221 protein-coding genes, 1 tRNA gene and 1 riboswitch (2 of these 223 only partly in view) are annotated in these 223081 nt (G+C 64.7%); of the genes, 107 read left to right on the forward strand and 115 right to left on the reverse strand.

Going from position 1 to position 223081, the window contains the following annotated elements; translation table 11 throughout:
• On the forward strand, nt 1-598 hold the 3' portion of the coding sequence (locus AC1C2Q_RS08225) for a M4 family metallopeptidase (RefSeq protein WP_495449697.1). Its footprint begins 455 nt before the window's first position; only the last 598 of its 1053 coding nucleotides appear in the window; its start codon lies off the left edge, out of view; its stop codon occupies nt 596-598.
• Nucleotides 573-947, forward strand: a complete 375-nt coding sequence (locus tag AC1C2Q_RS08230) for a protealysin inhibitor emfourin (RefSeq protein WP_495449698.1) — start codon at nt 573-575, stop codon at nt 945-947. The genes AC1C2Q_RS08225 and AC1C2Q_RS08230 overlap by 26 nt, the downstream gene beginning before the upstream one ends.
• Here AC1C2Q_RS08230 and AC1C2Q_RS08235 read toward each other — a convergent pair.
• Complete coding sequence (locus AC1C2Q_RS08235; RefSeq protein WP_495449699.1) at nt 916-1977, reverse strand: mechanosensitive ion channel family protein; 1062 nt, start codon at nt 1975-1977, stop codon at nt 916-918. The two genes, AC1C2Q_RS08230 and AC1C2Q_RS08235, sit on opposite strands and share 32 nt — an antisense overlap.
• Before the next feature lie 110 nt (nt 1978-2087).
• Between AC1C2Q_RS08235 and AC1C2Q_RS08240 the strand changes: the two genes are divergently transcribed.
• The gene (locus tag AC1C2Q_RS08240) at nt 2088-2990 is read left to right on the forward strand and encodes a VOC family protein (protein ID WP_495449700.1); all 903 of its coding nucleotides are present in this window, start codon (nt 2088-2090) and stop codon (nt 2988-2990) included.
• A 106-nt stretch (nt 2991-3096) separates the two neighbouring features.
• On the opposite strand, the gene AC1C2Q_RS08245 is transcribed toward AC1C2Q_RS08240, so the two are convergent.
• Nucleotides 3097-4359: an FAD-dependent oxidoreductase gene (locus tag AC1C2Q_RS08245; RefSeq protein WP_495449701.1), complete on the reverse strand. Its 1263-nt coding sequence runs from the start codon at nt 4357-4359 to the stop codon at nt 3097-3099.
• Nucleotides 4360-4396: 37 nt separating this feature from the next.
• Between AC1C2Q_RS08245 and AC1C2Q_RS08250 the strand changes: the two genes are divergently transcribed.
• Nucleotides 4397-4954, forward strand: a complete 558-nt coding sequence (locus tag AC1C2Q_RS08250; protein ID WP_495449702.1) for a TetR/AcrR family transcriptional regulator — start codon at nt 4397-4399, stop codon at nt 4952-4954.
• 172 nt (nt 4955-5126) lie between these two features.
• On the forward strand, nt 5127-5876 hold the full coding sequence (locus AC1C2Q_RS08255; RefSeq protein WP_495449703.1) for a ribonuclease H family protein: 750 nt from the start codon (nt 5127-5129) through the stop codon (nt 5874-5876).
• 23 nt (nt 5877-5899) lie between these two features.
• On the opposite strand, the gene AC1C2Q_RS08260 is transcribed toward AC1C2Q_RS08255, so the two are convergent.
• The 7 genes from AC1C2Q_RS08260 to AC1C2Q_RS08290 are packed head-to-tail and all read right to left on the reverse strand — an operon-like array spanning nt 5900 to nt 12014.
• On the reverse strand, nt 5900-6469 hold the full coding sequence (locus AC1C2Q_RS08260) for a sugar O-acetyltransferase (RefSeq protein ID WP_495449704.1): 570 nt from the start codon (nt 6467-6469) through the stop codon (nt 5900-5902).
• A 23-nt stretch (nt 6470-6492) separates the two neighbouring features.
• A complete protein-coding gene (locus tag AC1C2Q_RS08265) occupies nt 6493-7143 on the reverse strand; it encodes a TetR/AcrR family transcriptional regulator (RefSeq protein ID WP_495430635.1) in 651 nt (216 codons plus the stop codon).
• A 46-nt stretch (nt 7144-7189) separates the two neighbouring features.
• Entirely contained in the window at nt 7190-8164 is a 975-nt protein-coding gene (locus AC1C2Q_RS08270; RefSeq protein ID WP_495449705.1) for a phosphotriesterase family protein, read from the reverse strand.
• 10 nt (nt 8165-8174) lie between these two features.
• Nucleotides 8175-9215, reverse strand: coding sequence for a DctP family TRAP transporter solute-binding subunit (locus tag AC1C2Q_RS08275; protein WP_495449706.1), 1041 nt, complete (start codon nt 9213-9215; stop codon nt 8175-8177).
• Entirely contained in the window at nt 9212-10198 is a 987-nt protein-coding gene (locus AC1C2Q_RS08280; protein WP_495449707.1) for a shikimate dehydrogenase, read from the reverse strand. The genes AC1C2Q_RS08275 and AC1C2Q_RS08280 overlap by 4 nt, the downstream gene beginning before the upstream one ends.
• A complete protein-coding gene (locus AC1C2Q_RS08285) occupies nt 10195-11469 on the reverse strand; it encodes a TRAP transporter large permease (RefSeq protein WP_495430639.1) in 1275 nt (424 codons plus the stop codon). Before AC1C2Q_RS08285 ends, AC1C2Q_RS08280 begins: the two co-directional genes overlap by 4 nt.
• Nucleotides 11466-12014, reverse strand: coding sequence for a TRAP transporter small permease (locus AC1C2Q_RS08290; RefSeq protein WP_495430640.1), 549 nt, complete (start codon nt 12012-12014; stop codon nt 11466-11468). The genes AC1C2Q_RS08285 and AC1C2Q_RS08290 overlap by 4 nt, the downstream gene beginning before the upstream one ends.
• Before the next feature lie 109 nt (nt 12015-12123).
• Between AC1C2Q_RS08290 and AC1C2Q_RS08295 the strand changes: the two genes are divergently transcribed.
• Entirely contained in the window at nt 12124-13905 is a 1782-nt protein-coding gene (locus AC1C2Q_RS08295) for a sugar phosphate isomerase/epimerase and 4-hydroxyphenylpyruvate domain-containing protein (protein WP_495449708.1), read from the forward strand.
• Nucleotides 13906-13962: 57 nt separating this feature from the next.
• Nucleotides 13963-14349: a DoxX family protein gene (locus AC1C2Q_RS08300; RefSeq protein ID WP_495449709.1), complete on the forward strand. Its 387-nt coding sequence runs from the start codon at nt 13963-13965 to the stop codon at nt 14347-14349.
• 16 nt (nt 14350-14365) lie between these two features.
• On the opposite strand, the gene AC1C2Q_RS08305 is transcribed toward AC1C2Q_RS08300, so the two are convergent.
• From AC1C2Q_RS08305 to AC1C2Q_RS08325, 5 genes are all read right to left on the reverse strand, one after another.
• Nucleotides 14366-15343, reverse strand: a complete 978-nt coding sequence (locus tag AC1C2Q_RS08305) for an SRPBCC family protein (RefSeq protein WP_495449710.1) — start codon at nt 15341-15343, stop codon at nt 14366-14368.
• 1 nt (nt 15344) lies between these two features.
• On the reverse strand, nt 15345-15734 hold the full coding sequence (locus AC1C2Q_RS08310) for an ArsR/SmtB family transcription factor (protein ID WP_495449711.1): 390 nt from the start codon (nt 15732-15734) through the stop codon (nt 15345-15347).
• A 223-nt stretch (nt 15735-15957) separates the two neighbouring features.
• Nucleotides 15958-16287 (reverse strand): YciI family protein, encoded by a 330-nt coding sequence (locus AC1C2Q_RS08315; protein WP_495449712.1) that lies wholly within the window; start codon nt 16285-16287, stop codon nt 15958-15960.
• Between the two features lie 23 nt (nt 16288-16310).
• Nucleotides 16311-17591 carry an RNA polymerase sigma factor gene (locus tag AC1C2Q_RS08320; RefSeq protein ID WP_495449713.1) on the reverse strand — a complete coding sequence of 427 codons (1281 nt, stop codon included), beginning with the start codon at nt 17589-17591 and terminating at the stop codon, nt 16311-16313.
• 471 nt (nt 17592-18062) lie between these two features.
• Nucleotides 18063-18857, reverse strand: coding sequence for a helix-turn-helix transcriptional regulator (locus AC1C2Q_RS08325; protein ID WP_495449714.1), 795 nt, complete (start codon nt 18855-18857; stop codon nt 18063-18065).
• Between the two features lie 143 nt (nt 18858-19000).
• Between AC1C2Q_RS08325 and AC1C2Q_RS08330 the strand changes: the two genes are divergently transcribed.
• Complete coding sequence (locus AC1C2Q_RS08330) at nt 19001-19933, forward strand: SDR family NAD(P)-dependent oxidoreductase (protein WP_495449715.1); 933 nt, start codon at nt 19001-19003, stop codon at nt 19931-19933.
• A gap of 10 nt (nt 19934-19943) precedes the next feature.
• Here the strand turns inward: AC1C2Q_RS08330 and AC1C2Q_RS08335 are convergent, their stop codons facing one another.
• Entirely contained in the window at nt 19944-20156 is a 213-nt protein-coding gene (locus AC1C2Q_RS08335) for an MmyB family transcriptional regulator (protein WP_495449716.1), read from the reverse strand.
• Nucleotides 20157-20275: 119 nt separating this feature from the next.
• On the opposite strand from AC1C2Q_RS08335, the gene AC1C2Q_RS08340 reads away from it, so the two are divergent.
• Entirely contained in the window at nt 20276-20746 is a 471-nt protein-coding gene (locus tag AC1C2Q_RS08340; RefSeq protein WP_495449717.1) for a nuclear transport factor 2 family protein, read from the forward strand.
• Nucleotides 20747-20811: 65 nt separating this feature from the next.
• Here AC1C2Q_RS08340 and AC1C2Q_RS08345 read toward each other — a convergent pair whose 3' ends face one another.
• Nucleotides 20812-21387, reverse strand: a complete 576-nt coding sequence (locus AC1C2Q_RS08345) for a TetR/AcrR family transcriptional regulator (protein ID WP_495449718.1) — start codon at nt 21385-21387, stop codon at nt 20812-20814.
• A 150-nt stretch (nt 21388-21537) separates the two neighbouring features.
• On the opposite strand from AC1C2Q_RS08345, the gene AC1C2Q_RS08350 reads away from it, so the two are divergent.
• The gene (locus tag AC1C2Q_RS08350; protein WP_495449719.1) at nt 21538-22389 is read left to right on the forward strand and encodes an alpha/beta fold hydrolase; all 852 of its coding nucleotides are present in this window, start codon (nt 21538-21540) and stop codon (nt 22387-22389) included.
• Nucleotides 22390-22493: 104 nt separating this feature from the next.
• On the opposite strand, the gene AC1C2Q_RS08355 is transcribed toward AC1C2Q_RS08350, so the two are convergent.
• A complete protein-coding gene (locus AC1C2Q_RS08355) occupies nt 22494-23204 on the reverse strand; it encodes an SDR family NAD(P)-dependent oxidoreductase (RefSeq protein WP_495449720.1) in 711 nt (236 codons plus the stop codon).
• Between the two features lie 101 nt (nt 23205-23305).
• Between AC1C2Q_RS08355 and AC1C2Q_RS08360 the strand changes: the two genes are divergently transcribed.
• Nucleotides 23306-24151, forward strand: coding sequence for a helix-turn-helix transcriptional regulator (locus AC1C2Q_RS08360; RefSeq protein WP_495449721.1), 846 nt, complete (start codon nt 23306-23308; stop codon nt 24149-24151).
• 14 nt (nt 24152-24165) lie between these two features.
• Here AC1C2Q_RS08360 and AC1C2Q_RS08365 read toward each other — a convergent pair whose 3' ends face one another.
• From AC1C2Q_RS08365 to AC1C2Q_RS08375, 3 genes are all read right to left on the reverse strand, one after another.
• Nucleotides 24166-25236: an acyl-CoA dehydrogenase family protein gene (locus tag AC1C2Q_RS08365; protein ID WP_495449722.1), complete on the reverse strand. Its 1071-nt coding sequence runs from the start codon at nt 25234-25236 to the stop codon at nt 24166-24168.
• 67 nt (nt 25237-25303) lie between these two features.
• Nucleotides 25304-25630 carry an NIPSNAP family protein gene (locus AC1C2Q_RS08370; protein WP_495430656.1) on the reverse strand — a complete coding sequence of 109 codons (327 nt, stop codon included), beginning with the start codon at nt 25628-25630 and terminating at the stop codon, nt 25304-25306.
• The gene (locus AC1C2Q_RS08375) at nt 25630-26592 is read right to left on the reverse strand and encodes an NADP-dependent oxidoreductase (protein WP_495449723.1); all 963 of its coding nucleotides are present in this window, start codon (nt 26590-26592) and stop codon (nt 25630-25632) included. The genes AC1C2Q_RS08370 and AC1C2Q_RS08375 overlap by 1 nt, the downstream gene beginning before the upstream one ends.
• Nucleotides 26593-26663: 71 nt before the next feature.
• On the opposite strand from AC1C2Q_RS08375, the gene AC1C2Q_RS08380 reads away from it, so the two are divergent.
• Nucleotides 26664-27629 (forward strand): GlxA family transcriptional regulator, encoded by a 966-nt coding sequence (locus AC1C2Q_RS08380; protein ID WP_495449724.1) that lies wholly within the window; start codon nt 26664-26666, stop codon nt 27627-27629.
• A 113-nt stretch (nt 27630-27742) separates the two neighbouring features.
• Nucleotides 27743-28243 (forward strand): single-stranded DNA-binding protein, encoded by a 501-nt coding sequence (locus AC1C2Q_RS08385; protein ID WP_495449725.1) that lies wholly within the window; start codon nt 27743-27745, stop codon nt 28241-28243.
• Between the two features lie 38 nt (nt 28244-28281).
• On the opposite strand, the gene AC1C2Q_RS08390 is transcribed toward AC1C2Q_RS08385, so the two are convergent.
• From AC1C2Q_RS08390 to map, 4 genes are all read right to left on the reverse strand, one after another.
• Nucleotides 28282-29970 (reverse strand): ABC1 kinase family protein, encoded by a 1689-nt coding sequence (locus AC1C2Q_RS08390; protein ID WP_495449726.1) that lies wholly within the window; start codon nt 29968-29970, stop codon nt 28282-28284.
• A 50-nt stretch (nt 29971-30020) separates the two neighbouring features.
• Nucleotides 30021-30605, reverse strand: coding sequence for a PadR family transcriptional regulator (locus AC1C2Q_RS08395; protein ID WP_495449727.1), 585 nt, complete (start codon nt 30603-30605; stop codon nt 30021-30023).
• A gap of 105 nt (nt 30606-30710) precedes the next feature.
• On the reverse strand, nt 30711-32054 hold the full coding sequence (locus AC1C2Q_RS08400; protein WP_495449728.1) for a DUF222 domain-containing protein: 1344 nt from the start codon (nt 32052-32054) through the stop codon (nt 30711-30713).
• An 82-nt stretch (nt 32055-32136) separates the two neighbouring features.
• Entirely contained in the window at nt 32137-32910 is a 774-nt protein-coding gene (map, locus tag AC1C2Q_RS08405; protein WP_495449729.1) for a type I methionyl aminopeptidase, read from the reverse strand.
• 49 nt (nt 32911-32959) lie between these two features.
• Between map and AC1C2Q_RS08410 the strand changes: the two genes are divergently transcribed.
• Entirely contained in the window at nt 32960-33262 is a 303-nt protein-coding gene (locus AC1C2Q_RS08410) for a helix-turn-helix domain-containing protein (RefSeq protein WP_495450561.1), read from the forward strand.
• A gap of 9 nt (nt 33263-33271) precedes the next feature.
• Here the strand turns inward: AC1C2Q_RS08410 and AC1C2Q_RS08415 are convergent, their stop codons facing one another.
• Nucleotides 33272-33613, reverse strand: a complete 342-nt coding sequence (locus AC1C2Q_RS08415) for a nuclear transport factor 2 family protein (RefSeq protein ID WP_495449730.1) — start codon at nt 33611-33613, stop codon at nt 33272-33274.
• A gap of 213 nt (nt 33614-33826) precedes the next feature.
• Here AC1C2Q_RS08415 and AC1C2Q_RS08420 point away from each other — a divergent pair, with 213 nt between their 5' ends.
• Complete coding sequence (locus AC1C2Q_RS08420) at nt 33827-34180, forward strand: nucleoside triphosphate pyrophosphohydrolase family protein (RefSeq protein ID WP_495449731.1); 354 nt, start codon at nt 33827-33829, stop codon at nt 34178-34180.
• A 19-nt stretch (nt 34181-34199) separates the two neighbouring features.
• Entirely contained in the window at nt 34200-35030 is an 831-nt protein-coding gene (locus AC1C2Q_RS08425) for a helix-turn-helix domain-containing protein (protein WP_495449732.1), read from the forward strand.
• Between the two features lie 13 nt (nt 35031-35043).
• Here AC1C2Q_RS08425 and AC1C2Q_RS08430 read toward each other — a convergent pair whose 3' ends face one another.
• The 4 genes from AC1C2Q_RS08430 to AC1C2Q_RS08445 all read right to left on the reverse strand — a co-directional run bounded on the left by AC1C2Q_RS08430 (nt 35044) and on the right by AC1C2Q_RS08445 (nt 38361).
• On the reverse strand, nt 35044-35940 hold the full coding sequence (locus AC1C2Q_RS08430; protein WP_495449733.1) for an SDR family NAD(P)-dependent oxidoreductase: 897 nt from the start codon (nt 35938-35940) through the stop codon (nt 35044-35046).
• Between the two features lie 43 nt (nt 35941-35983).
• Nucleotides 35984-36196 (reverse strand): hypothetical protein, encoded by a 213-nt coding sequence (locus AC1C2Q_RS08435; RefSeq protein ID WP_495449734.1) that lies wholly within the window; start codon nt 36194-36196, stop codon nt 35984-35986.
• Between the two features lie 92 nt (nt 36197-36288).
• Nucleotides 36289-37713 (reverse strand): MFS transporter, encoded by a 1425-nt coding sequence (locus tag AC1C2Q_RS08440; RefSeq protein WP_495430668.1) that lies wholly within the window; start codon nt 37711-37713, stop codon nt 36289-36291.
• Between the two features lie 81 nt (nt 37714-37794).
• A complete protein-coding gene (locus AC1C2Q_RS08445; RefSeq protein WP_495449735.1) occupies nt 37795-38361 on the reverse strand; it encodes a TetR/AcrR family transcriptional regulator in 567 nt (188 codons plus the stop codon).
• A 204-nt stretch (nt 38362-38565) separates the two neighbouring features.
• Here AC1C2Q_RS08445 and AC1C2Q_RS08450 point away from each other — a divergent pair, with 204 nt between their 5' ends.
• Nucleotides 38566-38862: a DUF503 domain-containing protein gene (locus AC1C2Q_RS08450; RefSeq protein WP_495449736.1), complete on the forward strand. Its 297-nt coding sequence runs from the start codon at nt 38566-38568 to the stop codon at nt 38860-38862.
• On the opposite strand, the gene AC1C2Q_RS08455 is transcribed toward AC1C2Q_RS08450, so the two are convergent.
• The 3 genes from AC1C2Q_RS08455 to AC1C2Q_RS08465 form a co-directional block, all read right to left on the reverse strand.
• Nucleotides 38863-39180 (reverse strand): ArsR/SmtB family transcription factor, encoded by a 318-nt coding sequence (locus AC1C2Q_RS08455; protein ID WP_495449737.1) that lies wholly within the window; start codon nt 39178-39180, stop codon nt 38863-38865.
• A complete protein-coding gene (locus tag AC1C2Q_RS08460; RefSeq protein ID WP_495449738.1) occupies nt 39177-39659 on the reverse strand; it encodes an SRPBCC domain-containing protein in 483 nt (160 codons plus the stop codon). The genes AC1C2Q_RS08455 and AC1C2Q_RS08460 overlap by 4 nt, the downstream gene beginning before the upstream one ends.
• Nucleotides 39660-39802: 143 nt before the next feature.
• Nucleotides 39803-41008: an MFS transporter gene (locus AC1C2Q_RS08465; protein ID WP_495449739.1), complete on the reverse strand. Its 1206-nt coding sequence runs from the start codon at nt 41006-41008 to the stop codon at nt 39803-39805.
• Between the two features lie 54 nt (nt 41009-41062).
• Between AC1C2Q_RS08465 and AC1C2Q_RS08470 the strand changes: the two genes are divergently transcribed.
• Both AC1C2Q_RS08470 and AC1C2Q_RS08475 read left to right on the forward strand, forming a co-directional pair.
• Nucleotides 41063-41335, forward strand: coding sequence for a DUF1905 domain-containing protein (locus AC1C2Q_RS08470; RefSeq protein ID WP_495449740.1), 273 nt, complete (start codon nt 41063-41065; stop codon nt 41333-41335).
• A gap of 184 nt (nt 41336-41519) precedes the next feature.
• A complete protein-coding gene (locus AC1C2Q_RS08475; protein ID WP_495449741.1) occupies nt 41520-42194 on the forward strand; it encodes a hypothetical protein in 675 nt (224 codons plus the stop codon).
• Nucleotides 42195-42273: 79 nt separating this feature from the next.
• Here AC1C2Q_RS08475 and AC1C2Q_RS08480 read toward each other — a convergent pair whose 3' ends face one another.
• The gene (locus AC1C2Q_RS08480) at nt 42274-43203 is read right to left on the reverse strand and encodes an NADP-dependent oxidoreductase (RefSeq protein ID WP_495449742.1); all 930 of its coding nucleotides are present in this window, start codon (nt 43201-43203) and stop codon (nt 42274-42276) included.
• A gap of 104 nt (nt 43204-43307) precedes the next feature.
• Between AC1C2Q_RS08480 and AC1C2Q_RS08485 the strand changes: the two genes are divergently transcribed.
• Nucleotides 43308-43811: a MarR family winged helix-turn-helix transcriptional regulator gene (locus tag AC1C2Q_RS08485; protein ID WP_495449743.1), complete on the forward strand. Its 504-nt coding sequence runs from the start codon at nt 43308-43310 to the stop codon at nt 43809-43811.
• Nucleotides 43812-43919: 108 nt separating this feature from the next.
• On the opposite strand, the gene AC1C2Q_RS08490 is transcribed toward AC1C2Q_RS08485, so the two are convergent.
• Entirely contained in the window at nt 43920-44864 is a 945-nt protein-coding gene (locus AC1C2Q_RS08490) for a zinc-binding dehydrogenase (protein WP_495450562.1), read from the reverse strand.
• Between the two features lie 152 nt (nt 44865-45016).
• Between AC1C2Q_RS08490 and AC1C2Q_RS08495 the strand changes: the two genes are divergently transcribed.
• Nucleotides 45017-45589, forward strand: a complete 573-nt coding sequence (locus tag AC1C2Q_RS08495; RefSeq protein ID WP_495449744.1) for a TetR/AcrR family transcriptional regulator — start codon at nt 45017-45019, stop codon at nt 45587-45589.
• Nucleotides 45586-46317 (forward strand): hypothetical protein, encoded by a 732-nt coding sequence (locus tag AC1C2Q_RS08500; RefSeq protein WP_495449745.1) that lies wholly within the window; start codon nt 45586-45588, stop codon nt 46315-46317. The genes AC1C2Q_RS08495 and AC1C2Q_RS08500 overlap by 4 nt, the downstream gene beginning before the upstream one ends.
• Here the strand turns inward: AC1C2Q_RS08500 and AC1C2Q_RS08505 are convergent.
• The 7 genes from AC1C2Q_RS08505 to AC1C2Q_RS08535 form a co-directional block, all read right to left on the reverse strand.
• On the reverse strand, nt 46250-47266 hold the full coding sequence (locus tag AC1C2Q_RS08505; protein ID WP_495449746.1) for a PfkB family carbohydrate kinase: 1017 nt from the start codon (nt 47264-47266) through the stop codon (nt 46250-46252). The genes AC1C2Q_RS08500 and AC1C2Q_RS08505 overlap by 68 nt on opposite strands.
• Before the next feature lie 60 nt (nt 47267-47326).
• Nucleotides 47327-48196: a 3-methyl-2-oxobutanoate hydroxymethyltransferase gene (panB, locus tag AC1C2Q_RS08510; protein WP_495449747.1), complete on the reverse strand. Its 870-nt coding sequence runs from the start codon at nt 48194-48196 to the stop codon at nt 47327-47329.
• Entirely contained in the window at nt 48193-48603 is a 411-nt protein-coding gene (gene panD, locus AC1C2Q_RS08515) for an aspartate 1-decarboxylase (protein ID WP_495449748.1), read from the reverse strand. Before panD ends, panB begins: the two co-directional genes overlap by 4 nt.
• Entirely contained in the window at nt 48603-49454 is an 852-nt protein-coding gene (panC, locus tag AC1C2Q_RS08520) for a pantoate--beta-alanine ligase (protein WP_495449749.1), read from the reverse strand. The genes panD and panC overlap by 1 nt, the downstream gene beginning before the upstream one ends.
• Nucleotides 49451-50215, reverse strand: a complete 765-nt coding sequence (locus AC1C2Q_RS08525) for a DUF2520 domain-containing protein (RefSeq protein ID WP_495449750.1) — start codon at nt 50213-50215, stop codon at nt 49451-49453. Before AC1C2Q_RS08525 ends, panC begins: the two co-directional genes overlap by 4 nt.
• A 145-nt stretch (nt 50216-50360) precedes the next feature.
• On the reverse strand, nt 50361-51311 hold the full coding sequence (locus AC1C2Q_RS08530) for a LysR substrate-binding domain-containing protein (RefSeq protein ID WP_495449751.1): 951 nt from the start codon (nt 51309-51311) through the stop codon (nt 50361-50363).
• A gap of 59 nt (nt 51312-51370) precedes the next feature.
• Nucleotides 51371-52654 (reverse strand): MFS transporter, encoded by a 1284-nt coding sequence (locus AC1C2Q_RS08535; RefSeq protein WP_495449752.1) that lies wholly within the window; start codon nt 52652-52654, stop codon nt 51371-51373.
• A 158-nt stretch (nt 52655-52812) separates the two neighbouring features.
• Here AC1C2Q_RS08535 and AC1C2Q_RS08540 point away from each other — a divergent pair, with 158 nt between their 5' ends.
• Together AC1C2Q_RS08540 and AC1C2Q_RS08545 are read left to right on the forward strand one after the other, a co-directional pair.
• Complete coding sequence (locus AC1C2Q_RS08540; RefSeq protein WP_495449753.1) at nt 52813-53289, forward strand: DUF3237 domain-containing protein; 477 nt, start codon at nt 52813-52815, stop codon at nt 53287-53289.
• A 31-nt stretch (nt 53290-53320) separates the two neighbouring features.
• Nucleotides 53321-53437, forward strand: a riboswitch (SAM riboswitch).
• Between the two features lie 39 nt (nt 53438-53476).
• A complete protein-coding gene (locus AC1C2Q_RS08545) occupies nt 53477-54103 on the forward strand; it encodes a hypothetical protein (protein WP_495449754.1) in 627 nt (208 codons plus the stop codon).
• A gap of 71 nt (nt 54104-54174) precedes the next feature.
• Here the strand turns inward: AC1C2Q_RS08545 and AC1C2Q_RS08550 are convergent, their stop codons facing one another.
• Nucleotides 54175-54516, reverse strand: a complete 342-nt coding sequence (locus tag AC1C2Q_RS08550) for a HepT-like ribonuclease domain-containing protein (RefSeq protein ID WP_495449755.1) — start codon at nt 54514-54516, stop codon at nt 54175-54177.
• Nucleotides 54513-54977 (reverse strand): nucleotidyltransferase family protein, encoded by a 465-nt coding sequence (locus tag AC1C2Q_RS08555; RefSeq protein ID WP_495449756.1) that lies wholly within the window; start codon nt 54975-54977, stop codon nt 54513-54515. The genes AC1C2Q_RS08550 and AC1C2Q_RS08555 overlap by 4 nt, the downstream gene beginning before the upstream one ends.
• A 434-nt stretch (nt 54978-55411) precedes the next feature.
• Between AC1C2Q_RS08555 and AC1C2Q_RS08560 the strand changes: the two genes are divergently transcribed.
• The 3 genes from AC1C2Q_RS08560 (at nt 55412) to AC1C2Q_RS08570 (ending at nt 58894) form a co-directional block, all read left to right on the forward strand.
• Nucleotides 55412-55717: a hypothetical protein gene (locus tag AC1C2Q_RS08560; RefSeq protein ID WP_495449757.1), complete on the forward strand. Its 306-nt coding sequence runs from the start codon at nt 55412-55414 to the stop codon at nt 55715-55717.
• A gap of 7 nt (nt 55718-55724) precedes the next feature.
• Nucleotides 55725-57296 carry an SIR2 family NAD-dependent protein deacylase gene (locus AC1C2Q_RS08565; RefSeq protein WP_495449758.1) on the forward strand — a complete coding sequence of 524 codons (1572 nt, stop codon included), beginning with the start codon at nt 55725-55727 and terminating at the stop codon, nt 57294-57296.
• A gap of 401 nt (nt 57297-57697) precedes the next feature.
• Nucleotides 57698-58894 carry a hypothetical protein gene (locus tag AC1C2Q_RS08570; protein ID WP_495449759.1) on the forward strand — a complete coding sequence of 399 codons (1197 nt, stop codon included), beginning with the start codon at nt 57698-57700 and terminating at the stop codon, nt 58892-58894.
• A gap of 40 nt (nt 58895-58934) precedes the next feature.
• Here AC1C2Q_RS08570 and AC1C2Q_RS08575 read toward each other — a convergent pair whose 3' ends face one another.
• The 4 genes from AC1C2Q_RS08575 to AC1C2Q_RS08590 form a co-directional block, all read right to left on the reverse strand.
• Nucleotides 58935-61253: a DUF262 domain-containing protein gene (locus AC1C2Q_RS08575; protein ID WP_495449760.1), complete on the reverse strand. Its 2319-nt coding sequence runs from the start codon at nt 61251-61253 to the stop codon at nt 58935-58937.
• Complete coding sequence (locus AC1C2Q_RS08580; protein WP_495449761.1) at nt 61250-62986, reverse strand: DUF262 domain-containing protein; 1737 nt, start codon at nt 62984-62986, stop codon at nt 61250-61252. The genes AC1C2Q_RS08575 and AC1C2Q_RS08580 overlap by 4 nt, the downstream gene beginning before the upstream one ends.
• Before the next feature lie 79 nt (nt 62987-63065).
• Nucleotides 63066-64169 (reverse strand): DNA cytosine methyltransferase, encoded by a 1104-nt coding sequence (locus AC1C2Q_RS08585; RefSeq protein ID WP_495449762.1) that lies wholly within the window; start codon nt 64167-64169, stop codon nt 63066-63068.
• Between the two features lie 28 nt (nt 64170-64197).
• Nucleotides 64198-67368 carry a sigma-70 family RNA polymerase sigma factor gene (locus AC1C2Q_RS08590; RefSeq protein ID WP_495449763.1) on the reverse strand — a complete coding sequence of 1057 codons (3171 nt, stop codon included), beginning with the start codon at nt 67366-67368 and terminating at the stop codon, nt 64198-64200.
• Between the two features lie 149 nt (nt 67369-67517).
• Here AC1C2Q_RS08590 and AC1C2Q_RS08595 point away from each other — a divergent pair, with 149 nt between their 5' ends.
• The 9 genes from AC1C2Q_RS08595 (at nt 67518) to AC1C2Q_RS08635 (ending at nt 82834) form a co-directional block, all read left to right on the forward strand.
• Entirely contained in the window at nt 67518-70340 is a 2823-nt protein-coding gene (locus tag AC1C2Q_RS08595; protein ID WP_495449764.1) for a DUF1156 domain-containing protein, read from the forward strand.
• Between the two features lies 1 nt (nt 70341).
• Nucleotides 70342-73716, forward strand: coding sequence for a Swt1 family HEPN domain-containing protein (locus tag AC1C2Q_RS08600; RefSeq protein ID WP_495449765.1), 3375 nt, complete (start codon nt 70342-70344; stop codon nt 73714-73716).
• Complete coding sequence (locus AC1C2Q_RS08605; RefSeq protein WP_495449766.1) at nt 73716-75242, forward strand: ATP-binding protein; 1527 nt, start codon at nt 73716-73718, stop codon at nt 75240-75242. The genes AC1C2Q_RS08600 and AC1C2Q_RS08605 overlap by 1 nt, the downstream gene beginning before the upstream one ends.
• On the forward strand, nt 75226-76209 hold the full coding sequence (locus tag AC1C2Q_RS08610; RefSeq protein WP_495449767.1) for a PD-(D/E)XK motif protein: 984 nt from the start codon (nt 75226-75228) through the stop codon (nt 76207-76209). Before AC1C2Q_RS08605 ends, AC1C2Q_RS08610 begins: the two co-directional genes overlap by 17 nt.
• Entirely contained in the window at nt 76206-79253 is a 3048-nt protein-coding gene (locus AC1C2Q_RS08615) for a Z1 domain-containing protein (protein ID WP_495449768.1), read from the forward strand. The genes AC1C2Q_RS08610 and AC1C2Q_RS08615 overlap by 4 nt, the downstream gene beginning before the upstream one ends.
• Nucleotides 79254-79479: 226 nt before the next feature.
• Complete coding sequence (locus tag AC1C2Q_RS08620) at nt 79480-79797, forward strand: hypothetical protein (protein WP_495449769.1); 318 nt, start codon at nt 79480-79482, stop codon at nt 79795-79797.
• Between the two features lie 45 nt (nt 79798-79842).
• Nucleotides 79843-80664: a hypothetical protein gene (locus tag AC1C2Q_RS08625; protein ID WP_495449770.1), complete on the forward strand. Its 822-nt coding sequence runs from the start codon at nt 79843-79845 to the stop codon at nt 80662-80664.
• A gap of 86 nt (nt 80665-80750) precedes the next feature.
• Entirely contained in the window at nt 80751-81095 is a 345-nt protein-coding gene (locus tag AC1C2Q_RS08630; protein WP_495449771.1) for a nucleotide pyrophosphohydrolase, read from the forward strand.
• 2 nt (nt 81096-81097) lie between these two features.
• A complete protein-coding gene (locus AC1C2Q_RS08635) occupies nt 81098-82834 on the forward strand; it encodes a DNA/RNA helicase domain-containing protein (RefSeq protein WP_495449772.1) in 1737 nt (578 codons plus the stop codon).
• A gap of 9 nt (nt 82835-82843) precedes the next feature.
• Here AC1C2Q_RS08635 and AC1C2Q_RS08640 read toward each other — a convergent pair whose 3' ends face one another.
• The 3 genes from AC1C2Q_RS08640 to AC1C2Q_RS08650 all read right to left on the reverse strand — a co-directional run bounded on the left by AC1C2Q_RS08640 (nt 82844) and on the right by AC1C2Q_RS08650 (nt 91061).
• Nucleotides 82844-84847, reverse strand: coding sequence for a DUF262 domain-containing protein (locus AC1C2Q_RS08640; RefSeq protein WP_495449773.1), 2004 nt, complete (start codon nt 84845-84847; stop codon nt 82844-82846).
• A gap of 213 nt (nt 84848-85060) precedes the next feature.
• On the reverse strand, nt 85061-89152 hold the full coding sequence (locus AC1C2Q_RS08645; protein WP_495449774.1) for a glycoside hydrolase domain-containing protein: 4092 nt from the start codon (nt 89150-89152) through the stop codon (nt 85061-85063).
• Between the two features lie 244 nt (nt 89153-89396).
• A complete protein-coding gene (locus AC1C2Q_RS08650; RefSeq protein WP_495449775.1) occupies nt 89397-91061 on the reverse strand; it encodes a serine hydrolase in 1665 nt (554 codons plus the stop codon).
• A gap of 206 nt (nt 91062-91267) precedes the next feature.
• Here AC1C2Q_RS08650 and AC1C2Q_RS08655 point away from each other — a divergent pair, with 206 nt between their 5' ends.
• Nucleotides 91268-92221, forward strand: coding sequence for a hypothetical protein (locus AC1C2Q_RS08655; protein WP_495449776.1), 954 nt, complete (start codon nt 91268-91270; stop codon nt 92219-92221).
• A gap of 66 nt (nt 92222-92287) precedes the next feature.
• Here the strand turns inward: AC1C2Q_RS08655 and AC1C2Q_RS08660 are convergent, their stop codons facing one another.
• Nucleotides 92288-96346 (reverse strand): DUF5979 domain-containing protein, encoded by a 4059-nt coding sequence (locus AC1C2Q_RS08660; RefSeq protein WP_495449777.1) that lies wholly within the window; start codon nt 96344-96346, stop codon nt 92288-92290.
• A 234-nt stretch (nt 96347-96580) separates the two neighbouring features.
• Here AC1C2Q_RS08660 and AC1C2Q_RS08665 point away from each other — a divergent pair, with 234 nt between their 5' ends.
• Complete coding sequence (locus AC1C2Q_RS08665) at nt 96581-98104, forward strand: ATP-dependent DNA ligase (RefSeq protein ID WP_495449778.1); 1524 nt, start codon at nt 96581-96583, stop codon at nt 98102-98104.
• A 22-nt stretch (nt 98105-98126) separates the two neighbouring features.
• Here AC1C2Q_RS08665 and AC1C2Q_RS08670 read toward each other — a convergent pair whose 3' ends face one another.
• Nucleotides 98127-98996, reverse strand: a complete 870-nt coding sequence (locus AC1C2Q_RS08670; protein ID WP_495449779.1) for an NmrA family NAD(P)-binding protein — start codon at nt 98994-98996, stop codon at nt 98127-98129.
• A gap of 83 nt (nt 98997-99079) precedes the next feature.
• On the opposite strand from AC1C2Q_RS08670, the gene AC1C2Q_RS08675 reads away from it, so the two are divergent.
• Nucleotides 99080-99796, forward strand: coding sequence for a TetR/AcrR family transcriptional regulator (locus AC1C2Q_RS08675; RefSeq protein WP_495449780.1), 717 nt, complete (start codon nt 99080-99082; stop codon nt 99794-99796).
• A 79-nt stretch (nt 99797-99875) separates the two neighbouring features.
• Here the strand turns inward: AC1C2Q_RS08675 and AC1C2Q_RS08680 are convergent, their stop codons facing one another.
• The 3 genes from AC1C2Q_RS08680 to AC1C2Q_RS08690 all read right to left on the reverse strand — a co-directional run bounded on the left by AC1C2Q_RS08680 (nt 99876) and on the right by AC1C2Q_RS08690 (nt 101165).
• A complete protein-coding gene (locus tag AC1C2Q_RS08680) occupies nt 99876-100052 on the reverse strand; it encodes a hypothetical protein (RefSeq protein WP_495449781.1) in 177 nt (58 codons plus the stop codon).
• Nucleotides 100053-100122: 70 nt separating this feature from the next.
• Nucleotides 100123-100638 carry a nucleoside deaminase gene (locus AC1C2Q_RS08685; protein ID WP_495449782.1) on the reverse strand — a complete coding sequence of 172 codons (516 nt, stop codon included), beginning with the start codon at nt 100636-100638 and terminating at the stop codon, nt 100123-100125.
• Between the two features lie 116 nt (nt 100639-100754).
• A complete protein-coding gene (locus AC1C2Q_RS08690) occupies nt 100755-101165 on the reverse strand; it encodes a RidA family protein (protein ID WP_495449783.1) in 411 nt (136 codons plus the stop codon).
• A gap of 82 nt (nt 101166-101247) precedes the next feature.
• On the opposite strand from AC1C2Q_RS08690, the gene AC1C2Q_RS08695 reads away from it, so the two are divergent.
• The gene (locus tag AC1C2Q_RS08695; RefSeq protein WP_495449784.1) at nt 101248-101631 is read left to right on the forward strand and encodes a winged helix-turn-helix transcriptional regulator; all 384 of its coding nucleotides are present in this window, start codon (nt 101248-101250) and stop codon (nt 101629-101631) included.
• A gap of 22 nt (nt 101632-101653) precedes the next feature.
• Here AC1C2Q_RS08695 and AC1C2Q_RS08700 read toward each other — a convergent pair whose 3' ends face one another.
• Nucleotides 101654-102277 carry a MerR family transcriptional regulator gene (locus AC1C2Q_RS08700; RefSeq protein ID WP_495449785.1) on the reverse strand — a complete coding sequence of 208 codons (624 nt, stop codon included), beginning with the start codon at nt 102275-102277 and terminating at the stop codon, nt 101654-101656.
• A 71-nt stretch (nt 102278-102348) separates the two neighbouring features.
• Between AC1C2Q_RS08700 and AC1C2Q_RS08705 the strand changes: the two genes are divergently transcribed.
• Entirely contained in the window at nt 102349-102852 is a 504-nt protein-coding gene (locus tag AC1C2Q_RS08705) for a DUF4188 domain-containing protein (RefSeq protein WP_495430698.1), read from the forward strand.
• Nucleotides 102853-103086: 234 nt separating this feature from the next.
• Here AC1C2Q_RS08705 and AC1C2Q_RS08710 read toward each other — a convergent pair whose 3' ends face one another.
• Both AC1C2Q_RS08710 and AC1C2Q_RS08715 read right to left on the reverse strand, forming a co-directional pair.
• The gene (locus AC1C2Q_RS08710; protein WP_495449786.1) at nt 103087-103599 is read right to left on the reverse strand and encodes a hypothetical protein; all 513 of its coding nucleotides are present in this window, start codon (nt 103597-103599) and stop codon (nt 103087-103089) included.
• Nucleotides 103600-103658: 59 nt separating this feature from the next.
• Complete coding sequence (locus AC1C2Q_RS08715; RefSeq protein ID WP_495449787.1) at nt 103659-104231, reverse strand: TetR/AcrR family transcriptional regulator; 573 nt, start codon at nt 104229-104231, stop codon at nt 103659-103661.
• Nucleotides 104232-104305: 74 nt separating this feature from the next.
• Between AC1C2Q_RS08715 and AC1C2Q_RS08720 the strand changes: the two genes are divergently transcribed.
• Nucleotides 104306-105304 (forward strand): SDR family NAD(P)-dependent oxidoreductase, encoded by a 999-nt coding sequence (locus tag AC1C2Q_RS08720; RefSeq protein ID WP_495449788.1) that lies wholly within the window; start codon nt 104306-104308, stop codon nt 105302-105304.
• Between the two features lie 366 nt (nt 105305-105670).
• On the opposite strand, the gene AC1C2Q_RS08725 is transcribed toward AC1C2Q_RS08720, so the two are convergent.
• The gene (locus AC1C2Q_RS08725) at nt 105671-106267 is read right to left on the reverse strand and encodes a TetR family transcriptional regulator (protein ID WP_495449789.1); all 597 of its coding nucleotides are present in this window, start codon (nt 106265-106267) and stop codon (nt 105671-105673) included.
• Nucleotides 106268-106361: 94 nt separating this feature from the next.
• Here AC1C2Q_RS08725 and AC1C2Q_RS08730 point away from each other — a divergent pair, with 94 nt between their 5' ends.
• The 6 genes from AC1C2Q_RS08730 to AC1C2Q_RS08755 all read left to right on the forward strand — a co-directional run bounded on the left by AC1C2Q_RS08730 (nt 106362) and on the right by AC1C2Q_RS08755 (nt 112156).
• Complete coding sequence (locus tag AC1C2Q_RS08730; protein ID WP_495449790.1) at nt 106362-106952, forward strand: biotin transporter BioY; 591 nt, start codon at nt 106362-106364, stop codon at nt 106950-106952.
• A 229-nt stretch (nt 106953-107181) separates the two neighbouring features.
• On the forward strand, nt 107182-109512 hold the full coding sequence (gene purL, locus AC1C2Q_RS08735; RefSeq protein WP_495449791.1) for a phosphoribosylformylglycinamidine synthase subunit PurL: 2331 nt from the start codon (nt 107182-107184) through the stop codon (nt 109510-109512).
• Complete coding sequence (locus AC1C2Q_RS08740; protein WP_495430705.1) at nt 109509-109661, forward strand: hypothetical protein; 153 nt, start codon at nt 109509-109511, stop codon at nt 109659-109661. The genes purL and AC1C2Q_RS08740 overlap by 4 nt, the downstream gene beginning before the upstream one ends.
• Before the next feature lie 299 nt (nt 109662-109960).
• Nucleotides 109961-110686 (forward strand): DUF2786 domain-containing protein, encoded by a 726-nt coding sequence (locus tag AC1C2Q_RS08745; protein WP_495449792.1) that lies wholly within the window; start codon nt 109961-109963, stop codon nt 110684-110686.
• A 43-nt stretch (nt 110687-110729) separates the two neighbouring features.
• Entirely contained in the window at nt 110730-111092 is a 363-nt protein-coding gene (locus AC1C2Q_RS08750) for a TraR/DksA family transcriptional regulator (protein WP_495430707.1), read from the forward strand.
• Nucleotides 111089-112156 (forward strand): Gfo/Idh/MocA family protein, encoded by a 1068-nt coding sequence (locus AC1C2Q_RS08755; protein ID WP_495449793.1) that lies wholly within the window; start codon nt 111089-111091, stop codon nt 112154-112156. Before AC1C2Q_RS08750 ends, AC1C2Q_RS08755 begins: the two co-directional genes overlap by 4 nt.
• Before the next feature lie 2 nt (nt 112157-112158).
• Here the strand turns inward: AC1C2Q_RS08755 and gnd are convergent, their stop codons facing one another.
• Nucleotides 112159-113214, reverse strand: coding sequence for a phosphogluconate dehydrogenase (NAD(+)-dependent, decarboxylating) (gene gnd, locus AC1C2Q_RS08760; protein ID WP_495449794.1), 1056 nt, complete (start codon nt 113212-113214; stop codon nt 112159-112161).
• Between the two features lie 153 nt (nt 113215-113367).
• On the reverse strand, nt 113368-113496 hold the full coding sequence (locus AC1C2Q_RS08765; RefSeq protein WP_495449795.1) for a hypothetical protein: 129 nt from the start codon (nt 113494-113496) through the stop codon (nt 113368-113370).
• A gap of 63 nt (nt 113497-113559) precedes the next feature.
• Between AC1C2Q_RS08765 and AC1C2Q_RS08770 the strand changes: the two genes are divergently transcribed.
• Entirely contained in the window at nt 113560-114351 is a 792-nt protein-coding gene (locus AC1C2Q_RS08770) for a hypothetical protein (protein ID WP_495449796.1), read from the forward strand.
• A gap of 24 nt (nt 114352-114375) precedes the next feature.
• Here AC1C2Q_RS08770 and AC1C2Q_RS08775 read toward each other — a convergent pair whose 3' ends face one another.
• From AC1C2Q_RS08775 to AC1C2Q_RS08795, 5 genes are all read right to left on the reverse strand, one after another.
• A complete protein-coding gene (locus AC1C2Q_RS08775) occupies nt 114376-115827 on the reverse strand; it encodes a lipase maturation factor family protein (protein WP_495449797.1) in 1452 nt (483 codons plus the stop codon).
• Between the two features lie 128 nt (nt 115828-115955).
• Nucleotides 115956-116876, reverse strand: a complete 921-nt coding sequence (locus AC1C2Q_RS08780; RefSeq protein ID WP_495449798.1) for a glycine betaine ABC transporter substrate-binding protein — start codon at nt 116874-116876, stop codon at nt 115956-115958.
• A 61-nt stretch (nt 116877-116937) separates the two neighbouring features.
• Nucleotides 116938-117894 carry an ABC transporter permease gene (locus tag AC1C2Q_RS08785; RefSeq protein ID WP_495449799.1) on the reverse strand — a complete coding sequence of 319 codons (957 nt, stop codon included), beginning with the start codon at nt 117892-117894 and terminating at the stop codon, nt 116938-116940.
• Nucleotides 117894-119195 carry a quaternary amine ABC transporter ATP-binding protein gene (locus AC1C2Q_RS08790; protein WP_495449800.1) on the reverse strand — a complete coding sequence of 434 codons (1302 nt, stop codon included), beginning with the start codon at nt 119193-119195 and terminating at the stop codon, nt 117894-117896. Before AC1C2Q_RS08790 ends, AC1C2Q_RS08785 begins: the two co-directional genes overlap by 1 nt.
• A 338-nt stretch (nt 119196-119533) precedes the next feature.
• Entirely contained in the window at nt 119534-120667 is a 1134-nt protein-coding gene (locus tag AC1C2Q_RS08795) for a class I SAM-dependent methyltransferase (protein ID WP_495449801.1), read from the reverse strand.
• Nucleotides 120668-120766: 99 nt separating this feature from the next.
• On the opposite strand from AC1C2Q_RS08795, the gene AC1C2Q_RS08800 reads away from it, so the two are divergent.
• The 5 genes from AC1C2Q_RS08800 to AC1C2Q_RS08820 all read left to right on the forward strand — a co-directional run bounded on the left by AC1C2Q_RS08800 (nt 120767) and on the right by AC1C2Q_RS08820 (nt 124700).
• Nucleotides 120767-121858, forward strand: a complete 1092-nt coding sequence (locus AC1C2Q_RS08800) for an ABC transporter ATP-binding protein (protein ID WP_495449802.1) — start codon at nt 120767-120769, stop codon at nt 121856-121858.
• Nucleotides 121851-122651 (forward strand): ABC transporter permease subunit, encoded by an 801-nt coding sequence (locus AC1C2Q_RS08805; RefSeq protein WP_495449803.1) that lies wholly within the window; start codon nt 121851-121853, stop codon nt 122649-122651. The genes AC1C2Q_RS08800 and AC1C2Q_RS08805 overlap by 8 nt, the downstream gene beginning before the upstream one ends.
• Nucleotides 122652-122734: 83 nt before the next feature.
• A complete protein-coding gene (locus AC1C2Q_RS08810; RefSeq protein ID WP_495449804.1) occupies nt 122735-123121 on the forward strand; it encodes a GntR family transcriptional regulator in 387 nt (128 codons plus the stop codon).
• Nucleotides 123118-124014 carry an ABC transporter ATP-binding protein gene (locus AC1C2Q_RS08815; protein ID WP_495449805.1) on the forward strand — a complete coding sequence of 299 codons (897 nt, stop codon included), beginning with the start codon at nt 123118-123120 and terminating at the stop codon, nt 124012-124014. Before AC1C2Q_RS08810 ends, AC1C2Q_RS08815 begins: the two co-directional genes overlap by 4 nt.
• Nucleotides 124014-124700, forward strand: a complete 687-nt coding sequence (locus AC1C2Q_RS08820) for a hypothetical protein (RefSeq protein WP_495449806.1) — start codon at nt 124014-124016, stop codon at nt 124698-124700. The genes AC1C2Q_RS08815 and AC1C2Q_RS08820 overlap by 1 nt, the downstream gene beginning before the upstream one ends.
• Before the next feature lie 193 nt (nt 124701-124893).
• Here AC1C2Q_RS08820 and AC1C2Q_RS08825 read toward each other — a convergent pair whose 3' ends face one another.
• Entirely contained in the window at nt 124894-125487 is a 594-nt protein-coding gene (locus AC1C2Q_RS08825) for a winged helix-turn-helix domain-containing protein (RefSeq protein ID WP_495449807.1), read from the reverse strand.
• Nucleotides 125488-125562: 75 nt separating this feature from the next.
• Between AC1C2Q_RS08825 and AC1C2Q_RS08830 the strand changes: the two genes are divergently transcribed.
• Nucleotides 125563-126909, forward strand: coding sequence for an MFS transporter (locus AC1C2Q_RS08830; RefSeq protein WP_495449808.1), 1347 nt, complete (start codon nt 125563-125565; stop codon nt 126907-126909).
• 188 nt (nt 126910-127097) lie between these two features.
• On the opposite strand, the gene AC1C2Q_RS08835 is transcribed toward AC1C2Q_RS08830, so the two are convergent.
• A complete protein-coding gene (locus AC1C2Q_RS08835; protein ID WP_495449809.1) occupies nt 127098-127316 on the reverse strand; it encodes an SCO4848 family membrane protein in 219 nt (72 codons plus the stop codon).
• A 213-nt stretch (nt 127317-127529) separates the two neighbouring features.
• On the opposite strand from AC1C2Q_RS08835, the gene AC1C2Q_RS08840 reads away from it, so the two are divergent.
• From AC1C2Q_RS08840 to AC1C2Q_RS08850, 3 genes are read left to right on the forward strand one after another with little or no spacing between them, the layout of a single operon-like run.
• The gene (locus tag AC1C2Q_RS08840; RefSeq protein ID WP_495449810.1) at nt 127530-128165 is read left to right on the forward strand and encodes an RNA polymerase sigma factor; all 636 of its coding nucleotides are present in this window, start codon (nt 127530-127532) and stop codon (nt 128163-128165) included.
• Nucleotides 128158-128604: a hypothetical protein gene (locus AC1C2Q_RS08845; RefSeq protein WP_495449811.1), complete on the forward strand. Its 447-nt coding sequence runs from the start codon at nt 128158-128160 to the stop codon at nt 128602-128604. Before AC1C2Q_RS08840 ends, AC1C2Q_RS08845 begins: the two co-directional genes overlap by 8 nt.
• A 55-nt stretch (nt 128605-128659) precedes the next feature.
• A complete protein-coding gene (locus AC1C2Q_RS08850) occupies nt 128660-130240 on the forward strand; it encodes a S8 family peptidase (RefSeq protein WP_495449812.1) in 1581 nt (526 codons plus the stop codon).
• 311 nt (nt 130241-130551) lie between these two features.
• Here AC1C2Q_RS08850 and AC1C2Q_RS08855 read toward each other — a convergent pair whose 3' ends face one another.
• The 5 genes from AC1C2Q_RS08855 to phnD are packed head-to-tail and all read right to left on the reverse strand — an operon-like array spanning nt 130552 to nt 134533.
• Nucleotides 130552-131211 carry a TetR/AcrR family transcriptional regulator gene (locus AC1C2Q_RS08855; RefSeq protein ID WP_495449813.1) on the reverse strand — a complete coding sequence of 220 codons (660 nt, stop codon included), beginning with the start codon at nt 131209-131211 and terminating at the stop codon, nt 130552-130554.
• Nucleotides 131208-131966 (reverse strand): tyrosine-protein phosphatase, encoded by a 759-nt coding sequence (locus AC1C2Q_RS08860; RefSeq protein ID WP_495449814.1) that lies wholly within the window; start codon nt 131964-131966, stop codon nt 131208-131210. Before AC1C2Q_RS08860 ends, AC1C2Q_RS08855 begins: the two co-directional genes overlap by 4 nt.
• Nucleotides 131963-132802 carry a phosphonate ABC transporter, permease protein PhnE gene (phnE, locus tag AC1C2Q_RS08865; RefSeq protein WP_495449815.1) on the reverse strand — a complete coding sequence of 280 codons (840 nt, stop codon included), beginning with the start codon at nt 132800-132802 and terminating at the stop codon, nt 131963-131965. The genes AC1C2Q_RS08860 and phnE overlap by 4 nt, the downstream gene beginning before the upstream one ends.
• Entirely contained in the window at nt 132786-133637 is an 852-nt protein-coding gene (locus AC1C2Q_RS08870) for a phosphonate ABC transporter ATP-binding protein (protein ID WP_495449816.1), read from the reverse strand. The genes phnE and AC1C2Q_RS08870 overlap by 17 nt, the downstream gene beginning before the upstream one ends.
• The gene (gene phnD, locus AC1C2Q_RS08875) at nt 133634-134533 is read right to left on the reverse strand and encodes a phosphate/phosphite/phosphonate ABC transporter substrate-binding protein (protein ID WP_495449817.1); all 900 of its coding nucleotides are present in this window, start codon (nt 134531-134533) and stop codon (nt 133634-133636) included. Before phnD ends, AC1C2Q_RS08870 begins: the two co-directional genes overlap by 4 nt.
• 207 nt (nt 134534-134740) lie before the next feature.
• Here phnD and AC1C2Q_RS08880 point away from each other — a divergent pair, with 207 nt between their 5' ends.
• Nucleotides 134741-137176 (forward strand): CHAT domain-containing protein, encoded by a 2436-nt coding sequence (locus AC1C2Q_RS08880; RefSeq protein ID WP_495449818.1) that lies wholly within the window; start codon nt 134741-134743, stop codon nt 137174-137176.
• Between the two features lie 315 nt (nt 137177-137491).
• Here the strand turns inward: AC1C2Q_RS08880 and AC1C2Q_RS08885 are convergent, their stop codons facing one another.
• The 5 genes from AC1C2Q_RS08885 to AC1C2Q_RS08905 form a co-directional block, all read right to left on the reverse strand.
• Nucleotides 137492-138253, reverse strand: coding sequence for a DeoR/GlpR family DNA-binding transcription regulator (locus tag AC1C2Q_RS08885; RefSeq protein ID WP_495449819.1), 762 nt, complete (start codon nt 138251-138253; stop codon nt 137492-137494).
• Nucleotides 138250-139116 carry a class II fructose-bisphosphate aldolase gene (locus AC1C2Q_RS08890; RefSeq protein ID WP_495449820.1) on the reverse strand — a complete coding sequence of 289 codons (867 nt, stop codon included), beginning with the start codon at nt 139114-139116 and terminating at the stop codon, nt 138250-138252. The genes AC1C2Q_RS08885 and AC1C2Q_RS08890 overlap by 4 nt, the downstream gene beginning before the upstream one ends.
• Nucleotides 139113-140075 (reverse strand): 1-phosphofructokinase family hexose kinase, encoded by a 963-nt coding sequence (locus AC1C2Q_RS08895; protein WP_495449821.1) that lies wholly within the window; start codon nt 140073-140075, stop codon nt 139113-139115. Before AC1C2Q_RS08895 ends, AC1C2Q_RS08890 begins: the two co-directional genes overlap by 4 nt.
• Nucleotides 140072-140977, reverse strand: coding sequence for an ROK family protein (locus AC1C2Q_RS08900; RefSeq protein ID WP_495449822.1), 906 nt, complete (start codon nt 140975-140977; stop codon nt 140072-140074). The genes AC1C2Q_RS08895 and AC1C2Q_RS08900 overlap by 4 nt, the downstream gene beginning before the upstream one ends.
• 95 nt (nt 140978-141072) lie before the next feature.
• Entirely contained in the window at nt 141073-141987 is a 915-nt protein-coding gene (locus tag AC1C2Q_RS08905) for an SIS domain-containing protein (RefSeq protein WP_495449823.1), read from the reverse strand.
• A 256-nt stretch (nt 141988-142243) separates the two neighbouring features.
• Here AC1C2Q_RS08905 and AC1C2Q_RS08910 point away from each other — a divergent pair, with 256 nt between their 5' ends.
• Genes AC1C2Q_RS08910 through AC1C2Q_RS08920 form a run of 3 tightly spaced genes read left to right on the forward strand, consistent with a single transcriptional unit; the run spans nt 142244 to nt 145435 of the window.
• Nucleotides 142244-143506, forward strand: a complete 1263-nt coding sequence (locus AC1C2Q_RS08910) for an extracellular solute-binding protein (RefSeq protein ID WP_495430735.1) — start codon at nt 142244-142246, stop codon at nt 143504-143506.
• A gap of 32 nt (nt 143507-143538) precedes the next feature.
• Nucleotides 143539-144513 (forward strand): carbohydrate ABC transporter permease, encoded by a 975-nt coding sequence (locus tag AC1C2Q_RS08915; protein WP_495449824.1) that lies wholly within the window; start codon nt 143539-143541, stop codon nt 144511-144513.
• Between the two features lies 1 nt (nt 144514).
• Nucleotides 144515-145435, forward strand: a complete 921-nt coding sequence (locus tag AC1C2Q_RS08920) for a carbohydrate ABC transporter permease (RefSeq protein ID WP_495449825.1) — start codon at nt 144515-144517, stop codon at nt 145433-145435.
• Nucleotides 145436-145462: 27 nt separating this feature from the next.
• Here the strand turns inward: AC1C2Q_RS08920 and AC1C2Q_RS08925 are convergent, their stop codons facing one another.
• Nucleotides 145463-145762, reverse strand: coding sequence for a chorismate mutase (locus tag AC1C2Q_RS08925; RefSeq protein ID WP_495430738.1), 300 nt, complete (start codon nt 145760-145762; stop codon nt 145463-145465).
• A 60-nt stretch (nt 145763-145822) separates the two neighbouring features.
• Between AC1C2Q_RS08925 and AC1C2Q_RS08930 the strand changes: the two genes are divergently transcribed.
• The gene (locus AC1C2Q_RS08930; RefSeq protein WP_495449826.1) at nt 145823-147064 is read left to right on the forward strand and encodes an AI-2E family transporter; all 1242 of its coding nucleotides are present in this window, start codon (nt 145823-145825) and stop codon (nt 147062-147064) included.
• Here AC1C2Q_RS08930 and AC1C2Q_RS08935 read toward each other — a convergent pair.
• From AC1C2Q_RS08935 to AC1C2Q_RS08970, 8 genes are all read right to left on the reverse strand, one after another.
• Nucleotides 147061-147438: a hypothetical protein gene (locus AC1C2Q_RS08935; RefSeq protein WP_495430740.1), complete on the reverse strand. Its 378-nt coding sequence runs from the start codon at nt 147436-147438 to the stop codon at nt 147061-147063. The genes AC1C2Q_RS08930 and AC1C2Q_RS08935 overlap by 4 nt on opposite strands.
• Before the next feature lie 135 nt (nt 147439-147573).
• Entirely contained in the window at nt 147574-148497 is a 924-nt protein-coding gene (locus AC1C2Q_RS08940) for an ABC transporter substrate-binding protein (RefSeq protein WP_495449827.1), read from the reverse strand.
• Between the two features lie 43 nt (nt 148498-148540).
• On the reverse strand, nt 148541-149266 hold the full coding sequence (locus AC1C2Q_RS08945; RefSeq protein WP_495430742.1) for an ABC transporter permease: 726 nt from the start codon (nt 149264-149266) through the stop codon (nt 148541-148543).
• Nucleotides 149263-149946 carry an ABC transporter permease gene (locus AC1C2Q_RS08950; protein WP_495430743.1) on the reverse strand — a complete coding sequence of 228 codons (684 nt, stop codon included), beginning with the start codon at nt 149944-149946 and terminating at the stop codon, nt 149263-149265. Before AC1C2Q_RS08950 ends, AC1C2Q_RS08945 begins: the two co-directional genes overlap by 4 nt.
• A complete protein-coding gene (locus AC1C2Q_RS08955) occupies nt 149943-150767 on the reverse strand; it encodes an ABC transporter ATP-binding protein (protein ID WP_495449828.1) in 825 nt (274 codons plus the stop codon). Before AC1C2Q_RS08955 ends, AC1C2Q_RS08950 begins: the two co-directional genes overlap by 4 nt.
• 25 nt (nt 150768-150792) lie before the next feature.
• Entirely contained in the window at nt 150793-151095 is a 303-nt protein-coding gene (locus tag AC1C2Q_RS08960) for a DUF427 domain-containing protein (protein WP_495430745.1), read from the reverse strand.
• A gap of 117 nt (nt 151096-151212) precedes the next feature.
• A complete protein-coding gene (locus AC1C2Q_RS08965) occupies nt 151213-152634 on the reverse strand; it encodes a dihydrolipoyl dehydrogenase family protein (RefSeq protein ID WP_495449829.1) in 1422 nt (473 codons plus the stop codon).
• 214 nt (nt 152635-152848) lie between these two features.
• The gene (locus AC1C2Q_RS08970; RefSeq protein WP_495449830.1) at nt 152849-154234 is read right to left on the reverse strand and encodes an MFS transporter; all 1386 of its coding nucleotides are present in this window, start codon (nt 154232-154234) and stop codon (nt 152849-152851) included.
• Nucleotides 154235-154298: 64 nt separating this feature from the next.
• On the opposite strand from AC1C2Q_RS08970, the gene soxR reads away from it, so the two are divergent.
• The gene (gene soxR, locus AC1C2Q_RS08975; protein WP_495430748.1) at nt 154299-154775 is read left to right on the forward strand and encodes a redox-sensitive transcriptional activator SoxR; all 477 of its coding nucleotides are present in this window, start codon (nt 154299-154301) and stop codon (nt 154773-154775) included.
• A gap of 41 nt (nt 154776-154816) precedes the next feature.
• Here the strand turns inward: soxR and AC1C2Q_RS08980 are convergent, their stop codons facing one another.
• Together AC1C2Q_RS08980 and AC1C2Q_RS08985 are read right to left on the reverse strand one after the other, a co-directional pair.
• Nucleotides 154817-156022 carry a lactonase family protein gene (locus tag AC1C2Q_RS08980; protein ID WP_495449831.1) on the reverse strand — a complete coding sequence of 402 codons (1206 nt, stop codon included), beginning with the start codon at nt 156020-156022 and terminating at the stop codon, nt 154817-154819.
• A gap of 250 nt (nt 156023-156272) precedes the next feature.
• Nucleotides 156273-157559, reverse strand: a complete 1287-nt coding sequence (locus AC1C2Q_RS08985; RefSeq protein WP_495449832.1) for an adenylosuccinate synthase — start codon at nt 157557-157559, stop codon at nt 156273-156275.
• A gap of 139 nt (nt 157560-157698) precedes the next feature.
• Here AC1C2Q_RS08985 and AC1C2Q_RS08990 point away from each other — a divergent pair, with 139 nt between their 5' ends.
• From AC1C2Q_RS08990 to AC1C2Q_RS09025, 8 genes are all read left to right on the forward strand, one after another.
• Nucleotides 157699-158388: a Pr6Pr family membrane protein gene (locus AC1C2Q_RS08990; RefSeq protein WP_495430751.1), complete on the forward strand. Its 690-nt coding sequence runs from the start codon at nt 157699-157701 to the stop codon at nt 158386-158388.
• A gap of 212 nt (nt 158389-158600) precedes the next feature.
• Complete coding sequence (locus tag AC1C2Q_RS08995) at nt 158601-159566, forward strand: AAA family ATPase (RefSeq protein WP_495449833.1); 966 nt, start codon at nt 158601-158603, stop codon at nt 159564-159566.
• 29 nt (nt 159567-159595) lie between these two features.
• On the forward strand, nt 159596-160483 hold the full coding sequence (locus tag AC1C2Q_RS09000) for a DUF58 domain-containing protein (protein ID WP_495430752.1): 888 nt from the start codon (nt 159596-159598) through the stop codon (nt 160481-160483).
• Nucleotides 160470-160961, forward strand: a complete 492-nt coding sequence (locus AC1C2Q_RS09005; protein WP_495449834.1) for a hypothetical protein — start codon at nt 160470-160472, stop codon at nt 160959-160961. The genes AC1C2Q_RS09000 and AC1C2Q_RS09005 overlap by 14 nt, the downstream gene beginning before the upstream one ends.
• Nucleotides 160952-161938 carry a VWA domain-containing protein gene (locus tag AC1C2Q_RS09010; protein WP_495449835.1) on the forward strand — a complete coding sequence of 329 codons (987 nt, stop codon included), beginning with the start codon at nt 160952-160954 and terminating at the stop codon, nt 161936-161938. Before AC1C2Q_RS09005 ends, AC1C2Q_RS09010 begins: the two co-directional genes overlap by 10 nt.
• Complete coding sequence (locus tag AC1C2Q_RS09015; RefSeq protein WP_495449836.1) at nt 161935-162981, forward strand: vWA domain-containing protein; 1047 nt, start codon at nt 161935-161937, stop codon at nt 162979-162981. The genes AC1C2Q_RS09010 and AC1C2Q_RS09015 overlap by 4 nt, the downstream gene beginning before the upstream one ends.
• Nucleotides 162978-163745, forward strand: coding sequence for a hypothetical protein (locus AC1C2Q_RS09020; RefSeq protein WP_495449837.1), 768 nt, complete (start codon nt 162978-162980; stop codon nt 163743-163745). The genes AC1C2Q_RS09015 and AC1C2Q_RS09020 overlap by 4 nt, the downstream gene beginning before the upstream one ends.
• Entirely contained in the window at nt 163739-164860 is a 1122-nt protein-coding gene (locus tag AC1C2Q_RS09025; protein ID WP_495449838.1) for a hypothetical protein, read from the forward strand. The genes AC1C2Q_RS09020 and AC1C2Q_RS09025 overlap by 7 nt, the downstream gene beginning before the upstream one ends.
• 21 nt (nt 164861-164881) lie before the next feature.
• Here AC1C2Q_RS09025 and AC1C2Q_RS09030 read toward each other — a convergent pair whose 3' ends face one another.
• On the reverse strand, nt 164882-165586 hold the full coding sequence (locus tag AC1C2Q_RS09030; RefSeq protein ID WP_495449839.1) for a ZIP family metal transporter: 705 nt from the start codon (nt 165584-165586) through the stop codon (nt 164882-164884).
• A gap of 233 nt (nt 165587-165819) precedes the next feature.
• Between AC1C2Q_RS09030 and argG the strand changes: the two genes are divergently transcribed.
• Together argG and AC1C2Q_RS09040 are read left to right on the forward strand one after the other, a co-directional pair.
• Complete coding sequence (gene argG / locus AC1C2Q_RS09035; RefSeq protein WP_495430759.1) at nt 165820-167265, forward strand: argininosuccinate synthase; 1446 nt, start codon at nt 165820-165822, stop codon at nt 167263-167265.
• 241 nt (nt 167266-167506) lie between these two features.
• Nucleotides 167507-170155 carry a penicillin acylase family protein gene (locus tag AC1C2Q_RS09040; protein WP_495449840.1) on the forward strand — a complete coding sequence of 883 codons (2649 nt, stop codon included), beginning with the start codon at nt 167507-167509 and terminating at the stop codon, nt 170153-170155.
• A gap of 15 nt (nt 170156-170170) precedes the next feature.
• On the opposite strand, the gene AC1C2Q_RS09045 is transcribed toward AC1C2Q_RS09040, so the two are convergent.
• Nucleotides 170171-170770, reverse strand: coding sequence for a TetR/AcrR family transcriptional regulator (locus AC1C2Q_RS09045; protein ID WP_495449841.1), 600 nt, complete (start codon nt 170768-170770; stop codon nt 170171-170173).
• 109 nt (nt 170771-170879) lie between these two features.
• On the opposite strand from AC1C2Q_RS09045, the gene AC1C2Q_RS09050 reads away from it, so the two are divergent.
• Nucleotides 170880-171737, forward strand: coding sequence for an SDR family NAD(P)-dependent oxidoreductase (locus tag AC1C2Q_RS09050; RefSeq protein WP_495449842.1), 858 nt, complete (start codon nt 170880-170882; stop codon nt 171735-171737).
• Between the two features lie 92 nt (nt 171738-171829).
• On the opposite strand, the gene AC1C2Q_RS09055 is transcribed toward AC1C2Q_RS09050, so the two are convergent.
• The gene (locus tag AC1C2Q_RS09055) at nt 171830-172591 is read right to left on the reverse strand and encodes a GntR family transcriptional regulator (protein ID WP_495449843.1); all 762 of its coding nucleotides are present in this window, start codon (nt 172589-172591) and stop codon (nt 171830-171832) included.
• A gap of 237 nt (nt 172592-172828) precedes the next feature.
• On the opposite strand from AC1C2Q_RS09055, the gene AC1C2Q_RS09060 reads away from it, so the two are divergent.
• The 5 genes from AC1C2Q_RS09060 to AC1C2Q_RS09080 all read left to right on the forward strand — a co-directional run bounded on the left by AC1C2Q_RS09060 (nt 172829) and on the right by AC1C2Q_RS09080 (nt 176787).
• On the forward strand, nt 172829-173719 hold the full coding sequence (locus tag AC1C2Q_RS09060) for a transporter substrate-binding domain-containing protein (RefSeq protein ID WP_495449844.1): 891 nt from the start codon (nt 172829-172831) through the stop codon (nt 173717-173719).
• A 10-nt stretch (nt 173720-173729) separates the two neighbouring features.
• The gene (locus AC1C2Q_RS09065) at nt 173730-174464 is read left to right on the forward strand and encodes an amino acid ABC transporter permease (RefSeq protein ID WP_495430765.1); all 735 of its coding nucleotides are present in this window, start codon (nt 173730-173732) and stop codon (nt 174462-174464) included.
• A complete protein-coding gene (gene ehuD / locus AC1C2Q_RS09070) occupies nt 174461-175126 on the forward strand; it encodes an ectoine/hydroxyectoine ABC transporter permease subunit EhuD (protein ID WP_495430766.1) in 666 nt (221 codons plus the stop codon). Before AC1C2Q_RS09065 ends, ehuD begins: the two co-directional genes overlap by 4 nt.
• 16 nt (nt 175127-175142) lie before the next feature.
• Entirely contained in the window at nt 175143-175925 is a 783-nt protein-coding gene (gene ehuA, locus AC1C2Q_RS09075; protein WP_495450563.1) for an ectoine/hydroxyectoine ABC transporter ATP-binding protein EhuA, read from the forward strand.
• 100 nt (nt 175926-176025) lie between these two features.
• Complete coding sequence (locus AC1C2Q_RS09080) at nt 176026-176787, forward strand: alpha/beta fold hydrolase (protein WP_495430767.1); 762 nt, start codon at nt 176026-176028, stop codon at nt 176785-176787.
• Between the two features lie 39 nt (nt 176788-176826).
• Here AC1C2Q_RS09080 and AC1C2Q_RS09085 read toward each other — a convergent pair whose 3' ends face one another.
• Genes AC1C2Q_RS09085 through AC1C2Q_RS09115 form a run of 7 tightly spaced genes read right to left on the reverse strand, consistent with a single transcriptional unit; the run spans nt 176827 to nt 184038 of the window.
• Nucleotides 176827-177708, reverse strand: coding sequence for a DUF2510 domain-containing protein (locus AC1C2Q_RS09085; protein WP_495449845.1), 882 nt, complete (start codon nt 177706-177708; stop codon nt 176827-176829).
• Nucleotides 177709-177731: 23 nt separating this feature from the next.
• Entirely contained in the window at nt 177732-178121 is a 390-nt protein-coding gene (gene mnhG, locus AC1C2Q_RS09090) for a monovalent cation/H(+) antiporter subunit G (protein WP_495449846.1), read from the reverse strand.
• Entirely contained in the window at nt 178118-178387 is a 270-nt protein-coding gene (locus tag AC1C2Q_RS09095) for an MrpF/PhaF family protein (RefSeq protein WP_495430770.1), read from the reverse strand. The genes mnhG and AC1C2Q_RS09095 overlap by 4 nt, the downstream gene beginning before the upstream one ends.
• Nucleotides 178384-178956 carry a Na+/H+ antiporter subunit E gene (locus AC1C2Q_RS09100; RefSeq protein WP_495449847.1) on the reverse strand — a complete coding sequence of 191 codons (573 nt, stop codon included), beginning with the start codon at nt 178954-178956 and terminating at the stop codon, nt 178384-178386. Before AC1C2Q_RS09100 ends, AC1C2Q_RS09095 begins: the two co-directional genes overlap by 4 nt.
• Complete coding sequence (locus AC1C2Q_RS09105; RefSeq protein ID WP_495430772.1) at nt 178953-180512, reverse strand: Na+/H+ antiporter subunit D; 1560 nt, start codon at nt 180510-180512, stop codon at nt 178953-178955. The genes AC1C2Q_RS09100 and AC1C2Q_RS09105 overlap by 4 nt, the downstream gene beginning before the upstream one ends.
• The gene (locus AC1C2Q_RS09110; RefSeq protein ID WP_495449848.1) at nt 180509-181093 is read right to left on the reverse strand and encodes a Na(+)/H(+) antiporter subunit C; all 585 of its coding nucleotides are present in this window, start codon (nt 181091-181093) and stop codon (nt 180509-180511) included. The genes AC1C2Q_RS09105 and AC1C2Q_RS09110 overlap by 4 nt, the downstream gene beginning before the upstream one ends.
• Nucleotides 181093-184038 (reverse strand): Na+/H+ antiporter subunit A, encoded by a 2946-nt coding sequence (locus AC1C2Q_RS09115; protein ID WP_495449849.1) that lies wholly within the window; start codon nt 184036-184038, stop codon nt 181093-181095. The genes AC1C2Q_RS09110 and AC1C2Q_RS09115 overlap by 1 nt, the downstream gene beginning before the upstream one ends.
• A gap of 137 nt (nt 184039-184175) precedes the next feature.
• Between AC1C2Q_RS09115 and AC1C2Q_RS09120 the strand changes: the two genes are divergently transcribed.
• Nucleotides 184176-185684 (forward strand): hypothetical protein, encoded by a 1509-nt coding sequence (locus AC1C2Q_RS09120; RefSeq protein ID WP_495449850.1) that lies wholly within the window; start codon nt 184176-184178, stop codon nt 185682-185684.
• Nucleotides 185685-185687: 3 nt separating this feature from the next.
• On the opposite strand, the gene AC1C2Q_RS09125 is transcribed toward AC1C2Q_RS09120, so the two are convergent.
• Nucleotides 185688-186749: a LacI family DNA-binding transcriptional regulator gene (locus AC1C2Q_RS09125; protein WP_495449851.1), complete on the reverse strand. Its 1062-nt coding sequence runs from the start codon at nt 186747-186749 to the stop codon at nt 185688-185690.
• Between the two features lie 59 nt (nt 186750-186808).
• Here AC1C2Q_RS09125 and AC1C2Q_RS09130 point away from each other — a divergent pair, with 59 nt between their 5' ends.
• Together AC1C2Q_RS09130 and nucS are read left to right on the forward strand one after the other, a co-directional pair.
• The gene (locus AC1C2Q_RS09130) at nt 186809-188041 is read left to right on the forward strand and encodes an MFS transporter (RefSeq protein ID WP_495449852.1); all 1233 of its coding nucleotides are present in this window, start codon (nt 186809-186811) and stop codon (nt 188039-188041) included.
• A gap of 9 nt (nt 188042-188050) precedes the next feature.
• Nucleotides 188051-188746 (forward strand): endonuclease NucS, encoded by a 696-nt coding sequence (gene nucS / locus AC1C2Q_RS09135; RefSeq protein WP_495430778.1) that lies wholly within the window; start codon nt 188051-188053, stop codon nt 188744-188746.
• A 6-nt stretch (nt 188747-188752) separates the two neighbouring features.
• Here the strand turns inward: nucS and AC1C2Q_RS09140 are convergent, their stop codons facing one another.
• The gene (locus AC1C2Q_RS09140; protein WP_495450564.1) at nt 188753-188989 is read right to left on the reverse strand and encodes a response regulator; all 237 of its coding nucleotides are present in this window, start codon (nt 188987-188989) and stop codon (nt 188753-188755) included.
• A gap of 174 nt (nt 188990-189163) precedes the next feature.
• Here AC1C2Q_RS09140 and AC1C2Q_RS09145 point away from each other — a divergent pair, with 174 nt between their 5' ends.
• Nucleotides 189164-189832 carry an HAD hydrolase-like protein gene (locus tag AC1C2Q_RS09145; RefSeq protein ID WP_495430779.1) on the forward strand — a complete coding sequence of 223 codons (669 nt, stop codon included), beginning with the start codon at nt 189164-189166 and terminating at the stop codon, nt 189830-189832.
• Between the two features lie 69 nt (nt 189833-189901).
• Here the strand turns inward: AC1C2Q_RS09145 and AC1C2Q_RS09150 are convergent, their stop codons facing one another.
• Both AC1C2Q_RS09150 and AC1C2Q_RS09155 read right to left on the reverse strand, forming a co-directional pair.
• Nucleotides 189902-190108: a cold-shock protein gene (locus AC1C2Q_RS09150; RefSeq protein ID WP_439283423.1), complete on the reverse strand. Its 207-nt coding sequence runs from the start codon at nt 190106-190108 to the stop codon at nt 189902-189904.
• Between the two features lie 616 nt (nt 190109-190724).
• Nucleotides 190725-192758 (reverse strand): MMPL family transporter, encoded by a 2034-nt coding sequence (locus AC1C2Q_RS09155; protein WP_495449853.1) that lies wholly within the window; start codon nt 192756-192758, stop codon nt 190725-190727.
• 181 nt (nt 192759-192939) lie between these two features.
• Here AC1C2Q_RS09155 and AC1C2Q_RS09160 point away from each other — a divergent pair, with 181 nt between their 5' ends.
• Nucleotides 192940-193113, forward strand: coding sequence for a CsbD family protein (locus AC1C2Q_RS09160; RefSeq protein ID WP_495430782.1), 174 nt, complete (start codon nt 192940-192942; stop codon nt 193111-193113).
• Nucleotides 193114-193190: 77 nt separating this feature from the next.
• Here the strand turns inward: AC1C2Q_RS09160 and AC1C2Q_RS09165 are convergent, their stop codons facing one another.
• A complete protein-coding gene (locus AC1C2Q_RS09165) occupies nt 193191-193745 on the reverse strand; it encodes a small multidrug efflux protein (protein WP_495430783.1) in 555 nt (184 codons plus the stop codon).
• Nucleotides 193746-193891: 146 nt separating this feature from the next.
• On the opposite strand from AC1C2Q_RS09165, the gene AC1C2Q_RS09170 reads away from it, so the two are divergent.
• The 3 genes from AC1C2Q_RS09170 (at nt 193892) to AC1C2Q_RS09180 (ending at nt 196622) form a co-directional block, all read left to right on the forward strand.
• Nucleotides 193892-195124: a sensor histidine kinase gene (locus AC1C2Q_RS09170; RefSeq protein WP_495449854.1), complete on the forward strand. Its 1233-nt coding sequence runs from the start codon at nt 193892-193894 to the stop codon at nt 195122-195124.
• Nucleotides 195121-195726, forward strand: a complete 606-nt coding sequence (locus tag AC1C2Q_RS09175) for a response regulator (RefSeq protein WP_495430785.1) — start codon at nt 195121-195123, stop codon at nt 195724-195726. Before AC1C2Q_RS09170 ends, AC1C2Q_RS09175 begins: the two co-directional genes overlap by 4 nt.
• Nucleotides 195727-195794: 68 nt before the next feature.
• Complete coding sequence (locus AC1C2Q_RS09180; RefSeq protein ID WP_495449855.1) at nt 195795-196622, forward strand: hypothetical protein; 828 nt, start codon at nt 195795-195797, stop codon at nt 196620-196622.
• 13 nt (nt 196623-196635) lie between these two features.
• Here AC1C2Q_RS09180 and AC1C2Q_RS09185 read toward each other — a convergent pair whose 3' ends face one another.
• Nucleotides 196636-197280, reverse strand: coding sequence for a TetR/AcrR family transcriptional regulator (locus AC1C2Q_RS09185; protein ID WP_495449856.1), 645 nt, complete (start codon nt 197278-197280; stop codon nt 196636-196638).
• A gap of 108 nt (nt 197281-197388) precedes the next feature.
• On the opposite strand from AC1C2Q_RS09185, the gene AC1C2Q_RS09190 reads away from it, so the two are divergent.
• Nucleotides 197389-199065, forward strand: coding sequence for an FAD-binding dehydrogenase (locus tag AC1C2Q_RS09190; RefSeq protein ID WP_495449857.1), 1677 nt, complete (start codon nt 197389-197391; stop codon nt 199063-199065).
• Nucleotides 199062-200042, forward strand: coding sequence for an MBL fold metallo-hydrolase (locus tag AC1C2Q_RS09195; RefSeq protein ID WP_495449858.1), 981 nt, complete (start codon nt 199062-199064; stop codon nt 200040-200042). Before AC1C2Q_RS09190 ends, AC1C2Q_RS09195 begins: the two co-directional genes overlap by 4 nt.
• Before the next feature lie 39 nt (nt 200043-200081).
• Here AC1C2Q_RS09195 and rarD read toward each other — a convergent pair whose 3' ends face one another.
• A complete protein-coding gene (rarD, locus tag AC1C2Q_RS09200; RefSeq protein WP_495449859.1) occupies nt 200082-201041 on the reverse strand; it encodes an EamA family transporter RarD in 960 nt (319 codons plus the stop codon).
• A 65-nt stretch (nt 201042-201106) separates the two neighbouring features.
• On the opposite strand from rarD, the gene AC1C2Q_RS09205 reads away from it, so the two are divergent.
• Nucleotides 201107-201352 (forward strand): helix-turn-helix domain-containing protein, encoded by a 246-nt coding sequence (locus AC1C2Q_RS09205; protein ID WP_495430791.1) that lies wholly within the window; start codon nt 201107-201109, stop codon nt 201350-201352.
• Nucleotides 201349-202311, forward strand: coding sequence for an SRPBCC family protein (locus AC1C2Q_RS09210; protein ID WP_495449860.1), 963 nt, complete (start codon nt 201349-201351; stop codon nt 202309-202311). The genes AC1C2Q_RS09205 and AC1C2Q_RS09210 overlap by 4 nt, the downstream gene beginning before the upstream one ends.
• Nucleotides 202312-202379: 68 nt before the next feature.
• On the opposite strand, the gene AC1C2Q_RS09215 is transcribed toward AC1C2Q_RS09210, so the two are convergent.
• Nucleotides 202380-202462, reverse strand: a tRNA-Leu gene (locus AC1C2Q_RS09215).
• Between the two features lie 290 nt (nt 202463-202752).
• On the opposite strand from AC1C2Q_RS09215, the gene AC1C2Q_RS09220 reads away from it, so the two are divergent.
• The 7 genes from AC1C2Q_RS09220 to pknB are packed head-to-tail and all read left to right on the forward strand — an operon-like array spanning nt 202753 to nt 211738.
• On the forward strand, nt 202753-203445 hold the full coding sequence (locus AC1C2Q_RS09220; RefSeq protein ID WP_495449861.1) for an FHA domain-containing protein: 693 nt from the start codon (nt 202753-202755) through the stop codon (nt 203443-203445).
• Nucleotides 203442-204002, forward strand: a complete 561-nt coding sequence (locus AC1C2Q_RS09225) for an FHA domain-containing protein FhaB/FipA (protein WP_495430794.1) — start codon at nt 203442-203444, stop codon at nt 204000-204002. The genes AC1C2Q_RS09220 and AC1C2Q_RS09225 overlap by 4 nt, the downstream gene beginning before the upstream one ends.
• Nucleotides 204003-204009: 7 nt before the next feature.
• Nucleotides 204010-205350 carry a PP2C family protein-serine/threonine phosphatase gene (locus tag AC1C2Q_RS09230; RefSeq protein ID WP_495449862.1) on the forward strand — a complete coding sequence of 447 codons (1341 nt, stop codon included), beginning with the start codon at nt 204010-204012 and terminating at the stop codon, nt 205348-205350.
• A complete protein-coding gene (locus tag AC1C2Q_RS09235; RefSeq protein ID WP_495430796.1) occupies nt 205347-206732 on the forward strand; it encodes an FtsW/RodA/SpoVE family cell cycle protein in 1386 nt (461 codons plus the stop codon). The genes AC1C2Q_RS09230 and AC1C2Q_RS09235 overlap by 4 nt, the downstream gene beginning before the upstream one ends.
• Complete coding sequence (locus AC1C2Q_RS09240) at nt 206732-208186, forward strand: peptidoglycan D,D-transpeptidase FtsI family protein (protein ID WP_495449863.1); 1455 nt, start codon at nt 206732-206734, stop codon at nt 208184-208186. Before AC1C2Q_RS09235 ends, AC1C2Q_RS09240 begins: the two co-directional genes overlap by 1 nt.
• Complete coding sequence (locus AC1C2Q_RS09245) at nt 208183-209982, forward strand: serine/threonine-protein kinase (protein WP_495449864.1); 1800 nt, start codon at nt 208183-208185, stop codon at nt 209980-209982. The genes AC1C2Q_RS09240 and AC1C2Q_RS09245 overlap by 4 nt, the downstream gene beginning before the upstream one ends.
• Before the next feature lie 49 nt (nt 209983-210031).
• Complete coding sequence (pknB, locus tag AC1C2Q_RS09250; protein ID WP_495430799.1) at nt 210032-211738, forward strand: Stk1 family PASTA domain-containing Ser/Thr kinase; 1707 nt, start codon at nt 210032-210034, stop codon at nt 211736-211738.
• Here pknB and AC1C2Q_RS09255 read toward each other — a convergent pair.
• From AC1C2Q_RS09255 to AC1C2Q_RS09265, 3 genes are read right to left on the reverse strand one after another with little or no spacing between them, the layout of a single operon-like run.
• Complete coding sequence (locus AC1C2Q_RS09255; RefSeq protein ID WP_495449865.1) at nt 211726-212388, reverse strand: anthranilate synthase component II; 663 nt, start codon at nt 212386-212388, stop codon at nt 211726-211728. The two genes, pknB and AC1C2Q_RS09255, sit on opposite strands and share 13 nt — an antisense overlap.
• Nucleotides 212385-212540, reverse strand: a complete 156-nt coding sequence (locus tag AC1C2Q_RS09260) for a hypothetical protein (protein ID WP_495449866.1) — start codon at nt 212538-212540, stop codon at nt 212385-212387. The genes AC1C2Q_RS09255 and AC1C2Q_RS09260 overlap by 4 nt, the downstream gene beginning before the upstream one ends.
• Before the next feature lie 10 nt (nt 212541-212550).
• On the reverse strand, nt 212551-213345 hold the full coding sequence (locus AC1C2Q_RS09265) for a class E sortase (RefSeq protein ID WP_495449867.1): 795 nt from the start codon (nt 213343-213345) through the stop codon (nt 212551-212553).
• Nucleotides 213346-213423: 78 nt separating this feature from the next.
• On the opposite strand from AC1C2Q_RS09265, the gene AC1C2Q_RS09270 reads away from it, so the two are divergent.
• On the forward strand, nt 213424-213663 hold the full coding sequence (locus tag AC1C2Q_RS09270) for a cell division protein CrgA (protein ID WP_495430803.1): 240 nt from the start codon (nt 213424-213426) through the stop codon (nt 213661-213663).
• Nucleotides 213664-213817: 154 nt separating this feature from the next.
• Here AC1C2Q_RS09270 and AC1C2Q_RS09275 read toward each other — a convergent pair whose 3' ends face one another.
• Both AC1C2Q_RS09275 and AC1C2Q_RS09280 read right to left on the reverse strand, forming a co-directional pair.
• Nucleotides 213818-214705, reverse strand: coding sequence for a rhomboid family intramembrane serine protease (locus AC1C2Q_RS09275; RefSeq protein WP_495449868.1), 888 nt, complete (start codon nt 214703-214705; stop codon nt 213818-213820).
• A gap of 24 nt (nt 214706-214729) precedes the next feature.
• A complete protein-coding gene (locus tag AC1C2Q_RS09280; protein ID WP_495430805.1) occupies nt 214730-215287 on the reverse strand; it encodes a peptidylprolyl isomerase in 558 nt (185 codons plus the stop codon).
• Nucleotides 215288-215394: 107 nt separating this feature from the next.
• On the opposite strand from AC1C2Q_RS09280, the gene AC1C2Q_RS09285 reads away from it, so the two are divergent.
• Nucleotides 215395-215892 carry a DNA helicase gene (locus AC1C2Q_RS09285; protein WP_495430806.1) on the forward strand — a complete coding sequence of 166 codons (498 nt, stop codon included), beginning with the start codon at nt 215395-215397 and terminating at the stop codon, nt 215890-215892.
• Nucleotides 215889-216377: an aminoacyl-tRNA deacylase gene (locus AC1C2Q_RS09290; protein ID WP_495449869.1), complete on the forward strand. Its 489-nt coding sequence runs from the start codon at nt 215889-215891 to the stop codon at nt 216375-216377. The genes AC1C2Q_RS09285 and AC1C2Q_RS09290 overlap by 4 nt, the downstream gene beginning before the upstream one ends.
• A gap of 46 nt (nt 216378-216423) precedes the next feature.
• Here AC1C2Q_RS09290 and AC1C2Q_RS09295 read toward each other — a convergent pair whose 3' ends face one another.
• The gene (locus tag AC1C2Q_RS09295; RefSeq protein WP_495430808.1) at nt 216424-216846 is read right to left on the reverse strand and encodes an NUDIX hydrolase; all 423 of its coding nucleotides are present in this window, start codon (nt 216844-216846) and stop codon (nt 216424-216426) included.
• A 109-nt stretch (nt 216847-216955) separates the two neighbouring features.
• Between AC1C2Q_RS09295 and AC1C2Q_RS09300 the strand changes: the two genes are divergently transcribed.
• The 3 genes from AC1C2Q_RS09300 to AC1C2Q_RS09310 are packed head-to-tail and all read left to right on the forward strand — an operon-like array spanning nt 216956 to nt 219303.
• Nucleotides 216956-218065: a zinc-binding dehydrogenase gene (locus AC1C2Q_RS09300; protein ID WP_495449870.1), complete on the forward strand. Its 1110-nt coding sequence runs from the start codon at nt 216956-216958 to the stop codon at nt 218063-218065.
• A gap of 36 nt (nt 218066-218101) precedes the next feature.
• Nucleotides 218102-218851, forward strand: coding sequence for an SDR family oxidoreductase (locus AC1C2Q_RS09305; protein ID WP_495449871.1), 750 nt, complete (start codon nt 218102-218104; stop codon nt 218849-218851).
• Nucleotides 218848-219303: a MaoC family dehydratase gene (locus AC1C2Q_RS09310; protein ID WP_495449872.1), complete on the forward strand. Its 456-nt coding sequence runs from the start codon at nt 218848-218850 to the stop codon at nt 219301-219303. The genes AC1C2Q_RS09305 and AC1C2Q_RS09310 overlap by 4 nt, the downstream gene beginning before the upstream one ends.
• A 66-nt stretch (nt 219304-219369) precedes the next feature.
• Here the strand turns inward: AC1C2Q_RS09310 and AC1C2Q_RS09315 are convergent, their stop codons facing one another.
• Complete coding sequence (locus tag AC1C2Q_RS09315; RefSeq protein ID WP_495449873.1) at nt 219370-220593, reverse strand: acetyl-CoA C-acetyltransferase; 1224 nt, start codon at nt 220591-220593, stop codon at nt 219370-219372.
• A gap of 37 nt (nt 220594-220630) precedes the next feature.
• Nucleotides 220631-221863, reverse strand: a complete 1233-nt coding sequence (locus AC1C2Q_RS09320; RefSeq protein WP_495449874.1) for an acyl-CoA dehydrogenase family protein — start codon at nt 221861-221863, stop codon at nt 220631-220633.
• Nucleotides 221864-221975: 112 nt separating this feature from the next.
• On the opposite strand from AC1C2Q_RS09320, the gene AC1C2Q_RS09325 reads away from it, so the two are divergent.
• Both AC1C2Q_RS09325 and AC1C2Q_RS09330 read left to right on the forward strand, forming a co-directional pair.
• The gene (locus AC1C2Q_RS09325; RefSeq protein ID WP_495449875.1) at nt 221976-222632 is read left to right on the forward strand and encodes a QsdR family transcriptional regulator; all 657 of its coding nucleotides are present in this window, start codon (nt 221976-221978) and stop codon (nt 222630-222632) included.
• Between the two features lie 48 nt (nt 222633-222680).
• Nucleotides 222681-223081 carry the 5' portion of an acyl-CoA thioesterase gene (locus AC1C2Q_RS09330; RefSeq protein ID WP_495449876.1) on the forward strand. Its footprint extends 10 nt past the window's final position, so 401 of the gene's 411 nt are visible here — the first part of the coding sequence; it begins with the start codon at nt 222681-222683; the stop codon falls past the right edge of the window.

A 223081-nucleotide genomic window follows, 5' to 3' on the forward strand; every position in this document is an offset into this window, starting at 1 on the left:
GGTGTTCCGCGGCTTCACCGGGTCGATCACGGTCGTCGGCCATGAGCTCGCGCACGGTGTCATCCAGCACACTGCGAACCTCGAGTACCAGGGCCAGCCGGGCGCGCTGAATGAATCGATTGCCGATGTGTTCGGTGCGTTGACCGAGCAGTTCAGCGAAGGGCAGACCGCAGATCAGGCAACCTGGCTGATCGGAGCCGGGATCTTCACCGAAGAGGTGCAGGGCAGGGCGCTGCGATCGATGATCGAACCAGGCACGGCATACGACGACGACGAACTCGGCAAGGATCCGCAGCCCGCACACATGCGCGACTTCGTGAAGACCACGGAGGACAACGGCGGGGTGCACATCAACTCCGGCATCCCTAACCGCGCCTTCGCGCTCGCGGCGTCGACGCTCGGCGGCAACGCCTGGGAGCGAGCAGGCCTCACTTGGTATCGGGCGTTGACCGGGGGGTTGTCGAGCACAGCGACGTTCCGCCAGTTCGCGGATGCCACGCTCGCGGCCGCTGTCGACGATGAAACCTCGGCGGCGATCCGCTCCGCCTGGATGACCGTAGGAGTCTTTGAAGATGAGCGACGCAGCCCCGCAGAGTGAGTCGGACGACGACTCCACCATCCTCATCGCCGTCGTCCGCACCGGAGGCATCGCCGGCATCCGTCGTCGCTGGCAGGTCGAGCCGCCCCACGAGGAGATGCCCCAGTGGATCGAGCTGATCGATCGCTGTCCGTGGGAAGCGCCGTGCCCCAGCCCGCAGGGCGCCGACCGCTATATCTGGAGCATCCGCGCTCGCACCCCGGAGTCGCGGCACGAGCGCGACCTTCCGGAGTCTGCGCTCGATGGCCCGTGGCGCAGGCTCGTCGATGCCGTCCGCGACGCCAACCCCGACACGCGAGACGACCCCGACACGCCCTCTACTCTGAACGCTCCATCGCCACGCGCGTGACGGGCAGCGCTTCGGGGTGCTCCTGCTGCAACCAGGTGATGATCTTCTCGCGCACGAGACAGCGCAGATCCCACTGATCGTCCGAGTTCGCGGCCGAGATCTTGAACCGGACCGTCACGTACCCGCCCTCGGATCCAGTGACCAGCACGTTCGCGGAACGCCGGTCCCAGGTATCTGATGCCTCGATGATCTCCATGAACTTCTCGCGCACAGCATCCACCGGCACTCGCCAATCGAGGTCCATGAAGACGGTGCCGAGAATCTTGTCCGACCTCCGCGTCCAGCTCTCGACGGGACTCGAAGTGAAGTAGGTGCACGGCAGGATGAGCCGACGCTCGTCCCAGATGTAGACGACGACGTAGGAGAGATTGATCTCACCAATGCGCCCCCACTCGCCCTCGATCACAACCACATCGCCCACCCTGATCGCATCGGTGAACGCGATCTGTACGCCGGCGATGAGGTTGCCCAGGGTGGATTGTGCGGCAAGACCCGCGATGATGCTCACCACGCCAGCGGATGCCAGGATGCTGGTGCCGAGGGCCCGAACCTCAGGGAACGAGAACAGCACGGCACCGATCGCGAGGACCGATATCAGCACCACGACAAGTCGATTCAGCACAGTGAGCTGAGTCTGACGGCGCCGCGCCTCCGGGCTCGAACCATCCCGTGCACTGTCGTACTGCATGAGCCGTTCCATGCCGAAGGTGACGAGGGTCGACAACTCCCATGCCCCGACCAGTACAACAGCGATCAGCAGGACACGCTCCAGCACTGACCACCACGACAGCGTCGCGGGGGCCGTCGCGGCACACGCGATCCATCCAGTGATGAGGAATGCCAGCGTCATAGCGGGCACGCGGATGCGACGTTCCAGATCGCCGATCCAGGCCGAGCGTCCGCGTGCCCGGTTGGCGATGAAGCGCACGGTGATCACGAGCGCTGCGACAGCGACGATGCCTATGAGCAGAGCGACAAGCGTTCCCAGCCACGAGGCCCAGTCGACGTCGGATGTGGTGAGAGAAGCCATCTTCCCACCCTAGGCATGAGGGTCAGAGGCGACGCAACCCCCTTGCATCCGCGACGCGGACGGCGCACTCTGGAATCGCAGGAGGAACCATCCGCAGTAAGGGAGCTGTCATGTCGCAGAAGATCATCCCGAACATCTGGTTCGACCGAAACGCCGATGAAGCCGGTGCGTTCTACAAAGACGTCTTTCCTGGCGCTACGGCCACCGTCGGCGCGCGATATCCGGACGATGTGCCGGATTGGCAGGCAGACTTCGCGGGCAAGACCCTGACGGTCGACCTCGTGATCGACGGCTACCTGCTTACGCTGGTCAACGCCGGTGATGAGTTTCGGCCGAACGGCTCTGTGTCGTTCATGCTGAACTTCGATCCGCTCCGATTCCACGACGACCGGGATGCAGCCCAGGCGCGCCTCGACGAGACCTGGGCAAAGCTGTCCGACGGTGGTTCGGTGCTCATGGAACTCCGCGAGTATCCGTTCAGCCCCCGCTATGGCTGGGTGCAGGATCGCTACGGAGTCAACTGGCAGCTTCTGCTGACGAGCCCCGAGGGAGACTCGCGCCCGTTCCTGATTCCGCAATTGATGTTCGCAGGGCCGGTGCAGAACATGGCACGTGAGGCCGCAACGTTTTACTCCTCGCTCTTCCCGGATGCCAGCGTCGGCTTCATCGCGGAGTATCCGGAGAAGACGGGACCTGCGGATGCCGGCAGCGTGATGTTCGGCGAGTTCCGCCTGGCCGGGCAATGGTTCGCGATGATGGATTCGGCCGTCGAGCAGGACTTCACTTTCACCTGCGGCGTCTCGCTCGAGGTGCGCTACGCAGATCAAGCAGAGCTCGACAGATATTGGGATGCGCTCACCGCCGTGCCCGAGGCCGAAGTGTGCGGTTGGCTCGCCGACCAGTACGGACTCAGCTGGCAGATCGTGCCGGAGAACATGGGTGAACTCATGTCCCGGTCAGGTGCGTACGAGAAGATGATGGCGATGAAGAAGCTCATCATCGCCGACTTCTAAGGAATACATGGGACTGTTCACGCAAAAACCGGAAGAGAAGACCTCCTGGGCCGCATTGCCAGGCGAGCCGCTGGAGCGCGAGGGATCCGTCGATTCCCTGCCCGAGTCAGACGTTTCCCCGCTCAGCCTCGGATTGGGAACGGGCGTCACTTCGATCTCCGTCCCGGTGGTGCCGCCGGAGCCCTCCGACGAGTGATTCCGGCCGCACGCCGAGCCCGACGAACCGTCCGGTGAGTCGGGTCAGCACGGGGTGATCGCGCAACTGTCGCAGCGGCAGTGGCAGCGGCCCGTCCGGGGCACGCTCTGCCATCAGCGGGCGCTGCATGCGACGCTGAACGAACTGCGTAATGCGGGTCGGACGGCTTCGACGCCTTTGCACGCGCCGCAGATCCGAAACGGTCGGTCGGCCCTCTCGCAGAATCGGGCCGAGGATGCGGGCGGCCGCCACGGCATCCTGGATCGCAAGGTTGATGCCGACTCCTCCGGCGGGCGACATCGCGTGGGCGGAGTCGCCGATGCACAGCATCCCGTCGGTGTACCAGTGGCGCAGCCGCTCCAGTCGCACCTGCAGCAGGTGCACATCGTCGAGCGAAGTATCGACGACGGCCTCTCCCATTCGAGGTGAGATGCGCGCGATGCGCTCCTTCATCCTTTCGACGTCGTCCGGCACACCCGTCCAACTGCCCGCGGGGATCACGTGCGCGATCTGGAAGAACTCCCCGCGATCGATCGTGATGATCATGCCCGCCCCCGCCTGAACGAACGGATAGGTTTCACCGGGGTGCTTGACGAGCCGCAACCACAGCACGTCCATCGCCGCGGCGCCTCCGATCGGGTTGAGACCGGCGGCCGCTCGGATGTCCGAATCGCGACCGGATGCGTCAACCACGAGGCGGGCGCGGACGCTGACTGGCCCATCCAGCCCTGAGCCCGTGATGCCGACCACGCGGCCGCCTTCCCGAGTGAGCCCATCGATCCGGGTCGAACGGAGTAGATGGAATCCCGGATGCCGCGATGCGGTGTCGGCCAGCAAGTCGAGGAAGTCCCACTGCGGCATGAACGTCATGACCTTGCGCCGGGTGGGGAGGTGGGTGAAGTCGGCCAGCGTCAGTACGGTGCCGTGCCAGCTGATCGAGACGCGCGGCATGTCGGCGTGCGGTCTGGTGAGGAATTCGTCGAGAAGATCGAGCTCGCCGAGAAGCTCCTGGGTGGAGGGGTGGATCGTGTCGCCGCGGAAATCGCGCAGGAAGTCGGCGTGCTTCTCGACGACCGTGACCTCGAGTCCCTGGCGCATCAGGAGCAGCGCCATCATGAGTCCGGCGGGGCCCCCGCCGACGATCACGCAGTCGGTATCAATGTGGATGCTCATACCTTCACGATCGCCCCGTGCGTGTCATGATGCGAGCATGGTCAATAAATCTCCTGGCCGGCCACGGGGCGACTCCACTGCGCGTCAACGACTGCTGAATGCCGCGCATCAGCACTTCGAAGCCGGAGACCTGACCTCGACGTCAGCGAGGATGCTCGCCGACGAGGTGGGCGTGAGTCACACCCTGGTCAATTACCATTTCGGTTCCCGAGACGCTCTGATCGCAGCAGCCGTCTCGCTGCGCGCGGCCCCGCATCACGTCGTCGCCGCGGCGACCGATGAGGACGGGCACATCGATCTCACTCGGCTCGTGCGCGGACTCGTCGCCGTGTGGGAGCATCCGGAAAACGGTGCTCGTCTGGTGGAGTTCGCCCGTCGTCTCGCCACCGGCGATGAACGCTCGCCGGCGCTCATGTCGTACCTGCAGCACACAGTGTTCACGGCGTTGGTGGCGGAGTTCGGTCAGGAGCGCGCCCGCCGGATGGCGACAGCGATCATCGGCGTGATCTTCGCGCGCTACGTGCTTCAGCTGCCGGCGATGACCGCGCTCACACCCGCGCAGGTGGCGAAGCATCTGCTGTCGATGCTGCGTTGACGCCTGACCCGCTGCCTGGCGCCGGATGCCGAGCGCCTCGCTCGGAGATGTGCGCTTCCGTCGGACGAATTCGCGCGATTCCTCCGAGGAACGTGCACATCTCCGAGGTTGGCGCACGCATCGTCGCCCGATTCGGTCGGAGGACACCGGCACGGCATCGTACGGTTGAAGGATGACGATCACCGCCGCGGCAGACGGCTCCGCCCTGGGAAACCCCGGGCCCAATGGCTGGGCCTGGTACATCGACGATGCGAATTGGGCAGCAGGCGGTTCACCGCACGGCACCAACAATCAGGGCGAGCTGCAGGCGGTACTCGAGCTGCTGATCGCGACCGCCGGCACGGACGAGCCGCTGCTGATCATGTGCGACAGCAAGTACGTCATCGACTCCATCACCAAATGGATGCCGGGATGGAAGCGCCGCGGATGGCGCAAGGCCGACGGCGCCCCTGTACTGAACCGCGAGCTCATGGAGTCGCTGGACGAGGCGATGCAGGGCCGCAACGTGAAGTTCGAGTGGGTCAAGGGTCACGCCGGCCACGATCTCAACGAGGCCGCAGATGTGCGCGCGAACTCTGCCGCGAAGGCATACCAGGCGAAGCAGGAGCCGAAGCGTGGGCCAGGGTTCACCATGGGATCGGGTGCCAGCGCCGCCGCGCCCGCCGCCGCGGTTGTCGCACCGCCCGTCGCAGCATCCGCTCCAGCCCCACGCGTCGCAGTCCCACCCGCCGCAGCCCCAGCCGCCGCTCCACTGTGGGCCGAAGCATCCAGTCTGTTCGACAGTCTGGACGACTCGCTCGAGACCGAGATGGGGCCCGTCGACCTGCGCGTCACGCTCACATCCGATGAGCACGCGCGACTGCGCGACCGCGCCGACGCCCAGGGAATCTCGCTGGAAGAGGCGCTGCGCCGCCTGATCTGACCTTCGACCGGGTCAGGGATCGTTCAGTCGCTGACTGAGCGCATGAACCTCGCTGGCGAGCCGACGACGATTGCCTTCGAGGGGACATCCTTGGTGACCACCGAAGCAGCACCGATCACGGCATCCTCCCCGATCGTTACTCCTGGAAGAATCGTCGCGTTCGCCCCGATCCAGACGTTACGTCCGATCACGACAGGAGCGGGATGCAGGTCGGTACGACGACTCGGCGCGAGATCATGGTTAAGCGTGGCGATGACGACGTTGTGGCCGATAAGGCAGTCGTCGCCGATAGTGATGCCACCCTGGTCTTGGAACTTGCATCCGGAGTTGATGAACACTCGCTTGCCGAAGGTGATGTTCTTGCCGAAGTCCGATGAGAACGGCGGAAACAGTGTGACTGTCTCATCGACGGGCTTCCCGATCAGCTCGGCCAGCAGGCTGCGCACCCGCTGTGGCTCGTGATAGCCGCCGTTCAACTCGCCAGTGATGCGCAGTGCCTCCTGACTGGTTCGATGCATCACTTCGTGCAGCGGCGAGGCGCCCGTGATGGTGCGTCCGGCATCCAGTTCGCGCAGAAGGTCGATGAGTTCCATGCTCCCTCTCTACCAGAGAAGACTCACACCCCGGCAGTCATCCAGGCCACGACCACATCACCGATCATCGAGCGGAGGTGATCGCGACGCTCCTCGGCGAGCAGGTCACGGTCGAACAGGTACCCGAACGTGTGCTGATTGGCGACCTGGAAGAAGCAGTACGAACTGATCAGCAGGTGCACGTCGAGGGCGTCGACATCCGAGCGCACAGTGCCCTCTTCGCGCCCGCGCTCAAGCACGACCTCGAGCACATCAACGGCTGGCTGGTTCAGAGTGCGCAGCCCGTCAAGTCGCTTGATGAACTCACCGTGGTGGATGTTCTCAATCGAGACCAACCGGATGAACTCGGTGTGATTTCGATGATGGTCGTAGGTGAGCTCGGCGATCTGGCGCAGCGCATCAACGGGTGGCAGATCGCCGGCGTGGATCGACTGCTCGGTTTCACGGATGCCGCGATACGCGTTCTCGAGCACCGCGAGGTAGAGCTGCTCCTTGCCGCCGAAGTAGTAATAGATCATCCGCTTCGTCGTCTGCGTGCGCTCGGCGATCTCGTCGACCCGGGTGCCCGCGTAACCTGACTCAGCGAAGGCTTCAGTGGCGACCGCGAGCAGTTCCGCACGTGTGCGCTCGGCATCGCGCTTGCGCACCACTGGTTCGGTCACGGCATCCGTCATCACTTCTCGTTCCCCTCGGCACCCTGATCAGTTGCCTGTGCACACATCATGCCTCACCCGCGAGCACGCGCCGCGGATTCACCACCATCAACTGCTGCAGTGTGGCCTCGTCGACCCCGGCCGCACTCAACTGGGGCAGCACAGTGTCGAACAGGTGCGACATATGCCACGACGGCACGTGGGCGGCACGCCATGACGGCGGAGTCACTCTGCTGAACACGGCAGCGTCGTGCGACAGTACGATGTGGTCGGCGTATCCGGCATCGAGCAGTTGCAGCAGCATCCGCACACGATCTTCATCGCGTGCGACGTGCTCCATTCCGAAGCGGTCAAAGCCCACGAACGAGCCGCGATCGGCGAGCCCGCGCAGGTAAGAGATGTCGGTCGAGTCGCCGCTATGCCCGATCACCACTCGGTCGAGCGGTACGCCGAGGCGCTCCAGTTCGTCCTGCTGCGCGGATCCGCCGCGGGATGCCGCATGCGAATGCGTCGTGATCGGAACACCGGTACGCAGATGTGCCGCAGCGGCAGCCGCGAACACTCGTGCAGCGTCGGGCGTCAGGCCCGCGGTATCCGAGGCGATCTTGATCATCCCCGCGCGCACCGAAGTGCCTGCGATCCCCCGTTCGATATCACCAACGAAGAGGGCTTCGAGCGGGTCAGGGCCGTCGACGACGAGCCCCGGCCCGTTCAGCCTGAAGAACGGCGGAAGAACCTCTGCGGCGTAGCATCCGGTCGCAGCCACGATCTGCACCTGCACACGTGCCGCAACCTCGGCCACCCGCCGCACGTCACGGCCCAGTCCGATCACGGTGAGGTCCACGACCGTGCGCACGCCCTGCTCGTACAGTTTCGTCAGAAGCGTCACAGCGCGTTCGATCATCGCCTGCTCATCCCATTCCGGATGAGGCATATTCACATCGAGCTCAGGGTCGGTGACGAAGATGTGCTCGTGGATGAGAGTCACCCCGAGCGCATCTCCGTTCACCTCCCCCGTGAACGTCGGTACCGAACGCGTCATGCAGGAAGAATCACTCCGAGGTGGAGCGAATTGCCTCGTACACCGTGAGCGAATCGCCGGTCAGAACGCCGGAGAGGTATTCCTCGGCCTTCTCACTGAATACGTCGCGATCGACATCCTCGATGACCTCCCAGTCATCACCGGTACGCCATTCCTCGAGGAGCGTCTCCTCGTCTTCGGCGACGCAGGTGGTGACCTCAGCGACGGCCTTCTCAGTGGCCGCGGTCAGGGCTTCCTGCTGCTCGCTGCTGAGGTCGTTCCAGATCGGGCCCATAATCACCAGGTTGGTGTTGAGCTGGTGCGAGCTCATGCTGACGTAATCCTGAACCTCTTTCAGGTTCGAGGCGACGATGTTGGTGATCGGGTTCTCCTGACCATCAACGGTGCCCTGTTGCAGCGCGAGGTAGAGCTCTTCGTAAGCGACCTCGGTGGCCTCAGCGCCGAGCGCCTTGGCGTTCATGAGGAACTGCGGCGAACCGGGGAAGCGCATGCGCAGACCCTCCAGATCCGCTGGCGTACGAATCGGGACGTTCGCGGTGAACTGCCGCGCACCCGCCGACCATGCGCCCAGCGTGTGCACGCCGGATGCCTCTTCGAAATCCGCGGTGACGGTGTCGGAGGCGTCACTCGCCATGAAGGCGGCCAGGTGGTCGGCATCGTCGAAGGCATAGGCGGCGTCGAGCACGCTGATCGGCTCATAGACCGCGCCGAGTGCCGAAGCACCCTGGATGTCGATGTCGATGTCGCCGGATGCGACCGCGGCGATGCGGTCGGCGTCGCCTCCGAGCTGGCTGGACGGGAAGATCTCGATCTCGAGGCCGACGTCTGCGGCTGTGACCTCATCGGCGATGACCTGCGCGCCGCAGCGATGCTGCGGCTGGTCTTCGTTGTAACTGTGGGCGAGTGTGAGCTTCTGCGTGGCGGCGGCGTCGCCGTCACCGGCGTCGGATCCGGTGGTGCCGTCTCCTGCGCTCGAGCAGGCGACCAGCATCATTGCCGGTGCCGCGACCAGGGCGAGCCACATTGTTCGCCGAGTGCGTCGTGCATTCATGATTGTTCTCCTCTTTCTGCTGCTGTTGGTGGTGCTGTCTGTAGTGCTGGTCCCGGCGTGGCGGGGTTCATGGTCGCCTCAGTGGCGACCAGGTCATTCAGGTCGGCAAGCATCGCCTTTCGGTCTGCGCGCTCCCCCGTGAAAATCTCGAAGGCGTCAGCCGCCTGATGCATGGCCATGCCGAGCCCAGACATGGTGCGGATGCCCCGGGCGCGTGCTGCCTGCAACAGTGCGGTGTCGACGGGGCGATAGACGATGTCCGCGACGCGGATGCTGTCCGGCAACAGCGCCACATCGAACGGCGTTCCGGGGTGAGCGGCCATGCCGATCGGCGTCGCATTCACGATCAGATCGGCTTCACCCAGCAGGGCCGCCAGATCTTCGACGCCGGCCGCCCTCACGTTCGCTCCGGCCACATTCGCTCCGCGCAGCGCGCGAACCTGCGCGGCGAGCACCTCGGCACGCGCAGTCAGCTGGTCGATCAGCACAAGCTCATCGATTGGATGCTGCGCCAAGGCCGTCGCGACCGCCGAGCCAGCACCTCCCGTGCCGAGCAGCACGACGCGTCCGAGTCGCTCCGCCCCAAAGGCATCCTTCAACGCGGCGGCGAAACCCGTCACGTCGGTGTTGTGGCCGACAGTTCCGGCATCCGTAAATACGACCGTGTTCACCGCACCCACCGCACGTGCGTTGTCGCTGAGATCGTCGAGCAGCGGAACGATCGACTGCTTGATCGGATGCGTGATGTTCAGCCCGTTGTATCCGAGGCGGCGGGCAGAGGCGAGCAGCGCGCTGAGCGATTCAGTCGTGCCCTCATTCGGCGCAAGATCGATCGTGCGATACACGTAGTGCATGCCGTGCCGCGCGCCTTCGTGCTCGTGCATGGCCGGCGTGAGCGATGGAGTCACGCCCTCGCCGATCAGGCCGATGAGCACGGCCCTACGGCGAGCGTCGACGACTGTCGCAGGCGGCGCGAACGTCATAGCCCCAGCACCCCCGGCAGCCACATCACGGCGTTCGGGAACGCGATGATGAGCACGCAGATCACGAGCAACGGGATGATGAACGGCAACGATCCGCGGAATACGTCGCCGATGCGCGTTTTCGACACCGCGGCCGTGACGAACAGCACGGTTCCGACCGGCGGGGTGAGCAGGCCGATCATGAGCGACAAGATCATCAGCACACCGAGAACGATCGGATCGATACCGATCTGGTTCGCGATCGGCAGGATGATCGGCACGGTGAGCACGAGGATGGCCGTCGCGTCGATGACAGTGCCAAGGATCAACATGACAACGGTCACGAGGATGAGGAACACCGTCGGGCTGTCGGTGATTGTGAAGACCAGCTCGGTGATCATCTGCGGCAGACGCTCGAGGGCGAGGATGTAGCCGAGCAGCGAGGCGGAGGCCACGATGATCATGATCGACGCGGTGATGGTGACGGTCTCGGTGAGCGCCTTGATGAAGCTCTTCAGGCTCAGCGAGCGCTGCACCAGGCCGACGAAGATGATGTAGACGACGCCGACGGCGGCCGCCTCTGTCGGGGTGAAGAATCCGCCGAGGATGCCGCCCAGGATGATGAACGGCGCGACGAGAGGAAGGATGACGCCCTTCGTCGAGTCCAGGAACTCGGCCTTGTTGAAGGTGCCCTTCTTGATGTTCGGCATGCGCCGCACGAGCACCCAGACCACGATGCACATGCCGATGGCCATGAGTATGGCGGGGATGACGGATGCCGCGAACAGTGCTCCAGTCGACGCGGCGGCGAGCCCGGCGTAAATCACTGCGGGGATGCTCGGGGGCATGACTGGTGCGATGAGGGATGAGGTTGCTGACACCCCAGTGGCGAAGCGGCGACCGTACCCTGCGCGGATCATCGCGGGGATCTGAACCTTGCCGAGGGCCGCAGCATCCGCAACAGCGGAGCCACTCATCCAGGAGAAGCCGACGCTGGTACCGACGGCGACATACCCGAGGTTTCCACGGATGTTCGCGAGCCCCTCCTGAGCGAACCGGAAGAGGCGGTCTGCGATGCCGGCGTGATTGGCGAGTGCGCCGAGGAAGATGAACAGGGGGACGGCAAGCAGTGGGAAGCTGCTGGCTGCGTTGGTGACTGTGCGCAGCGCCATGCCGACCGACTGGCCTTCGATGGCCATATAGACCAGCGACGGGCCGAGGAAGGCGAAGGGCACCGGCACGCGCAGCGCCAGAAGCAGAGCGATCGCGAGGGCGAGAAGGAGAAGAGTCATAGTCCTGCGGCCTCCGGGAGATCTTCTTCGACATCGGCGGCCACTGGGCCGTTTCTTGCGATATCGAATGCCGAGATGAGCGCGCGGATTGTGGTGCTGATCGTGCCAATGAGTACGGGGACGTAGACCCACGACATCGGGATGCGCAGCACGGGCGACTTCACGATTCCTTGAGTCGAGACGAGTGCCCATGCTTCGAGGCTGAGCCCGAAACCGGCAGCAGCGACGACCAGGAGTGCGAAGACCTGGATGATGCGCACCACCATGGGGTTGCGGATCGAGTCGACGAGCTCGAGGGCGATGTGGCCGTGGCTCGTGACGAGTATGCCCATCGCGGAGAAGGTTGCCCAGAGCAGGGCGAAGCGGGCGAGCTCACCTGTCCACGCGATGCTCTCGATCGGCAGGTAGCGCTGCAGTGCCTGGTAGAAAACCAGAACCAAGATGACCATCACGGCGACAGCGCCGATGGTGAGTTCTATGCCGGTGATGACACGCGCGATGCGGCGCAGTGTGCCGGTGCGTTGGGGTTGATGTTCTTGAGTCACGACGCCTTTGTCCCTCGAGTTGAGTGATGCAGAACCGAATGTACCGGTTAGTACATTGATTGGGCAACACCTCTGGGAAATTAATGTACAAACTGGTACGTTCACTGCCATGCTCACCTCAATAGCTTCCGTCTGCCTCTCTGGTGGACTTGTCGACAAACTCCATGCCTGCGCTGAAGCCGGCTTCGCTGGAGTCGAGATCATGGATGCCGATCTCATCGCCGCGCCCGAGTCTCCAGAAGAGATTCGGGCACTCTGTGATCGACTCGGACTGCGGATCGAAATGTTCCAGCCGTTCCGCGACGTGGAGGGTGTCACCGACGACGTCTTCGCCGACACGCTGAGGCGGGCCGAGGCGAAGTTCCAGATCATGAAGCGCCTCGGCACCGATCTGATGCTTGTCTGCAGCAACGTCGGTACGGCCACGATCGACGACGATGAGGTGGCAGCGCGGCAGTTGGGTGAGCTGGCCGACAGGGCAGCGGTGTACGGCATCCGCCTCGCATATGAGGCGCTGGCCTGGGGAAAGTACGTCGATGACTACCGACGCACCTGGGAGATCGTGAAGAAGGCCGATCGGCCCAACCTCGGGATCTGCCTCGACAGTTTCCACATTCTCTCGCTCGGGCATGACCCAGCTGGCATCGAGGAGATCGATGCCGAGAAGATCTTCTTCTTGCAACTGGCGGATGCTCCGACACTCGACATGGACGTGCTGTCGTGGAGTCGGCATCATCGGCTTTTTCCCGGCGAGGGCGACTTCGATCTGGTGAAGTTCATGACGCACGTGGTGCGAGCCGGGTACACCGGACCGTGGTCGCTCGAGGTGTTCAATGACACTTATCGCCAGACCGATACGGTGCGCACGGCCGCACATGCGCAACGATCGCTGGTGTGGTTGGCCGATCGCACCGCTGCCGCGAACGACTGGGATGACGGGCGCTTGGTCGCTGCGTCAGAGGTGAGTGGTCTCGACTTCGTGGAGGTGGCAGGGGCAGATCTCGCCGAAGTCGACGAGCTGCTCGCGCAGTTGGGGTTTGCTTTCAAGGGACGTCACCGCACCAAACCCGTTCGCCTGTGGAGTGCGGGTTCCGCGCGCGTGATCCTGAACGAGCAGGTGCGTCACGATGAGCCACGACTGTCGGGCATCGGACTACTGGTGGAGGATGCCGAGGCTGCTGTCGACCGTGCGATCGCGCTGGGTTCGACTGCTATATTCCGTCGGACGTATGAAGGAGAGCAAGCGCTGCGTGGCGTCGCTGCGCCCGATGGAACGCAGGTGTTCTGGAGCTCGCTGCCCATCGCAGAGTCGTGGCTGCAGGAGTTCGATGGCGGTACGGGTGCGGTGAATGGTTTGGTCGGCGAAATCGATCACATCAACCTCGCCTATGCCTGGCAAGACTTCGATGAGGCCGTGTTGTTCATGTCGAGCGTGCTCTCGCTGCACGCCGACCCGCCCGCCGACGTTCCTGGCCCTCGCGGGCTTATTCGCAGTCAGGTGATGCGCACATCAGACGGCATCGTGCGTGTGCCGATCAACCTGGCGCCTCCCACGGCGCCGACGCCCGCGCGGCACATCGCAGTCAGGACCGATGACGTCTTCACCGTCGCGCGGAATGCACGTGAGCGGGGCATCGATCATCTGCGGATTCCGGCGAATTACTACGACGACCTGTCGGCTCGGTTCGGTCTTTCGGAAGAACTGCTCTCATCGCTGCGAGACCTGGATCTGCTCTATGACCGGGATGCCACGGGTGAGTTCATCCACTTCTACACGCGCACGATCGGCGACGTGTTCTTCGAGGTGGTCGAGCGCCGCGGCGAGTACGACGGCTACGGGGGAGCAAATGCCCCGATCCGGCTCGCTGCCCAGCGGGCGATGACTCGGTGAACCGCACTCTTGTCAAGCACCTGCACTGACGCCGTCGCGCACGCGTAGTGTCATGCCATGACTTCTCGCGCGCGCACCATCACCCGCATCGGGCTCGGCAGCTTTCTCGTGTTCGCCGGCGTCTCGCATCTCACCTTCGGCCGTCGCGAGTTTCAGGCGCAGGTTCCTGAGTTCGTGCCGCTCGATCCGGACACCACGGTCTTGGCATCCGGCGGCCTCGAGATCGGGCTCGGCTCAGCTCTGCTGTTCGCCCGACGTCGGCGCGGCCTGGTCGGAGTCATCGCGGCGTTGTTCTTCATCGCCGTATTCCCTGGGAACGTCTCGCAGTGGATGCATCACCGTGATGGCTTCGGGCTCGATACCGAGATGAAGCGCTTCGTGCGACTGTTCTTCCAGCCTGTGCTCGTGTGGGCGGCATTCTGGTCGACCCGCGCAAAGCGCTGAGTCGACCAGAACTGCGCTATGCGACCAGCACCATGCTCTCGAGCCGCGCGTACGACGCCTCCATGCCGTCGGCCATGCCGGTGGCGAGGATCATGTCGCGGGTCTCCTTATCGGGGTACTCGATCAGCAATGTGATGAGCGTCGCGCCGTCCTCTTCAAAGAGGTTGAGGTCGTTGAGGGTCTGCGTTGGCATCCCCTGCATCCGCTCGGTGCTCACCTCGCGGCGCGGAGCGTCGACGAGCACAGCCTCTCCTTCGAACCCGAAGGCTTCGCCCTCGGTGTCACCGACAGGCGCCCACGCAGTGCGGTGCGTCTCTCCGGGCGCGGTGGCGATGACACACTCCGTCATCTCCCATCCGTCAGGACCGAGCAGCCACTGCTTCATGAGTTCGGGTTCGTGATGGGCGCGCCAGACGAGGTCGCGCGGGCCGTTCACCAGGCGGGTAATCCGCACATGAGTGTCGTCGAGCAACTCGACGCGGGTGCCCTTGCCCTGTGCGTACTCGCGCAGGTCGGCGAGTACGAGATCCAGCTGGGCCATCGCCGTCGTGGTTCCCTCGATGCCGCCCATCGCGATGATCTGCTCGAGCGCTTCAGCAGATTCGAAGTGGCTCACATTCGTCATGCGGGTGCCAGCGTCAGTGGCCTCGAAGTTAAACGTCATCCGCATCGAGGGGGAGTCTTCAAGGGCCTTCCCATCTTCATCGACGAAGAAGTCGAGCACTTCAAAGCGACTCGGTGCGTCGATCGCAAGGAACTCCCACGCGCCCGCCGGCTTCTCACCCTGCGGGCTGGTCATGTGATACCTGGCATGCCCGCCGATGCGGTGATCGAACTCGGTGAACGTGGCCGGCCACCCGGGAGGGCCCCAGAAGCGCTCAAGCTGGCGCGGATCAGTGAACACGTTCCAGACGCGCTCGACCGGGACTGAGAAATCGGCGATGAGGGTCATCGTCAGCTTCTGCGGGTCTGTGGTGACATCGGTGACAGGCATTTCACTCTCCTTGTTTGTCGTGCGGTTCGTTGTCGTTGTCGTGCGATTCGTTGTCGTGCGGTTCGGCGAGCAGGTCGTCGAGGCGAGAGATTCGAGTTCGCCATAGGTCTTCGTAGCGGGCAAGCAGCGCCGTGGCCCTGGCGATCATTTCAGGATTCGCGCGGACGAGCCGCTCGCGTCCCTCGGCGCGTTTGATGATGAGGTTCGCGGCTTCGAGCACGGCGACATGCTTCTGCACTGCCGCGAAGGACATCTCGTACTCGGACGCGAGCGTCGAGACAGAGTGCTCTCGCTCGATCGTTCGGCGCAGGATGTCGCGCCGAGTGGATGCCGCCAGTGCGTGAAACACACGGTCGACCTCCGCTTCGCTCAATTCTCGTTGTGTAACCATTTGGTTGTACGTTACGACGAAACGGAGGCGGCGTCAAGAGTCGGATGTCGGGAATACGTTGCGGTGACACAAACCAGCTCTAGGGGCTGCTGAAACGTGGCATCATCGACGCGAATCGTCCCGGCCGGGTGTCTGACAGGCGTCTCGGACCCATGCACGTCGATTCATACCCGGCCGTGCTCAGCGCGGAAAGTGTCGACTACTCGTTAAGACCGTCGACCATTCACTCCTTTTCCCACGGGAGCTTCACGAGCGGGAGAACGTAGATCCGCCCGAGTACTGCGGTGGGGTGCTTGGCCATGTATGCGGCGGCCTCTTCGATCGAATCGGCAGTGATGATGTCGTAGCCGGCGAACCACTCCTTGAACTCGGGGAACGGTCCATCGGTGACAAGTGCCTGCCCGTTTCGAACGGTGACCGATTTTGCCTGTTCGGGGCTTCCCACAGGGGCGCCGTCGTGTAGTCGTCCCTCAGCGTTGCCTTCTTCGGCCCACTCGCCGAGCAACCGCTGATCGTCGGTCTGCGATAAGGGGGTGCCTGTTGAGTCGGTCATGTGGATAACTAGGTATCGATTGCTCATTCGATCTCTCCATTCTTTGGTTCGCCGGGGGTTTCCGGCAGGAAGGACGACGAAAGTTGGCCTTTCCGTCGGACCAGGTGTGCTCTTTCGGCTAAGTTGCCGGCCAGATCGAGCGCAGCACCGTATGCGGCGAGCGCTTCTTGTGATCGACCTGCCGCGCGCAGAAGCTCGGCCCGAGTGACGTGAAATGCGTGGGATCCGTCGAGCGTGGACCCTAGGCGCTCAACGATGGACAGGGCGACAACCGGTGAGTCATACTCAGCGATCGCTATGGCCTTGTTCAAGGTGACGAATGGACTCGGATCAACGCGTTCCAGCTGTTCGTAGAGGGTCACGATCCGGTCCCACCGTGTGTCGCGGGCCCGGGAGGCGGTCGAGTGGACTGCGTTGATAGCCGCTAATAGCTCAAACCGTCCAGCTCGAGTCCGTACGCCGACGACATCGCCCTCCGTCGACAGGAGCGACAAGCCTTCCGCAATCAACGCCTGATCCCACAGTCCGCGATCCTGTTCGTCCAACCGCACCAGCTCTTCCCCGTCAGCGCTGAGCCGGGCATCCGCACGCGACTCCGTCAGCAACATGAGCGCCAGCAACCCTGCCGTCTCATGGTTGTCAGGGAGCAATTCCCGCAGTAGTCGGGTCAGGCGAATTGCTTCGCTGGTGAGGTCTCGGCGGAGCGGTGAAGTATCTGGTCCTGATGCGAAATAGCCCTCGTTGAAGACCAAGTAGAGCACGGCGAGCACACCGTCGAGCCTTTCCGGCAGATCAACAGCCGCAGGCATTCGATATGGGATGTGGGCGGTCTTGAGCTTTGTTTTTGCCCGGGTGATCCGTTGGCCCATCGCGCTCTCCTGCACCAGAAAGGCGTGCGCAATCTCCGACACCGTAAGACCGCCCACGATGCGCAACGTCAACGCGACGCGTGCCTCCATCGTCAGGGCAGGGTGGCAGCAGATGAACAGCATTCGCAGGCGATCATCCTCCACAGCTCCGACAGGCTCGGCAGGAGTCGGGTCATAGATCATGAGCGCCTGCAGATACTTCGATTCGCGATGCGCCTCGCGCCGCAGCCGATCGATCGCTTTTCTGTACGCGGTAGTTGTGATCCACCCTCCCGGGTTGGGCGGCACACCGTCGACGGGCCAGTGAGCTACCGCGGAAGCGAATGCCTCCGCGGTCATCTCTTCAGCGAGGTCGAGGTCACCGCATCGTCGTGCGAGTCCCGCAACGATGCGGGCCCACTCCTCGCGGTGGGTGCGGGTTATTACCTCGCGCACGAAGACCAAGTTGCCCCCCGTCGAACTCACCTCACTGGCGTGAATACTCAGTCCTCGATTCTGCCTCGTGTGCGATCACACTTCCGTCTATCTGATGATGCTACGAACGAGACTCGCGTGATCCGACACGGCGCTCAGAAAAGGCGCGCATCCACGACAAGAGCCATCTGACCCGGCGCAGCACAGACACTTTCACTATCGGTCGCCTTCTTTCATCGAATCGTTCCGGCTGATGGGAGATGTTCTCCTCGGCACGCCTCACGTCCATCCGATACAGAAGAATCGCCATCATGGGGTCGTTGTACATGTCGTGAGAGCGCCTTCCGTTTCCTGGCGGTGATGCGGATCGATCACTCACCTCGTACGGACCACGAATGGACGTGAACCACTTCGACACTTCACATCACGGGGACTCGCTCCAACCGAAGCCTGCTTCCGCGGCTATTGCGAGTAGCGCCAAACCTTGATCGATCACTCGCGGTGGGGTGTGAGTAGCATGACCCAGTGGTCGTTTTCCGGGTCGTGCAGCATCTCGCTGTCGAAGGTGAGTGAACCTCTCGTCGGATGGTTGATCCGCTTCAGCGCGGATCTCCAGGTTCCGATTTCTCCTCGAGCCCAGTGACGGATGAATTCGGGACTGATCATCGACAGCTCGCGGAACAGAGAACCTAGATTCTCATCTTCGGGGTAGCGGGTGAGTGCTTTGCGGAGCTCGGCAGCGGACACTCGGGCGAGTTGCTCCGCTCCATCGTCGCCGAGCACTTCGCGGAGTCCCGCCGATGTGAACGCTTGGAAGACGATGTTGTGGCCGTGGGGGCCGTCTCCGAAGATGGGCCCTAACAGTTCCGCCGCGGCAGCGTTCAACGCCAGCACGTCGAGTCGGCCGTCGTAGATGGCGACTGGCATGGTGTCGTCCAGGGTGTCGAGCAGTTGTTGGAGTCCCGAGCGGATTTTCGTTGCAGGCGCTCGCGGTTGCGGGGGTAGTTCACCGGCAAGTCGGAACAGGTGGTCATTCTCAGCCGTGGAGAGTTGGAAGGCTCGCCCTAACGCGGTGAGGATCTCCCGCGAGGGCCGGGGCGCGCGCCCCTGCTCGAGGCGGGTGTAGTACTCGACGGAGATTCCCGCAGCGTCAGAGAGTTCCTGACGGCGTAGTCCTGGCACGCGCCGCACAGACAGGCGCATATCGTTGGGCCGACCAGGAGGAACCATGAGCGCACGTCGGTGACGTAGAAATTCTCCGAACTCTGGTCGACCGTGTCTCTCCATAGTTCATTGTTCCTCTGCTCGACCGCCACGGACTCCCTTTTGCGTGGTCCTGTTGGTACCAGCCTCGGCAGGGTGTTCCTCCTTTTGGTGCCATCCCGAAAGATGAGATCACCAGAATCAGCCCAGCAATCCAGGAGCATGAGATGACCACCGCAACCCAAACCATTGTCATGACCGGCGCCACCCGAGGAATCGGTCTCGAAGCAGCACGAGAAATCCTGCGTCGCAGCCCTGATATCCACCTCGTGGTTCTGGGGAGAGGTTCTTCTGTAGCCGAGGTACTGCCGAGCCTACGAAAGATCTCTCCGCACGTCTCGACTGTCGACGTCGATTTGTCCAGCAAGGGGAGCGTCGCTGCGGCTGGCGCCCAACTGGAAGATCTTCTCGATTCGGGCGGACTACCTCCACTTCGCGGCCTCGTCTTCAACGCGGGCGTCCACCTCTCCAATGCACTCGAGGCCACAGTTGACGGGCACGAAAGAACCTTCGCCGTGAACGTCATGTCCACGCACCAGCTTCTCCGGCAACTGCACCCCCACATCCAAGCCCCGGCGCGCATCGTCGTCACGGTCAGCGACGCTCACTTCGGTGATCTTCAGCACACCGGCGGGACCATGCCCGCACCCCGGTGGTCGATCCCAAAGATCGCTCAGCCCGGAGGATTCGACCATCCCAGCCGGGTCCGAGCTGGACGTCGCGCCTACGTGACAAGCAAACTGGGCGGCATTCACCTGGTGCATGAATGGGCCCGACGCCTGTCCGACGGCATAGACATCATCTCCTATAACCCCAGTCTCGTCGTCGGAACCGGCCTCGCGCGCGAAACCGGCGGAGCCTTCCCCTTTCTGATGAGCAAAGTTGTCCCGCTGCTCACCGTCACTCGCCTCGTGGACACGCCGGTCCCCGCCGGCAGGAAACTGGCCGACGCCATCCTCGGCGTCACCACCGCCGGGACCGGCGCGTACATCCACAAAACGAAGGCGGTGTCGTCATCCAAGGAGTCCTACGACGCCGACCGTGAAAGTGCGTTTTGGACCTGGCTAGAACAGGTTCAAAGGACCTCCGACCGAACGTGACGTCAGATGCTCACATGGCGACTCCTCGCCCCACAGTTTCCAAGAACGCAAGGCGCACGGCCGCACCGGATCCGCTTGGCGCCGTGTGGAGGACGAGGTCCTGATCACTGTCGGCGAGATGTAGAACGTCGCAGTCGAGCGATATTGACCCGACCACCGGGTGATCGAAGGTTTTCGCCAGCGTGACGGCGGGCTGCACAGGTAGTGCAAGCGATGCGTGCATCAGTGAGCGCGAACGGCGCGGATTGACCCTAGTACTAACGGTCCCTGGCTATGTGTCCCCGCACCTGTTTGCCTTAACGAACAGGTGCCCGCGACCGATCGGGCCAGAAAGGAAGACTTATGAACGCGTTGAAGACTGTGCAGGCCTATGTGACGGCGATGGAGGCACAAGACAGGGAAGCAGTCGCCGAGACCCTGGCACCGAACGTCGCGCACATGTTCCCGGTGGCGGGAAACCACAACATGGCAGGGATCTTCGAGGGCCGCGAAGAGGTGTTGGGCTACGTCGACGCGTACATTACGAAGTTCCAGTCCCTCGCCTGGGTCGACAAGCGCTGGACCGAATCAGCGGACGGCCGCACTGTGTTCCTCGAAGCGCGAGGTGACGCAGTCATGTCCCACTCTGGCGAGCCATATCAGAACCTCTACGTCGAACGATTCGACGTAGACGAGGACGGCATCGTGCGAATCCTCGAATATGCGGACCCCACCGTCTACGCAGCGACCAAGGCGCCCCCCACCGAGCACGAGATCGCCGTTGTGACCATCACACCCACACGAGTGCTCAGCATGCCGACGTCCCTCGGATGATGGCTGCGAAGCAATTCGCATATCCCATCCTGGAAGAAGATTCTTCCTGGAGGAGGGCGCCGCGCCTAGTCGGCGTCCTCCTCCAGGCCGCTGCGGTAGGCGAGAAGCCCTTCGACACCTCGAAGGAAGGTCACGCAGACCGGCAGCGGGTCGGTCAGAGAGCCTGCGGCCATCGCGCCGTCTCGCAGCATCACGAAATGACGCGCTGCCGGCTCCGCGTCGATCTTCCCCGTCTGAGCGAACAGCTCGATCATCGTGTCGAGGAACCACTGCCGATGCTCGAGGACGGCACGGTGCACCGGGTGGTCGGGATCCGGGTATTCGGCCACGGCGTTGAGGAATGCGCACCCTCGGAAGCCGGGGCTCTGGATGTCGTCGGAGATGGCCTCGGCGATCGCCCGGATGACGTCGTCCAGATCGGCGCCGGCGGTGTGCGCGGCATCCATCCGGGCACGGATCGTCTCGTCGACCTGCGAGAGGTAAGCGACGAGGAGGTCGTCCTTGCTCGGGAAGTGCCGGTAGAGCGTGGCGCGGGTGACCTGCGCCTCGGCGATGACGCGATCGATGCCGACGGCGCGCAGTCCCTCGGTGTAGAAGAGCCGAGTGGCTGTGTCGAGCAGTCGAGTCCGTGCCTCCGACATATGTGCACCTCGTCCTTTCACGTGCTGTGTTTACGAGAGTAGCAGAGAGATAGAACGATCGGTCTTGACATCTGCGACGAACCGGCGCAGACTCGGTGTACCGATCGTTCTATCTACCTTTGGATGGAGCAACAGATGAAAGGAAACTCCATGCACACTCGTATCCCCCGGCGCCTTACTCGGGTCGCCGCTGCCATCGCCAGCGCGGCCGTGACCACTGCCCTCGCTCTCACCCTCGGAGCTGGCGCCAGCGCGGCGCAGGCCGGCCACGGCCCCCACCCCGGACAGCCGCCTGTCGAAAAACCCACTGTCGTTCTCGTGCACGGCGCATGGGCCGATTCAAGCGGCTGGGGCGGTGTGATCACCCAGCTCGAGAAGGACGGCTACCCGGTGCTCGCCGTCGCCAACCCGCTGCGCGGCCTGGCGACTGACGCGGCCTACGTCCGCAGCATCGTCGACACGATCGACGGCGACGTGGTCCTCGTCGGCCACTCGTACGGCGGAGGCGTCATCACGAACGCCGCCACTGGCGCCGACAACGTCACCGCCCTGGTCTACGTCGCCGCCTTCGCGCCGGACGAGGGTGAGACCCTGGGCCAGTTCAACGATCCGACCAAGTACCCGGGCGCCGAGCTGACGACCGACTCGCTCATCGTCCGGCCCTACCCCGGCGGCCTCGACGCCACCATCGACCCGACGCGGTTCCGCCAGATCTTCGCCGCAGATCTGCCCGCGCGACAGACCGACATCATGGCCGCGACCCAGCGCCCGACCAACGTTGCGGTCCTCGAAGAGCTGACCGCAGTACCAGCGTGGAAGACGATCCCTAGCTGGTACCAGGTCTCCAACCAGGACAAGGCCCTCTCTCCCGTCGCGCAGCGCTTCTTCGCCGAGCGGATGGGTGCGAAGACCACCTCAATCAACGCATCGCACGCGGGGTACGTCTCCCACCCGACCGCGACTGCGAAGCTCATCGAAACGGCGGCTCGCGCGACCAGCTGACGCCGCACAGTCGTTGCCGAGCGGGGCCTCCCCACCTGTCTAGGGGAGGCCCCGCTCGTCGTCGACGGGCGCCCGAGGCCCGGCGAGATGCTCGCCTTCCGCCGTCACCAAGCGAGCTCGCCAGCATCCTCCTGGAACGTCCCAGTGGGACCATCGGCCCCGATCATCGCCATGCGGGCGACGACCTCCGCACTCTCGGATGCCGGACGCCCCGGATGAGTGCCTGGGTTCCCGCCACCGAGCTCCGTCGCGGTGATACCCGGCTCGACGGCATTGACCTTCACCGCGGGGTGCGCCATCGCGTACTGCACGGTGAGCATCGAGACCGCCGCCTTGCTCGATCCGTACACGAGCGAGACGAAGTGGGAGGCCGGACGCGTCGGCTCATGCGTCGCCCAGAACGAGCCCAGCGCGCTCGACACGTTGACGATCACCGGGTTCGCCGATTCGGCGAGCAGTGGCAGCGCCGCTTCGGTGACCCGCACGATGCCGACCACGTTCGTGTCGTACACCTCGAGCACGCTTGCACTGTCGAGCAACTCCCCAGCACCGCCGTTGCGCTTCGCGATGCCCGCGTTGTTGACGAGTACATCGAGCCCAGTGCCGGCATCGGCGATCGTCCGTAGCGCGGCCTTTACCGACCCGTCGTCGGTCACATCGAGCTGCACGTGACGTGCGCCGACCTCGTTGGCTGCGGCTAGCCCCCGCGCATCATCGCGAGAGCCGAGCCAGACCAAGTGGCCGGCTTCGACGAGAAGGCGTGCAGTTTCTTTACCAAGGCCCTTGTTGGCCCCGGTGATCAGTGTCGTTGTCATATCCCCACACTGTTCCGTCGCGCTCCGGTCAGACAGTCGCCGCGTTTTCCTAGGACTGTCAGGGCCAGGACAACGACTCGCATTGGGAGCAGACTGGAGTCATGGAGGAGTGGGAGTTCGGCCGGATAGTGCGACGGTGGCGTGATCGGGTGTCGCCGGATGCCGTCGGCATCTCCACAGGCAGCCGTCGACGCGCGCTCGGCCTTCGTCGTGAGGAGCTCGCCGGTCTCGCCGGGATCTCGGTCGACTACCTGACCCGGCTCGAACAGGGGCGGGCGACCGGCCCCTCGGAGCAGGTCATCGAATCGCTCGCCCGCGCCCTGCGCCTCGACGATGGTGAGCGGGCGCACCTGTTCGAACTGGCCGGCCGCAACCCGCACGCGCGAGGGGTGGTGCCCACGCGGATCCCGCCGAGTGTGCAGCGACTGCTCGACCGCTTCACCGGAATCCCCGTGGTCGTGTACGACGCGGGCTGGAACCTCGTGGTGGCCAACCCGCCCTACGACGCACTCATGGGGCCAGTCGCCGAGCTGCGAGGCAACGAACGCAACGGCGTGTGGCGCAACATGCTCGGACCGGCGTCGCGGGCGCGGCAGACTGGTGAAGAGCACGCCGCCCAGGTACGCGGTCTCGTGTCGGACCTCCGCGCAACGGCGGCGCGATACCCGCACGACGACCGCCTCCGCCGGCTGGTGGCCGAGCTGAGCATCGCGAGCCCCATGTTCGTTGACCTCTGGGCGACCGCGGCCGATTCACCGATGACCGAGGGGTCACGTCGCAAGATCATCGACCATCCGACGGTCGGCCCGATCGAAGTCGACTGCGACACCCTGGTCGTCGCGCAGGACGACCTGCGCATCATGGTCTACACCGCGGCTCCGGGCACCGACGACGCGCAACGGCTCGAACTCGCCATCGTGCTCGGCACCCAGTCGCTCGTCGAGTGAACCGCGCCGTTCTGCTATGCCCGGTCGATGACAGCGGTTGCGGCGCCGAGACGCTCAAGGGCGAGATACGGATTCAGCAACGGGTGGCGACTACCGACGGCGATATCGCGCCAGAATCGCTGCAGCGCGTTGGCCGTGTTGAAGCCGGATGCGCCGTGCAGGTCCATCATCAGGTCGACAGCGGCGCGGCTGTCGCGCGCCGCATCGGCCAGATCAGAGAACGCGCGGGCCACTCCGATCTGGTCGAGTTCCTCGCCACCCGCTACCGTGGCCACCGCCAGCATTGCCCGCTCGGCTCGGTGTGCGAGCCGGTCCGCTTCGGCGAACCAATGGCGCGCCCCAGCCGAGTCGCTCATGCGCTCGTAGGTCGTCATGAAGGGCTTGCGGTCGGAGGCGAACATGTCTCGGATGAGGCCGAGCGCTCCGAACGTCGCGCCCACCACCGGCGCCAGAACTGTCAGGCCGCTAACGAGCTGGTCGGCGGGCGAGGGCATCCGACCCGCGACCACCCATCGAGCAGGCACGACGACGTCGTCCGCGACCACGGTATGGCTCCCCGTGCCACGCATCCCCGCCATCTGCCAGGTCCGTTCGATCCTCAGCAGATCGAGGGGGATGAAGGCCCAGCTATAGGCGCCGTCGACCATCACGGCGAGCGAGGCCCAGTCGGCGTCCTCGCTGCCTGAGATATTCGCCCACCGGCCGCTGATGCGCATGTCCTCGCCGACGCGGGTCGCCGTTCCCGCTGGCACGCCAGACCCGCAGGCGAGCGCGTCGGGCTCAGCCAGTGCCTCTTCTGGAGCAGCGTCGCCGAAATTACGAGCGAAGAGGGTCTTCGTCGTCGCGCATGTACCCGCCACCCAGGCGGCGGACGGAGAGAAGCGGCCGACCGCTGCCAGCTGTTCGGCGATCTCGAATGGAGTGGCCCACGCGCCCTCAGTCCGCCGCGAGCGGAACGCGAAAGCACCGGCGCGTCGGAGCGCCTCAATGCTGTTGGGGGTGAGACGGTCGGCCGCCTCAGATTCCTGTGCCGAAGCGAGTAGAACGTCAGCCAGTTCCTGCGCGGAAACGGAGGATTCAGTCATCTGAGGGGCCTTCCTGATTGGGTGAGCATCGAGTGCGATTGGACAGTTGCGACGGTATGGGCGGTGATCAGCTGAGGCCAGAGACGGGCGTGGGGCGTACGCGGGTGACAACAGTCCGGTCTACGAGCAGCAGGGCTTCGACGACCGGCTTGATCACGTTGATCCACTGCGGATCCTCGTATGCTGCGGCGTAGCGGGCCAGACGGCTGTCTTCGTCCTCGAAGCGACGGATCCAGACGTAGCCGTCTTCGTCTTCCTCATCGACGAATGAAGCCACGACGGTCATGCCCTTGGACTGCTGGTAGGGGACGACGACATCCTCCATGTAGCGGACCCACTCGTCGCGGCGTCCTGGACGAGTTTGGTAGCGGCGGATCTCGAAGAAGGCGCTCATCAGGCGACCTCGAGCACGATCTTGCCGCGAGTGTGGCCGTCCTCGCCGAGCTTTTGCGCGGCCGCGGCCTGCTCCAGCGGGAACGTCGCGGCGACCTCGACCTTTACCTGGCCGTCGGCGATCAGGTCGCCGATCTTGCGCAAAGAAGTCGCGTCGGGCTCCACCAGATACGCGGATGCGCGGAACCCTCGTTCTGCGGCAATCTCAAGCAGCCCAGCCGACACGCCGGACGGCACGCCGATGATCAGGCCTCCCGGCCGCAGTGTCGAGGTGGCGATCGCGATCTGATCAGCACCTGTCAGTTCGACGACGACATCGATGTCCTTGATCTGTGAGAGGTAGTTGGCATCGTGGTAATCCACGACCTCATCTGCCCCGAGTGAGCGCAGCCAGTCGTGATTCCGCTCGCTGGCGGTAGCGACGACGTGTGCGCCGAGATGCTTGGCGAATTGCACGGCGAAGTGGCCCACGCCACCAGCGCCCGCGCTGATCAGCACTCGGTCTCCGGCCTTGACGCCCGCGGTATCAACGAGGACCTGCCAGGCGGTCAGCGCGGCTAGCGGAACTGCCGCGGCCTCGATATCGCTCACCGCATCCGGGGTCTTGGCGAGCTGGCGAGCTGGGGCTGTGACGTATTCGGCGTAGGCGCCAGCCTGGCGGGGGAACCACGGCATGCCGAAGACCCGGTCTCCAACCTTCAGAGTGGTCACGCCGAACCCCACCTCCTCAACGACACCGGCGATGTCCCAACCCAAGATGAACGGCGGCGCCCCGAGCACGCCGGCCATGCCACCGCCCTGGCGGGACTTCCAATCGACGGGGTTCACCCCGGCCGCGGTGACGCGGACCAGGACCTCGGTCGGAAGCGGCGTCGGGCGGGCGACAGTGGTGAGAGCGAGCTCCTCAGGCCCGCCAAAGTTCTTCTGGGTGATGGCTCGCATGGAAGTCAGTTCGTTTGTCATGATGTCGATTCTGCAGAGCCGGAAGCACGCAAACCAGTGGCAGAAATGTCACTATGCGTAAACTTACGGCCATGACACATCTCGTGGCCGTACTCGCCCTGGACGGCGTGATGCCGTTCGACCTCGGAATCCCGGCAAGGGTCTTCAATGAAGCTCTCGACACCTCCGGTCGGCGCCTCTACGACGTGGCGACCTGCTCACTCGACGGCGGCCCCGTGCGCACCAGCGAGGACTTCACGATCCAGGTTGACCACGATCACCGACTGCTCCAGTCAGCCGACACGGTCGTGATCGCCACCCAGGAGCCCAGTACGGAACTACGTGCCGGCCAACCATTACCCCCTGAACTTGCCGCAGCTCTCGACGCGATTCCACAGCACACCCGCGTCGTCAGTCTCTGCACGTCCGCATTCGTGCTCGCTGCCACGGGGCTGCTCGACGGTCTCACCGCCACCACGCATTGGGCCTTGAGCGAGGCGTTCGCCGCGCTCTTCCCCCGCGTCACAGTCGACCCCGACGTACTCTTCGTCGATAACGGTCGCGTGCTGACCTCAGCGGGCGGAGCCGCCGCGATCGACCTGTGCCTGCACCTTGTGCGCCGGGACTACGGTGCGGAAGTCGCCAACACTGCCGCACGTCACTGCGTCGTGGCGCCGTGGCGCGATGGCGGCCAAGCTCAGTTCATCGAGCGCCCACTGCCCGAAGACACTCAAGCCTCGACGACGCCGACTCAGGCCTGGGCGATCGACAACCTGCACGATCCACTCTCGGTTGCCGACCTCGCCGATCACGCCCGCATGAGCCTGCGGACCTTCTCTCGCCGTTTTCAGGCCGAGGTCGGAGAAACCCCTGCCCGATGGCTGATCCAGCGACGGACCGAGTCGGCCCGGCGCATGCTCGAGACAACCGATCTGACCGTGGACCAAATCGCCAGTGCAGCCGGCTTCGGAAGCACAACGCTGCTGCGCAAACACCTGCACGCCACCGTCGGACTCCCGCCGCTCGCCTACCGACGCCGCTTCGCCGCGATGACGTGAAAGGCGTGTGTCCGGAAAGACCAATGTCGGATGCCCGCCATACAGTGAGCACGTCTCACCGATGAGACGGTCTCGACACGAGATGAAGAACATACGAAACCGGAGTGAACAACATGAACGAGACAACCCTCACCATCGTGGGAAACCTCACCGCCGACCCCGAGCTGCGCCAGACGCAATCCGGCGTTGCGGTCGCAAGCTTCACCATCGCCAGCACGCCACGCTCATTCGACCGCCAGGCGAACGAGTGGAAAGACGGTGAGGCGCTGTTCATGCGCTGCTCGGCCTGGCGCGACATGGCGACGAACATCACCGCGTCACTGACCAAGGGCAGCCGAGTGATCGCATCTGGACGACTGCAGCAGCGCACCTATCAGGACCGCGAGGGCAACAGCCGAGTGAGCATGGAGTTGCAGATCGACGAAGTCGGTCCTTCGCTCAAGTACGCGACCGCGCAGGTCACCCGTGGAGATCGGTCCGGCGGCGGAGGTGCTCCGGCGTCTGGCGCATCGGTGTCGGCGGCACCAGCGGCACCCGCATCACCGTCGGGCGCGACTGACTCATGGGCGACTCCGAATGCGGAATGGTCGGTGTCAGACGACACGCCGTTCTGAGGCGACTCGCCTGAACCCGCCCCGGGGCGAGACCACCCTCAGCGCCGCCCGGCGAACGCCGCGTACGCCAGTGGCAACGCCGAGACGATCATGAGCGTCGTTCCGAGTGCTGGCAGCGGCGCGAGCAGCAGCGCTCCGCCGACGAGCAGTCCCGCGAACACTACGGCGGCGACCGCACGCCGGCCGATGCGCATGAGCGCGTCGAGGCGGCGTTCGAGCCGCGATGTGTCGAACGACACTGTTCCGTCGTCGATGCGGGTAATAACGTCGTCGATGCGCTGCGGTAGCCGCCACGTGACATCGGCGGTCGAAAGCGCGCGGCGAGCGAGCGCCTGCACGACGTTGCCAGCCTCGTCGCGGAGCAGGCGCGCGGCGTAGGGTTCCGCAGCATCCCAGACGTTGAAAGCAGGGTCCAGCCCGCTGCACATTCCAGAGGTCAGCGCGACCGAACGGAAGAGCAGCAGCATGTTCTCCGGCAGTTGCACGGGGAGCGAGCGCACCATGTCGCCGAACTCGTTCGCGAAGTCGCGGAACTCGCGCGGATCGACCTTGCTCAGCTCGGCGAATCCCATCCCTCCGAAGCGGGCGAACAGCGTGGTCAATGCGCGTTCGAGCTCGACAGTATCGGCAGACGGAAGCAGCACGCCGATCTCCTGAGCGGCAGCCACCAGCCCCCTACTGTCGCGGCCGGCGACTGCAATGAGCAACGTGCGTAGTCCGTCGCGCAGGCTATCTGGCACCTCCGCCATCATCCCGAAGTCGATGAAGGTCAGTCGCCAGGCGGGGGCCGAGGCATCCGCTCGTTTCGGCATTGGGGTGACGAAGATGTTGCCGGGGTGCGGGTCGGCGTGCACGAAGCTATGCGTGAAGACCTGGTCGAACATGACCTCGGCGAAGACCTTCGCGACCTCGCTCGGGTCGATGCCGGCCGCGCGGAGAGATGCGGTGTCGTTGATCTTGATCGCGGTGACGTCAGAGAGCGTGAGCACTCGGCGAGTCACTCGCTCCCAGATGATCTCCGGGGTGTCGACCCGCGGGTCGTCGGCGAAGTTCTCGGCGAACCGTTCGGCGCTAGCGGCCTCGTGCAGATAGTCGATCTCCTCGAGGCTGGTCAGCGCAAACTCTTCGACGAGGCCGGGTGCATCGACGCGGTCAGAGACGATGCGGATGCGACGCAGCCAACCGCCGACGCGGCGGAGAGCGGCGAGATCCGTGGCGACGATCTCGTCAATGCCGGGGCGCTGCACCTTCACGACGACGTTCTTGAGCCCGGTGTCGGCGGCGTCAAGTTCGGAGAGGTGCGCGCGATGCACCTGGCCGAGCGATGCTGCGGCCAGCGGCTGCTCGTCGACCCACGCGAATGCGCGCTCCAGCGGCACACCCAGTTCGGCCTCGGCGAGTGCTCTGATCTGGGCGAAGGGCACCGCAGGGACCTCGTCCTGCAGACCGGCGAGCTCCTCGGTGATCTCGGGCGGCAGCACATCCATCCGCGAGGAAAGAAACTGACCGACCTTGATCATCAGTCCGCCGAGGTCGACGGCGAGCGTGTGGAAGCGCTGCGCGAGGCGTCGCATCCGATCAGCGCGGCTGCGCTCGGCGATCCGCGAGAGACCGAGCCGCGGGAGGAAGAGCTCGAACCACCACAGCTGCACGAGCTGCCGGGCGGCGAACGTAACGATGCGGCGATAGCGGGCGCGATGGGCACCCTGACCCGCGGCATCCGTCATAGAGTCATCCTTTCGCGGCTCCTGATTTTAGCCCTCGCGTTAGCCTGGTGTCAGTCCTGGGCGAGGATCGCGTACAGCCTACGTCGGGCCTCTTCGAGCACGGTCACGGCTTCTTGCACCTGTTCGGGTGTGCCGGTTCGAGCGACCTGAGCGGCCGCGCCGGCGAGATCCATCCCTGCCTTCGGCAGCGCGGTGATGTGCCCACCATCACGTGAGGAGAATGCCTCCCACGGGGCCGGCTTCTCTGCCGCGATCTCGGCTTCTTCGCGTCCTGCGCCGGTGAGCGAGTAGGTCTTACGACCGTTCTGCTCTTCGGCAGTGATGAGGCCCTCGTCGGCGAGCAGTTGCAGCGTGGGGTAGACGGAGCCGGCACTCGGCTTCCACGCACCGCCCGAGCGCTCTGCGATCTCGTTGATGATCTGGTAGCCGTGCATGGGCTCTTCAGTCAGGAGCGTGATGACCGCCGCCCGAACGTCGCCGCGCGCCATGCGCGAGGGTCCGCCGGGGCGCTGTTCAAAGGATTTGCGGAGCTGATCCATGGCTTCGAAGATCGCGGATGCCGGACCCCCCGAGCCACTCGAACTGCCGAAACCTGCTGTGCCGCCGAAACCGCTTGTCGGGAACGAACCGTTCATGTTGACCTCCTCGGTCGTAGGGACGATGGACGTTAACGATATATCGTTCAGTGTCGTTGGGGAAGCCCCACTGTCCGCATTCCCTGCCATCCCCGCCCCTGTCACTCATGCCGCGATGTCGAATCGTGCTCGACCACCGAGCCGTGGCGTACCTGCAGGGTCGACGTACGACGGAGGGATGAACCAGACCTGAGCTGAGACACCCGCGCCTTCTACGCGTATCTCCCAGCCGTTGTCATGGACGCGATGATGGCAGGTCTCGCACAGCAGAACTCCGTTCGAAAGGTCTGTTGGTCCGTGGTGCCGTTTCCACCAGCGAATGTGATGCACTCTGACCATTTCGGGCGGGAGCGCACACATGGCGCACCCACCGTCACGTTCGACGAGCGCAAGGCGCTGAGCTCGAGTGAATAGGCGTTTCTCTCGACCCCAGTCGAGAATCTCGCTGTCACCACCGAGCACCCACGGAATGGCACCGCCACTGGCAGCCATCCGACGAGCCGCACCGACGCTGATCGGCTGATCGATACCGTCGATCGTCGCCGACCCCGCGCCTGACTGCAGGTCTTCGAGGCTCATTCGGACGATGACGGTCGCACCCGAGAGTGGAAGCTTCTCCCCCTTGCATCCGAGCACGTGAGCGCAGAACAGGCTGAGCGCATCGGCTTGGAGCGTGGACACGCTTCGACGATCAGCATCCGGGGCATCCGGATCGATGGCCGTCTTGCGGGCGGCGAACGCAGCCGACACATATCCGCGGATCGCGGCGACAATCGGTGCGCCGGCCTCGGCGTCGAACTGCGCGTTGAGGTGCAGCCTGCCGTCCCGTTCGAATATCGTCAACGATCTCCGCGCACGCCGTGCTTCGTCGCGCGGCTCGACACCATCGGGATCAAGCCACGCCTCGGCACGCGCAACGAGCCTGCGGATCTCGTCGAGCGCGAGCCCGACAGCAGCGTCAGTCAACACACGCTCGCCTATTGCGACCCGTTCGGCGCCGACAGCCACTCGACAGCGATCAAGCAGAGTGATGATCAGCGCAGCGCCGTGGGAGCTGAGCGCACCTGACGTCAACGCTTCGCGCACGAGCGGGTACTTGGCCGGCAGCCGCGCACCCAGCAGATCAGTGCGCGGGGCCGTCGCCTCGCCTACTTTGATGAGGCGCAACGCATCACCGGTCGATGCTCCCGTAGTGGCGGCGATGAACTTCGCCGCCGTGCGGAATCCCTGCTGCTTCGCGAGGCTGTCGGCGCCGAGCTCCGGACGCGACTCGTGGGAGATTCCCGCTGCCACATCAACGTGCACAGCATCCAATCGACGCTGCAGCATGCCAACGGCGTCGTTGACCGCGAGGAGCTGTTTTCTAGAAAAAGTGTTCGAATCTTCGGCATCTGCCCACGCCGCATCAAGACCAGACATGGCCTCGTGTAGCGCGGTCAGCTTTGACATGTCTTCAGCTTATCGCATGGTCAACCTTTTGTCGAACATATCTTCGAACAAATGCACCAATCGACAGGCTGCAGAGCGGTCGCTACAAACTCGGCAGCGTAAGGATCTCGGCGCCATCCTCAGTGATGGCGATCGTGTGTTCACTGTGCGCCGTGCGGCATCCCGTAGCGCTCCGGAGCGTCCAGCCGTCGGCATCCGTGACGAGCTCATCAGTGTCGGCCATCACCCACGGCTCCAGCGCGAGCAGAAGTCCGGGGCGCAGCTGGTATCCGCGGCCGGGGCGTCCGGCGTTGGCGACGTGCGGATCCTGATGCATCGTCGATCCGATGCCGTGGCCACCGAACTCCATATTGATCGGGTACCCCGCCACCTTGAGGACGGCGCCGATGGCACGAGAGATGTCGCCGACCCGCGCTCCAGGCCTGGCCGCGGCGATCCCCGCAGTCAACGCGCGCTCGGTCGCGTCGATCATGGCAACATCTTCCGGCCGTGACGAGGAGCCGACAATGAAGCTGATGGCGGCGTCTGCGGCGATCCCGCGGAGGGAGACGGCGAGGTCGAGCGTCAGCAGATCGCCATCGGCGAGCGCGTAATCGTGCGGCATCCCGTGAAGCACTGCGTCGTTGACGGCCACACAGATGTAATGACCGAATGGTCCGCGCCCGAAGGATGGCGCGTAGTCGACATAGCAAGACTCCGCACCGGCAGCGAGGATCATCTCCTTGGCCCACCGATCGATGTCCATCAGGTTCACGCCGACCGCGCTGCGGCGCTTCATCGCCTGCAGAATGTCGGCGACCAGTGCGCCGGCGTCCTTCGCGCGCGCGAGTTCAGCAGTGTTCAGGATCTCAATCATCCAATAACTATACCGGTCTTGTTATCCCGGTATTAGAATACGAACCATGATGGTCAGGATGCCACTCACCGCCGCAGAGGTCGAGCGCGGAGAACGCCTCGGCGCCCTGCTGCGACGCGCCAGAGGGACGCGCTCGATGCTTGAAGTCGCGCTCGACGCTGGCATCTCGCCCGAGACGCTGCGCAAGATCGAGTCTGGCCGCGTGGCAACCCCGGCCTTCCCGACGATCGCGTCGATCGCCGACGTCCTTGGCCTCTCACTCGACGCCGTCTGGACCGAGATCGGCGGCGCCGACCAGGGTGCTGGCCCGGGCGCATTCAGCCGCAGGACCCGCGAGCGAATCGCGTCGTAGGCTGCCCCGCTAGATCAGATCAGCCCGCACATGGCTGATCTTGTCGCCGGCGAACGTGATGTCAAAGGTTCCGCCCGTCTGACCACCCGGGAAGTCTCCGGTGAAATCGACCTCGACGTGCAGCATCCCTTCCCGCGGTTCCGTGAGAACGAGCCTGGTCTGTGTGTTGTACCCGACGAAGTACGACGCGTAGTAGCGCCCGATGCCTTCTTGCCCCTCGAAGACCTCTCCGACCGAGGGGTCGTCGAGCACGGCGTCGTCGGTGAAAAACGCCAGGAACCGGGCCACATCGTGGCTGTTCGCGGCGATGATCCAGTCGGCGATGATCGCCTCATGTTCGATGGTCTGCATGGTCTGCTCCTCTGGTAACGCGGATGGCGGCGCGGATGCTAACGCGGATTGTGGCGTGGATGCCAGCACCGATGGTGGTGTGGATGCCGGTGTAGATGCCTTCTCCGACACTGAACCTGATCCGGCCGTCGTGCCAGGGTGCGATCCACCCTGGTTATGGTTCCGGCACCGCGCGATGCTTTACTCAGTCCCCCACAACATTGGAGCCCGCTCGTGTCTACTGATTCATCCGCTCTCGCCACCGCCCGCGCCCAGGCGCTGGAGGTCCGCGCTCTCTACGAAATTCTGGAGGAGCGCTTTAACGGCAAGACCTGGTCGCTTCACGAGCTGATGATTGGCTTCAGTAACGACGTCGGATATATCGGCCGGCTTCTGCTCGCTGACGAGGGCACGTGGGGCATCGACGGCGACCCACGGGCCGAGCTGAAGCACAAGCTCGCAGAGTCGATGTGGTGGACGTTCGTCCTCGCCGACAGGCTCGGCATCGACATGGATGAGGCGTACGGCGACACAATGTCTAGCATCCGCTCGAATCTGGAAGCCACCATCGCCCGCACCGCGAACTGACAGGACTAGCGTGGGCACCATGGCAACACCCGCTGGTCCCCTCGGCGAGTTCCTGCGCGCGCAGCGGGCGCGCATCCAGCCAGCAGATGTCGGCCTGCCCGATGTCGGAGGCAGGCGCGTGAGCGGGTTGCGCCGCGAGGAGGTGGCGGTGTTAGCCGGGGTCAGTGCCGACTATTACGCCCGCCTCGAGCAGGGCAGGGAGCGCACGCCGTCGGCGCCGGTCGTCGAGTCTCTCGCCAACGCGTTGCGCCTCAGTCCGGATGCTCGAATCCACGCGTTCCGCCTCGCTCGGCTCGCGCCGGGAGCGCAGCCGAATCCGGGGCCGGTGAGTGACGAGCTGACACAGCTCATGGATGCATTCGGGCACGCAGCCGCGTATGTCATCGATCCTGGATTCCGCATCATCGCGGCCAACGCCACGGCACGGGCGCTCCTCGGTGAGACGCAGCTCGCCGACGGGGCGATGGACTTTGTCTTCCTCGATGCATCCGCTCACGCGTATTTCCAGAACTGGGATCGCGTCGCCCGCGCCGCTGTCAGCGCGCTTCGCCTCGCGGTCGGGTTCAGCTCGCCGCATCCGGCCGTGCTGCCGCTCATTGCCCGGCTCCGAGCGGATTCTCCCGAGTTCGCCAGCTACTGGGAAGACCACACGGTCGCGGGGCTGAGCATGACCGAGAAGACGATCAATCACCCAGAGGTCGGCCGGCTCACCCTCACCTATCAGACGCTCGACGTGAGGGATGCGCCCGGGCAGCAGCTCACCGTCGCCACCGCCGTGCCTGGCAGCCCGAGTGCGGATGCGCTGGCGCTGCTCGGAACGTTGGAAGTGACACGGAGCGCGCGGGGCTGACGCGGGCATCCCGTCAGCGACCCTGCGTCGCGAGGAGTTCCTCCGCGATTCGCCAGATCCGCTCTCCCGCGGCTGGGTCGGTGTGCGACCGGTAGAGCGCTCGCTCGCGCGGCACCCCGGCGAGCCCCATGAGACCGGATGGTCCGAAGAAGCGTCCGGATGCACCGTCCGTAGTCAGCGCCATGAGCGCCGGGAGTGCTGCCATCGCTGGCGGATTGCCGATGTTGCGGGCGATCACGCTCACGAGCCCTCCGCCCAGTTTCTCGCGGAGGTCGGTGGCGATGCCGGTGCTGGGGACGACTCCGGGATGGCACAGGTTGACGGAGATTCCCCAGCCTTCGGTGGCGCTGCGTCGAGCGAGCTCCAGGCCGAAGATTCCTAGCGCGGCCTTCGAGGTGCCGTATGCCCGGTACGCACTGTACCGACGCTCGGACTGCAGATCATCCCAGCCGACGTGGGCACGAGCGGACGCCATGCTGCTCTGCACGGCGACGCGCGCGTGACCGGCACGTAGCTGCGGGAGGAGCGCACGCGTGAGCATGAAGTGACCGAGGAAGTTGGTCTGGAAATGCAACTCGTAGCCATCTTCGGTGACTCGGCGACGCCTGTCGCCGAGCAGGATGACCCCGGCGTTCATGACGTACAGCTCGATGGATGCCGCGACCTCCTCAACCTGGGCCGCGAGCGTCGATACGGTGGAGAGACGAGCGAGATCCAGGTCGAGAAGCGTGAGGTCCGCCCCGGGAACGCTCTTCCTGATGCCCTCGACCATGCGTTCACCCCGGTCGCGGTTACGCACGGGCAGGAGCACGCGGGCGCCACCCGCGGCGAGCGCGCGGGCGATCTCCAGACCGACGCCGCCGCTCGCCCCGGTAACGAGCGCTGTCTGTCCGCGCCATGTGTCTGCCATCGAGTGCTCCTCAGGTTTCAGCATGCACCCCCGCGCGGATGCGTCAGACCGTCTTGATGACGACTGTTTCACCAGCAGCGCCGCGGAGCGACACCACGCAGCTCAACAGGTGCGCACGGAGCTGATCGCGCGCGGCATCCGTCAGTCCGCTCAGCATGACACTCTCCACTTCGTTGACGTTGGCACTCGCGGCGACAGGCTGCTCGCGTTCGCGCGCCGCTAGCTCGGTAGGAAGCGTCCGGCCCGCGGAATCCACGGCTCCGGGGTGATGGCGGGGCGGCGCCGCCGATCGCCGCCGCCCGAGCCCATCGCCCCAGGCCATCGCCCCGCCCCGGCTCCGCACTCTACTTAGTCGCGCTTCCAGGCCACCACGATCCCCGCACTGAGGATCGCCAGCACGGCCGCTCCGATAAAGAGCCACGCGAATCCCCCGGTGAGGGCATCGGCGGGCGTCGCGCCACCGGCTTCCAGTGCCGCCGTGCGGATGCCTGCGATCGCACCAAGGACGGCGAGACCGACAGCACCACCGATCTGCTGACTCGTGTTGATGAGACCCCCGGCGAGACCTGCCTCTCCACCTTCGACACCTTCGACTGCGAGTTGGGTCGTGGCGACAAAGGCGCCACCGAGTCCGACGCCGATGAGGAGCGTGGGTCCGAGGAGCTGCGTGAGGAAGACGGCATCCGAGGGGGCGAATGCCAGCCACACCAGGCCGGCCGCGAGCACGAGCAGTGACCCGGCGAGCACCGGTCGAGTACCGAGCCAGCCGATTAGAGCAGGCGCGGTGCCGGCTACCAGCACGAGCGCGCCGGCGAGAGGAAGCTGAGAGATGCCGGCCGTGAGCGCGTCATAGCCGAGGACGGCCTGCATGTAGACCGACAGCGCGAAGAACAGCGCGACCATGGCGGCGCCAGCGAGCATCATCACGATGTTGCCGAGGGCAAGATTGCGGTTGCGGAACACCGACAGCGGCACCAGTGGTTCGGCGCTTCGCTTCTCGACCAGCACGAAGGCGAGGCCGAGCACGAGGGCTGCCGCGAACAACCCGAGAGGGAGCGGATGCAGGAACCCGAGCTGCTCCACCGCGCTGAGCGCGCCGACCAATGCAACGAAGGCTGCAGTGATGGTGACAGCGCCCGCGGCATCCAACTGGCCCGACGCCCGCACGCTGTCGCGCGTGATGAGCATCGGGATCGCGATCAGTACGATCGCCCCAATGGGCACGTTGACGAAGAACACTGACTGCCAGCCGAGGGTCGCGGTGAGGATGCCGCCGAGCAGCACGCCGGCGGCCGAACCGATCCCGGCGACAGCGCCCCAGACGCCGAGCGCCTTGGTGCGTTCCTTCGCGTCGGGGAAGAGGTGAGTCAGCAGCGCGAGGGCGGCCGGAGCGAGGAGCGCGGCGGATGCACCCTGTAGGGCGCGGGCAGCGAGGAGCATCTCGCTGAAGAAGGAGAGGCCTGCGAGAGCGGATGCCGCGACGAATCCGGCGGTGCCGATGAGGAAGATTCGCCGGTGACCGTAGCGATCGGCGAGGCGCCCACCAAGGAGGAGCAGGCCGCCGAAGGCGAGCACGTATGCGGTGATCACCCAGGCGAGAGCGGCGGTGTCCATGCCGAGCTGCTGCCCGAGTACGGGAAGAGCGATGTTGACGATAGAGGCGTCAAGCACAACGAGGAACTGCGCGAGCGCAAGGATGCCAAGGGCGAGCCAACGGCGTGAACTTCGTGGTGCTGTGGCGGCTGTCGCCCGGGTGGCGGTGAGAGTGGTCATGTGTGGTTCCTTCCGATGATGAGTTGTGAGTGATTCATCACTCACTCTTGTTGACAAGAAAAATCCCCATGCGGGGTCGCATTATTCAGGGTGACGCATGCCCTTGGTAAGGAGAGCAGCCCACTCTTCAGGCCGCCCGTCGAGTTGCGTGGTGACGATGAGATGGCACAGCTGACCGTAAGCAATGAAGCGCTGGATATCATCGCCCGTGCCCCCGGAGCGACTCTTCGCGAACATCGTGATGCGCGCTATGCCAGCTCGCAGCGCCGTGCCCACTTCAGGGATGTCGGCGACGGACTGCGCGTGCACCTGCAGCATAAGAAGCGTGCGGTCACCGATGAGCTGCGCGTAGGCGTCGCCCATCGCTTCGAGGATCGCCTCTGGCGCCTGGCCTGCGGCCGCGTCCGCACCCTCCTCAAGTGTGGCAAGAATCGCGTCGAAGCACGCCTCGAGGGCGGCGATGAAGAGCGCTTCTTTGCCGGAGTAGAGCTTGAAGACGTACGCCGGGGAGATCTTCGCCTCCCGCGCGACGTCTGCAACGGTCGTGGCGTAGTAGCCGCCGCGCGCGAACTCCGCCATCGCCGCCGCGGCCACGACGGGCCGACGCGCATCGGCGGTGGAGAGGATCGAACTCCGCGTGGATGACATATGAGTGACTGTACACTCACTCTCGCCCGAAGGCAACCATCACGATGCGGCCCGGTCGCCCCGCGCGCCTGACGCCGGAAGGAAACCTGACTCAAACTCGGGTTTTGGCCAGGTTTTCATTCCCCCATCACTGCGGGTTCTCGGGCAATGTCCGTAGCCCCACTTCTTAGAAACGGAACACGCCGCCTATGAAAGACTCTCGCCATGTGGATCGGCTGGATCGAGTTCGACGTATTGCTCGGAGATGTGCACTCTCTGAAAGAGAAGCGCAGCGTGATCAAGCCTCTGATCGCTGACCTGTCACGACGGACGGAATCGGCTGCTGCGGAGGTCGGAGCTCACGACCTGCATCGCCGCACGGCGATCGGCCTGTCAGTGGTGGGCGCGGACGTCGCGCACGTGCGCGACGTCCTGGATCGAGCCGACCGGATGCTAGCGGAAGAGCATCCGGAGATCACTCTCTTGTCAGCCCGACGAGGCCTGCACTCCAGCGAGGACTGATCACAGACCTTCAGCGATCTCCTTGATCGCGGCGAGGCGGCGATCCCAGCCACGCCCGATCGCGTCAAGACGCTGAGCGGTGGCACTGAGCTCAGCGCCGATCACCCGGAATCGCAGTTCACGCCCGACCCGCACGGGCTCGACGAGGCCCACCTGTTCGAGCACCGCGAGATGCTTTGCTATCGCCTGGCGAGTGACCGGGAGGCGCCCGGCGAGGGCGGATGCCGAAGCATCCCCCTCCCCGAGCGCCGCAAGGATGCTCCACCGCGTCTCGTCGGCGAGCGCCGCGAACATCGGAGCCAGAGTTTCTGTGCTCACGCGTCACCCTCGACCAGGACGACGAGCTTGTCGAGTTCTTCATCCCATCCGGTGCGGTGGCTCTCGAGGTTCGCGAGCGGCTCGGAGGTGTTCTCGAATCCGACCTCGACGACGGTGAGCTGCGTGCCACCATCCGCCTCATCGAGCGTGAAGGTGAAGACGGTCGAGCCGTTCTCCTGGATGCCGTCCGGGAGCTGCCCGAGCGCGTCGTCGTTGTTCCAGCGGTAGGCGACGCAGCGCGGCTCTTCCCATTCCTCCACCCGCAGCGGGATGGACCCGTAGTCGGGAAAGGTCATCGTGCCGGTCGCGCCGACACCGGTGCCGTCGAGCACGGTGCGACCGAACCAGCGGCTGATGTATTCGGGCTGGGTCACTGCCTGCCAGACCTTTTCGATGGACGCGTTGATTCGGATGGTGCGACGCACGGTGAATGCGTCTTCGTCGACGACGGATGCCTGGTTGTCGGTCATGTTCACCATGATGGTTCCTTTCTAGATTCCTTTGTAGGCCGATCAGCCCAACTGCAACTCAATGGTTGCACCATCTGGCGATGACTGCAACCCTGGAGTTGCAGTTTTCGGCCTACGGAACCACCTCGTGCACTACGTGATGACTCGGCCCGTCAGGCAGTACGTCGCCGCCCCAACACCCCGGCGAACACGATCGCCACAACACCCGCGATCGGCACGATGAGCAGTCCCGTGCGAAGCCCGGCATTCTCAGCGACAAACCCGACGAACGGTGGCGACAGCAGGAATCCGAGTCGCGACAGCCACGACACGATCGTGATGCCGGCACCGTGCCGGAGCCCTGGCAGCGCGTCCGCAGCCTGCAGCGCGGCAGGGATAAGCGTCGCCGACCCGAACCCTGCGACCGCGAAGCCCAGGATCGTGCCCGGCACACTCGGGAACGCCAGTGCCAGCCCCATGCCGACGGCGATGAGGAGTCCGCCGGCGCGGGCGACGGTACGCTGACCGAACCGGTCGACCATGCCGTCGCCGATCATCCGGCCGATGAACTGGGCTCCGACGAGGGCGATGTATCCGGTTGTCGCGATCGCGGCCGGAGCACCGAGATCGGCGCCGAGGTAGAGGGTCGCCCATGACATTCCGGCATCCTCAACCACGGCGCCGACGATCGCGAGCAACACGAGCGCGATGATGACGAACACAGTCCGGCCGGAGATGCCGCGGCGCAGCGCACCGCCGATCTCCGATCCGCCGGCGATTGCGTCGTCTTCGGCGACGTCGTCGTGGCCGGGCAGGCACATCCGTAGGGCGACGAGCGAGACGGCACAGAAGACGACGGCGGAGATCGTCAGGTGGATGCCGAGGGGCAACTTCAGCGCGATCGCCGCCGCCGACATCGATCCGCCGAGAACAGCGCCGATCGACCAGATCGCGTGGAAGGAGTTGATGATCGAGCGGTCGTATCCGCGCTGCACGCGCAGACTGTGCGCGTTCTGGGCGACGTCGGTGATGGCATCCGTCGCCCCACCGATGAAGAGGCCGAGTGCGAAGAAGAGCACCGACGGCGCGATACCCGCCGAGAGCAGCCCCAGGCTGGTGAGAATGGTGCCGATCACAGCAACTCTCGCCGAGCCGAATCGGCGGATGAGCACGGCGGCTCCGAGTCCCGCGACGATCGCGCCGGCGGGGAAGGCTGCGATCGCGAGACCGTAGCTGGCGGCGTCGAGGCCGAGCGTCGCTTTGATGTCGGGATAGCGCGGCAGGATGTTCGCAAGCAGCGCGCCGTTGGTGAGGAACAGCAGCGCGACGCCGATGCGCGCTCGACGCACGGCCGGGTCGACTGTGGTCAAAGAAGGCATATGAATCAGCCTAGGTGGGGTGACGCTGGCACAGCCGCGCACTACCCTGTCAGCATGAGTGCTGAGCGGTTGACCTTCGAAACGACAATCGGCGTAGACGTCAAGGGCGAGACGTGGAGTTGTGTCGAGATCCCGGAATCAGCGGAGTTCTTCGGCACAGGTAAGTCCGTCAAAGTCGATGCGACGATCGACGACGTGGCACTTGAGAACGTCGGCGCGATGCCCACAGGTACCGGCGGGCACATGGTGTCGCTGAACGCGAAGGTTCGCAAGAATCTGGGCAAAGACGTCGGCGACAGAGTCAACGTCACCATCGTCACGCGCTAACCGCAGAATCGCGCGCACGGCTTGCGGCGGAGCGGATCGTCAGGCACTGAGCGTCTCCGTTCGTCCCGGCGCACGCGATGATGCTGATCGGATGCTGCGCCGCAGAGCCACCTCGCGTGCCATGAGCGCAGCGTCCCGTCAAGGGTCGCGCTTCATTGTCGAGCCGCCCCTACGGTGAGGCGATATGGACAGCTTCATATTCCTCAGTTTCGCCGTCGCATACCTCGCGCTGCTCATCTGGGGCATCTCATTGGTGGTGGCGCGACGCCGGGCAGTCGCCTCCGACCTCGCGCTGCTCGTCGTGCTCGGTCTCGTCTACGACAACATCGTCATCGGGCTCGGCACCATGATCGGCGACGGAGCCGCACTCGAAGGGCTGAACTCGGCGCGGTACTGGATGCACGCGCTACTGACGCCACTGCTCGTTCTTGTCGCCTGGCATGTGCTGATCCGTACCGGCCTCCGCTGGGCACGCACCGCCTGGGCCGCAGTGGTGGCGATCGGCGTGACCGCGGCACTCATGGTCTACGAGATCATCGTGGGCGCACTGCCGATGCAGCTCGTAGCCGACTGGGAGTACGGAGCGCTCAGTTACGGCAACGAGAACGCTCCCGACGGAGCACCGCTCATGGTTCTCGTCGTCGCCGCCGCTCTGCTGGTGGCGGGCATCGTCGTCTGGGTTCGAGAACGCTGGCCGTGGCTCACCGTGGCGACTGCACTCATGGTGGCGGGCAGCGCCGTCACACTGCCGGTGCCCAGCGCGGCCATCGTCAACGCCTTCGAACTGATCCTGCTCGTCGGCGTCGTCGCGACGGTCGCGCACCAGGACCGCACCACCGGTCGGCGCGTGGCAGGTTGAGCGAGGCGATCGGCTCGGGCGCGCATCTCTTCGCGCACCAGAGCCGATCGACGCCTGCACCTGTTGACTGCGGGCAAGGTCAGGGGATGACGATGACCTTGCCAGTGATCGGCCCTTCAGCGGCTTCGACATGGAGCGCCTGCAGCTCGGTGAGTGGGATGCGGCGGGTGACTTCCAGGTGGAGGTCACCGCTGTCGACGAGGGCGACGAGCTCCTTGAGTTGCTCGGTGTCGCTGCGGACGAAGACAAGCACCGAGCGCACGTTCCGCTCTGCATCGTCGGGCGCTGGCATCCAGGCCGTGGTGCTCACAACGACACCGCCGGAGCGGACGACGCTCACTAGGGCGGTGAACTCGGCCGGCTCGAGCGGGGCGAGGTTGAGGAGAAGGTCGACCGGCTCGGAGACCGCGTCGAGGACGTCGGTTTCAGTGTGGTCGATGATCTCGTCCGCACCGGCTGCCCTGACGGCATCCGCACTCCGCGGGCTGGCGGTCGCGACGACGTACGCACCTGCCCGCTTCGCGAGGGCGATCGCGTACTTCCCTACGGCGCCGCCGGCGCCGACGATGAGCACGCGCTGACCTGCCTCGAGCCCTCCGTCTTCGAAGAGTGCCTGGCGCGCGGTGAGCGCGACCGAGGGCAATGCCGCAGCATCCGCAAGCGGAACGCTGGTCGGCGCCGCGACGAGCACGTCCGCCGGAGCGACCACGTATTCCGCGGCACCTCCGTCTTCGCCCATGGGCAGGAAGCCAATCACCTCGTCGCCGACCGCGAACCCCTCGACTCCGTCACCAATCGCGTCGACTGTGCCCGAGACGTCGGGCCCCGGCACGTGCGGGAGCACCACCGGAATCGGCAGGAAGCCTGCGCGGATGCCGTTGTCGGCGGCGCTGTACGCGGATGCCGCGACGCGCAGCCGCACCTGCCCCGCGGCGGGAGTGGGCTGGTCGATCTCGCCGTACTGGAGTACTTCGGGCCCGCCCACTTCGTGGAACCGTACTGCCTTCATGATCCTGTCCTTTTCATTTCTACTTCGAATGGATGCTTCGAATTCGAAGCACTACGGAAACGGTAGCACTACTTCGAATTCGAAGCAACACGTATACTGGAGAAATGACCACACGCCCCCCTCAGCTCTCCCCCACAGAGCTCGCGGCCTACTTCGCCTTCACCGAGGTGAGCAGCCTTCTGCGGCACGCGGTGGAGAAGCAACTCCGCGAGGTCGGCAAGCTCAGCTACGTGCAGTTCCAGGTGCTCGCTCGCTTGCGAGACGCACCCGAGGGCAGCCAGCGGATGACGGATCTCGCGGATGACCTCGTCTACAGCCGCAGCGGGCTGACATATCAGGCGCAGACGCTCGAAGAGCGCCGACTCGTCACGCGCGCCCCCTCACCGGAGGACGAGAGGAGCACCGTCGTCGCGATCACGGACGAAGGCCGCGAGGTGCTCGCGAAGGTGTTCCCCGGACACATCGAGGTCGTCAGCAGCCTGCTGTTCGCATCCCTCGCCGACGACGACGTCGACGTTCTCGCCCGGGTGATGACCCAGGTCTGTGGTCACCTGCGCGCGAGCCCGCCGCGCTCTGCGACGCCGCGGCGGTCTGGCAAGACCCCGTAGTGCTGGTCCTCTATCGAGCGTGCCGAAGAACCGTGGGCGGTCACGGACGTTGACATCCGCCCCGCCTCAGGGCTCGCGACTCAGCGCTCGGGACTCAGGGCTCGCGACTCAGGGCTCGAGGACGATGCGGCCGAACACAGCGCCGCGATCCATCTGACGATGGGCCTCGGCTGCCTCCTCGAGGGGCATGACGGCGTGGACGACCGGATGCAGTTCGCCTCTGGCCACTGCCGCGAACTGCTCCGCCCTGGCAGCATCCGTTCTCTCGGCGGAGATCGAGTCCAGGCTGAACGTGGCGACCGATCTGGACTGCTGAAAGCCCTGCATGAGGCGCATACCGAAGTCGGCGGGCGGGAACCCGGCGACCGCTCCGACGATAACGAGACGGCCGTTGGGTGCGAGTCGATCGATGAACGCGGGGATCTGCTCACCGCCGACGATGTCGATGATCACGTCGAAGGCGCTTGTCGTGCCGCCGGACCCTTCTCGATCGAGCAGTTCCGTCGCTCCGTACTCACGCAGCCGGCGGCCTCGCTCTTCGGATGACGTCGTCACGGCGATGGTGGATGCTCCGACGCGGGCGGCGAGCTCGATCGCAGCGATGCCGATGCTGCCTGCTGCGCCGCGCACCAGCACCGTCTCGCCTGCGGCGAGATGCGCGTGGGCGAGGGCGAAGTGCGCGACGGGCCCTGCGCTGCCGACAGTCACCGCGTCGATGGACGACACCCCGTCGGGGATCGGCGTCACGCCACCGACCCGGGCTAGCGCGTGCTCGACGTATCCGCCGCCGGTGCCGGTGAACGCCCATACGCGCCGGCCGATCCAGGCGTCATCCACGTCTGCACCGACCTCACTGACGATGCCTGCGACTTCGCTGCCAGGGATCATTCCGATCGGAAACCCCGAGCCGAGCGTGCCGCGACGGATCACCGCGTCTACACCACCGACGCCGATCGCCTCTGTCTCGATCAGCATCTGATCCGCTGCAGGACTCGGCTTGGGGACGTCTTTCATCACCATTCCGTCTGGGTCGCCGAATCGCTGGATCGTCATCGCTCGCACAGGGTTGCTCCTCTTCGTCTGCCGATTCGTCGGCACGTCCGCCAGCCGGCTGGCCGGCGCGTTCATCGCCTGGTTCCGGTACCTTGGAGACGTTAGTGGACGCCCCCGTCCACTAACGCGAAGTGAGAGGAATGAGCCCCGAAATGACTCGGGCACTCCGCACGGATGCGCAGGACAACCGCGACCGCATGGTGACGGCGGCGCGCAGCCTCTTCGCCGAGCGCGGCCTCGATGTCGGCATGCGCGAGATCGCACGCCGCGCCCAGGTCGGACCGGCGACTCTGTACCGCCGCTTTCCCACGAGGCAGGTGCTCGTCGACGAGGCCTTTGCCGTCGAGCTCCAGTCGTGCCGCGCGGTGGTTGTGGATGGCTGCGCCGACGAAGATCCGTGGCGCGGCTTCACGTCGGTCATCGAACGCCTCACCGCGCTGAACGTTCGCAACCGCGGCTTCGTCGACGCGTTCATGTCCGTCGACCCGGCCGCGGCCGCATTCGCGGAGCATCGACGAGAACTGCTGGGACTGCTCGAGGATCTCGGCCGCCGCGCCCAGTCCACGGGAGAGCTGCGTCGCGACTTCGTCATCGACGACCTCATCCTCATCCTGCTCACCGGACGCGGGCTCGCTGCAGTGGACGAGGGTGCCCGCGAGACCGCTGCGCGACGTTTCGCCGTGCTGGCGATCGATGGGCTGCGTGAGCGGAGGCTGGTGGCATGAACGAGATCGTCGACGCGCTTGCGGCGGATGCCACGCACCTGGACGCCGAGCGAAGCTTCGCAGCCGCCGGCTGGACGCCGTGCGGCGCCGGGGACTGGGCGATCGCGCTGCGCTCTCCCGACGGCACGATGGCGGCGCGCATCAGCCCATTTGACCCGACCGGTCCGTACACGGCGGGGCTGTATCACGAGGCGGCTCACACACGCCGGGTGCCGCACCTCTTCACCCATCGACGCCTCGCCGGCGGCGGAGATCTGCAAGTCATGGAGTGGCTCCAGGCTGCGGACGAGCAGGTTGCCATCGAGTTCCACCGTGCGATCGAGAACCGCGACGAGGCCGTCGCCGAACTGGTCGACATCGTCCGCCGCATCCACGAGCGAGCGCTTCACGAGCTGCCGTGGTGCGGACCGCTGGACCAGAACCCGTCGAACGTCATGCGCGGAGCCGACGGCCGCCTCGTGGTCTGCGACCTGTTCTACGCCGATGGGCCGGAGCTCTATGCGACGGCCGCCGCTAACCCGCAGATGGTCGCCGATCAGATCCCTGAGAGCGAGCGTCGCTTCATGACCGAGATTCCGCTGGCTGCATCTGGGCCGTGGGATGCCGGGGAGCGGGAGGCTATGCGAGTGGGGTTGGCTGAGGCGGACCAGCAGAGGAACTTCACCTCCCGCGGAGAAACTCCTCGACCTCATCCGCAGTCGGAGCCGTCGTCGGTCCACGACGGGTGACTTTGATGGCGGCCGCGGCGTTGGCGCGTCGGCATGCATCCACCCATGTCGAGCCGTCGGCGATGCCTGCCAGCAGCGCCCCGGTGTGGGTGTCACCGGCGCCGTTGGTGTCAACGGGAGTCTGCGGAAAGCCCGGCACGTAGACGCTCTCTCCGTGCGCATGCACCGCACACCCTTCGGCGCCGTCGCGAACGATGGTGACCGCCCCGGCGCGCATCAGCGGAGCAAGTGCCCGGGCCTGGGTCGCGATCTCGCGTTCGGATGCCTGGATTGGAATGGACGATGCTTCAACCGGAACGAACAGCGCGGCCAGCAGATCGGTCGCCTCCTCGGCGTTGCCGGTCCACACGTCGGTGCGGGCGAGCATCGTGTCGCGCACGTCAGCGGGCAGCTCAGCGAACGCCGCCCCCGGGTCGAGGACGACGACCGCATCCTCGGGAAGGGACGCCAACCAGGCCAGCATCGGATCGCGGGTCTGCGCGACGGCGAGCGAGTATCCGGTGACGCAGACGAGGTCGCCTGGTTGAACGTCGGCGCTCGCGAGCGACTCGACCGTGATCTCGCGCTCGGCGCCCAGCGTCGTGACGAAAGTGCGCTCTGCGGTGGGTTCGAGCAGCACGACACACACTCCGGTGTCCTGCGTGGCAATCTGCGGGGCGGATGCTGCAATGCCGTCGGCATCCAGCGCCTCGCGGATTAGATCACCGTATGGACCGGTCCCGATCGATCCGGCATGCAGGCACTGGGCGCCGAGACGAGCCGCCGCGAGCAGCACTGTGACGGAGCCGCCGGCGAACTCTCCGACGGCATCGGCCATGAGGTTCTGCCCGCGCGCGGGGAGATCCGCCACTTCGATGACCAAGTCAACCAGCGCCTGTCCGCTGTGGATCACTCGTGGTGGGTGCGCATCCTGCGCGAGTCGATCATCGGCCTCAGCACGGGTGAGCATGCGGACAGCCTATCGATCAGGCAGCGTGCACGATCGAGCAGGCCGTCGGTCTCCTGCGCTTCACCGCCCGGCGAGCATCTCCCGCAACTCCGCAGCCTCCGAAGCCGGCATCGAGTACCCGTGCTCGGGCGCCGGATACGCTCCCGACCGCACTTCCTCCGCATACGCCGCCACTCCATCTACAGCGGCCGAGCGCAGATCCGCGTAGCGCTTCACGAATTTCGCGGCCCCGCCGGCATAGATCCCGAGCAGGTCGTGGAAGACGAGCACCTGTCCGTCGGCATCCGCTCCGGCGCCGATCCCGATCACGGGGATGTCGAGCAACGGCATGAGCGCGGCGGTGACTTCCGAGGGCACGGCTTCGATGACGAGCAGTGAGCATCCGGCATCCTGCAGAGCCAGCGCGTCTTCGCACACCGCGCGCGCCGCGTCGGCGGTGCGGCCCTGCGCGCGGTAGCCGCCGAGGGCGGTGGCGGTCTGCGGGGTGAGGCCGACGTGACCGACAACCGGGATTCCCGCGGCGACGAGAGCGCGCGCACGATCGACCGAGGTGCCGCCGCGCTCGATCTTCACAAGGTCGCAGCCAGTCTCCTTGACGAAGCGCTGCGCGGTCGCGATCGCCAACGAATCAGATGCCTCATACGACCCGAACGGCAGGTCGGCGACGAGCAGCGGGGCGGACAACCCCCGCCGCACGGCTTTGGTGAGCATGATCATCTCGTCGACGGTGACCGGCACGGTGCTTTCATAGCCGAGCACCGTCATCGCGGCCGAGTCGCCGACGAGCACGATGTCGACGCCAGCGGCCTCGACGATCTGCGCACTGGGGTGGTCGTAGGCGGTGACCATGACGATCGGCTCGCCGGCATCCTTCTTCTCGGAAAGACTCGCCAAGGTGACGCGCTTACGCGCCGACGCATGCACGCTCATGCGTCGGCTCCTACGAGAGAAGGGGCCGCGGTCAGAAGGCGATCGACGACGTCGTCGACTTGGATGATCGCGTTCGCGCGGTCGACGTGCACGACGACCGGTTCGTAGGTCTCGAGGTCTTCGCGCGAGTAATCGGCATAGGAGATGACGATGATGGTGTCGCCGGAGTGCACGAGGCGGGCGGCGGCGCCGTTGACTTGGATCACGCCGGATCCGCGGGCACCTGCGATGGTGTACGTCTCGAAGCGCGCACCGTTGTTGACGTCGACCACGTGCACCTGCTCGTGCGGGAGGATGTCGGCGGCCTCAAGCAGCTCGGGGTCAATGGTGATCGAGCCGACGTAGTTCAGGTCGCTGCCGGTGATGGTCGCGCGGTGGATCTTCGACTTCAGCATGGTGCGGCGCATCAGACGCTCCCTTTCAGGATGTGGTTGTCGATCAGTCGGGCAGCTCCGACGCGGGCGGCGACGGCGAGGAGGGCGTCATCTTCTATACGGGTGACGGTTTGCAGGTTCGAGGCATCGCGGAGTTCGAGGTATTCGGGGGTGATGCCTGCTGCGTCGAGTACTTCGCGTGCCGCCGAAAGGATGGCGTTGCTGTCGCGCTCCCCCTGCTCATACAGCGTCGCGGCCGCATCGAGCGCTCGGTTGAGGGCGGTCGCCTGCGCGCGCGCTGCGGAATCGAGGTAGACGTTGCGTGAGCTCATGGCGAGTCCGTCGGCTTCGCGCACGATCGGGCACGCTTCGATGCGCACGTCGAGGTCGAGGTCGCGCACGACGCGTCGGACGACCGCAATCTGCTGCGCATCCTTCTGGCCGAAGTAGGCGACATCCGGCCGGACGATGCCGAACAGCTTCGTCACGACGGTCGCGACGCCGTCGAAGTGGTGCGGTCCCCGGGTTGCGCCGTCGAGCATCTCGGTGACGCCCGAGACGTGGATGCTGGTGGCGAAGCCGTCGGGATAGATCTCGGCAGGTTCGGGGGCGAAGAGGATGTCGACGCCTTCGGCCTCGGCTCGCCGGGCGTCGGCCTGCGCGTCGCGGGGGTAGCTGCTGAGGTCCTCGTTCGCGCCGAACTGGGTGGGGTTGACGAAGAGCGAGACGACGACGAGATCGTTCTGCTCACGTGCGCGGCGCATGAGGGAAAGGTGCCCCTCGTGGAAAGCGCCCATGGTCGGAAAGAGGCCGACGCTCTGGCCTGCGCGCCTGGCTTCGCGGACGGCGGCGCGGATCTCGGGGATGGTGCGGAGGATTCTCATGCCGTCGCCTTCTGGCGGGCTATTGCTCGGGTGGCTACTGCTCGGGTGGCGATAACGAGCTCGTCGAAGAGGGGCGTCAACTCTGGGACGCCTTCGGCGACGGCTGCGCGTTGGCGGGCGACCGTTGCATCGTCGCCACGGGCGATCGGGCCGGTGAGGGATGCCGCTGCGCCCCGGCCCTGCCAGTTGTCGACCGTGCGGCTTATGAGTGGAGCGAGGAGGTTTCGGGCTTCGTCGCCCCGGATACCGGCGGCGGATGCGAGCTGCTCGGCGGCGTCGAGCACGGTGAGCACGAAGTTCGAGGCGAAGGATGCCGCAGCGTGGTAGCCCGCGCGATGGGCATCGTCGATCTCGAAGGGGCGGGCACCGAGGGTTTGGGCGAGCTGTTCTGCCGTGCTCTTGTCCGCCGCCGTCCGGCCTGCGACGGCTGCACCGATGCCGTGGAAGACGTCGGGCGACTCGGTGCCGGTGAACGTCTGCAGTGGATGGATGCTGAAGTCGACGTCGTCGAGCGGGCTGGCGCCGGAGACGTGGCCGATTCGAGTGGCGTGACTGCGGGCGGTGGCGGAGGCTTCGGGGATCGCGGAGTCGGGGACGCAGAGCAGCGCGATGTCGACCGCGGGGATCTCCTCGCCCCGGCGCAACGGACCGTGAACGGCGACGCCCGCCTCACGAAGCGCCTTCGCGAGCACGCCGCCGAGGCGACCGGCGCCGATGACGGCGACGGTTGTTTCGGGCGCAAGAGCAATGGGTGGTTTCATGGGGTTTTCGGGCCGAGGTCGAGCGGCCCGGATGCCACGAGTATCTGCCTATCGCAGCATCCGCTCCAAATCCGGGAGCAGAGTGCACGAGAAAATGCGCATTCTTACTGGCGAATTGTTTAGATAAACGCGCTTTTGATTACCTTTACGCTTCCGCGCCGTTCGGCATCTTCTGCACACGCGCGATGCGCGGCGCGAGTTCTTCTCCGTGATCCTGCAGGAGCCGAGCGACGTAGGCAGCTGCGCGCGACAGCCGACGCGAGCGCGGCCACACGACCGAGAGCCGCTCAAGGTTCGGGGCGGGGTCGAGCGGACGGCATACGAGCTCCCTCCCCTCGTAGCTGAACTCGGTGCGAGGCGCTTGGATGCACAGCGCGAGTCCGAGACCACGGGCGACGAGGCTGCGCATGAGTTCGAAATCGCCCGTGCGCACCCAGACCTGCGGCGACAATCCCTGCCGCACGAAGTAGGCGAGCGTGTCGTCTGGGCCCGGCAGATGAGCCATGAGGATCAGGCGGTCCTTGGCGACTTCGCTGGCCGGTACGACGTCGAGTGCGGCGAGCGGATGCCCCGCAGGCATGATGACGTGCATGGCCGTGTCATAGATGACGCGACTGTCGAGGTCGTGCTCGAGGTGCACGTTGTAGGCCACCGCGAGATCGAGTTCGCCTGCACGCAAGGTCGACAGCAGTTCGGGCTGGGGGAAGGAGCGCACGTCGAGTCGCAACTGCGGATGCTCCTGGGCGAGCAGCTCGAACATGAGCGGGAAGACGGTGGGCACGAGCGAGGGGAACGCGCCGATCGTCAGTGATCCGGTGAGGGCGGCGCCGGTCGCCCGCCCTGGGAGGTCGTGGGCCTCTCGCAGAAGCGACAGCGCGAGTTCGAATACCTGCTCCCCCGTTGGCGTCAGGGTGAATCCCGACCCACGACTGCGTGCGGCAAGCGGCACCGAGAAGAGCGCCTCCAGCTCATTGATCGCGGTAGCCACGGCCGAACGAGAGACGTGCTCATGCTCGGCCGCGGCAGAGATGCTGCCGGCTCGGGCCGCCGCGGCGAAGTAGGCGAGTTGGCGAAGCGAGAAGCGGGGTACAGGCATCCGCCCAGTGTCACCCCCGCTCCCTCTCAATGCAACGTCAGCGAGTACGGCATCCCGCCTCACTTCAGTGGGTCGCGGCTCGTCTCGCGCATGCCCCAGATGACAACCGCGCTGATGACGCACAGCACCACGAGGTAGGTGGTGTAGATCCAGTGCATGCCAAGCGATTCGAGCCAGGTGTTGAGGTACGGCGCGGTGCCGCCGAAGATCGCCGCTGAGGTCGCGTAACCGATGCCGATGACGGTGGCCCGCTCACGCGTGGGCACAAGCTCTGCGAAGGTGGCGCCCAGCGGACCGGTGTTCGCACTGATGAGCAGACCAGCGACGCACATCGTCACCAGGAGCGTCCATGGGTTGGGGCCAAGGATCGCGTCGAGACCGAAGGCGACGAGCGCGAATCCGATGCTGAAGATCTGCAGCACCGGCCTGCGACCGACTTTGTCAGACAGGCGCCCGAACAGCGGCGACGCGATGACGAGCACGGCCTGTCCGGCGACGCCGATCAGGAGCGCGATGGTCGGGTCGATGCCGAAGGTGCGGGAGGCATAGCCGGGCGCGAAGATGAGCCATGTGTAGAAGACGGCCACGCCGCCGACGGTGAGGCCGGTGATGCGCAGGATCGCGGCACGGTGCTTTGCGATGAGCCGGAACGTCTCCCTGATGGTGGGCGCCGGTTCGCTCCGCTCGGTGAACTTCTCGGATTCGGTGAGTCCCACGCGAATCCACAGTGCGTAAAGTCCGAGCACCGCGGCGATGCCGAAGGGGATGCGCCAGCCGAATGCGGCCATCTGCTCATCGGTGAGCATGTAGGTCAGCAGCGCCCCGAGACCCGTGGCCGCGATCGATCCGATGCCGACGCCGACCCACGGCGAGCTCGCCCACAGTCCTCGACGACCCTCCGGCGCGACCTCGGCCAGGTAGGTGAATGCTGAGCCGGTCTCACCACCGTGCGAGAGGCCTTGCACCAGGCGGGCGAACAGCAGAATCACGGCGGCGAAGATGCCGACGTTCTCGAACGTGGGCGCAATGGCGATGATGAGGCTGCCGACGGCGGCGAGCGCGATTGCGAGGGTGAGGCTGAAGCGGCGCCCCTTGGCATCCGCGATCTGGCCGAAGAGCCAGCCACCGATCGGACGCATGAGGAAGCCGACGGCGAAGATGGCGAGCGTCGCCAGCAGATCCGAGATCGGGTCGTTGCCACGAAAGAACTGCGCCGCGAAGAACGGGGCGAAGATCGCGTAGATGTTCCAGTCGAACCACTCGAGCGCGTTGCCGATGTTGACGGCGACGAGATCGCGGCGACGTTTGCTTGTCGATACGGGGGTCTGGGTGACAGATGCCACGAGCACATCCTCCTTGATGAGTCCTCAGCAGGTCCGCGAGATGCCGGCCTGCCCCCACTTTGGGAGCGTTCGTATGGCGCGGTCAAGAACGAAGGTCCGCCATGTGATGTCGCAAATCGTGCCATCGCTGATCACATGATGGCGCATACGATTCCAACATGACCCTCGCTTCATCGACCCCGACCGCCCCATCGCTGCGGCACGTGACCACCATTCAGGTCGAGGTGGCCGAGCCTGTCGACCTGGGCGAGGGGACCGATGGGTGGCGCCGAATCGTGCCCATCGTGTCGGGTTCTGCGACAGGCGAGATCAGCGGACGGGTATTGCCCGGCGGGGCCGACTTTCAGGTGCGGCGACCGGACGGCGTGACAGAGCTGGAGGCGCGGTATCCGATCGAGCTGGAAGACGGCACCCGCCTCGAGATGACCAACCTCGCCATCCGTGCCGGGACGCCGAGCGATATCGAACTTCTCATGGCTGGAGAGCCGGTCGATCCCGAACGCATCTACTTTCGCGGGACGCCGCGGCTACGCGCACCGCAGGGCCCGTGGGAGTGGGTCAATCGCACGGTGTTCATCGCCACCGGGGTGCGTCGCCCGTTCGCCGTGGAGATCACGGTGTTCGCGGTGGAGTGATGTCTGGGCTCCCTGCTACAGTCCATTTCAGGTTCAAGAGTTGCAGCCAGAGGTACCTGGCCGGCTGCACGGCAACCCTCCTCCATCGAGCGGGGTGCCCCAGGGGAAGAACCGGTCCGACGCAAACGCGTTCGGGCAAGTCGATGGGTTCGCGACGCGCGAGCCCTCCCCATGAAGGGATGCTCTGATGAGCGAGAACACCTTTATCCATGCCGATCAGTCCCGGAATTTGTGGTGGCACCGACTCGGTCTCCGCGACAGCACCAGCACCAGCACCAGAAGCAGAAGCAGAAGCAGCGGCAACGAGCGTCACCTCCAGTCCGCGCGGCGCGACTATCTGAGCTCGCTTCGGCCGTCGGGATTCACGCGCTCCACCGCTGGTGGCGATATCATCCTCACCCTCGAACAGGTCGGGGCCGAGCTCGACGCCATCGAGCAGTCGATGGCGATCGCCTCGCAAAACGAGGCGAACCAGCGCCGCGAACGAGGATGGGCGAACGTGCGCAGCGCGCTGGCTGCTTCGGATGCCAATATTCAGGTCAAACGCGGCGATTGGACCGGCTTTACTCGGGGGCGCGCGATCGCGTGGTGCTGGAACCTCTACCAGTACGAACCGCGCGGGTTCGTGCATCCGGGGTCACAGCTGCGCACAGAGCGCACGGCCAAGCTCGAGGCCGGCATGATCCCGGACGGGTTCGGATACGCGCAGCGCGCCACCTACCTCGAAGCGGCCGGGTTCACGCCTGAGACGTATCGACGTGCGCAGGAGGCACTGGGGAAGGTGGTGTTCTCGCCGGCTGACGTGACGCACTGAATCGGATGCTGCGGTGGCTGACTTGGGTCAGTCCACCGCTGCGGGTCAGACTCCGTTCGTGAACGGCGGGCTCAGCCCTCCTGCTGCTCTGCCCGAACGAGTCCCGCCAGTTCCGGAAAGCTCTCCGTCACGGTGCGCCAAAGGAGTTCGGCATCCAGTCGGTCGTAGTGATGCACCGCATAGTCACGATGACGCGCGGCCTGCCGCCAGATCCGGGTGGAGAAGCGCTCGGAGTCGGCCATCACGAGGCGCTTCGAGAGATCGCCGATGCGGTTGGACAGCGCCTCGAACGCGAGCGGCACTGCCAGATCTGAGTCGTAGGCGCCGCGCCCTCGTTCGACCAGGTCCGCTGCAGTGTCGAGCACAGAACGCAGCTCACCGACCCAGCGCTGGACGCGGTCGGCCTCGTTCACAACGGTACGGCTTCGCGCAGGATCGTCGCGTCGCGCTTGTCGTCAAGGGATGCGATCGACAGCGCAGATACGGGTACTCCGACGAGTACTTCCATGTCCATCTCGAACTGCGCGATATCGAAGAGGGTCGCGTCGGGCGCCGGGGTCACGAGCAGGTCGAGATCGCTGACGGCGGTCTGCTCGCCTCGGGCTACTGATCCGTATACCTTGACCGATCCGAGACGGGCAGCATGAGCGAGCCGCTCGATCACCGGTTTCAGATGTCGGAGTCGTTCGAGCGAGATCACTGGCTCCGACTGCGCCGAGAGTTTGCGGTAGGCCTCCAGCGAGAGGAGTACCACCTCTGGCCTTCGATGGGACCCGACCGTAACGGGAGCAGCGTCCGGTGTCTCGCGAAAACCGGCGATGAGCGCCGACAGGCCAGACCGCGCGTCTGCGACTGAGATGACTTCCGTGCGCACCTCCAGAAGATGTACATGAAATTGCACAGAACACTGCCGACAGTCGGTCAGCAGCCCGTTACTTGCGCCGATAGAACCCCGCCGGCCGCCCCGCCCTTCCCGAGACAGCTCCCCGGTCGTCACTGGATTCGGCAACATCGTCCGTCGGAACGTGTCAGGCAATAGCCGCTCGCTCAGTACCACCTCGTGCAAGCCACGTAGTTCGCTCAGCGTAAATATCTCCCCGAGTAGCCCTCGAGGATCGGGCAGCTCGCGATACTCGGTCCACAGCGCACCGACCGCGAACGCGATGATGCGGTCGTGATCGAACGCGGGCGGTGGGAGCTCGCCGCTCGGTACGAGTATCGGGTCACTGGGCAGCATCGCATCTGTCGGTGGCCAGGCGCATAATCGTCCCAAAATAATTAACGCAGAACTGAGCTAAGGGAGACATCATGACCACTTACGATTCAGCCAAGCACCAAGACTCATCGCTGTACTGCGCATACTTCGGCGGCCCGCGCGACGGCCTCAAAACTGGCGACCTGCCCGCCGCAATGTCGGGCAAGAAGCTGACTGGGGCGGTATCGAAGATGCCGCTGAGCACGCCGCATCAGTTCAGCATGTTTGCGGTGTACGAGTGCACGAGCGATACTCAGGTCGACGCATTCTGGATCTTCACCTACCGCGGCATGGAAGGCCCGAACGGGGAGAAGCTCGTGGCTACTGAGCCTTCCCAGTGGGCGAAGCGGGTGCCATGATCAGGGCATGACAGGTCATGTATTCGTGATCCAAGGCGACACCCGACGCTTCGCGTGTGATGCGTATTTGCATGCCACGGATCGTGGACTGCGCGACGGCGGCGGCTGGGGGAATTCGGCACCGGATGCGGTGAATCGCCTCGACCCCAAGTATGTCTCGGACTTCAAGGCGGAAGATCGGTACACGCTGCCCCTGCTGGATCGCTCCGGCTTCGAGAACGAACCGAAGACGATCCTCGCGGCGGTTCCCTACTACCGGTTACAGAACGCAGCCGAGATCATCCCGCGGCTCGAGGAGTTCTTCCGTGTGAGCGCCGAGCTCACTGCACATCGACATGTGACGAGCGCCCGTTCCCACAGGGCGAAGCGCCTGATCGCCGTGCCACTGTTCGGCGCAGGCGGTGGTGGTGGCGGCAAGTTCCGAGGCGAGCTGCTTCGAGTGATCGACGAGCAGAGTCGGTTGGCCGCCGAGAAGTATGACGTCGACGTCGCGATCGTACTGCGCGACCCGCAGGCGTACGCGCTCGCGCAGATGATGCGTCGCGATCAGCGGGAGTACTGGCCGGAGCTCGGCGAAAATCTGGCAAAGGCCAAGGAGCTGGGCGAGATCGCGCGCCGTTCCCGACTCGTCCCATTCATGGGGTCGGGCATCAGCATGTCGGCTGGCGCTCCCAACTGGACTGGGCTCATCAAGCGTCTCGCCCGAGCCGCGGGGCTCGAAGCAGATCTCGTCGAAAAGCTCGTCGAGAAGCATGACGTTCTGGATCAGGCAGCGTACGTGCGTCAGGAGTTCGAGCGCGAAGGATCCGGCCGCGAGAATCAGTTCATTGCCGAGATCGTTCGGGCGGTTGATAAGCGACGCTATGGGCTGGCCCCGCCCTTGCTCGCCGCGCTCGAGGCCGAGCAGGCGATCACCCTCAACTACGATCAATTGTTCGAATGGGCGGCGTTCGACGGACAGCGACCTCGTCGTGTGATTCCTGGGCCGATGGACGCCAACGAACGATGGCTGCTCAAGCTGCATGGAAGCGTCGACAAGCCCGAGTCGATCGTCCTCACTCGCGACGACTACCTCGGGTTCAACTCCGACCGCGCAGCGCTCAGCTCGCTCGTCAAGGCGACGCTCATGACACGGCATCTGCTTTTCGTCGGGTTCGGGATGGGAGATGCGCACTTCCACGAGATCGTGCACGACGTGCGACGCGCACTGCCTGATCGCGATTCGCAGTTTGGCACGGTCCTTGCTCTGAACGACGACGAGGTCACGCGCCGTTTGTGGGGTAAGGATCTCAGGTTCGTCAATTTCGATTCGCCCCGACTGCTGGAGATCTTCCTCGATGCGATGCTCGCCTACGGCGCGACGTCGAACTCCTACTTGCTGGCAGAAGGATACGAGTCGACGCTTGATGAGGCGGATGCCGAGATACGACGCTCTCTCGAGCACCTGGCAACGTCGTTGTCGAGTCGAGCACACGAAAGTAAAGCGTGGCCCGTCCTGTCTGAGATGCTCACGGAGTTGGGTTATGACAGCCTTACTCCGCAGCGGTCGTGGGGCGCACTACCCCAAGGGGTGGAGTAGACGGCGCGGAGGATCTAGCGCGAGTCCGTGGATCGCTAGCGCCGCAACAACAGCACGATCACCACTCAACAACGGGTCAGTTCGGCGCTCACTCTCCGGCAGACCCATGCAAGTGCTCCTTGATCGGCTGACGCCATGGCTCTGCAGCAATCCGCTCGTCCATGCGGCCAACTACTCAGTTAGGTATCACCACACACCGGTACCGCGCCCGGGTCAGCCCCACATAGAGCAGGTCGAACCGATAGATGCCCTCGCACCTGCGATTCTGAGGCGCCACCTCTGTGCGCGGCCACTCCCCATACGCTCCTTGTCTGACTCAGACGGTATCTTGCCAGTACGGACTCCTTCGACAAGCATCGCCAGGCTTCCACGCGTCCGGACAGCACCATGAAAGGTTGGACATGACCAACTCCGAAGAAGCCACCTCTGACGAAGTCGCGGTGAAGCGCCTCGACGCTGGCGGCTCCGAGATTGCCGTCTTCGAGTTCCAAGGCAAGTTGCGTGATCTGATGGTTTCCAGCCTGCGAAACACTCATCTGGCCACCGGGAGCTACGTCGCCGATGCCAAAGCAATTTCATCTCAGGGCGTGATGTCGATGGTCGCCGCGGGTGCTGCGACCGGCGCCACGCTCTTGTCCGCTGCACTGTCGTCCACGCTCTACATGGCAACTGCCGATCCTTCAACGCTCATGAAACTCGGGGCAGGTGTCGGGAGCAGTGTCATGGGGGCAACCGGCATCGTTGGGCACGCACCGTTCGTAGCCGTCGCGAGCTCTTTGCCAGTTGTGGCGCCAATCATGGCAATTCAGGCACTCAGCACCGTAATGATGCTGCAGCAGTTTCAGCAGGTCGATCGGAAGCTCAATGCCATCAAGGGCACCCTTGACAAGGCCATCGCCAGATCTGAGGCCACCTACGCTGGTGAGTTACTCACGGCATCCAGAATCGTCGATGAGGTGTACCGGCAATACGAAGCTGCGGGCGCCTTCTCGAACGACATGCTGATTCGTCTGGCGCTCGCGGAACACGACGTCCGAAGCCTCGCGGAACGCTTCCGGCACCTCGTTGATACCCATGCGATCACCGAAGTTGCTGACGTCGACGACGTTCGACGTGCTAACTACGACGCACACAGCGCCATGCTCGCGTCCTTCCTCGACCTGCGCATCGCATACATGCGGGTCTGTGTCGACATGCAAGAGAACCCGAAATCGGTCGAGTCGTCGGTGAGACAGTTGAAAGACACGATCGGATCTGGCGCGGACTTCTGGCAACAGTTGGTCAATCGCTCTGAAACGCTTCGAGAGGCCATCAACCAGCGAGAAACAGATCTGAACGACATGAACTGGGTACAGCGGTCCCTTCCCGTAGGCGCATCAACCGAGAGGAAGATCGCCGCGATGAAGGATGCGTATGCATCGACTCTGGAGAGCGAAAAGGCCATCATGGCTGGCTTTGGCTCGCTCATTGAATCGGCCAAGCAGACACTCGTTGCCTTGGAGAACCCAGAGCCCATCGCCAACGGCCCCACGCTGGTGTACTGGCGCGACGAAACCGGAGACCACTCATTCTCCACACAACGGCTTCAGCTCGCGTGACAAGGGATCGGAACGGTCCGACGCCGTCCCTCGCGCCTGGCTACAGGCCCGCGTCGATGAACTGACGAAGGATCCGCGCTCCGAGCTCGATGCGGTTCTCCCCATCCGGCCCAGCCTCGTCCTCCGTCGCTTTCGTAACCTTGACGAGGAGATGAGACTCACCAGAGCCGTCAGCGATCGCCCCCAGTTGGTGTGCGACCGCCTCGAACGTTGCGTGGAACTCCTCCTCAACGGGACCGAGTAGCTGGAACCCGCCTGGCACGGAGCGGAGCCCAGTGTTGCTCGCCTTCAGCCGGAGCCAGCGGGGATCAGAGACGTAGCCCGTGTACCACTGCGACAACACCGCACGCGAATCGTCCATCTCGTTGTAGATGCTGAGCAGGTACGGATCAGAATAGTACGCGCTTTGCCGCTCCTTGCCGCCGGGGAGATTTGCGAGACTGAACCCCATTCTCTTGCCTTGGGCGAAGTGGATTCCGGAAGCACCAGCGCGTGCGCTGCGGTATTTGACGAGGTAGTAGCGCCAGTCGAAGTGCTTCTCTGATTCACGTTGGAGAAGCCAATCGTTCTGCATCTCCTTGAGGGTCTGGGAGATAGGACTCGAAGACGCGGCGATGCGATCCAACAGCTCCCTGAGCACAGAGGCGGTCGCAGCTAGATCCGCTCTCGTCCTCCCCGTAAGCGTCGCCCGCCAGGCATCGCTGTACCTGCTGTCCCACGTACCGAATTGAAAGGAGTCAGAATCGTGCAACTTGTTCGTACGGTCACGTGGCCGCTGGTACTCGCCCACGGTGAGCAGCGCTCCGGTAAGGTCCCACCAAAGCTCTGGCTCCGCCATGAGTACATTGAACGTGACGGCGTGGCTCTCGATGCTCGACTCGTCCAGAACGAAGGCGGTTACCGAGCCCTTCAGAAGGTAATTATCTTCAAGCGCGTGCAGTACACCCTCGGTTTCGGGGTGTACTGCGATGAAGTCGCGCTTCTCTGACTCATCGCTGAGCTGTGCGACCGCGAACGACCCGCCTGCCTCGGGTAGCACGCCATCCAGGATCAACGCTCGGGTGTCCGCGACCAGCCGAGGCATTCGCTCAGCACGCATCTCGAACTGCGATCCTTCAATGAGGTTGCGAAGCGTACGAAGACGACGCGCAAAGTCGTCTGTTCCGCCGTCGAGGTGGAGCACGACAGCGAGGAGGAGCAGCGTCTGGCCGAACGTGAAGTTTCGCCTGTTGCCGGTCGTCTCCCCATACAGCCGGCAGCAGGACTCGAACAGGTTGACGTTCGGATCCTGGAAGAAGATCGGCAACAAGTCCTCGCCGACACCAGACGCGGGAGTATGAAATAGCGCCGCGAAAGTCTCGGAGACTTTGCGGTCCTGCCACACGTCGAACGCCCTGAACAGAAAGTCGAGGTGCTCTTTCCTATGGGGGTTCTCCGCGCCGAATACGTGCGTCGCTCGTTGCACCCGCGACTTATCCACGCCAGCACCGAACTCGCCCGATAGCCACTCGCAGACCTCGGTGATGAAGTCGAAGTAGCGCAGGAACTCGTCATCGATGAGGTCGTCGTCGCCCCGGAAAGTCCAGAGAGTATCTGACCAGGTGGTGTCCGCTTTGTGTGCGAAATCGGTCGCTCGCTCCGACCACTCGAGGATCTTCTCGAACCGGGCTTTGAAATTCTCGAACTCCGTGAGCGGCATACCCCGGGAGTTCATCTTGACGTAGAGATCCTCGGCCGAGCCCATGTCGGGGAGCGGTAGCAAGTGGAAGGACACCGCAGGATTGTCGACCGAAGCCAGCCGAGCCCACGCCCTCTGAGCGTCGACGTCACGGAATCGTGCCTCGATGGCATCAATCATGACGAGCATCGCGTTGATCGTCGGGTCGTAGCGCCAGACGAACAGGTACCAGGGCTGGTCCTGGATCCACCCAGAGAGACTCGATACACCTTCGGGCGGTGTGACGGTGATGAGACGTTGGCTGAAGCGTCGAGCGCTCGGCCGTGTTTCGTATGAGAAGTTAGTCCAGCCCGTGGCGGATGCGAGACTGCCGGAGCGTGCCGCCAGGTACCAATGCAGAAGGAAAAGCGTCGTCAGTCGCTGCTGCCCATCGAGCGGCTGGAGAGTTCCGTCTGGGCGACGCTCGCCGTAGACGAAGTCGAGCGTCACTGGCCGCGGATCATCACCGGTCACCGCGCCGTGTAGCACCTGGAGAAAGTTCTGACGGATCTCATCGACTTTCTCCCCTCGACGTCCCTGTGCGTAGTCCCGCTGAATCAACGGAATCTCAATTCGGGTGATGACATCCCCGTTCGCCGACCGCTCGTCGAACATTCGGGTGAAGGACTCGATACGACTCACGAGGTGAGCTCCTGATTCAGGTAGGGTTCGAGTTCTCGCTCGATCGCCGCAAGATACGCGTGGCGGTCCTGCGGGCTCCAGAAGTGTAGCTGCTGCGCTCGCCCAGCGGTGTAGTACTTCAGGAAGACGTTACGAGTGCACACCGGAACGTACGACCCCGCGCGGTCGAGGTCAAGGATGCGCTGGCGCTTGACCTCAAATACCGCATTGTTGAGCATGCTGTTGTCGTCCTTTTCAAGCAACGCCAAGTTGCTGATCGCGTGTTCTTCTGGAGCGCCATCCCCGGCCTCCGCGGAGAAAACAGCCCGAATCTCCGACTCCAACTCTAGGAACTTCGCAGCCGTAATGATCGGCAACGCCGCATCGATCCTCGCCCCCAGGTCGGCACGTTCCTCGACGCTGAGGGTGGGGAGACCGGCGAGCGCATCGCGATGCTGGCGTAACCACTCGGACCATTGCTCGACGGTATTGAGACCTTCCGAGTTTTGGGCGTGGATGTGCTCAAGTGACCACGTGCGCGCGGCGTGCGCCCGGAAGGAGTATCTCTCCGCAGAGTTTGTCAACTTTCTCACGGTTTCAACGTTCATTAAAAGTAGGGCGCGGCTGATCATGCTGTCATCTTCCCCGTATGCCAGATCCGCCAATTCCGACTGAGTGAGCCGAAGGCCCACTCGGCGATCTTGAGCGATCACTCCATCCAGCCGGTCCGTGAACTCAGACTTTGTAACGTCGGCAGCGAGACTGAGCACCTCATCAAAGCGGAAACCGCACGCCGTAAGGTAACCAATCTTGTGAAAGGCATGACGCTCTTCGAACCAGCCGCGGACGAGGGAATGCAGGTCGACCACCCGGTTCCAGAATCCCTCCGCGTCTTCCATGATCAACGGTCGGAGCGTCTCGAACGTGTGGAATGGCGGACGCAGCCGGCCCCGAAGCTGCGCCTTGTCTTCCAGAGCACAGACCTGATCCGCGAGGGTGTCGAGCAAGAGCCGAATATGTGTAGCCTCGTCGTCAGCCATCGCTGTCACGAAGGCCCAAAGCTCCGGTTCGCGTAGGTCACGCTCGATCGAGTCCCACTCCGCGGCCACGCTCAGCGCCCGGTCGGTACCCTGCGCGTCACGGCTTCGTGACAGGACGAGCGCCTTTACGAGCTCGGCATCGGTGAGAGGGATGCGACCGACGTTCAGTCGGGTGAACAGCTCAGTCGAGTCCTCGGACGACGGTGCCTCGTACCAGATGACCTTCACGCGCTTCGAGAACGCCGTATAGATCTCCCAGGCGGCCGTCGAGGCATCCTCCTGGCTATCGAGCCACGCACCGATAGCTTTCCAGGCCACGTACATATGGAAGAAGTCGATGTTCGACTGGGCAGTCGCCTCGTCCGGCTCGCGCAGGAATTCAGCGCTGAGCGGCCGGGTCTCGTACTCGATCGTGTACTTCACCTCGGCTTGCGGCACGTACGCCTTGAAGTACCGGATGACCAATGCAAGCGTCGTGAGCCGCTGTTGCCCATCGATAAGTTCCCATCGATCGTCGCCGATCGACTTCACCACGATCGGCTGAAGGTAGTAGGTCGAGCCCTCGCTGTCCCGAATATCCTGCAGAAGTCGAGTGACCTCGACCTCACCCCAGCGATACCCTCGCTGATATCCGGGCACGAAGAACTCCCCGACAATCTTGCCGACCTCGAGCCCCTCGAAGGTGCCAGTGTCTTTGACCGCGCCCATACTCATGCGATCCAAGCTAGTCGCTCCCGATGACATCGTCTCTGCAGGCGGATGCCCTAAGCCTCCGATGCGGGGCGTCCACCTACTAGAAGTTCTTTAGAAGTTGCTCCGCGATCGCTCGCCCCAGCGGAATCGGTACGGCGTTCCCGATCTGCTTCGCGATCGCGGTCTTCGAACCGACGAACTTGTGATCCGGTGGGAACCCCTGAAGCACCGCAGCCTCGAAATGGGTGATCGCTCGATTGGCTTCCGGGTGAAGGTAACGCCCCTTCTCCGGCTTGAAGAACTCTGTGCGGATCGTGACGGACGGTTTGTTCCAATGCAGACGCCCCATGACGTCACCAGAGCCGCTCGTGTGGCCGACCCAACATTTCGGCAGGAGGTCAGGACGCTTCGCTGCGATGTCGAACCGGTTGCCGCCTTTGCCGATCACTTTGAATCGATCGAGCGACAGCTGCGTGTACCGCCGCCCGAGATGCAACTCTGCACGCGTAAACGGCCCGGCAAGGCTCTTCCCCGCGAAAGCGACGCTGCGGTCGTCAGGGAAATCGATACCCTTCGGATCCTTCGGAACATCGGCGTCGTCGAACGCCCAGCGGACGTTCCGGTGCTCTCCTGCATGAGTCGGCTCCGGCCACCCAGGGAATGGCAGACTTCGCAGGTGTCCGATGATCACCGCTCTCTTGCGAGCCTGTGGAGCACCGTAATCAGCGGCGTTCAGCACTCGATGCTGGAACGCATAGTCCTCCAGCGCTCCACCGGGCTCCGTCTCCCGTTCGAACAGCTCGTACTGCGGCGACTTCGCGAAGGCAGCCACGTTCTCGACGATGAAGTACTTCGGATGCGCCTTGAGAATCGTCCGCATATATTCACGCCAAAGCGAGTTCCGATCGTCCTCTTCATTCTGCTTCCCCAGGGTCGAGAAGCCTTGGCAAGGAGGGCCCCCCACGATCAGATCGGCCGCCGGGACCTCTTCGTCCTCGAGCCAGCTCTGAATGCTGCCCGCGAAAACGATTCCCTCCCCGAAAGTCGCCTCATAAGATGCCGCAGCTGCGGTATCCCACTCCACGGCCCGAACGGTCTTGAACCGAGCCGAAGCGGCTCTAAAACCCGCGGTAAATCCGCCGGCGCCAGCAAAAAGGTCGATAACGCGGATCGCGTCACGGGGCTCAGAAATCGAGGTCGGCACCTGAGGGTCCTTCTAGAGTCGGGGAGTCTTACACAGTGACACGATGATCTTCCTCGAGGGGATCACCGATGGCGATCGCCCTCATCGACGAAAGCATGCGCCGAGTTATGCGTGGACGCGAGGGTCCGTCCAGCACTTGCCACGATACCGCGAGGGATGTCCTGCCGAGTGTTCTGGCGATCAGGTCGATCGCATGGCCACCACTCACCATCTGATGAAGCCGTTCAATTTCCTCCTCCTCGTACGGCTCGCCGCGCCGCGTGGCACCGTTCAGATCCTCGTTCACGTCGAAGAGACCGAACACGCACACGGCGAGCGACCATGCAATCTGGCGCGGTTCGGCGTCTAGTGCGGTCGCGATGTTCGCGACCGATCGACCACCGTTGTATAGGCCGACTGCGGGAACGAGCTGAGCCCAATCGAGCAGTCCCGCTACGGACACAGTCGCCACGTCACCCGGTTCTACCTCGACAGGGGCATCCAAGTCGCGTTCAGTGGTTTCCTCCCGGATTTCGACTGACTCAGACGTTACGTCATGCACTGTACCGGCGACGACCGAACCGGCTGGCCGATTGACACGCTTTTTCCTCCGCCGGACAATACGTGCACGGTTCGCCTCCGATTCTTCGGCGCGTTTAGGAATGCTCGCCATCTCATATTGAAAGTCCCGCAGGCGATTCGCGAACGCAGGCTCCCTGAGCGTCTCCATCGTCTGCTTCTCGATCTGGCGGATGCGTTCACGAGTGACACCGAACGCCTCGCCAATTTGATCCAAAGTCTTCGGCTGCCCATCTCCGATACCGAACCTCATGCGAATGATGTCCGCCTGGCGCCCAGCTAGCGAGTCGAACACTTCATCCAGCTGCCGATGGAGCATCTGCACGCTCACTTGCTCGAGAGGATTCAGCGCTTCTTCATCGATCAAGATCTCGGACATGGAGCATGTGTGCCAGGCTCCACTCCCCAGTCGCAACGGCACTAAGGATTCAATGGACTTTATCGGCAGCAGGCTATTTACAACCGCACGAACGACCTCCACAGACACATCGAGTTCATCTGCCACCGACTCGATCCGCTGTGTCGCACCACCTTCTGAGCCTTCCCACGACGCGATAATCCCGGGCAACTTTTCAACGACATGGACAGGAAAACGGATCAGCCTGCCCTGGTCCGCGAGCGCCCGCGTGATGCTCTGCCTGATCCACCAAGTCGCGTAGGTGGAGAACTTTGTCCCGTGTCGATAGTCAAACTTCTGCACAGCGCGGATCAATCCAAGGCTGCCCTCTTGAACAAGGTCCGCGAGGTCTAACCCATTCCACTGATACTTCTTCGCAATCGACAGAACCAGCCGGAGATTGGATTTCATCATTCGCGTTACGGCACGTTCACCGTCCCGCTTGAGTACTGCGAGATCTAGGGTCGCCTGATCGAAGATCCTCCCGTTGTGGTCCATCTCAAGGCGTTCCGCTGCGAACAACCCAACTTCGATCGCCCGACCGAGCTCGACTTCCTCTTCAGCGGTGAGTAGTTCCGTGCGCCAAACTCGTCTCATGTGGTCGTCGAGCGCATCTAGTGCGACGTGCACGTGGGCAACACGAGGATCACCCAGAGGCTCATCGGCCTCGAACTCCTTGATCACTGCGGCAAGAACCGGAACCTCACCGACGTCTTCGAAGCCGTCCGGCTCCTCCGCCGAGTCCAGCGCCGACGCCGCACGCCGACCAATCAATGACATCGCCAACGCAGCTTGAATGCCATCAACCCGCGCAGTCGTCGCACTCGACAGCCATGCCTTGCCAGCATGCGGTTCAAGTAAGAGAAACAGACTGGTCTTTATAAAGTCGAGCTGACCGGGATCCTGCTCAAGGTTCGTGCGGTGCTCGGCGTTGAGACGGATAGCACCAGTCGTGGGTTCGAAAGCGAATAGCTGAGCGCTCGGAAGCTCACCCCATTCGAAAGAGACCTCAACCTCGTGCTCTCGCACGCCCAGAGTCTGTTCGAACGATGCGCGCATCCCGAGGGGAGAGCCAACCCCGGGCGCTGCGACCGGTTGCGGCTTCAGATCTCGTTGCTGCGATCCTTTCCACACCTCACGCGTCTGTTCCCAGAAGGAGCGAAGCGTGAATCCGTCGGTGATTGCGCTCTCGATCGCCTGCACTGCTGCGGGTCGCAGCACCACCCCGCGCTTCTCAGGATTGATCGCTATCGCTGCGAGCAGATTGTCGTGGAGCTCCAGGACGATGCGCGCAAGCTGAAGGTCCGCAGGCAGATCGTTGCGCAGACCGAGCCATCCTCCCGCGTGGAGCAATCGATCATTCCGGTAGATGTACAGCCCTTGCGCGTCGCGTCGGCTCCGTCTGAGTAGCGCACCGTCCGCTCCAGGCGGAAGCACGAAGCATGTCACGTCGAACTCTGCACCGGCCGCCAGTCGACCTCGGAGCACCCGTGGATAGCCAGCCTCGCCCCATCGCTGGAACGCAAACGGGTCGTTTGGCCTCACAGCTCGCGGAGCGCCCGTCTCCGACGTCACCTCATCGAGCTCCTCGAGGTCGATCCGTATCCGACTGTCGGCGAGGATGCGATGGAAGGTGAGCCCCAACTCGTCGCGGACCTGCAGGATCGTGGACTCGATCCAGCGCCTACGGTCCTGAAAAGATGTCGCGACGGAAATGCTCTCGAGATGAGTCCACTCGACGAGCGTTCCCGACTCGCCCGCGATGCCTCGCCGGCGCATCATTGCGGAAGCAGTCCCGCTGTCGAACACATCGGCGATGATCTCGGTACCCGACTGCTCACGGCCGAGACGCATCGCTGCGGCCGGCTGATGACCCGAAGCTGTGTAGACAGTGAGGACCCGAGCCTGACTCAGCGAGGCGCCCTTCAGCCCGACACCAAAGTGCCCGAGCGCGTTCTCGTCGTAATCACGCCGCCTACCGAGCGCCATCGCGTCTTCGAGCTGCGGTTCCGTCATGCCGCATCCGTCGTCGCGGATACGAATCGAGCGGATGTGAGCGTTGTTCGTCACGAACTGGATGCCGACACGGCCAGCTCCTGCGTCGATGCTGTTGTCGATGAGATCGGCCAACGCTGACGCCAGTGAGTGCCCCCGACCGACGGCGTCGAGGATTGATGCATCTGGCTGGAGCACCAACCGCCGCTCACTCGGCACATCCTCGTCGATGGCAATGGAATCGCTCATGATGGTGATGCTACGCACACCCGGCGACATCGCCGAGAACCGGCGGATGCCGCGATGTCAGATGCATGCGATAGAAAGGAACTACCTCTGGCCGGAGAGCACGCACTACAGCGCTCGATGGCCCCTTTCCGCATCACCCGGGAGCCGTCGTGCCGAAGAAGAAGCTCATCGAGGTCGCGCTGCCCCTCGAAGCGATCAATGCGCAGTCCGCGCGCGAGAAGTCGATCCGACACGGGCATCCCTCGACGCTTCACCTGTGGTGGGCGCGCCGTCCGCTCGCAACGGCCCGCGCAGTACTCTTCTCTCAGCTCGTGGATGACCCGGGAGAGTACGCCGCCGAGTACCGCGCGGAGGCTGAAAGGGACGGGATCCCCGACGCCGATGCGTATGCCACCGCACGTGTGGATGCTGAGCGCCAACGACTCTTCGACCTGATCACCCGCATGGTCGACTGGGACAACCTCGGCGATGAGGAGCTCTTCGATCAGGTGCGCGCCGAGATCCAACGCTCTACCAATGGCAACCCGCCGGCGATCCTCGACCCATTCGCGGGAGGCGGGACGATCCCTCTCGAGGCGCAGCGACTGGGACTCGAGGCGCACGCGAGCGACCTCAACCCCGTCGCCGTGCTCATCAACAAGGCACTCATCGAGATCCCGCCCAAATTCGCCGATCGCCCACCGGTATTCCCCGGCGCAGAGGGCACACGGAACTCCTGGCCGAAGGCCACCGGTCTCGCCGAGGATGTCCGCCGTTACGGCGAGTGGATGCGGAATGAGGCGGAGAAGCGGATCGGACATCACTATCCGAAGGCGAAGCTGCCCGACGGCGCTGAGGCTAACGTCATCGCCTGGATCTGGGCGCGTACTGTCACCTGCCCCAACCCGGCCTGCGGTATCGAGATGCCTCTCGTCCGCTCGTGGTGGTTGGGGAAAAAGAAGGGCAAGGAGGCCTATGTCGTTCCCACTGTGGTCGACGGGCGCGTCGAGTTCTCAATCGGGCACGACACAAGCAAGGCCCCGGTCAACGTAGATAAGGGCACTGTGGGCCGTACTGGTGCCACCTGTATGTCGTGCGGATCGGCCGTTTCTCTGGCCCATATACGCAGAGTTGGATCCACGATCGGTTTGGGCACTCAGCTAATGGCAACAGTGACGGAAGGGACTCGCCGACGCGTATACATCGGACCAGACGTCGAGCAGACCATTGCAGCACAAGTGTCTCCGCCTGAATCGGCCCCCGAAGGTCGACTCGGGTACTATCCGCGTGATATCAAGGCCCCTATTTACGGGCTCGACGAGTTCAAGAAGCTCTTCACTAACCGTCAGCTGACTACGCTCACGACTTTCAGCGACCTCGTCAGCGAAGCGCGTGAACGCGTGCTCCGGGATACCTTATCCGCTGGCGTCACCGAGGGTGAGCGTCTCGAACAGGGTGGCACCGGGGCTGCGGCCTACGCCGATGCCGTTGCCGTCTACTTGGGAATGGTCGTAGATCGAATCGCGATGAGCGGAAACTCGCTCTGCCGCTGGAACTCAACCGGCGAGAAGATTCAGCATATCTTCGGACGTCAGGCAATCCCGATGCTGTGGGATTTCGGCGAAGCCAACCCATTCGGGCACGCTACGGGTTCCTGGACCGCCGGCATCGAACAGGTACCAAACGCACTGCTCTTCGCGGCGCCAGAGGTCCCCGCGAGCGTCATCAGTGCACACGCGGCGCGTCGGGAATACTCCAACATGGTCTTGTCGACCGACCCGCCATACTACGACAACATCGGTTATTCCGATCTTTCAGACTTTTTCTATGTTTGGCTACGACGCACACTCCGCGATGTCCTCCCTGAGCTGACCAGCACAATGCTGGTCCCAAAAGCGGACGAACTTGTTGCCAACCCTTACCGGCACGGCGGAAAGGCTGAGGCGCAGGAGTTCTTCGAAGGCGGCTTTGTCGAGGTATTCTCGCGTGCGCGTGAGGCCGCATCGGAGGAGTTCCCGGCCTCGTTGTATTACGCGTTCAAACAAACCGAATCTGACGCGAAAGGCACAGCGTCGACTGGCTGGGAGACAATCCTTACGGGCATCATCAGCTCAGGATGGATGATCACTGGAACGTGGCCCATGCGATCTGAGATGGCTAGTCGCATGATTGCATCCGGCACTAACGCGCTGGCATCCTCCATAGTTCTCGCTCTTCGGCCCCGACCCGATGACGCACCGGTCATCGACCGACGCGGATTCCTCGCCGAGCTCAAGAGCACCCTTCCCGAAGCCCTGCGCAACCTGCAGCAGGGGAGCATTGCGCCCGTCGATATGGCGCAGGCCACCATCGGTCCCGGCATGGCGATCTTCTCGAAGTACGCCCGCGTCGTCGAGCCGTCGGGCGAGGATATGAGCGTGCGCGATGCTCTCCGCGCCATCAACGGCGTGCTCGACGAGGTGCTCTCGGAGCAGGAGGGCGACTTTGACGATGACACCCGCTGGTGCATCGCATGGTTCGAGACCCACGGCTTCGACGTCTCCCTCTATGGGGACGCCGAGACGCTCGCTGGCGCGAAGAACGCATCCGTGGCTGGCCTCGTGCGCTCGGGGGTGATCTCCAGCGGCGGCGGCAAGGTCAAGCTCTTCTCGCCCGATGAGTTGCCGGAGGGCTACGACCCCCGCACGGACGACCACGTCTCGCTGTGGGAGATCGTCCTGCACATGGCCCGCGCGCTTTCGGAGCAGGGTCTCGATGCGTCGGGCCGGATCCTGGCAGGTGCTGAGGTACGCGGGGTCGACACGACCGCAGCCCATGAGCTCGCCTACCTGCTCTACGCGATCTCTGAGAAGCGGGGCCTCACGCAGGCCGGCATCCTGTTCAACACACTCGGATCGTCCTGGCCCGAGGTGCGTGCGGCCGCGGCATCCGCAGCGGACCGCCCCGCCCCGACCGCTGCGCCGACTCTCGACTTCGACGATCTGGAGGCATGACATGGTGTCGAATATCGACCGGGTAGGTGCGGCGCTCGACGTACTGTCGGAGTCTCTCGAGCCCTTCATCGCGCGCGTCCTCATCCCGCACCTACCTGAGGGCGTGACCGACTGGACGAGGCTGCTTGCTGCGAAAGACGACGTCCTTGGCAAGGAGTATCTGGCGACAGATCCTCAAGTACAGCTCCGCGCCCTCACCGAGCCCCTCGGCTCACTACGCTATGCCTTCAACGACGAGCTCTCCCGAGCGGAGCAGAATCTGGCGAGCGAGGTGCGATCCGTCCGCGACTCCTGGGCGCACCGGAAACCATTCAGCCCCGATGACGCGTATCGTGCTTTGGACACCATGGAGCGCCTGCTCCGTGCGATCGGCGCGGGGCCAGCGGCAGACAAAACCCGCCGGTCACGGCTCGATGTGCAGCGATCCGCGTACGCCGAAGAGACCCGACGCGACACCCGCGTCTCCTCCGGGATGCCAGCGCTCTCGTCTACCGATCTCCTGCCATGGCGGGAGGTGCTCCAGCCTCACGCCGATATCGCTGCGAACGACTTCGCCCGAGCGGAATTCGCGGCTGACCTCCACCAGGTCGCGACCGGCGTCGAGGCATCCGCGGACTACAACGACCCGATCGAGTTCTTCCAGCGGACCTTCCTCACCGAGGGCCTAAAGAATCTCCTCGGCATCGCCGTCCGCCGGATCGCTGGCGATATGAATGCGGCGCCGGTCGTCAACCTCCAGACCGCGTTCGGCGGCGGCAAGACGCACTCCATGCTGGCCGTCTGGCATCTGTTCAGCGAGAAGGCGATCACCGCGTTCCCGCAGGGGGTCCAAGATGTGGTGCGCGAGCTGGATGTAGATCCCGCCACCGTCGCAGCATCGGTGCGCCGCGTCGCTGTGGTCGGGAACGAGCTGTCTCCAGGCCAGCCATGGGTGAAGCCCGACGGCACGGAGGTTCATACACTCTGGGGCGAGATCGCCTGGCAGCTCGGCGGAGCGGAAGCTTACGCACAGGTAGCCGAAGCCGACCACACCGGGACGAACCCGGGCGCCGCCATCCGAACAGTCATCGAACAGCACTCCCCGGCCGTCATCCTGATCGATGAGTGGGTCGCGTACGCCCGCGGACTCTACGGGCAGGAAGGTCTCGTCGGCGGAAGCTTCGAGTCGCAGTTCACGTTCGCCCAGCAGCTCACAGAGGCTGTGAAGTCAGTGCCCGGTGCACTGCTACTTGTCTCGATCCCGGCATCCGATATTCGACGCGACGATGACGCGGCCGTCGCATCCGATCTCGAAGTCGGAGGCGCGCACGGACGTGCTGCGCTCGAGCGCCTGCAGAACGTCGTCACGCGAGTGGCCCAGCCGTGGACGCCAGCGACCAGCGGCGAGTCGTTCGAAATCGTGCGACGACGGTTGTTCCGTGAGCCGGACGCCGAAGCCCGCCGAAGGATCGACGCAACAGCCAAGACCTTCGTCGAGTACTACCGCCGCAGCCTCGGTGAGCTGCCAGCTGAGACCCGCGACCCCTCGTACGAATCGCGCATCCGCGATGCGTACCCGATCCACCCGGAGCTCTTCGATCGGCTGTACGGTGACTGGTCGACGCTCGAGAAGTTCCAGCGCACACGCGGCGTACTGCGCCTGATGAGCGCAGTCGTGCACGCCCTGCACGCGGCCGGCGACGACTCGCCCCTGATCATGCCCGGCTCAATCCCCCTCGATTCCGCGGCTGTGCGAGACGAGCTAACCGGATACCTCGACGATGGCGACCGGTGGAAGTCCGTCATCGATAGCGATATCGATGGGCTCAACGGCACTGCGATCCTCGTCGACAAGGAGAAGCCACTGTTCGGCGGGAGGGCACTGACCCGACGGATCGCACGTGCAACGTTCATCGGCTCGGCCGCGACTCTCGGATCGAACCACAAGGGGATCGAGCGCAAACGCATGTTCCTCGGAGTAGCCATGCCCGGGGACACAATCGGGAATTTCGGCAGTGCGCTCCAGCTGATGGGCGAGCGAGCGAACTACCTGTACGCAGAGAGCGACCGCTACTGGTTCGACTTGCAGGTGTCCCTAAACCGTACCGTCGCGGAGCGTGCTCAGTCCTACAGTGCGGCAGACGTTGAGAAGCATATCGTTGACCGACTTCGCCTCCAGACCAAGCACCCACCAGTGTTCACCGACGTGATTTACGCGCCGTCAGATTCAGGTGATATCGCCGAGTCCGAGAAGGTGCGGCTAGTCATTGCGGGGCCGCAGCACTCCCACGATGGCAAGAGCTCCGATTCGAAGGCACAAGCTTTCACCCGCGAGGTGGCAGGAACTCGTGGAAATGCTCCACGACAGGGTGTGAATACTCTCGTGGTGCTCGCGCCCGATCAGTCGCGGTTTGCGGATCTCGAGCAAGCCACACGCCAGTACCTGGCTTGGAAGGGCGTGCACGACGAGCGAAAGGTCTTGGATCTAACACAGGGTCAAGTTGAGACGGTCTCGCAGCGCATCAGCACATTCAACAAGACTGTGGAACAGCGCATCCGGGAGACGTGGATCTGGGGCTTCTATCCGCAGCAACCCAACGCGAACCTCCCCTGGAGCACTTCTCAGATCAAGGCCGACGGCGCCACCGATTCGGTGATCCGCACGGTCGGGGACAAGTTCGAAAAGAACGACGTTGTCATCACGCAGTTCTCCATGCAGTCGATCGCGATCGAGCTGCAGAACAGCCTGCGGAGCAAGTGGAACAGCGGTCGCATCAGCATCGGCGACCTCTGGGACTTCCACACGAAGTATCCGTATCTGGCGCGGCTGCGCGACAAACAGGTACTACTCGACGCAATCGCCGGGGCCATGGGCGACGCCGCTTGGGAGGGCATCGGGTTCGCACTGGCGGACGGCTATGACGAGGACTCCGGCGATTTCGTCGGGCTCCGACTGCCGATCGAGGATGCGCGACCTGCCCTGCTCACGGACGACATGCTGCTGGTGAGCCCGAGGCTCGCGCGTGAGCAGCGGGACCGCGAGAAGGCCGCGGCTGCTGAAGGCGCCTTCGATGTGGCACCGCAGTCTGACTCTCATCCCGGCGCAAACGGAACCACCACTGCGAACCCATTGCCCCCGCAACCGCGCGAGACGATCAAGAACGCTCGCTACCGCGGCGCGATCGAGCTCAAGCCTGGGGGCGATCTGCGATCGCAAGTCGTGCTGCTGGCAGAGGAGCTCCTCGAGCATCTCCGCCATGCCGATCCGGACACGTTCGAGGTCCGGGTCGAGATCGCAGCGGGCAAGTCGGACGGCTTCTCAGAAGATGTCGTGCGCACGGTCAAAGAGAACGGGAACCAGCTCGGCCTCTACCCCAACGCGTTCGAGGATCTCTGATGTCCAGCAGTGCGCGGGTCACACGGGTTCGAGAGGCGCAGCCCGATCCGTCCATTGCCAAGGCGGTCGGGCGACACCATACGTTCGAAACTGCGATCGCCGACCTCATCGACAATAGCCTGGACGCAAACGCCACACGGGTGCTGGTCCGATTTCTGGAAACCGATGGCGCGATCACCGGTCTCCAGGTGATCGACGACGGCGACGGCATGGACACGGAACAGCTCGACAGCGCGATGGAGTTCGCGAGGAAGCGCAACTACGGATCGGAGGACCAAGGGCATTTCGGGCTGGGTCTGAAGGCTGCATCCCTCAGCCAGGCAGATCGTTTGAACGTGTACTCAAAGCGCCATGGGATCCTCCCTGCGGGGCGAACGATCGCGGCGCAGGACCCCACGCGAATCGGCGACCTCGACGATGACGATGTCGCCGAAGTGCTTGCGGATATGCGCGTTGATTTCTCCCTCGCCAAGGGCACCGTCATAGAGTGGGTGCGGCCCCGGACGTTCCTGAGCAGCACAGACAAGAAGGACCGTGCCCAGTGGCTTGATGGGCGGATTAGTTCATTGAAGACGCATCTGGGCATCATCTTCCACCGGCACATTCAGTCATCTCGTGTGACGCTCGCGATTGACGTCTTCGATGTCGGCTACGGCGAGTCCGGTGTTCCTCGCAAAGTGACAGCGATCGATCCGTTCGGCTATACGAAAATTCAGAACGATCGTTTCCCTGCAGCACTCACGTTCTCGATCGATAATCACGACTGCTCGGCAATCGCACATATCTGGCCCGCTGCGCAGGCAGGCCTGCCCGAGTTTCGGCTTGGCGGGCGTCCGGGCTCGCTCGCCCAAGGCTTCTACTTCTACCGACACGATCGGCTCTTGCAGGCCGGCGGATGGAACACTCTAGCCGTGGACCGGCCGGAACTGGAGTACGTCCGAGTCGCTGTTGATATCGATGAAGCCTTGAAACGACACGTGACAATCAACCCGGAGAAAGCGGGACTGGAGCTCGACGCCGATCTACGTCAAGCGCTGCTCAGTGCTGCGCTCACGCCCGACGGCGTGCCTCTCCGCGAATTCTTCGTAGCTGCGGAGGAGCGGCGCCGCGAGAGCAGACGCTACATCCGACGCCCAGTTTCGCTCGTCGCACCCGGCCGAGGTCTTAGCCCGTCTATGCGTGAGGCATTTGCGGAGTCAGTCGAGACTGCGGATACGGAGCCGGTCAGCATCCGTTGGCAGGTCGACGCCTCAGAGTCACCCGTTCGGATCGATCTGGAGAACCGCACCATCTGGCTCAACAGTGCCTACCGCGGATTATTAGCGGGAGCCAACTCGACCGACAACGAAGATGCGTCACTCGCTAAAACGCTACTGATGATGGTCTACTCGAGATACTTCGAAGGATCCTTCCTCGGGTCACGAGAAAAGGCTGAGCTCGAAGCGTGGGACCAGTTGTTGACAGCGGCCATGCGAGATGAGTCCGCGCGTCAAGAGAAGGAGTTGCGAGATGGCGCCGACCAATGATGATCACCCAGCCCATCTGGACCCACGGACAGTTGAGGCGTATTTCCAGTTCGGGGTGAAGACCGCGTTCGTTCTACACCAGTCGCCGTTCGTGCGCATGGAGATCGATCCCGACAATGAGTCGATCTTGTTGATGACTCCGGCGGTTGGCTCAGACCCGGAGGTGACCGCGCTTGAGCGGCTCGCGTTCTCCCGCATCTCAATGGATGGCGGCGAGTGGTTCCGATTGGCAGTGGACGCCAGTGACATGCACTACGAGGCGTACGCGCTCATCGAATCAGTCGTCGATCAGCTTCGTGCGGGCGCGTCCTTCCGCCACTCAGTCTCAGAAGCAGTCGTTGCAATGAAGGATCTGCTTGCGAGTCGACGGCGACTAACCGAAGAGAAAGAGATCGGGCTGATAGGCGAGCTCCTCGTCCTTCGGCATGTCATCAGTGAGTCCGGCGAGGGAGTGGCGATTGCGTCGTGGCTCGGTCCCCTCGCGGAGGAGCATGACTTCGCGTTCGCCGGCTACGACGCGGAAGTGAAGACGACCAAGTCCGAATCCAGGACACACGTCATCGGTTCCGATACCCAGCTCGAGCCCTCACCCGATCGCCCGCTACATCTCGTTTCGATTCAAGTCACACGAGCAGGCGCTGCGAACCAAGGGTTCTCGCTTCCGTCTCTCATCGCTGACGTACGATCGCAACTCGACCAAACGAGACGTACTTTCGATGCAGCCTTGGAAGGGCTCGGCTGGCACGATGCCGACGCGGACCTTTACCGCGTTCGCTACCAACTGCGTTCAACACCGCGAGCATATTTCATCGACGATGCCTTCCCTGCGATCACATCTGCTCGGCTCGACAAGGTAGTTCCGAGCCGAGCCAATGTCAGTAGCGTCACGTACCGTGTGAACGTCACCGACCTTGACCATTCGGCAATGACTTCACCGCTTCACGACTTCTGCGAGGTACCCGAATGACCAATCCCATCGATCGTCAGGTCGCGGCATCGGTCCGCAAAGTATTGACCCAGATACGCGATACCGGTCCGGAGGAGCTCGTCTACTTAGTGACGAGTGATCTCCGCAAGACGGACCTCACCCCCAACGAGGCCGAGGTACTCGCTGCGGTCAGCGTGCCGGAGCTGAACGACTCGACTCGTCGTGCTATGCACATGGCGCTGGCACTCTGGGACGCCGCCACGACCGCGGAGTGGAGCGATGGCACTGGCCCAGCAACTCCTGAGCGACGGGAGAGGATCTACGAGCTCCTGGAGATATCTTCCGGTGCACGCGAAACTCTGGACGATCAGTTCCCAAGCGCGTCACAGCTCGATGCAATGATCGTTGACCCAATCCACTGGACCCCTTGGTACGACGAGGAACGACGCTCGTCGCACGACTTCTACTGGCGCGCCTACAGAGGCGTACTCGAGGACAAGGGCTGGGATGTCGACGCCCTCGCCACACTTGATCGATCCACGACGGAGATCGTCCAGCGTTTGGCGGACCCCAGCGCCGCGAAGGGTTACCAGACCAAAGGCCTCGTAGTCGGCCATGTGCAGAGCGGGAAGACAGCGAACTTCACGGGTATCGTCGCGAAGGCGATCGACGCCGGCTATCGGCTGGTGATCGTTCTGACCGGCACAATCGAGCTCCTCAGAGGACAAACCCAGCGTCGTCTCGACATGGAGCTAGTCGGCGAGGAGAACATCCTCGACGGTGCGGATGTCAACGACGCCAACTCGATCCGCGAAATCGACTACATCGGCACGCAGGATTCGGACTGGTTCGCGCACAAGTTCCTTCGCCACGGCCAGGATGTCCATTCGCTTCCCGAAGTGCCAGCGATCAAGCGACTGACCACCGCAGACAAGGACTACCGCAAGCTGAGACTCGGGAAGGATGCGTTGGACTTCCGTCGCGCAGGTGGACTTCGCGACCCTGGGAAGCCCGTCTACGCGCCGGAGAACATCTACTCGGTCGACGCGCGCATCGCTGTGATGAAGAAGAACACCACCGCTCTCAAGAATCTGCTCCACGATCTCAAGCAGCTTCGTGCAGAAGGGCGAGAGATCCCTGCCCTCATCATCGACGACGAAGCGGATCAAGCGTCGGTCAATACCGTCAACCCGCGGTCGAAGCAGGAAGTGGCTGCTGAAGCCAAGAAACGATCCGCGATCAACAAGCTGATCGCGGACCTCCTGAAGGAGCTTCCTCGCGCCCAGTACGTCGGCTACACGGCGACTCCATTCGCCAACGTCTTCATCTCGCCCGATGACTCAGAAGATCTGTTCCCAAAGGACTTTCTGGTCAGCCTGCAGCCCTCTTCGCAATACATGGGCGGGCGATACTTCCACGATCTCGGCGGCATAGCCGACGAAGACAAGGGCGACCCGTCCTACTCGAACGAAGCCGCCTTCGTGCGAAGCCTCGTCGCCGATGGAGAGGACGACCCGGCCGCTGAGGAGGCTGAGATCCTGAGCGCGCTCGACGCGTTTGTCCTCAGCGGTGCGATCAAGAAGTGGCGAGAATCGCTCGACGACCGATTCTCGTATCGACACCACACCATGCTCGTACACGAGTCCGTCAGGACCTCAGAGCACTCCGAGCTCGCAGCACGATTCCGCAAGGTGTGGAGCGAGGGTGCCTACAGCAGCCTTGCCGGTCTGAGCCGACTCCGCGAGCTCTACGAGTCCGACTTTCTCCGCGTCCACAATTCACGCAACGAGTGGGACGATCTGCCACTCCCCGAGCGATTCGACGAACTGAAGACATCCATCGGTGAGGCTGTAGACGAGATCACGGCCGACAGCGATCCTGTCGTCGTCGTCAACGGCACCAAGGACAGCGACTACAAAGCGATGGACTTCCAGACTCGCCCGTACTGGCGGATCATGGTCGGTGGCGCCAAGCTCAGCCGAGGATTCACGGTAGAGGGCCTGACGATCACGTACTACCGACGACGCGCCGCTGCCGCGGACACGCTTATGCAAATGGGCCGATGGTTTGGCTACCGTCCCGGGTACGGGGACCTCGTCCGGCTTTACATCGCGCGGAACATCATCGACGGTCGCGGGAAGTCCTACGACCTGTACGACGCGTTCACCTCGATCATCGAAGACGAGGAGGAGTTCCGCGGCCAGCTACGCAAGTTCGCGGAGATCCAGGAGGACGGCCTCCCCGCGGTGCGGCCGATTCACGTCCCGCCGCTCGTCTTCCAGCAGTTGCCCTGGCTGAAGCCGACAGGCAATAACAAGATGTACAACGCTGTGCTGCAGTACGAGGGTGACGGCGGAGCAGTCAAGGACTTCAACGCACACGGTCCCCGAGCCGACGGCGCGCAGAATACAAAGCACCTCGCGGCGATACTCCCACTACTCACTTCGCTCTCAGATCCGCTGAAGTTCTTCGGCGTGAACGGTACCAGTTTCGATGCGCGCGTCAGCACAGCGTCTACCGCAGCTGTATTGAATGCGCTGCGCGAGATCAAGCTGTACTCACCGGATCAGCTCAATCCGACGATCCGAATGATCGAGAAGGCTGAGGAGGAAGGAACGCTAGACGATTGGGCGATCATCGTCCCGGAGCTCGACTCGAGCTACCAGCGCGAAGTGGATGACACCACGATCTCGATCGCTGAGCGTCAGCGACGAAAAGACCGTCCCGGCTTTGCCGGAAGCGAGCGCCGACACCGCGCCACGCTTGAAGTCATTGCGCAGAAGCCCGACCGAGAGGTCGCTGCTGGCCCACAGGCGGATATTCTCTCCACGCCCACGCGCGGAGCACTTCTCCTCACTTTCGCGTACGACCCTGAAGTCTCCAGCGAGGAACTCGCCAATGAAGGGCGTGCAGAGCCTTCTCGCATCAAACGCCCCGCTTGGCCTTCTGTGATGTCTAGCGACAGTGTCGCGACGCTGCTCTCACTCGCGATGCCCTACGGCTCAGCGCCCCGCGGACGAATCGGATTTGGTGTACGGCGTGAGGGTCAAGACGCGGACAAGGCAATTGTGGACGTCGACTGAGCGTCCACAGTGCCGCGCCTCGGCATACTCTGGCGATGTGAACACAGCGCATCGGCTACGCGTCTCTAGAGTTCAGCGAGACGGGGAGCGTGACCCGCATCTGGGATGTGTGTTCCGGCGTCCGAGGCATGCGCCCTAGTCGCTCGTGAGATGGAGCGACTGGACGACCTTGCCCGGCAGACCAAGATTGGCGGAAAGGCATCATCGCGGGGAGAATTGAATACTGATGTCTGAACCACTTGATCTTTTCGAGCTCCCTGGCGAGCCTTCGCCAGTGCCTACCGCACCGCAGCCCATGACCACCGAGCAACGGGCAGAAATCCGGCTGCTCTTCGCTGCGCTCGGCGTAACCACAGCGGGCGAGCAGTTCGAGCTCGTCTACGAACTCATCGGCGTTCGCCTTCGAACTGTTGCAGCGCTCGACTCCAAGAACGCCGCTGGGCTGATCCCGAGGCTTCGTCAGCGAGTTGAATCTCGTGCGAAGACGTCGACGGGAAATTCCTGGGACGATCGAGAAGAAGACACTTGGATCGATAAGCTCTGATGCTGTCAGCAGACCGCCGGCTGAATATGCGGCAAGATATACCTCGTGTATAACCTCCTTGTTGGCGTGAACAATGGCATCTCGAAGAGCAGGATGTTTGAGTACACGATCCCCGCTCTGAGGACGTACCTCGAAGACGGCACAGCCTTCGAGAGGCTCACTAGCCTGCCAGCCCTCCTCATGCCAGAGCTGGGGGACCCAGACGCGCCCGCATACGCACGTCTAGGTCGTCTTGACGATGTCGGAGTTGGATCGCGAGGCGATTTGACCTTCCGTTTCAGCCAAAGCACGACCGTCCCCCCGATCCCGATGGCTCGGATTTCCCAGCTCTCAAAGTCACTCGGAATCGAGAACCACTTCGAACTCAGCCGAACACACTGGTCGGTAAAAGATGTTGATGTCTATGAGGCGTTGCTCGGCGTGCAGGCGGACAATCCCTCAACATCGAAGGCGATCGCGATCCCACGCGACTTGCCTCGAGAACATGATCTCGTCGCGATCATGATGCCGTTCGCAGGATTTGACGCGGTGCACGCTGCGATCCAGGGCGCAGTCGAGGACGCTGGTCTGCGGTGCTATCGGGCGGACGACATCTGGGAGAACCATCACATCATGGATGACGTGCTCAGCTTGATCTGGCGTGCTCGCATCGTAGTTTCCGATCTGTCGAAGAAGAACTCGAACGTGTTCTACGAAACGGGTCTCGCTCACGCCCTTGGACGTGACGTGGTTCAGATCGCCCAGACCCTGGACGATGTCCCCTTCGACCTACAAGCAATCCGAACGCTGACCTACCTACCGAACTCAGAAGGGATGGCCAAGCTGCGGACCGAACTCAGCGACCGCCTCCGAACCCTTACTTCCTGAGATTGGACAGTAGTTGGCGACGGCTCATTCGAGCCGTTCAACATGATGTAGCGATCAAGCAGCCCTAGCCTGCTACCGTCACTCCCATGCCCACCGAGCAAACTCTCGCCGCCCTCCGCGCCTTCGTCGCCGAGCGCGAATGGGACCAGTTTCACTCCCCCGAGAACCTCGCGAAGAGCATCTCTATCGAGTCGGCCGAGTTGCTCGAGCTCTACCAGTGGGGCGGAACACCCGATCAGCAACGAGTTGAAGAAGAACTCGCCGATGTTGTCACCTACTGCATCCATCTCGCCGGCCGACTCGGCGTCGGTCTCGACGAGATCGTGATGCGCAAGCTAGAGTCGACCCGCGCGAAGTACCCCGTCGAGCTGGCAAAGGGGCGGATGACGAAATACACCGAGCTCGCCGCCGAACAGCAAAGGCGGGAGTAGCAGTGACAACCTTCAGCATCGAGCGCCTCGCGTTCGAGCGCGGCGCATTCGACGGTTGGGCGCGCAGCGACCCGCTGCACACCAACTGGCCCGTCGTTTATGTGATCGACGGGGCTGACCAGCGCAAGGCCCCCGGCGTCTACGTGGGCGAGACCGTCAGCACTGCGACGCGAATGCGTCAGCACCTCGCCGGCCCGAAGAAGGACGAAGGCCTGGAATCCATCCGCGTTATCGTCGACCAGCGATTCAACAAGTCCGTCTGCCTCGACCTCGAGTCGCACCTAATCCGCTGGTTCCACGGCGACGGACGGTACGACATCCTTAACGGCAACGACGGCCTCACCGACGCGCAGTACTACGACCGCGAGTTCTATCGCGAGTCCTTCCGCGACGTATTCGAGACGCTTCGGAGCGAGGGCCTCTTCTCCCGCAGCATCCCGCAGATCGAGAACTCAGACCTCTTCAAGCTCTCCCCGTTCAAGGCGCTCAACGATGACCAGGCCGTTGCGATCACGGACATCGTCGAGGGCCTGCTCGAAGACCTGCAGCATCCGGATGCCACCTCGACACTCGTCGTGCAGGGCAATCCCGGCACGGGCAAGACGATCATCGCGATCTTCCTCATGAAGTTGCTCGCCGATATCCGCGACTATCAGGACCACGCCGACATCGAGCCCGATTCGATGTTCTCTGAGTTCTTCATACCGGAGAACCGCGCGCTGCTCGCCGACCTGCGCATAGCTCTGGTCATCCCTCAGCAGTCGCTTCGAGAATCAGTGAAGAAGGTGTTCAAGAAAACGCCCCGGCTGGATCCGAAGATGGTCCTCACTCCGTTCCAGTTCGGCGAATCGGATGCCGATTTTGATCTGGTCCTCGTTGACGAGACTCATCGTCTGGGGCAGCGAGCAAACCAGGCATCCGGGGTTCAGAACAAGAAGTTCCGCGATATCAACATCGCCCTCTTCGAGGAGGACGCACCTCGATATACGCAGCTCGACTGGATCAAGAAGCGTAGCAAGCACCAACTGCTGCTCGTCGACGGCGAACAGAGCGTGCGTCCGCACGACCTTTCACCTGCCATCCTCAACGGCGAAGTCAGTGCCGCGAAGGATTCACACCGCCACTACGCGCTCACCACACAGATGCGCGTGCAGGCCGGCGCGGACTACGTCGAGTTCATCCGCGCGATGCTGCGCGGCGAAGCTCCCGCACGTCCAAAGTTCGGAGACTACGACCTGAAGCTCTTCGACAATCTCGGGGAGATGCGCACGGCGATCGTCGCGAAGGATGCCGAGGTGGGGCTGTCTCGGCTGGTTGCCGGATACGCGTGGGACTGGGTGTCTCGCCGCGACCCCGCTGCCTTCGACATCGAAGTCGACGGCCAGCAGCTGCGGTGGAACAGCACTGCCAAGGACTGGATCAACTCGAAGGGGTCACTCGAGGAGGTCGGTTCGATCCACACGGTGCAGGGATACGACCTTAACTACGCCGGCGTCATCATCGGGCCGGATCTGCGGATCGATCCGGTGTCCGGACAGATCGCTGCGGACTGGGACGCTTACCGCGACAAAAAGGGCAAGGAAAACACCGGCCACTTGAAGGACGCGTTCGGCGACGAAGACCTGCTGGTATTGATCCGGAATATCTATGGGGTACTGCTGACGCGCGGGATGCTCGGGACCTACGTGTACGTGTGCGATCCCGGGCTGCGGGAGCGCCTACGCAGGCTTCTTACCTGAACTATCGACTCAGTCATCGACGTCGGCAAGCTCCGGATAGCGCAGTTTCACACGCACGACATTGACGAGACCGAAGGCTTCGATCAGATCCTGCGTCTCTTTGACGAGCCATTGCCACGCCCACCCCTGGAATACATAGAAACCCTCCGGCAGCTCACCCCACTGACTGCGCGGAGGCCTGTGGTCTTTGATGATGCCAGTCGAACCGCGCCCTTCCGCGTATGCCGCTAGCTCCGCTCGCGTTGTCAGCCAGAGATGCCGAACCAGGTATAGCCACAGATTTTTGATCCCCTGCAGATCGGGAATCACTTCGGTTCCGTGAACGACGTACTCGAACTGATCCGAGAATGCGCCAGCACGCGGGTAGTACTGCAGATCTACAACCCGTGTTAGATCAGCGAACTCAGCGGGAGCACCGCCCAATGGGCGAGCCCAGATCTCGAGAAAACGCTCAGTCAGCTTCACTGTGCGTCGTTCAATCGCATCGATTGTCCAGTTCGGATAAAGAGCGCCATCTGCCAGTTCTCCGCTGTTCTCACGGACGCCACTCTTCGCGTAGTAACTCCTCTGCTTGGTGGAGAACGAGCGGTTCCCAGCTCCTTGATTCAATCCGGCTTCCAGAAGGGTCAAGTTCCCGAGGGTCTGCAGGCGCGCACGGTACTCCGCCTGTTCTACGTCGCTGAGCGCTCCCCAGCGTTCACCGCCACCGTCCCACTTGTCGCTCGGCGTTTGGGGATGGATGTGCTCGATCTGGAGCTCACCCAACTCCAGATCACCCGTCTCCTGAAGACGCTCTAAGACGTAGCCTGCGAGCGGCAGCCTCTGATGGAGCAACCCAGTGCGGATGCGCGGATCCTCCGGTGTGCGACTTATGAGCGCCGCCAACAGGTCATCACCAGTGTCGAAGCGACAAAGTGGGCCGATCAAATCAAGTTCGCGGCTCAGGCCGACAAGCGTCCGTCGAAGCAACAGCGTTTGCACCCGCTCAACACGTTCGAGCAGCCCGGCCCGCGACAGGCGTCCGTCAACATAATCGCGATACAGCCCGAGTGTCAAAGGCGATGCCGACGGGAAATGGTCACGCATGTAAGCCAAGTGGCGGGCGATCTCGGTATCTTCTTCACCACGCGGATCCTGCAGGACTCGGAAGAGTTCTGTCAGCCGCGTCCACTCCCGTCCGAGCTGCCCCAGCGTCTCGAATGTCAACCGCGGATACATCGTTTTGAAGGCGCGATACAGTCCGTGCGAACCGCGAAGTTCTGGAGCACTTTCCGCCGTGAGAACGATGAAGTCTCGCCAGAAGCGCTCAAGATGGTCACCCGTGTGTTCCTCGATCGAACGCCATACGTTTCGTTCGATAGTGTCCTGCTGCTCACGCCGCATGCCCATCAACACGTAGTTGTGGATCAGTTCGTGGTTCCTCAACTCCTCTCCAGTTGAGTTCAGGCTCTCGAACACCTGCTGCGCGTTCGATTCCTCACCCAGCGTGATGACTACTTGGTCGAGCTTGCCCATGCCCGCCCAGACAGAACCGACGTCCTCGCCGATCTCGCGCCGAAGTTCGAGGTAATTCTGCACGTATGTGGTGGACTCATCTGCTGCCGTCCACTCACCGCGCGCAAGCCGCGTGAACACCTCTTCAGCCCCTTCGTGCGGCCGCAGGCGCGTGCGCGAGGGTTCCGAATAGATCAGTCTGTCGATCTCCGCCACAGTCGCGGGGTCCTCTCCACCAAGAGAGTCGCGCAGTGCTATCAGCAACAAGAAGAGCGAAGTCAGGCGCTGTTGTCCGTCGACGAGAGTGAGCTCGGCCTCGCCAGTTCCGAGGATCGATCCGATGAAGTGCGACTCATGCTCATCGGCGTGCGCGACAGCACGGATGTCGTTCAGCAGCGTGCGGCAGGCATCCGCACTCCAACGGTACGCGCGTTGGAACACAGGGACATTGATCTCGGGCGTGCTCCCGAGCCAATCGAGGGTTCGCCATCCTCGGGCAGAGACGTTCGGATTAGGCAAGGGATGCTCCTCTGATCGCGCGAGACCGCACATTCATAATGGCCTATCCACGGCGGAAGCGCCGCTGCTGCGAGCCTCCGCGTATTCCCCAGCATCGGCGTCATAGCGCGGCAACAGCTATGCCGAACCCGACGCCGTGGACGGGCAACAGTTCCTTTCACCCTGCGCATACGCCTGGATACCCGCGCACCGAGAGCACCCCACGACCCCCGCTCAGCACACCCCAACCAGGGCCCAAGGCCCCCACTGCTCGCCCGGCTGCTGATTGCGCGTCCACCACTGAGCCTCGAACACGTCACCGTCGAACAGAACGAGCTCACCGCCCTTATAGACCTGTGAGGCTGTCCATGCCGCGACGTCGCCTTCGGCGCACGTACTCACCGCACCTTGCTCCATCCAGGATCCTGTCGCAGACGCACCAGGCACCTCAGTGGTCCACCACTGAGCGACGTACACGGCGCCCTTGTACGACACCTTGTCTCCGGTGTCGTACTCCGTCCCCTTTTCCCACGCCGGGGGCCCGATATGCACCGGCTCACTCAGTGCGCTCTCGTCGCCCGCGCCACTGAAGTTCTGAGCCGTCACAGAGAATCGGTATGTCTCCCCGGGCGCGAGGTCCGGCACGCTCAGCTCGGCGACATCCTTCCCCGCCTCGAGCGGATCCAGAGCCACATCCCCCTGGTAGGGCGTGACGATGTATCCGGTGATCGGTACGCCGCCGTCGAACTCCGGAGCATCCCAAGAAACGATCGCAGACCTATCCGCGGCCTCCGCGACGACGTTCTGCGGCGCCTCGGGCCCGGTGGGCAGCGCGTGAACCTCAAACTCCGACAGCCCGACGTTGGGGCCACTGCCGCCTTCGACCTGGAACCGCACTGAATCGAAGGACCTCATGTCGAAACGGATGACCATCGCGGCGCCGTCAGCGGGAATGCCTTCGACCTTGACCGTGCTGCCGTCACTGAAGGTGAACGTGCCCGCGTTAGCGTCGTCTTCGCCCGGACGGTCGTAAAGGACGATCTTGTCGGCCTTCACCGGCTCAGACCACTTCAGCTCGATCCATGGGTTCTTCTCTCCCTTGGACGCCCAGTCACCCGTGTCCTTTTGCCCGGTCACGCCGTCCACTGCCTTCGCAGGGGCGTAGCCGTCGTTGTACTGCGACGACGCCGTCGCCGTGACTCCTGGCCATCGGGACGCGTTTCCTCTGAGCAGGTCTCGATCCAAGGCGATGTCGACCACCTTCGTTGAGCTCGCCTCACCGCTGTCCGCGGCGCTGGCCGTCACTGCTATCTGACCCTCCCGGTCGGTGACGGTCAGGACGCCGCTGAACCGATCGATCGTCGCCTTGTCGGTCTTGGATCCGTCCGGCTCGGTCACCGACCAATAGACCTCTTTAAGCAGGGTGTCTTCTGGGGTCACCGTCGCCTCGTACGTCGTCGAGCTATACGGCTCGGCGATCTGGTCTGGCCCGGAGAGCTCGATATCGGAGGCGAACACGGGCTCGTTGCCCTCTGACGCAGACTCGGACGGCGGCAGTTCGTCGACGCCCCAGCTCTTGTTCGGCTCGGCGCCCATCCACAGCTCGAGCGTGCCGCCCGCCGCGAACTGGTCGTGACGGAACCACGCGTTGTCGTGACGCTCGCCGTTCAACTCCGCACTCTGGATGTAGAGGTTCTCGGCAGAGTTGTCGTGCGTGACGATACGGAACTCGTCGCCTTCGTAATACTCACGATCAAGTTTGATCGTGATCTCATCGAAGACGGGCGAGGTGATGTCGTAAACCGGATCCTCCAGCCCGCCGCCGGTCACCTCGAACAGCCCGATCGCCATCAGAGCACTGAGCGCGCCCATCTGGCCCTGATCCTCGTCGTGGTGACCGTAACCGTCGTCGGTCGCTGTCGAACCGTAGACCTCTTCCTTGATCTCACGCACCCACTTCTGCGAAAGCCACGGATAGCCCACGTAGTTGAACAGGTGCGCCATCTCAAGGCCGGGCTGATTCCCGTAGTTGACGGCGCTGTCACCGTACCCGCCGATGTACTGGCCCATCCCGGACTGCTCGAACGCGTAGTTGAGCTTGTCGGCGTATGCCGCCTCGCCGCCCATCGCATTGGCCAGGCCCATCACGTCGTGCGTGGTGAACCAGGTCGACTGCCACGAGTTCGCCTGGTTGAAGCCGCTGGACGACATCGGATCGAAATTCGCCCGCCAGCTGCCATCGGCGTTGCGGGCACGAGCGAACCCGACCTCCTCATCGAAGACGTTGCGCCAGTTCTGCGACCGGTCACCGAGATATTCACCGAGATCCGTGTCATCCCACGCCTCGATCTCGCTGAGGCCGACATTCTCGCCCTCTCCTCCGGTCACGGTAAACCGCACGGAGTCGACGGTACGCGGGTCGAACTTTACGACCTTGTCGCTCCCGTCGGCGGGGATCTCATCGACCGTGACACTGCTGCCGTCGCTGAAGCTGAGCTCGCCGGCACGGGCGTTGTCGTTGGGATCGGCGAGATCGCTGAGCACGACGTGATCGATCAGGCGAGGCTCGTCCCACGCCAGGTCGATCCAAGGGTTCTGCTCGCCGCTCGAGCGCCACTCCACGTCCGTCGGCGCGCGCAGCGGCCGGCCGTCGACGGCCCGTTCCGCGGCGTGCGCGTCATCGAGTTGAGAGGATGCTGTCGCCGTGGCGAACTGTGACGCATTGAGGCCTCGCTTGTCGAGCTGGTTCGCGAGTTCTCCGAGCACCCAATCCTGATGCGAGTACTCCAGTGTCTGGCCAGCGCTCTGACCTGTCGACTCATTCGCCACGTATCCCAGATCGAGGTAAGAGCGGTTACCGCCGGTGCCCCAATTGAGGTAATCGGAAGACGCCTTGTCGTACAGACCGCCCAGCGATTGCGCGTCGAGCATCGCGTCAAACGCCTCGTCGATGTCGAAGTCGCGGATGCCCTTGTTCCACGCACCGGAGATGAAGTTGGTGATCGGTGAGCCGGTCATCACCATCGAGTAGTTGCCCGCCACGGGCGCTCGCGGAAGCAGATCGCCGTCTTTGTACATCTGCAGCTGTGACTTGACGATGCTCGAGTAGATCTCCGGGTATGCCATGCCCAGTACCGAGTTGAGGTTCCACTGGGTCAACCACAGTGCGTCGTAGTTGTACATGGCGAACTCGGGCACGCCGTCATCGCCGGTCGGAATCTGCTTGACCTGACCGTTGTTCCAGGTGTCATCCATGTATGCACCGTCGGCGTCGCTGATCGTGCTGCGACCGGCCAAGACGTGGAACATGTCGGTGTAGAACTTCTCTTGCTGCTGCTCGGTGCCGCCCGTCACGTCGATGCGGCCCAGCATCTCGTTCCACCGATCCTGCGACGCAGTCTTGACGCCGTCGAAGTCCCATCCGGGAAGCTCCGCTTCGACGTTGCGGCGAGCACCATCAGTGCCTGTCAGCGACAGGCCGACCTTCATCTGCACCTGATCGCCCGCGTCGAGGTGGTCGTATCGGACGTACACGCCCGAATCGGGTCCGGTGACCTCGTCGACAGGCGCGCCGTCCTCGACCAGCGCGCCATCCGCCCATCCGCTCATGGAGTTGAAGGGCGTGTCGAATTGGATGTTGAAGTACAGGGTCGTCTCGTGGCGGCCGGGGTAGCGCTCGCCGTGCTGGTTCAAGTATCCCTCGATCTCGCGATCGCTGACGCGCGTCACGTGGGCGTCATCCATCACGGCCTCACCAAGGACCCCGCTGAGGTTGACGATGATCTCGCTCGGACCGCTCGCCCCATACGTGTAGCGGTGCATGCCGACCCGGTCGGTCGTCGTGAGCTCAGCATCGATGTCGTACCGATCGAGGTGCAACCGGTGGTAGCCGGGCTCGGCGAGCTCGCTGTCGTCGTGCTCAACGTGCGACTGCCATCCGGTGTCGCCCTCCAGCTTGCTGACGCTTTCGCCGGATGTGGGCATCACCTGCACGCCGGACAGCTGCCAGTCGTGGAGGTGACTGAACCCCTTGACGTCGTTCTCGTTCTGGCGATAGCCCGTGCCGCGCGCGTGGTGCGTGGAGGTGTCCGGACGAAGCTTCACCATGCCAAACGGGTTGCTGGCTGACTGGAAGAAGAAGAACCTCCCGATGTCTGCCTCGACCCATGGATTCACTAGTCCGACGTAGTCGCGATCCTGATCAGGCGTAGAGCTCGCGACCGCCGCCGGCGCGCCGGTTGCGGCGACCAGCAATCCGGTCGTCAGCACAGCGGCTGTCAGTCCTGCGAGCATTCGATTCGTCAAGCCGAGCTTCCGCGCACTCATGAACTAATGACTCCCTGCGTATCGGTACTTCATCGCCACAGACATTTGGTAACGTTATCGGCGGCGCGATAGCGCGTCAATGAACACTCGACAGCGCGTCAATGAACATTCGGGATCCACTCGACCCCGGCAGGGCATGCGGCGATCGCGCTGGAGCTGGCGCGAGTGCTCGGGGGCGACGTTGGTGAATCGAGGCTCAATCGGCCCGGGATTCGGCCGGCCCGAGGCTCAGTCGACCCGAGATTCAGCCGGCCCGAGTGAAGACGCCGAGCCCGTTCGGCTCCTGCCCCTCCTCGGGGAACTTATTGAAGTACGTAAGGGTGACTCCGGTGATCTGCTCGCCCTCGCGAACGAAGACCGCCGAGGAGAGTGAACCGGGGAGCGCATTCTCACCGGTCGGCACGAACGACAGCGTGTCGCCATCCCACGGTTCGATCTGGAACGTGTAGCCGCCCTCGGGGCCGAGCGCCCCGGTGAGAGTGCCGTTTTCTTCCGTCACGACGAAGTTGCCGAAGTAGGGGCTCGTGTACGTGCCGACGTAGTCGCCGGCCGGACCCGCTGCCGCAGCATCCGTCGGTGGCTCCTCGTCGACGAGGTCGCCCGCCGGATCGGCGAATTCCGCGAAGCGGGTGGGCCATAGGTCCAACCAGGGTCGCGTCTCCTCACCGAACTGAACGAGGTCGAGGAACTCCGAAACGATCGCCTCCGGGACTCCCGACGGCGCACCGTTCGTGAGCACGACGATCCCGAGGTTCAGATCGGGGATCATTGTGGCGTTGGTGGCCGCACCCCACCCGAATGCGCCGGAGTGGTTGATGCTCACGCGGCCGGCGACGGTGGCACCGACGTTCGTGCCGAAGCCGTAGTGCGATGTGCGCGATATCAGGTCCTTGGCATCGCCGCCGGTGATCGAATGGGCGGAATAGGTCTTTGCGAGCACGAGCGGGTCGATGAATTCCGCGTCGTCGACCTCGCCGTTAGCCAGCACCATATTCATCCACTTCGCGATGTCGCCGACAGTGGAGGCAACACCGCCGGCAGGAGCCTCGGCATCAGCGTTACGGTCGAACAGCTGCTCGTACACGCCTTCACCGGTGCGCGCATGCATCGCCGCGCGATCATCTGCGGCGAGGTATTCGTCGTGGAGGGTGGTCGTCGAAGTCATGCCGAGCGGCTCGAACAGCAGTTCGTGCGCGGTCTCCGCCCACGTCTGCCCGCGCGACGCCGCGACCGCCTCGCCGCCCACCGTCAGTCCGAAGTTGGAGTACTGGTACGTGTCACGGAAAGACGCCAGAGGAATCTGATTCATGTGGGCCATGATGTAGTCGACATCGAACCCGATGTCCTCGAGTTCATCGCCGCCACCGGTCGGAATGCCGGTGCGGTGCGAGAAGAAGTCGGCGATCTTTGCATGCTCGGTCACGTACGGATCGTTCAGCGCGAAGTCGGGGAGGTATTCGACGACCGGATCTTCCCAGGACAGATTGGCGTCTTCGGTGATCGCCTTGGCCACAATGCTTGACGAGAGGGGCTTGGACAAAGACGCGATCTGAAACACGGTGTCGACGTCTACGGACTCCTCCGTCGTTACGTCCCGCACTCCGTATCCCTCTTCGAACACGACCTCACCGTTTGAGACGACCGCCACTGCCGCGCCGGGCACTCCGGTCTGCTCGAGCGCCTTCTCGATGAACTCGGGGAGCGCGTCGACGGCTGCAGCCACTGCCGTGTCGCGATCTGTGTAGAGCTCGACGACATCCTGGCTGGGGTTTCCACCGAGCGCGACGGCGAGCCCGCTCGAGGACGACGGTTCCTCGGTCGTACCGTCGGTGCACGCCGTGATTCCCAGCGTGAGTGCTGCCACCGTCGAGACGGCGACAACGCGTGCTATGCCCTTGGTGCTGCTCATGACCTTCATGTCGCTGCCTCCGGTTGGCTATCTGTGAGCGGATCCATGGCTTCTTACGCCCCAACGAAGCCATGGATCCCGTTCCCCAGACAATCAGTCTGCGTGGACAGAAGCGGACAAGACAACCCCCGCTTCCGGCCACGGCCTCAAGAGGGCGTCCGGATGCGGCCACATGCACCATGATGGTGTCTACAAACACTCCGGAGGTGAACATGGAAGATAGGGCACTGCTCGAACTGATCTACCGCAGCCGACCTCAGACGGTAGCGGAGCTCGCCAGCACCGCGCACGCGGATGAGGGCGAGGCCGCCGACGCCGTTGCGCGTCTCGCGCGAGGAGGTGCGATCTCGGTGCGCGATGGCGCGATCGCGTACTCGACGCCGGCGATGTGGACGGCCGACGTCGTCGAACGCGAATTGCGTGCGATGCGGCAAACGACGAACGAGGCTGCCTCGCGAATCGAGGCGCTCGTCGCAGACCTACCGGCTCTGCTGCGTCACTGGGCTGTGGGCGAGGCATCCGGCGATATCGTTCCCGCTTTCGTACGACACGGGCCGACTGCGGCAGAAGACCTCTGGTATGAGATCGCGCAGGATAAGAGCGACACCGCCTGGGGAGTGCTCCCCGATCTCGGCCGCTACCTGCAGACTGATCCCGCGCGCGCCAGCCGTTTCGCTGAGATGTTCGCCGGCAAGAAATCGGTGCGATCCCTTCTCCCGCGTTCGGTTGCAGAGGAACCACGGCTCGTGGCGGCCGCCGAGCGCTACGCGGCCGTCGGGGTGGAGTTCCGCCTTCTCGACGACCTTCCGAGTTGGTTCTGGATCGACGGCGACGTGCTCGCATTGCCGGTCGAATGGGGCGAGGGGTGGCCGTCCAGCGTGGTCGGCGTCCGCAGCGCGTCCCTCGCCGAGCTGGGCCGCAGCCTGTTCCTCGAGCTCTGGCATCGCGCGGAGCCGATCGGCCGTGCGGAGCAGCCGTGGTCGCCGCTTCTTGCACTGATGAAGCAGGGCGTCACTCTCGACGCCGCATCTCGCAGGCTCGGGATCAACCCGCGAACCGGTCGGCGCCGTATTGCGGCAGCGATGGAGCAGTACGGCGTTTCAACACTGTTCGCCTTGGGTGTGGCGTGGGCCGCGGACGGGAAGCCCACCGCACGCTAGGCGGTGGGCTTCTTTCTCCCGACGCGCCACGAACGTCCTACCCCGCTCGTCGCGATGAGTCGACGCTCACGCCTCGTCGACGCGTGACCTTCGCCGTAGTGCCAAACCCAGGGTCAGTAGCGCCGCCCCGACCACCGCTAATAGCCAGGAGCCGTCGTAGCCGGTAGCGGGAAGCGCTCCTCCTGGCGAAGGCCCGGTGGTGCTTGCCGTGTTCGTCAGCGATACGGCCACTGTCTGGCCGTCTTCGACAATCTCGACGGAGTCCGGCGAGAACGTGCTCGACTCCCACTCAATGCCGTCGACCTCCGGAACGACCTCGGTGTACGTGATTGCCGTACCCACCGGGAACGTCACTGGAGCGCCGTCCTGAGTCGGCCCGACGGCCGTGCCGTCGGCGGGCACTTCAAGCGTTCCCGTTCGCGAGGTACCGTCAGGCAACTGCGCGGCCCACTCCACCGCGAAGACGACGTCGGAGGGAAGATCGGCAACACTAATCCCTTCAAGCGATTTCGCCACCGTGAAGCCTCCCTCACCTTCCCCTTGTTCGGCAAGGGATGCCGCGTTCGTCAGCGATACGGCCACTGTCGCACCGTCGTCGGCGATCTCGATGGAGTCCGGCGAGAACGTGCTCGACTCCCACTCGATGCCGTCGACCTCCGGAACGACCTCGGTGTATGTGATCGCCGTGCCAACCGGGAACGTCACTGGAGCGCCGTCTTGCGTCGGTCCGACGGCCGTGCCGTCGGCGGGCACATCAAGTGTTCCCGTACGCGAAGTACCGTCAGGCAGCTGCGCAGCCCACTCCACCCCGAAGACGACGTCGGAGGGAAGATCGGCAGCGCTAATCCCTTCAAGCGATTTCGCCACCGTGAAGACCCCCTCACCATCCCCCTGTTCGGCAAGCGATGCAGCGTTGGTGAGGGTCAGCCCCAGCGCCTCGGTCGTCTCCGCCTGCACCACGATCCACCCGTCCGAATCGGGTTCGAGTACCTGATCTCCGAGTGTCCACACCGGGATGCCCCAGTCGACGTCCGCAATCGCGGGCGGTTCGAGTTCACGAATCTGGATGACCGAACCGACTGTGACACGGTCGAGGACGAGCGGCTCGCCAGGGGTGATTTCGGCACGCGTCGGGGCGAGGGCGTCGAGAACGGCGTACTCGACGGGGAACCTGACGTCGGGCGGGAGCGCACCGCCAGTCGCGTCGTCCAGCCTCTTCTCAACGCTCACGCTCGTGCCTGGTACCGCCGTGTTCGTGACCGTGAGCTGCACGGTCTCGGCGTTTTCCGCGATGACTACGCTGGTTCCCGGGGACCACTGCGGCGTCCCCCACTCATAGAGCGGAGGAAGCGCGCCCTCGGGGAGCTCTCGCTCTGTGAGTTCGATCATGGTGCCTACTGGGAATTGCCTTCCCGGCCCCGCCACAGTCCCGTCAGCGGGGACATCGATCGTACCGGCAGCGCTCGCGCCACCGGGGAGTGTAGCGGTCCAGTCGACGGCAAAGGACTCCGCGAGCAGTTCGTCCGGGTCAATGACGCTGAGCCCCTTGCTGACCTCGAAGGTGCCCTGAGCCAACACCGCGGTGTTGGTCACGGTGACCCCTGCGGTGGCGTTTCCCGCGACGGTGATTGTTCCGGGATCGATCGTTGCCGGTCCCCAAGTCCAGCCGAGCAGGTCCGGTAGCTCCGTCTCATCGAAGGTCACTGTCGTACCTGCCGGGAAGGTGAGCGGCTCGCCGTCGGCGTCGGTGGGGGGAACAGCGCCACCGCCCGCTGCAAGGGTCGTGGTGCCCGCTACCGTCGACCCGTCCGGGAAGGTAGCCGTCCACGCCACGGTGAACTCAAGGTCGTCGGGGACGTCTCCGGGCTCGACACCATTGAGATTCTTCTCGAGAGTGAAGGAGCCGGTGGGGAGCCGTCCGACGTTGGTCGCCTCGAGTTGAACGGTGTCACCGTCGACGAGCGCGAGGGCGTAGAAGCCGTCCTCATCGATCTCAGTGAGTGGTTCGCCACCGACGGACAAGACCGGCTCCTCCCATACTTGGTCGCCCGGTTCGAATCCGGCTTCCCGTACCCAGACAGTTGTGCCTGGTGGGATCGGGTCACCAGCGGGAGTCGTGGCGATTCTCACCGGTTCGCCGACTGCGATCTCCGTCTGCTCAATGGAGCGCGGGTCGGTGCCTGGCGGATCGAACGTGTACTCGATCGTGAAGATCGGGATGTCGTCGCCTTCAGCGTCGAGCACCTTCAGGGCGGTGAAGGCTGTCTCCGCGACTAAAGGCTCAAGTAGGTTCGTCAGCGCCACGCTGGCAACCTCGCCCGCGCGATCGATGGTGAGCGTCGAGTCTGGGCTCCACGACGATCCGCCCCAGGCGAATCCGGCGGGCGGAGCAGGGAGGTTCGGTTCGGCCAGCGTGACCTGCGTGCCCACGGGGAACTGGATGGGATCGCCTGCATCGTCCACCGGTCCGGCAGTCGCGAATGTCCCATCGGCAGCGGCGACCAGCTCGAGCGTGCCGGAGTCTGGGGCGCCGCCGTCGGGGCGATCGGCGGTCCAGGTCACTGAGATGACGGTGCCCTCAGGCAACAGAGGCGGCGCGGGCGAGCCGTCAGTGACGGTCTTGGCTACCTCGAAGGTTCCCGTCTGCCGCACGGCAGTGTTGGTGAGGGTCACATCCACAACCGAGTCGCCGGCATCGGTGATGGTCACCGACAGCGGATCCGTAGACCAGCCCGACCAGTCCCATCCAGGCACCGGGTCCGGCTCGAGCTCTGTGAAGGTCACTTCCGTGCCGATCGGGAAGGTTGCCCTTGTTGCCGATCCTGTGCCATCAAGCGCTTCCGGACCCTGTGCGGTGCCGTCAGCGGGCAACTGAATTGTGCCGGTCTCGACGCTCCCGTCGGGAAGCATCGCCTCCCAGTCAACGGGGAATGTCGTGCCCTCGGGCAGATCGCTGAGGCCGATGCCCTCCAGCGCCTTGCGCATCTGGAAGGTGCCGCGCGGTTCGCCGCACGTGATCGTGGAAGCGAAGAGGTAGGAATGAACTTCCCCGCCGAGCAAGTGGACGTTGTTGCCGAAGACCTGGCCCTCTAGCGGCGCGGCGTCAACCGTGACGTCAGCGAAAGGTGCGTAGACCGAGCCGTCGATCCGGGCGCCGGTGTTCGCAACGGTCACCTCGCCGGTAACGGCGGAAAGGTCCCACAGAGTGAACGGCGCGTATTCGCCGGCGGGATCGATCCGCAGCCCCTGCACGTTGGTCGTTCCCTCAGGCACCTTGATAATCAGTGGATTGGCAGCGCCCGGCCGCACCTCTGTACTGAACTGCAAGAGCTCCGCGCCCGCGATGTCCTCGTACGCCACGACGTTCGGGCGGTCCGAAGCAAGTGCTCCCAGAACTTTGCGGGCACCGACATCCTCAGCAACGCCCACGTGCCATGCGTCCTGCCCGGTCGGGTCGGTGACAATGGCCAAGCACTCAGCCATGTCTTCGATCAGGGCGTCTTCGTTCGCTCGCACGTAGTCCGCAACGACCTGCACGGTGTCCGACTCGGTCTGCTCTGTGAAGATCGACGTGTTCGATCCGTTAGGCGGGGCGGCGTCGGCCGGGTAGGACTGCGCGGTGGCATCGATGAGAGGAGGCGCACCGCCGAGCGACATACGCACCCAGTTGTCTCCGCGCGCAGAAGTCGTGAAGGGAGCGATCTCACGGTCGACCAGTTTCAGGGTGCCTCGGGACTCGGGACTTCCCGGGGCCGGCACATTCTCGCGGCCAGCGTTGGTGATGTTGATCGATCCGACATTGGCGGCCGAGTCGTCGTAATTCCCGATCAGCAGGCGGGTCGGATCGCCGTCGACGGTCGGCAGCGTGTACGCGCCGGTGCCGGCTACGACGTGCAGGATCGCGTAGGTCGCAGCTTCCGTCACCGTGAGTGTCCCACCCACAGCGAGCGAGCCTTCGAGCTCGTCGTTGCCGAGGACGGCGTTCTCCCGGGCGTAGACGGTGAACCCGCCCGTAGACGTGAAAGGGTTCACCTCTCCTGCCGCGGCCGCAGCGGCCGATGGAGCGGTAGCCGTCTGCACTGCAGTGCTGACAGTCGCCCCACCCGCGAGGAGCGCAAAGGCCACACCACCCGACACCAACCGTCGACGTTTGCTCTTCGAATTACTGAATTGACCTCGCATAGCCCCCGCCGATAGGTCGCCTGTCACTTGGTATGCCAAAGGCTACACACGCGGCGGAAACAGCACACCCCCTTTTGTTAGTGGGGGATATCGTGTAGGGGCATCCGCACTGGCCCGGTAATGAGGTGAGCTGAAACCAACCGCTTAAACGTCCGACCACGGTGCAAGAATGCCAACATGGAGCTCTCCGATCTGGTGGACACCACTGAGGCGGTCGCGGCCACGTCGTCGCGGTTGGCGAAGACCGATGCTCTCGCCCGGCTGCTCGAACGCGCCGAGCCAGACGAGATCCCTGTCATCACGGGGCTTCTGCTCGCCGCTCCTCGCCAGGGTCGCCTGGGCGTCGGATGGCGCGGCATCACGGCGCTCGACGTCTCGCATGCCGCCGAGCCAACCCTCGCCATCGCCGATGTCGACCATGCGCTCGACGCGCTCGCCGGCGCTTCCGGGTCTGGCTCGGCGGCAGTCCGCACCGGCCTGCTCACCGACCTCGCCTCCCGCGCCACCGCCCGGGAGTGGGACTTTCTCGCCCGCGCGATGCTGGGTGAACTGCGCACCGGCGCGCTCGGCGGCGTGCTGCTCGACGCGATCGCCCGCGCGTCGAGCCGCCCATCCGCAAGCGTCCGCCGAGCCGCGATGCTGTCGGGAGATCTCGGCGAGACCGCCCTCCTCGCGCTCACCGGTAGTGCCGAGCAACTCGAGGCTGTCAGCCTGCAGGTCGGCCGGCCGGTGCTGCCGATGCTCGCAGCCACCGCCGCTACGCCGACCGCTGCGCTCGAGCTGACCGGCGAGGCATCCGTCGAATACAAGCTCGATGGCGCCCGCATCCAGGTTCACCGGCACGGCGACGACGTCGGCGTCTACACCCGCAGCCTCGCCGACATCACCCACCGCGTCCCCGAGATAGTCGAGATCGTGCGCGGCCTGCCCGCCCGCGACCTCATTCTCGACGGAGAGACGCTGTCGCTCGATGAGGACGGTGGACCGCGCCCGTTCCAGGAGACCATGTCGCGCTTCGGCGCTGATGCTGCCCGTGACGTCGCGCTTCGACCCTGGTTCTTCGACCTGTTGCACGTCGACGGTCGCGACCTCATCGACGAGCCCCTCGCCGTCCGCCTCGCCGAACTCGAGAAGGTCGCTGGCGGTTGGCGCATGCCTGGCATCGTCACGGACGATCCGGATGCTGCGGAGCAGCTGTCCCGCGAGGCACTCGCGGCCGGGCATGAGGGCGTCCTCGTCAAGGCCATCGGATCGCCATACGCTGCCGGGCGGCGCGGCAAGTCCTGGGTGAAGGTCAAGCCGGTGCTGACATATGACCTCGTGGTGCTCGCCGCGGAGTGGGGGTCAGGGCGCCGGCATGGGCGCCTCTCGAACCTGCACCTCGGCGCCCACGACCCCGAAGGCGAGTTCGGCGAACCCGGTGGGTTCGTGATGGTCGGCAAGACCTTCAAGGGACTCACGGACGAGTTGCTGCAGTGGCAGACCGACACGTTTCCCGAGTACGAGACCCACCGCAGTCCGTATGCCGTGTTCCTGCGCCCCGAGCTCGTCGTCGAGATCGCGATCGACGGCGTGCAGCGCTCGCCCCGTTACCCCGGCGGCATCGCCCTGCGCTTCGCCCGCGTCAAGGGCTACCGTCCCGACAAGACCGCGGCGGAGGCCGACACTATCCAGACCCTGCGGGCGCTGCTGCGTGGCTAGCCCGCCGCCGACGGCCGAGGCTTCACTGGCTGCGCTCGGAGAGCATCGACTCGATCACACTCGCAACAGACGTGGCCGGGTGGCCGATCACGTTCTCCAGTGTCGGGTCGCTGACGGCGAACTCACCCTGTCGCGCTGCTCGAAACAGCCCGAGTGTGAAGTCGGCGGCCGCTGACGGCATACCTGCGGAGACCGCCGCGGACTTCCATTCCTCATCCTCAACGACTACGCGTTCAATGGTGCGGCCGGTGAGGTCGCTGAGGATTCCAGCCACTGCTTCGAAGTCGAGCGTCTCGGGTGCGGTCAACGGCGCGGTGACACCATCGAGAACCCCGCCATCGACAAGCGCTGCAGCTGCAGCCTCGGCCAGGTCGGCGTGCGCAGTCCACGACACTGGGCCATCCTGCGGCAGAACGAAGCGTCCTGTCTTCAGCGCATCGGCGATGTAGAACCCGAGGGTGTTCGCATAAAAGCCGTTGCGCAAAGCAGTGAAGGAGACACTCTGTCGTGCAAGATACTCCTCAGTCTCGGCGTGAGTGTGCTGAGGAGTAAAGAGCGAGTCCTTCGACGCAGCCTGATGACTCGTGTACAGAATGCGCTCTGCGCCCGCCGCACCAGCGGCATCGATCGCGGCCCAGTTCGCGGCCGTCGCGCCTTCACCGCGGATAGCGGCAGAGACGACCATAACTCGGTCGGCGCCTTCGAACGCGTGCTCCAATGAGTGCGGATCGGTGAAGTCGCCTGCACGGACGCGCACTCCACGCGCGGCGAGCGGCGCGGCCGCTTCCACATTGCGGACGCTGACCCCCACGGTGTCAGCGTTGACTCGCTCGAGCAGACGGTCGACGATCTGGGACCCTAACTTTCCGGTTGCACCGGTGACGACGATCATGATTCTCCTGACTTTTTCGTTGATAACACGAGAACCGTATCATCGATATTCCATCGATAACAACATACTGTTAGCATTGACTCATGAATCAAGCGGCCGATACTCGGGATGACGTCCGAACAGGCATCGTCGAAACTGCTGCACAACTCCTGCGTGAACACGGCGCGGGCGCCGTCACCACACGGGGCGTGGCCCAGGCCGCCGGTGTACAAGCCCCGACCATCTATCGCCTGTTCGGAGACAAGGCCGGCCTGATCGATGCCGTCGCCGAACACGTCATGGCCGCGCATGTTGCCGCTAAGGCCGTAGCGGCGGAAGAGCAGAGCGGCGACCCCGTGGAAGACCTGCGATCTGCATGGCGCATGCACGTGGAGTTTGGCCTGGCGAATCCGGAACTCTATGCGTTGCTCAACGCCAGCGGTCGTGGCGACTCCTCGCAGGCAACGGCCGCGGGCATAGAGGTGCTGCTCCTACGCGTGCGACGCCTTGCGGCCGCAGGCCTACTTGCTGTTGACGAGCAACGGGCGCTGAATATGATCCACGCCGCCGGCAACGGAACCATTCTCGTCCTACTGAGCGAGCCCGCCGATTCACGAGATCTCAGCCTTTCCGAGGCGATGATGGATGCCGTCTTGCGCAGCATCCTCGCTACCGCTCCGGCGGCACCGGACACCGCCATGACGACGCTCACGGTCACCTTCATGACCCTGCTGCCCGACCTGCCAGCCCTCACCGATGCGGAGCGCGCGCTCATGGCGGAGTGGCTCACCCGGTCAATCGCGTCCATGCGAATCGCCTGACGCCGCGAACGCGATCTCCCGTCGCTCGCCAGTCAGGGCCGAGCGTGCAGCGCCGCGTTCGCGGGTGCTGCAGTCAGCGTTACTCCGACTTGCTGAAAGCCCCGCGCAGCACCAGGAACACCACCACAGCGACCACAGCCACGACGGCGAGCTTAGCGATGAACCACAGCACGCTGAACAGAATGCTCACGAGAGTCCACGCAATGATGACGGCGACGACAACACCGACGATGGTCCACACGCTGCTCTTCTCCATGCATCAAGCCTAACTGCGCAGCATCCGCCGCTAGCCAAGAAGGTGCCAGAGAAGTTCCCGGGGCGGCGGCTCAGTACTCCGTCCGCGCCTCCGTGCTCAGCCACTGCTCGAACGGAGCCGCCGCCTCGCTGATCCGCAGCGATTCCACCGGCACCGCCCACTCGGAGCGCTCGGTCTCGAACAGGCGATAGAACGCAAGGTCATCGAAACCGCCAGACGCGGCGTCATGGCGGTCGGCAGCGTAGACGACACGATCGACCCGGGCCCACAGCGATGCGGCCAGGCACATCGGGCACGGCTCGCACGACGAGTACAGCGTCGCGCCTTCCAGCGAGAAGTCGCGGATGTGCTGCCCCGCCGCGCGAAGCGCCATCACCTCAGCATGCGCACTCGGATCGTGATCGCGCGTGACCCTGTTCTGGCCAACGCCGATGATCTCACCGTCGCGCACCACCAGGGCACCGAAAGGGCCACCGCCGTCGGCGACGTTATCGACCGCCAGCTTCACCGCCAGCTGCAGAAAGTTCCTATCAAGGCTGCTCCCCGCCGGCTCGTGCTCACCCTCGGCCGCTGCATCCGCATCCATGCCGCCAGCGTAGTCCGATCACTTGGTCAGCGCCGCCCTACGAACGCCCCCGCCAACAGGCGGGAGCGTTCGACAGGCGGGAGCGTTCGACGTTGACAAGCGATACTGGATGCCTCTCAGTCGAGCACGGCGTCGGCCTCTACCTCGACGAGCACATCCGGCTCGAACAGGTAGTTCACCCCGATGACCGACAGCGGCGGCAGGGGCTGCGGAATCCCGAGCTCTTCCACGACGCTCTCGAGCCCGCGCATGAAGTCTGCATACATCGTCTCGTCCGTGGGAATGACATACACCCGCAGTCGCACGACGTCGGCGAAACTCGCTCCGGCGCCTGCCAACCCGCGTGCGGTGTTGCGTAGCGCGTGGGCGAGCTGGCCGGCCAAGTCGCCCGGCGACAGCTTGTTCGCATGCTCGTCACGCGCGATCTGGCCAGAGACGCTCACGTGGCGGCGCCCCGAGCTGACGGAGACGTGGTGGTACGGAACCGGCTGGAACATGCCCTCCGGGGTGATCAGATCGACAGTCATGAGATACCTGCTTTCATCTTCAGCAATCAAGTATCTTTTTTATACCTAGTGCTCGAAGGACACTTCAACGAGACTAGGTTTCATGGACGAAACCACCGCGGCCCCCGACACTCAGATTTCCGATGAGCACCGCGAGCTTCTGGACCAGGTGCTCGACAAGTGGTCTCTGCTGATCCTCGACCGGCTCTGTGAACAGCCTCGGCGCTTCAATGAGCTGCGGCGGGCCATCCCCGCCGTCTCTCAGAAGTCGTTGACGACGGCGCTGCGCCGGCTGGAACGCAACGGGATGGTCGCGCGCGTGGTCATCGATACGCGGCCGATCGCCGTCGAGTACCGGATCTCAGACTTCGGACAGACGCTGCAAGACCTCGTCGACTCGCTGCTCCTGTGGACATCCGCGCACCTCGGAGACGTCACTCTCGCCCGGGAACGGTTCGACGCCGAGCACGACCGCTGGCAGCATTGACCGCTGTCACGCGGGTGCCGGCTCAGGCTCCACTTTCACCCACGGCACCAAACCGCTCCGCCGACGCCACCTGCTGCGCCACTCTCCGCAGCGCCAGCAACAGCGGCTCCACCAGCACCGACCCCAGCACGACGTAACGCACCGCCGCCTCAGCCGACTCCGTCGGAACTCCGGCGATCTCAGCATCCGCAATCGCACGCATGCTCTTGAGATACACCGGCAGCGCATCATGTGCCAGCTCGAAGCCCGCACGCTCCAGCCCTTGCAACGCCCGGGCGACATCGTGCAGCACCGCGTCATCGCACATCCCTGGCTTCCACCCGAGCCCCGCGACGGCATCCTGCGCCGAGGTCAGATCGAGCGAATCGTCGACGGGAGGAGTGACCGCCGCATGCGCAGCACCGAGCAGCTCGTGGGCGTTCTCCGGCGGATTGTTCAGGGCATCAAGCACGCGGCGCGTCTCGGCGACACTCACCCCAGACTCGATCAGCGCACGGATGACCCGCAACCGCTGCACATGCACCTCGCCGTACGCGGCCTGCGTCGGCGCGCTGCGCTCACCCTCGGGCAGCAGCTGCTCGCGCAGATAGTACTTGATCGTCGGCACGGCAACGCCCGTCTGCGCCGACAGTTCTGAAATTCTCATGGCCACCTCTTGACATCGATAGTAGCGCTATCCATTATGGATAGCGTCGCTATCTATCCGGATAGGACATCATGTCGAAAGTCGTCAAAGGCCGAATGAGCCACCGCCACGAGGGTGAGCTCGTCGTCTTCCACATCGGGATGCAGATCAACAAATGGTGGCGCCCCGACCTGTGGATGCCGGCGTTCATGGCCATGCCCCGGATGCTGCGCGAACTGTCCATCGATAAAGAATCGGGCCTCCTCGGCTATCAGCTGCTGTTCGGCAGTGGCGGCCCGTACGTCACGCAGTATTGGTCATCCATCGACAAGCTCTACGCCTACGCATCCGCTCCTTCGCAGGAGCACCGACCGGCCTGGACCGCCTTCAACAAGGCCGCCCGCAAAGCACCGGGCACCGTCGGAGTCTGGCACGAGACGTTCCTGGTCGAGCGCGCCGAGAGCGTGTACGTGTCGACCAAGCCCATGGGGCTCGCGAAAGCCACCGAACCGGTTGAGGTCGGCAAGCGGCACGAGCGCGCGCAGGCGCGGTTCGCTGAGGGGCGGACCACCGCGGATGCCGCGACGGGGCGGTGACGGCATCCATTCTGCTGGCGGGTGGCGCATCCGTTCTGCCCGCGGGTGGCGGCATCCGATCTGCCCGCAGGTGGCGCACATTGCCGCAATCCGCGCCGGGAGGCGGCAATGTGCGACCCCTCCCGAAACCGCGAGTCGCACGAGGGGCCGCACATGGTCGCTAAATCGGCCAGCTAGCGACAAACTGAGACACCCGAGCGGGCACTTCGAACCGAACGGCGGCGACGCGTGGAATCAGCGCCCCGTCGGCTCCCCGGCCCCGACAGCGGCCAGCAGCGGCTCGACCGGGTAGATCCGCGGATTCACGCTGAGCTTCACTCCGAACGACGAGCGCACCTGAAGACGGGGCTGCCCGTTGATCTGGCGCATCCGAGAATCGACGATGTCGACGTACCTGATCACGCGCTCCTGCCCGAAAACGGTGCGAAAGCGCACCTCGTCTGACCTGGCATCCACATACCAATTGCGATACATCATCAGGAAGAACGCCCCCGCGAACGTGATCGCCACCGACGCGATGCGCATGGGGAGCAGGTCAGCCGTGTACCGCGACGTGAACGAGACCAGCGCCATCAGGAATCCGACCGACAGCAACACCCAGCCGACAAGCGGGGCGAAGATCGGCATCCGCACGCGTGCGGAATTCCGCTTCGAACGGTTCGGACGCTTCGCCGCCCACCACATTCCGCCGACCACCAAAAGGATCGCGAGTGCGATCAAGGCGTACTTCAGGGCGAATGCGGACACTTCATGAGATTAGCCGGGACATGAGATTAGCCTGGACATGAGATTAGCCTGGACGCAGCTCAGCGACCGGACGCGATCCCGCGCAGCAGCACATCGACGGTAGCGGCGACCCGCTCCTCGCTGAGGGGCCTGCCCATTAGCGCAGTATACGAAACCAGCGCGACGAACTGGTTTGCGATGACCTCGCTGTCGGCATCCGCTCGCACATCTCCGGCGTCACGCGCACGCTCGATTCGCTGAATACTCCATGCCACGATCGGTCCAGCGAAGCGCGTGTTGAGCGCGTCGCCGAGTGCAGGATCCGTAGCTGTCACCGCGATCAGCGCCCGCGCGAGCGCAATAGCTTCGGGCGTGCCGAGAGCCCCAGAAGCCGCCGAGAACCAGCTCCGCAGGTCAGCCCCCAGGTCATCCGTCATCGGCAGCAATACCCCGCCGGGCAATTCCCCATCCAGCAGCGCCTCCCCGAGGATTGCCGCTTTCGACGGCCACCAGCGATAGATCGTCTGCTTCGAAACCTCAGCCTCCGCCGCGAGGCCTTCGATCGTCACCGCCGCGTACGCCCCTGCTGCAAGCGCGCGACGCATCGCTGCCAGCACAGCCTGGCGGGCTTTTTCACTGCGAGGTCTCGGCACCTTTTCAGGGTAGCGAGGCGTACCATCAAAAGTAAGTAGACGCTCCGTTGCGAAATTTGGACAGGGAGAACGAAATGGTACTAACCGCACACTCCACCATCGGCGAATGGCTGAAGGACCGGACCGGCGGCGAGCTGATCCGACGCATGCTGGCCCAGGCTGGCGCGAACGCCGACTCCCTCACCCCTGTGCTCGGCCTACCCCTGCAGCAGATGGTCGCCCTCAGCCAGGGAGCGATGCCGCAGTCAGTCGTCGACGACCTCGTCCGCGCGGCCAACGGCGGCGAGATCCCCACAGACGCTCCCACCGGCTGGGTCGAGAAGATCACCCCCGGCCGCTTCGCAGGCAAGACCGTGATCGTCACGGGCGCCGCCTCCGGAATCGGCAAGGCCACGGCATCCCGCATCGCCCGCGAAGGCGGACGCGTCATCGCATCCGATATCGCCGCTGACAAGCTCGAGGCCCTCAAGACAGAGCTCGCGGATGCCGACATCACCACCGTCGCCGGGGACCTCACCACGCAGGACGCCATCGACGCCGTGATCGCCGCAGCGGGTGACCGCGTCGACGCCCTCGCAAACGTCGCCGGCATCAACGATGACTTCTCCCCCGCAGGCGAGACCTCGGATGCCGTCTGGGACCGCGTCATCGCGATCAACCTCACCGCGCCGTTCAAGCTCATGCGCGCCGTGCCCCCCCTCATGGAGGCGGCGGGCGCGGGCGCCGTGCTCAACGTCGCGAGCGAGGCGGGCCTGCGCGGCAACGCATCCGGCAACGCCTACACGGCCAGCAAGCACGGCATCCTCGGCGTCACGAAGTCTGCGGCGTTCATGTACGGACCGAAGGGCATCCGAGTGAACTCCGTCGCACCGGGCGGCGTCGCCACCGGCATCCCGATGCCTCCGAACATGTCGTCGTATGGTTCCGGGCGCCTCGCGCCGTTCCAGCAGGCGATTCCGACGCTCGCGACAGCCGAGCACCTCGCCGCATCGATCACGTTCCTGCTGTCGGACGACGCCGTGAACATCAACGGCGCGATCGTCGCATCAGATGGCGGCTGGTCGGTGCAGTAACCCCCATAGTCGTCCCGGTTCTGCCGGGATGCATCCAATCCCCCCGTTGGATGTGAGATCCCCTCTGCAGCTTGCCGCAGAGGGGATCTCTTTGTCTGCGGGGGCGGGTTGCCCTCACTGCCGGGGCGTCGTCGCTTGGCGAGGTGGCTCACATGGCCGGTTTCCGCGTCGGAAGCCGGCAATGTGCGACCCCTCGCCCGAACGCGCCGGTGCCCGCGAGCTGCGAGGGGTCACACATCGTCGTCAAAGTTCGCCGGTGGCGGCAAACTTTGACACCCGAGCAACGGGCGGGCTACCGAGCGGCAGCCGTCGCCCGCACGCCGGGCGGGCTACCGAGCGGCGGCCGTCGCCCGCACGCCGGGCGGGCTACCGAGCGGCAGCCGTCGCCCGCACGCCGGCGACCACGATGCGAAGGCCTGCGTCGAACGCATCCAGACGTTCCTCGGCCCGCGCTGGCACGAGATCGACCGATGCATCCGCGGCGCCGACCACCGCGGCGTGCATGCGCTGCTGCTCGTGGAACGTGTACCCGATCACGAAGTGCACCAGAGTGTCCGCAGCGACTTCCGCCGATGCCTCATCGAGTTCCAGCCCGCGAGCCGCCGATACGAGATGTGTGCGGCTGGGCAACTCCAGCATCCCCAACGCCAATGAGCTCGAGACGATCTCGGCGCCGTCCCGGTAAGCGAGCAGCCGCTCATGCAGCGCGGTTGCGATCGCGGCAAGATCTCCCGAGGCATCCGCCTCTGGAGCACTGACGATCTGCTCGCTCACGGCCGCCAACAGCGCCTGCTTGTTCGGAAAGTGCCAGTACAGCGCACTGACCTGCACCTCGATCTCGTCGGCGATGCGTCTCATCGACAGGCCGGGCAGGCCCTGGTCTGCCAGCACGCGCATCGCGGCCGAGACGACATCGCTCTTCCCATTGCGAATTCCCGCTTCGCCCGACTGCAGTGCGTTCATCCTGCTATCGTACTGAACATCGTTCTATAGAACAGTGTTCAGGAGAGCATCGTTCTGTCGAGTGTGTTCTCGTGTACAGCATCCAGGAGGAACCATGTCCGTATCCGCAACCCGCACCCACTTCCCCGTGCTGGCCGACCTCATCCCCGGCGCTCGCGTCCGCGATGTCGCCCTGACACTCGGCGGCACCGCCCTCATCACCGTCGCGGGTTACATCGCGATCCCGCTGCCGTTCACACCGGTGCCGATCTCGCTGGCGACCTTCGCCGTGCTCCTCACTGGTGCCACACTCGGACCGCTCCGCGGCGCCATGAGCGCGGGCCTCTACCTGGCACTCGGCCTCGTCGGCTTTCCGTTGTTCGCGCACGGAGCATCCGGCTGGGCATTCTCATCGTTCGGCTACATCGTCGGCTACGTCGTCGCCGCGCTCATCGTCGGCTCCCTCGCTCGCAGGCGCTCCGACCGCACTGTCTGGTCGACGATCGCACTGGCATCTCTCGGATCGCTCACGATCTACGCCTTCGGGGTTCCGTGGCTCGCCGCCTACCTCGGCGTCGACCTCGTCACCGCACTCACCCTCGGCGTTCTGCCATTCCTGATCGGTGATGCCATCAAGATCGCCGCTTTGTCAGGCCTGCTCCCGCTGACCTGGCGCATCGTCGACCGGTCACGCGCGCGCGACTGAGCGCGGGCGCTGTGCGGGCGCGCTGAGCGCGGGCGGCTGGTCGCCGGCGGTTCGCGTTCATAACTCCTCAAAATCAGCCGGATCGACGGCCATTCGGCCCGAAACAGCCCAAATCCGGCAAGTTCTGCGGAGTTATGCACAGCGACGGCCGCAGACCCACGCCGATCCGTCGCACTCCACCACCCAAGTAGACTGGATCTGCCCCGCCGGCCCTGATCTTGGAGTGCGCGTGACCACCCCCACCCCTGAAGCATCCGCTCGTCAGCATGTCCCCGACTCCGTCTCCAACGCGGAAGCGACTCCTGAGAAGGAGCAGCCGTACGCGGCCCTCGGCCTCAAGCCAGACGAGTACGCGCGCATCAAGGAAATCCTCGGCCGCCGCCCCACCTCGGGCGAGCTGGCCATGTACTCCGTCATGTGGAGCGAGCACTGCTCCTACAAGTCGTCGAAGAACTACCTGAAGCGCTTCGGCCAAAAGGTTTCCGACGAGATGAAGGAACGCCTCATGGTCGGCATGGGCCAGAACGCGGGCGTCGTCGACGTCGGCGAGGGCTGGGCCGTCACCTTCAAGGCCGAGTCGCACAACCACCCCTCCTTCATCGAGCCGTTCCAGGGCGCAGCCACCGGCGTCGGCGGCATCGTCCGCGACATCATCTCGATGGGCGCCCGCCCCGTCGCCGTCATGGATGCTCTCCGCTTCGGCGCGATCGACCACCCTGACACCGCACGAGTGGTGCACGGCGTGACCAGCGGCATCTCCTTCTACGGCAACTGCCTTGGCCTGCCGAACATCGGTGGCGAGACGGTGTTCGACTCCGTCTACCAGGCCAACCCCCTCGTCAACGCGCTCGCGGTCGGCGTGCTCCGCCACGAAGACCTCAAGCTCGCGAACGCCACCGGCGTCGGCAACAAGGTCGTGCTCTTCGGTGCCCGCACGGGCGGGGACGGCATCGGCGGCGCCAGCATCCTGGCATCCGATTCCTTCGACGACGGTGGCCCCACCAAACGGCCCGCCGTGCAGGTCGGCGACCCGTTTGCCGAGAAGGTGCTCATCGAGTGCTGCCTCGAGCTGTACAAGGCCGAGCTCGTCGAGGCCATCCAGGACCTCGGCGCCGCCGGGATCTCGTGCGCCACCAGCGAGCTCGCCGCCAACGGCAACAGCGGCATGAAGGTGTCGCTCGACAACGTGCTGCTGCGCGACCCCACGCTCACCGCTGAGGAAATCCTCATGTCAGAGTCGCAGGAGCGCATGATGGCGATCGTCGCTCCCGAGAAGCTTGACGCCTTCCTCGAAGTCGTCAAGAAGTGGGACGTCGAGACGTCCGTGCTCGGCGAGGTCACCGGCGACGGCCGCCTCATCATCGACTGGCAGGGCGAGCGCATCGTGGACGTCGACCCGTCGACAGTCGCGGTCGACGGCCCCGTCTACGACCGCCCTGTTGCCTACCCGACGTGGATCGACGCACTGCAAGCGGATGCCGCGGAGCTGCTGCCACGCTCCGACGACGCGGAGGTGCTGCGCGAGCAGTTCCTGGCGCTCGTCGCATCTCCGAACCTCGCCGACACCAGCTGGATCACCAACCAGTACGACTACTACGTGCTCGGCAACACGGCCCTCGCCTTCCCCGACGACGCCGGCATGATCCGCGTCGACGAGGAGTCTGGCCTCGGCTTCGCGATCTCGCTCGACGCCAACGGCCGCTACTGCCAGCTCGACCCATATGCGGGCGCGCAGTTGGCGCTTGCCGAGGCGTACCGCAACGTCGCCGTCACCGGCGCGACGCCCACCGCGATCACCGACTGCCTGAACTTCGGATCCCCCGAGAACCCCGAGGTCATGTGGCAGTTCGGACAGACCGTTGACGGCCTGGCTGACGGATGCTTCGAACTGGGCACCCCGGTCACCGGCGGCAACGTCTCGTTCTACAACCAGACCGGCGACACCCCGATCCACCCGACGCCGCTGGTCGGCGTTCTCGGCATCGTCGACGACGTCTCCCGTCGCATCCCCTCGGGCTGGCAGGACGAAGGCCAGAACATCTACCTGCTCGGCACCACCTCGACCGAGCTTTCTGGGTCGGCATGGGCTGACACAGTGCACCAGCACCTCGGTGGCCTGCCACCAAAGGTCGATCTGGCCGCCGAGAAGCGTCTTGCCGGCCTCATCGGCGCCGCGCGCGACGAGTGGCTGATTTCCAGCGCACACGATCTGTCGGAGGGTGGCCTCGGACAGGCCCTCGCCGAGGGAGTCATGCGCTTCGGCATCGGAGCACGCGTCTGGCTCACCGAGATCATGGAGCGCGACGGAGTGGATGCAGCATCCGCTCTGTTCTCGGAGTCAACAGGCCGCGTCATCGTGACCGTTCCCCGTGAAGACGACGTGAAGTTCCAGGGCCTCTGCGAAGGACGCGGCTACCCGGTGCTGCGCATCGGCGTGACCGACACCGTCCCTGACCTTGAGGTCACCGGGCTGTTCACGGTCTCAGCCGACGAACTGCGCACCACGTCGCGGGCGACACTGCCGGCGGCCTTCGGCCCGACTGTCACGGAGTCCGTATGAGTGATCTCGAGCAGCGCGACGCCGATGACGACTATGGCCGTCTGGGCGAATCCCGCAACCGCCGGATGCGCATCGTGGCGTGGGTGACGATCGTCTCGCTCATCCTCATCGGCGGCGGCTCGACCGTGCTGACGCTGCTGTTCGGCTGACGCCCCTGTTCGGCTGACGCTGCTGTTCGGCTGACGCCCCTGTTCGGCTGAGGCGCCACCTGTTCACGTCGACGCTCCCTGTTCCGAGCGTCGGCAGTATGGGGCCCCGACGGTAAGCAGGGGCGCGGATCGATCGTGGTTGGGGCGAAGCCTTCCACTCCTCGCTACCGACGACCGCCGCGGTCTCCTCCTCCACAGCCACGCGCTCACACGCGACTATCCACCGATCGCGTACTCGAGCGCGTCAATGCGGGTGGTCCCGTGCAGGATACGAGGCATCGTAGACAAAGGAGGACACAGTGAGCGAAGCCAAGTTGGACCTAATCGCGAAGCTGCTGGCGAAGGCGGAGAGTACGACGCCTGAAGAGGCCGAGGCGCTGACCGAGCACGCCGAACGACTCATGGTGAAGTACGGCATCGAACAGGCACGCCTCGACGCACGTCGTGCGCAGATCGGGCAGACGCGGGAGGAGATCATCCAGGAGCGGATGCTATTCACCGGCGTTTACGCTCGAGACATCCGCGAGCTCGGCGGCAACGTCGCGTTCGCGCTCGGCTCGATCCGGCCGATGCAGGCGGAGCATCCAGGCGGGGGAATGATTCTGTATTTCGTCGGGTTCACGTCCGATGTACACCAGGCGAAGATTCTTACCGCGAGTCTGCAGGTGCAGGCGATGGTCGCGATGAGAGCCTGGTGGGCGGGTCAACGGGAGCTGTACAACCGGCACTCGGAGAGCGAGAAGCGGCGTGCGCGCAGCGGGTTCATCCGAGGGTTCGGAATCGGTGCATCACAGCGCCTCAGCGAGAGTCGACGCGTGATCATCGAGGAGTCTGGCACCGGGACCGACGTCGTTCTGGCGTCTCGGCGCGACCAGGTGGATACTTTCTTCAACGACATCCCACACGTCAGGGGGCGAGCACGTCAGGGGGCCGATCGTTCTGCCTTCATTCATGGGCACAGGTCAGGTCGTGACGCGAATACCGGCGGGAAGTCCCTCACTCCCGGACGCGGTTTGCCTCGCTGAAGCGCTCCCGCTCATCCCCCTCGCATCCACCTAGAGTGAGGGCATGGACGATGACGCTCTGCAATTGCGCACACTCCTGGAGATGCTGCGACGTGAGGCGAATGCCCGCACCGAGGCACTCGTCGCGACGCTCACCGAGTTGACGCACGACCGCAGCAGCCAGAGTGACGATGACGAGCACGACCCCGAGGGCGTGCCGCTGTCGGCCGAGTGGTCGCGGTTGAACGGCCTGCTCGATGGCTCGCGCGATGAACTGCAGCAGGTGGACGACGCCCTCGCGCGAATGGATGCCGGAACCTACGGCGTCTGCACGAACTGCGGCCGACGCATCCCGGTCGCGCGCCTGCGCGTACGCCCGTTCGCCGCACGCTGCGTACCCTGCGCGGAGAAGGAGGAGAGCAGATGACGAACACCACCGCAACCGAGAACCCGGCAGCAGAGAACACGGCAACAGAACGCGCGCCGCTGGGCGTCGGGATCATCGGGCTCGGCGGCATCGGCCGTATTCACGCGCACGCGCTGGCCGAACTGCCGGCGCTGGGTGAAGTGCGCGCAGTCGCACACGCCCGCGATGACGCTCTCGCGGAGTGCGGCCTGCCATCCACGATGCGGCGAAGCGTAGACGAGCTGTTCGACGATGACTCCGTGCAAATCGTCGCGATCTGCACGCCGAGTGACACGCACGCCGACCTCGCCCTGCGCGCGATGGAAAGCAGCAAGCACGTCGTGGTCGAAAAGCCGATCGCGCTCGACGCCGCCGCGGGCCGCGCCTTGATCTCGCGGGCCGAAGCGCTCGGCCGCACACTTGTCGGCATCGCGCAGCGCCGCTACGAGCCGCAGAACATCGCCCTCGCACAACTGCTGGCCAGTGGGACGCTTGGCCGCCCACTGCTGATCGAAGTGCTCGTGCCCTGGTACCGCGACGATGCGTACTACCGCGCGGCGCCCTGGCGCAGTCGACTCGGCGGCGGGGGCGGATCCCTCGCGAACCAGGGCTTGCACAACCTCGATCTGGCTCTGATGCTGCTCGGCCCTGTGGTCGAAGTCACCGGCCAGTCCGCGACCATCGCGCACGACATCGATGTAGAGGATGCCACGACCGCCACGCTGCGCTTCGCATCGGGCGCCATGGGCGTCGTCGCCACGACGACCGGCGCCTACCCGGGGCACAATGCTCGCCTCACTGTCATCACGTCGACCGGGCGATTCGAACTCGATGGGGACGCCATCCGAGAATGGACCTTCGACGTCCCCGCACCCCAATCAGGCGGATCCGCGCCAGGCGGCGCCTCCGACCCTCTCGCGATCGGCCACTCCGGACACCTGGCACAGTGGAAGGATGTGCTCGGCGCTATCGCCGCCGGGCGCGCCCCACACACGACGGGGCGCGATGCTACGCACACCGCAGAGGTCATCGCCGCGGTGTATCAAAGTGCCGCTACCGGAGTTGCGGTGCAGCTCGAGCCGTGACCTCAGCCTGCGTCGGCCTTGCGCGCGCCAGCCTCGAGCACGTCACCGGCGGGGCGCTCCTGATGTCCGCCGAACTGCAAACGCATCGCCGAGAGCACCTGGTTCGCGAACTGGTCTTCGCCACGTGACGAGAACCGTTCGAACAAGGATGCCGCGAGCACCGGAACAGGAACACCGACGTCGACGGCGGCCTTGACTGTCCACCGGCCCTCACCAGAGTCCGAGACACGACCTGCGAGCCCGTCCAGAGTGGGATTGCCATGCAGCGCTGCCGCGGTGAGATCGAGTAGCCACGACGAGATCACCGATCCGCGACGCCACAGCTCGGCGACCTTGTCAGTGTCAATCGGGAACTGGTAGAACTCGGGCTCCTCCAGCGGAGCGATCTCGGCCGAGTGCTCGGCTTCGCGCACTCCGGCATCCGCGTTCTCGAGCAGATTGAGTCCTTCGGCGATCGAGGCCATGATGCCGTACTCGATGCCGTTGTGCACCATTTTGACGAAGTGTCCTGCGCCGGATGGTCCGCAGTGCAGGAAACCCTGCTCTTCCGGTGCGAGGTCGCCGGTGCGTCCGGGCGTACGCTCGATTTCGCCGGGTCCTGGTGCGATCGTGCGCAGCACGGGCTCGATATGCCCAACCGCGGTGTCGGAGCCGCCGACCATCAGGCAGTAACCGCGGTCCAGCCCGAACACTCCACCGCTGGTGCCGATGTCGACGTATTCGATGCCGCGTTCTCGCAACGAGGCCGCGCGCCGGACATCGTCGCGGTAGTTCGAGTTACCTCCGTCGATGAGGATGTCGCCGGGTTCGAGCACCGCTGCCACTTCCTCGGAGACAGTGCCGGTAAGCGAGGCGGGCACCATCATCCACACCACACGCGTCGGCTCAAGTTTCGCCGCGAGATCGGCGACGCTATCTGCACCGGTGGCGCCTTCCGCGACGAGTGCGGCGACGGCACCAGCATTCACGTCGTAAACCACGCATTCGTGCCCATCGCGCATCAACCGTCGCACGATGTTCGCGCCCATCCTGCCGAGTCCGACCATAGCCAGCTGCATGTCTGTTTCTCCCGCCTCCACCAGCTCCCCGTGAGCCGGTGCGTGGTCATCCTGACACGCGAATCGAAAGGATGCCAGCATTTCTCCACCCGCCCGGGGTACGCAAAAGGCGGGCACCTCCGGAGAGGTACCCGCCTTTTTTGCTACTGGCTATCAGCCTTCGATCTGCTTGCGACGACGCATCGCACCTCCAGTACTTGCACGGCCGACGATGACCACATCGAGCTTGCCGAGTTCTTCAGCACTCTCAAAGCCTGCATGCGGAAAGTCGGGGATGATCATGCGGGCCAGGCGAGCCGAGGATGCTTCGATGCCGACACGTCGCCGCAGTAAGCTGAACTCATCATGGAACCGCTCTTCGAATGGCTCAGCCACGTGCCCTGGTGGGTCATCTTCCCCATCCTGGCGATGGCTGGCGGCGCCGCGAAGGCGTGGGAGCAGGGCGCGAAACACCGGCATGAGCGCAGGCTTGAGACGCTGCGTATGAAGGGCGAGCTCAAGGCCGCCCAGCTCGCTGCTCGCGGGAATGCAGCACCGATAGCGAACGCGCAGCAGATTGCCTCGGACGCAACGCTGCCCTCGAACCAGCTGCTTGAGCGCCTGTTCGCCGAGCACGACGAGATCAGCGCGCGCTGGCTCGACTACGAGCTCGACGTCGCGAAGCTCATCGCCTTCCCCGCCATGAGCGACGGCCGCCAGCCGCTGACTGCCGCGTTCCTACGGGCAAGGAAGACCGCCGACGCTCTGCGTCCGGCATCCACCGAGACGAAGGTCAGCGAGCAGCGGGTCACCGAATATCTGGATGCCGTCGGCAACTACGCCGTCGCATTCGAGATCGCCGAGAAGGATGCCAGGCGTCTACGCGATTCCACGTTCACCGAGCCCGAGCGCAAGAAGCTCGACCGTGCGCAGAAGTTGTTGAAGGTCGCTGTCGACGACTCGGCCACTCAGGCAGAGCGCAATGTGGCATACAAGCGCGTGCGTGAAGAACTGGATGGGCTCATCGTGCTCTCTGACGACGCCGTCCAAGTGCTCGAGAAGCAGGTGGCGCGGGAGCTGCCGGCAGGGCGACCCCCGGAGGCCGCGCAGACGCTCCAGCCTGAACCGCTTCGGCAGCCGAAGCACGACGCTCCGTAGCATCGGTCGGCGCAAGCGGCCGCATCACTCCCGCAGCTCCGACGCGCCCACGATCACCCGACGTCGATCCCGCACCCAGACGACGCCATCTTCTCGCCGCTCCGCCCTGCTCGCGAAGCGGTAGCGATACGACACCGCACGCACCCAGCGGGGCGGACGCCCCTCGAACGGGTCGCGCCTGAGTAGTGCGAGCGTCGGCGCATCCGCCTGCAACAACCGCGCGAGGAAGGTGGTGAACCATTCATCCAATGACCGACCGAGCGGCAGGAACCACATCAGCCAGTCCAGCCGCAGATGGTACGGCGCGAACTGCCGCGGCACTCGCCGCACATCACCCGGCTTGCCCTTGAACTCATACTCATGCCAGGTTGCGGCATCCGGATTCTCGTCGGTGGTGCCCTCGACCACGATCTCGATCCGCTCCTTCGTCACCGTGCCGAACGCACCGTAGGCGTTTGCGAGCTGCCAGTGGTTGAAGCTTGCGTTCATCAGCTGCCGCTTCGCAAAGAGGTTGCGCATCGCGGGCCAGCTGATCACGATGTAAAGAATGCCGACGGCCGAGGTGATCACGAGCCAGTACATGGGGAGCCCCGGCGATGGCGGATCGGCCTGGGGCACCCCGATCGCCGAGAACGCGATCACGATGGTCGCCCAATTGAGCCACGCAAAGTTGCCGGTGGCGACCAGCCACAACTGCGTCGCCAGTACGATCCCGCCCGCAACCGCACCGATAATTGCTGGCACTGGCCCTTCGATCCAGAGGCCGAGGATCGGAGCGAACAGAAAGAACGGGACGACGAGCTGCGCGAAGTGGTTGCCCAACACCTCGCCCTTGTGGAACCAGCGCGGCAGCAGATGCGCCTGACGGCTCAACGGCCCTGGCATCGGCTGCGTCTCGTGGTGGTAGGTGAGGGCAGTGAGATCGCGCCACTCGCGCCCGCCGCGGATCTTGATCATGCCTGCCCCGAACTCCAGCCGGAACAACAGCCACCACAGCAGCACGATGGTGACCGTCGGCGGCGGCTGGTCGCTCGAGCCGAGGAAGGCGGCGAGGAACCCCGCTTCCAGCAGCAGCATCTCCCACCCGAAGCCGTAGAACGTCTGGCCGATGCTCAAGATCGACATGTACCCGAACCAGAGCAGCAGGAAGCACACCATCGGTACCCACGGCGGGCCAAGCTGCGGGATGCCGGTGACGAGAGCCGCCGCGATGACGATGCCCGCCCAACACAACATCACGAGCCGTCGATCCGTGTAGCGGATGCGGCGAAAGAGCGTGGGCCGCAGCATCCGGCCCCGCGCCTTCGACCCGGAGGCCCACGCGAGCAGGTCCGGAGCAGGGAGGAGACCTCGCTCGCCGAGTAGCGGGCGGAACTGATTCAGCGTCGAGACGAAGGCGACGATGTAGAGAGCCGCAATGCCGCGCTGCAGCACCTCACGTGCAAAGCCGTAGTCGACAGCGGCAAAACCGTCCATTTCGTCAGGCTACGCCGCGCGGGGGCCGCACGCATTGGCGGAGAAAACAGCGATGGGCGGAGCTTTCCGCTTGAAAGCTCCGCCCATCGCTGCGGACTCCTCCCGACGCTGCGCCGGGAACGAGCGACTTACTCGGTGACGACCCAGTCGAACTGGTCGCCGTTCTCCTCGAGCCACTTGTCGACAGCGTCGGCCTCTTGGCCTTCGCCGAACTCGTTGACGACGAGGTCTTCGAGTGCGCCGTACTGGTCATCGTCGAGCTTGATCTGCTCGACGAGCGCTGCAGCCTCGGGGAACTCCTCAGCGAAACCCTTGTGAGCAATGAAGTTCAGCGTCTCCGCCTCGCCCATCGCGCCCAGCGGGTCTTCGAGGTCCTTGACGTCGTACGTGCTGTTGGCCCAGAACGGACGCCACAGCGTCACAACGACGTCTTCTTCGTTGTCGATGGCCTCGCCGAGAACGGTGAGCATCGCAGCAGTCGAAGAGGTCTCGAGCGTGTACTCGTCGTCCAGCTCGTAGGCCGGCATCATCGAGTCCTGGGTCATGGCCGTCAGGCCTGCACCCGGCTCGATGCCGATGATCTTGCCGTCGAAGCGGTCGCCTGCACCCTTGAGGTCTTCGATCGAGTCGATGTCCATGTAGCTGGGCACGGCGATCGTGAGCTTGGCGTTCTCGTAGTAGGCGCCGAGGTCTTCGAGGTCGTCGCCGTACGTCTTCATGTACTCGGCGTGCGTGACCTCAGGCCATGCCGACGGGAACAGGTCAACGTCACCCTGCGCGAGACCGGTGTAGAGCGGGCCTGCTTCGGTGAGCGTCTCCAACTCGACGGTGTAGCCGATCTTCTCGAGCTGGTCCTGGACCAGGTACGCCATGCTCAGGCCATCCGACCAAGAGGGGATGAAGCCGAGCGTGATGGTGCCCTTGTCGGCGCTGTCACCGTCCGAGCCTGCGTCACCCGAGTCTGTCGGGGTGCCCGCGCAACCTGCGAGGGCGAGGGATGCTACGGCTCCGAGAGCCACGATGGCTGTGATGTGCCGGTACTTCTTCATGGTGCTTCCTTTCGTATGTTCTGCTGCGTTACGTATGGGTAGGGGTTAAGTGCGTGGGTGATCAGATGCCCGCGATAGGGGCGCGGTGGGGTGATGCCTTCGCTCGTTCGGCCTCGGCCGCGGCATCCGCTGCCTCGTCATGACGTTCCGCCTGGCGACGCGAGAGGATGCCGAAAAGCGAAGAGCGGAACTGACCAGGCGTGCCGAGCGCCGCGGTGACGCGGTCGAGGAAGACGGCGATCAGCACGACGCCGAGGCCTGCCTCGACGCCCTTGCCGATATTGACGGTCGAGATGGCCTGGACGACCATCTTTCCGAGGCCGTCCGCGCCGGCCATACCTGCGATGACAGCCATCGACAGGGCGAGCATGATGACCTGGTTGACGCCGGCCATGATGGTCGGCATCGCGAGCGGAAGCTGGATGCCTCGCAGAATCTGCGATGGCGTCGCGCCGAAAGCCTGACCGGCCTCGACAGTTTCGGAATCCACACCGCGGATGCCGAGCTCGGTGAGCCGCACACCAGGAGGCAGCGCGAAGATCACGGTTGCGACGAGCCCAGGCACGACACCGATGCTGAAGAACACGATCGCGGGAATCAGGTACACGAACGCAGGCATCGTCTGCATGAAGTCCAGCACCGGCTTGAGGATCGATCGCACCGTGTCATTGCGCGCCGACCAGATGCCCAGCGGGATTGCGATCATCACGGCGACGACCGCCGAGACGAGCACGAGCGAGAGCGTCTGCATCGCAGGCTCCCACAAGTCCATACCGATGATGAGCACGAACGAAATCACGGTGCCAACGGCCATCTGCCACGAACGCACGAACCACGCGATGAGCGCGAAGATGGCGATCAACACAGGGAACGGCGTGGCGAGGAGAGTGTCGCTGAGGCCGTTGACGAAGAGCTTGACGACGACCGCGATGAAGTCGAGAAGGCCCTCGAGATTGTCCTTCACCCAGTCAACGACGGTCGCGACCCACTCACCGAGGGGAATACGGAACCCATCCATCAGCGCACCTCCCCTTCGATTGCGGTGCCTCCGGCGACGGCATCCTCTGCCGCCTCCAGAACTGCATCGATCTCGGCCTGCGGCACCGGCAGGTGCGGCAGCGTGATCTCCTCGGTCGCATTGGGCCCGGGGCCAAGGGCCGCGAGCAGCGTGACGCGGGGGATGACGCCGGTCAGGCGCCCCTCAGCGTCCAGCACCGCGAGCGGCAACTGCGACTCGACGGCAGGAACGAACAGGTTCATCAGAATCTCGTCCTCGGAGACGCTCTGCGGAACGGGCTTCAGGATCGACGTCAGCGACATCTCGCCCTTGCGGACGAGCTTGATGGCGTCGCGGTCGGTCACCATGCCGATCAGCTTGCGGTCGCGGCCGGTAACGTACGCGGCCGACATGTAGGTGTCGCGCATTTGGCGCAGCGCCGTCCGTGGGCCGGCATTTTCGGCGACAATCGGTCGCGGACGCTCCATAACGTTGGATGCCGTGAGCACGCGAGCGCGGTCGACGTCCTGCACGAACTGCTCGACATAGTCGTTGGCAGGGTCGGTGAGGATGTCCTCCGGTGTTCCGATCTGCACGATGCGTCCGTCACGCATGACCGCGATCCGGTCGCCGAGGAACATCGCCTCGTTGAGATCGTGCGTGATGAAGACGATGGTCTTCTGCAGTTTGGCCTGCAGTTCGACCAACTGCTCCTGCATTTCGCGGCGAATGAGCGGGTCGAGAGCGCTGAACGCCTCGTCCATGAGCAGAATGTCGGTGTCTGCGGCGAGCGCACGGGCAATGCCGACGCGCTGCTGCATTCCACCGGAGAGTTGAGAGGGCAGTTTGTCGCCCCAGCCGGTGAGACCGACCATATCGATCACTTCTTCTGCCTTCGCCAGACGCTCAGCCTTACTGACGCCCTTCAGCTCCAGCGGGTAGGCGACGTTCGCGGCGACCGTGCGGTGCGGCAGCAGGGCGAAGTGCTGGAACACCATCGACACGTTTTCGCGGCGGATCTCGCGCAGTCGTGCTGCCGGGATACCGGTGATCTGGTCCCCGCCGATGGTGACGGTGCCGTCGGTGATCTCGTGCAGCCCATTGAGCATGCGGATGATGGTGGACTTGCCGGACCCTGACAGGCCCATGATGACAAAGATCTCGCCTCGGTTGACGGTGAAGCTGGCGTCTATGACGGCAGCGGTTCCAGCATCCAAAATGTCATCTCGTCCCTCGCCTGCTTTCAGGCGACGGACGGCTTGGTTCGGATTCTTTCCGAACACCTTGTAAAGATTGCGCGCGACAAGTGCGGCTTCGGTCACGATTCCCCCGATGGCTCACCCACATTTCGGGTGCTTGGTGAGCCCGTCTCGGTTACGCCCGGGTGATACTCGAGGCCGTTTCGACATTCATAACGCTGGCGGCACTAACGGTGGATTCGGCTCCACCACAGGAGCATCGACCGTACGTCCACGCCTCTTCGCAGCACAGCTCATCGAAAGAAGGACGTGTCCGCGGACTGGTCATAAGGCCAAATGGCCTACATTTCAACGTAACAAAATGGCCGATCAGAGGCAAATCTCACTCGGCGCAGGCATGCGATTTTTGGTGTGTGAACGGGGGATTTGTCTAATGTCGACAATCTGCGGCCTGGACAGAATTACCGCTTCACACTGCGCGTGACCGTGAATTTCGCCGTGCGGTGCACCTGTTCGGTCGGCCCGATCAGACGGGTCAACTCGGGCTTGTAGGTGAGGCTCGAGTTGAAGACCGTGAGCAGCTCACCGCCGGGGCGCAGAAGTCGGGCGGCGGCGTCGAACAGCCTGGTTGCGGCGCCGGTGTGCACGCTCGCGCCGAGGTGGAATGGCGGATTGAGCAGGATCAGGTCGGCGCTCGCGTCGGGGAGCTCGGCGCCGGCATCATCGTGAGTCACGGTGACTCGATCCGCGACGCCGTTGGCGATCATTGTCCCGCGGGCGGATGCCGCCGAAGCCGCCGAACGGTCGGTCGCAGTAACTCGGGCATCGGGGTGGTGCAGCGCGTAGTAAGCGGCGAGCGCGCCGGTGCCGCAACCGAGGTCGATGACGCTCTCGGCGCCGACCTCGGTTGACTCGGCCAGCACCTCCAGCAGCACGCGCGTGCCGATGTCGATGCGGTTGGCGGCGAATGCCCCGCCGTGCGCGACAAGCGTGAGCCCGAACTCCGGATGCGTCGCGCGCTGCGGGTAGGGCGGCTCTTCCGTCACGGGCAGCGGCCCGGTCGCCACGATCAGCCGCGACTTCCGCTCTGAGCGCTGCGCCTGCACGGTGTCGAAATTCCGCCCGAGCACCTCGTTCTGCGAGAGGGTCATGTGTTTGACGCGCCCGCCAGCGATGAGTGTCACGTCGGGCGCAGCCCAGCGGGCGACGGCATCCGCAATCTCTTCCAACTCGGCGAGCGCCTTCGGCAGCTGCAGCAGCACGAGGCGGGCACCCGCGAGCAGCGATTCGTCGAGCTCGCGTGGCTCGAACCCCGTCAGCTCGAGCGTCTGCGCGTTGTTCGCCAGCGCGTGACGCCCGGTGGCGGAATCCTGATGCACGCGCACACCCGCGAGCCCTGCATCCGTCAACGCCAGCGTGATGGCGCCGTACTCATCACCGACCACCGCGATCTCGGAACCGACGAGGCCGCGTTCTTCGACCAGCGCGAGCGCGTGCTCGACGAGGAGCAGATCGGTCGCGTCGTGGGCTTGGAGGTTGTCGGCTTCGACGTCGGGAAAGCGACGAAGGCGGTTATAGGAGAAGTCGGGCACCATCCCAATTTACGCGGAATGTGCGACCCGCTACCGCACGGCTCGCGCCAGGCCTAGTGTGCTGTACAGCGGCGGCATCACACCGGGAAAGGGGCGAACGCCATGAGCGCGGCGATCGACATCAGCCAGCTGCACAAGAAGTTCGGGCAGCACACCGCTCTGCACAGCATCGACCTGCGCGTGGAGACCGGCACGGTGTTCGGACTGATCGGCCCGAACGGTGCCGGCAAGACCACGACGCTGCGCACTCTGGTGGATGTCATCCGCCCCACGTCGGGCGAAACCAGGGTGCTCGGCGAGAGCCCACGGGCAGGCGGAGCTGCGCTGCGGCGACGGATCGGCTACGTGCCAGGAGAGCTCCGGCTGGACGGGCGCGTCACGGGACTCCGCCTGCTCGCGTTCTACGCAGAGGTGTCTGGGCCGGTCACAGCGGGCGCTACCCATGAGCTCGCCGACCGCCTCGGCGTCGACCTCTCCCGTCCCGTGCACACACTCTCCAAGGGAAACAAGCAGAAGCTCGGACTGATTCAGGCGTTCATGCATCGACCAGAGCTGCTCATCCTCGACGAGCCGACCAGCGGCCTCGACCCTCTCGTTCAGCGCGAGTTCCTGCAGATGGTGCGGGAGGCGCGTGATGCTGGGCAGACAGTGCTGCTCAGTTCGCACGTGCTCAGTGAGATCCAGCAGATCGCCGATGAGGTCGCCGTGTTGAGCGACGGCCGCATCGTGGCCGAGGGAGATGTCGCCTCGCTCAGGCTCGGATCGATCCGCCGAGTGCGCGCAAGGATCTCAACAGCGGATGCCGCGGCCACCCGCGCCCGGCTCACGAAACTTCCCGGATTCGCAGGTCTCGAAATCAGCGATGAGAACGGTGGCCTCCGCATCACCGGAACCGTCGACGGCGCGATCGACCCGTTCGTGAAGGCGCTGGCCCCGTTCAAGGTCAACGACCTCACAGTGGAGGAGCCTGATCTCGAGGAGTCGGTGCTGAGGCTGTACGGGGCGGGTGTGGGCTCGGCGGCGGCGTCCAGGCCCTCTGCGACAGCGTCGCCCCCTGGTGCCGCCGAAGCCCCCATGAAACAACGCCGCCAATCAGGGGCGTCGGCGCCACCGAGGGGCGCCGACGCGGGGCAGGTCGGCAAGGACGAGACGCGGGCATCGCGACGGGCCCGGCGCGGAGGTCATCGTGCGTAGTGTCGTGCCGGTGTTCCGGCGCAGCATCCGCGAATCCTGGCGCAGCACGGCCGGCTGGAGCGTCGGCGTCGCCGCCGTCCTGTTCCTCTACCTGCCGCTGTACCCCAGTTTCGGCGCCGACGGGCAATTGCAGGGCATCATCGACTCGATGCCGAAGGAGCTGGTGGACACCCTCGGCTACGACCAGATCTCCACCGGCGCCGGGTACGCGCAGAGCACCTTCTACGGCCTGACGGGGTTCCTCCTGCTCACGATCGCGGCCGTGATGTGGGGCTCCGCCGCGGTCGCCGGCGCTGAGGAGAGCGGGCGCCTCGAGCTCGACCTTGCGCACGGCATCGGACGAGCGCAATACGTGCTCGAGTCGGCATTGTCGGTTCTTGTCAGGATGCTCTGGCTCGGCGTCTTCGCGGGCGTCATCGTGTGGGCCCTGAATAGTCCAGCCAAATTGGGCATCTACCCGCCCCAGATCATCGGCGCGAGCGCCGCGCTCGTCGGACTCGCCTTCCTCAGCGCCTCGGCGGGGCTTCTCGCCGGAGCACTGACCGGCCGCAAGGCGTGGGCGTCCGGCGTCGGCGCTGGCATCGCCGTTCTCGGATACATCTTCCAGGCCGTCGCGAAGCAGTCGGACGATCTCGAGTGGCTGAACATCCTCTCGCCCTACGCCTGGGTGTACCACCAGTCGCCGCTGCTCGATGGCGTGCATTTCGGTGGCCTCGCGGTGACCTGGGGTCTTGCGCTGCTGTGCGCCGCGGCATCCGCCGTCGTTCTGCAGCGACGCGACATCGCCGGCTGAATCCGCGCGACGGGGGTTGACATCCTTCTGGGTTCTATGGTTAGTTAGTCGAGTAAGTAACCGACTGACCACCTGGAGGCATCGTGATCGAAGAAGGCAAGCCGCTCTTCCTCCAGATATCCGAGCAGATCGAGGACTCGATCCTCGACGGCTCGCTCGCGGAAGAATCCCAGGCGCCGTCAACGAATGAACTCGCCGCCTTCTACCGCATCAACCCCGCCACCGCAGCCAAGGGAGTAGCCATGCTCGCCGACAAGGCAGTGCTGTACAAACGTCGTGGAATCGGCATGTTCGTCGCCACTGGAGCACGCGAGCTGCTGCTCGGCGAGCGCCGTGCGGCCTTCGCTGACCGTTACCTCGATCCGCTCCTCGCCGAAGCCCGCACGCTGGGCCTCGGCGCCGAGGACCTCGCAACCATGCTGCGCGAACGCGCCGCAGCATCCACAACCTCCGAAGGGAACCCCGCATGACCGCCGTCGTCGAGGTGCAAAACCTCACCAAGCGCTACAAGGACAAGCGCGCGCTCGACAATGTGTCTCTCAGCATTGAGGGTGGACACATTTATGGTCTGCTCGGCCGCAACGGCGCCGGCAAGACCACTCTGATGTCGATCCTCACTGCTCAGAACTTCGCGTCCTCCGGCACCGTGAAGGTGTTCGGCGAGCATCCCTACGAGAACGCGCACGTGCTCTCGCGGGTCTGCTTCGTCAGGGAGAGCCAGAAGTACCCGGATGACGCGACGCCTCGCCACGCATTCAAGGCTGCGAGCCTGTTCTTCGCGAACTGGGACCAGGAGTTCGCCGAGCAGCTGATCAAGGACTTCCAGCTGCCGATGAAGCAGACGATTAAGAAGCTCTCCCGCGGGCAGCTCTCCGCCGTCGGCGTGATCATCGGTCTCGCCTCGCGCGCCGACCTCACCTTCTTCGACGAGCCGTACCTTGGCCTCGACGCCGTCGCACGGCAGATCTTCTACGACCGACTCGTCGAGGACTACTCCGAGCACCCGCGCACGATCATCCTGTCGTCCCACCTGATCGACGAGGTCTCCAACCTCATCGAGCGGGTCATCGTGATCGACGACGGGCAGATCCTCCTCGACGAGGAGACGGATGCCGTGCGCGACCGCGCCGTCACAGTCGTGGGTGATGCCGCCAAAGTCGACGCCTGGATCTCCGGGCGCGAGGTCCTGCACCGCGAATCGCTGGGACGCGTGGCATCTGTCACGGTGCTCGGCAAACTATCCGCCACCGAACGCGCAGAAATCACGGCCGATGGGCTCGACGTCGCACCGGTGTCACTCCAGCAACTAATCGTGCGTCTCACGCAGAAAGCGGCGAGCGCGAAGACCGGGGAGGTTGGCTAATGCTTCGGGTACTGAAGGTCGTCCGTCTGCAGCTCATCAACAAGCAGACCTACATCTGGGTTCCACTGATCGTGTTGGGCGGCGCCCTGCTGGTCTCGATTCTCATCTACGCGATGATCCCGGGCGACGGGCCGAAGTACGGCGGCGGCAGCCAGGCACCGCTGTGGGTCTTCCTGTTCGTGGGGATCCAGGCCCTCACCATGGTCTTCCCGTTCTCGCAGGCGATGAGCATCACCCGGCGGGACTTCTATCTGGGCACGCTGATCACTGCGGTGATGACCAGCGCCATCCTCGGGGTGATCTTCATCCTCGGGGGCCTGTTCGAGCTGTGGACGAACGGCTGGGGCATCAACGGCTACTTCTTCCGACTGCCCTGGGTGTGGGAGTCCGGCCCGATCGGCGCGGGATTCGTCTACTTCACTCTCACCCTGTTCATCTTCATCATCGGCTTCACGTGCGCCACGGTCTACAAGAGCTGGGGGCCGATCGTCCTCACGATCGCCAGCTTCGCACTGCTGCTGATTCTCGTCGGACTCGTGTTCCTGGTCACTCGACTGGAGCTGTGGGGGAACGTCTGGATCGGCATTCTCGATCTCGGCGCGCTGGGGCTCGCTCTATGGGGCATGGTCGCGATCGTGGTTCTCGCCGGAATCTCGTTCCTCGCCTTCCGCCGCGCGATTCCGTAGGTCACTCGTTGCGTTGGACGCCCGTCTCCACCACCCGGTGGGGCGGGCGTTCTGCGTCATGCGGGGCAGCGGCCGTTCATAACTCCGCAGAATCGGGGACGAATCCACCGCTAGGGGCCATGTTCACGTCATCACTCGTCGAATCTGCGGAGTTATGAACCGTACAGCACGCAGACAGCACCCGGCCCGGCGGTCAGATCGTATCGTCGGCGGCGAGCACGTCGAAGCTCCAGCTCCGGGCGTCGGGATCGTCGGGGTCGTGGGCGTCCCCAATCTCCTTGATGACCTCGTGGATCCGCCGCTCGATCGTGCTGAATTCCGCCTCGGTCAGCCGCAGACTGCGCTGCGAGAAGGTGCCGTGCACCTCCGGGTTACGACCGGAAACGTACTCCGGCGCCCAGGCCAACACGCGCCGCATCATGTCGATGTGATCCTCGGCGAGAGCGCTCATCAGCGCGCCGCCGAGTACTTCATCGGCGATCGGATGCTCCGGAGACCCGATGTTCCACGCACCTTCCACCGCCACCCACACCCGGTCACGCTTATCGCGGGCATGCTCAGGCGCCTCTTCGATGAGCCCGGCACGTGCGAGCACGCGCAGGTGGAAGCTGACGCTGTTGGCCGGGATGCCCAGATCGGCCGCGATGTCGGCGGCGCGAGCGTGACCACGGCCGGCGACCGCCTTGACGATACGGCGACGCAGCGGATGGGCATACGCCTTCATCATCGCCGTGGTCGCCGTCTTCGCGTCGGGATGAATGTCCGCGCGGGGAATGCCATCCGTCATGCCCCGAGTCTATCCACAAGAGAAGTTGCGCAATAGAAGTTGCGCAACTTCTATTGCGGATTTACACTCGACGATATGAACACCGCGATCGCCACTCATCGGCTGACCCGCAACGTCCGCTACATCACCTGGCTGATCAGCGACACCGCCAAGGGGCTCGCCGGCGCGCTGTTCGGATTCGCGATCCCGCTGATCGCGCTGTTCATCACGAATGACCCGGCCCAGGCCGGCATCATCAGCGCCGTCGGCATGACGATCCGCGCCGTCACGACGGTGTTCGGCGGTGTTCTCGCTGACCGTCATCGCCGCATCACCATGATGGTGCTCGGTTCACTCGTCGGAGTGGTGCTCGCCGGGGCGTTCACGGTTCTCGCGCTCGTCGATGCCCTTACCTTCGTCACGCTGCTGATCATGGACGTGCTGCTCGCGGCGCGCGCCGGAATCTTCGACGTCGCCGGCGAGAGTGCGCTGAAGGAGATCGTCCCGGACAGTGCGATGGGCAGAGCTCAGGCCGCCAACCAGGGGCGCGATGCCATGCTCCAACTTGCCGGCGGCCCCCTCGGCGGCGCGCTGCTCGCGGCGGGCGCATGGGTGATCGGCGCCGCAATCGCCGCGTGTCACGTCGTCGCGACGGTGACGGCCTGGATGCTGCAGCGCTCGGCTCGGACGGCCGGGTCGACCGCCCCTGACGCAGATGATCTGAGTTTCGCCACCGAAGGGACGGATGCCGCGGCATCCGGCGTCGGAGTGTCAGCCGCCGCACGCACCGTCGCCAAGCCGAATGCGCTGCGCGAGATGACCGAGGGATTCCGCTGGCTGTTCTCCCGCCCCGACCTGCGCGGCGTGCTATTCGTCGCGACCGTCGTCAACCTCGGCTTCAGCACAGCGCTGACCTGCGTGATCTATGCACTGCAGCAGGCTGGGCACTCCACGATCACGATCGGGCTGCTCTCCACCGGAGCCGGAGCGGCCATGCTCGTCGGCGCGCTCATCGCACCCTTGCTGGTGTCGCGGGTGCGGGCCAGCGTGATCATCATCGGCGGCTTGGCCGTGTCGGTGATCGGCGTGTTCGGGATGATCCCGGTGCACGAACCCGTGGCGCTGACCGTCGTCCTCGGCGTGACAGTGTTCTTCATTCCTGCGGTGAACGCCGCCCTGATGGGGTACTTTATGGTCGCGACACCTACCGAACTGCTCGGTCGCGCCAACAGTGCCGCCGGAGTGCTCGGCATGGGCGCGATGCCGTTCGCGCCGCTGATCGCCGGGTTCGGTCTCGCAACGATCGGACGTGAGAACACCCTCATCGTGGCATCCGTCCTGTGCGCGATCTCCGTGCTGATGGCGATCGTCAACCGCGGCTTGCGCGCCCTCCCCGCCGAGGCCGGCTGGTCGGCCCACGCTCGTCAGTTCGAGGTGCGCTGACCCGGGCACCGTCACTGTGACGCCCCGGTCACCGTGTCCGACGCCCCGGGTTACCGTCACTCGACGCCCCGGGTTACCGCCCACACCCCGTCGTGCTGACGTCGTGCTGACGTCGCCAAGACGGGGCCTCGGAATCCCGACGGGGCTCGGCGTCCCGACAGCTGCCCGTGCGGCAGAGAGACCGCGTCCTACAGCGCGCCGGCGAGAGCGGCGATGCCGGCGATCACCGACACGACGGCGATCACCAGCGCGAGCGCGATGAGAATCGCGTGCACTTTGAGGAACGTCGTCGCCTTGCCCTCGGCATCCCGAGCACGCGGATCGTTCGCGACTCGCGTGTAGAACCGCGGCCACACGATGACGTTGAAGGCGGCGTTGATGAACAGGAGCACGGCGAGAGTTGTCACCTCTCTACGGTATTGCCTCGGCATCCCGCATCCGGCATCCATGTGTGCGCTTCGCTCGGAGATGTACCGGAAACTCGGAGAGAATCTGAGAATTCCTCCGAGCGGAGCGCACTTCTCCGAGCCGGGCGCACGCATCGTCCGCAACCACTCGAGCGAGGAATGTATCAGGAACCACTTGCCCTGCTCCTGGTAGATGTGAGCACAATGATCATCATGACCGACGCCTCCCCTGGGGGCGCCGTCAGTGATGGATCTGCGCGCTGGGAACGTGCCGCCGATCTGTTCATTGACTGGCGCTCCGGCAACGTGCGCGCCATGGACGATCTGGTTCGCCTGATGACCCCCGTCCTGTGGCACGTCGTGCGCGCCTACGGGTTGGAACGCATGCTCGCCGAAGACGTCGTGCAATCCACCTGGCTCGCCCTCGTGCGCGGGCACGAGAGCATCGCCGACGCCCGCGCGGTCTCCGGCTGGCTCACCGTCACCGCCCGGCGCGAGGCCTGGCGGGTCAGCAAAAATCACAGACGAGCGGATGCCACGGCAGACGAGCTCCTCGAGCCCATGCTGCCGCCACAGGAGTCCACCGAGGCTGAGGTCGCGGCATCCGATGAGTCCCGTCGACTGTGGACTGCCGTCGGCACGCTCGACGACCGCTGCCGACGGCTGCTGAGGGTGGTCGCATTCGATGACCGGCCGGACTACGCGCGGATCGCCGCCGACCTCGATATGCCGATCGGCAGCATCGGTCCGACACGCAAACGGTGCCTCGCGAAGCTTCGAACGGCACTGGTGCGCACAGGTTTCTCTGAAGACGGATTCTCTGAAAAAGGCGGTGGTCGTGATGGCTGACTCCGACGACCTGCTGCTCGCTCAGCTGCGCGCCGCGGCCGAAGCCATCGATCCAGTGCCGAGCGACCTCGCCGAGCGCATGATCGCGGCCGTCGCCATGGCCGACTTATCTCGCGAGTACGCACTGCTGACGCTGGTCGACAACGCCGAGGCAGCGGTGCGCGGCGACAGCGAGACGACCACTTTACAGTTCAGTGACGGGGCGGCGAGCATCCTGCTGCACATCAGTCACACTGCGCGACGAATGCGGCGGATTGACGGCTGGGTCGACGCCGGCGCCATCGAAGTGCGCCTCACTCAGGGCGAACGCGAGTGGAACATCGCACCAGATGAACAGGGCCGCTTCGCCTTCGACGACATCCCGCCTGGCCTCAGCCAGGTGCTGCTCGTCACCGGCGAAGGACACAAGGATCTACTCACTCCGCATTTCGAGGCGTGAGCACCGCCCCAGCGGGCGAGAAGCCGGGCGGTGAGCCCGCCGACGAGGGAGAGCAATGGAGCATCCAAAGGGCTGGAGCTGGCAAGACCGCGCGGAGGGGTCGATCCCCCGCGGCACGGCGCTCGACCCCAGCGTGGATCCCGTCGACGGCATCCGTGCGTATCCGACCGCATATCTGCCAGATCGGATGCTGATCGCCGAGCACCCGGATGACGAGAACGGCGCTTACGATCGTGACCTTCTCGCGCTCAGGCAGGCCGCGGAAGCGTTCGGCTGGGAGCTGCGAGTCGAGCGGGAAGACGTCGTGCGAGCGGGGCACGGGGCAGAGATGCTGCCGGGCATCCCGGGGCTCCGCCGCATCGTGCTGCGTACTCCAGACCTACCGGTTGATGGAGAGTCGCCGGTGGCACCGGATGCCTGGCGGGTGCTGCAGCGCGCACGACGGATCGTCGGAGGCCCGATGCCGAGGGCCGGGCTCGAGCACATGCTGGCGATCGATCCGGTGGGGCTGAATCCGTTCACCCGCACGAACCCGTTCACCAGGACGAACCCGTTCACACGCACGAACCCGGTGCGCGGAGCGGGGGCGGTCGGCAGCGATGACTACCTCGAGCCCGGACGCGGCGGGCGCCAGCCGCTCGCCTGGGTCGGTGCGGCGCCGGTGCGCGGTGCCGATCCTCTAAAGGGGCGACGAGCGGTCGTGGCGGTGCTCGACACCGGATGCGGCGTGCATGAGTGGCTGCCGGATTCGATCGTGACACGGCAGGTCATGCTCGACGGCGTGCCGATCGGGTTGACCGGCAAAGATGACCCCGAGCGGTATCCCGATCTGTATGGGCAGTTGGACGGCGAGATCGATGCGGTGGCAGGGCACGGCACGTTTATCGCGGGTCTGGTTCGACAGACAGCTCCGGATGCCGACATCCTTTCAGTTCGCATCGCGGGCTCTCTCGGCGTGGTCGAAGAAAGCACGTTCCTGCAAGCGCTCGCCGCCGTGGTGGAACTGCAGCGCCGATTCGTGCACGGAATCGACGGCGGGCATCCGATCGATGTGTTGAACCTGTCGCTCGGGTATTACCACGAGACTCCGGTCGACGGTCAATTCTCGCTTGTGCTGCACAGTCTGCTGTACACCGCACGATCGCTGGGCACGGTCGTGGTGTGCTCGGCAGGCAATGATGCGATCGACCGTCCGTCTTTTCCGGCATCGCTATGGGCGTGGCCTGGTGCGAACAACGGCCTGGTCGCTGACGGCGCCGTGCCACTCGTGTCGGTGGGCGCATTGAATCCGTCGCGACGATCGCTGGCGCTGTTCTCGAACATCGGGCCGTGGGTTCGGGTCTACGCTCCAGGGGCGATGGTGGTCTCGACGACCCCGGCGTTCGTCGGCGGCGCGCAGGCTGCGACCAGGGCGGACGTGAATGGCCTCGAGCGGCAGACGATCGACCCGGATGACTACCGTGGCGGCTTCGCCGCGTGGAGCGGCACATCGTTCGCGGCGCCCTATGTCGCGGGAAAACTCGCGGCACTGTTGGCAGGATCGATGCCGAGCGAGGGCGTCGCGCGGAAGGATGCGGTGAAGAAGGCCGTGGATGCTGTGTTGAAGGAGCTGCCGCCGGAGGTACCGCTGGGCTGAGCCACGCGCCGGGTGGGGTCGCCGCCAGGTGGGGCCGCCGCGAGGTGGGGCCACCGTGTGGGGCCTCCCGCGGGGTGGCGCACATTGCCGCACGCAGCCCGTCGAACCGACGATCTGCGACCCGTCCACCATCGTGCCGAATCTCGAGGGGTCGCAGGTTGTCGGGTGCGAGCAGCTGAGGCGACCATGTGCGCCACCCGCACGCACCCGCACGACCCGCACGCACCGCCACGCACCCGCACGACCCGCACGCACCGCCACGCACCGCACCGCACGACCCGCACGCACCGCACGCACCCGCACGTCCCGACTCAGGCGAGCATCCCGCGCCAGACCACGTCGAACGCGTTCGCGACCCGCGTCGCCGTCGCGATATTCTCGACGCGGTCGCCGCGCACGATCAGCTGGTAGTACAACACGCCGGCGATCGTGTCGAAGCACGCCTCGACGTCAAGATCATCGCGGAGGATGCCCCGCTCGATGCCGCCGCGTATTGCGGTCTCGATCGGAGCGCGTCGCCGTACGACGTGCGAAGACCAATACGCCTTCTGCAGCGCCCGGTCGGCCATCACCAGACGGATACGGTGTCGGAAACGCGCTTCCGAGTACGCAGTCGCACCCACCGATCCACCGCTGAAAATCCCATCGAGGATTGCTTGGCGAAGATCCTCATCAACCGGCACGGCGGGCGGTACCGCCCGGCCGACATCGAGCGCTGCCGCGAGCAGTGTGGTCAGTGACGGCCACCGCCGATACAGCGCCGCACGGCTGACGCCGCTGAGCGCGACAATCCGCGAGACGGTGACGTCTTCCTCGGTATCGATCAACGCGAGCGTCGCCTCGATGATCTGCCCGTCGATCTCCTCATCACGAGGACGACCGGGGCCGCGGCGAACCGCAACCCCGGCATCCGCAACCCCGGCATCCACAACCCCGGCATCCACAACTTCCGCATCCACAACGGAGGTCATACCGCGAGGGCCCTCCGCCTCAACCGCGCGACGGTGTCGCCTGAGAGGCCAGCGGCGCGCAGCGGCGCGAGCGCGTCTCCGTGACGTTCGCGGAGGGTGGTCAGCAGCATCCGCATCGAGACATCCATCGGGCCGGCGAGCAGCGCATCCGCCCGAGGTGCGTCCACGTCGAATCCGAGCGCCCTCCACATCGCCGCCATCACCGGACGCGTCCGCGCCATGATCGCTGGCATGTTCTCCGCTGTGCGTGCGTAGTCGGCGACGATCTCGTCATCGTCCGCACCGAGCACCAGCAGCAGCATCGCCGCGAGCACACCGGTGCGATCCCGGCCGGCCGCGCAGTGGAACGCCGTCGCACCCTCGGTGTATGCGATGACGTTCAGCGCCGTGACGAGCCGCGGTGCCGCACTCTCGACGAGGTCGACGTACATCTCGCCCATCGCCTCGTGCCCGAGTTCTGCTGCACTGCGCGTTCGCGCATCGCCGACATCCGCAATGAGCGACAGGTGGTGGTACGCCACGGAGTACTCGTCGAACAATCCACGTCCGGTCGCTGCGATCTCCACGGGCGAGCGCAGGTCGATGATCGCACCGAGGCCGGATGCGACAAGTTCGTCGGCGACATCACGGGTCACGTACGCGAGGTCATCGGTGCGGATGGCGAATCCGTCACGAAGCACACCGCCTGCGATCGGGATTCCGCCAAGATCGCGCAGGTTCACCGGAGCGCTGAGCTCGATGTCCACAGTTGTCATGTGATTCTCCTTCTGATGAGGGCACTGCCCTGGTCGATCGCCGTGACGAGCACGATGATGCAGATGATGATGGCGCTGAGGTGTCCGTAGTTGTACATCCGCATGGCCGTGGTGAGTTCGAGCCCGATGCCACCCGCACCGACAAGGCCGAGAATGGTCGCGCCGCGCACGTTGCCCTCGAACAGCAGCAGTGTGTATGAAACCAGCAGCGGTGCAGACTGCGGAAGCACGCCGTATTGGATGACTTGACGCTTGGATGCACCGACGGCCTGCATCGCGCCGATCGGACCTAGATCGGCCGACTCCATCGACTCGGCGAAGATTTTTCCGATCGAACCGATCGAACCGATCGTCATGGCGAGGATGCCGGCGAACGGGCCGAGTCCGACAGCCGAGACGAACATCAGGGCGAAGACGAGGTCTGGTACCGAGCGGATGATGTTCATCACCCAGCGCGACGGGTAGTACAACCACTTCGGTGAGATGTTGGATGCCGCGGCGAAGGCGATGAACAGTGAGAGCACCGCGCCGAGCACGGTGCCGATGATCGCCATCTGCAGCGTCTCTACCAGCAGCGCCAGGATCGTGCCGATCTTGGAGAAGTCCGGTGGGAACAGCCGAGAGACGAACTCGCTCATGTTCACCGCGCCCTGGCCGAGCTTGATGAAGTCGAATCCGACGCCACCGGCCGACCACAGCATGATCAGGATCGCGACCGGGATGCCGATCAGGAAGCGCGTGCGTGGAATCGAGAACGCACGCTCCATCCGGGTGCGGTCGGCGACGGACAACACCGGCTGCTCGCGCTTGCTGCGCGTCTCAGTGGTCGTCTTCATCGTCTTCCTCCTCCTCGTAGAGCGGCGCGAGTGCGTCGGAGTCCAGCTCAGCAGTCGGTGCCGACACGAGCATCTCACCATGACGGAGCCCGACGATCCGGTCGCTGTGCGCGAGCGCGAGCGGCAGCACATGCAAGCTCACCAATACTGGGATACCGTCTTCGGTGGCGATCTCGCGCAAGAGTCCGAGCACCGAATCCGCCAGCTTCGGATCGAGGGAAGCCACCGGCTCATCGGCGAGGATCACACGTGGCTGCTGCATGAGCGCCCGCGCGATCGCGACGCGCTGCTGCTGCCCGCCGCTGAGTGAACGTGCCGGGTCCTTCGCCTTGTGGGCGATGCCGACGCGGTCGAGAAGCGCCAGCGCACGGCGGCGATCGGCCGATGAGAAACCACCGGCGATGTTGATCGATCCTGCATTGTGCAGTCCGCCGGTGAGGACGTTCGTGAGGACGCTCAGCCGTGGGATGAGATTGAACTGCTGGAAAACCTGGCCCACTTCGGAGCGCAGAGTGCGCAGCTCGCCGCGGGCAAGATTGGTCACATCGTGACCGGCTACCCGCACCGATCCGCCCGAGATGGGTGCGAAGCCGGTGAGGCTCTTCATCAGAGTGGACTTGCCAGAACCGGATGCCCCGAGCAGAGCGACCATCTCACCGGGAAACAGATCCAGATCGACGCCCTCAAGCACTGGGGTCTCGTCGTACGCGACACGGAGGTCACGAACCGTGACGAGCGGGAGCGCCTGGCGCAACTCGGCGGTCGTCACCGGCAGGCCTGCGTCCGGCTTCACCGCCTCCGGCTTCACGGCTCCCTGCTTCACCTTCGTGCTCATTCCAGGTCCTCAAGCTCGACACCTGCCACCGAGGCGATCGCTGCGAAGGAGGCGAACACACTCGGATCCGGAGCGATCTCGACCTCAAGACCGACGAAGGAACTGTAGGCGGCGAGCGCATCAACGTTCTCCTCGGAGAACACCTTCGGCAGCGCTTCTTCGAGGAGCGTGCGGGTCTCGTCGTCGAGCGACTGACGGGCGAGCACGGTGCCCATGACGTCCATCGACGGGCTCTGGCCGACACCGCGCCACTCGCCGTCGGCGAACGGGAACATGGGTGCGCCGAGCTCGGTGAGCATGTTGGCGGTGCATGCGGCATCCACTTGCCCCTGAGCGAGCGCCGCGAAGCTGCCCTCGTGGCCGCCAGCGAAGATCGCCTCGTAGTCGACGCCCTGTTCCAGACCTGCCTCGTGCAGCATGTAGACCGGCATGAAGTAGCCAGAGCTGGACGCCTGATCGGCGAAGGCGATCGTCTTACCTTCAAAGTCTTCAACGGTCTTGATCGGGGAGTCTTCCAGCACGACGCAGGTCGAGACCGGGTCGTCCGAGCCCTTCCATGCCAGGAGTGCATCCACCTCGCCCGTGTTGACGGCGAGCGCGGAGGGGAAACCGCTCATGATGCCGATGTCGACGTGATCGTTGCGGATTGCCTCGACGACGCTGAGGTAGTCGGGCACGTCTGTGATCTCGACCTCACGGCCGGTTTCGGCCTCTAGCAGCTCTACGAGCGCGTCGACGGGGTTCGCCTGAGTCGGATCATCCGAGGCCGGAAGCGTGGCGATGGTGATGGGTGCGTCGGGCGCAGGTGCTGCGTCCGCGTCAGAAGTCTGGCAGCCGGTGAGTGCGAGAGCAGCGATGCTGAGCATGCCCACCGCGGGGAGGGTGTAGCGACGCATGGGATGGCCTTTCGGAGTATGTGAGGGTCGTTCCGGAGATTTCGAGAACACCTGTATTCAAACTTCGCCAGGTGTCCGGCAATTACGAGACCGGCGTACTTCAATTTGAACGTCAGGTGAACACGGAGTGACTTTGACACGAGCCACACCCTTCGACCAGCGCGTCCCGCTCTTCCCCCGGAGAGGCAGACACGGCATCCTGAAGCCATGGGGACTTCTACGCGCGCACTGTACGAACGTGGGCGTGACGCCTCAAACGCGCAGCGGTATGCCGAGGCGCGAAAGCTGCTCGCGCGTGCGGCCGCCCAGGCAGCGGATGCCGGACCCGATCTGCAGGCTCGGATCGCCGGCACCACCGCATACGTCCTCGCGCAGACCGGCGAACCAGCCCGCGCCGAGGCAATCTGTCGCGACGCCCTCGCCCTCGGCGGTGTGAGCGCAGAGACCCAGGCGATCCTCGCCGGGCAACTGGGAGTGCTGTTCACTCGCGCCGGGCGTCTTGACGAGGCAGAGGAAATGCTGACGCGAGCGATTGACGGACTCGAGTCGGTCGCCAGGGCGAACTGCCTCATGAACCGCTCACTCGTGCACATGCACCGCCGCGCGTTCGATGCCTGCACCGCCGACCTCGAGCAGGCCGTCGAGATCTATGAGGCTGCCGACGATCTGTCTGCGGCAGCCGAAGCTCGCCACAACCTCGGCTACACGGCTCTGCTGCGCGGCGACCTCGTCGTGGCGCTCGAACTCATGGAGCAGTCACGACCCGTGATCGCCGAAGAATCTCCGGTCAGCGCCGCGATGAGCGACCTCGACCGCGCCGAGGTGCTGCGCGATGCCGGCCTCGTCGATGAGGCCGAGCGCCTGCTCGAGGGTGTCGCCGCGACGTTCGGCACAGCCCGCATGCGCCAGGCCCGTGCCGAAGCCGAGTACCACCTTGCCCGCTCGCTGCTGCGGCACGATCCCCGACGGTCAGGGCAGGTCGCACGCGCGGCGGCCCGACGCTTCCGCGCCCTTCGGGCCGAAAGCTGGGCAGCCCGAAGTGACGCCATCCGCCTCGATGCCCAGCTCGATGCCGGGTCCGCTCCACCTGTCGGAGAGTTCACCGCGACGGCCGCGTCCCTGGAAGCAGCTGGCTTTCCGAGTGAGGCGACGGCCGTCCATCTGAGTGCCGCACTGGCTGGCGTCCACCGTGGCGATGCACCGCTACAGCTGCCGCGCCTTCCTCAGAACGCACCGACCCCGCTGCGCCTGCGCGCCGCCGAGATCCGCACGGCCCGCGCAGTCGCGGCAGGGCGCCCCGCTGAGGCACGCCGTCACGCCGCTAGCGGCCTCGATCTCCTCTCAGACTGGCAGCGTTCGTTTGGCGCACTCGACCTGCAGGCCTCACTCGCGATGCACGGCACGAATCTGGTTTTCCGCGGGCTGTCCGCCGCCGTGGAGAGCGGGGACCCAGGCATCCTGTTCGACTGGTCAGAGCGCGCCCGTCACCTCAGCCAACAGGTCGCCCCCGTCCGCCCGCCACACGATCCGCAGCTGGCCGCCGACCTCGCAGAGTTGCGGATGCTGCGCACCGAACTGTCCGGTCAGGAGTGGACAACGCATCCGCAGGTACGCACCCTCCGTGGCCGCGTGCGCGACCGCCAGTGGTCGGCGACCGGGGCTGGCGACACCCGCCCCCGCGTCTCTCTCACCGAACTGCGCGACACCCTCGACTCTGGCACCGCCGTGCTGTCATATGTGTTCGCCGGCAGCAGCCTCAGCGTCCTCCTCACCTCAGCCGATGACAGCGTGATCGTCGCGCTCGATCTCGCCGCGGTGCAGAAGTCGTCTGCTGGCCTGCGCGCCGACCTCGACGTCTCCGCCTCCATCCGCAGCGGCCCGATGGCCCAGGTCGTCGCGCGTGCTCTCGACGACCGGATGCAGCGCCTGGATGACGCGCTCCTTGCCCCGGTACGCGCGCTTATCGGTGACCGCCGGCTGGTGCTGACGGCACCTGGCATCCTCGCCGGCATCCCGTGGGGGATGCTTCCGACGATGTCAGGGCGCGCATTCACTCTCGCGACCTCGGCGTCGCGCTGGATGCAGGAGCACGACACGACGCGCGTGCCACGGAGTGCGGGATTCGCCGCCGGCCCGCGTGTGCCTCGCGCCGCCGGCGAGGTGCGCGCCGCGGCATCCGTCTGGGAGAACGCCGCGGTTCTCGTCGGCGATGACGCGCGAGTGGATGCCGTCACCGCTCTCGCCGGTGAAGTGGATGTGCTGCACATCGCCGCCCACGGAAGGCACGCGGTCGACAACCCGCTGTTCGCGGGATTTGAGCTCGTCGACGGCACATTGTTCGGCTACGACGTCGACCTGATCGCGCACGCGCCAGACACCGTCGTGCTGTCGGCGTGCGAGCTCGGACTGTCGTCGGTGCGCTGGGGAGAGGAGGCACTCGGGATGACGCGGGTGTGGTTGCACGCGGGCACCCGCAGCGTCATCGCCGCCCCAGCGGTCGTGCCGGATGACATCGCGAGCGAGTTGCTCAGCGTCGTGCACACCGGCCTTAGCCGCGGTGATTCACCTGCCGTGGCGCTTGCCTCAGCATCCGTCGCGACCGGCCACCGCACACCGTTCCAATGCCACGGAAGCGGATTCTGAAGAATATCTCCATTCGATGTATCAGACAGCGACTAAAGCGCTCCTGATCTTTGGAAGGTGTCACGCGGATGCTCCGGAAGGGTGGAGCACGGGAGGCGTGGTCGTTTCTGGGGATGCGCGTGGGGACGCGACGACAGACACCGACTACTCAGGAGGGTGCCGCGGAATGCCGCGGCACCCTCCGCAAGGTTGTGGACGTTCAGGGCGCTGGGGCCCCTGGTTATCGTCCGCGCCCTGTCGTAGCGACGTAAATTCGACGGGGCATCGGCGCCAGCGAGGGGCGCCGACGAGTAGGCGATGGGATGCCGGGCGGGCTCAGGTCGCGACGACGACTTCGTACCCGGCATCGACCAGCGCCGCCGAATCAGCCGCGGCATCCGTGATGACGGTGCCGAAGAGTTCCGGCCCGCCGACGTGCGCGAAAGCAGAGTGACCGATCTTGCTCGAGTCGGCGACAACCACGGCGCGGCGCGCACGGGAGGCCATCATGCGGTTCACGGCAGCCTCGCGCTCGTCGTGCGTGCTCGCGCCGGCCTCGGCCGACAGCGCGTTCACGCCGATGAAGGCGATGTCGAGTTGGATGCCGCTGAGCAGCTGCTCCACGAACGGACCCACCAGCTCGTAGCTGCGGGAGTGTATGACGCCTCCTGTCACGACGACCTTGATGTCGGGTCGCGTCGCGAGCTGGGAGGCGATGTTGACGGCGTTCGTGACGACCGTGAACTCACCGAGGTCTGCGCGGGCGGCGAGCGCGGCGGCGATCGCGGTGGTGGTCGTTCCGCCGGAGAGGCCGACGACGGCGCCGGTGGTGACGAGATCGCAGGCCGCCTGGGCGATGAGCTCTTTCTCGTGCGTACGCTGGTGACTCTTGTACCGGATGGGTAGCTCATACGCGACCGACTGCGCCACAGCGCCGCCGTGGGTACGGATGAGCAGTCGCTGCTCGGCAAGGCTGTCGAGGTCGCGGCGGATTGTCGCCGCCGACGTCTCGAAGCGAGTTCCCAGATCGTCGACGGAGACCTCCCCCTGGTCCGCGAGCAGATCGAGGATCTTCGCGAGCCGCGCTGCGCGTTTCACGCCGCACCTCTGGCGGAGGTCTGACCGGAGGCGAGGGCGAACAGCCGCAGCAACCGGGCCGCCTCATCGGCAACCGCGGCGCGACCGGGCGCGACGTACTTGCGGGAATCGACCAGTCGTTCGTCCGCGGCCAGTGTCTGACGCACGGCGCGCGTGAAGAACCCGTTCAGATGTGTGGAGACGTTGATCTTCGTCATTCCGGCGCGCACACCCTGCTCGATGACATCATCCGCGACACCTGATGATCCATGCAGCACGAGTGGCACATCGAGGGCGGCATGCAGCTGAGCGATGAGCTCGATATCGAGCGAGGCGCTGCGGTCGAGCATCGCGTGGGAGGACCCGACTGCAACCGCGAGCGCGTCCACGCCCGTTGCGGCGACAAAGGCCCGGGCCTCGGAAGGGTCGGTGCGCACGCCTGGCGCGTGGGCACCGTCCTTGCCGCCAACCTCGCCCAGCTCACCCTCGACGTAGACGCCGACGGCGTGGGCTTTGCGCACGACCTCTGCGGTCAGTGCGACGTTCTCGTCATACGGCAGCGCACCGCCGTCGAACATCACCGAACCGAAGCCGAGCGCGATGGCCTCGTCGACGAGCTCTGGCAGCTCGGCGTGGTCGAGGTGCACGGCAACAGGGGTCTCGGCCCGGCGCGCGACCGCGAGGGTGGCCAGAGCAATCGGCTCGAGCCCGCCGTGGTACTTCGCGCAGTTCTGTGAAATCTGCAGAATCACCGGCAGCTGCGCCTGAGCGGATGCCGCGACCAGCGCCTCGGCCGTCTCCAGGTGGATCACGTTGAACGCACCGATTCCACGGTTCTGGGCTGCGGCGTCGCGCACGAGATCGGCGGCAGAGACGAGTGTCATTCGGAGTCCTTCGGGTTTTGGATGGCAGCGACGATCAGGTCGTCTGCGAGCTCTGGGTGCTGCGGCGAGATCTCCCCGGCAAGCGGCATCAGCACGGCCGCTGCCGACCATGCGGTCGCGCGGCGCAGGATGGTCTCGGTATCTGGCATTCCCGCGACGCTATCGCGCTCACCATCATTTTCAGTGGAATCGAGCAGGGTCGCGACCGCGGCGACCGCCGCATCTCCCGCTCCGGTCGGGTTGCCGGCGAGCGGCTCCGGCAGTCGCGCGCAGAGCACTTCGTCTGCGGCGACCGCGTACATGCCCTGCGCACCGAGCGACAGCAGCACGAGCCCGGCGCCTCGACGCAGCAGCTCGCGCGCTCCGTCGAGCGGATCGTCGATGCCGGTGGCCTCAGCCAGCTCTGCCCTGTTCGGCTTGAGCACGGCGACACCGGCATCCGCTGCGGCGAGCAGCAGGGGTCCAGACGTATCGACAATCACCCGGCATCCGACACCTGCTGCAATCAACTCGTCGAGCAGTCCCTCTGGGGCGCCGGGCGGGAAGCTGCCTGAGATCACCAGCACGGATGCTGCGGCAGCCTCTTCCCTCACCACCCGCACGAACTCCGCCCATTCCGAGGCGGTCGGGTTCACTCCGCGCTCATTGACGATCGTGGTGTCACCGAGCGCGCGATCGACCCACGCCACGCTGCGACGAGTGTCAGCCGAGACAGGCAGCAGCCGATGCGGCACCCCGCTGCTCTCCAGCTCGCGGCGCAATGCGTCGCCGGTCGATCCGCCGACCGTGGTCAACGCGCGCACCCGGTAGCCCTCGGCATGCGCGACGCGAGCGACATTGAGGCCCTTGCCACCAGCACGCACGGCACCGGTATCGGCCCGGTGCGTGCCCCCAGCTTCGATGCGATCGATCTCCCACGTCATGTCGAGGGCAGGATTCGGGGTCACAGTGAGAATCACGTCAGTTCCCTTGCCCGCAGGGCAGCCCCGAGGAGTCCGGCGTTGCCCTGAAGCTCAGCGGGGATGAGCGCCGGCATCCGATGGAAGCTCAGGCGCGCGGCAAGCCGCGAGCGCAACTCATCGAAAAGTGCGCCGCCGGCACGAGAAAGCCCGCCGCCGATCACGATCGCCTCCGGGGCGACCATCGCCGTCAGCTGCGCGAGCGAGAGCGTGAGAGCGTCGAGCGCCTCGTTCCAGATGCGCGCGGCGACTTCATCTCCTGCCGCGGCACGGGCGATCACGTCGCGGGCGCCATCCGGCGTGGCTCCGGTCGCCGCGGCATACCGACGGGCGATGGCTCCGGCCGAGGCGATCGTCTCGAGGCAGCCACGGGCGCCGCATGCACATTCGGGACCATCGGCAACGGGAGAGTGCCCGATCTCACCGGCATAGCCGCCGGCGGTGTATGGCTGGCCGCCGACGAGGATTGCACCGGCGATTCCGGTGCCGATGATCAGCACCACGACATCATCATGGGCGCGGGCGCCGCCCAGCTCGTGCTCCGCCCAGCTGGCGGAGCGCACGTCGTGATCGAATGCAATCGGCAGTTGCAGCCGCTGTGCGGCAAGGGCGCGCAGCGGAGCGTCCCGCCAACCGAGATTGCTCGCGAACACGCCGATTCCGGCATCCGCGTCGACGATGCCAGGTACGACGAAACCGAGCGCCTCCGGCACGGCATCCGGATGCTGCATCCGCAACTCATCTGCCAGTCGAGCGATCTCCTCGATCAGTGCCGCTGCCGGGTCATCGCCCAGATCCGGGGTAGGAGTGCGGCGCAACCCGAGGGCCGTGCCATCCGCGTCGAACAGGGCCGACTTGATGTCGGTGCCGCCGACGTCGAAGGCGAGCACCGGCGCGCCCACCCCAATACCTCGCGAGGCCGCAACACCACGCCGAGGCGACGCCGATTCAGCATCGTTTCGGCGTGGTTGTGCGGACTCGGCAGCAGTTGGGGGCATCACGCTTCCAGAATGACCGATCGGCTGAGGTTTCGGGGCATGTCGGGGTCAAGACCCTTGCCGAGCGAACGGTCAAGCGCGACGCGGTGCAGGCGAACGAGATCGGCGAGCGGATCGACATCGTGCTGCACGAAGCGGCCACCGGTGGCCTCGACCTGACCGGCGAGGCCTTCGGGAGCAACGCCGAACTGCCACGTGATGCGGCCGGGAGCGGCGATCGCGATCGGACCGTGGCGATAGTCCATCGACGGGTACGACTCGGTCCACGATTGCGACGACTCGCGCATCTTCAGCGCGGCTTCGTGCGCGAGACCGATCGACCAGTTACGGCCGATGAAGGTGTACTGGTCTGCCGTGGCAAGGGTCTCATCGTCGGTTGCGGCGAGCACTGCTTCTGCATCCGCGATGGAGCGTGCGACGTCGGCATCCAGGCCGAGCGATGCGCGCATGAGCGTCAGCGCGGTGGTGGCGAAGCGGGTCTGCACGACCGACTTCTCGTCGGCGAAGGGCAGCAGCACGGCGTCATCGACCAGGTCGACAAGCGGTGAAGTCGGGTCACCGATCACGCCGATGACCGGAATCTTGCCCTTGATCTGCGCGGTGAGCTCAAGCACCTCGCTGGTGGTGCCGGAGCGGGTGAGGGCGATGACAGCGTCATAGTCACGGTCGAGGAATGCCTCGGATGCCGCGTACGCATCGGTAATGCCCTGGCCTGCGGTTTCACGCAGCGCCGCGTACGACTGAGCCATGAACCACGAGGTGCCGCACCCGACGACAGCGACGCGCTTGCCCGAGGCGGGGAGCACTTTCTGCTCGTCGCGCATGTCTGCCGCGCGCGCCCAGGTTGCGGGCTGTGAGAGCAGTTCTGCGCGCATGTGCGCGCCAGGTGTGGCCTGGGAGAGCTGTGCAGTCATGAATATCACTTTCGTTCTAGACCCATGGGCTGGTGAAGGTTTATGGTGCTTTTGTGCACTAAACAATCATATTACGCCATAGTTACGGTTCGATGACAAGTATGTTGCCTTTTGTTCACACGCTTCACAAATCAGGGTAGTGTCCTACCCATCCAGATCCAAGACGCGGTGAGCCTACCTGCACACCGATGTACACGCACTGCCGCGTGAGCAGTACTTCTCTTTGCGGCTGTGCACCACCACAGTGAGGAATGACATGAAGAAGTCTCTGCGGTTTGGCGCCGTCGCCCTGACGGCGACAGCGACGCTCGCACTCGCGTCCTGCGGGTTCGGCGGTTCTGACACCGGTTCCGCCGGCGGTGGGGATGACGGCGAAGCTGGCGGCACCACCACGATCGACCTGCTCGTACCCAGCTACTCCGACAACACGAAGGGCCTGTGGGAAGACGTCATCGCCGGCTTCGAAGCCGAGAACGAGGGCATCAAGGTCAACCTCGAGGTGCAGTCCTGGGACAACCTCGAGAGCGTCGTCGCCACGAAGGTTCAGGGCGGCGAGGCACCCGACATCTACAACGGTGGTCCGTTCGCCGGATTCGCCGCCGATGAACTGCTCTACGACGTGGAAGAGGTCACCAGCCCTGACACCTTCGCCGACTTCCAGGAATCGTTCATCAAGAATGAGCAGCTCGACGGCACGGCCTACGCGCTGCCGCTGATCGCCTCCGCTCGCGCGCTGTTCGTGAACGACGACCTCCTCGCCCAGGCCGGCGTCGAGGCACCGACCGACTGGGACTCGCTGCTGGATGCCGCAACCAAGGTCTCCGGCCTCGGAGACGGTATCGCCGGCTACGGCATGCCCCTCGGATCAGAAGAGGCCCAGGCCGAGGCAGCCATCTGGCTGTGGGGCGGCGGCGGATCCTTCGGCGACGAGTCCGCGATCACCATCGACACCCCAGAGAACCTGGTCGGCGCCGAGCAGATCAAGAAGATGATCGACGCAGGCGCCACCCAGGCCGACCCAGGGTCGACGCAGCGTTCACCGCTGATGGACATCTTCATCCAGGGCAAGATCGGCATGCAGGTCGGCCTGCCGCCGACGGTCGGCCAGATCGCCGAGAGCAACCCCGACCTGAACTACTCCATCGTTCCGATCCCCACCAAGGACGGCTCGCCGTTCACACTCGGTGTTGCCGACCAGCTGATGGCATTCCAGAACGACGGAGACAAGGCCGAGGCGATCACCGCGTTCTTCGACTACTTCTACACCCCTGAGGTCTACGTGCCTTGGGTGCAGGCGGAGGGGTTCCTGCCTGTGACGAAGTCGGGTTCTGAAGAGCTCGCCGGTGAAGAAGCACTCGCACCGTTCCTCGCTGTACTGCCCGACGCTCAGTTCTACCCCTCCACGAACGCCCTGTGGTCGGCGACCGACGGAGCGTTCAAGGCGCTGTTCGGACAGCTGCAGACCAAGCCTGCAGCAGACGTTCTGGCAGAGATCCAGGCACAGGTCGACGCGGGCTGACGCTCGCAAGCGAAGGGGTTCGGGATAAAACCATGAGCCGTATGACGAAATCCTCGAACCCCGTGGGGGTGGCCACCGGCCACCCCCACACCCCCGAAAATGCGGATGCCGTACCGCAGAAGCGCCCCGGCGCACGCGAACTGCTCACCGCCCTGCCGTGGCTCGCACCCGCGTTGGTGCTGATCATCGGCGTGGTGCTGTTCCCTGCCGGGGTGATGTTCTTCAACTCCACGCGCGACATCTCGCTGTCCGGTCTCGATAAGGGCTCGGTCGGCTTCGACAACTACATCGCCGTGTTCAACTTCCCGGCGTTCTGGCCGATCATGGGCCGCACGGTCATCTGGGTCGTCTCGGTCGTCGTGATCACTGTCGTGATCTCACTCGGGCTCGCGCAGATCCTGAACAAGGCGTTCCCCGGGCGCCAGCTCGTGCGGCTCGCCGTGATCATCCCGTGGGCGGCATCCGTCGTGATGACGACCATGGTGTTCTACTACGGCCTTGAGCCGTACTTCGGCGTCATCAATAAGTTCCTCGTCGACATCGGCATGGTGGGAACTCCTGAGGGATACGGCTGGACCCGAAACCCGGCGACCGCCTTTGCCTGGTCGATCGTGATCGCGATCTTCGTGTCGCTCCCGTTCACGACGTACACCCTGCTCGCTGGGCTCCAGTCCGTTCCTGGTGATGCGCTCGAGGCCGCGAAGATGGATGGTGCGGGCGCCGTGCGCACGTACTGGTCGATCGTGTTCCCCCAGCTGCGCGGGGCGCTCAGCGTTGCCGTGCTCATCAACATCATCAACGTGTTCAACTCGCTGCCGATCCTGAAGGTGATGACCGGGTCGATACCCGGTTACGACGCGGACACGATCATGACGCTGATCTTCAAATACATCGAGTTGCAGAAGAAGGTCGATGTCGCCAGCGCACTGTCTGTGGTGGCCTTCCTCATCGTCATCGTGATCGTCGCGGCATACGTGAAGATCGTCAAGCCCATGAAGGACGTGTGAGATGACCGTCACCGAAACTCGAGTCATCACCACGTCCGGCCGCGGCCGCGCCGCAGCGCCCATCGGTCGTCGGCGTCGCTACACGGCTGACCAGGTGTCGCTGCCCCGCGTCATCCTGCGCATGGTCGCCGGCGCCCTCGTGCTCGGCATCTTCGTGCTGCCGTACCTGATCATGTTCTTCGGCTCTGTGAAGACGAAGTCGCAGATCCGCTCGGTCGATCCGACGTATTTCCCGGTGGAATGGCACTGGGAGAACTACATCAACATGTGGTCGACGCCGGAGACACCGCTGCCGTACAACCTGATCTCGACGATCATCATCGCCGTGTTCGCGACGCTGCTCGTGCTGGTCGTGGCAATGCCGGCTGCGTACTACACGGCCAGGTTCAAGTTCCCCGGACGCATGGTGTTCCTGTTCCTCGTGATCGTCACGCAGATGCTGCAGCCGGCGGTGCTGACCTCTGGCCTGTTCCGACAGTTCACAGTGCTCGGCCTCGGTGACACCTGGGCAGCGATGATCTTCATCAACGCGGCTTTCAACCTGTCGTTCGCGGTATGGATCATGCACTCGTTCTTCGCCGGCATCCCGAAGGAGATCGACGAGGCCGCGCAGATTGACGGCGCCGGGCGCCTGACCGTGCTGTTCAAGATCAGCCTTCCGCTGGTGTGGCCAGGCATCGTCACCGCGATCGTGTTCACGTTCGTAGCGTGCTGGAACGAGTTCGCCGCATCGCTGGTGATCCTGTCCACCGACAAGAACCAGCCGCTGTCCGTCGCGCTGACGAAGTTCGTCGGTCAGTACGAGACCAGCTGGCAGTACGTGTTCGGCGTCTCGATCGTCGCGATCCTGCCCGTGATCATCCTGTTCATGATGATCGAGAAACGTCTCGTCGGAGGCCTGACCGCGGGGAGCGTGAAGTAGCGGCGTCCCGGTAGACCGAGTACCGGCTCAGCGCCCCTCAGCGGCCTCCGTGTGGTGGCGGATGACCTCTGCGACCACGAAGTTGAACCACTTCGCGGCGAACTCAGGGTCGAGGTGCGCTTCCTCGGCAAGCGCACGCAGGCGCGCGACCTGCTGCTCTTCTCGCCCGGGATCGGATGCCGGCATCGCATGCTCTGCCTTGAGGATGCCGACCTGTTGAGTGGCACGGAAACGCTCCGCCAGCATGTAAATGAGCGCAGCATCGATGTTGTCGATGCTGGCTCGCAGTCGCAGCAATTCGGCGCGGGCGTCGTCGGCGTCGGTCATGTGTCTCCTCATCGTCGGCGGTTAAGACGATATCGTGGGTCGGCGCTCTAGAGTGGGAAAATGAGCACCGAACTGCCTGCGGCGTCCGACGATGCCACTTCTACCGTCGACGAATCGCCTGCCGGATCGGGGCCAGATTCCGGCGCAAAAGTGACGGCTAAGAGGCAGAAGCCCGCCAAGACGGAACCTGTCGGAGGTGCCGCGATCACGCCGAAGCCGGTCGTCGAGCCGGTACCGTCGAGCCGTTCATTCTGGACCCGCATCGAGCGCCCGTTCGTGTTCGGATTCCTCGTCACCCTGGGCGGGCTCGCCGCGATCCTGCTCGGACTCGCGCTATCAAATCTGTCGACGGTGATCATCTACATCGCCCTCGCACTGTTCGCCGCTCTCGGCCTCGATCCAGCCGTGCGCTTCCTCGAGCGACGCGGCATGAAACGCGGTTTGGGTGTGCTCCTCGTGCTCGCCGGGCTCATCGTCGCTCTGGGCCTGATCATCTGGGCGATCGTCCCTGTCGTGGTCGCGCAAATCACCAGCTTCGTCAAGGATGTTCCCATCATGGTCGGGGACTTCCAGCAGAGCGATCTCTACGCGACGTTGGACGATCAGTTCGGCGAACAGTTCCAGACTCTGGTCGGCGATGTGCAGGGCTTCCTCACTGACCCCGGCAACATCGCCACAATCGGCGGCGGTGCACTTCAGGTCGGTGCGTCCATCGCCAACGGCATCTCCGGGGCCGTCATCGTGCTGGTACTCATCATCTACTTCCTGGCGACGCTGCCAGGCATCAAGCAGGCCATGCTCCGTCTCGTTCCGGCGCGCGACCGGGGCAATGCCGACATCATCAGCACAGAGATCACCGACTCCGTCGGCGGTTACGTCATGGGCATGGTGACTCTGGCCTTCATCAACGCGATGCTCGTACTGGTCCTGTACACGGTGCTCAGCCTGCCGTTCCCGCTGCTGCTGGCCGTGGTCGCGTTCCTCATCACGCTGATCCCGCTCGTCGGATCGCTGCTGTTCTGGGTCATCGGCACCGGGATCGCCCTGTTCGGCGACAACATCGTCTTCGCGCTGGTATTCGCAGTCATCTACCTCATCTACATGCAGGTCGAGTCGTACTTCCTGACCCCGCGCGTGATGAACCGAGCTATCGCCATCCCCGGTTCGCTCGTCGTGATCGGCGCGCTGGTCGGCGGCACACTGCTAGGGCTCCTCGGAGCACTCGTGGCGGTGCCGGTCACGGCATCCATCCTGATCATCATCAAGAAGATTTGGATTCCCCGCCAGGATGCCAGGGTCTAGAGACCCTCGACCGTGTCGTCCACGATTCCGACGAACTTCGTCCCGACACCCTCGAACTCAACGCGGAGGTGTCCTGGGGCAGGCTTCGGCAGGGCGGATGGCGAGTGGTGACTGCAGCTCACGTAGGTGAACTCGGCGGGCCACCACTTCTTCGGGCGCGCAGTCTCGGTATACCCGCACACAGCGCATGTCAGGGTCGCCCACATCGGGCGGCCGTCCTTCTTGCGGTTGGCCCGTGACTGGGCAAGCCACGCGGGAGGGTCCTGCTCGAGTGCGGCGAACTCCGCCTCGCTCACGCCGTCCTCCAACCCGTGGCGGACGACCATCTCCAAGGGGATGTCGAGCCGGTAGGCGAGGTCACGCTTGGAGATCATTCGTGCGGGTCCTTAGTTTGCATTCCGGCTGGGTGCACCCATTCTCTCAGCTGGTGGCACAACACACGCTGAAGGGTCCTCCCGACGCATTGGATTCACGCGCTGGTCGAGAGGACCCTTCGATTGCGCCAGTGGTCAGATCAGAGATTTGTCCGTCAGCCACTGCGTGGCGATTTCTTCGGGCGAGAGCTGGTCAACAGTGCTCTGCACGCCGAGCGCGACGAGATCGTCGACGGTCAGCGCGGCGCTGACCCCGTTGATGACCGCCGCTGCCTCATCGGAGACATCGCTTGAGGCGATCGGGACGACGTTCGAGGCGAGGATGAGGTTCTCCGGGTCTTCGAGCGCGACGATGTCCTCGACCTGGAACGCCGGGTCTGCGCTGTAGATGTCCGCGACCTGGATCTCGCCGGCCAGCAGCGATTCAAGCGTCGTGTCACCTGTGGCGGAGAAGGCGAGGTCGACGCCGTAGAGCTCCTTGGCGCCCGCCGGGCCATATGGGCGCTGCTCGAACTCAGGTGCCCCACCGATCGTGACCTGTTCGCTGACGTTCGCGAGGTCGGCGATCGTTGTGAGGTTGTTCGCGTCGGCGAACTCCTTCGTCACCGTGTAGGTGTCCTGGTCGCTGGCCTCGGCGTAGTCGAGCGCAGTCAGACCCTCTGGCAGCACGTCCTGGAGCGCGGCGTAGACCGCATCCGGGCTGTTCGTGTCGGCTGAGCCGTCGTAGAACTCCAGCAGGTTGCCGGTGTACTCCGGGAACAGGTCGATCGCGCCGGATTCGAGCTCGGGAATGTACGCGTCACGCTGCCCGACGTTGAACTGCCTTTCCACTTCGATGTCGGCGTTCTCCAGCGCCTGGGCGTAGATCTCGGCGATGATCTCGTTCGAGTAGTAGGCCTGTGACCCGATGACAATCGTGTCGGAGGCCGCGTCGCCGGAGTCGCCTCCGTCAGTGGCGGGGTCTAGGGGGTTGCTGGTGGCGCAGCCCGCGAGGACGAGCGAAGCGGCGAGCGCGATGCCGCCGGCGAGGACGAGGCGTGACTTTCGTGCGGTGAACATATTGTTCCTCTCTGGTGGGGAGTCTGTGGATGCTTCGTGGGTGTCATGCGGGAACATACGAGGTGTTCCGGCCCGGGCGTAGGCGCTTGGGTCCAACCTGCTGCACGCGCACCCCCGCTGGCACTGCAGCACGCTGCGCGACGGCGAGGAGGAGATCTACGATGAGTGCGAGCACGGCCACCAGGATCGCGGCGCCGAGCACCTGGTCGAAGCGGCGAAGTGGAATGCCCTGAATGATCGGCCAGCCCAACCCGCCGAGATTGACGTAGGCCGCGATGGTGACGGTCGCGATCACCTGCAGGAGTGCGGCGCGGATGCCGCCGACGAGCAGCGGGAGCCCGAGGGGCACCTCGACCTTCCAGAACACCTGCCATTCGGTCATGCCCATCGAACGCGCAGAGTCGATCACGCGGCGGTCGATCGCCTCGAGGCCGGTATAGGCGCCGGCGAGCAGCGAGGGGATCGCCAGCAATACGAAGGTGATGACCGCGGCCTCCGGGATTCGCAGCACGCCGAGCAGCAGCACAAGCAGGATCAGCAGCCCGAAGGAGGGCACGGCCCGCGCGGCGCCCGACACCGCCACCGCGAACTCACGCCCGCGGCCGGTGTGCCCGATGAGCCAGCCCAGCGGCACTGCGATCACCGCGGCGACGACGACCGAGATCACGGTGTAGAACAGGTGCTGGCCGAGCAGGATCGGCAGTGCGTACGACCCCTCCAGACGCTCTGGAGAGAACAACCAAGCCAGAGCCTCAGCAAACACGTTCATGCGGCAGCCCTCACCGTAAGTGCACGGCGCCGCACGGTGGGAACGCTGGTGGCCCGCGTCCACGGCATCACCGCACGCCCGACGAGCATCAGTAGAAGATCAACGATCAGCGCGATAACGACAACAGCAATGACTCCGGCGAAGACCTCGGCGATGATTCGACGCTGCAGACCGTTCGTGAAGAGATAGCCGAGATTGGTGACGCCGATGAGGACACCGACCGTCGCCAGCGAAATCGTGCTGACAGCCGTGACCCTGAGGCCCGCGAGGATGACGGGGCCAGCAAGCGGCAGATCGACCGTCCAGAACCGTCGGGCCCCGCCGTACCCCATTGCTGTCGCGGACTGGCGGACGGCGGCATCCACCGAGTCGAGTCCGTCGGCGACGGAGCGCACCAGGATGGCGACCGCGTAGATCGTGAGACCGACGATGAGGTTCGCCTCGCTGATCGGTGAGTAGCCGACCACCGCGGGTAGCAGGATCAGCAGCGCCAGTGAGGGAATCGTATAAAGCAGTCCGGTCAGCACAATGATCGGGCCACGCACCAGCCGGTACCGCCATGCAATCCACCCCAGCGGCAGCGATAGGGCGAAACCGAGCACGATCGGGATCACGCTCTGACGCAGGTGCGTCAGGCTGAGCGTGAGGATGAGCTCGAGGTTGTCGATGACCCAGCTCATGTCGCGCCGGAATCGGTCAGCGAGCCCTGCGTGCGACCTTCGGAGTCGACGACGACGGTGCCGTGCGGTGTCTGCTTGAGATGCAGCGCCCGGCGACCACGTTCTGCGCCGATGAAGGCCGAGACGAAGTCATCAGCGGGATTCTCGATGATCTCGCTCGGGCTGCCGACCTGCACGATGCGGGCCCCCTTGTCGAGGATCACGACCTGATCCCCGAGCAGGAACGCCTCATCGATGTCGTGGGTGACGAACACCACGGTCTTGTCGAGCTCTTGCTGCAGGCGAATGAGCTCCTGCTGCAGGTCGGCGCGCACGATCGGATCGACCGCGCCGAACGGCTCATCCATGAGCAGGATGTTCGGGTCGGCCGCCAAGCCGCGCGCAACCCCGACGCGCTGTTGCTGCCCGCCGGATAGCTGGCTCGGGTACCGATCAGCAAGCTCCTGATCGAGACCGACGGTGTCGAGTAGTTCTCGGGCACGCTCATGCGCCACGCGCTTCGGGATGCCAGTGAGCCGCAGCACCGTCGCGACATTGTCGATCACCGTGAAGTGCGGCATGAGGCCGGAGTTCTGCATCACATAACCGATGCTGCGGCGGAGGGCCACCGGATTCTTGCCGAGAACACTGTCTCCGTCGATCTCGACGTCGCCACCGGTCGGCTCGACCATGCGGTTGATCATCCGCAACAGCGTCGTCTTGCCGCATCCGGACGAGCCGACGAACACCGTCGTCTTGCGTGAGGGGAGCACAAGGCTGAAGTCTTCGACGGCGAGTGTGCCATCGGGGAATCTCTTTGATACTGAGCGGAACTCGATCATGCGTGTATCTCCGGCCGAACCGCGCCTACGGTCCGACCTCGACGCCGGGGGCGAATGCAACGTGGCCGGAGATGTCTTTTCCGAGCCGGTCGAACGCCGACTGATAAGGATGCGGGTATCCCCACGCCTGATCGGCGTGCGTCTCTCCGTCGATCAGGAGGGAGTAGTACTGGGCCGCACCCTTCCACGGGCACGTGTACGGGGTCGGGCTCTCGACGAGCACCCCCGGTGTCACCGACGTGAGGGGGAAGTACCAATTGCCCTCTATCGAGATCAGATCAGTCTCGTCGGCCTCGGCGATCGTGGTTCCTGCGAATACAGCCTTCATGGTCTGGTCTCCTCAGATTCGGTTTCGAGCGTATGGGAAGGTTCGGACATTTGGGGCACATTCTTCGACTGTTCGGAGCCGAGCTTCAGATGGATGGGATGCCGGACAGGCCGCGTTTCACGCCGAATCCCGCCCATACTCCTCCAGCAGTCGAAGCCAGATCTCGCTCACCGTCGGGTAGGCCGGCACTGCGTGCCAGAGCCGTGAGATCGGAACCTCGCAGGCGACAGCGATGGTCGCGGCCTGCAGCAGATCGGCAACATCCGGACCGACGAACGTGACGCCGAGGATGACATCGCGTGCGGCATCGACGATCATGCGGGCTTGTCCGCTGTAGCCGTCCTCACGCAGGCTGGACCCCGCGATCGCCCCGAGGTCGTAGTCGATCACGCGGGTCTCGTATCCGGCATCCTTCGCTGCTTTCGCGGTGAGTCCGACCGACGCAACCTCCGGCTCGCCGAAGATGACCTGCGGCACGGCCGCGTGGTCTGCGGTGGCGACATGGCGACCCCATGCAGCATCGTCGACGTCTTCGCCCTTCGCACGGGCTGCGATCACGTCGCCTGCGGCACGCGCCTGGTACTTGCCCTGGTGAGTCAGCAGCACGCGTCCGTTCACGTCACCCACTGCATAGAGCCAGTCACTGTCTGGCACCCGGAGGGTGTCGTCCGTGGTGATGTAGCGGCCGGGTTGGAGGTCGACGGCGTCCAGGCCGATATCGGCGGTGCGCGGGGTGCGACCGGTCGCGACGAGAAGTTCTGCGGCGATGACCTCCGAGCCGTCGTCGAGCGTGACGGTGACAGCGTCGGCGTCCCGTGTGACGCGGGTCGTGCCGGTGTTCGTGCGAATGTCGACGCCGAGTTCACGCAGCCCTGCCTCGACGAGCTCTCCGGCGAACGGCTCCATGTTCGCCAGCAGACTGCTGCGGGCGATCAGAGTCACTGTCGCGCCGAGTGCGGCATATGCGGTGGCCATCTCCACGGCGACGACGCCACCGCCAACGACCACGAGGGATGCCGGAATCTCCTGCGCACTGGTCGCTTCGCGGCTCGTCCATGGCGCAGCATCCGCCATTCCGTCGATCGGGGGGATCGTGGCATCCGTTCCGGTGGAGATCGCGACCGCGTGCCGGGCCGTCAGCACCTTGGTCGCACCTTCCGCGTCAGTCACGGTGACCTCGCGGGTGCCGGTGATCCGGCCGTGGCCACGGGCGAGGTCGATACCCGCCGACTGCAACCACCCAACTTGCCCGGCATCCGACCAGTCGCTGGTGAACGAGTTGCGTCGTTCCAGTACCTTGCGGACATCGATCTGCCCGGTCACCGCTTCGGCGGCACCAGCGACATGCTGAGCCGCGCGCAGTGCCTGGGCCGAGCGCAACAGCGCTTTCGACGGCATGCATGCCCAGTAAGAGCATTCACCGCCGACGAGTTCGCTCTCGACGATGATCGCGGTGAGCCCCGCCTGCACGGCACGGTCGGCCACGTTCTCGCCGACGGGTCCTCCGCCGAGGACGATCAGGTCGTAATCATTGGACATTTCGTCGCCTTCCGTCCGAACCGGTAGTGCACCAGTCTTGCCGAGGTGCAACGCGATGTCACCGGGGTTGTTCCCAAGCGGCCACAACCTGTAGGGCGAAAGACGAATGTCGGAGGGTGTTGCATCTGACGGAGGTTTCTGCGGAAACACTCCGTCAAACATCACAACCTCCGACAGATGCGACACCTGGGGAACTCGCGCTGCACGATCGCCCTCATGCCGACACCTCTTCGTCTGAAGGAACCACCCTGTGCACCAGCGCCACCGCCACGGCGGCGATCACACCCGCCAGGATGAACACGGCAGTGAACGGGTCACCGGTCATCGCCAACCCGGCGAACAGGGTGCCGGTGACCGCCAGCACCAGCGCACTGCCGAAGGAATCGGCGACCGTCATCGCCGCACTGTTGAATCCCTGGTTCGCCGGTGTCGACATCGACAGTACGAGCACGCTGTTTCGTGGACTCATAAGACCCATGCCTGAGCCCGCGACAACCCATGCGGCGGCAATCATCAGCGCATCCAACCGGAAAGCGGATGTCGCCGCCACAAGAGCGATGCCGATCAACACGAGGACCATTCCGATCCGCAGTGCCGTCACGCTGGACAACCGGGCGCCCATCCGGCCCTGGACAGTAGAGGCGATCGACCAGGCAAGTGCGCCTCCCGTCAATGAGAGCCCGGCGAGAGTCGGGGTGAGGGCGTACCGATCGGTGAGCAGGTACGGCAGGTAGACCTGTGCGCCGAAGAATGCTCCGGCCATGAGGCCACGGACCAGGATGACCGAGGGCAGACCGCGACGAGCACGCAGAGTCCCCTTGGGAACCAGCGGCCGAACGGCAATGAGAGCGACGACAGCGGCACCGAGAGCGAGCACCGGTCCGATCCCCTGGATGTCGCCGAGCAGATTCAACGCAAGTACGGCCACCGCCGCAAGCACCGACCAGCCGAGCCTGCCGAATGCCCACGGCACTGATGCATCTCTTTCGCGCGAGAGGCCCCGCAGGCCAGGGATCACCATGAGAAGCGCAGCCATGGCGAGCACAACGACGCTGAGGAAGACCCAGTGCCAGCTCCAGAGATCCGTCATCAGCCCGGCGATCGTCGGACCGATCAGAGAAGGCACGACCCACGCTGCGGCGAACGCGGCGAAGATCGCCGGATGCAGGAGCTGCGGGTACACCCGTGCGACGACGACGTACAGCGCCACCGTCATCGCTCCGCTGCCGAGCCCCTGAGCGAAGCGGCCTGCCACGAGGATCTCCATGCTCGGCGCGAGTCCGGCGATGAGAAGACCCGCGACGAACACGAGCACCGAGGTGTACAGCACCGCCGTCGGTCCGCGGCGGTCCGACCAGTTCCCCGCTGCGACCATCCCGATCAGCCCGGTAGCCAGGGGCCCTGCGAACGCCAGCGCATACAGTCGCTCACCGTCGAGATCGGCGCTCACCGCCGGCATCACGGTCGTGACCGCCAGCGACTCGAACGCCCCGAGGAACACGAGCGCGCATGCGCCGATGGTGATCCAGAGGTATGCGCCACTCATGATGCCCGGTGCGGTGGCCTTGACCGTCCGCACGTCTCCTGTATCCGTTGTCATTCCTCTGACGGTAGGACCTCAACTATGGTTGAGGTCAAGTCGACGGCGTAACAGGGAGAACCGCATGCCGCAGTTAGATGGAGACAGGAACCGACAACTCACGATCGGCGAGCTCTCCAACCGCAGCGGGGTCGCGGCGTCCGCATTGCATTTCTACGAACGCAACGGCCTGATCACCTCTGCGCGCACGGAGGGAAACCAGCGTCGCTATTGCCGCGACGCGCTGCGCCGTGTCGCGTTCATCCGGGTATCGCAACGCGTTGGCATCCCCCTCAAAGACATCCGCGCGGCCCTCGAGTCTCTGCCGGAGGGACGCACCCCGACCAAGAAGGACTGGGCCCGCCTCTCCCAACGCTGGCGCGACGAGTTGGATGCGCGCATCCGACAGCTCGAGCATCTGCGTGGCGACTTGGACGGATGCATCGGATGCGGATGCCTGAGCCTGAACTCGTGCGCGCTGCAGAACCCGGGAGATGTTCTCGGGGCGGCAGGTGCGGGGCCGATTCGATGGCTCAAGTCAGGGTCGCCAGGGGCGGAGTGAGCGGGGCGCCTGGGGCATGACGGCCCGTGACGCCCCGGTATTCAGGCAAGCAGCAGGTGCGTCGGCGCCGGAGCGGGGGCGCGATGGCGGATGCCGCGGGGCGCACCAGTGCGCTCATCGAGGTCGAGCACGCTGATCTCGTTCGAGCGCTGACCTGCGACGAGCAGAGAACCGTCGTGGACGAGGTGGTGCCTCGGCCAGTCCACCCCGGATTCGGCGAGCGCGAACGGTTCGATGCTCTCGCCCGCTCCACGCACGCGCAGTGCGGCAATGGTGTTGCTGCCGCGCACTCCCGCGTAGAGGGTTTCCCCGTCACGCGAGCGTGACAGCTCGGCGGGGAAGTCGAATCCGGTCTGGGCGGAAGGGCTCACCGATGTCGCCGCGATGAGCGCCCAGCGCCCGTTGGGCTGGGGCCCGAACGTGAAGACTTCGCAGGAGTACTCGGTGACGACATGCAGGTGACCACTGGGATGCACGACCATGTGCCGCGGTCCGACGCCGTGCGGAAGCACGATCTGATGATCGAGCGTCAGCCCACCCGCCGTGGGGCGCCAGATGCGCACGAGGTCGAAGCCGAGGTCGGTGGTCGCGATGCGTCCGTCCGGCAGGAACGCCGCGGAATGTGCGTGCGAGGAGCGTGCGGGCGCTTCCTCCTCGGCGGATTCGGCGACCTCGGCCTCGGGCTCGGGTGCAGCGGCAGCGTTCAACCCGAGCATCTCGTCGAAGAGCAATAACCCTGACCGCGGTGCATCAGGCTGAGGCGCCGATGCTGCCGCAGCAGCCGCCAGCATCTCACTCAGGTCGACGGCCTGCGGCTCGGCAGCATCCATGCCGTAGGGGTCGGTGGCGGCATCCGCGATCGACGGCTTCAGCATCCGTGCGTCTGGGGACAGGTCGATACGCACGACCCGGCCATCGACGTAACAACTCGCGACGAGGTACGACCCGCTCGGAGCCACTGCGAGGTGACAGACAGCCGACCCCGCCTCGACCGGACGACCGATCGCGGTGAGCGACTGCTCTCCCGTACGACGGAACGCCTGGACCGCGCCGTCACCCTCCAGTGCCGCGTAGACGACGTCAAGCGAAGGATGCCGCGCCAACCACGACGGCGATGCGGTCTCGGTGACGGCTCCGCGATACGCGAGGGAGGCAGGCTCGCGCCCCTCTTCGCCTTGGAGCAGGCCGATGCCAGCGGCATCCCCGCCCATATCGGCACCGTAACCGCCGACCCAGAACTGCGTCATCGCTGTCTCCTCATGAATGCATCCTGGACAGGTGTCACACTTTGCCGCCTCCGGCCCGGCTTAGCGACCATATGCGACACCTCGCCGAAGTGCTCCATCGGGGAGGTGGCACTGTTTGCCGCTTCCGCCGCGACTAAGCGGCAATGTGCGACACCTCCGGCGCCCGCACCTCGTGCTCGCCGGCACCTCGTGCTCGCCGGCACCTCGCGCTCGCCGGCACCGATCGCGGCGCACCGATCCGCGGCTCGGCTCAGTCGACGAGGTCGTGGCGGACGATCACCTGATCACGCTCGGGGCCGACTCCGATGACCGAGAGACGAGTCCTGCTCATCTTCTCCAGCGCGAGCACGTAGTCCTGCGCGGTCTGCGGCAGATCCTCGAAGCTGCGAGCCGTCGAGATGTCTTCGCTCCAACCGGGGAAGTACTCGTAGATCGGCTTCGCGTGGTGGAAGTCGGTCTGGTTCACCGGCACATCTTCGAAACGCTCTCCGTCGACGTCGTAGGCGACGCAGACCGGAATCTGGTCGAGACCGGTGAGAATGTCGAGCTTCGTGAGCACGAGGTCGGTGATGCCGTTGATCCGCGTCGCGTAACGCGTGATCGGGGCGTCGTACCAGCCGACCCGGCGCGGACGCCCGGTCGTCGTGCCGAACTCGAACCCCGCAGAGCGCAGCCAGTCGCCCTTGTCGTCGAACAGCTCGGTCGGGAACGGTCCAGATCCGACGCGGGTCGTGTATGCCTTCACGATGCCGACGATGCGGTCAAGACGGCCGGGTCCGACGCCGGATCCGGATGCCGCGCCCGCTGCCGTTGCCGTCGAGGAGGTGACGAACGGGTAGGTGCCGTGGTCGATGTCGAGCATGGTGGCCTGGCCACCCTCGAAGACGACGATCTCGCCTCGCTCCAGAGCCTCGTCGAGGAGGTGGCCGGTATCGGCGACCATCGGACGCAGTCGCTCAGCGTAGGAGAGCAGCTCTTCGACGATCTCGTCGACGGTGACGGCACGACGGTTGAAGACCTTCACGAGCAGGTGGTTCTTCTGATCGAGCGCGCCCTCGACCTTCTGGCGCAGGATGTTCTCGTCGAAGAGATCCTGCACGCGGATGCCGACGCGGTTGATCTTGTCGGCATAGGCCGGGCCGATGCCCCGACCGGTCGTGCCGATGTTGCGCTTGCCGAGGAAGCGCTCGGTGACCTTGTCGAGGGTGCGGTGGTACTGCGTGATGAGGTGCGCGTTCGCGCTCACCTTGAGCTTGGAGACGTCGATGCCACGAGCGGAGAGCGCCGTGAGCTCATCGAAGAGCACCTCGGGGTCGATGACCACGCCGTTGCCGATGACAGGGGTGACGCCAGGAGAGAGGATGCCTGAGGGCAGCAGGTGCAGCGCATACTTCTCATTGCCGACGACGACGGTGTGCCCGGCGTTGTTGCCGCCGTTGAACTTCACCACCCAGTCGGTACGGTCACCGAGCAGGTCGGTAGCCTTCCCCTTGCCCTCGTCGCCCCACTGGACTCCGACGATCACGATTCCTGGCATGGGTGTCCCCCTGGATTCTGCCCGCCTCGGTGGATCGCACGAGCAGTCCCATCTTAGCGAAGCCCCACCACCGCCCCGCCGTGCGCGCGGAGCATCGCGCCAGCCGCAGCCCGGACGCTATGGTTACCGCGGAGGAACCATGACGACCTGGTGGCCATACGCACGACTTGCCGCAGCAGTGCTCGGCGCAGCTGCAATCATCACTCAGCTGACGAGGACTCTGCACAATGGTGCTATCTCGACGACCGAGTGGGGCGCGCATGTTCCGACGCTCGCGGCGAACTTCCTCAGCTTCTTCACGATCGAGTCGAATCTTCTCGCCGTGATCGTCCTCTCGATCGGCGCGATCTGGGCGTGGACCAGCGGCCGAAAGGAAGAGCAGGAACCCGGCTGGTTCGCGGTGCTGCTGGTCTGCGTGAGCACGTACATGATCGTGACGGGCATCGTTTACAACCTGCTGCTGAGGAACGTCGAACTCCCCCAGGGCGTCACGGTGCCGTGGTCGAACGAGGTGCTCCACGTCGTCATCCCGCTGTTCTTGCTGGCTGATGTGCTTTTCGCGCCGAAGCGGCGCGCGCTCCCATGGAGCGCGGTGGCGATTACGGCGATCTTCCCGATTGTCTGGGCCGCATATACGCTGATCCGCGCCAATTTCATCATCGCCCCCGCCACAGGTGACGCCTGGTGGTACCCGTACCCCTTCCTCGACCCGCACCTTGTTCCGGGTGGGTATCTGGGTGTGTCCGGCTACATCGTCGGGATCGCTGCCGCGATCATCGCGGTCGCAGCGTTCGTGGTGTGGATCGGCCGGCGCCGCGCGCGCTCATAAGCCAGCACCCCCGCTCCCGTTGACACAGGGTGCTCGGGTTACCCTGTTCTGGTGCAATCGAGGAGACAGTGATGAATCAGGCCTTTCCCGCATCGAACGGTAACTCGGCGGCTCCACCTCCGCCTCCCGCGCCTCCTGCGATCCCGCGCCCAACGACCAGCCCAGCAGTAAGCCCAGCGCCTGGCCAAGACACCGCCCCGAGCGCGGCGGAAATGCAGCACGCCGCCGATGTTCTGGCAATCATCTCAGACGCGTACTCGGCGAAGATGGTCGGCCAGGAGCGGCTGCGCACCAGCCTGCTGGTCTCCCTCATCGCCGGCGGGCACATTCTGCTCGAGTCCGTGCCTGGCCTTGCGAAGACCACCGCCGCGAGCACGCTCGCCGACACCATCAAGGCCAGCTTCAAACGCATCCAGTGCACGCCAGACCTCCTTCCCAGCGACATCACCGGCAACCAGATCTATGACGCCGCGAACGGATCGTTCCGCACTGTCCTTGGCCCCGTGCACGCGAACTTCGTGTTGCTCGACGAGATCAACCGCTCCAGCGCCAAGACCCAGTCGGCGATGCTCGAGGCGATGCAGGAGCACCAGACCACTATCGGCGGCGAGGTGCACCACCTGCCCAAGCCGTTCCTCGTGATCGCCACGCAGAACCCCATCGAGCAGGAGGGCACCTACGAGCTCCCCGAGGCACAGATGGACCGCTTCCTCCTCAAGGAGATCGTCGACTATCCGAGCCCCGCAGACGAGTTCGAGATCCTGCGCCGCATCGACTCAGGTGTGCTGGACCCTGACCGCCACGTCGCGAGCGCCGTCTCCCTCGAAGACGTGAAGCTGCTGCAGGATGTCGCCAGCCGCATCTACGTCGACGACGCGATCCGCAACTACATCGTCTCGCTCGCCTATGTCACCCGTAATCCCGGTCCGTACATCGGCGAAGACCGCGCTCGCTACATCAAGTACGGTGCCAGCCCGCGCGCCAGCATCGCCTTCCTGCAGGCATCCCGCGCCCTCGCCCTGCTCAACGGCCGCTCGCATGTCATCCCCGAAGACATCCGCACACTCCGCCACGTCGTCCTCCGCCATCGCGTGCTGCTGACCTTCGAAGCGGATGCTGAGGGCATCCGAAGCGAGGAGATCATCGACCAGATCTTCACCTCGGTGCCGACGCCGTAGCGCCGCCCTTCGACAAGCTCAAGGACCGGATGCCTAGTCTTATCACGCAGGTGAAGAGCAAGCTCTTCATCCACTCTTCACAGAAGTCGATGCACGCGCTCGACGGCGCCTACGCGTCGCTGCTGCACGGGCGCAGCCTCGACTTCGAAGACCTGCGCAAGTACGAGTACGGCGATCAGGTGCGCGACATCGACTGGCGAGCGACTGCCAGGCTCGGCACTCCCCTGGTCAAACGCCATCGCGCGAATCGCATGCACACCGTGCTGTTCGTCGTCGACACTGGCCGCGCGATGACCGCACTCGCGCACGACGAGAGGCCCAAGAAAGACCTGGCTGTTCTGGCGGCGGGAGCCCTTGGCATCCTCGCTCTGCGCCACGGCGACGACTTCAGCGTCGTGCATGGCGATAGCGATCGCATCCGGCGCCGAGCGCCCGGGCGCAGCGAGGGCGCACTCGAGCACGTCTTGCGCACAATCGATCAGGCCATCTCCACCGCCACAGCACCCAGTGACCGCGACGCACTCCTCTCTTATGTTGCGCGGACGATCGCGCAGCGCTGCATCGTCGTCATCATCACCGATGACGCACCGGTGACCGACGAGAGCGAACGGATGCTGCGCCGACTGCGCGTGCAGCATGACGTGCTGTGGATCACTCTTCGCGATGCAGACCCGGTGCTCGATCACGCGTCGAACGCGGCACGTGCCGATGTGTACACCCGATGGGCTGTTCCCGACTTCGTGCACGGCGACAGTGAAGTGCTCGGTGAGCTGCTCGCACAATCGCAGGCGGATACTGAGCGCCGCACCCGCCTGCTCGACCGGCTCGAGATCACGCACGCAACCCTCGACACTCAGGATGACGCGGTCCCGCAGTTGCTGCGCATGCTGAATCGGAGGGCGCATGTCAGGAACTGACGAGCTCTACCCTCCCGCCCAATACGGCTGGGGGTGGATGCTGCTCGCGATCGGCATCATCGCCGTGCTCATCCTCGCCGCATGGCTGTTGATCTTCTTGACCAGGCCCAAACGCAGCATGACCCTGCAGGGTGAGCCGCCGCAGATCGCCCCATCCACCGACGATGTGCTCACCATGCTGAGAATGGAATATAACGACCGCATCGGCCAGATCGAGGCCGACTACCGCGCGGGCGCTCTCACCGCGCGCAGCGCCAACCTCGAGCTCAGCCGCATCGTTCGCACGTTCGTCAACGAGTACAGCGGACTGGAGGCCCCCGTGCTCGCCCTCGACGATCTGCAACGACTCGGCGTGCAACCAGCGCTGATCGACGCGATGAAGCGGCACTACTACCCGAGCATCTTCCGCAGGGAGCCCGCGATCGACCCGGCCGCAGGCTTCGAGGCTGCCCGCAAGGTGGTGGCGTCATGGCACTAGCGAACTGGTGGCTCCTCCTCGTCGCGATCGCCGTGATCGTCATCGCGATCACTGTCGGCCTGCTCCTCGGCATTCGCCGCGGAGCCCGACACCGCGAGACACACAGCGCCCCAATCGCGCGCGCGGAGCGACTGCGCGCGCTGCCGTCGTTCCAGCACGCTGTCCGCCGTCGCCGGGCCGCCCTCATCGGCGTCGTCGCGCTCGGCGTGATCGCAGCCGCAGCCGGCGGAATCGTAGCCGCGCGCCCGATGTCATCCGAGACGATCCAACCGATCAACACGAGCCGCGACATCATGCTCTGCCTCGACGTCTCCGGATCCATGAGCGACGTGGATGTCGAGGTGCTCGCTGTCTTCGAAGAGCTCCTCGACGGCTTCGAAGGAGAGCGCATCGGCCTGACCATCTTCAACAGCTCGCCGGTGCAGGTCTTCCCGCTGACCGACGACTACGACTTCATCCGCACACATCTGCAGAGCATCCGGAAGAGCTTCGACTTCATCGAGGAGATCCCCGAGCACTGGGTCGGCACCCTGAACGGTCCAGGTGCGTCGCTGATCGGAGATGGGCTTGCGTCCTGCGCCATGCGCTTCGATCACCTCGATGAGGAGCGCAGTCGCTCGATCATCCTCGCCACCGACAACGAGCTCGCCGGAGCATCCATCGTCACGCTGGAAGAGGCCGCGAACTACGCAGCATCCGTCGGTGTGCGCGTCTTCGCGCTGAACCCGGTGCAGGGAGTCGACACCGAGATCAGTGACGAGCTCGTCTCCGCAGCACAGATCACCGGCGGCGAGGCCTACGGCCTGCGCGAGACAACGACGGTGGCCGACATCATCGCAGACGTGCAGGAGCAGGATGCCGCCGAGCTACGAGGCCAAGCGCAGGTGGTGTGGACCGACGCTCCGAACCTCTGGATCGCCGTACTGCTCGTCGCCGGCCTCGGCTTCGTGGTGCTGCTGTGGAGGGTGAGACTGTGATCTTTCAACCCGTCCTCAACGTCTTCCTGCTTCTGCTGCTATTCGCACCCGTGGTGTTCCTCGCCGTATGGATGCTGGTGAAGTCGCTGCGCCCTGCCGGTGTCGCCTCGGCCCAGCCCGTGACCGGCGCCTCTCCGCTCATGTGGGTGCTGCGACTGCTGATGCTGCTCGCATGCTTCATGATGCTGCTGCGCCCAGGCATCCCCGGAGGCGCGACACAGACCCTCGCGACAGACACCGACATCGTGATCGTCGTCGACACAACGGCGAGCATCGTCGCGGAAGACTGGGGCGACGGCCAGCAGCGACTCGACGGCGTCCGCCAGGACGTGCAGTCGATCGTCGAGGAGTATCCGGGTGCACGCTTCGCCCTGATCACGTTCGATGCCGCGGCCGAGCTGCGCCTGCCGTTGACCACCGACACCACCGCGCTCATCTCGTCGCTGGAGATTCTGCATCCGGAGGTGACGTCGCAGTCGCGCGGCAGCTCGATCAGCATCGCGAACAGGATGCTGGAGGAGACTCTTGCTACGGCCGCTGAGTCCGCATCCGATCGCTCGCGTATGGTGTTCTACCTCGGCGATGGGGAGCAGACGATCAGCAGCGATCCGGAGTCGTTCGCAGACAGTGCGCAGTACATCGACGCCGGCTCCGTGCTGGGCTACGGCACCAGCGAGGGCGGGCCGATGAAAATCACGACGGGTGGCTTCGGCCCTTCGACGGACGGTTCAGCGGGCACCGGCGGATACATCGAGTACCAGGGTCAGCCCGCCATGTCGGTGATCGACGATGCGAACCTGCAGACCATCGCTGGCGACCTCGGCGCGAGCTATCAGCTGCGATCCGCCGACATCGCAATCGAGCTGCCGGAGGCGCCGACTACGACGACGAGCTACACCGAGTCCGGGTCGGTCGGCAACGTGATCGAGCTGTACTGGATCTTCGCGCTCGTGATGGTGGCGCTGCTCGGCATCGAGCTCGCCCGCGCCACGATGCTCATCGCGCAGATGCGCGGACTGGCGCTTCGGGGAGGTGGCGCGTGACGAATCTCACTTCCTCCTCGCAGGCGGATGCCGCATCCGCTCTGATCGAGGCGAATCGGCGCCGCCGGCGCATCCGTCTTTGGGTGGCCATCGGCACCCTGCCCCTGACGCTCGTGGCACTGCTGTTCGTCGGCAAGCTGCTGAGTATGTACGCCTTCGCTCACCAGGCGATCACTTCATATGTCGTCGCGGATTACTCGGGATCCACCGCTGCCGCCGAAGGTCAGGAGTTCCTGAACTGGTTCGAACCGTTCAAGGCGCCCTACAACGTCGGCACTGCTCTGGCCGGCGCTGAGGACCTCGACGGTGCGCGCACGAAGCTCGAGGAAGCGTTGCCCTTGGCCACCGGACTCGAGGTGTGCGCTGTGCGCGTGAACCTCGCCATCGTGATCGAGCGTCAGGGCGATGCCGCGGTCGGCGAGGGCGATGGGGTCGGCGGGGCTGAGCTGTACGGCGAAGCGTTGCTCATCACGGCCGAGACGCCGGAGGAGTGCAACAGCGAAGAGGCCGATTCGCAGTCACCAGACCCGGATCGCAGCATGAGCGACACCCTCGACGGGCTTGAAGATCGCCTGCAGGAGAAGCAGCAGCAGACCCAGCAGCAGCCTCCTCCTGAAGGTGAGAACGGCCAGGAAGAGCAGCCGCAGCAGCCCGATCAGGACAAACTCGACGAGATCCAGGAGAAGCTTGAGCAGGGCGCCAAGGAGCGCGAACAGCAGGGCGATCAGGACGGCCAAGGCTCCGGGACGGACAAGCCATGGTAGAGCCAGAGAAGCAGCGCGCGCGTTATGTGGCCGGCACTGAGGGCGCACCCCCGTTGCCGCCGCCCGGTGGGTATCACGGCGCCCGGCGCGTGCAAGCGCCGGGCGCTTCAGATAGTGCTCCGTACGGCGCCCCGACTGCGCCGATCATCGGCTCGGCCGCAGCCCCTGCAGAGAAGCAGCCCGCGAACGCGATCGGCTGGTCAGCGCTGGTGGTCGCGATTCTGTTCGCACTCATTCTGCTCGGCACGCTGCTCGCAGGCTTCACAGACACGCTCTACGGCGTCACGATGCTGACACTGCAACTCGTCGTGGTCGGTGTCGTGATCGCGGCGCTCGTGACGCCGCGCGGACGCGCGCTCGGCGCATCCGCTCTTGTCATCACGCTGCTGCTGAATGTCGCGACCGTCGGTGCGATGAGTGCGCTGCAGACCTCAGCATCGGGCAGCTACCAGGGCGAGAAGACTGCGGAACAGAAGCACGAAGAGGCATACCCGGGTATCAAGGACGTCGCACCGAGCTCGATCCTGTCGCAGATGTCGCTGGAAGAAGTTCGCGTGCAGAGTGACGCGGCGCTGGCCGAGATCCGCGAGCGGCTGAGCGATGAGTTCGGATACACGTGGAGCCAGGTCGGGCCGGAGGATCTGCGTCCGGAGCGCAATGGCTATGGCGGCGAATCGATGCTGGTGCAGTACATCTCGGTGCCGTGGATGACAAACGAGCCCATCCAGGACTACAGCCGCAAGCTTCAAATGATGGGCGTCATCGAAGAGGTGCTGTACGACTACGGCATGTACAGCATGTACTCCTTCAATGACCCCTCGTCGGGTCTGGATGACACGATCCTGGAGAGGTTCTACGGCAGCACCGACCCTCGTACGCAGAACACGTGGGAGTGGTACACCGACAACTACCCCGATCCGATGCGCTTCTACGCGGTGATGTACGACCTCTCGAACGACCGCACCGGCGAGTTCTTGGGCGAGCGCCAGGCGCAGAGCGATCGCACCGGCGAGCCGCTGGAAGGTCTGCAGATCTATTTCCTGGCACCCCAACTGCTCAGCGAGGCCGACCGGGAAGAGTTCCAGACGCGGATGCAAGAGTATCCGGGGCTCTGAGAGCCCCAAGCGAGGCCGAGTTCACGCGCCGAGCGAGAGTCCGGCGGCGAGCGCGAAGCCGAGCACCGTGGCGAGCCCCGTCGAGTCCTTCGCCTTGGACTGTGCATCAGGAATCATCGAATCGACGAGCATGACCAGCAGCGCACCTGCAGCGAAGCCGCTGGCTCCGGCGCGGAACTCGATGCTCACGGCATCCGCCAGCGCGAAGCCGGCGACCGTGGCGAGCGCACACACGATGGCAACGCTTGCCCACAGCCACAGCACGCGGGACCGCTTCATGCCGCCCTCGAGCAGGTCGGCCGCCGAGCCGATCGACTCGGGCAGGTTGGAGACGACGATCGCGATCACAAGCGCGACGCTCACGCCTTCGCCGGATGCGAGTCCGATGCCGAGCACGAGCTGCTCCGGGATGCCGTCGAGCAGAGCACCCACCGCGAGCGGGCCACCAGCACTACCCCGCGCGGCCGACGCGCGGCGTTCGACGAGCCGATCAGCGAGGTAATAGCAGAGCGCACCGGCCGCGACGCCGACGGCGAGGGGAATCGGGCCGCCGAGCTGCAGGCCCTCTTCCCACAATTCGAAGGCAATCGATGCCATCAGTGCGCCAGCGCCGAAGCCGAGCACGATGCCCAGCCAGTGCGGCGGCCAAGTGCGCAGCAGCGCCAGCAAAGCACCCACGAATAGTGGCGCAGCCGCCACCAGTCCCCACAGCACCGCCTGACCCATGTTGCTCCTCCGCGATTCACTCTGGCACTGTCGACCGCGCCATTGCAATGGCGTTCTGATGGGATGCGCACGACCATGGACAAGGCAGGTCGAATCGTCAGCCCGGCCGCAGGAATCGCTGGTGGATCCGTCTACGACGGCCTCGTGGCGCTGGCTGCTCGCGAGTCCGGCATCCGCCTGCTCCCTCGACCCGCGAGCATGGCGACACGCCGCGCGCCGATAGAATGGGAATCATGTCCAAGGTCCTTCAGTCTCTTCCCGTCGGCGAGCGCGTCGGCATCGCCTTCTCCGGAGGCCTTGACACCTCCGTCGCCGTCGCGTGGATGCGCGACAAGGGTGCCATCCCATGCACCTACACTGGCGACCTCGGGCAGCCTGACGAAGGCGACATTGATGCGATCCCCGGTCGCGCCCTGGAGTACGGCGCCGAAATCGCGCGCCTGGTCGACTGCAAGACCGCTCTCGTCGAAGAGGGCCTGGTCGCGTTGCAGTGCGGCGCATTCCACATCCGCTCCGGCGGCAAGACCTACTTCAACACGACGCCGTTGGGCCGCGCCGTCACCGGCACCATGCTCGTGCGTGCCATGAAGGACGACGGCGTCGACATCTGGGGCGACGGATCCACCTACAAGGGCAACGACATCGAGCGGTTCTACCGCTATGGCCTGCTTGCCAACCCTCGCCTGCGCGTATACAAGCCGTGGCTCGACGCTGACTTCGTCACCGAGCTCGGCGGCCGCCAGGAAATGAGCGAATGGCTCATCGCGCACGGATTCCCCTACCGCGATTCTGCGGAGAAGGCATACTCGACCGACGCCAACATCTGGGGCGCTACCCACGAGGCGAAGACCCTCGAGCACCTGAACGTCTCGCTGGAAACCGTCGACCCGCTCATGGGCGTCAAGTTCTGGGACCCCTCGGTCGCCATCGAGACCGAAGATGTCACCGTCACCTTCGAGGGTGGCCGCCCCGTTGCTCTCAACGGGGTCGAGTACACCGACCCGGTTGCCCTGGTGAACGAGGCGAACACGATCGGCGGACGCCACGGCCTCGGCATGAGCGACCAGATCGAGAACCGCATCATCGAGGCGAAGTCTCGCGGCATCTACGAGGCTCCGGCCATGGCGCTGCTCTTCATCGCCTACGAGCGCCTCGTCAACGGCATCCTGAACGAAGACACCCTCGCGACCTATCACGAGCAGGGTCGCCGCCTCGGCCGCCTGATGTACGAAGGCCGCTGGCTCGAGCCGCAGTCGCTCATGCTGCGCGAGTCGATCCAGCGCTGGGTGGGTCTGACGATCTCCGGCACGGTCACCATCCGCCTGCGGCGCGGTGACGACTGGACGATCCTCGACACCACCAGCCCCAACCTGTCTTACGGCCCGGAGAAGCTCTCGATGGAGCGCGTCGGAGACGCCGCATTCGGGCCCGTCGACCGCATCGGCCAGCTCACCATGCGCAACCTCGACATCGCCGACTCGCGCTCGCGCCTCGAGCAGTACGCAAGCCTCGGTCTCGTCGGAGGCGCCACTGCCGAGCTCGTCGGCCGCGTCACCGCAGGCGAGGCATCCGAAATCACTGAGCAGGTCGAAGGTTCGGTCTCCGCAACCGACGAGAAGCTCGCGAATGCCGTCGACTCGGCATCCGAGGGCGCAGCCTTCGATTCCGGCACGGACTGACCTGTTCTCGTCGTTTCACCCGTCGGAGGTTGTTGCAAATGACGGAGATTTCCCGCGAAATCCTCCGTCATCTGTAACAGGCTCCGACATCTGCAACACAGACTCCTTCTCCCGCCACAAAGGCACGGCTCGCACTGAAACGCATGCGCCCGGCTAGGCTTCGAATGCGCGCGCCCCGAACGCACGCAAGGGACCGATAACACCGCGTCCTGCCGATGACCTGGGGAGAACTACTTCAATGATGACGGAACCCATCGAGACCGCAGTCGCGCGCGCACCCCTCGGCCCGAAGATCGGACGCATCGCATTCGGCGTTATCGCCGGGCTCATCGTCATCGCTGTTGCGGTCTCGTTCTTTGTGGTCTGGACGATCCAGCGCTCTTTCCCGCAGGCCTCTGGGGACATCGAGCTCGACGGCCTTCAGGCACAGGTCACGGTGCAGCGCGATGCGCTGGGCGTGCCGACGATCACCGCCGATTCCTCGCACGACCTGTTCTACGCGCAGGGCTTCGTGCACGCGCAGGACCGTTTCTTCGAGATGGACTTCCGCCGGCACGTCACATCCGGTCGGGTCGCCGAGATGTTCGGCGAATCGCAGGCCGGAACCGACATGTTCTTGCGCACGCTCGGCTGGCACGATGTCGCCGAGCAAGAAGTAGAAGCACTGGATGAAACAACCCGCGCCTACTACGACGCATACGCCGAGGGAGTGAATGCGTACCTCGCCGAGACCGACGGTGCGGAGCTCTCACTGGAATATGCCGTTCTTGGAATACAGAATCCCGACTACGAAGTAGAACCCTGGGAACCCGCAGATTCGGTGGCATGGCTGAAGGCGATGGCCTGGGATCTGCGCACCAACCTGGAGGATGAGACCGAGCGAGCTCTGCTGGTTGCCGAGGTCGGAGATGACGCAGCCCCCGCCGACAGCATGGCCTTGCTCGAGCAGCTCTACCCTGCGTATCCGTTCGATCAGAACCCGGTCATCGTCCCCACAATCTCAACAGTTCCGACGCAGGAAGGCGAGACAGATTCCGCACCCGCATCCTTCAACCTGGGCAGCGAAGACGAGGCACAGTCGGCTGTGACCACGGTCGCCTGGGAAGAGGCAGGCAGCGTCATCGAAGCCACTAGCCTGCTGCTCGGCGACGTCGGCGAGGGCATCGGCTCGAACTCCTGGGTTGTTTCTGGTGAGCTCACCGAGAGCGGGATGCCTCTGCTCGCGAACGACCCGCACCTCGGCGCCGCCCTCCCCTCCGTCTGGCACCAGGTGCAGCTGCGATGCTCCGAGGTGAGCGACGAATGCTCGTTCGATGTGGGCGGATTCTCTTTCTCCGGACTCCCCGGCGTCGTGATCGGGCACAACAGCCAGGTCGCGTGGGGCTTCACAAACCTCACCACCGACGTCGCGGACCTCTACATCGAGAAGGTCGATGGCGACCAGTATTGGCGCGACGGCGCCCTCGTTCCACTGGATGTGCGCGAGGAGACGGTCAAGGTCGCAGGCGGCGACGACATTGACCTGACGATTCGATCCACCGTGCACGGTCCGATCATCTCCGGGCTCACCGACGACTTCACAGGTGTCGCCGAGGGCCTGGTGATGGCAGACGGCAACGCGCTCGCGCATGGTGAGACGGATGCCGCCGGCGCCCTGTCGGGCGAGTATGCCGTGAGCCTGCGCTGGACCGCGCTGGATGCCGGAACCGCCGCAGCCGCGATCTTCGCGCTGGACACGGCCCAGAACTTCGATGACTTCCGGCTTGCGGCATCCCTGTTCGATGTGCCGGCGCAGAACCTCATCTACGCCGATGTCGAGGGCAACATCGGCTATCAGGCTCCTGGCCGCCTTCCGATCCGCGGCGCCGGTGACGGTTGGCTGCCGCAGCCGGGCTGGGACAGCGCTTATGACTGGACCGGGTTTATCGAGTTCGAAGAGCTCCCCTCCTCGTACAACCCACCTTCCGGCTTCATCGTCACCGCGAACAACGCGATCGTCACAGACGACTACGCCCACTTCCTCTCTCGCGACTGGGACTATGGCTATCGCGCGGCACGTATCGTGCACATGATCGAGCGCCGCGCCGCGCTCGCGCCGCTCACCGCGAAGGACATGCGCGACATCCAGTTCGACAACGAGATGTGGGTCGGCAAGAAGCTGGCCACCGCGATGGGTGACGTCGAGGTGTCTGGCAAGGGTCCCCAAGCAGCAGTCGCGCTCTTGCGCACTTGGGATGCCCAGAACAACGGGGCCTCCCCTGGCGCCGCATACGCGAACGTGCTGTGGTCGAACCTGGTGATGAACCTGTTCGCGAATCGTGAGCAGCCGCTGCCGCACGGTGGCCAAGCCCGCCTGTTCACCGTCGTCTCCGACCTGCTGGACAACCCCGCCGATCCCCTCTGGATCAACGAGAGCATTGGCGTCACCACCATGGAGGAGATGCTCGCGCTCTCCGCTGAGGATGCATATGACGAGCTCGTCTCACTCCAGGGCAACGTCATCGATCGATGGAACTGGGGCAGCCTGCATGCGATCACGCTGACCAGCGACACGCTCGGCTCTTCCGGCATCGCACCGATCGAAGCACTGTTCAACCGCGGACCGTACCCGGTCAGTGGTGGACCATCAGTCGTAAATGCCACGGGTTGGGAACTCGGCGAGTCCTATGCGACGACCACAGTGCCCTCGATGCGCATGGTGGTCGATCTGGCAGACTTCGACGCCTCGACGTGGAACAACCTGACCGGGGCATCCGGTCACGCATTCCACCCGAACTACGTCGATCAGACCGAGAACTGGGCGGCCGGCATCCAGACGCCATGGGCGTTCAGTGCGGATGCCGTCGACGAGGCGACCGTCGACACCCTGGTGCTGTCACCGAAGGGGTGATGCGCCACAGCGGCCTCAGACGCCGCGGGGCCGCATCCCTTCGAGCGCAGTGTCCAGAAGTCGTTCGACCCACTCGTTGGACAGAGGACCGCTGCGCTGAAGCCAGCGACTGAGCACCGGGCCCCAGAGAAGATCGACGGCGACATCGAGATCGAGGTCCTCGGCCAGCTCGCCGCTCCTCTGGGCGCTGCGCAGTCGCTGCTGCTTGGCCTTTCGCAATGGGCGGTCGAGCCGATCATGGTATGCCGCTGCCAACGCAGCGTCATGCGCGACCTCGGTCGCCAGAGCACGCATCGGCTCAGCGAGACGTGGTTCGTTCAACTCGACCACGGTCGCGCGCAGAACAAGTGCAAGATCGGCGCGGAGGTCTCCGGTGTCCGGCAACTCCGGTGGAGTCCCCTCATCTCCTTCGCTGAGGAGCAGAAAGGCATCGAAGAGCACCGCAGCCTTCGACGGCCACCACCGATAGATCGTCTGCTTACCCACTCCCGCGCGCGTGGCGATCGCCTCGATGGTGAGGCGGGCGTACGGCATTTCCTGGAGGAGATCGAAGGTCGCGGTGAGTACGGCGCGACGTGATTTCTCGTTCCGCCTCGCGGGATCAGGATTCGACATGCACTCAGCCTAACAAAACGAGACGAGACGTTGCGTGTTGCGGGAGGTTCGAATTACTGCTATCCTGCTTTCACGAGACGCAACGTCTCGTCTTACCATTGGAGTCTCCATGCGACAGTCACCCACCACACCTCGCACCTGGTTCATCACCGGCGCAAGCCGTGGCTTGGGTCGCGCACTTGCAGGATCCGCGCTCGAACGAGGCGACCGCGTCGTGGCCGTCGCACGCACAGCAAGCCTCGATGTCTTCGAAGAGCGCCACTACGATCGCATCCTCGCACTGGCCGTCGACATCACCGACAAGACAGCCGTCGAACGCGCGGTAGCGGCCGCGATCGCACATTTCGGCCGGCTCGACGTCGTCGTGAACAACGCTGGCAACATCTCCATGGGCATGGTCGAGGAGTTCACCGAGGCGCAGGCTCGAGCACAGTTCGAGGTCAATCTATTCGGCGCACTGTGGGTCAGCCAGGCAGTGATGCCCTATCTGCGACAGCAGAAATCAGGCCACCTGCTGCAGATCTCGAGCATCGCCGCACTGGGCGGCTTCGCGACCACAGGAATGTACAGCGCGAGCAAGTTCGCGCTGGAGGGCATGAGCGAGGCGCTGGCTGCGGAAGCGGCATCCTTCGGGATCAACGTCACGATCGTGCAGCCTGGCGGGTACTGGACCGACCTCTACTCCAGCATGGTCTCGACGTCGCCATCCGAGGCATACGCTCCGCTGCGTGCCGAACTCGAACGACACTGGGCGGAGGGCTCAATCGACAGCGACCCTCATCTCGCCGCCGACGCTCTGCTCACGCTCGTTGAAAGCGATGATCCGCCGCTGCGCCTCCTGCTCGGCAGCATGGTCTACGACCTGGCACACGACATCTCGCGGCAGCGCACGGAGACCTGGTCTTCTTGGGAGCAGGTCAGCCGCGCCGCGGAGCACGCCGTTGCGCGCCCCAAAGTGGTCGCCTGAGCCTCGAGACGTCAGTCTCCGCCGACTTCGGCGGGCGATTGCAAGTTCTGCGGCTTCTCATCCACGAGCGAGCCGCAGAACTTGCCGCCTCGTCAGACCTCTTCAACGAACTCGATCGGACCGATCGCAGGCGGCTCCTCGTCGGCAGGTGTCTCAACCGTCTCGACATCCTCGTCTCGGCCGGTCAACCGAGCGATCGCCTCGGCAAACTGGCGCGCAAGCGCCGAGAACGCCGTCAAGGCATCGCCAGCGGCGAGCGCGTCAAGCAGTTCTCGATAGGTCTCGGACACGGAGCGACGCACGGTGTATCCGTTCGGGTCGCTGAAGCTGGCGATGCGCGTCTCGATTGCGAGCGTCGCCATGTAATGCGACAGCCTGCGGCTGCCGGCGGAGTCAACCAGCAGGCGGTGGAACTCGATGTCGGCATCGCCGATGGTTCGAGCATCCGTCCCTTCGCTGGCCTCAACAAGGTCGGCGTAGGCGCGCTCGAGATTCTGGATGACCGATGCGGCCCCGACCTTCACGATGAGTCTGACGGCCTGTCCTTCAATGGCCAGGCGCGCGTCGTAGACATCGGCAACATGCTCGGGTCCGATGACGCTCACGCGCATGCCGCGCCCAGGGGACGCCGTGAGCAGTCCCTCCTGTACGAGCCGCTGCGTCGACTCCCGCAGCGGGCTGCGGCTCACGCCCAGCTGTGACGACATTTCGACCTCGCCGATCGGGCTGCCGACTGGCAGAGCGCCGGTGAAGATGGCCTTGCGCAACTCGGCGGTGATGAGGTCTACGGTCGACGGTCGCGCGACGCGCACCATCGATATCGGAGATACCGCACGAGGGGTGTGTGAAGCCATATGCATCCCTTCAGGCCGTCGCGCGAAACCGCGAACATCTCATTGTCGATCTTCCGCGCCGAGAAGCGAAGTCGACGCCGGTTTCTCAGTCTGCCGCATGATCACGTTTTTGTATACGTGTCGACAATCTGCGCGTCTGACTGTACATCTCTCGACAGATTCCATAGTCTGGGGCACGGTCAAAGGCGCCCGTGCGGAGCGCCCGGATACGGAACCCATACGGAACGCGAGGACATCATGACCAAGAGAACGACACGAATCGGCATAGCCACAGCAGCGATCGGGGCCCTAAGCATCGGTCTTCTTGCCGGATGCGCATCGGGCGGCGATGCCGGCGCTGACGACATGACCACGCTCGAGAAGGCTCAGGAAGAGGGCACGATCACGCTCGCGATCGCGTCCGAGCAGCCTTATTCGTGGGTCGAAGGTGGCGAGCCCACCGGCGCCACGATCGCCATGCACGAGCAGATCTTCAAGAACCTCGGCATCGACAACATCGAAATCGAAGAGGTCGACTGGAACTCTCTGATCCCCGGCCTCAACGCAGGACGCTGGGACGTCGTCAGCGCCGGCATGTCGATTCTCCCCGACCGCTGTGAAGAGGCAGCATTTAGCGACCCCGAGATCATGTACACCACCACGCTCGTTGTGCCCAAGGGCAATCCGAAGGATCTCAGCGACCTCGACTCCGTCGCCGCCGCGGGCGACGTCACGCTCGCCGTGCAGTCGGGTGCGATCGAAGAGGGCTACGCGACAGACCTCGGGATCGCAGGCACCGTGCAGGTCGACAGTGCACAGGCTGGCATCGAAGTTGTTCAGGCCGGACGAGCGGATGCCTTCGCGCTCACCGCCGTCTCGCTGAACTGGATGACGGAAGACATGGACGACGTCGAGACGACTGAGGCGTTCGTGCAGGAGATCGACGGAGTCGAGCAGATCGGCGCCGGCGCCACCGTGTTCCGCCAGGACGACACCGACCTGCTCGAGGCGTACAACGCCGAGCTGGCCAAGATCACCGCCGATGAAGGCACCTACCTCGACCTGGTCGAGCCGTTCGGATTCACCGCCGAGAACCTGCCCCCGGCAGATCTGACCACCGAGCAGCTCTGCTCCGGCGACCTGGGCTGATCCGCGTCCAGTGACTGAGAATTTCGAAGCGCTCTGGCGGGCGCTGCCGCAGATCATCGACGGAGTCCTCGTGACCCTGCAGTTGACTGCCGGCGGCGCCCTCCTGGCGTTCGTTGCCGCCATCGGGCTCGGCCTGCTGGCGCGATTCGACAACATCCTGTTGCGCGGTACCGCTCGCATCATCATCGAACTGTTCCGCGGCACATCGCTGCTGGTGCAGCTGTTCTTCTTCTTCTTCGTGTTGCCGCTGCCACCATTCAATATCGAGATGCCCGCTGTGCTCACCGGCATCCTCGCCCTCGGAATGAACTACGGGGCCTACGGAGCCGAGGTCGTGCGCGGATCGATCAATGCTGTGCCGGCCGGACAGTGGGAGGCAACGACCGCGCTCAGCCTGTCACGCACCCATCGCATGTGGCGAGTGATCTTCCCGCAGGCATGGGCGTTGATGATCCCCTCGCTCAATAACCTGCTGATCCAGCTGATGAAGGGCACCGCAGTCGTCTACCTGATCACGATCGTTGACCTCACCGCAGAGCTGAATCGCCTGCGCGTGCAGACCGACGTGTTCTTCGCCTACACACTGGGGCTGCTCATCTACTTCGCGATCGCATACGCGCTCACGCTGGGTATGAACGCGCTTGAGACCCGCGCAAAGCACCGCCTCGGTTACGGCGGGAGGTGGCGTGACACCGCCACCACCACCCCGATCCCGGATATGAAGGGGGCGGGTACCGCCGGATGAACGAAGACAAGAGTTTTTGGAGCTGGGACCACGCATTCGCCGTGCTACCCGATTTACTGTGGAGCTTCCTCACCGTCACACTTCTCGTGACGATTATCGGCAGCGTCATCGCCGCCGTTCTCGGGCTCGTGATCGCGCTGGGGCGTCGCACGACGCCACGCCCGGTCGCGGCCATCATCACACTGCTGATGAACTTCGTGCGGATGACTCCGCTCGTCGTGCAACTGCTGTTCGCGTACTACGTGTTCACGGCGGTGCCGCCACTGGTTCTCGGCACCATCATCATCGGCATCCACTACGCGACCTACATGGCGGAGGTCTACCGTGCCGGTATCGATGCGGTGCCGCCAGGTCAGTGGGAGGCCTCGACCGCGCTGTCTATGTCGCGTGCACGCACCTGGACCGCAGTGATCATCCCGCAAGCGCTGCGCTCGACACTGCCGGCGCTGGGCAACTACGTCATCTCGATGTTCAAGGACACTCCGTTCCTTATGGTCATCACTGTCACCGAGCTCGTGCGTACGGCGCAGCTCTACGGCGGGAAGAACTTCCGCTACGTCGAGGCGATCATCCTCGCCGGACTCATCTACCTGGTCGTGAGCTTCCTCAGCTCGCTGTTGACCAGGCGATTGGAGAAACGTCTTGAATACACCACCGCTTGATAGCCACACCGGCGCAATCACGCTCAGCAACGGCGATGTGCCCGCCATCCGCTTCGACAAAGTCGAGAAGCGCTTCGGCGACCACGTGGTGCTGCACGACCTCGACTTCACGGTGCGTCGCGGGGATCGTGTGACTCTGATCGGCCCCAGCGGCTCGGGTAAGACGACGATCCTGCGCCTGGTGATGACGCTCGAGGAGGCGAACGCCGGCTATATCTTCATCGACGGCAACCCGCTCACGCACTATGAAAAGGATGGGCGCCGCGTCGAGTTAAAGGAGAAGCACAAGAACGAGATGCGCAAGCGCATCGGGATGGTGTTCCAGCAGTTCAACCTGTTCCCGAACATGACGGTGATCGAGAACATCATCGAGGCCCCAGTGCACGTGCTCGGGATGTCGAAGAAGGAAGCCCTGACGAAGGCACGCGCGCTGCTGGAGAAGGTCGGTCTGCCCGACAAGGAGAACGCGCATCCCACTCAGCTCTCCGGTGGTCAGCAGCAGCGCGTCGCGATCGCACGTGCGCTGGCGATGGAGCCGGAGATTCTTCTGCTCGACGAGGTGACCAGCGCCCTCGATCCCGAGGTGGTCGGCGAAGTGCTGAACATCCTCCGCGACATCGCCCGCGATACCGATGTGACGATGTTGATCGTGACGCACGAGATGCAGTTTGCCAGGGACGTCTCGAACCGCGTGCTGATGTTCGACAGCGGACGCATCGTCGAAGAGGGTGCGCCGGAGCAGATCTTCAGCGATCCGCAGGAACAGCGCACGCGTGACTTCCTATCCGCGGTGCTCTGAGCCGGGACGCCGGTCGGGCTGCATTCCGTCGGTCGGCACGCACTCCGGTGTGCGGGCCGCGATCAGGTGTGCGGCCCGCGAGTCGCTATAGGCTCGAGCCGTGCCATCTCGTCTTCTCGCCCCACAGGGGTCTGCGGCATCCATTGTCGAGTTCGTCCACGGCGGAGCCACTCTCGTGGCGGAGTCGTTCGGCGTCGGTCGACGGCCCTTCGTACTGCTGCACGGCATCGGCATGGGGCGCAGCGTCTACCTCGACCTGATCGAGAAGTTGCCTGGCCGCATCATCGGCCTCGACCTGCCGGGATTCGGCGAGGCGCCAGAGCCGACCCGCACGCTCACGATGGAGCGGCATGCCGATTTCGTCGCGGCATACCTGCGTTCGGTCGCCGTCAAGGATGCCGTGATCATCGGGCATTCGATGGGCAGCCAGATCGCTGCGGAGCTGGCCGCGCGGCATCCAGATCTGGTGGCAGGTCTCGTACTCGCCGGCCCCACGGTGAACAGTGCGTCACGCAACATCCGCGCCCAGGCGTCGTATCTGCTGCGCGATCTCATCGGCGAGCGACCGACCGTGATCTGGCGCGGAGCACGGGAGTACCTGCGCGGCGGGCCCCACCTCATTCGCAAGATGCGCGCAACGATCGTGCACGAGCCGGAGAAGGCCTTCGCGAAGGTGCACTGCCCGACGCTCGTGCTGCGCGGAGAGCACGATCCGCTTGCGCCGGAAGTCTGGTGCAAGGAGATCATCGACATGATCCCTGGTGCCGAGCTGCGCACCATCCCTGACCACGGCCACGGCACACTGATCAGCGACGCCGGGCTCGCCGCTGGGCTCATCGCGGGCTTCGCTGACCGCCTCTGAGCGGGTTGCTGTTCATACCGAACGGCCCGGCACCCGACCTCACCGCAGCGGAGGTGCCTCTGTCGGCAGAATCATCGTGTAGCGGCGGGAGTGGATCAGCAGCAGCACGAGGCCGCCCATCAGCGCCATGAACACACCGAAAATGATGATGGCGACGCCCCAGATGGCTCCCAACTCGCCGATCAGCGCGATGCCCAGCAGCACAGCCAGCACGCCGAACCCGGCGAGAATCCACCCCATGATCATCGAGACACGATAGCCACGCGGACCTGCATGCCCAGGACGCACACCGAACTTCTGCCCGATGTACCAGCTCCAGCGCGCGCCCGTCCACCAACGAGTCACCTGACCCGCGACCGGATACCAGCCGGCGCCAATCCCCTCGACTTCGCCGGGCAGAGGCCGCGCAGACGGATCAAAAACAGCCGTCCCCTGTGGAACCGGGAGCTTGCGGAGCCGGCTGCTCTGAATGCCGCCAATGAGCCAGATCGCGCCTGCCGACAGTGTCAGCACTGGGAGGATGGTCATGTTCGAAGTGCTCGACCAGCTGTAAATGCCGAGCTGCATCATCCCGAGCACGATGAACATGATGCCGAGCGTGATGCCCGTGCTCGCGGGCTCAATGGCTAATGCATCGGGGCGAGGTTTGCCGTCACGGATGCGATATGGCGTCCATCCGGTGCCATCCCACCAGCGCACATCCGGTGTGCCAACCACCGGATACCAGCCCATATGCGGGAGCTGCGCAGCCACCGCATACTGCGATTGCGCATACGAATAAGGCTGCTGCTGCACGACCTGCTGAATGGGAACTGCCGGCACCATTGCGATCCCGCGCTCATGCGCCGTCCACTGAGAGCCGTTCCACCAGCGCTCTCGCCCTGGAATTCCCGCGTCGTACCAGCCCGGCTGTGCGCTCATATCTCCCCCGAGTGATCCGGGGCTCAGCCCGCGCCGGGCGGGGTCTGCTTCGAGTCCGCAAGATCATCGACGACCAGCCGACGCTCCTCGGTGGTGCCGTTGCGGTACGCCTGACGGCCGACGATGTGAGCCGATAGCGGAGCGGTCGCGAACTGCATCATCACAACGGGCGCCACCAGTGCGAGCCCGAGGAGAATCCCTCCCACCGAGCGCTGCGAGAGCGCGACCGCCAGGCAGACCAGCATGACACCGAGCACCTGCGGCTTGGTCGCGGCGTGAAGTCTGGAGGGCACGTCGCGGAAGTGCAGCAGACCGACCGACGCCGACAGGCACAACACGGCAGCCATCAGGATCAGCACCAGCACCGCAGTGTCGATGAAGGGATCCGGAATTTCAAAACCGAGCACGTTCATGATGTCGTGTTGTCCCTTCGCGCCACATAGCGGGCGACCGAAATCGAGCCGAACACGCCGACGGCGGCGATGATGAGCAGCACCGGAATGCTGCGGGTATGCCCGTTGATCGCCATCTCGGCGCCCAGCACGCACATGACCTCGGTGAGGAGCACATCGGATGCCACAGCGCGGTCAAGGATCGACGGCCCGCGGATGATTCGGAACACGGCCAGGATCGCCGCGAGGGCGAATACCACCGCGATCAGTGTCAGCAGGATGTTCATCGCGCACCTCCTGCACGCTCGTCTGCCTTCAGCGCACGGTACTGCGCCGGACTGCCCAGTGCGCGGACGATTCTCTTCTCCCAGCGCAGAATGCCTTCACGCTGCGCGTCGGCGTCGGCACGGGTGCGGACGCCGATGATGTGCAGGTACAGGATGCGTCGATCACGGTCTGTCTCGACCACGAGCGAACCAGGGATCAGTGACGAAGTGACCGAGACGTGCGTCATGATCAGGTCATCCGCGTACTTCAACGGCACACCGATGATCGCCGCCCCTGGTTGACGGCGGAAGTTGAAGACTTGAATCGTGACCGAGACCGCCCCCATCAACACCGCGAACAGGAACTGGACGAGGAACAGCGCCGCGTACCAGAGGTTGATACGGCCGGACAGCTCGATGGTCGGCAGCCGGAAAACGCGGGTGACGAAGACGGCGACAACGAGCCCGCTGACCAGCGACAGTACCGTGAACTGGTTCCACAGCAGCATCCACAGCACCACGAGCCAGGCGAGGAACGGCAGCTGCAGCCACACGTCATGCAGCACATGGCGTCGTCCATCGGGACTCACGGTGCCACCTCCTCTTCCAGCTGGACCAGGCTCACGGGTTGCAGCAGCGATGCGCCAATGCGGTCGCACAATGCGTAGAGAGGGCCGGCGAAGATCGTCAACAGCAATGTGACACCGACCATGCCGCCGGTGGCGACCGTCATGATCCTCGGGATCCTGCGACGCTCCTTCTGCTCGTCAGCTGCGGGAGCGCTGTCGAGGTACGAGATGCGGTTGTCAGCATCGGTCTCCGTCGAGTCCGCCTCCTCGCGCCAGAACGCGAGATTCCATGCGCGCATCAGCGCGTACAGGGTAAGCAGCGAGGTCACGATGCCACCGAAGATCAACACGATCATGAGCGGAGTGCCAACGGATGCCGCGGCCTCGAAGAGCGCGAACTTGCCGATGAACCCTGAGAATGGTGGCAGACCACCGAGGTTGATGGCGGGAACGAAGTACAGCACCGCGAGCAGCGGTGCCGCCTTCAGTAGTCCGTTCACACGCAGAATCGACGTGCTGCCTGCTCTGCGCTCGATGAGGCCGACGGCAAGGAACAGAGTCGTCTGCACGACGATGTGGTGCACGATGTAGTACACCGTCGCACCGACGGCCGCAGGCGTCGCTATGGCGAGGCCGAAAATCATATATCCGACGTGGCTCACCAGCGTGAACGAGAGAATTCGTTTCAGCTCGGCCTGCGCCACCGCACCCAGTACGCCGATGATCATCGTCGCCAGTGCGACGATCAGCAGCAGCGTGTTGATGTCGTTCTCGGCGAACAGCTGCGTCTCCGTGCGGATCAACGCGTAGACGCCGACCTTCGTCAGCAGGCCGGCGAAGACGGCCGTAACAGGCGCAGGAGCTGTCGGGTAGGAGTCGGGCAACCAGAACGACACCGGGAAGATGGCCGCCTTGATACCGAATGCCACGAGGAGCATCAGGTGCAGCACGAGTTGGGTCTCCTGCGGCAGCTCGACCATCCGCTCGGCGATCTGCGCCATGTTCACGGTGCCGAGGGCGCCGTAGATCATCGCGATCGCCGCGAGGAAGATGATCGACGAGACCAGTGAAACGACGATGTAGACCGCACCGGTACGGATGCGCGACTCGGTGCTGCCGAGCGTGATCAGCACATATGACGCGACGAGCAGAATCTCGAAGCCGACGTAGAGATTGAACAGATCACCCGCGATGAAGGCGTTGAAGATGCCAGCGGCGAGGATCAGATACGACGGGTTGAAGATCGAAATCGGTGTCTCGTCCGTGCCGTCTGCGGCGCCCTGACCGATGGAGAAGAACAGCACCGCGAGCAGCACGATGCTCGAGATCAGCACCAGCAGGGCTGCAAGCCGATCGACGTAGAGCACGATGCCGAACGGCACCGGCCATCCGCCGACAGACACGGCCAGGGGAGAGCCGCCGTCGACCGCGATCAGCAGCACTGCAGCGATCACTGCGACGGCAGCGAGGGTCGCAACGCTGACGAACACCTGGAGGCGCGGGCTGCGCCCGAACACGAGGGTGATTGCCGCGCCCAGCAGCGGGAGTGCGACCAGAAGAGGAACGAGCGCGGTCACGTGCGATCCTCCCCTTCTTCGTCGGATGCTGCGTCTTCGGGTGCGGCGTCTTCGGGTGCGGCGTCGGTGGTGTCCGGCGGGCTCCACACCCTGTCCACAGGCGCGTCGTTCTGAATCGAGGGGTGATCGCGCATCTGCAGCACTGTGATCGGAGACGTGCGTACATTGACGAAGTCGGTCGTGGCTTCTTCGTCTTCGGCGAAGTCCTCGTCATCCATGACGTCTTCGTCTTCGTCGGTGCGCTCGCGCAGTGCGATATCGGCCTCGTCGTCTTCGACGGTGTCGGCCTGACCCAACTGCCAGGAGCGATAGATCAATGCCAGCAGGAATGCCGAGACAGCGAATGTGATCACGATCGCTGTGAGCGTGAGCGCCTGCGGCAGCGGGTCGCTGACGTCAGTCTCACCGTAGAACGGAGCATTGCCTGGCACGCCCATCACGATGAGCAGCAGCAAGTTTGTGGCGTTGCCCAGCAGCAGGAAACCAATCAGCACGCGCGTCAGGCTGCGCTCGAGCATCGCGTATACGCCGGCGGCGAAGAGCACTGCCATGACGAGGATGAGTGTGAGCGAGACATCCATCAGACGCTCACCCCCCGCACGCGCATTTCCTGCGCCTGCCTGTCTACCTCGGCGCCGAGGCTGCGCAGCACATCGAGCACGAGCCCGATGACGACGAGGTAAACGCCGATGTCGAAAATCGTGGAGGTGACGAACTCCATGTGTCCGATACCTGGAATCTCCCATTCCCAGAACGAGCTCGTCAGCGGGGCAAGGCCGAAGAACAGTGGCAGCACTGCGGCGCCGACGGCAAGGATGAGTCCGGCACCCAGCAGGCGACCGGCATCCGCCGGTGCGGCAGCACCAAGCTCCCATCGTCCGCCGGCGATGTATCGCATCACGAGGGCCATGCCGGCGACCAGGCCACCCGCGAAGCCACCACCAGGGCTGTTGTGACCAGCGAACAATAGATAGATCGAGACCACGATGATCGTGTGGAACAGGATGCGTACGATCACTTCCAGCAGAATCGACCGGTTCTCGGGATTCATCTGTTGGCCGCCGACGAGCCAGGCGCGCGGGTTGCTGCGGTTCTCGGCAGTCTGGAAGCGGATACCCTCGGTCGTCTCGACGAGCGGCGCGATCCGCGCTTTGCGTCTGATTCGCTTCGGCAACGAAGGTCGTTGGGAGAGCATGTCGGCGCGGTGGGTGACGAATACGAGGGATGCCACGCCTGTCGCGGCGAGCACCAGCACGGAAAGCTCGCCCATGGTGTCCCAGCCACGCAGGTCGACCAGCGCGACGTTGACGACGTTCTTGCCGTGGCCGAGCTCATACGCAAGTTCGGGGAAGGAGAGTGAGATTGGGTCGGCGATGCGCGCCTGCGTCGCAGTGACCGCGATGAAGGCCATCGTGACACCGACTCCAATGGCGAGGACTGCACGCGGAATGCGAGACACCGAGGCGTTGTGCTCGCCCATGCGTGACGGCAACCGGCGCAGCACCAGCGCAAAGGTCACCATAGTGACCGTCTCAACGAGGATCTGGGTGAGGGCGAGGTCAGGAGCGCCACTCGTCGCGAACAACGCAACCATGCCGAGCCCGGTGACGGAGACCAGCACTACTCCGGTATAGCGCTTACGCGCTCGTACAGCGACGACAGCGGCGATCGCCATGATCGGCGCGACGGCGATCTGCGTCGGAGTGTGCCAGGCCGACAGATTCAGGCGATCGAAGTCGCTGGCGAGGAGTGCCGTCGTCTCAGCGGCGACGAACACCACGAAGATCGTGCCGACATAGACAGGCAGCGAGCCTCGCTGGGTGAGTGTCGTGGTGACGACTGAGAGGCGGTCGACGCCGCGCATGATCAGGGCGTACACGTCGGCGGCCGTGAACTTCAATAGCCGCGTCTTGCGGTCCCAGCCGGTGCGGCGGGTAAGCAGGAACAGGCCGACGCCGAGCAGCACCGAGAGCACCGAGATGCCCAGCGCCGGTTCGAATCCGTGCCAGAGAGCGAGGTGGCCAGGCCCCTCGACTGCCTGGCCTGCGGCATCCAGCCCCGGTGCCGCCGTGACGGCGTATCCGTGCAGCGCGACGTCGACCGCCGGAGCACCGATACCGGCCGCCAGCGTGAGCCCGCCGAGGACGATTGGTGCCGAGAGAAAGCCGACCGGAGGGTCGGGCCAAACAGTGTCTGGCTCGTACGCGCCCTGCTTGTCGCGCTTCTTCCAGAACGCTCCCCACAGGAACCGCACCCCATATGCCGCGGTGAGCATAGATCCCAGAATCACGCCGATCAGGGCAACCAGCGCCCACGCCGAGCCACCCAATGCATCGTCCAGAAGACCGGTCAGCGCCGATTCTTTGGCGACGAACCCGATGGTCGGCGCGATGCCAGCCATCGAGGCCACCGAGATGAAGGCGACCGTCGCCATCACCGGCGCCTGTCTACCGACGCCGGAGAGTTCGTTGATATCTCGAGTGGAGAGCTGACGGTCGATGACTCCGACGATGAGGAACAGCGCCGACTTGAACAGGGCGTGACCGATAACAAGCGCGAGACCGGCGAGTGCGGTCGCCTGGGTGCCGTAGCCGACCACGACAGTGAAGAATCCGAGCTGGCTCACCGTGCCGAACGCGAGGATGCGCTTGAGGTCAGTCTCCCGCAGCGCCTGGATCCCGCCGAGCAGCATCGTGAAGACGCCGAGCGAGACGACGATCGGTCGCCATGGATCAGACAGCGCGAAGATCGGGGCGAACCGAGCGATGAGATAGATGCCGGCCTTGACCATGGCCGCCGCATGCAAATATGCGCTGACCGGCGTGGGGGCGGCCATTGCTCCTGGGAGCCAGAAGTGGAACGGGAAAATCGCCGACTTACTCAGCGCACCGACAAGCAGCATCACAATCGCAGCGGTGACGACGGGGCCGGTCGGAGCGAGCTCGAGCATCTCGGTGATGCTCGATGTTCCCGTATCGACCACCAGCAGTACGACGCCGACGAACATAACCAGTCCGCCGAGTGTGGTCACCAGCAGTGCCTGCAGTGCTGCACGACGGCTGGCGGCGCGGCGGCGGTAGTGACCGATGAGCAGGTAGGAGAGGATGCTGGTGACTTCCCAGAACATCACGAGCATGACGAGGTCGTCGGTGAGCACCAGGCCGTACATTGCGCCGGCGAAACCGAGCAGAACCCCGGCGAACTGACCGAGGTCGGTGGAGTCGTCGAAGAAGTACCAGCGGCAATAGAGCAGCACGAGGGCGCCGACGCCGGTGACGATGAGTGTCAGCACCCAGCCCAGCACATCCATGTGCATGGAGAGATTCAGCCCCAGCTGCGGGATCCACTCGATTGTCTCGAACGGTGCCGGATCGGCGGCCAGCACCTGCGGCGTCATGACCAGCGCATGGACGAATGCCGCAGCAGGAATGAGAGCCGCGATCGCAAATGCTTGCGCCCCAAGCCAATGGACCAACACGGGAAGAAGGAGAGCCCCGAGAAGGAACGCAGCGAGGAGCACTAGCATCGGCGGCTCCTCAAATAGCTCGTCGGCCTTGCGGCTCAGGCGGGCGGGGGTTTTTCACAGTTTACCTGGCGTGATCGCGTGCCGTCCCCACATGGGCTTCGCGCTTCCGCCCTCGGCCGACATGAAAGAGTGGTGGGATGCGGCGCACGTGGACTCGAGAGATCAGCGGTTGGTTCGCGGCGACGCTCATCGCCGCCGCGACGGTGGCGCAGATTGCATCGACCGCGCGGTCGGAGTTGATTTTCCGCGACGGCGATTCGCTGGCCGTCGCAATGCTGGTGCGGTCGATCTCTGACGGTGAGAGTTTCGACTGGGCGATGTCGAGTGTGCTGTTTCTGCCCGAAGCCATCATCTTCGGCGTGCTTTGGATGCTGGGGCGCCTGCTTTCGCTCGACGTCAACGCCGTGCTGGCCATCAACGCGGTGGTGAATCTGGTGGCGCTCTACGGTGCCGTGCGTCTGGCCGCAGGGCGCCGACGCAGCGGATACGCCCCTGTCGCCTGGTCTGTCATCGCGGTGGCTGCCTTCTGCCTGATCGCCGTCACGGAGACCACGAGCTCGCGCGAGTCTTTAGAGCTCGCGTCAACGCTGGTTATGACGACCTATTACTCGGCAACCGTGATCGCGGTGGTGCTGAGTGTCGGCATCGTGCGGCGCGCCTTCGATCGCCCTGTCGCGAGCCGAGCGCTTCCCGTATGGCTAGCCGTCTTAGCGGCTGCATCGGTGCTCTCCAACCCTCTCTATGTCGCATGGGCAACGGTTCCCCTGAGCATCATGCTCGGCATCACCGCTGTCTATGCGGCGTCTCGGCAGCGCGCGCTCACCCTTCTCGGCTGGCTCATCGGTGGCAGCATCGTGGGTTTCCTCGGTCGCATTCCCCTTTCGGCATGGATCTCCAAAAGCGGCGCTGAGTACGCCCAGCCGGCGCTCTGGCCCGAGTCTGTGCAGTACTACGGCAACCTGCTCGCAGAGCGCCTGTCCACCCCACTCGGCGTGATCGGCACGCTCTTGCTGCTGGCGCTGCTGATGTTCGCGATACGAGGGACGCTGCGCGCCCAGAGCGCCGGCTCCCGCCTCGTCGCCGCCTCCGCTTGGCTTCTTCCGGTACTCGTGGCGGTCGGGGCGATGGCGCTCGGCACCCACGCCGCTCGCTACCTGGGGCCGGTGGCCTTCGCGCCGATACTCGGATTGGTCGCTTCACCGAGAGCAGTGCGGATGCCGCGGCGCACGGCGACCGTGATCACCGCGGTCCTCGGCACCGTGATCCTCCTCGGTGGTGCGCTCAGCGTTCCGCGCTTGGCAGTTGCGGCACAGCATCCGAACGACGATCTGGTCTGTGTGAATGACTGGGTGAGCGCATCAGGGCAGACCGGTGCCGGACAGTTCTGGACCGTGCGGCTTCCGAAGCTGCACCTCGATGATCCCTCGCAGCTCGTGCAGGTCGACCATCAACTGAACGCGTACGCGTGGCTCGTCAATCGCACGGACTTCGAGGTGGGCGAGGTGACCTTCCTGATCGAGGATGCGCAGAGCGTTGATTGGGAGCTGGGCACGAACGCGTTGCCGAACGATGTGATCGACTGCGGTCAGTACACGATCTACGACTTCACGCCGGACGCGCTGCCGCTGGGCCCGCCGCGCTCCTGACCCTCAGCGCGGAGCCGCTGTGGTCGTGCCGGCCCGGAAGCGAGAGGTGTAGTGCAGCGATGACGCGGCCTCGCCCCTGAGCATCCGCGCGACCTGCTCCCCCGCCGCACGCCCCTTCTCCACGGCCGGCTGCACCATCGTGGTCAGAACGTGCTCGCCGATGCCGTCGACACGGATGCCGTCGAATCCTGCCACGCTCAGATCCGCTGGCACGCGCAGCCCCAGTTCTTCCGCCGCGCGAATCACACCGGCCGCAAGCAGATCGCTCTGTGCGAGCACCGCGGTCGGCCGGGTGTCGGGGTCGGCGAGCAGCGCACGCCCGGCGATCACACCTTCGTCGATCGAGCTGCCGCCAGCCGAGAGTGCCCGCACATCGGGAAAGACGTCCCGCACACCGGCAAAGCGGTCCAGTGTGACGTCGACGGTTGCACGCTCCCACTGATCCGAGCTGATCGGCCCGCGCACGCGATCGCTGTCGAGCGGCAGCGTCACGGTCGCGACTCGTTCGTGCCCGAGGCTCTGCACATACCGGGCGAGTTCAGCGATCGCCTCACGGTTGTCCAGCGTGATGCGTGGGATCCCCTCCCCCGCATCACCTTCGATAACGACAACCGGCAGCCCTCGGCTCCGCACGAGATCCAGCGACGCGCGAGTTCGCCCGGAGCATCCAATCAACACGACAGCATCCACCGGTGCGGTCGCCAGCGCCGAACTCTCATCATCTTCCGGATCATCACGCAGCAGCAGCACACCTGCTCCGAGCGATGCAAGACCGTCGGTGAGCCCATCCATCATCGCGATGGCAACCGGGTCGAGGAAGGCTGCACGCAGCTGGCCCTCAAGCACGACAGCGACGATGCCGCTGCGCCCGGTGCGCAGCGACGCGGCCCGCGGGTCAGGACCGGCATAGCCCAGCTCGGCCGCTGCGGCAAGCACCCGCTCCCGAGTGACATCTGAGACCTTCGTCTTTCCGCTGAACACGACCGAGGCCGTTGAGGTCGACACACCCGCCTCGCGTGCCACATCTGCGATGGTCGCGCGGCGAGGCGCGGAAGCGGCGGTCATCTTCCGAGGATAACCCGATTCTGTTACCGCAGATCGAATCGATTCGATACGCTCTGTGAATGGACTTCGCCCTCACCCGCTCGCAGTACCTGCGCTGGCGCAACGCAATCTTCGCGATCTTCCTCGCCAGCGGCGTCTCGATCGCCACGTGGGCCTCGCGCGTACCCGACATCAAGCTCGCGCTCGACATCGACAACGCTCAGATCGGCTTGCTGTTGCTGGGCATGGGGATCGCCTCGATCCTCGGCATCTCGACGAGCCCCGCCGTCATGGCACGCACCGGCGCGCGCCGAGGGATGCTGGCGCTGATGATCACGCTCTCGGTCGGCCTCGTCCTGATCGGTATCGGCACGACCGTGCTCGCGTCGTTCCCGGTCGTCATCATCGGTCTCGCCCTGTTCGGGTTCGGTAATGGATGCCTCGACGTCATGATGAACGTCGAAGCCACGGCCATCGAGCAGGAGGCTGGTAAGACGATCCTGCCGCTGTTCCATGCGTTCTTCAGCTTCGGCACCGTCATCGGCGCTGGTGCCGGATGGGCGGCAACGACCTGGCACATCGGCGTCGCCACACACACAATCGTCGTCGCTGCGATCATCTTCGCCAGTGCATTCGTCTGCATCGCTAGCGTGCCGAACCGTGAGGCCACCCTCGACCCCGCGGAGCCAGGGGAGAAGCCGCACTGGCGCGATCGGATGCACGTGGCGATGTCTGCCTGGCGCGAACCTCGCACCTACGCGCTCGGCGTCGTGATGCTCGGCATGGCCTTCGCTGAGGGCGGTGCGAACGACTGGCTCGCGCTCGGCACGGCCGAAGATCACGGCGGCGGCACGGCGATGGGCGCCGCGGCACTCACTGTCTTCTCGGTGTGCATGACGGCCGTGCGGATCTTCGGCGGCCCTCTGGTCGATACATTCGGCCGCGTACTCGTGCTTCGCGTTCTTGCGATTGCGGCGGCCGGCGGCATCCTTCTGTTCATCCTCGCGCCGACCCTCCCCCTCGTCTTCGTGGGCGCGGCACTCTGGGGCGTCGGCGCCTCACTCGGATTCCCCCTCGGCATGTCAGCGGCAGCGGATGAACCGGAAAAGGCTGCTGCACGCGTAAGCGCGGCGGCCACGATCGGCTACGTCGCATTCCTCGGCGGTCCACCGATTCTGGGTCTGATCAGCGAACACATCGGACTGCTGAACACGCTGTTCATCCTGGTCGTGCTTGTTGTGGCATCCGGGCTGTTCTCGGGCGCTGCCCGCCCATTGAAGGAAACGGCGCAGAAGAAGTCGAACGCCGGTTAGGCTCTTCGGGTGCGTCTCGTCATTGCCCGCTGCTCCGTGGATTACACCGGGCGGCTCAACGCCCACCTCCCTCTCGCCACGCGTCTGCTCGTGCACAAGGGCGACGGCAGCCTGCTTGTGCACTCCGATGGCGGCAGTTACAAGCCGCTGAACTGGATGAGCCCTCCCTGCACCCTCACCACCGAGGAACCGGGCGAGGGAGAGAGCAGCGCCGGCGTCATCGAGGTGTGGCGCGTGACGCACAAGAAGACCGGCGATGCGCTGCGCGTTCAGATCTACGAGGTGCTGCACGACTCCGCTCATGAACTCGGTATCGACCCCGGGCTGCAGAAGGATGGCGTCGAAGCCGACCTTCAGAGGTTGCTCGCCGAGCAGGTCGAACTGATCAGCGAGGGTGCAACGCTGGTGCGCCGCGAGTTTCCGACGGCGATCGGTCCGGTCGACCTGATGGTGCGGGATGCGAACGGCGCAGCCATCGCGGTGGAGATCAAGCGGCGCGGCGACATCGACGGTGTCGAGCAGCTCACCCGTTACCTCGAACTCCTCGGGCGCGATCCGCACCTGGCACCGGTGCAGGGCGTCTTCGCCGCCCAAGAGATCAAGCCACAGGCGCGCGTGCTGGCCGAGGACCGCGGCATCCGCTGCCTCGTGCTCGACTACGACGAGATGAAGGGCATCGAGTCCGGAGTACCGCGCCTGTTCTGAGCGCGGTCAGCGAGTCGTGACGAGGCGCGGCGCGGGACCTTCCAGGCGCGCGATCGCTATCTTCACCTCTGTCAGCTCCTGCTCGACACGGCCCAGTCGGTCCTCGACGCGGTCGAATCGTGCATCCACCCGCACGTCATGAGTGGCGAATCCGGCGTCCATTCGGCGAATCATCCACGCGAACCCGCCGAAGAGTGCGACGAGAATCGTCGCGAGACTCGCGAGTATCGTCACCACATCCATTGACACGAACACACCTCCATTGTCTCCCTGGTTGTTCAGATTGTCACGAAGATTCGACAGCCATCGGCGCTGAAGACACGTTCCGTGGATAGCCGCCGTGAGATCAAATCGGTGCAGAAAAAGTGGGCAGGACCGCGGGCGGGCTCACCTACCAGCCGCGCCTAGGCTGGAAGCATGCCCCACTCCCCTTACTCCTGCGTGCTGTGGGATGTCGACGGCACCATCGCTGACGCCACGCCCGGTATCTTCCCTCGTCTCCTCGAGGTGCTCGCATCCTTCGACCTACCGGCACCGGATCCCACTGCGCTGTCACGCTGGGTCGGTCCGCCGATGTACGAGTCTTTCCAGATCCTGGCGGGTCTGAGCCCAGAGCAGGCCGATGACGCGCTCCATCGCTACCGCGAACTCGCCGCACGTGATGGATACGCAGACTCGGTCGACATCTACCCCGGTGTCCCTGATGTGATCCGCGCCGTCGCGGCGGCCGGCATCCCCCAGGCGACCGCGAGCACGAAGCCCGAGAACCAGGTGCGGGCGATCCTCGAACACAATGACCTGGCGGACCTTTTCACGGCGATCTCTGGCGCACGTAGTGGCACCATCGGACGCAGCGACAGCAAATCCGACGTCGTCGGCTGGGCACTCGAACGCCTGCAGGCTGCGGGCGTCGACACGTCGAATCCGGTGCTCATCGGCGATCGTCATCACGATGTCGAGGGCGCCGTCGAGTTCGGCATCCCCGTCATCTTCGCCGAATGGGGATTCGGTGATTCGTCGGAGGGCGAACCGGCCGCGTTCCGCGCCGGTGACGCGAAGGCTTTGCAGGCGCTGCTGCTCCCGTAGAAAACACAACACTCCCCGCCGGCGCACGAGGTGACGCGCGCCGGAGCGGGGAGTGCGGTGTTATCGCCCTCAGATGGGGTGAATGTTCTCGGCTTGCAGGCCCTTGGGGCCCTGCGCCACCTCGAACTCGACGCGCTGGTTCTCGTCGAGTGAGCGGTAGCCGCTTGCTTCAATGGCGGAATAGTGCGCGAAGACGTCAGCGCCGCCGTCATCGGGGGAGATAAAGCCGAAGCCCTTCTCCGAGTTGAACCACTTAACCGTGCCTTGGGTACTCATGTACTGCCGTTCTGCTGGATGTCGTCGAGGCCGGATGCCCCGACGATGCCCACATTATCGGGGCAGCCACCACGTGGAACAGCCCGGGCAAGAAGGTAATCCAAATGTTGCACGAGCGGTACTTCGTGGAATCGCGCCAACGATTGCCGCTGCCGTCGAGTCGCACGCCCGCATAAAAGAGGACGGCCCTCACCGCGGGGGGAGCGATGAGGGCCAAAGACGACCGGAGGGTGCGTCAGAAAACACCCTATATGCAAAAGGTAATTCTTGTCCCCCATTTGGGGGACAAATTCGAAAAAACGTGGGAAGATAACCCGATAGCGGCCCCCCGAGTAGACCATTGGGGACTGGCCCATTTGAGGGGCCCAATAGCATGCGTGGATCGTCAGACTCTGGGGACAGCCTTACCGTCGTCTGGGGCGACGGTGACGATCACACCCCGTACGCATGCACCTTCACATTCGGGGAGGATGTGCGACTCGTCCACGAAGTTCTCGGGGAGTTGAGTTCGGTCGAGGTTGGGGAATGATCCCGCAGGGATCGCAGGTTTCGGGAAGAGATGGGACGCACAGCACGGATCTTGATCCGGCGCCTCATCTCTCCCGAAACTGCGGGATCACCTGCGCGGCCACCAAATGCGCTCACCCAGCAGCCCGAACAGCGCTGGCACGACCACGGCGCGCACGACCAGTGTGTCGACCACCACTCCGACCCCGACGATCAGCCCCAGCTGCCCGAGCGTGACCAGGGGCAGTACTCCGAGCGCCGCGAAGACTGCTGCGAGCACGATCCCTGCACTGGTGATGACGGCGCCGGTGTGCGCGACGGCCTGCACCATGCCTCCACGCGTGCCGTGGGTCTCGGCTTCAACGCGGGCACGATGCACGAGGAAGATCGTGTAATCGATCCCGAGCGCGACAAGGAAGAGGAATGCCAGCAGTGGCACCTGCAGGTCGAGCGCTGGCTGATCGAACAGCACCCTGCTCAGCCAGGCGCCAGCGCCGATCGCTGCGACGGCGCTGGTCAGATTGACCAACAGCAGCACCAAGGGTGCGACCAGAGATCGCAGCAGGACGAGAAGCACGATGAAACTCACGGCAAGCACCAGCGGCGCGATGAGGAGAAGATCCCGCTCGTTTCCTGCCCTGGCATCCAGGTCTGTCGCGATCGCACCGCCCACCAAAGCGTCGGCATCCGGCACGCCGTGGGCCACCGTCCGCAGCTCGGTCACGAGATCAAGACTCTCGGCAGTCCCCGGTGCAAACTCACCGGTGACCATGATCTGTGTGAGTGTGCCGTCGTCGGTCTCACCGATCGGATGCGCGCGCAGCACGCCGTCGACATCGGCCATGACGCCCACCACCTCGTCTGCGTGTGAGCTGTCGGCGACGACGAAGATCGGCTGCGACTCTCCGGGCGGGAAATGGTCAGCGAGCACCTCGAGCCCGGCCGCTGATTCGGATTCCCCTCGAAACTTTTCGACCTGATTGAGACCGACCGATGTTCCGAGGAGTCCGGTGGCCATGATGGCCAGTAGGGCGAGGCCGCTCACCAGACTCACCACCGGCCGCCGCATCACGCGCGTCGCGATGCGGTGCCAGACCGTTTCGCGCGTGGCACCAGCACCCGGCTTCGGCGTGAAGGGCCAGAACACCTTACGCCCGCACAGCGCCAGCAGCGGAGGCAGCGCAAACAGCACCGCGGCGAGCGCGATCAGCAGACCAACGGCAGACGACACACCGAGCCCGCGCGTGCCGGGGATCACCGCGAGTGCGAGCGTCAACAACGCCAGAACGACGGTGATGTTGGATGCCACGATCGCTGGCACTGTCTTACGCCAGGCCTCGCTCAGCGCCTGGCGGTGATCCTCGTGCACGGCAAGCTCTTCCCGGTACCGCGAGATCAGCAGCAGCGCGTAGTTGGTACCGGCACCGAACACGAGCACGCTGATGATGCCGGCATCGAACTGCAGATCGAGCAGCGCACCAACGGCGCCGGTGACCTTCCCGGCGAGCTGATCGGCGAACGCGACCACGGTAAGCGGGAGGAGCCAGAGGATGGGGGAGCGGTAGGTGAAGATCAGCAGAAGTGCGACGATGATGATCGTCACCGCCAGCAGCGTGAAGTCGGCGCCATCGAAGGCCGAAGTGATGTCGGCGCCGAAGGCCGGGCCGCCGGTGACCTGCAGAGTGATTCCGTCTGGTGCGACGCCCTCGAGCGATTCGCGCAAGTCTTTGACGATGAGGGCCGTCTCAGCATTGTCGGCGCCGACAGTGATCGGAGTGACGATCACCGCCGCCTCTCCGTCATCGCTCACGCTAGGGCCGGACGATGTCAGTCCGGTGTGCTCATTGAGTACGGGAACGACCTTCTCCAGCGCCTGAATGTCGGAATCGGTCAGGACCGCAGCATCCGTTCGCGAAGCGACCACCAGAACCGACTGCTCATCAGCGTTCGGAAACTCGTCCAGCAGCGCGCTCACGCGGGAGGATTCCGAGTCAGCGGGCGCCGATTCGTTCCCGGATGGGGCATCGATCCGGGAAGACAGACCGAACAGCGCGGTGAACACGATCAGCACGACGCCCAGTGAGATCCAAGCGCCCCGCCGTGAAGTGAGCCGGTCGGAGAAGCGCACGCGAGTAGTTGTCATGCCTCAAGCTCACTAACCAGTCCGCAAACCGACATCGCTCAAAAGGTGGAGACAGCTTCGTCGATATAACTTCCGAGGCGTCGCGCGTCAACCCCGTCGGCCTATCTCGATATCCGTGTGACAGTCGACCATATGGATCATCTGATCCCCGACGATGATCCCCGACGAAAGGAACGGATCAATGGGTGTTGGAGACAAGGCGAAGCACACCGCTGAAGACATGGCCGGTCACATGAAGGAAGCCGCTGGCAAGCTCACCGACAACGAGAAGCTCGAAGCGGAGGGCAAGGCTGACCAGGCCAAGGCCGACATCAAGAAGGCCGGCGACAACGTCAAAGACGCCTTCAATAAGTAGAAGACGCCTTCAAGAAGTAGTTCGACTGGGCAGCGCCATCGATGCGGCGCTGCCCAGCGATGCTGGCCGGATGATGCTCAGCTCACAGCCTGGACGACGCCGCTGATGATCACCGCGAACACGGTTGTCCAGCCGATGATCGCAATGGCCTGCCAGATGAGGATGCGCACCTTGCCGACGCCGACGGCGGCGAGCATGGTCGCCGTGAACTGGGTCGGCAGCAGCAGCGGGCCGAGCAGGCTCACACCGGGAACCCCGTAGCGCTCCAGCGCCCGCAGGAACTTCTGGCGACGTGCGGCCTTGCGCGAATTGTCGTCTTCGATCGGAAGGCTGTCTGCTGCGGCATCCAGATCGACGGTGCCGCCGGATCCGGCGAGCACGCTGGCACGGCGACGATTGACCACTGCGGTGCGTGCACCCGAGCTGAGCAGCACGAGCAGAGCGACGGTGAGGAAGTTTCCGGCGATCGCCGCGATCGCGGCGATGACCGGGTGAATGCCGCCCAGGATGCCGATGCTCACGGCGCCTTCACCCTCGATGAAGGGGATCGCGCCGGCTGCAGCGACGATGACTGGCTGAAGGAACTCGGGCACCTGGCCGATCAGGTTCTGGAAGATCTCGATGAGGTTCATGATTGCTCCTGTCGTTTCGCACCGGGGGTTGGTGTGAAACCAGTCCATCGCTTCGCATCGATTGCCGGAAGTGCCGTTCTGTCACCTCTAGCCGGGCGCTCTGCACGACTGACGGGTGACAAGTGTCACGGCCGTAGTGTTGAACCATGAGCACTAGGTCCAACCCGGCGCCAGCCGGTTCATCGGCTGTGGCAGAGCGCAGCTCATTGCGGCTTGCACGCGGTGTATCGGCCACCTGGTGGTACACGGTCGCGGCGCTCCTCTTCTTCGAACTGGGAGTCGTGCTCAGCACGATTTTGGTAGTTGCTGCGAACGTTGCCACACCGCCACTCGCGATCGTTGCCCTCGTGGGCGGCGGTCTGGTGTGGCTGGCGTCGACCGTGTCGCTGCTGATCGACTATCGCCACCGCACGGATGCTGCACCACTGGTGCTGTGGCGCAGGCAGCTGTTGCCGCTGCTGCTCCCCGTGGCCTATGGTCTCACCGCTGGCGCCCTCTCCGGGCTGTGGATCGTGGGTGCGCTGCCACTCTTGCAGTCGCTCATGCTTCTCAACTGGCAGTCGGGCGTTCGGATTCGAGCATTGCTCGCCGCCACTGCCCTACTCTTCGGACTCGCCGTGATCGACGCGAATGCGACCGACCTTGCGGCCGCGGCGACGGGCTGGGGACCGCTCATCTCGCTCTCCGTATTCCTGCCCTCAATGTCCGTCGCTTCGCTGTGGTGGTGGGACGTGCTGGTGCGGCTCGACCGGGCACGAGCCTCTGAGAGTCGCCTCGCCGCAACCCAGGAACGTCTGCGGGTGGCGACTGACGTGCACGACCTCCAGGGTCACCACCTGCAGGTGGTCGCGCTCCAGCTCGAACTGGCGGAGCGCCTGCTGACGAAAGACGCAGACGCCGCACTGGAGCAGCTGCGCGCGGCGCGAACCAGTGTGGCCGAAGCCCAGCAGGGCACACGCGACCTCGCGCTGCGATTCCGCTCAGTGCCGCTGCGGGACGAGATTGCCAACGCCGTCGATCTGCTGCAGGCGGCGGGTACGGCAGCGGAAGCGCGCGTGGATGCGGATGCGGATCGCGCGCCGGCATCCGTTCTGGGGCCCGTCATCCGTGAGACGACGACCAATGTCCTCCGCCATGGCGGCGGGAAGTGGGCGCGGTTGTCTCTGACTCGGCAGGCGGAGTCCTGGCGCTACGAGATCTCGAACGACGCGGCATCCGACACCTCCGCGAGCGACGATGGATCCGGGCTGGACGGTATCGGCCGTCGCGCAGCGGAGTTCGGCGGATCCGTCGAAGTGCAGCGGGGCAAGAACGAGTTCACGGTCGTCGTGACCGTGCCCGTAGTGGCCGATGTGACCGATCCGGGGGAGCAGCGATGATCCGCGTGCTGATTGCCGATGATGAGGCGATGATCCGCTCCGCCCTGGCGGCGCTGCTGCGGCTCGAGGATGACATCGACGTGGTCGCAGAGTGTGCTGACGGCGATCAGGCGGTCGTCATGGCCGAGAAGCTGCAGCCCGACATCTGCCTGCTCGATCTGGATATGCCGGGACTCGACGGTGTCGAGGTCGCCGAACGGTTGCGCCGCACGCTGCCGGCGACGCGCTGTGTAGTGGTGACGCGGCATGCGCGTCCCGGCGTACTGCGGCGAGCGCTGGCATCCGGAGTCGCCGGCTTCCTGCCGAAGTCTCGCGGCGCGAACGAGGTGGCCGAGGTGATCCGTCGGGTTGCTGCGGGCGGGCGCTATGTCGATCCAGAGGTCGCCGCCGACGCGCTGAGCGACGAAAGGAGCCCTCTGACCGATCGTGAGCTCGATGTGCTGCGCGCGGGACGACGCGGTGAGACGACCGGACAGATCGCGCGCTCACTGCTACTCGCGCCTGGAACCGTGCGCAATCACATCTCGGCAGTGCTCGCAAAGCTCCACGTCGCCACTCGCCAGCAGGCGGTGCTGGTGGCGGAAGAGCGCGGCTGGATCTGACTCGAATGTTCGGACTCTTCGGATCGATGTGGCGCCCGATGCGCCACCGACGCCGCGGCGTAGTCGAATTGAAGTGGCTCACTGCCCGCTCGTACACGACGAAGTGGTACCCGCAGGGCATCGACTTCGGCACCTGGCAGGGGCGGCGAACCCTCGCCGTGAGCTGGTTCCGCAAAGACAAGACGGGTCAGCATCTCGCGTCGCGAGTGACATTCATCGACTTGGAGCGCTCGCGGCACCTCGATGTGGCCCTCACGATCGAGGGTGATGACGGCGAACTCCTGCCCGCGAAAATCCATGCCGGTGGCCTCGCCTGGTTCGGTGATCGGCTGTTCGTCGCCGCCACCGGGCAGGGGATATGGGAGTTCGATCTCAGCGACACCCACAAGCTGAGGGGAGCGGCAGCGCGGCGAGTGGTGGGAGCACGACGACGAGGCTTCGGCGCGGTGGCGTTGGCTGCGGTCCGAACCCACGTGCATTCTGTGCCCCTGCGGTGTTCGTTTCTGGGTCGAGTGTTCGACACCGACGGCACTTCGCTTCCTCGCGTGCTCATCGGCGAATACCGCGGCGACACGCTCGGACGCATCGGCGAGTTCACGATTCCGGACGACGTCGACGGCTCCTTCACGCCAATCGACGAAAGCTCTCCGCAGATTCCATGCATGCAGGGCGCAGTGCAGTGGGGTGCGCGGCGGTTCATCTCGCAGTCGCGCGGCCTGAAGCCCGGTGCACTGTGGGACGGAGACGGCGCACAGCCGCAACGCAGTGACGTACCGCTGCCAATCGGCTGCGAGGATCTCGCCCTAGACCCGGAAGAGCGGATGCTGTGGTCGCTGGGCGAGCATCCATGGCGACGCGTCGTGCGCGGCATCCCGTTCGCCCGACTTGACCTGTGATGCGCCTCAAAGGCTACGAGCGTTGCGGCTCGCGCTGAGGGATCTCCTGCGTGAGGGAGAGGATGACTGCGCTGCATACGAGCCGGCGCAGCTGTGACGGGTCAGGGTCGGGGACACTGTTGGCCAACGCCCCGTTGTGAGCTGCCACGACGGCTCGAGTGAATAGGTCCGCCGGCACCGTCGGGGCGAGGCCGAGCTGCGAGAGGGCTCCTACGAGAACCGGTTGCAAGGCGCTGAGGAATTCGCGTTCGTGCTCCAGGAACTGGCTGGCGAGAGTGAAGTCGTACTGGGCGTCGGAGGCGAAGTTGATCCTGATCCGGAGCCATTCCAGATCGAACGTCATCGCCTCGACCACATCCTCCACCGCGTCCTTCGTCGACATCGGCTTTCGGGCGACGACGCGGCCAACCGCAGCCGTCAGTCGGGTGAGGACATCCGCCTGATGCTCGGCGTAAATGCTGAACACCAACTCGTCGAGCGAGGCGAAGTTGGAATAGAACGCACCCCTCGTGTAGCCGGCTCGTCCGGTGACGGCGTCGACGGTCACGGCCGATACTCCGCCCTCGAGCAGGAGTCCGCTGGTCGCTTCGAGAAGTCGTCGCCTGGTCTCTGATCGCCTGCGGGGTACCCGGTCAGCCGGCAGTGTCAGTGTCGCCACGGGCGCTCCTCCTCTTCCTGATCAAGGTACAACCCCTTTTCAATACGAAGTGTATTGAGTACAGTCTGAATTCAAAGCACTGTCGACGCAAGAGGATCGGGAGACACGATGGACGCAGACGTCATCATCATCGGGGGTGGCCTTGCGGGCCTGGTCGCCAGCAACGAGCTCGTGCGGGCGGGCAAGAAAGTGCTGATCCTTGATCAGGAGAATGCCGCGAACCTGGGCGGGCAGGCCTTCTGGTCGTTCGGCGGCATCTTCATGGTCGACACCCCGATGCAGCGACATCTGAGAGTGCGCGACTCGTTCGAGCTGGCCTGGCAGGACTGGCAGGGTTCAGCGGGTTGGGATCGTCTGGACGGTGAGCACCCCGAGGACGAATGGGCCGCCCAGTGGGGTCGGGCCTACGTCGAGTTCGCCGCGGACGACAAGCGGGCGTGGCTCGAGGAGCAGGGCGTGAAGTTCACGCCGCTGGTCGGGTGGGCGGAGCGCGGAGCGCTGACCGCTCGAGGTCACGGCAACTCCGTCCCCCGATTCCATGTGCCCTGGGGAACGGGAACGGGCATCTCCGAGCCCTTCGCGAACAAGGCCAGAGCAGCATCCGACGCGGGGCACGTGGCGTTCCACTTCCGCCATCGCGTGGACGAGTTGATCTTCGACGACGGTGTGGTGACCGGCGTGCGCGGCACCGTGCTCGCGCCGGACACTGCCCGCCGCGGTGCGCCATCGAACCGCGACCCGCTCGGCGAATTCGAGTTCCGCGCGCAAGCGGTCGTCATCGCCAGCGGCGGCATCGGCGGCAATCATGAGCAAGTGCGGAAGTGGTGGCCGGAGAGCCTCGGTACGCCTCCGCGGAAAATGATCACCGGCGTGCCGGAATACGTGGACGGACGGATGCTCGACATCGCCACCGAGCAGGGAGTGCGCCTGGTCAACAGAGACCGAATGTGGCATTACACCGAGGGGGTGCAGAACTGGAACCCGATCTGGCCAGACCACGCGATCCGCATCCTCCCCGGACCATCCTCATTCTGGCTGGACGCACGTGGCAGGCGGCTCCCGGCACCGGGTTTGCCGGGCTATGACACCCTCGGCACGTTGAAGATCCTCCGCACGACGCCGGATATCGCCGAGTACGACTACTCGTGGTTCATCCTCGACCAGACGATCATCAAGAAGGAGTTCGCTCTCTCCGGCTCTGAGCAGAATCCTGACATCACCAACCGCGATCTCGGCCTGCTGCTCCGCAGTCGGCTGGGCGGCTCCGCACCGGGCCCGGTCGAGGCCTTCAAAGACCACGGCGCCGACTTCGTTGTCGCCGACACGCTCTCCGAGCTGGTGCGCGGCATGAACGAGATGACGGGAGACGGCCTTCTCGATCTGGGAGAGATCGAGAAGCAGATCACGGCCCGCGACAACGAGATCGTCAATCCGTACTCGAAGGATGCGCAGACGATGGGGATACAGAACAGCCGTCGCTACCTCGGTGACAAGCTCACTCGCACCGTGAAGCCGCACCGAATCCTCGACCCTTCGCACGGCCCCCTCATCGCCGTGCGGCTCTGGATCGTTACTCGGAAGACTCTCGGTGGCATCCAGACCGACCTCAGCGGCCGAGCTCTCGATGCAGCCGGGCAGCCGATCAGCGGCCTGTACGCCGCGGGTGAGGCAGCGGGCTTCGGCGGCGGCGGCGCGCACGGCTACAACGCGTTGGAAGGCACCTTCCTCGGCGGATGCATCTTCACCGGCCGCACCGTCGGCCGCGCCCTGGGCAAGGCGCTATGAGCGGCGACGGCAAGCTGAAGCTCGGCGGAGGTAAGAGCGTCCCCACGATCATCAGCGAGATGATGCGAACGCCGAACATCGACCAGTGGGATGCGTCCGCCGAACCGCTGGCCCCGCCGGCAGCGAAAGGCGAAGTCCGCGCGGTGTTTCTCGGCGTATCCACTGTGCTGCTCCGGGACGACACCACGGCGATCCTCACCGACGGCTACTTCTCCCGACCGGGCCTCCTCCGCTTTTCCTTCGGCAAGGTCCGACCAGACCAGCGGCGCATCAAGGCCGCCCTGCGTCGCGCTGACATCGACCGACTCGATGCGGTGTTCGTCGTCCACTCCCACGTCGATCACGCCCTCGACTCTGCGACGGTCGCGCAGAAGACCGGCGCCTGGCTCATCGGATCGGAGTCAACGCGGCAGATCTCCCGCGGAGTCGATTTTCCTCAGGAACGCTTCATGACAGCACACCATGACCAGCCGGTCCGGTTCGGCACGTTCACGCTCACGGCGGTGCACGCAGCCCACAGTCCCGACGACCTCGTCCCTGGCGAGATCACGACACCGATCACTCCCCCCGCCAAAACAGTGGCGTACCGCACCGGGGAGTGCTACTCCCTTTTCGCCGAGCATCAGCGCGGAACAGTCCTCATCCACGCGAGCGCAGCGTACATTCCCGGTGCCCTCGCGGGGCGGCATGCAGACACCGTCTACCTCGGCATCGGCGCGCTGGGCACGCAGTCCGACGAGTTCCGAGAGGCGTACTGGCGGGAGACCGTGGAAGCCGTTGGGGCTCGGCGCGTGATCCCCATCCACTGGGACAACTTCACACGCAGGCTCGATCGCCCCCTGCGGCCCCTGCCCGCGCCGTTCGACAACGTCGCGAAGTCGCTCGAATGGCTCGAGAAGCGGGCTCGCAGCGCTGGCGTCACCTTTGCGATGCCCCGCCTCGGACACGAGGTCGACCCGTGGCCGGAGTCGCAATAGCGACGCGTACGGTTGGAGAATAGGGCTGGATCTGACCGGTCACAGCGGTGGCTCTTCCAGATGGATTCGGGAGCTCCCACGATGGCGGCGTCCGCTCACACCGAGCAGTACGAGGGCGATGACGATCGGGATGTAGACGAACGCATCCTGCGCCGTGAACATCTCCCCCAGCAGAAGTGCCGCGCCCAGCAGCAGCACAGGCTCGAGATATGACAGCAGGCCGAACAAAGACAGCGGAAGCAGGCGTGAGGCGAGGATATAGAGGGTCATCGCCACACCGCTGAGCGATGCCATCAGCAGCATCCAGGGCCAGGACGCGGGGATGCTTCGCGATGGATCGGACGCGTACGAGATGATGATCACCACGACAGCCGGCACGATGAGCACGACGATCTCGATCAGGAACACCTGCATCGAATCGAGACCAGTCCAGCGGCGAAGAGCGAAGTAGATCGGGTAGAGGCCGGCAATGATGGCGACCGGCCAGTTCACGCCTCCGGCGATCAGCAACTGAGCGAGTACACCGACGCCGGCTGCCGCCACCGCGAGCCACTGCAGAATGCTCAGCCGGTCGTGGAAGAACACGCGTCCCACGACGACCATCACCAGCGGCAGCAGGAAGTAGCCAAAGGCGATGTCCTGCGCGTGCCCGTTGGCTGGTCCCCACATGAACACCCACAGTTGCAGCGCCATGATGCCGCTGGAGACGAGAACGATCAGTATCAGCTTCGGGCTGCGCGTGATGCGCGCGGTCACGGTTTTCAGCTCGGTGCGGGCCCTCGAGGAGGCGTGCACCGCAAGGAGTGGGATCAGGATGAACAGCACGCGCCAGGCCGTCGTCTCCTCGGGTGTGAAGCCGTCGAGATGGCCACCCAGCAGGCTGATCACACCGAACAGTACGGATGCCAGCAGGGATGCCGCGACGCCGCGACCGGCCGCCGAGGAGAAAACAGAACGAGAGATGAGGCACTCCGTCGAATAAGGAGAGGTGTGCTGCAAATCTAGTCGCCTGGTCGCTAGCAACCGGAGTTGACAGATAATTCTAAGCAACATAGGTTGACAGCATGGAATCCACAGCCATCGCGGCCATCGCCGCCGATCTCAGCGATCCCCGGGCAGGTCTGCGTGCGGTGTCGTCTCTGCGCGTTCTCGCCGACACGCTCGAGCTCAAACAGGTCGAGGCCGCGCTGCGGGCGGGCATGAGTTGGCAGGAGATCGCCGATGCACTCGGTGTGAGCCGACAGGCCGTGCACAAGAAGTATGCCAAACGCGTCGATCCGACGATCCCCGTCCCGAGGAGGAACTCATGAGTCGCTTCCTTACCGCCGCCGCGACCATGCAGACGTTGAGCGCCACCGCCATGGAGGAGGCATCACGCGAGGGGCGCCGCGAGGCCGACCTCGAACATCTCCTGCTCGCGCTGATGCTCAGCGAACAGAAGGCCGGTCAGGTGCTGCGTGGACTCGGCATCACGCTGGATGCTGCGCGCGAAGCCACACGAGAACAGCACGCCGCGCAACTGCGGTCACTCGGTGTCTCCATCGAGCAGAACGAGCCCGGTCGCATCACGTTCCACGAGACCGCGGGGTACGAGTGGAGCGAGCGAGCATTGGGCGTCATGACCCGCGCTGGCGAGGGCCGGCGCGCAGGAGACGCGGCCGCGATTCTGCGCGAGCTGCTGACAGAGCCGAGCGGGCTGATCGCCGGCATCCTTGAACGAATGGGGACGACACCGGCCGCGGTGACTGAACGACTCGATGATGCCGAACGGATTCCGCAGCATCCGACGTCGTCGAAGAACATGGTGCAGGGGCGATTCGAGGCCTTCGTCCCCGCATCCATTGCCGATGTCTGGGCACTCGTATCGAATGCTGAGCGGATGCCGGAGTGGGATCCGCAGTCGGGAACCGTCGAGGTGGAAACCTCGGGCACCTGGATCGTCCATTCACGCACCACGTACCCGGATGGTAAGTCTGCCAAGGTCAAGGAGCCGTTTCGGCGGCGGCGAATCACGCAGGCCGTCGCACTGGAGCCGACGTCGGTGGTCTGGCTACTCGAGTTCCCCGACGCCCCTCAGCCGATTTCCCGCACGCTTTCGATCGAGCTCTCACCCGCTGCGGGCGGCACCCAAGTCACTCTCACCTCGTCTTGGCAGCGCCGCACCGGCTGGCGTCACGTGGTCGGCTTCCTGCTGCGCCCACTGCAACGCTTCTTCGTGTGGTTGCAACTCTTCCAGACCGGGGGCGCGATCAGCCGGGTGTTCCGCTGAACCTGACGAGAAACGAAAAAGCCCCTCACCTGGATCCTAAGACCTGGTGAAGGGCTGTTTCATTCGCGTGCGCGAGGGGGGACTTGAACCCCCACGCCCGTAAGGACACTGGCACCTGAAGCCAGCGCGTCTACCATTCCGCCACTCGCGCGAACGTCTCATTCCGAAGAACTCAACTTGAAGAGGATATCACGCAGAATCCCTCTCCCTGAACTCGCCGAGGCCACCCCGCTCACGCTCTGCACCGGTGAGAATGGTCCTGCAGCATCAGACAGGTGCGGCCAAGTCCTGTCCCGTGCAGGAAAGCCATTCTCGACCGCAGCTTGCCCGCAGCTTGACCGGAGTTCGACCGGCACAACGCCGATTGCGACGCCCCGCAGGCGCATATCCAGGTCACCTGGCTACGATGTGTCTACCGGTCCGCAATGCCAGAGGAGCCCAGTGGGACTACTTGACAGCTTTGAGAAGGGTCTTGAGCGCGCCGTGAACGGTGCATTCGCCAAGACCTTCCGCAGCGGCATCCAACCGGTGGAGATCGCCTCGGCCATCCGTCGCGAAGCCGACATCAAAGCCGCTGTCGTCAGCCGCGAGCGCATCATCGCCCCGAACGGCTACGCCGTGCGCCTCAGCGCAGACGACTATCAGCGGATGCACGCACTCGGCGGCGCCCTGACAGACGAGCTGCACGCACTCATCAACACGCACGCGAAAGCGCAGGGCTACAGCTTCGCTGGCCCCGTCTCCATCACACTCGAAATCGATGACAAGGTCGCCACCGGCACAGTACGTGTGGACTCCGGCACCGTCGAAGGCCGCGTCAGCTGGCAGGCCGTCGTCGACGTCGACGGACGCCGCCACACTCTCACTCACGCACGCAGCGTCATCGGGCGCGGCAGCGACGCCGACATCACAATCGCGGATGCCGGATCCAGCCGCAAGCACGTCGAGATCCTGTGGGACGGTGAGCGCGCCATGATGCGCGATCTCGGCTCCACCAACGGCACGAAGGTCAATGGTGACAAGGTGCGCGAAGCGCCACTACCCACCGACACGACCATCACGATCGGTCGCACCGACCTCGTGTTTCGGATTGTCCCCGTGACGGCTGATCACACGTCGGGGGTGAATCGATGACCGACGTCCCTGAACTGACGCTCCTGCTGTTGCGCATCGGATTCCTGGTGCTCTTGTGGTTCTTCGTGTTCGGCGTCATCTATTCGCTGCGCGCCGACCTGTTCGGCGTGAAGGTGCGAAAGCTTCCGGCCGAGGCAGCGGTCGCCGCCGCGACACCCACCCCCGCGCCGTCACAGGCCGCCTCATCCGCACTGACGCAGGCTCTGACACCGGCCGTGAAGCCGCAGGCCGCCCCGCGTACGAGCGGAGCAGCCACCACGAGCACCGTGTCCAAACTCGTGATCACCTCTGGGCCGAAGGCAGGACTCGAGCTTCCGCTCGGCACCCAGCCGATGACGATCGGCCGCTCCAGCGAATCCGGTCTCGTCATCCGCGACGATTACACCTCCAGCCACCACGCCCGCCTTCTGCTGCGTGGCGACAGCTGGATCATTCAGGATCTCGACTCTACGAACGGCACCTTCCTCGCCGGCGCACGCGTCAGCGGGGCTCCGGCACCGATCAGCATCGGTGACGCCATCAAGGTGGGCGCCACGACCTTCGAGCTGCGAGCCTGACGCGGGCATGGTCTTCGAAGGATCGAGTGCTGCGATCTCCCACACCGGGAAGGTCCGCTCTAACAACCAAGACTCCGGCTATTCCGGCGACAACCTGTTCGCTGTCGCCGACGGCATGGGCGGCCACGCGGGAGGGGATGTCGCATCCAGCATCGCCATCCAGCGTTTGGAACGCCTCGACCAGGCCTTCGATTCCACAGATGACGCGCAAGCATCCCTCCAGGCTGCGGTTACGACGGCCGCAGGCGATCTCATCCGCGCGGCCAAGGAGCGCCCCGAGCTCGCCGGTCTCGGCACCACGGTCAGCGCGATCATCATGGTCGACGACCACGCCGTCATCGGTCACATCGGCGACTCGCGCATCTACCTCTACCGCGATGACGAGTTGACGCAGATCACCGCCGACCACACCTTCGTCCAGCGCCTGGTCGACTCAGGCCGCATCACTCCTGAAGAGGCCCGGTATCACCCGCGCCGTTCGGTGCTGATGCGCGTGCTCAGCGACATGGACCATGACCCGGAGCTCGATCTCTTCGTCATGCCCACACTCCCCGGCGACCGTTGGCTGCTCTGCTCCGACGGCCTCACCGGTGTCGTCGACGACCCGCACATCCTCAAAGCCATGCGTCTGGGCCTGCCCCCTGGCCGCACCGCTGACAATCTGCTCAAGCAGGCACTCGACGGCGGCGCGCCGGACAATGTGACGATCGTGCTGGTCGAGGTGGGTGGTGCGCATCCGCTCTCCTCCGGCCCCGCCACCATCGTCGGAGCGGCATCCAACCCCTCCGGTGTGCTCATCCCTGCCGCACGCACCGGCCGCGCAAACTGGCTGCACCCGGTGCGTCAAGCCGCAAACGAGCCCTCGCACTTCGAGCCGGCCGCCGACTACCTCGAAGAGCTCATCGAGGAGGATCGCCGCCGTGCAAAGCGCCGCCGCATCGGCTGGATCGCTGCGCTCGTCGTCGTGATCCTCGCACTCACCGGCGCAGGTTTCCTCGCGTACGGCTGGACTCAGACGCGATATTTCATCGGCGCCGACGAAGACAGCGTCGTGATCTTCCAGGGGGTGCAGCAGAACATCGGCCCGATCCCACTGTCGACCGAGATCGAAGACACCGACATCCTGCTCGCCGATCTGCCGCCGTACCAGCGTTCCTCGGTGGAGCGCACGATCAACGCGCGTTCGCTCGCCGATGCCATGGCGATCGTTGACCGCCTGCAGGCTGGAGCAGAAGAGGTCACCGGCGAGACCACCATGCCCAGGCCCACGCCAACACCCACGCTGACGCCCACCCCCGCTCCCACCCCGGCCTCCACTGACGCTGTCGAAGGGGAGGGCGCCGAATGAGCACCGACGTCGCCACCGATACCGCGGTCATCAAGGCGCTGCGCCGGATGCGGATGCCGCAGACCCAGCGCAACCGCGAGTTCTGGCTGCTGCTGTTCGCCTGCGCTCTGAGCGGCGCGGCACTCACGCTCGTGCAGTTGGGCGCGCTTGGGGCCATCGACCCGTTCATCCTGTTCATCGGCGGGGGCCTGGCAGTGCTCGCCTTCGCTCTGCACTTCGTGCTGCGGTTCGTGGCATCCGATGCCGACCCCTTCGTGCTGCCCATCGCCACCCTGCTGACCGGCCTGGGCATCTCGATGATCTATCGACTTGACATCGCCGAGCACCTCACCGGGTGGGCGGCATACTCGACGAAGCAGCTGGTCTGGACGGCGATCTCACTCGCTGGCGCCATCGCGATCGTCATCCTGCTGCGCAACTATCGCGTCCTGTTCCGGTTCACCTACGTGTTCGGCCTCGTCGGAATCCTGTTGCTGCTGCTGCCGTTCGTTCCCGGCCTTGGCGTCAGCGACGCGGGAGCGGATGTCTGGGTCTCGCTCGGTGGGCTCTTCTCGTTCCAGCCCGGCGAGATCGCCAAGATCTGCCTGGCCATCTTCTTCGCCGGTTATCTGGTGCGTACCCGCGAGAGCCTCACCTCGGTCGGAAAGTCGTTCCTCGGCATGACGTGGCCTCGGATGCGAGAGCTCGGCCCCGTCATCATCGTTTGGGTCATCTCCCTCGGCATCATTGTCGTGCAGCGCGACCTCGGAACCGGAATGTTGATCTTCGGCATGTTCATCGCCATGCTGTACGTCGCCACCGGCAAGACGAGCTGGGTGCTGATCGGCCTCGCGATGGTTGCCGCAGGAGTGCTCGCCGCGACCCAGATCCTCGAGTACGTGCGCGGCCGTTTCACGAACTGGCTGTTCGCCTTCGATCCAGACATCGTCGACCCGGAGGGCCCCGGATACCAGCTCGTGCAGGGCATCTACGGGCTCGCGCACGGTGGCCTGCTTGGCACGGGTCTTGGTCAGGGCCGCCCCGACATCACCCCGCTCGCGCAGAGTGACTACATCATCCCCAGCCTCGGCGAAGAGCTCGGGCTGATCGGCCTGTTCGCGATCCTCTGCCTGTACATGGTTTTCGTCAGCCGCGGCGTGCGCATCGGTATCGCCGGGCAGGACGACTTCGGCAAGCTTCTCGCCATCGGTCTTTCCTTCACGATCGCCCTGCAGGTATTCATCATGGTCGGCGGCGTCACCCGTGTCATCCCGCTCACCGGTCTCACGACGCCGTTCCTCGCAGCCGGCGGGTCATCGCTGGTCGCGAACTGGCTCATCGTGGCACTGTTGCTGCGTATCTCTGACGGCGTGCGCCGCCAGCCCAGGGTGGTGATCGGCTGATGACTAAAGAACTCAGGCGTCTCAGCATCGTCATGCTGTTCATGTTCCTCGCGCTGTTCGCGTCGACCAGCTGGATCCAGGTGGTCGCCGCTGAGAACCTCGCTCAGTCTGACCGCAACACGCGCACCCTGCTGGACAGCTATGAGATCCAGCGCGGGTCGATCATTGCCGATGGCTCGCCGATCGCGTACTCGGTGCCATCCGAAGACGAGTACCAGTATCAGCGCGTGTACACCGACTCTGAGATCTGGTCGAGCGTTACCGGCTACTTCAACCCGGCGTTGCAGTCATCGACGGGCATCGAAAACGCGTTGAACACAGATCTTTCCGGCACCGGCGGGGGCGCATTCTTCGCGGAGATCGAGCGGATCGTCTCCGGCCAGCCGCAACGTGGGTTCAGCGTCGAACTGACTTTGGATGCCGCGGCGCAGCAGGCCGCATACGAAGGGCTTGGCGATCTGCAAGGCGCCGTCGTGGCCATCGAGCCTTCGACGGGCCGAATCCTCGCCATGGTGTCGAGCCCCGGCTTCGACGCGAACCAGCTTGCCGTGCACAGCGGTAGCCAGGCTGAAGCCGCCTACGACGCTCTTGACGCGCTGAAGCCGAACCCGCTGCAGAACCGTGCCATCGGTGAGCTCAACCCGCCTGGGTCCACGTTCAAGGTGCTCGTTGCGGCCGCTGCATACGCCACCGGCGACTGGACGTCGCAGTCGACGCTGCCCAACCCGGCCCGCTACACGCTGCCTGGTTCCACGAATCAGGTGTCGAATGCCTGGAACGGCACGTGCGGATCCGGCGAGACCGTGACGATCGCAGAGGCGCTCCGCCTGAGCTGCAACATCCCGATGGCGGAGCTCGCTGTCGCGATCGGTGACCAGGCGATCCTCGAGACCGCCGAGAAGTTCGGCTTCAATCAGAGCTTCGATACGCCTCTGACATCCGCCGTCTCCAAGTACCCGCGCGGCCTGGACGACGCTCAGACTGCCCTGACCGGATTCGGTCAGGGAGAGGTCACGTCAACGCCGTTGCAGGTCGCGATGATCTCGGCCGGCCTTGCTAACGATGGAGTGGTGATGAACCCTCGCCTGGTGGATGCAGTGATCGGCAACGATCTCTCGGTGATCCGCGAATATGAGAGCACGGAGTTCGATCGCGCTGTGGATGCTGATGTCGCCGATGAGGTCACCGAGTCAATGGTGGCGAGCGTCGCGAATGGCGCGGCGACGGGTGCAAGAATAGACGGTATCGACGTCGCCGGTAAAACGGGGACGGCCGAGCACAACCCCGACGATCCGTACACGTTATGGTTCACCGGTTTCGCACCTGCGGACGACCCGCAGGTTGCGGTGGCGGTCGTTGTCGAAAACGGCGGCGGAATGGGACAGTCGGGATCCGGTGACACGCTCGCCGCCCCGATCGCGAAGATGGTCATAGAGGCGGTGCTTTACAAATGAGGCCGACGCAGGGTGTGTCGTTCGGTGGTCGATACGAGCTTCAGTCGCGTATCGCAATCGGCGGTATGGGCGAGGTGTGGGAGGCGACCGATCATGTCATCGGACGCATCGTCGCCATCAAGATCCTCAAGGACGAGTACATGGGGGATCCGGGCTTCCTCGAGCGCTTCCGCGCTGAGGCCCGGCACGCCGCACTCGTCAACCATGAGGGCATCGCCAGTGTCTTCGACTACGGCGAGGAGAACGGCAGTGCCTTCCTCGTCATGGAACTCGTACCAGGCGAGGCGCTGTCCACGCTTCTCGAGCGCGACGGCGCGCTGAGCGCCGACAAGACGCTCGACATCGTCGCGCAGACGGCGTCCGCGCTGCAGGCTGCGCACGCCGCCGGTCTCGTGCATCGCGACATCAAGCCCGGAAACCTGCTGATCACCCCGGATGGCCGGGTGAAGATCACTGACTTCGGCATCGCCCGCATCGCTGACCAGGTGCCGCTGACGGCGACCGGTCAGGTCATGGGTACTGTGCAGTATCTGTCGCCTGAGCAAGCGTCAGGGCACCCGGCATCTCCTGCGACCGACACGTATTCGCTGGGAATCGTCGCGTACGAGTGCCTGGCAGGCAAGCGCCCGTTCACTGGCGAGTCGCAGGTCGCGATCGCGATGGCACAGATCAACGAGCAGCCCCCGCCGCTGCCGCCGACGGTGCCGATCCCGGTGCAGAACCTCGTCATGGCGATGATCGCGAAGAAGCCGGCCGACCGGCCTTCTTCGTCGGCAACGGTCGCACGTGCAGCGCAGGCCCTCCGCCGCGGCGATTTGAATTCCGCAGCGATCGCCGTCCCTGCTATCGCTTCCGGCGGTGTCGCAAATGATGACGCGACGCGCCTGCTCACGGCAAACGGCGATGACGGCGCCACGCGCATCCTCCCGACTACAGCGCAGCTGCCCGCCGGCAGCAGCGCCGATGAAGAGGATCGTCCGAAGAAGAAGCGCAGCCCGTGGACGTGGCCGCTGATCGCGCTGATCGCGCTGCTCGCGATCGTGCTGGGTGCCACCGTCTATGGACTGATGAACCCGAATGACCCCACCCCGATCGATACACCCACGTCAGCTCCGCCGACGACACCGCCGCCGCCCACGCCCACTCCGACGCCCGAGCCGACGCGCGTCAACGTCGACTCGCTGGGCCTGAACGGTCAGACGTGCGAAGCGGCTACGGCGATTCTCAATGAGAACGGCTTCACCCTCGTCAACTGCGTCCCCGGTAACGCGGCGGCCTCGGACGAGGAGATTGGCCAGATCTACATGGTCGAACCTGGAGGCAATGTGGCCGTCGACCAGACGATCACGCTCACCTCCTACGGGGAGCGTGCACCGCTGACGGCGCCCTCGGACGTCCCGATGATCAACGGCAACCCGTCTGAGGTCAAGGCCGGTTCGACTGTGACGATCACGTGGGGCGCAGGATTCACCTGTCCCAGCGGAACGACTGTCGACGGCTACACAGTGAATCTCACCGGCGCCACCTTCGTCGGCGGCGTAGGGCCCACATTCGGCGCAGACGTGCGCAGCGTGCAGGTTCTGGTCAGCGATGCAGAGGATGCGCAGCGGATGGTCGCCTCTTACGCCGGAATCTGCGGCGGTGGCGGCGAGCCTCGTACATCACCGAACTCGAACGATCTTTCGGTGACCATCGTCCAGCCTGAGTCGGAACCGACTCCGACACCCACGCCCGGCGCGGGCAACGGTGACAACGGCAACGGCAACAACAAGGACGACAAGAACAGCGAAGGCTGAGGGTAACCTCAGTAGATTCACGTTGTTGTCAGACCAGGGGGAGTCTTCAGTGTCCGCAGAGCCGCGCATCATTGCCGAGCGATACCGTGTGGACGAGCTCATCGGCCACGGTGGCATGGCGAAGGTCTATCGCGGTTACGACATCACGCTCGGTCGCGAAGTCGCCATCAAGATCCTTGATCCTGACCTCGCTCGCGACACGGCTTTCCGCACCCGCTTTCGGCTGGAAGCACAGGCAGCGTCACGGATGTCGCACCCTTCGGTCGTGCGCGTGTTCGATGCGGGCGATCCTGCTTCGGCCGGCGACGGTTCCGCCCCTGCGGGCTCGCCTGGCAGCGAGCCGTACATCATCATGGAGCTCGTGCAGGGACGCCAGCTGAAGGAGATCATCGCCGAAGGCCCCGTGCCCGTTGAGGATGCCCTTCGCTATGTAGACGGCATCCTCGAGGCTCTCGACTACTCGCACCGCGCTGGCGTCGTGCACCGCGACATCAAACCCGGCAACGTGATGGTCACCGAAAAGGGCCAGGTCAAGGTCATGGACTTCGGCATCGCGCGTGCGGTGTCTGACTCATCATCGACCGTCGCCGAGACCACTCAGATCATTGGCACCGCCGCATATTTCTCGCCCGAGCAGGCCAAGGGCGAGCCGGTGGATGCCCGCGCTGACCTGTATTCGACCGGCGTCGTGCTCTACGAACTTCTCACCGGCCGTCAGCCGTTCCGCGGAGAGTCGCCGGTCGCTGTCGCGTACCAGCACGTCAGCGAGACGCCGCTCGCGCCCACTGAGGTCAATGAAGACGCCCCCGGTGCCCTTGACCCGATCGTGCTGCGTGCCCTCGCGAAAGACCCGTACCAGCGCTATCCGGATGCAGCGAGCTTCCGCGCCGCGCTGGACAGTGCCGTCGCCGGCAAGGCTCCGAGCAAGAAGCAGCTCGGCGCACTCACCAGCGAGCTGTATGGATCGAGCCCTCGTCAGGCGCAGGAGACCGCACGCTCGCTTCGCCAGCTCAGCACCGACACGACGATGGCCCGCACCCAGTCTGGGCCACCGGTGGTGTGGATCTGGGCGGGCGTCGCGTTGCTGGCCGTGCTGCTCATCTCAGTTCTGCTGTGGGTGATCCTGATGCCACGCGGTGAGCAGATTCCGACCTCATCCCGCGTCGTGCCCGACCTCATCGATGTCTCTTCACAGCGCGCACAGACCGACCTCGAAGAACTCGGCTTGCTTTCCACCATCGTCACCGAAGCCAATGCTGAGATCACCGAGGGCAATGTGATCCGCACCGACCCGAAGGCCGAGCAGTCGGTCGAGGTCGGCCAGACCGTCACTGTCTATGTCTCTGCAGGCGCCGAGACCGTGATCGTTCCGAAGCTCATCGGCCTTTCACAATCGGCCGCAGTCGAGGCGTTGGAAGCAGAGGGCCTGGCTTTGGGAAACGTGAATCCCGAGAATGACGCGGAAAGCGCCGCCGAAACAGTGCTCGCCACAACCAACGTCGAGGCAGGCGACGAAGTCGCACCGGGAACGATCGTGAACCTCGTCGTCGCCAGTGGGCGAGTCACCATGCGCGATGTCACCGGCTTCACGGTAGATGCGGCCACGGCTGAGTTGGAGAACCTCAATCTCACCGCCGTGCCGACGTCGATCGGCGAGTGTGGAGAGTTGGAAGCCCCGGGAATAGTGCTGTCGCTGTCACTCGCACCCGGCGATGTTCCCGTGCATTCCGAGGTCGAACTGCGCTACTGCGAGTGATCCGAGGGCAGCGGCGTCAACCCCGCCGATTCCCGTCGCGCGTCGTACGCCAACCCGGCCGCTGACGCGACCTCGCTCAACCAGTTCGCCAACAGCCGATAGCCGTGCTGGGTGAGCACGCTCTCCGGATGGAACTGCACGCCTCGAATCGGCAGCTCACGATGCGTGAGCGCCATGACCGTCCCCGACGTCGTGCGTGCCGTGACGACGAGCTCTGGTGCCAGCTCGGCCTCCGGCAGTGCCAGCGAGTGATAGCGGCCCACGTCGAAGGGTGAAGGGATGCCGTCGAACAGAGCCGACCCGTCGTGGCTGATCGACGAGAGCATGCCGTGCATGAGTTCCGGTGCTTCAGCGATTTCAGTGGCAAAGGCTGCGCCGATCGCCTGATGTCCGAGACAGACCCCCAGCATTGGCATCCGTCTCTCGGCCGCGAGGCGGACAATGTCGACCGAAGCTCCCGCATCCCGTGGCCTGCCTGGACCAGGCGAGAGCAGCACGCCATCGAAATCAGGCAAGATGCGGGCGAAGCCCGCTGCCGTCTCGGCATCAGCCTCGATCATCTCGGTGTCGGCACCGAGCTCACGCAGGTAGCCGACAAGCGTGTGTACGAAGCTGTCGTGGTTGTCCACGACGAGCACGCGCACGCTCACTCCAGGTCGACCTCGCCCGGGGTGATGAGCGGGCTCACCCACGGGAAGACGTAGAAGAAGAGTCCATAGAGGATGGCGGCGGCCCCAACGAGCAGGATCAGCACCCGCAGCCACCACGGGCCGGGCAGGATGCGCCAGATTGCTGCGTACATCAGATCTTCCTCACCACGACGGGGCCGCCACTTCGTCAACGGATGCCAGGGATTCCGGTGCACCCTCGGCGCGAGGCTGGAAGCCCTCAAAAACGGAATAGCCGATGATGCGCTCGGCGAGCGAGTACAGCGGTGAACAGGCGGTGAGTGTCAGGTAGCGCTCTCCGGTGACGGCACCCGGCACCTGGGGAACATCCTCGAGCACATCGATCTCGCTCGGCTGAACGTACTCGAGTGTGCGGAAGCGGTAGGTGTACCAGCCTTCCTGCGTCTCGACCACGATGGCGTCATTCAGACGCAGCTTGTCCATGCGGTTCAGCGGGAAGCCCCAGGTCGTGCGGTGGCCGGCGACGGAGAAGTTGCCCACCTGCCCCGGCATCACTGACTGGTCGTATACACCGATCCAGCCGTTGTCGAGGGTGACCGAACGGCTGGTACCACCGGCAATTTGAACGTTGTAGTCATCACCGAAACGCGGCACGCGCATCTGTGCGAGATATTCGCCGTGGCCCGGATGCTCCAGCACAGGAGGCTCGTACCAGGTCTCACCGGTGTTTTCGTCTTCGACGACGGGAGGGGGCTCCGGAACAGGAAGCTGCTCCCACTCCCGCGTGATCGCCTGACCTGCGCTGTTGCCCTGAGCACTGAGGATGATGTCGCCGATCCACATCTGCCAGGCGACGAACAGCAAGACGACGACTCCCGCTGTCAGCAGAAGTTCGCCGAGCACGCTGGTGAAGGTGGCGCGTGGGCGACTCCGCTGCCGACGCTGACGCCGCGTCATCGGCACGGCGGAGGCAGTCATAGGGGCGATCCTAACGCGCGCGAGTGAAGGCCAGCCTGAGAACACTGCAAAGACTGCCGTCTTGGGTAGAATGACCGCATGGCACGAGAGCGTAAGAGCGAAGAACCCGTTGTTGAGCGCGCGGAAGGCGAGCAGGCCCCGAACGCCGTGTGGTTCAAGCCGGTGATGCTGGGCTTCATGCTGCTGGGGCTGGCGTGGATCCTCGTGTTCTACATCTCCGGGATGCAGTTCCCCATTCCCGGTATCGATTCGTGGAATCTTGCCATCGGCCTCGGCATCGCGCTGATCGGCTTCCTCATGACCACGCGCTGGCGCTGAGCCTCGCATCCACTCTTGTGAACGCCCCCTCTCTTGAGGGGGCGTTTTTCGTGGGTAGGCCGGCCCGAAAGTTATCCCCAAAGTTATCCACAGCCTGGGGAGAATTACACGGTTGTTATTCACAGGGGTGGAGAACCCTGTTAACAACTTTTGATCAGGTCAGAATCAGCCGCGGAAGGGTGAAGACGGCTACCAGCAACAGCACCGCAACTGCGATCAGCAGCAGAATCTGCCAGTGCCGCTGCGAGCGCTTGCGAGTGCGCAAGACGATGAGTCCGACCAGCGCACCGACGACGGCGCCGCCGAGGTGCGCCTGCCAGGCAATGTTGAAGCCCGGCACGAATCCGATCACGAGGTTGATGCCGAGCAGCACGAACAGTCCGGTCATGTTGGCGCCGATGTGCAATCCGATGACAAGCAGCGCACCGAACAGCGCGAAGACAGCGCCGGATGCACCGACGGTAACGCTTCCGGGCGCGATGATGCCGACGGCGACAGAGCCGCCGAGCGCTCCGAGCACATAGAGGGTGAGGAATCGCCAGCGACCGAGCATGGGCTCAAGGCTGCGACCGAGCATCCAGAGCGCGAGCATGTTCAGGGCGATGTGCCAGATGCCGCTGTGGACGAGGGCCGCGGTGAGCAGGCGCCACGGCTGGAAGGGGTAGCCCGAAAGATCAGGGAGCAGATAGCCGATCCAGAATCGGAACAGCCCGCTGATGTCCAGGCCTGGCACGAGCTGCAGCAGACCGACGAATGCGGTGACCGCGATGATGCCGTAGGTCATCATCGGCTTGCCGGACTGAACGGCGGCCATCGATACCGTGGAACGGCGACCCCACTGCCGTTGAGCGCGCTTCTGCGCGGGGGTGCGGTTGGTGCGCTGCTCTTTCATGCACTCGGGGCAGATGACCCCGACCGCCGCCTGAGTCTGACACTCGGGGCAGACAGTGCGCATGCAGCGTTGGCAGAGCACGAAGCTCTGCCGATCCGGATGGCGATAGCAGTAGTTTTCGCGATTTCTCGTGAACTCAGGTGTAGTCATCCGGATCGGCCAGAGCTGACGTGATCAGACGGCGACGATGTCGACCGACTGCAGGACGACGTCTTCGATCGGGCGGTCACCGGCTGCGGTGGGAACTGCGGCGATTGCGTCGACGATCTTCCTGGAAGCGTCATCGGCAACCTCGCCGAAGATTGTGTGCTTGCCCTGCAGCCACGGGGTCGGGTCGGTGGTGATGAAGAACTGCGAGCCGTTCGTGCCCTCAGCCTTCCCGGTGATCGGGTTACGACGAAGGCCAGCGTTCGCCATCGCGAGGATGTAGGGCTCGCTGAAGTTGAGGTCCATGTTGATCTCGTCGTCGAAGTTGTATCCGGGGCCGCCGACGCCCTGGCCGAGCGGGTCGCCGCCCTGGATCATGAAGTTCGGGATGATGCGGTGGAAGATGACGTCCTTGTAGAGCGCGCCCTCGCCGGGCTGGTTGGTGGCGGGGTCAGTCCAGTCCTGGGTTCCGTCGGAGAGACCGACGAAGTTCTTGACGGTCTTCGGAGCGTGGTCGCCGAAGAGATTGACCACGATATCGCCGCGGTTGGTGTGCAGAGTTGCAACGTGAGAGTGCTGAGCCATGACCCTATTCTCGCAGAGCTTCATATGAGATGGTCGATTCTCTCCCCTCATCCAGACTCGTCTGGCAAGATGGGGAGCCCCGTACTCCAACTCGGCAGGAGAACATTGTGAGCCTCACCCGCAAGCGCAAGAAAGAACTGCGCCGTTTGCAGAACGACGCTACGGAACTCTGGGAATCCCAGCAGGTTCTCGTTGGTCATGCAGCAGACGTCGCCCGCGAGGCCGGTCGCCAGCTCGGTAATGTCGGTCGCGAGCAGGTTCTCCCCGTCGTGCACGACACCTACAACCGACGCGTTGCGCCGACCGTCAACCGCGGGATCAAGATTGGCCGTCAGGTCGTGGATGACAAGGTCGTCCCGATCGTCGGCGGCGTCGTTGGCACCGCGCTGTCGGCATGGGATGTCGCGAACGCGAAGCGTCAGGGCCTGTCGTTCTCGCACCAGCCCGCAGCTCCCGTGAAGAGCGGCCCCGGTCTTGGATCGGTCATCGCCATCATCCTCGGCGTCGCTGCCGCTGCCGGCGTGCTCTACGCCGCATGGCAGGCGCTGCGCACCGACGACGAGCTCTGGGTTGCTGACGACCCGCTTTCCGCACCAGACGCGTGAGTTCGCCTGACCCGCATTCACGGGTGAGGGATGCCGCGGCGGCGCGCGGTCTCGACATCGAGATCCGCGAGCGACCTGAGGCGAACAGCCTGCACGAAGCTGCAGCGCTGCTCGGCATCGACCCGTCAGGCATCGTCAAGACGCTGGTTGTGAAGCGTGCAGACGACACATACCTGTTCGCGCTGGTGCCGGGTGGACGCTCAATTTCGTGGCCGAAGTTGCGCGCCCTGGTGGGCGTGAACAAGCTGCGCCTGCCCGAGTCCGAGCTCGCCTTGGCCGCGACCGGGTACGAGCGCGGCACCATCGTGCCGATCGGCAGCTCTACCGACTGGCCGGTGTACGCCGATGAGTCGATCGTCGGACAGCAGGTTGCAATGGGTGCTGGCGCGCACGGTTACAGCCTGTTCGTGGACGCCGATGCGCTGATCGCCGCCTACGGTGCGACGGTCGCCGACATCACGGTGCCCGAGCAACCGCGAGGCTGAGCGCTCCGTCCGAGAATCAGGGTTTCCCGGGTTTCGGGTTTCCTGGTCAGATGACCTCGGCCATGCGCAGGGCGATGTCGACGAGTTTGACGCGCTGCAGCTCAGCGACGGCGGGTGTGGTGAACCAGCCGGCCATATCGGTCGAGCCGTCTTCCTCAAAGCGCAACTTGCCGCCGGAAATCTTCGCTCGATAGACGATGCGCAGCGTATGCAGCGGGACGGCGGCCTTCTTCACTCGACGTCCGGCCGGAATGACGCGGGAGTGCACACCGAGCAGTTCCTGCACGTGGACTGTGTAGCCGGTCTCTTCACGGACCTCTCGGCGCACCGCATCCTCTGGATCTTCACCGGGTTCGAGCCCGCCACCGGGCATCGTCCACGCGACTCGGCGACCCTCGGTCCAGCGCGCCAGCAGCACCTTTCCCTCGTCGTCGGTGACGACCGCGTATGCTGCGACCCGCAGATCCATGCACTCACCATACTGGGATGCCGAGATCGCACATGACTAGATTACATACCGCCTGGTCGGTATGATTATTGCAGAGTCGCGCGTTGACGCGTGGCCATAGGGAGGTCGGATGCTCATCCGCGGAGCCGTGCTTGAGATATCCGGTGCTGAACCCCCGTTCGCACAGTCCCGGCCGTTCACGGTCGGCGAGGTGGAGCTGGATCCTCCCGGCCCCGGCGAGCTGCTCGTGCGCATCGAGGCTGCGGGCGTCTGTCATTCCGATCTGAGCGTCGTCGACGGCACCCGTCAGCGTCCGATGCCGATGCTGCTCGGCCACGAGGCATCCGGCATCATCGAGCTGGTCGGACCCGGTGGCTCCGACATCACCATCGGCACCCGCGTGGTGATGACATTCCTGCCCCGATGCGGCGACTGCGAAAACTGCCGGACGGACGGACGCCTCCCCTGCATCCCGGGTTCCGCGGCGAACAACGGCGGCACCCTCATCGGCGACGGCATCCGCTTGCACCGCAACTCGGCGACCGGTGAAGACATCCACCACCATCTCGGCGTGAGCGCATTCGCGACGCACGCGGTCGTCAGCCGCACCTCAGTCGTCGCTGTCGACGACGACGTGCCAGCCGAGATCGCGGCGCTGCTCGGCTGCGCCGTGCTCACGGGCGGCGGAGCGGTGATCAACGCGGGCCGCCCCGCATCGGGTGACCGCGTCATCGTCGTCGGACTCGGCGGCGTCGGCATGGCCGCTCTGCTCGTCGCCGCAGCTCTCGGTCACGAAGTCATCGGCGTCGACGCCGTGCCTGCGAAACTCGATCTCGCGCGCGAACTCGGCGCCTCCTCCGCGTATCTCCCGGCGGAAGCGGTGGATGCTGGACTGCACGGGCCGGTAGTGATCGAGGCCGCCGGCTCCGCGCGCGCATTCGAGACCGCCCTCGCACTCACCGCGCCAGGAGGCACGACCGTCACCGTCGGCCTGCCGGCGCCTGATGCAACGGCCACGGTGTCTCCGCTGCAGCTGACCGCACAGGCGAGGACCATCATCGGCAGCTACCTGGGGTCTGCCGTACCGGAGCGCGACATCCCTCGCTATGTCGAGCTCTGGCGCGCCGGTCGCCTGCCGCTCGAGCGACTGGTGTCATCCCGCATCCGCCTCGACGAGCTACCTGAGGCGATGGACCGACTCGCCACCGGCAGCGAACTGCGCCAGCTGCTCACTTTCTGAACCACTCAGCCCTCGCCCCCACCGAAAGGACCCTCCATGACCCGCACTGCCATCGTCACAGGAGCCGCACGCGGCATCGGCGCCGCAACGGCCATCCGTCTTGCCGCCGACGGACACGCCGTCGCTGTTCTCGACCTGGATGAAGCCGCTTGCGCAGGCACCGTGCAGACCATCATCGACGCCGGAGGCCGCGCCATCGCAGTCGGCGCGGACGTCGCCGACGCCGATGCGGTGGCCGCAGCCGTCGACCTGATCGCCGCCGAACTCGGCGCACCGACGATCCTGGTGAACAACGCAGGGATCATCCGCGACAACCTGCTGTTCAAGATGACCGAGGATGACTGGGATTCGGTCATCTCCGTGCATCTGCGCGGTGCATTCCTGATGAGCCGGGCGGTGCAGAAGCATCAGGTCGAGGCCGGCTGGGGTCGGGTCGTGAACCTGTCGAGCACCTCGGCACTCGGCAACCGCGGCCAGGCGAACTACGCCGCCGCGAAGGCCGGAATGCAGGGCTTCACGAAGACCCTCGCCATCGAACTCGGACGCTACGGCATCACGGCAAACGCGATCGCGCCGGGGTTCATCGTCACCGATATGACCCGTTCGACAGCCGAGCGCGTGGGTGTCGGCTTCGATGAGTTCGTTGCGCACATGGCGAAGGAGATCCCGGTGGGCAGGGCAGGGCAGCCCGAGGACATCGGCGCCGCGGCATCCTTCTTCATCTCAGAAGAGGCCGGCTTTGTCTCGGGCCAGGTGCTGTATGTGGCAGGAGGGCCCGCGTCATGAGCATCGTCGCCGCCCACCCGTCGGAACTCGCCGAGGCGATCGGGGCACATGCCACCGGCGATTGGTTCACGATCGATCAGGCGCGCATCCAGGCATTCGCGGATGCCACCGAAGACTGGCAGTGGATCCACCTCGATGCCGAGCGCGCGGCGTCAGGGCCGTTCGGCGCCACCATTGCACACGGGTACCTCACCCTCTCGCTGCTGCCGCGCCTCACCGAGGGGCTGCTGCAGGTCGACGGTGCAGCAATGGTCGTGAACTATGGCCTCGACAAGGTGCGTTTTCTGCAGCCGGTGACGGCCGGATCCCGCGTGCGTGCGGTCACGGAGGTCACGTCCGTCGAAGGCGGTGTGCAGGGCTGGCGCGTCGGGATGCGCACGACGGTCGAGATCGAGGGCTCTGAGCGCCCGGCGCTGGTCGCCGAGACAGTCGCCCTTTTCATCCCGGCGTGACTCGCGGCACAGGAAGAGGCGCGAACCCGTCCGGGCCGCGCCTCTTCCTGCTGTGATTGGATGCCGTTACATCCGCTCGAGCACCATCGCCATGCCCTGGCCGCCGCCGACGCACATCGTCTCGAGCCCGTAGCGGCCACCGGTCGCAGCAAGCCCGTTGAGCAGCGTCGACGTGATGCGCGCACCGGTCATGCCGAACGGATGTCCAACGGCGATCGCCCCGCCGTGCACGTTCAGGCGTTCCTCATCGATGCCGAGCTCACGTGCTGAAGGGATCACCTGCGCGGCGAAAGCTTCATTGATCTCGACGAGGTCGATGTCGGAGATGTCGAGCCCGGCCAGGGCGAGCGCGCGTCGTGAAGACTCAACGGGCCCCAGCCCCATGACCTCCGGCGACAGAGCGCTCACCCCGGTCGAGACGATGCGCGCCAGCGGCTCGAGCCCCAACTCCTCCACGACGCGATCCGACACGATGACGACAGCCGCTGCCCCATCATTGAGCGCACAGCAGTTGCCCGCAGTGACCGTTCCGTCCGGACGGAACACCGGCTGCAGCCCTGCAAGGGACTCGGCGGTGACCCCGGCGCGAGGTCCGTCGTCGGCGGAGACCACCGTGCCGTTGGCGAGGGTCACCGGCGTGATGTCCCGCGCCCAGAACCCCGACGCGATCGCCGCCTCGGCCCGTTGCTGCGACCGTGCGGCGAAGGCATCCTGCTCGTCACGGGTGATGCCGCGCACCTGCGCCACGTTCTCGGCTGTCTGACCCATCGCGATATACGGATCCGGCAGCGCCCCATCGCGCCTGGGGTCGTTCCACGCCCCAGCGCCGGCCGTGCTTCGCGACGTCGAGCGCGCGACGGCAGCGCCGAACGCCGGGTTTTCGATCACATGTCCTGGCGAAGCATCCGCTGCGCCCTGCGCATACCGGCTGACCATCTCCACCCCGGCCGAGACGAAGACATCGCCCTCGCCGGCCTTGATCGCGTGGAACGCCATCCGGGTGGTCTGCAGCGATGACGAACAGTATCGATTCACCGTGGTGCCTGGCACGGTGTCAAGCCCCAGCAGCACCGACACGATGCGCGCGATGTTGAATCCCTGCTCACCGGCGGGCTGGCCGGTGCCCAGCAGCAGGTCGTCGATGCGGGCCGGGTCCAGCCCCGGCACCTTGTCGAGCGCGGCCTGCACCATGCGAGCGGCGAGATCGTCACCGCGTAGCGAGACGAGCGATCCCTTTCCGGCGCGGCCAATCGGGGAGCGTGCGGTGGCGACGATGTATGCCTCGGGCATGAGATCTCCTGTGGTGGTGTGCGCGTAACGTGACGGGTCAGACGAAGGCAGGGATGCCGGTGATGGCCCGCCCCACGATGAGGGAGTTCATGTCGTAGGTGCCCTCGAATGTGTAGACGGCTTCGGCATCGGCGAAGTACCGTGCGACGCCGTGATCGAGCTGGATGCCATTGCCACCGCAGATCTCGCGACTTCGGGCCACGACCTCGCGCATCCGCTTTGTCACGAATGCCTTCGCCATCGCGGAGTGATGATCGCGCTGCGCGCCCTCATCCTGCAGCTGCGAGACGCGCATGCACATGGCGATGGATGCCGTGATGTCGGCCAGCGAGTCGGCGAGCTTCTGCTGCACGAGCTGGAACGAGGCGATCGGCTTACCGAACTGAATACGGGTCTTGGCATATTCGACGGATGCCTCGTAGGCGCCCACTGCGACTCCGAGCGCCTGCCATGCAACATCCGCGCGGGTGAGGCGAAGCACCACAGCGAGGTCGCGGAAGCCGTCGATCTTCTGTAGCCGGTCACTCTCCGAAACGACGACGTTCTCGAGCACGATGTCGGCGTTCTCGACCGCGCGCAGCGACTGCTTGCGCTCGATCTTGGTGCCGGTGAACCCGATCGCCGGCGTGCGCACGAGAAACCCCTTGACCTGATCGTCAGCGAGGTCACGCGCCCAGATGACGACGAGATCGGCGAAGGCGCCGTTGCCGATCCAGCGCTTCGCGCCGTTCAGCAGCCATTCGTCGCCGCGGCGCTCCGCCGTGGTCTCCAGGCCCTTGGCCGTGTCGGAACCATGATCCGGCTCAGTGAGACCGAATGCAGCTACCAGTTCGCCGGCGGCAAGCGTTGGCAGCCATTCGGCCTTCTGCTCGTCTGACCCACCGACCCAGATCGCGGTCATCGCCAGGCCGCTGTGCACACCGATGAAGGTGGCCGTTGACGGGTCGGCGCGGGAGATCTCCATCGCTACCCAGCCACGGAAGACCGCGCTGTTCTCAAACTGCCGGGTCTCAGGGAAGGCGTTGCCGTACAGACCCAGCTCCGCGATCCGTGGCACCAGGTGACGCGGGCTCTCCGCGCGCTCCCAGTGGTCATCGGCGAAGGGTCGCACTTCGGTGTCGAGGAACCTGCGGATCGAGCTCAGGGCGCGCTGCTCGGTGTCGGTGAGCCGGCTCTGGAACTCGTAGAAGTCGGCGGCCAGCAGCGGAGCGGGTGCGGCATCCACCAAAGCACGTGAGCCAGGGGCGGTTGAAGTGAGGATGGACGTCATGGTGTCTCCGATCGTCGGTGATCACGATCGAGTATGCATCATTTTAGAGAACGTTGCACAACAAATTTGGAAACGTTGCGATTGACCGGTGCTGCGCGGGTAGAGTTCTCGCATGACCAGCGCGACCATCGCTTCCACCACCGGGGCCGCAGTGACGATCGCCGACGCCGGCCTGATCGCGGCACCCTCCTGGCTGTCAGAACGCCTGAGCACGCACGCCGATGCACGACGCGCATTCGACGCCGCACGGGAGAGCTTCATCGCCGGCCACCGCATCGACATGGGCAGCCTCGCCGCCTCGCTCGGCATCGAGCGCACCTCGCTGTTCCGCTGGGTCGGCAACCGCGACGCGCTGCTCGGCGAAGTGCTCTGGTCGCTGGCTGTTCCGACACTCGTGCAGGCTGAGCATGCAACCGCCCAGTTGAGCGGTGGTGAGCGCATCGCCGGCATCCTCACGCATTTCGTCGATGACCTGATCACAGCCGAGTACTTCCGTCAGTTTCTGCGCCGCGAGCCGGCCCGCGCGCTGCGCCTGCTCACGACCAAGGAGAGCCCCATCCAGCGCCGCTATGTCGCGACGGCAGAGTGGCTGGTGCGTCGCGAGATCGGCGACGCACCACTTGGCGGCGCGATCGATCCGGCAGGGCTCGCCTACCTGCTGGTGCGGATGTCGGAGTCGTTCACCTACGCCGACCTGATCTCCGGCGACCAGCCCAGCGCCGCGCGTGCCCGCATCGCCTTCCGGCTACTACTGCGCGTCGACGACTGAGGCCCGGCCATCACTCGCGAGCACTCGCGACGACTTGAGGAGAACACCATGTCGACATTCCGCGTGCACGAGCCATTCCCGACGCGTTGGAGCGACAACGACCAATACGGGCACATCAACAACACCGTCTACTACCTGGCGATGGACACTGCCGTGAACGCCTGGATGATCCGGGAGGGCGGACTCGATCCCCAGGGTGACGCGATCGCTCTGAGCGCAGCATCCTCTTGCGAATTTCACGCCTCAGCGGCGTTTCCGGACCCGCTCGCGGTGGGTATCGGCATCGAGCGCCTCGGCACGACGAGCATCACGTGGGAACTCGGCATCCTGCTCGGGGATGAGCAGATCGCGACCGGTCGTTTTGTGCACGTGTTCGTGGATGCCGTGACCCGCAGACCCATGCCGGTTCCGGCATCCATCAGGGAAGCGATCGAATCTCAGATCACCCC

This window comes from Microbacterium sp. Y356, from assembly GCF_059445355.1.

Coding starts and splice junctions, on each gene's coding strand:
- AC1C2Q_RS08230 (WP_495449698.1), top strand. CDS start 573: ATGAGCGACGCAGCCCCGCAGAGTGAGTCGGACGACGACTCCACCATC.
- AC1C2Q_RS08675 (WP_495449780.1), top strand. CDS start 99,080: ATGAATCAAGCGGCCGATACTCGGGATGACGTCCGAACAGGCATCGTC.
- AC1C2Q_RS08475 (WP_495449741.1), top strand. CDS start 41,520: ATGGACAGCTTCATATTCCTCAGTTTCGCCGTCGCATACCTCGCGCTG.
- AC1C2Q_RS08925 (WP_495430738.1), bottom strand. CDS start 145,762: ATGACCGACGCCGACGACGCCCGCGCCGAATTGCTGCGACTGCGAGCC.
- AC1C2Q_RS08650 (WP_495449775.1), bottom strand. CDS start 91,061: ATGAGCAGCACCAAGGGCATAGCACGCGTTGTCGCCGTCTCGACGGTG.
- AC1C2Q_RS08235 (WP_495449699.1), bottom strand. CDS start 1,977: ATGGCTTCTCTCACCACATCCGACGTCGACTGGGCCTCGTGGCTGGGA.
- AC1C2Q_RS08775 (WP_495449797.1), bottom strand. CDS start 115,827: ATGGACGGTTTTGCCGCTGTCGACTACGGCTTTGCACGTGAGGTGCTG.
- AC1C2Q_RS08335 (WP_495449716.1), bottom strand. CDS start 20,156: ATGCACGCATCGCTTGCACTACCTGTGCAGCCCGCCGTCACGCTGGCG.
- AC1C2Q_RS09275 (WP_495449868.1), bottom strand. CDS start 214,705: ATGACTACACCTGAGTTCACGAGAAATCGCGAAAACTACTGCTATCGC.
- AC1C2Q_RS08630 (WP_495449771.1), top strand. CDS start 80,751: ATGCCCACCGAGCAAACTCTCGCCGCCCTCCGCGCCTTCGTCGCCGAG.
- AC1C2Q_RS08465 (WP_495449739.1), bottom strand. CDS start 41,008: ATGCCTTCTTTGACCACAGTCGACCCGGCCGTGCGTCGAGCGCGCATC.
- AC1C2Q_RS08615 (WP_495449768.1), top strand. CDS start 76,206: ATGACCAATCCCATCGATCGTCAGGTCGCGGCATCGGTCCGCAAAGTA.
- AC1C2Q_RS08905 (WP_495449823.1), bottom strand. CDS start 141,987: ATGACTGCACAGCTCTCCCAGGCCACACCTGGCGCGCACATGCGCGCA.
- AC1C2Q_RS08355 (WP_495449720.1), bottom strand. CDS start 23,204: ATGACAACGACACTGATCACCGGGGCCAACAAGGGCCTTGGTAAAGAA.
- AC1C2Q_RS08705 (WP_495430698.1), top strand. CDS start 102,349: ATGTCGAAAGTCGTCAAAGGCCGAATGAGCCACCGCCACGAGGGTGAG.
- AC1C2Q_RS08240 (WP_495449700.1), top strand. CDS start 2,088: ATGTCGCAGAAGATCATCCCGAACATCTGGTTCGACCGAAACGCCGAT.
- AC1C2Q_RS09175 (WP_495430785.1), top strand. CDS start 195,121: ATGATCCGCGTGCTGATTGCCGATGATGAGGCGATGATCCGCTCCGCC.
- AC1C2Q_RS09260 (WP_495449866.1), bottom strand. CDS start 212,540: ATGTACGCAGCAATCTGGCGCATCCTGCCCGGCCCGTGGTGGCTGCGG.
- AC1C2Q_RS09315 (WP_495449873.1), bottom strand. CDS start 220,593: ATGCCCGAGGCATACATCGTCGCCACCGCACGCTCCCCGATTGGCCGC.
- AC1C2Q_RS08740 (WP_495430705.1), top strand. CDS start 109,509: ATGAGTGATCTCGAGCAGCGCGACGCCGATGACGACTATGGCCGTCTG.
- AC1C2Q_RS08580 (WP_495449761.1), bottom strand. CDS start 62,986: ATGAGTATGGGCGCGGTCAAAGACACTGGCACCTTCGAGGGGCTCGAG.
- AC1C2Q_RS08375 (WP_495449723.1), bottom strand. CDS start 26,592: ATGACAAACGAACTGACTTCCATGCGAGCCATCACCCAGAAGAACTTT.
- AC1C2Q_RS09225 (WP_495430794.1), top strand. CDS start 203,442: ATGACCGACGTCCCTGAACTGACGCTCCTGCTGTTGCGCATCGGATTC.
- AC1C2Q_RS09040 (WP_495449840.1), top strand. CDS start 167,507: ATGACGGAACCCATCGAGACCGCAGTCGCGCGCGCACCCCTCGGCCCG.
- ehuD (WP_495430766.1), top strand. CDS start 174,461: ATGAACGAAGACAAGAGTTTTTGGAGCTGGGACCACGCATTCGCCGTG.
- AC1C2Q_RS09005 (WP_495449834.1), top strand. CDS start 160,470: ATGTCAGGAACTGACGAGCTCTACCCTCCCGCCCAATACGGCTGGGGG.
- AC1C2Q_RS08960 (WP_495430745.1), bottom strand. CDS start 151,095: ATGAAGGCTGTATTCGCAGGAACCACGATCGCCGAGGCCGACGAGACT.
- AC1C2Q_RS09110 (WP_495449848.1), bottom strand. CDS start 181,093: ATGGATGTCTCGCTCACACTCATCCTCGTCATGGCAGTGCTCTTCGCC.
- AC1C2Q_RS08340 (WP_495449717.1), top strand. CDS start 20,276: ATGAACGCGTTGAAGACTGTGCAGGCCTATGTGACGGCGATGGAGGCA.
- panC (WP_495449749.1), bottom strand. CDS start 49,454: ATGAGAATCCTCCGCACCATCCCCGAGATCCGCGCCGCCGTCCGCGAA.
- AC1C2Q_RS08955 (WP_495449828.1), bottom strand. CDS start 150,767: ATGATCGAGTTCCGCTCAGTATCAAAGAGATTCCCCGATGGCACACTC.
- AC1C2Q_RS08445 (WP_495449735.1), bottom strand. CDS start 38,361: ATGTCATCCACGCGGAGTTCGATCCTCTCCACCGCCGATGCGCGTCGG.
- AC1C2Q_RS08725 (WP_495449789.1), bottom strand. CDS start 106,267: ATGAACGCACTGCAGTCGGGCGAAGCGGGAATTCGCAATGGGAAGAGC.
- AC1C2Q_RS09115 (WP_495449849.1), bottom strand. CDS start 184,038: ATGCTAGTGCTCCTCGCTGCGTTCCTTCTCGGGGCTCTCCTTCTTCCC.
- AC1C2Q_RS08440 (WP_495430668.1), bottom strand. CDS start 37,713: ATGACCACTCTCACCGCCACCCGGGCGACAGCCGCCACAGCACCACGA.
- AC1C2Q_RS08505 (WP_495449746.1), bottom strand. CDS start 47,266: ATGCTCACCCGTGCTGAGGCCGATGATCGACTCGCGCAGGATGCGCAC.
- AC1C2Q_RS08610 (WP_495449767.1), top strand. CDS start 75,226: ATGGCGCCGACCAATGATGATCACCCAGCCCATCTGGACCCACGGACA.
- AC1C2Q_RS08995 (WP_495449833.1), top strand. CDS start 158,601: ATGCAGCACGCCGCCGATGTTCTGGCAATCATCTCAGACGCGTACTCG.
- AC1C2Q_RS09010 (WP_495449835.1), top strand. CDS start 160,952: ATGGCACTAGCGAACTGGTGGCTCCTCCTCGTCGCGATCGCCGTGATC.
- AC1C2Q_RS08840 (WP_495449810.1), top strand. CDS start 127,530: ATGACCGACGCCTCCCCTGGGGGCGCCGTCAGTGATGGATCTGCGCGC.
- AC1C2Q_RS08330 (WP_495449715.1), top strand. CDS start 19,001: ATGACCACCGCAACCCAAACCATTGTCATGACCGGCGCCACCCGAGGA.
- AC1C2Q_RS09240 (WP_495449863.1), top strand. CDS start 206,732: ATGACTAAAGAACTCAGGCGTCTCAGCATCGTCATGCTGTTCATGTTC.
- AC1C2Q_RS09160 (WP_495430782.1), top strand. CDS start 192,940: ATGGGTGTTGGAGACAAGGCGAAGCACACCGCTGAAGACATGGCCGGT.
- AC1C2Q_RS08850 (WP_495449812.1), top strand. CDS start 128,660: ATGGAGCATCCAAAGGGCTGGAGCTGGCAAGACCGCGCGGAGGGGTCG.
- AC1C2Q_RS08930 (WP_495449826.1), top strand. CDS start 145,823: ATGAGCACCGAACTGCCTGCGGCGTCCGACGATGCCACTTCTACCGTC.
- AC1C2Q_RS08250 (WP_495449702.1), top strand. CDS start 4,397: ATGGTCAATAAATCTCCTGGCCGGCCACGGGGCGACTCCACTGCGCGT.
- AC1C2Q_RS08350 (WP_495449719.1), top strand. CDS start 21,538: ATGCACACTCGTATCCCCCGGCGCCTTACTCGGGTCGCCGCTGCCATC.
- AC1C2Q_RS08800 (WP_495449802.1), top strand. CDS start 120,767: ATGAGCGCGGCGATCGACATCAGCCAGCTGCACAAGAAGTTCGGGCAG.
- AC1C2Q_RS09050 (WP_495449842.1), top strand. CDS start 170,880: ATGCGACAGTCACCCACCACACCTCGCACCTGGTTCATCACCGGCGCA.
- AC1C2Q_RS08525 (WP_495449750.1), bottom strand. CDS start 50,215: ATGAAACCACCCATTGCTCTTGCGCCCGAAACAACCGTCGCCGTCATC.
- AC1C2Q_RS08540 (WP_495449753.1), top strand. CDS start 52,813: ATGACCCTCGCTTCATCGACCCCGACCGCCCCATCGCTGCGGCACGTG.
- AC1C2Q_RS08280 (WP_495449707.1), bottom strand. CDS start 10,198: ATGACGTTCGCGCCGCCTGCGACAGTCGTCGACGCTCGCCGTAGGGCC.
- AC1C2Q_RS08620 (WP_495449769.1), top strand. CDS start 79,480: ATGTCTGAACCACTTGATCTTTTCGAGCTCCCTGGCGAGCCTTCGCCA.
- gnd (WP_495449794.1), bottom strand. CDS start 113,214: ATGCAGCTGGCTATGGTCGGACTCGGCAGGATGGGCGCGAACATCGTG.
- AC1C2Q_RS08910 (WP_495430735.1), top strand. CDS start 142,244: ATGAAGAAGTCTCTGCGGTTTGGCGCCGTCGCCCTGACGGCGACAGCG.
- AC1C2Q_RS08855 (WP_495449813.1), bottom strand. CDS start 131,211: ATGACCTCCGTTGTGGATGCGGAAGTTGTGGATGCCGGGGTTGTGGAT.
- AC1C2Q_RS09025 (WP_495449838.1), top strand. CDS start 163,739: ATGGTAGAGCCAGAGAAGCAGCGCGCGCGTTATGTGGCCGGCACTGAG.
- AC1C2Q_RS08935 (WP_495430740.1), bottom strand. CDS start 147,438: ATGATCTCCAAGCGTGACCTCGCCTACCGGCTCGACATCCCCTTGGAG.
- AC1C2Q_RS09145 (WP_495430779.1), top strand. CDS start 189,164: ATGCCCCACTCCCCTTACTCCTGCGTGCTGTGGGATGTCGACGGCACC.
- AC1C2Q_RS08495 (WP_495449744.1), top strand. CDS start 45,017: ATGACTCGGGCACTCCGCACGGATGCGCAGGACAACCGCGACCGCATG.
- AC1C2Q_RS08305 (WP_495449710.1), bottom strand. CDS start 15,343: ATGCCTGTCACCGATGTCACCACAGACCCGCAGAAGCTGACGATGACC.
- AC1C2Q_RS08670 (WP_495449779.1), bottom strand. CDS start 98,996: ATGATCGTCGTCACCGGTGCAACCGGAAAGTTAGGGTCCCAGATCGTC.
- AC1C2Q_RS08915 (WP_495449824.1), top strand. CDS start 143,539: ATGAGCCGTATGACGAAATCCTCGAACCCCGTGGGGGTGGCCACCGGC.
- AC1C2Q_RS08530 (WP_495449751.1), bottom strand. CDS start 51,311: ATGCCTGTACCCCGCTTCTCGCTTCGCCAACTCGCCTACTTCGCCGCG.
- AC1C2Q_RS08260 (WP_495449704.1), bottom strand. CDS start 6,469: ATGGAACTCATCGACCTTCTGCGCGAACTGGATGCCGGACGCACCATC.
- AC1C2Q_RS08845 (WP_495449811.1), top strand. CDS start 128,158: ATGGCTGACTCCGACGACCTGCTGCTCGCTCAGCTGCGCGCCGCGGCC.
- AC1C2Q_RS08450 (WP_495449736.1), top strand. CDS start 38,566: ATGTGGATCGGCTGGATCGAGTTCGACGTATTGCTCGGAGATGTGCAC.
- AC1C2Q_RS09195 (WP_495449858.1), top strand. CDS start 199,062: ATGAGCGGCGACGGCAAGCTGAAGCTCGGCGGAGGTAAGAGCGTCCCC.
- AC1C2Q_RS09030 (WP_495449839.1), bottom strand. CDS start 165,586: ATGGGTCAGGCGGTGCTGTGGGGACTGGTGGCGGCTGCGCCACTATTC.
- map (WP_495449729.1), bottom strand. CDS start 32,910: ATGATTGAGATCCTGAACACTGCTGAACTCGCGCGCGCGAAGGACGCC.
- AC1C2Q_RS08270 (WP_495449705.1), bottom strand. CDS start 8,164: ATGACGCGTTCGGTACCGACGTTCACGGGGGAGGTGAACGGAGATGCG.
- AC1C2Q_RS08395 (WP_495449727.1), bottom strand. CDS start 30,605: ATGAACGGTTCGTTCCCGACAAGCGGTTTCGGCGGCACAGCAGGTTTC.
- AC1C2Q_RS08830 (WP_495449808.1), top strand. CDS start 125,563: ATGAACACCGCGATCGCCACTCATCGGCTGACCCGCAACGTCCGCTAC.
- panB (WP_495449747.1), bottom strand. CDS start 48,196: ATGAGCGTGCATGCGTCGGCGCGTAAGCGCGTCACCTTGGCGAGTCTT.
- AC1C2Q_RS08820 (WP_495449806.1), top strand. CDS start 124,014: ATGCTTCGGGTACTGAAGGTCGTCCGTCTGCAGCTCATCAACAAGCAG.
- panD (WP_495449748.1), bottom strand. CDS start 48,603: ATGCGCCGCACCATGCTGAAGTCGAAGATCCACCGCGCGACCATCACC.
- AC1C2Q_RS09095 (WP_495430770.1), bottom strand. CDS start 178,387: ATGAACATCCTGCTGACACTGATCGCGGTGGTATTCGCCCTCGCGGCG.
- AC1C2Q_RS09305 (WP_495449871.1), top strand. CDS start 218,102: ATGACCCGCACTGCCATCGTCACAGGAGCCGCACGCGGCATCGGCGCC.
- AC1C2Q_RS08390 (WP_495449726.1), bottom strand. CDS start 29,970: ATGACGGATGCCGCGGGTCAGGGTGCCCATCGCGCCCGCTATCGCCGC.
- AC1C2Q_RS08880 (WP_495449818.1), top strand. CDS start 134,741: ATGGGGACTTCTACGCGCGCACTGTACGAACGTGGGCGTGACGCCTCA.
- AC1C2Q_RS08380 (WP_495449724.1), top strand. CDS start 26,664: ATGACACATCTCGTGGCCGTACTCGCCCTGGACGGCGTGATGCCGTTC.
- AC1C2Q_RS08425 (WP_495449732.1), top strand. CDS start 34,200: ATGGCAACACCCGCTGGTCCCCTCGGCGAGTTCCTGCGCGCGCAGCGG.
- AC1C2Q_RS08565 (WP_495449758.1), top strand. CDS start 55,725: ATGACAGGTCATGTATTCGTGATCCAAGGCGACACCCGACGCTTCGCG.
- AC1C2Q_RS08470 (WP_495449740.1), top strand. CDS start 41,063: ATGAGTGCTGAGCGGTTGACCTTCGAAACGACAATCGGCGTAGACGTC.
- AC1C2Q_RS08360 (WP_495449721.1), top strand. CDS start 23,306: ATGGAGGAGTGGGAGTTCGGCCGGATAGTGCGACGGTGGCGTGATCGG.
- AC1C2Q_RS08795 (WP_495449801.1), bottom strand. CDS start 120,667: ATGGTGCCCGACTTCTCCTATAACCGCCTTCGTCGCTTTCCCGACGTC.
- AC1C2Q_RS09150 (WP_439283423.1), bottom strand. CDS start 190,108: ATGAGTACCCAAGGCACGGTTAAGTGGTTCAACTCGGAGAAGGGCTTC.
- AC1C2Q_RS08490 (WP_495450562.1), bottom strand. CDS start 44,864: ATGACGATCCAGCGATTCGGCGACCCAGACGGAATGGTGATGAAAGAC.
- AC1C2Q_RS09130 (WP_495449852.1), top strand. CDS start 186,809: ATGGACTTCGCCCTCACCCGCTCGCAGTACCTGCGCTGGCGCAACGCA.
- AC1C2Q_RS09280 (WP_495430805.1), bottom strand. CDS start 215,287: ATGGCTCAGCACTCTCACGTTGCAACTCTGCACACCAACCGCGGCGAT.
- AC1C2Q_RS08950 (WP_495430743.1), bottom strand. CDS start 149,946: ATGAGCTGGGTCATCGACAACCTCGAGCTCATCCTCACGCTCAGCCTG.
- AC1C2Q_RS09205 (WP_495430791.1), top strand. CDS start 201,107: ATGGAATCCACAGCCATCGCGGCCATCGCCGCCGATCTCAGCGATCCC.
- AC1C2Q_RS08920 (WP_495449825.1), top strand. CDS start 144,515: ATGACCGTCACCGAAACTCGAGTCATCACCACGTCCGGCCGCGGCCGC.
- AC1C2Q_RS08785 (WP_495449799.1), bottom strand. CDS start 117,894: ATGGATGGGTTCCGTATTCCCCTCGGTGAGTGGGTCGCGACCGTCGTT.
- AC1C2Q_RS08400 (WP_495449728.1), bottom strand. CDS start 32,054: ATGTCAAAGCTGACCGCGCTACACGAGGCCATGTCTGGTCTTGATGCG.
- AC1C2Q_RS08545 (WP_495449754.1), top strand. CDS start 53,477: ATGAGCGAGAACACCTTTATCCATGCCGATCAGTCCCGGAATTTGTGG.
- AC1C2Q_RS08345 (WP_495449718.1), bottom strand. CDS start 21,387: ATGTCGGAGGCACGGACTCGACTGCTCGACACAGCCACTCGGCTCTTC.
- AC1C2Q_RS08720 (WP_495449788.1), top strand. CDS start 104,306: ATGGTACTAACCGCACACTCCACCATCGGCGAATGGCTGAAGGACCGG.
- AC1C2Q_RS08700 (WP_495449785.1), bottom strand. CDS start 102,277: ATGAGAATTTCAGAACTGTCGGCGCAGACGGGCGTTGCCGTGCCGACG.
- AC1C2Q_RS09120 (WP_495449850.1), top strand. CDS start 184,176: ATGCGGCGCACGTGGACTCGAGAGATCAGCGGTTGGTTCGCGGCGACG.
- AC1C2Q_RS09210 (WP_495449860.1), top strand. CDS start 201,349: ATGAGTCGCTTCCTTACCGCCGCCGCGACCATGCAGACGTTGAGCGCC.
- AC1C2Q_RS08275 (WP_495449706.1), bottom strand. CDS start 9,215: ATGAATGCACGACGCACTCGGCGAACAATGTGGCTCGCCCTGGTCGCG.
- AC1C2Q_RS08695 (WP_495449784.1), top strand. CDS start 101,248: ATGGACGAAACCACCGCGGCCCCCGACACTCAGATTTCCGATGAGCAC.
- AC1C2Q_RS08310 (WP_495449711.1), bottom strand. CDS start 15,734: ATGGTTACACAACGAGAATTGAGCGAAGCGGAGGTCGACCGTGTGTTT.
- AC1C2Q_RS08370 (WP_495430656.1), bottom strand. CDS start 25,630: ATGAGCGCCTTCTTCGAGATCCGCCGCTACCAAACTCGTCCAGGACGC.
- AC1C2Q_RS09245 (WP_495449864.1), top strand. CDS start 208,183: ATGAGGCCGACGCAGGGTGTGTCGTTCGGTGGTCGATACGAGCTTCAG.
- AC1C2Q_RS08325 (WP_495449714.1), bottom strand. CDS start 18,857: ATGGAGAGACACGGTCGACCAGAGTTCGGAGAATTTCTACGTCACCGA.
- AC1C2Q_RS08730 (WP_495449790.1), top strand. CDS start 106,362: ATGTCCGTATCCGCAACCCGCACCCACTTCCCCGTGCTGGCCGACCTC.
- AC1C2Q_RS08600 (WP_495449765.1), top strand. CDS start 70,342: ATGGTGTCGAATATCGACCGGGTAGGTGCGGCGCTCGACGTACTGTCG.
- soxR (WP_495430748.1), top strand. CDS start 154,299: ATGCCGCAGTTAGATGGAGACAGGAACCGACAACTCACGATCGGCGAG.
- AC1C2Q_RS08965 (WP_495449829.1), bottom strand. CDS start 152,634: ATGTCCAATGATTACGACCTGATCGTCCTCGGCGGAGGACCCGTCGGC.
- argG (WP_495430759.1), top strand. CDS start 165,820: ATGTCCAAGGTCCTTCAGTCTCTTCCCGTCGGCGAGCGCGTCGGCATC.
- AC1C2Q_RS09295 (WP_495430808.1), bottom strand. CDS start 216,846: ATGGATCTGCGGGTCGCAGCATACGCGGTCGTCACCGACGACGAGGGA.
- AC1C2Q_RS08750 (WP_495430707.1), top strand. CDS start 110,730: ATGGACGATGACGCTCTGCAATTGCGCACACTCCTGGAGATGCTGCGA.
- AC1C2Q_RS08680 (WP_495449781.1), bottom strand. CDS start 100,052: ATGGAGAAGAGCAGCGTGTGGACCATCGTCGGTGTTGTCGTCGCCGTC.
- phnE (WP_495449815.1), bottom strand. CDS start 132,802: ATGAAGACGACCACTGAGACGCGCAGCAAGCGCGAGCAGCCGGTGTTG.
- AC1C2Q_RS08665 (WP_495449778.1), top strand. CDS start 96,581: ATGGAGCTCTCCGATCTGGTGGACACCACTGAGGCGGTCGCGGCCACG.
- AC1C2Q_RS08780 (WP_495449798.1), bottom strand. CDS start 116,876: ATGAAGAAGTACCGGCACATCACAGCCATCGTGGCTCTCGGAGCCGTA.
- AC1C2Q_RS08255 (WP_495449703.1), top strand. CDS start 5,127: ATGACGATCACCGCCGCGGCAGACGGCTCCGCCCTGGGAAACCCCGGG.
- AC1C2Q_RS08970 (WP_495449830.1), bottom strand. CDS start 154,234: ATGACAACGGATACAGGAGACGTGCGGACGGTCAAGGCCACCGCACCG.
- AC1C2Q_RS08570 (WP_495449759.1), top strand. CDS start 57,698: ATGACCAACTCCGAAGAAGCCACCTCTGACGAAGTCGCGGTGAAGCGC.
- AC1C2Q_RS08460 (WP_495449738.1), bottom strand. CDS start 39,659: ATGGTGAACATGACCGACAACCAGGCATCCGTCGTCGACGAAGACGCA.
- phnD (WP_495449817.1), bottom strand. CDS start 134,533: ATGCGTCGCTACACCCTCCCCGCGGTGGGCATGCTCAGCATCGCTGCT.
- AC1C2Q_RS09320 (WP_495449874.1), bottom strand. CDS start 221,863: ATGACGTCCATCCTCACTTCAACCGCCCCTGGCTCACGTGCTTTGGTG.
- AC1C2Q_RS08265 (WP_495430635.1), bottom strand. CDS start 7,143: ATGACGGATGCCGTGACCGAACCAGTGGTGCGCAAGCGCGATGCCGAG.
- AC1C2Q_RS09170 (WP_495449854.1), top strand. CDS start 193,892: ATGAGCACTAGGTCCAACCCGGCGCCAGCCGGTTCATCGGCTGTGGCA.
- AC1C2Q_RS08890 (WP_495449820.1), bottom strand. CDS start 139,116: ATGACACTCGTCTCTGCCGCCGATCTCGTGCGCGACGCCGCAGCCCAG.
- AC1C2Q_RS08245 (WP_495449701.1), bottom strand. CDS start 4,359: ATGAGCATCCACATTGATACCGACTGCGTGATCGTCGGCGGGGGCCCC.
- AC1C2Q_RS08590 (WP_495449763.1), bottom strand. CDS start 67,368: ATGAGCGATTCCATTGCCATCGACGAGGATGTGCCGAGTGAGCGGCGG.
- AC1C2Q_RS08605 (WP_495449766.1), top strand. CDS start 73,716: ATGTCCAGCAGTGCGCGGGTCACACGGGTTCGAGAGGCGCAGCCCGAT.
- AC1C2Q_RS09230 (WP_495449862.1), top strand. CDS start 204,010: ATGGTCTTCGAAGGATCGAGTGCTGCGATCTCCCACACCGGGAAGGTC.
- AC1C2Q_RS09235 (WP_495430796.1), top strand. CDS start 205,347: ATGAGCACCGACGTCGCCACCGATACCGCGGTCATCAAGGCGCTGCGC.
- AC1C2Q_RS09270 (WP_495430803.1), top strand. CDS start 213,424: ATGGCACGAGAGCGTAAGAGCGAAGAACCCGTTGTTGAGCGCGCGGAA.
- AC1C2Q_RS08685 (WP_495449782.1), bottom strand. CDS start 100,638: ATGGATGCGGATGCAGCGGCCGAGGGTGAGCACGAGCCGGCGGGGAGC.
- AC1C2Q_RS09085 (WP_495449845.1), bottom strand. CDS start 177,708: ATGAGCGCACAGCCGGGCTGGTACGACGCGGGAATTCCAGGGCGAGAG.
- AC1C2Q_RS08860 (WP_495449814.1), bottom strand. CDS start 131,966: ATGACAACTGTGGACATCGAGCTCAGCGCTCCGGTGAACCTGCGCGAT.
- AC1C2Q_RS08385 (WP_495449725.1), top strand. CDS start 27,743: ATGAACGAGACAACCCTCACCATCGTGGGAAACCTCACCGCCGACCCC.
- AC1C2Q_RS09045 (WP_495449841.1), bottom strand. CDS start 170,770: ATGTCGAATCCTGATCCCGCGAGGCGGAACGAGAAATCACGTCGCGCC.
- AC1C2Q_RS09000 (WP_495430752.1), top strand. CDS start 159,596: ATGCCTAGTCTTATCACGCAGGTGAAGAGCAAGCTCTTCATCCACTCT.
- AC1C2Q_RS08365 (WP_495449722.1), bottom strand. CDS start 25,236: ATGACTGAATCCTCCGTTTCCGCGCAGGAACTGGCTGACGTTCTACTC.
- AC1C2Q_RS08825 (WP_495449807.1), bottom strand. CDS start 125,487: ATGACGGATGGCATTCCCCGCGCGGACATTCATCCCGACGCGAAGACG.
- AC1C2Q_RS08770 (WP_495449796.1), top strand. CDS start 113,560: ATGGAACCGCTCTTCGAATGGCTCAGCCACGTGCCCTGGTGGGTCATC.
- AC1C2Q_RS08415 (WP_495449730.1), bottom strand. CDS start 33,613: ATGCAGACCATCGAACATGAGGCGATCATCGCCGACTGGATCATCGCC.
- AC1C2Q_RS09055 (WP_495449843.1), bottom strand. CDS start 172,591: ATGGCTTCACACACCCCTCGTGCGGTATCTCCGATATCGATGGTGCGC.
- AC1C2Q_RS08315 (WP_495449712.1), bottom strand. CDS start 16,287: ATGACCGACTCAACAGGCACCCCCTTATCGCAGACCGACGATCAGCGG.
- AC1C2Q_RS09060 (WP_495449844.1), top strand. CDS start 172,829: ATGACCAAGAGAACGACACGAATCGGCATAGCCACAGCAGCGATCGGG.
- AC1C2Q_RS08765 (WP_495449795.1), bottom strand. CDS start 113,496: ATGATCATCCCCGACTTTCCGCATGCAGGCTTTGAGAGTGCTGAAGAA.
- AC1C2Q_RS09190 (WP_495449857.1), top strand. CDS start 197,389: ATGGACGCAGACGTCATCATCATCGGGGGTGGCCTTGCGGGCCTGGTC.
- AC1C2Q_RS08430 (WP_495449733.1), bottom strand. CDS start 35,940: ATGGCAGACACATGGCGCGGACAGACAGCGCTCGTTACCGGGGCGAGC.
- AC1C2Q_RS08815 (WP_495449805.1), top strand. CDS start 123,118: ATGACCGCCGTCGTCGAGGTGCAAAACCTCACCAAGCGCTACAAGGAC.
- AC1C2Q_RS08485 (WP_495449743.1), top strand. CDS start 43,308: ATGACCACACGCCCCCCTCAGCTCTCCCCCACAGAGCTCGCGGCCTAC.
- AC1C2Q_RS08300 (WP_495449709.1), top strand. CDS start 13,963: ATGACTTCTCGCGCGCGCACCATCACCCGCATCGGGCTCGGCAGCTTT.
- AC1C2Q_RS09265 (WP_495449867.1), bottom strand. CDS start 213,345: ATGACTGCCTCCGCCGTGCCGATGACGCGGCGTCAGCGTCGGCAGCGG.
- AC1C2Q_RS08560 (WP_495449757.1), top strand. CDS start 55,412: ATGACCACTTACGATTCAGCCAAGCACCAAGACTCATCGCTGTACTGC.
- AC1C2Q_RS08755 (WP_495449793.1), top strand. CDS start 111,089: ATGACGAACACCACCGCAACCGAGAACCCGGCAGCAGAGAACACGGCA.
- AC1C2Q_RS09310 (WP_495449872.1), top strand. CDS start 218,848: ATGAGCATCGTCGCCGCCCACCCGTCGGAACTCGCCGAGGCGATCGGG.
- AC1C2Q_RS09155 (WP_495449853.1), bottom strand. CDS start 192,758: ATGACAACTACTCGCGTGCGCTTCTCCGACCGGCTCACTTCACGGCGG.
- AC1C2Q_RS08285 (WP_495430639.1), bottom strand. CDS start 11,469: ATGACTCTTCTCCTTCTCGCCCTCGCGATCGCTCTGCTTCTGGCGCTG.
- AC1C2Q_RS09165 (WP_495430783.1), bottom strand. CDS start 193,745: ATGAACCTCATCGAGATCTTCCAGAACCTGATCGGCCAGGTGCCCGAG.
- AC1C2Q_RS08980 (WP_495449831.1), bottom strand. CDS start 156,022: ATGACGCAGTTCTGGGTCGGCGGTTACGGTGCCGATATGGGCGGGGAT.
- AC1C2Q_RS08940 (WP_495449827.1), bottom strand. CDS start 148,497: ATGTTCACCGCACGAAAGTCACGCCTCGTCCTCGCCGGCGGCATCGCG.
- AC1C2Q_RS08945 (WP_495430742.1), bottom strand. CDS start 149,266: ATGAACGTGTTTGCTGAGGCTCTGGCTTGGTTGTTCTCTCCAGAGCGT.
- AC1C2Q_RS08870 (WP_495449816.1), bottom strand. CDS start 133,637: ATGAGCACGAAGGTGAAGCAGGGAGCCGTGAAGCCGGAGGCGGTGAAG.
- AC1C2Q_RS08985 (WP_495449832.1), bottom strand. CDS start 157,559: ATGCCAGGAATCGTGATCGTCGGAGTCCAGTGGGGCGACGAGGGCAAG.
- AC1C2Q_RS09125 (WP_495449851.1), bottom strand. CDS start 186,749: ATGACCGCCGCTTCCGCGCCTCGCCGCGCGACCATCGCAGATGTGGCA.
- AC1C2Q_RS09300 (WP_495449870.1), top strand. CDS start 216,956: ATGCTCATCCGCGGAGCCGTGCTTGAGATATCCGGTGCTGAACCCCCG.
- AC1C2Q_RS09325 (WP_495449875.1), top strand. CDS start 221,976: ATGACCAGCGCGACCATCGCTTCCACCACCGGGGCCGCAGTGACGATC.
- AC1C2Q_RS09140 (WP_495450564.1), bottom strand. CDS start 188,989: ATGGATGTGGTGACGATACTCGCGAGTCTCGCGACGATTCTCGTCGCA.
- AC1C2Q_RS08645 (WP_495449774.1), bottom strand. CDS start 89,152: ATGAGTGCGCGGAAGCTCGGCTTGACGAATCGAATGCTCGCAGGACTG.
- AC1C2Q_RS08690 (WP_495449783.1), bottom strand. CDS start 101,165: ATGACTGTCGATCTGATCACCCCGGAGGGCATGTTCCAGCCGGTTCCG.
- mnhG (WP_495449846.1), bottom strand. CDS start 178,121: ATGAACGTGCTCGGTTTTGAAATTCCGGATCCCTTCATCGACACTGCG.
- AC1C2Q_RS08500 (WP_495449745.1), top strand. CDS start 45,586: ATGAACGAGATCGTCGACGCGCTTGCGGCGGATGCCACGCACCTGGAC.
- AC1C2Q_RS08295 (WP_495449708.1), top strand. CDS start 12,124: ATGCTCACCTCAATAGCTTCCGTCTGCCTCTCTGGTGGACTTGTCGAC.
- AC1C2Q_RS08480 (WP_495449742.1), bottom strand. CDS start 43,203: ATGAAGGCAGTACGGTTCCACGAAGTGGGCGGGCCCGAAGTACTCCAG.
- AC1C2Q_RS08990 (WP_495430751.1), top strand. CDS start 157,699: ATGACGACCTGGTGGCCATACGCACGACTTGCCGCAGCAGTGCTCGGC.
- AC1C2Q_RS08410 (WP_495450561.1), top strand. CDS start 32,960: ATGGTCAGGATGCCACTCACCGCCGCAGAGGTCGAGCGCGGAGAACGC.